General features: G+C 41.0%; 238 protein-coding genes, 1 other RNA gene and 2 pseudogenes (2 of these 241 running past the window's edge). 79 read left to right on the top strand and 162 right to left on the bottom strand.

What is annotated here, in order from left to right:
• From tkt to ACSBQP_RS03990, 3 genes are all read left to right on the top strand, one after another.
• Window positions 1–531: the 3' portion of a transketolase gene (gene tkt / locus ACSBQP_RS04000; protein ID WP_435028203.1), read on the top strand. It extends 1,473 nt beyond the left edge of the window; the window shows 531 of its 2,004 coding nt (coding positions 1,474–2,004); the start codon falls outside the window, past its left edge; its stop codon occupies window positions 529–531.
• A 198-nt stretch (window positions 532–729) separates the two neighbouring features.
• A complete protein-coding gene (gene sirA / locus ACSBQP_RS03995; RefSeq protein WP_007499339.1) occupies window positions 730–1,176 on the top strand; it encodes a sporulation inhibitor of replication protein SirA in 447 nt (148 codons plus the stop codon).
• 84 nt (window positions 1,177–1,260) lie between these two features.
• The gene (locus tag ACSBQP_RS03990; RefSeq protein WP_003212379.1) at window positions 1,261–1,479 is read left to right on the top strand and encodes a YneF family protein; all 219 of its coding nucleotides are present in this window, start codon (window positions 1,261–1,263) and stop codon (window positions 1,477–1,479) included.
• 269 nt (window positions 1,480–1,748) lie between these two features.
• Here the strand turns inward: ACSBQP_RS03990 and ACSBQP_RS03985 are convergent, their stop codons facing one another.
• Window positions 1,749–1,922, bottom strand: a complete 174-nt coding sequence (locus tag ACSBQP_RS03985) for an aspartyl-phosphate phosphatase Spo0E family protein (protein WP_369810454.1) — start codon at window positions 1,920–1,922, stop codon at window positions 1,749–1,751.
• 208 nt (window positions 1,923–2,130) lie between these two features.
• Here ACSBQP_RS03985 and ACSBQP_RS03980 point away from each other — a divergent pair, with 208 nt between their 5' ends.
• Both ACSBQP_RS03980 and ACSBQP_RS03975 read left to right on the top strand, forming a co-directional pair.
• Entirely contained in the window at window positions 2,131–2,838 is a 708-nt protein-coding gene (locus ACSBQP_RS03980) for a cytochrome c biogenesis CcdA family protein (RefSeq protein WP_008343813.1), read from the top strand.
• 94 nt (window positions 2,839–2,932) lie between these two features.
• On the top strand, window positions 2,933–3,415 hold the full coding sequence (locus ACSBQP_RS03975) for a CcdC family protein (protein WP_008357842.1): 483 nt from the start codon (window positions 2,933–2,935) through the stop codon (window positions 3,413–3,415).
• 20 nt (window positions 3,416–3,435) lie between these two features.
• On the opposite strand, the gene ACSBQP_RS03970 is transcribed toward ACSBQP_RS03975, so the two are convergent.
• The 4 genes from ACSBQP_RS03970 to sspO all read right to left on the bottom strand — a co-directional run bounded on the left by ACSBQP_RS03970 (window position 3,436) and on the right by sspO (window position 4,924).
• Window positions 3,436–3,864 (bottom strand): DUF2621 domain-containing protein, encoded by a 429-nt coding sequence (locus ACSBQP_RS03970; RefSeq protein ID WP_007499335.1) that lies wholly within the window; start codon window positions 3,862–3,864, stop codon window positions 3,436–3,438.
• Window positions 3,865–4,121: 257 nt separating this feature from the next.
• A complete protein-coding gene (locus ACSBQP_RS03965) occupies window positions 4,122–4,511 on the bottom strand; it encodes an Hsp20/alpha crystallin family protein (RefSeq protein WP_144740952.1) in 390 nt (129 codons plus the stop codon).
• A gap of 102 nt (window positions 4,512–4,613) precedes the next feature.
• Window positions 4,614–4,760, bottom strand: a complete 147-nt coding sequence (locus ACSBQP_RS03960) for a small acid-soluble spore protein P (protein WP_003211331.1) — start codon at window positions 4,758–4,760, stop codon at window positions 4,614–4,616.
• Window positions 4,761–4,777: 17 nt separating this feature from the next.
• Window positions 4,778–4,924 carry a small acid-soluble spore protein O gene (gene sspO / locus ACSBQP_RS03955; protein WP_017359581.1) on the bottom strand — a complete coding sequence of 49 codons (147 nt, stop codon included), beginning with the start codon at window positions 4,922–4,924 and terminating at the stop codon, window positions 4,778–4,780.
• Window positions 4,925–5,144: 220 nt separating this feature from the next.
• On the opposite strand from sspO, the gene acnA reads away from it, so the two are divergent.
• The 7 genes from acnA (at window position 5,145) to ACSBQP_RS03920 (ending at window position 9,937) form a co-directional block, all read left to right on the top strand.
• Entirely contained in the window at window positions 5,145–7,874 is a 2,730-nt protein-coding gene (acnA, locus tag ACSBQP_RS03950; RefSeq protein WP_435028202.1) for an aconitate hydratase AcnA, read from the top strand.
• Between the two features lie 66 nt (window positions 7,875–7,940).
• A complete protein-coding gene (locus ACSBQP_RS03945) occupies window positions 7,941–8,444 on the top strand; it encodes a TlpA family protein disulfide reductase (RefSeq protein ID WP_017359580.1) in 504 nt (167 codons plus the stop codon).
• Between the two features lie 76 nt (window positions 8,445–8,520).
• The gene (locus tag ACSBQP_RS03940; RefSeq protein ID WP_003211002.1) at window positions 8,521–8,646 is read left to right on the top strand and encodes an FbpB family small basic protein; all 126 of its coding nucleotides are present in this window, start codon (window positions 8,521–8,523) and stop codon (window positions 8,644–8,646) included.
• A 51-nt stretch (window positions 8,647–8,697) separates the two neighbouring features.
• On the top strand, window positions 8,698–8,841 hold the full coding sequence (locus ACSBQP_RS03935) for an acid-soluble spore protein N (protein ID WP_008357830.1): 144 nt from the start codon (window positions 8,698–8,700) through the stop codon (window positions 8,839–8,841).
• A 15-nt stretch (window positions 8,842–8,856) separates the two neighbouring features.
• Entirely contained in the window at window positions 8,857–9,099 is a 243-nt protein-coding gene (gene tlp, locus ACSBQP_RS03930; protein WP_017359579.1) for a small acid-soluble spore protein Tlp, read from the top strand.
• A 103-nt stretch (window positions 9,100–9,202) separates the two neighbouring features.
• Entirely contained in the window at window positions 9,203–9,625 is a 423-nt protein-coding gene (locus ACSBQP_RS03925; RefSeq protein WP_435028201.1) for an acyl-CoA thioesterase, read from the top strand.
• 3 nt (window positions 9,626–9,628) lie between these two features.
• Window positions 9,629–9,937, top strand: a complete 309-nt coding sequence (locus tag ACSBQP_RS03920) for a hypothetical protein (RefSeq protein WP_017359578.1) — start codon at window positions 9,629–9,631, stop codon at window positions 9,935–9,937.
• Window positions 9,938–9,978: 41 nt separating this feature from the next.
• On the opposite strand, the gene ACSBQP_RS03915 is transcribed toward ACSBQP_RS03920, so the two are convergent.
• Window positions 9,979–10,266, bottom strand: coding sequence for a HesB/YadR/YfhF family protein (locus ACSBQP_RS03915; RefSeq protein ID WP_435028200.1), 288 nt, complete (start codon window positions 10,264–10,266; stop codon window positions 9,979–9,981).
• A gap of 96 nt (window positions 10,267–10,362) precedes the next feature.
• Window positions 10,363–10,944 (bottom strand): glycerol-3-phosphate 1-O-acyltransferase PlsY, encoded by a 582-nt coding sequence (gene plsY, locus ACSBQP_RS03910; RefSeq protein WP_008343794.1) that lies wholly within the window; start codon window positions 10,942–10,944, stop codon window positions 10,363–10,365.
• Between the two features lie 154 nt (window positions 10,945–11,098).
• Between plsY and ACSBQP_RS03905 the strand changes: the two genes are divergently transcribed.
• From ACSBQP_RS03905 to parC, 3 genes are all read left to right on the top strand, one after another.
• Window positions 11,099–11,512, top strand: a complete 414-nt coding sequence (locus ACSBQP_RS03905) for a CoA-binding protein (protein ID WP_146270338.1) — start codon at window positions 11,099–11,101, stop codon at window positions 11,510–11,512.
• Window positions 11,513–11,921: 409 nt separating this feature from the next.
• Entirely contained in the window at window positions 11,922–13,889 is a 1,968-nt protein-coding gene (parE, locus tag ACSBQP_RS03900) for a DNA topoisomerase IV subunit B (protein WP_007499323.1), read from the top strand.
• 2 nt (window positions 13,890–13,891) lie between these two features.
• Entirely contained in the window at window positions 13,892–16,333 is a 2,442-nt protein-coding gene (gene parC / locus ACSBQP_RS03895; RefSeq protein ID WP_048002677.1) for a DNA topoisomerase IV subunit A, read from the top strand.
• Between the two features lie 53 nt (window positions 16,334–16,386).
• Here the strand turns inward: parC and ACSBQP_RS03890 are convergent, their stop codons facing one another.
• The 3 genes from ACSBQP_RS03890 to ACSBQP_RS03880 all read right to left on the bottom strand — a co-directional run bounded on the left by ACSBQP_RS03890 (window position 16,387) and on the right by ACSBQP_RS03880 (window position 18,257).
• The gene (locus tag ACSBQP_RS03890) at window positions 16,387–16,512 is read right to left on the bottom strand and encodes a hypothetical protein (protein WP_008343787.1); all 126 of its coding nucleotides are present in this window, start codon (window positions 16,510–16,512) and stop codon (window positions 16,387–16,389) included.
• 29 nt (window positions 16,513–16,541) lie between these two features.
• Window positions 16,542–16,889, bottom strand: coding sequence for a hypothetical protein (locus tag ACSBQP_RS03885; protein ID WP_008343786.1), 348 nt, complete (start codon window positions 16,887–16,889; stop codon window positions 16,542–16,544).
• A gap of 195 nt (window positions 16,890–17,084) precedes the next feature.
• Entirely contained in the window at window positions 17,085–18,257 is a 1,173-nt protein-coding gene (locus ACSBQP_RS03880; protein ID WP_035700946.1) for an MFS transporter, read from the bottom strand.
• Between the two features lie 77 nt (window positions 18,258–18,334).
• Between ACSBQP_RS03880 and ACSBQP_RS03875 the strand changes: the two genes are divergently transcribed.
• On the top strand, window positions 18,335–19,498 hold the full coding sequence (locus ACSBQP_RS03875; RefSeq protein ID WP_217815811.1) for an isocitrate/isopropylmalate dehydrogenase family protein: 1,164 nt from the start codon (window positions 18,335–18,337) through the stop codon (window positions 19,496–19,498).
• Between the two features lie 58 nt (window positions 19,499–19,556).
• Window positions 19,557–20,048, top strand: coding sequence for a sugar O-acetyltransferase (locus ACSBQP_RS03870; RefSeq protein WP_217815812.1), 492 nt, complete (start codon window positions 19,557–19,559; stop codon window positions 20,046–20,048).
• A 210-nt stretch (window positions 20,049–20,258) separates the two neighbouring features.
• Here the strand turns inward: ACSBQP_RS03870 and arsC are convergent, their stop codons facing one another.
• Genes arsC through ACSBQP_RS03855 form a run of 3 tightly spaced genes read right to left on the bottom strand, consistent with a single transcriptional unit; the run spans window position 20,259 to window position 22,351 of the window.
• Window positions 20,259–20,678, bottom strand: coding sequence for an arsenate reductase (thioredoxin) (gene arsC / locus ACSBQP_RS03865; protein ID WP_098680458.1), 420 nt, complete (start codon window positions 20,676–20,678; stop codon window positions 20,259–20,261).
• Window positions 20,679–20,692: 14 nt separating this feature from the next.
• The gene (locus tag ACSBQP_RS03860; RefSeq protein WP_411801803.1) at window positions 20,693–21,997 is read right to left on the bottom strand and encodes an arsenic transporter; all 1,305 of its coding nucleotides are present in this window, start codon (window positions 21,995–21,997) and stop codon (window positions 20,693–20,695) included.
• A 6-nt stretch (window positions 21,998–22,003) separates the two neighbouring features.
• Entirely contained in the window at window positions 22,004–22,351 is a 348-nt protein-coding gene (locus ACSBQP_RS03855; RefSeq protein ID WP_025207408.1) for an ArsR/SmtB family transcription factor, read from the bottom strand.
• Window positions 22,352–22,540: 189 nt separating this feature from the next.
• On the opposite strand from ACSBQP_RS03855, the gene ACSBQP_RS03850 reads away from it, so the two are divergent.
• A complete protein-coding gene (locus ACSBQP_RS03850; RefSeq protein ID WP_025207409.1) occupies window positions 22,541–22,741 on the top strand; it encodes a hypothetical protein in 201 nt (66 codons plus the stop codon).
• A 317-nt stretch (window positions 22,742–23,058) separates the two neighbouring features.
• Here the strand turns inward: ACSBQP_RS03850 and ACSBQP_RS03845 are convergent, their stop codons facing one another.
• From ACSBQP_RS03845 to ACSBQP_RS03830, 4 genes are all read right to left on the bottom strand, one after another.
• Window positions 23,059–23,511 (bottom strand): VOC family protein, encoded by a 453-nt coding sequence (locus ACSBQP_RS03845; protein ID WP_025207410.1) that lies wholly within the window; start codon window positions 23,509–23,511, stop codon window positions 23,059–23,061.
• Window positions 23,512–23,617: 106 nt separating this feature from the next.
• Window positions 23,618–24,331, bottom strand: coding sequence for a DsbA family oxidoreductase (locus tag ACSBQP_RS03840; protein ID WP_435028199.1), 714 nt, complete (start codon window positions 24,329–24,331; stop codon window positions 23,618–23,620).
• A 126-nt stretch (window positions 24,332–24,457) separates the two neighbouring features.
• Window positions 24,458–25,078, bottom strand: a complete 621-nt coding sequence (locus ACSBQP_RS03835) for an FMN-dependent NADH-azoreductase (RefSeq protein ID WP_254506442.1) — start codon at window positions 25,076–25,078, stop codon at window positions 24,458–24,460.
• A gap of 127 nt (window positions 25,079–25,205) precedes the next feature.
• A complete protein-coding gene (locus ACSBQP_RS03830; RefSeq protein ID WP_007499309.1) occupies window positions 25,206–25,850 on the bottom strand; it encodes an NAD(P)-dependent oxidoreductase in 645 nt (214 codons plus the stop codon).
• Window positions 25,851–26,075: 225 nt separating this feature from the next.
• Here ACSBQP_RS03830 and ACSBQP_RS03825 point away from each other — a divergent pair, with 225 nt between their 5' ends.
• A complete protein-coding gene (locus ACSBQP_RS03825) occupies window positions 26,076–26,663 on the top strand; it encodes a TetR/AcrR family transcriptional regulator (protein WP_435028198.1) in 588 nt (195 codons plus the stop codon).
• 218 nt (window positions 26,664–26,881) lie between these two features.
• On the opposite strand, the gene ACSBQP_RS03820 is transcribed toward ACSBQP_RS03825, so the two are convergent.
• Window positions 26,882–27,463 carry an NAD(P)H-dependent oxidoreductase gene (locus ACSBQP_RS03820; RefSeq protein WP_224563524.1) on the bottom strand — a complete coding sequence of 194 codons (582 nt, stop codon included), beginning with the start codon at window positions 27,461–27,463 and terminating at the stop codon, window positions 26,882–26,884.
• A 123-nt stretch (window positions 27,464–27,586) separates the two neighbouring features.
• On the opposite strand from ACSBQP_RS03820, the gene ACSBQP_RS03815 reads away from it, so the two are divergent.
• Window positions 27,587–27,931 carry a winged helix-turn-helix transcriptional regulator gene (locus tag ACSBQP_RS03815; protein ID WP_017359567.1) on the top strand — a complete coding sequence of 115 codons (345 nt, stop codon included), beginning with the start codon at window positions 27,587–27,589 and terminating at the stop codon, window positions 27,929–27,931.
• Between the two features lie 394 nt (window positions 27,932–28,325).
• Here ACSBQP_RS03815 and ACSBQP_RS03810 read toward each other — a convergent pair whose 3' ends face one another.
• From ACSBQP_RS03810 to ACSBQP_RS03790, 5 genes are all read right to left on the bottom strand, one after another.
• Window positions 28,326–29,429 carry a threonine synthase gene (locus ACSBQP_RS03810; RefSeq protein ID WP_113767119.1) on the bottom strand — a complete coding sequence of 368 codons (1,104 nt, stop codon included), beginning with the start codon at window positions 29,427–29,429 and terminating at the stop codon, window positions 28,326–28,328.
• Between the two features lie 72 nt (window positions 29,430–29,501).
• Window positions 29,502–29,876 (bottom strand): RidA family protein, encoded by a 375-nt coding sequence (locus ACSBQP_RS03805; protein WP_017367342.1) that lies wholly within the window; start codon window positions 29,874–29,876, stop codon window positions 29,502–29,504.
• Window positions 29,877–29,887: 11 nt separating this feature from the next.
• Complete coding sequence (locus ACSBQP_RS03800) at window positions 29,888–30,538, bottom strand: helix-turn-helix transcriptional regulator (RefSeq protein WP_017359563.1); 651 nt, start codon at window positions 30,536–30,538, stop codon at window positions 29,888–29,890.
• Between the two features lie 162 nt (window positions 30,539–30,700).
• On the bottom strand, window positions 30,701–31,360 hold the full coding sequence (locus ACSBQP_RS03795; RefSeq protein WP_034646467.1) for a TetR/AcrR family transcriptional regulator: 660 nt from the start codon (window positions 31,358–31,360) through the stop codon (window positions 30,701–30,703).
• Window positions 31,361–31,423: 63 nt separating this feature from the next.
• Complete coding sequence (locus tag ACSBQP_RS03790) at window positions 31,424–32,593, bottom strand: FAD-dependent oxidoreductase (protein ID WP_017367344.1); 1,170 nt, start codon at window positions 32,591–32,593, stop codon at window positions 31,424–31,426.
• A gap of 221 nt (window positions 32,594–32,814) precedes the next feature.
• Here ACSBQP_RS03790 and ACSBQP_RS03785 point away from each other — a divergent pair, with 221 nt between their 5' ends.
• The 3 genes from ACSBQP_RS03785 to ACSBQP_RS03775 all read left to right on the top strand — a co-directional run bounded on the left by ACSBQP_RS03785 (window position 32,815) and on the right by ACSBQP_RS03775 (window position 34,139).
• Complete coding sequence (locus ACSBQP_RS03785) at window positions 32,815–33,003, top strand: hypothetical protein (RefSeq protein ID WP_426961004.1); 189 nt, start codon at window positions 32,815–32,817, stop codon at window positions 33,001–33,003.
• 107 nt (window positions 33,004–33,110) lie between these two features.
• Window positions 33,111–33,278, top strand: coding sequence for a YdhR family protein (locus ACSBQP_RS03780; RefSeq protein WP_123768181.1), 168 nt, complete (start codon window positions 33,111–33,113; stop codon window positions 33,276–33,278).
• 93 nt (window positions 33,279–33,371) lie between these two features.
• On the top strand, window positions 33,372–34,139 hold the full coding sequence (locus tag ACSBQP_RS03775; RefSeq protein WP_046343665.1) for a pentapeptide repeat-containing protein: 768 nt from the start codon (window positions 33,372–33,374) through the stop codon (window positions 34,137–34,139).
• Window positions 34,140–34,182: 43 nt separating this feature from the next.
• Here ACSBQP_RS03775 and ACSBQP_RS03770 read toward each other — a convergent pair whose 3' ends face one another.
• The 6 genes from ACSBQP_RS03770 to ACSBQP_RS03745 all read right to left on the bottom strand — a co-directional run bounded on the left by ACSBQP_RS03770 (window position 34,183) and on the right by ACSBQP_RS03745 (window position 40,764).
• Entirely contained in the window at window positions 34,183–34,605 is a 423-nt protein-coding gene (locus tag ACSBQP_RS03770; protein ID WP_017367347.1) for a cytidine deaminase, read from the bottom strand.
• 225 nt (window positions 34,606–34,830) lie between these two features.
• Entirely contained in the window at window positions 34,831–35,757 is a 927-nt protein-coding gene (locus ACSBQP_RS03765) for an alpha/beta hydrolase fold domain-containing protein (RefSeq protein ID WP_079920340.1), read from the bottom strand.
• Window positions 35,758–35,782: 25 nt separating this feature from the next.
• The gene (locus ACSBQP_RS03760) at window positions 35,783–36,184 is read right to left on the bottom strand and encodes a MerR family transcriptional regulator (protein WP_017367349.1); all 402 of its coding nucleotides are present in this window, start codon (window positions 36,182–36,184) and stop codon (window positions 35,783–35,785) included.
• A 236-nt stretch (window positions 36,185–36,420) separates the two neighbouring features.
• Window positions 36,421–37,887: a glycoside hydrolase family 1 protein gene (locus ACSBQP_RS03755; protein ID WP_164072383.1), complete on the bottom strand. Its 1,467-nt coding sequence runs from the start codon at window positions 37,885–37,887 to the stop codon at window positions 36,421–36,423.
• 23 nt (window positions 37,888–37,910) lie between these two features.
• Window positions 37,911–39,803 carry a beta-glucoside-specific PTS transporter subunit IIABC gene (locus ACSBQP_RS03750; RefSeq protein WP_138825835.1) on the bottom strand — a complete coding sequence of 631 codons (1,893 nt, stop codon included), beginning with the start codon at window positions 39,801–39,803 and terminating at the stop codon, window positions 37,911–37,913.
• Between the two features lie 118 nt (window positions 39,804–39,921).
• A complete protein-coding gene (locus tag ACSBQP_RS03745) occupies window positions 39,922–40,764 on the bottom strand; it encodes a PRD domain-containing protein (RefSeq protein WP_008343748.1) in 843 nt (280 codons plus the stop codon).
• A 374-nt stretch (window positions 40,765–41,138) separates the two neighbouring features.
• Between ACSBQP_RS03745 and ACSBQP_RS03740 the strand changes: the two genes are divergently transcribed.
• Entirely contained in the window at window positions 41,139–41,447 is a 309-nt protein-coding gene (locus ACSBQP_RS03740) for a DUF4870 domain-containing protein (RefSeq protein ID WP_098680451.1), read from the top strand.
• A 54-nt stretch (window positions 41,448–41,501) separates the two neighbouring features.
• Here ACSBQP_RS03740 and ACSBQP_RS03735 read toward each other — a convergent pair whose 3' ends face one another.
• From ACSBQP_RS03735 to ACSBQP_RS03660, 16 genes are all read right to left on the bottom strand, one after another.
• The gene (locus ACSBQP_RS03735) at window positions 41,502–42,905 is read right to left on the bottom strand and encodes a sensor histidine kinase (protein ID WP_156061676.1); all 1,404 of its coding nucleotides are present in this window, start codon (window positions 42,903–42,905) and stop codon (window positions 41,502–41,504) included.
• Window positions 42,906–42,907: 2 nt separating this feature from the next.
• Window positions 42,908–43,615, bottom strand: a complete 708-nt coding sequence (locus ACSBQP_RS03730; RefSeq protein ID WP_113747415.1) for a response regulator transcription factor — start codon at window positions 43,613–43,615, stop codon at window positions 42,908–42,910.
• A 137-nt stretch (window positions 43,616–43,752) separates the two neighbouring features.
• The gene (locus tag ACSBQP_RS03725; RefSeq protein WP_080934040.1) at window positions 43,753–45,021 is read right to left on the bottom strand and encodes a glycoside hydrolase family 30 beta sandwich domain-containing protein; all 1,269 of its coding nucleotides are present in this window, start codon (window positions 45,019–45,021) and stop codon (window positions 43,753–43,755) included.
• Between the two features lie 40 nt (window positions 45,022–45,061).
• On the bottom strand, window positions 45,062–46,606 hold the full coding sequence (locus ACSBQP_RS03720) for a glycoside hydrolase family 43 protein (RefSeq protein ID WP_435028197.1): 1,545 nt from the start codon (window positions 46,604–46,606) through the stop codon (window positions 45,062–45,064).
• Between the two features lie 223 nt (window positions 46,607–46,829).
• Window positions 46,830–48,290: a CoA-acylating methylmalonate-semialdehyde dehydrogenase gene (locus ACSBQP_RS03715; RefSeq protein ID WP_017359552.1), complete on the bottom strand. Its 1,461-nt coding sequence runs from the start codon at window positions 48,288–48,290 to the stop codon at window positions 46,830–46,832.
• A 366-nt stretch (window positions 48,291–48,656) separates the two neighbouring features.
• A complete protein-coding gene (locus tag ACSBQP_RS03710; protein WP_007499268.1) occupies window positions 48,657–49,988 on the bottom strand; it encodes an alpha-glucosidase/alpha-galactosidase in 1,332 nt (443 codons plus the stop codon).
• 31 nt (window positions 49,989–50,019) lie between these two features.
• Window positions 50,020–50,850 (bottom strand): carbohydrate ABC transporter permease, encoded by an 831-nt coding sequence (locus ACSBQP_RS03705; RefSeq protein ID WP_025207431.1) that lies wholly within the window; start codon window positions 50,848–50,850, stop codon window positions 50,020–50,022.
• A complete protein-coding gene (locus ACSBQP_RS03700) occupies window positions 50,850–51,782 on the bottom strand; it encodes a carbohydrate ABC transporter permease (RefSeq protein WP_025207432.1) in 933 nt (310 codons plus the stop codon). The genes ACSBQP_RS03705 and ACSBQP_RS03700 overlap by 1 nt, the downstream gene beginning before the upstream one ends.
• Before the next feature lie 30 nt (window positions 51,783–51,812).
• Window positions 51,813–53,069 (bottom strand): ABC transporter substrate-binding protein, encoded by a 1,257-nt coding sequence (locus ACSBQP_RS03695; protein WP_025207433.1) that lies wholly within the window; start codon window positions 53,067–53,069, stop codon window positions 51,813–51,815.
• A gap of 217 nt (window positions 53,070–53,286) precedes the next feature.
• Window positions 53,287–54,327: a LacI family DNA-binding transcriptional regulator gene (locus ACSBQP_RS03690; RefSeq protein ID WP_041507192.1), complete on the bottom strand. Its 1,041-nt coding sequence runs from the start codon at window positions 54,325–54,327 to the stop codon at window positions 53,287–53,289.
• A gap of 183 nt (window positions 54,328–54,510) precedes the next feature.
• A complete protein-coding gene (gene alsE, locus ACSBQP_RS03685) occupies window positions 54,511–55,203 on the bottom strand; it encodes a D-allulose 6-phosphate 3-epimerase (protein WP_052320583.1) in 693 nt (230 codons plus the stop codon).
• A gap of 17 nt (window positions 55,204–55,220) precedes the next feature.
• The gene (locus ACSBQP_RS03680; protein WP_017359545.1) at window positions 55,221–56,483 is read right to left on the bottom strand and encodes a PTS ascorbate transporter subunit IIC; all 1,263 of its coding nucleotides are present in this window, start codon (window positions 56,481–56,483) and stop codon (window positions 55,221–55,223) included.
• A 26-nt stretch (window positions 56,484–56,509) separates the two neighbouring features.
• Window positions 56,510–56,776 carry a PTS sugar transporter subunit IIB gene (locus tag ACSBQP_RS03675; protein WP_017359544.1) on the bottom strand — a complete coding sequence of 89 codons (267 nt, stop codon included), beginning with the start codon at window positions 56,774–56,776 and terminating at the stop codon, window positions 56,510–56,512.
• Window positions 56,777–56,791: 15 nt separating this feature from the next.
• A complete protein-coding gene (locus ACSBQP_RS03670) occupies window positions 56,792–58,864 on the bottom strand; it encodes a BglG family transcription antiterminator (protein WP_268748546.1) in 2,073 nt (690 codons plus the stop codon).
• Window positions 58,865–59,151: 287 nt separating this feature from the next.
• The gene (locus ACSBQP_RS03665; protein ID WP_039963523.1) at window positions 59,152–59,592 is read right to left on the bottom strand and encodes a hypothetical protein; all 441 of its coding nucleotides are present in this window, start codon (window positions 59,590–59,592) and stop codon (window positions 59,152–59,154) included.
• Between the two features lie 200 nt (window positions 59,593–59,792).
• Entirely contained in the window at window positions 59,793–60,236 is a 444-nt protein-coding gene (locus tag ACSBQP_RS03660; RefSeq protein ID WP_046343687.1) for a GNAT family N-acetyltransferase, read from the bottom strand.
• A 108-nt stretch (window positions 60,237–60,344) separates the two neighbouring features.
• Here ACSBQP_RS03660 and ACSBQP_RS03655 point away from each other — a divergent pair, with 108 nt between their 5' ends.
• Window positions 60,345–61,721 carry a PLP-dependent aminotransferase family protein gene (locus tag ACSBQP_RS03655; protein WP_099496539.1) on the top strand — a complete coding sequence of 459 codons (1,377 nt, stop codon included), beginning with the start codon at window positions 60,345–60,347 and terminating at the stop codon, window positions 61,719–61,721.
• Window positions 61,722–61,905: 184 nt separating this feature from the next.
• On the opposite strand, the gene ACSBQP_RS03650 is transcribed toward ACSBQP_RS03655, so the two are convergent.
• The 6 genes and pseudogenes from ACSBQP_RS03650 to ACSBQP_RS03625 form a co-directional block, all read right to left on the bottom strand.
• Window positions 61,906–62,205, bottom strand: coding sequence for a contact-dependent growth inhibition system immunity protein (locus ACSBQP_RS03650; protein WP_017359539.1), 300 nt, complete (start codon window positions 62,203–62,205; stop codon window positions 61,906–61,908).
• 113 nt (window positions 62,206–62,318) lie between these two features.
• Window positions 62,319–62,774, bottom strand: a complete 456-nt coding sequence (locus ACSBQP_RS03645) for a hypothetical protein (protein ID WP_017359538.1) — start codon at window positions 62,772–62,774, stop codon at window positions 62,319–62,321.
• 15 nt (window positions 62,775–62,789) lie between these two features.
• On the bottom strand, window positions 62,790–64,388 hold the full coding sequence (locus tag ACSBQP_RS03640; protein WP_272878811.1) for a T7SS effector LXG polymorphic toxin: 1,599 nt from the start codon (window positions 64,386–64,388) through the stop codon (window positions 62,790–62,792).
• A gap of 302 nt (window positions 64,389–64,690) precedes the next feature.
• Complete coding sequence (locus tag ACSBQP_RS03635) at window positions 64,691–65,164, bottom strand: GNAT family N-acetyltransferase (RefSeq protein WP_017359536.1); 474 nt, start codon at window positions 65,162–65,164, stop codon at window positions 64,691–64,693.
• A gap of 118 nt (window positions 65,165–65,282) precedes the next feature.
• Window positions 65,283–65,423, bottom strand: a pseudogene (locus ACSBQP_RS03630) (DUF6262 family protein); the annotation flags it as partial.
• 35 nt (window positions 65,424–65,458) lie between these two features.
• Window positions 65,459–65,929 (bottom strand): MarR family winged helix-turn-helix transcriptional regulator, encoded by a 471-nt coding sequence (locus ACSBQP_RS03625; protein ID WP_144741006.1) that lies wholly within the window; start codon window positions 65,927–65,929, stop codon window positions 65,459–65,461.
• Between the two features lie 119 nt (window positions 65,930–66,048).
• On the opposite strand from ACSBQP_RS03625, the pseudogene ACSBQP_RS03620 reads away from it, so the two are divergent.
• Window positions 66,049–67,579, top strand: a pseudogene (locus ACSBQP_RS03620) (MDR family MFS transporter).
• 41 nt (window positions 67,580–67,620) lie between these two features.
• Here the strand turns inward: ACSBQP_RS03620 and ACSBQP_RS03615 are convergent.
• The 5 genes from ACSBQP_RS03615 to ACSBQP_RS03595 all read right to left on the bottom strand — a co-directional run bounded on the left by ACSBQP_RS03615 (window position 67,621) and on the right by ACSBQP_RS03595 (window position 72,216).
• Window positions 67,621–68,490 carry a class II fructose-bisphosphate aldolase gene (locus tag ACSBQP_RS03615; RefSeq protein ID WP_435028196.1) on the bottom strand — a complete coding sequence of 290 codons (870 nt, stop codon included), beginning with the start codon at window positions 68,488–68,490 and terminating at the stop codon, window positions 67,621–67,623.
• 2 nt (window positions 68,491–68,492) lie between these two features.
• Window positions 68,493–68,951, bottom strand: a complete 459-nt coding sequence (locus tag ACSBQP_RS03610) for a PTS sugar transporter subunit IIA (protein ID WP_435028195.1) — start codon at window positions 68,949–68,951, stop codon at window positions 68,493–68,495.
• Between the two features lie 15 nt (window positions 68,952–68,966).
• Window positions 68,967–70,382 carry a PTS fructose transporter subunit IIC gene (locus tag ACSBQP_RS03605; protein ID WP_035391864.1) on the bottom strand — a complete coding sequence of 472 codons (1,416 nt, stop codon included), beginning with the start codon at window positions 70,380–70,382 and terminating at the stop codon, window positions 68,967–68,969.
• A 12-nt stretch (window positions 70,383–70,394) separates the two neighbouring features.
• Window positions 70,395–71,309, bottom strand: a complete 915-nt coding sequence (gene pfkB / locus ACSBQP_RS03600) for a 1-phosphofructokinase (RefSeq protein ID WP_025207450.1) — start codon at window positions 71,307–71,309, stop codon at window positions 70,395–70,397.
• A 130-nt stretch (window positions 71,310–71,439) separates the two neighbouring features.
• A complete protein-coding gene (locus ACSBQP_RS03595) occupies window positions 71,440–72,216 on the bottom strand; it encodes a MurR/RpiR family transcriptional regulator (RefSeq protein WP_007499235.1) in 777 nt (258 codons plus the stop codon).
• A 160-nt stretch (window positions 72,217–72,376) separates the two neighbouring features.
• Between ACSBQP_RS03595 and ACSBQP_RS03590 the strand changes: the two genes are divergently transcribed.
• Window positions 72,377–73,783, top strand: coding sequence for a phospholipase D-like domain-containing protein (locus ACSBQP_RS03590; protein ID WP_025207451.1), 1,407 nt, complete (start codon window positions 72,377–72,379; stop codon window positions 73,781–73,783).
• A gap of 12 nt (window positions 73,784–73,795) precedes the next feature.
• Here the strand turns inward: ACSBQP_RS03590 and ACSBQP_RS03585 are convergent, their stop codons facing one another.
• Genes ACSBQP_RS03585 through ACSBQP_RS03575 form a run of 3 tightly spaced genes read right to left on the bottom strand, consistent with a single transcriptional unit; the run spans window position 73,796 to window position 75,428 of the window.
• Entirely contained in the window at window positions 73,796–74,281 is a 486-nt protein-coding gene (locus ACSBQP_RS03585; RefSeq protein WP_017359528.1) for a DMT family transporter, read from the bottom strand.
• A gap of 21 nt (window positions 74,282–74,302) precedes the next feature.
• Window positions 74,303–74,989 carry a Crp/Fnr family transcriptional regulator gene (locus ACSBQP_RS03580; RefSeq protein ID WP_025207452.1) on the bottom strand — a complete coding sequence of 229 codons (687 nt, stop codon included), beginning with the start codon at window positions 74,987–74,989 and terminating at the stop codon, window positions 74,303–74,305.
• Between the two features lie 13 nt (window positions 74,990–75,002).
• Window positions 75,003–75,428, bottom strand: a complete 426-nt coding sequence (locus ACSBQP_RS03575) for a DMT family transporter (protein ID WP_008343684.1) — start codon at window positions 75,426–75,428, stop codon at window positions 75,003–75,005.
• Between the two features lie 212 nt (window positions 75,429–75,640).
• Between ACSBQP_RS03575 and ACSBQP_RS03570 the strand changes: the two genes are divergently transcribed.
• From ACSBQP_RS03570 to cysI, 3 genes are all read left to right on the top strand, one after another.
• Window positions 75,641–77,068, top strand: coding sequence for an aldehyde dehydrogenase family protein (locus tag ACSBQP_RS03570; protein ID WP_025207453.1), 1,428 nt, complete (start codon window positions 75,641–75,643; stop codon window positions 77,066–77,068).
• Window positions 77,069–77,281: 213 nt separating this feature from the next.
• Window positions 77,282–79,093, top strand: coding sequence for an assimilatory sulfite reductase (NADPH) flavoprotein subunit (locus ACSBQP_RS03565; protein WP_165378889.1), 1,812 nt, complete (start codon window positions 77,282–77,284; stop codon window positions 79,091–79,093).
• A gap of 33 nt (window positions 79,094–79,126) precedes the next feature.
• Window positions 79,127–80,845, top strand: coding sequence for an assimilatory sulfite reductase (NADPH) hemoprotein subunit (gene cysI, locus ACSBQP_RS03560; RefSeq protein WP_046343702.1), 1,719 nt, complete (start codon window positions 79,127–79,129; stop codon window positions 80,843–80,845).
• Between the two features lie 27 nt (window positions 80,846–80,872).
• Here the strand turns inward: cysI and ACSBQP_RS03555 are convergent, their stop codons facing one another.
• The 10 genes from ACSBQP_RS03555 to ACSBQP_RS03510 all read right to left on the bottom strand — a co-directional run bounded on the left by ACSBQP_RS03555 (window position 80,873) and on the right by ACSBQP_RS03510 (window position 93,079).
• The gene (locus ACSBQP_RS03555; protein WP_058213697.1) at window positions 80,873–82,807 is read right to left on the bottom strand and encodes an AMP-binding protein; all 1,935 of its coding nucleotides are present in this window, start codon (window positions 82,805–82,807) and stop codon (window positions 80,873–80,875) included.
• Window positions 82,808–82,821: 14 nt separating this feature from the next.
• The gene (locus tag ACSBQP_RS03550; protein WP_435028194.1) at window positions 82,822–84,345 is read right to left on the bottom strand and encodes an acyl-CoA carboxylase subunit beta; all 1,524 of its coding nucleotides are present in this window, start codon (window positions 84,343–84,345) and stop codon (window positions 82,822–82,824) included.
• Window positions 84,346–84,363: 18 nt separating this feature from the next.
• Window positions 84,364–85,146, bottom strand: a complete 783-nt coding sequence (locus ACSBQP_RS03545) for an enoyl-CoA hydratase (RefSeq protein ID WP_065460492.1) — start codon at window positions 85,144–85,146, stop codon at window positions 84,364–84,366.
• A gap of 15 nt (window positions 85,147–85,161) precedes the next feature.
• Complete coding sequence (locus ACSBQP_RS03540) at window positions 85,162–86,067, bottom strand: hydroxymethylglutaryl-CoA lyase (protein WP_435028193.1); 906 nt, start codon at window positions 86,065–86,067, stop codon at window positions 85,162–85,164.
• A gap of 12 nt (window positions 86,068–86,079) precedes the next feature.
• On the bottom strand, window positions 86,080–86,295 hold the full coding sequence (locus tag ACSBQP_RS03535; RefSeq protein ID WP_171465460.1) for an acetyl-CoA carboxylase biotin carboxyl carrier protein subunit: 216 nt from the start codon (window positions 86,293–86,295) through the stop codon (window positions 86,080–86,082).
• Window positions 86,292–87,641, bottom strand: a complete 1,350-nt coding sequence (locus ACSBQP_RS03530) for an acetyl-CoA carboxylase biotin carboxylase subunit (RefSeq protein WP_041092797.1) — start codon at window positions 87,639–87,641, stop codon at window positions 86,292–86,294. The genes ACSBQP_RS03535 and ACSBQP_RS03530 overlap by 4 nt, the downstream gene beginning before the upstream one ends.
• A gap of 8 nt (window positions 87,642–87,649) precedes the next feature.
• The gene (locus ACSBQP_RS03525) at window positions 87,650–89,287 is read right to left on the bottom strand and encodes an AMP-binding protein (RefSeq protein ID WP_025207461.1); all 1,638 of its coding nucleotides are present in this window, start codon (window positions 89,285–89,287) and stop codon (window positions 87,650–87,652) included.
• A gap of 42 nt (window positions 89,288–89,329) precedes the next feature.
• Window positions 89,330–90,472, bottom strand: coding sequence for an acyl-CoA dehydrogenase family protein (locus ACSBQP_RS03520; protein ID WP_008346640.1), 1,143 nt, complete (start codon window positions 90,470–90,472; stop codon window positions 89,330–89,332).
• Window positions 90,473–90,631: 159 nt separating this feature from the next.
• Window positions 90,632–92,167: a glycoside hydrolase family 10 protein gene (locus ACSBQP_RS03515; RefSeq protein ID WP_171465461.1), complete on the bottom strand. Its 1,536-nt coding sequence runs from the start codon at window positions 92,165–92,167 to the stop codon at window positions 90,632–90,634.
• 24 nt (window positions 92,168–92,191) lie between these two features.
• Window positions 92,192–93,079: a tyrosine-protein phosphatase gene (locus ACSBQP_RS03510; protein ID WP_435028192.1), complete on the bottom strand. Its 888-nt coding sequence runs from the start codon at window positions 93,077–93,079 to the stop codon at window positions 92,192–92,194.
• 90 nt (window positions 93,080–93,169) lie between these two features.
• Between ACSBQP_RS03510 and ACSBQP_RS03505 the strand changes: the two genes are divergently transcribed.
• Both ACSBQP_RS03505 and ACSBQP_RS03500 read left to right on the top strand, forming a co-directional pair.
• Complete coding sequence (locus ACSBQP_RS03505) at window positions 93,170–93,922, top strand: DeoR/GlpR family DNA-binding transcription regulator (RefSeq protein WP_046527662.1); 753 nt, start codon at window positions 93,170–93,172, stop codon at window positions 93,920–93,922.
• A 121-nt stretch (window positions 93,923–94,043) separates the two neighbouring features.
• Window positions 94,044–94,433, top strand: coding sequence for a tautomerase family protein (locus ACSBQP_RS03500; RefSeq protein ID WP_017359513.1), 390 nt, complete (start codon window positions 94,044–94,046; stop codon window positions 94,431–94,433).
• 33 nt (window positions 94,434–94,466) lie between these two features.
• Here the strand turns inward: ACSBQP_RS03500 and ACSBQP_RS03495 are convergent, their stop codons facing one another.
• Entirely contained in the window at window positions 94,467–95,021 is a 555-nt protein-coding gene (locus ACSBQP_RS03495; RefSeq protein ID WP_046527663.1) for a hypothetical protein, read from the bottom strand.
• Between the two features lie 125 nt (window positions 95,022–95,146).
• Here ACSBQP_RS03495 and ACSBQP_RS03490 point away from each other — a divergent pair, with 125 nt between their 5' ends.
• From ACSBQP_RS03490 to ACSBQP_RS03465, 6 genes are all read left to right on the top strand, one after another.
• Entirely contained in the window at window positions 95,147–96,280 is a 1,134-nt protein-coding gene (locus tag ACSBQP_RS03490; RefSeq protein WP_435028191.1) for a CdaR family transcriptional regulator, read from the top strand.
• Between the two features lie 77 nt (window positions 96,281–96,357).
• Window positions 96,358–97,767 carry a glycolate oxidase subunit GlcD gene (gene glcD, locus ACSBQP_RS03485; protein ID WP_212356216.1) on the top strand — a complete coding sequence of 470 codons (1,410 nt, stop codon included), beginning with the start codon at window positions 96,358–96,360 and terminating at the stop codon, window positions 97,765–97,767.
• Entirely contained in the window at window positions 97,764–99,104 is a 1,341-nt protein-coding gene (locus tag ACSBQP_RS03480; protein WP_435028190.1) for a (Fe-S)-binding protein, read from the top strand. The genes glcD and ACSBQP_RS03480 overlap by 4 nt, the downstream gene beginning before the upstream one ends.
• A gap of 78 nt (window positions 99,105–99,182) precedes the next feature.
• Window positions 99,183–100,670: a spore germination protein gene (locus ACSBQP_RS03475; RefSeq protein ID WP_046527667.1), complete on the top strand. Its 1,488-nt coding sequence runs from the start codon at window positions 99,183–99,185 to the stop codon at window positions 100,668–100,670.
• A gap of 12 nt (window positions 100,671–100,682) precedes the next feature.
• Window positions 100,683–101,783, top strand: coding sequence for a GerAB/ArcD/ProY family transporter (locus ACSBQP_RS03470; RefSeq protein ID WP_008346621.1), 1,101 nt, complete (start codon window positions 100,683–100,685; stop codon window positions 101,781–101,783).
• Window positions 101,780–102,880, top strand: a complete 1,101-nt coding sequence (locus tag ACSBQP_RS03465; protein WP_008346619.1) for a Ger(x)C family spore germination protein — start codon at window positions 101,780–101,782, stop codon at window positions 102,878–102,880. Before ACSBQP_RS03470 ends, ACSBQP_RS03465 begins: the two co-directional genes overlap by 4 nt.
• A 43-nt stretch (window positions 102,881–102,923) precedes the next feature.
• On the opposite strand, the gene ACSBQP_RS03460 is transcribed toward ACSBQP_RS03465, so the two are convergent.
• On the bottom strand, window positions 102,924–103,154 hold the full coding sequence (locus ACSBQP_RS03460; RefSeq protein WP_017367401.1) for an excisionase family DNA-binding protein: 231 nt from the start codon (window positions 103,152–103,154) through the stop codon (window positions 102,924–102,926).
• A 155-nt stretch (window positions 103,155–103,309) separates the two neighbouring features.
• On the opposite strand from ACSBQP_RS03460, the gene ACSBQP_RS03455 reads away from it, so the two are divergent.
• From ACSBQP_RS03455 to ACSBQP_RS03445, 3 genes are read left to right on the top strand one after another with little or no spacing between them, the layout of a single operon-like run.
• On the top strand, window positions 103,310–103,729 hold the full coding sequence (locus tag ACSBQP_RS03455) for a GtrA family protein (protein WP_342462620.1): 420 nt from the start codon (window positions 103,310–103,312) through the stop codon (window positions 103,727–103,729).
• Window positions 103,730–103,733: 4 nt separating this feature from the next.
• Window positions 103,734–104,615, top strand: a complete 882-nt coding sequence (gene galU, locus ACSBQP_RS03450) for a UTP--glucose-1-phosphate uridylyltransferase GalU (protein ID WP_039167895.1) — start codon at window positions 103,734–103,736, stop codon at window positions 104,613–104,615.
• A gap of 53 nt (window positions 104,616–104,668) precedes the next feature.
• On the top strand, window positions 104,669–105,271 hold the full coding sequence (locus ACSBQP_RS03445) for a DedA family protein (protein ID WP_007499192.1): 603 nt from the start codon (window positions 104,669–104,671) through the stop codon (window positions 105,269–105,271).
• A 39-nt stretch (window positions 105,272–105,310) separates the two neighbouring features.
• Here ACSBQP_RS03445 and ACSBQP_RS03440 read toward each other — a convergent pair whose 3' ends face one another.
• Window positions 105,311–106,132 (bottom strand): uroporphyrinogen-III synthase, encoded by an 822-nt coding sequence (locus ACSBQP_RS03440; protein WP_035391809.1) that lies wholly within the window; start codon window positions 106,130–106,132, stop codon window positions 105,311–105,313.
• A gap of 148 nt (window positions 106,133–106,280) precedes the next feature.
• Between ACSBQP_RS03440 and ACSBQP_RS03435 the strand changes: the two genes are divergently transcribed.
• The gene (locus ACSBQP_RS03435; protein WP_007499188.1) at window positions 106,281–106,901 is read left to right on the top strand and encodes an acetate uptake transporter; all 621 of its coding nucleotides are present in this window, start codon (window positions 106,281–106,283) and stop codon (window positions 106,899–106,901) included.
• A gap of 38 nt (window positions 106,902–106,939) precedes the next feature.
• Here the strand turns inward: ACSBQP_RS03435 and ACSBQP_RS03430 are convergent, their stop codons facing one another.
• Window positions 106,940–107,959, bottom strand: a complete 1,020-nt coding sequence (locus ACSBQP_RS03430; protein ID WP_008346608.1) for an LLM class flavin-dependent oxidoreductase — start codon at window positions 107,957–107,959, stop codon at window positions 106,940–106,942.
• Between the two features lie 183 nt (window positions 107,960–108,142).
• Between ACSBQP_RS03430 and ACSBQP_RS03425 the strand changes: the two genes are divergently transcribed.
• On the top strand, window positions 108,143–111,616 hold the full coding sequence (locus ACSBQP_RS03425; RefSeq protein WP_435028189.1) for a BclA C-terminal domain-containing protein: 3,474 nt from the start codon (window positions 108,143–108,145) through the stop codon (window positions 111,614–111,616).
• 27 nt (window positions 111,617–111,643) lie between these two features.
• On the opposite strand, the gene ACSBQP_RS03420 is transcribed toward ACSBQP_RS03425, so the two are convergent.
• From ACSBQP_RS03420 to gltB, 7 genes are all read right to left on the bottom strand, one after another.
• Complete coding sequence (locus tag ACSBQP_RS03420) at window positions 111,644–112,204, bottom strand: CatB-related O-acetyltransferase (protein ID WP_136944875.1); 561 nt, start codon at window positions 112,202–112,204, stop codon at window positions 111,644–111,646.
• A 64-nt stretch (window positions 112,205–112,268) separates the two neighbouring features.
• Window positions 112,269–113,636 (bottom strand): MATE family efflux transporter, encoded by a 1,368-nt coding sequence (locus ACSBQP_RS03415; protein WP_035391804.1) that lies wholly within the window; start codon window positions 113,634–113,636, stop codon window positions 112,269–112,271.
• Between the two features lie 19 nt (window positions 113,637–113,655).
• A complete protein-coding gene (dacB, locus tag ACSBQP_RS03410) occupies window positions 113,656–115,140 on the bottom strand; it encodes a D-alanyl-D-alanine carboxypeptidase/D-alanyl-D-alanine endopeptidase (protein ID WP_171465469.1) in 1,485 nt (494 codons plus the stop codon).
• A 131-nt stretch (window positions 115,141–115,271) separates the two neighbouring features.
• On the bottom strand, window positions 115,272–116,252 hold the full coding sequence (locus tag ACSBQP_RS03405; protein ID WP_171465470.1) for a pectinesterase family protein: 981 nt from the start codon (window positions 116,250–116,252) through the stop codon (window positions 115,272–115,274).
• Between the two features lie 99 nt (window positions 116,253–116,351).
• The gene (locus ACSBQP_RS03400; RefSeq protein WP_008346595.1) at window positions 116,352–117,044 is read right to left on the bottom strand and encodes a DUF421 domain-containing protein; all 693 of its coding nucleotides are present in this window, start codon (window positions 117,042–117,044) and stop codon (window positions 116,352–116,354) included.
• A 223-nt stretch (window positions 117,045–117,267) separates the two neighbouring features.
• Window positions 117,268–118,752 (bottom strand): glutamate synthase small subunit, encoded by a 1,485-nt coding sequence (gltD, locus tag ACSBQP_RS03395; protein ID WP_024718332.1) that lies wholly within the window; start codon window positions 118,750–118,752, stop codon window positions 117,268–117,270.
• Between the two features lie 16 nt (window positions 118,753–118,768).
• Window positions 118,769–123,340 (bottom strand): glutamate synthase large subunit, encoded by a 4,572-nt coding sequence (gene gltB / locus ACSBQP_RS03390; RefSeq protein WP_435028188.1) that lies wholly within the window; start codon window positions 123,338–123,340, stop codon window positions 118,769–118,771.
• A gap of 153 nt (window positions 123,341–123,493) precedes the next feature.
• Here gltB and ACSBQP_RS03385 point away from each other — a divergent pair, with 153 nt between their 5' ends.
• The 3 genes from ACSBQP_RS03385 (at window position 123,494) to ACSBQP_RS03375 (ending at window position 128,050) form a co-directional block, all read left to right on the top strand.
• The gene (locus ACSBQP_RS03385; protein WP_065460521.1) at window positions 123,494–124,396 is read left to right on the top strand and encodes a LysR family transcriptional regulator; all 903 of its coding nucleotides are present in this window, start codon (window positions 123,494–123,496) and stop codon (window positions 124,394–124,396) included.
• A gap of 94 nt (window positions 124,397–124,490) precedes the next feature.
• Window positions 124,491–126,224, top strand: coding sequence for an ABC transporter ATP-binding protein (locus ACSBQP_RS03380; RefSeq protein ID WP_435028187.1), 1,734 nt, complete (start codon window positions 124,491–124,493; stop codon window positions 126,222–126,224).
• A complete protein-coding gene (locus tag ACSBQP_RS03375) occupies window positions 126,221–128,050 on the top strand; it encodes an ABC transporter ATP-binding protein (protein WP_435028186.1) in 1,830 nt (609 codons plus the stop codon). The genes ACSBQP_RS03380 and ACSBQP_RS03375 overlap by 4 nt, the downstream gene beginning before the upstream one ends.
• 59 nt (window positions 128,051–128,109) lie before the next feature.
• On the opposite strand, the gene ACSBQP_RS03370 is transcribed toward ACSBQP_RS03375, so the two are convergent.
• The gene (locus tag ACSBQP_RS03370; RefSeq protein WP_435028185.1) at window positions 128,110–128,931 is read right to left on the bottom strand and encodes a MerR family transcriptional regulator; all 822 of its coding nucleotides are present in this window, start codon (window positions 128,929–128,931) and stop codon (window positions 128,110–128,112) included.
• Between the two features lie 88 nt (window positions 128,932–129,019).
• On the opposite strand from ACSBQP_RS03370, the gene ACSBQP_RS03365 reads away from it, so the two are divergent.
• The gene (locus ACSBQP_RS03365; protein ID WP_217815848.1) at window positions 129,020–129,589 is read left to right on the top strand and encodes a GNAT family N-acetyltransferase; all 570 of its coding nucleotides are present in this window, start codon (window positions 129,020–129,022) and stop codon (window positions 129,587–129,589) included.
• Between the two features lie 199 nt (window positions 129,590–129,788).
• Here ACSBQP_RS03365 and ACSBQP_RS03360 read toward each other — a convergent pair whose 3' ends face one another.
• The 3 genes from ACSBQP_RS03360 to proC are packed head-to-tail and all read right to left on the bottom strand — an operon-like array spanning window position 129,789 to window position 133,019.
• Entirely contained in the window at window positions 129,789–131,057 is a 1,269-nt protein-coding gene (locus ACSBQP_RS03360) for a glutamate-5-semialdehyde dehydrogenase (RefSeq protein WP_025207480.1), read from the bottom strand.
• 18 nt (window positions 131,058–131,075) lie between these two features.
• Window positions 131,076–132,194 carry a glutamate 5-kinase gene (gene proB / locus ACSBQP_RS03355; RefSeq protein WP_019743320.1) on the bottom strand — a complete coding sequence of 373 codons (1,119 nt, stop codon included), beginning with the start codon at window positions 132,192–132,194 and terminating at the stop codon, window positions 131,076–131,078.
• Between the two features lie 27 nt (window positions 132,195–132,221).
• Window positions 132,222–133,019 (bottom strand): pyrroline-5-carboxylate reductase, encoded by a 798-nt coding sequence (gene proC / locus ACSBQP_RS03350; RefSeq protein WP_007500664.1) that lies wholly within the window; start codon window positions 133,017–133,019, stop codon window positions 132,222–132,224.
• A 470-nt stretch (window positions 133,020–133,489) separates the two neighbouring features.
• Here proC and ACSBQP_RS03345 point away from each other — a divergent pair, with 470 nt between their 5' ends.
• Window positions 133,490–134,686, top strand: a complete 1,197-nt coding sequence (locus ACSBQP_RS03345) for a cytochrome P450 (protein ID WP_249668850.1) — start codon at window positions 133,490–133,492, stop codon at window positions 134,684–134,686.
• Between the two features lie 118 nt (window positions 134,687–134,804).
• Window positions 134,805–136,844: a molybdopterin oxidoreductase family protein gene (locus tag ACSBQP_RS03340; protein ID WP_202734397.1), complete on the top strand. Its 2,040-nt coding sequence runs from the start codon at window positions 134,805–134,807 to the stop codon at window positions 136,842–136,844.
• A gap of 46 nt (window positions 136,845–136,890) precedes the next feature.
• Here ACSBQP_RS03340 and ACSBQP_RS03335 read toward each other — a convergent pair whose 3' ends face one another.
• The 3 genes from ACSBQP_RS03335 to xylA form a co-directional block, all read right to left on the bottom strand.
• A complete protein-coding gene (locus ACSBQP_RS03335) occupies window positions 136,891–137,577 on the bottom strand; it encodes a glycoside hydrolase family 11 protein (RefSeq protein WP_007500674.1) in 687 nt (228 codons plus the stop codon).
• Window positions 137,578–137,670: 93 nt separating this feature from the next.
• On the bottom strand, window positions 137,671–139,164 hold the full coding sequence (gene xylB, locus ACSBQP_RS03330; RefSeq protein WP_435028184.1) for a xylulokinase: 1,494 nt from the start codon (window positions 139,162–139,164) through the stop codon (window positions 137,671–137,673).
• A 33-nt stretch (window positions 139,165–139,197) separates the two neighbouring features.
• Window positions 139,198–140,535: a xylose isomerase gene (xylA, locus tag ACSBQP_RS03325; RefSeq protein ID WP_217815852.1), complete on the bottom strand. Its 1,338-nt coding sequence runs from the start codon at window positions 140,533–140,535 to the stop codon at window positions 139,198–139,200.
• A 213-nt stretch (window positions 140,536–140,748) separates the two neighbouring features.
• Here xylA and xylR point away from each other — a divergent pair, with 213 nt between their 5' ends.
• Window positions 140,749–141,909 (top strand): transcriptional repressor XylR, encoded by a 1,161-nt coding sequence (gene xylR / locus ACSBQP_RS03320; protein WP_047946553.1) that lies wholly within the window; start codon window positions 140,749–140,751, stop codon window positions 141,907–141,909.
• Between the two features lie 46 nt (window positions 141,910–141,955).
• On the opposite strand, the gene ACSBQP_RS03315 is transcribed toward xylR, so the two are convergent.
• The 3 genes from ACSBQP_RS03315 to csaA form a co-directional block, all read right to left on the bottom strand.
• Window positions 141,956–143,563, bottom strand: a complete 1,608-nt coding sequence (locus ACSBQP_RS03315) for a glycoside hydrolase family 43 protein (RefSeq protein ID WP_435028183.1) — start codon at window positions 143,561–143,563, stop codon at window positions 141,956–141,958.
• Between the two features lie 24 nt (window positions 143,564–143,587).
• Window positions 143,588–144,979, bottom strand: coding sequence for an MFS transporter (locus ACSBQP_RS03310; RefSeq protein ID WP_007500679.1), 1,392 nt, complete (start codon window positions 144,977–144,979; stop codon window positions 143,588–143,590).
• 509 nt (window positions 144,980–145,488) lie between these two features.
• Window positions 145,489–145,821 (bottom strand): chaperone CsaA, encoded by a 333-nt coding sequence (csaA, locus tag ACSBQP_RS03305; RefSeq protein WP_017367427.1) that lies wholly within the window; start codon window positions 145,819–145,821, stop codon window positions 145,489–145,491.
• 264 nt (window positions 145,822–146,085) lie between these two features.
• Here csaA and ACSBQP_RS03300 point away from each other — a divergent pair, with 264 nt between their 5' ends.
• Window positions 146,086–146,565, top strand: a complete 480-nt coding sequence (locus ACSBQP_RS03300; protein ID WP_007500681.1) for a hypothetical protein — start codon at window positions 146,086–146,088, stop codon at window positions 146,563–146,565.
• Here ACSBQP_RS03300 and ACSBQP_RS03295 read toward each other — a convergent pair.
• The 7 genes from ACSBQP_RS03295 to ACSBQP_RS03265 form a co-directional block, all read right to left on the bottom strand.
• On the bottom strand, window positions 146,562–148,187 hold the full coding sequence (locus ACSBQP_RS03295) for a YndJ family protein (protein ID WP_217815854.1): 1,626 nt from the start codon (window positions 148,185–148,187) through the stop codon (window positions 146,562–146,564). The two genes, ACSBQP_RS03300 and ACSBQP_RS03295, sit on opposite strands and share 4 nt — an antisense overlap.
• Window positions 148,180–148,785: a DUF4166 domain-containing protein gene (locus tag ACSBQP_RS03290; RefSeq protein ID WP_039963930.1), complete on the bottom strand. Its 606-nt coding sequence runs from the start codon at window positions 148,783–148,785 to the stop codon at window positions 148,180–148,182. The genes ACSBQP_RS03295 and ACSBQP_RS03290 overlap by 8 nt, the downstream gene beginning before the upstream one ends.
• Window positions 148,748–149,629, bottom strand: coding sequence for a hypothetical protein (locus ACSBQP_RS03285; RefSeq protein ID WP_007500684.1), 882 nt, complete (start codon window positions 149,627–149,629; stop codon window positions 148,748–148,750). The genes ACSBQP_RS03290 and ACSBQP_RS03285 overlap by 38 nt, the downstream gene beginning before the upstream one ends.
• 151 nt (window positions 149,630–149,780) lie before the next feature.
• Window positions 149,781–150,353, bottom strand: coding sequence for a TetR/AcrR family transcriptional regulator (locus tag ACSBQP_RS03280; protein ID WP_035391765.1), 573 nt, complete (start codon window positions 150,351–150,353; stop codon window positions 149,781–149,783).
• 3 nt (window positions 150,354–150,356) lie between these two features.
• The gene (locus ACSBQP_RS03275; protein ID WP_035391762.1) at window positions 150,357–151,076 is read right to left on the bottom strand and encodes an MBL fold metallo-hydrolase; all 720 of its coding nucleotides are present in this window, start codon (window positions 151,074–151,076) and stop codon (window positions 150,357–150,359) included.
• A 37-nt stretch (window positions 151,077–151,113) separates the two neighbouring features.
• Window positions 151,114–151,590: a GyrI-like domain-containing protein gene (locus tag ACSBQP_RS03270; protein ID WP_017359480.1), complete on the bottom strand. Its 477-nt coding sequence runs from the start codon at window positions 151,588–151,590 to the stop codon at window positions 151,114–151,116.
• Between the two features lie 54 nt (window positions 151,591–151,644).
• Complete coding sequence (locus tag ACSBQP_RS03265; protein ID WP_017359481.1) at window positions 151,645–152,568, bottom strand: helix-turn-helix transcriptional regulator; 924 nt, start codon at window positions 152,566–152,568, stop codon at window positions 151,645–151,647.
• A 118-nt stretch (window positions 152,569–152,686) separates the two neighbouring features.
• Here ACSBQP_RS03265 and ACSBQP_RS03260 point away from each other — a divergent pair, with 118 nt between their 5' ends.
• Window positions 152,687–153,211, top strand: a complete 525-nt coding sequence (locus tag ACSBQP_RS03260; protein ID WP_035391760.1) for a hypothetical protein — start codon at window positions 152,687–152,689, stop codon at window positions 153,209–153,211.
• Between the two features lie 35 nt (window positions 153,212–153,246).
• On the opposite strand, the gene czrA is transcribed toward ACSBQP_RS03260, so the two are convergent.
• Window positions 153,247–153,576, bottom strand: a complete 330-nt coding sequence (gene czrA, locus ACSBQP_RS03255; RefSeq protein ID WP_007500691.1) for a Zn(II)-responsive metalloregulatory transcriptional repressor CzrA — start codon at window positions 153,574–153,576, stop codon at window positions 153,247–153,249.
• A gap of 187 nt (window positions 153,577–153,763) precedes the next feature.
• On the opposite strand from czrA, the gene ACSBQP_RS03250 reads away from it, so the two are divergent.
• Window positions 153,764–155,089, top strand: a complete 1,326-nt coding sequence (locus tag ACSBQP_RS03250; protein WP_217815858.1) for an APC family permease — start codon at window positions 153,764–153,766, stop codon at window positions 155,087–155,089.
• A 97-nt stretch (window positions 155,090–155,186) separates the two neighbouring features.
• Complete coding sequence (locus ACSBQP_RS03245) at window positions 155,187–155,849, top strand: lysozyme family protein (protein WP_017359484.1); 663 nt, start codon at window positions 155,187–155,189, stop codon at window positions 155,847–155,849.
• Window positions 155,850–155,883: 34 nt separating this feature from the next.
• On the opposite strand, the gene prpB is transcribed toward ACSBQP_RS03245, so the two are convergent.
• From prpB to ACSBQP_RS03225, 4 genes are all read right to left on the bottom strand, one after another.
• On the bottom strand, window positions 155,884–156,801 hold the full coding sequence (gene prpB / locus ACSBQP_RS03240; protein ID WP_079919240.1) for a methylisocitrate lyase: 918 nt from the start codon (window positions 156,799–156,801) through the stop codon (window positions 155,884–155,886).
• 12 nt (window positions 156,802–156,813) lie between these two features.
• Window positions 156,814–158,250: a bifunctional 2-methylcitrate dehydratase/aconitate hydratase gene (locus ACSBQP_RS03235; RefSeq protein WP_435028182.1), complete on the bottom strand. Its 1,437-nt coding sequence runs from the start codon at window positions 158,248–158,250 to the stop codon at window positions 156,814–156,816.
• A gap of 2 nt (window positions 158,251–158,252) precedes the next feature.
• Window positions 158,253–159,395: a citrate synthase gene (gene mmgD, locus ACSBQP_RS03230; RefSeq protein ID WP_019743303.1), complete on the bottom strand. Its 1,143-nt coding sequence runs from the start codon at window positions 159,393–159,395 to the stop codon at window positions 158,253–158,255.
• Between the two features lie 167 nt (window positions 159,396–159,562).
• Window positions 159,563–160,102 carry a DUF420 domain-containing protein gene (locus tag ACSBQP_RS03225; protein WP_008346516.1) on the bottom strand — a complete coding sequence of 180 codons (540 nt, stop codon included), beginning with the start codon at window positions 160,100–160,102 and terminating at the stop codon, window positions 159,563–159,565.
• A 204-nt stretch (window positions 160,103–160,306) separates the two neighbouring features.
• Here ACSBQP_RS03225 and ACSBQP_RS03220 point away from each other — a divergent pair, with 204 nt between their 5' ends.
• Window positions 160,307–160,813 carry a GNAT family N-acetyltransferase gene (locus tag ACSBQP_RS03220; protein ID WP_008346514.1) on the top strand — a complete coding sequence of 169 codons (507 nt, stop codon included), beginning with the start codon at window positions 160,307–160,309 and terminating at the stop codon, window positions 160,811–160,813.
• Between the two features lie 152 nt (window positions 160,814–160,965).
• Here ACSBQP_RS03220 and ACSBQP_RS03215 read toward each other — a convergent pair whose 3' ends face one another.
• The 8 genes from ACSBQP_RS03215 to ACSBQP_RS03180 all read right to left on the bottom strand — a co-directional run bounded on the left by ACSBQP_RS03215 (window position 160,966) and on the right by ACSBQP_RS03180 (window position 166,685).
• Entirely contained in the window at window positions 160,966–161,757 is a 792-nt protein-coding gene (locus tag ACSBQP_RS03215; RefSeq protein WP_007500712.1) for a LysM peptidoglycan-binding and 3D domain-containing protein, read from the bottom strand.
• 256 nt (window positions 161,758–162,013) lie between these two features.
• Complete coding sequence (gene recQ, locus ACSBQP_RS03210; RefSeq protein ID WP_435028181.1) at window positions 162,014–163,795, bottom strand: DNA helicase RecQ; 1,782 nt, start codon at window positions 163,793–163,795, stop codon at window positions 162,014–162,016.
• A gap of 135 nt (window positions 163,796–163,930) precedes the next feature.
• Window positions 163,931–164,116: non-coding RNA, 6S RNA (ssrS, locus tag ACSBQP_RS03205), on the bottom strand.
• 133 nt (window positions 164,117–164,249) lie between these two features.
• Complete coding sequence (locus ACSBQP_RS03200; protein ID WP_057079424.1) at window positions 164,250–164,750, bottom strand: TraR/DksA family transcriptional regulator; 501 nt, start codon at window positions 164,748–164,750, stop codon at window positions 164,250–164,252.
• 91 nt (window positions 164,751–164,841) lie between these two features.
• Entirely contained in the window at window positions 164,842–165,489 is a 648-nt protein-coding gene (locus tag ACSBQP_RS03195; RefSeq protein WP_007500715.1) for an SDR family oxidoreductase, read from the bottom strand.
• A 177-nt stretch (window positions 165,490–165,666) separates the two neighbouring features.
• Entirely contained in the window at window positions 165,667–166,008 is a 342-nt protein-coding gene (locus ACSBQP_RS03190) for a PH domain-containing protein (RefSeq protein ID WP_008346505.1), read from the bottom strand.
• Window positions 166,009–166,285: 277 nt separating this feature from the next.
• Window positions 166,286–166,423: a YozQ family protein gene (locus ACSBQP_RS03185; protein ID WP_017359491.1), complete on the bottom strand. Its 138-nt coding sequence runs from the start codon at window positions 166,421–166,423 to the stop codon at window positions 166,286–166,288.
• 49 nt (window positions 166,424–166,472) lie between these two features.
• Window positions 166,473–166,685, bottom strand: coding sequence for a DUF6501 family protein (locus tag ACSBQP_RS03180; protein ID WP_008346502.1), 213 nt, complete (start codon window positions 166,683–166,685; stop codon window positions 166,473–166,475).
• Window positions 166,686–166,894: 209 nt separating this feature from the next.
• On the opposite strand from ACSBQP_RS03180, the gene ACSBQP_RS03175 reads away from it, so the two are divergent.
• The 4 genes from ACSBQP_RS03175 (at window position 166,895) to ACSBQP_RS03160 (ending at window position 172,276) form a co-directional block, all read left to right on the top strand.
• Window positions 166,895–168,379, top strand: coding sequence for an aldehyde dehydrogenase family protein (locus ACSBQP_RS03175; protein ID WP_017359492.1), 1,485 nt, complete (start codon window positions 166,895–166,897; stop codon window positions 168,377–168,379).
• A gap of 100 nt (window positions 168,380–168,479) precedes the next feature.
• Window positions 168,480–170,357, top strand: a complete 1,878-nt coding sequence (locus ACSBQP_RS03170) for a terpene cyclase/mutase family protein (protein WP_050827301.1) — start codon at window positions 168,480–168,482, stop codon at window positions 170,355–170,357.
• On the top strand, window positions 170,350–171,174 hold the full coding sequence (locus ACSBQP_RS03165) for a superoxide dismutase (protein ID WP_213406665.1): 825 nt from the start codon (window positions 170,350–170,352) through the stop codon (window positions 171,172–171,174). Before ACSBQP_RS03170 ends, ACSBQP_RS03165 begins: the two co-directional genes overlap by 8 nt.
• 151 nt (window positions 171,175–171,325) lie before the next feature.
• Window positions 171,326–172,276 carry a bile acid:sodium symporter family protein gene (locus ACSBQP_RS03160; protein WP_035391745.1) on the top strand — a complete coding sequence of 317 codons (951 nt, stop codon included), beginning with the start codon at window positions 171,326–171,328 and terminating at the stop codon, window positions 172,274–172,276.
• Window positions 172,277–172,307: 31 nt separating this feature from the next.
• On the opposite strand, the gene odhB is transcribed toward ACSBQP_RS03160, so the two are convergent.
• The 7 genes from odhB to cdaS form a co-directional block, all read right to left on the bottom strand.
• On the bottom strand, window positions 172,308–173,564 hold the full coding sequence (gene odhB, locus ACSBQP_RS03155; protein ID WP_007500721.1) for a 2-oxoglutarate dehydrogenase complex dihydrolipoyllysine-residue succinyltransferase: 1,257 nt from the start codon (window positions 173,562–173,564) through the stop codon (window positions 172,308–172,310).
• Between the two features lie 14 nt (window positions 173,565–173,578).
• Window positions 173,579–176,413 carry a 2-oxoglutarate dehydrogenase E1 component gene (sucA, locus tag ACSBQP_RS03150; protein WP_035391743.1) on the bottom strand — a complete coding sequence of 945 codons (2,835 nt, stop codon included), beginning with the start codon at window positions 176,411–176,413 and terminating at the stop codon, window positions 173,579–173,581.
• A gap of 224 nt (window positions 176,414–176,637) precedes the next feature.
• The gene (locus tag ACSBQP_RS03145; protein WP_017367448.1) at window positions 176,638–178,554 is read right to left on the bottom strand and encodes a vWA domain-containing protein; all 1,917 of its coding nucleotides are present in this window, start codon (window positions 178,552–178,554) and stop codon (window positions 176,638–176,640) included.
• An 11-nt stretch (window positions 178,555–178,565) separates the two neighbouring features.
• Window positions 178,566–179,444 (bottom strand): ATP-binding protein, encoded by an 879-nt coding sequence (locus tag ACSBQP_RS03140; protein ID WP_017367449.1) that lies wholly within the window; start codon window positions 179,442–179,444, stop codon window positions 178,566–178,568.
• 89 nt (window positions 179,445–179,533) lie between these two features.
• Window positions 179,534–180,112, bottom strand: coding sequence for a superoxide dismutase family protein (locus ACSBQP_RS03135; RefSeq protein ID WP_007500730.1), 579 nt, complete (start codon window positions 180,110–180,112; stop codon window positions 179,534–179,536).
• A gap of 77 nt (window positions 180,113–180,189) precedes the next feature.
• Window positions 180,190–181,521 (bottom strand): LysM peptidoglycan-binding domain-containing protein, encoded by a 1,332-nt coding sequence (locus ACSBQP_RS03130; RefSeq protein WP_025207502.1) that lies wholly within the window; start codon window positions 181,519–181,521, stop codon window positions 180,190–180,192.
• A 404-nt stretch (window positions 181,522–181,925) separates the two neighbouring features.
• A complete protein-coding gene (gene cdaS / locus ACSBQP_RS03125) occupies window positions 181,926–182,552 on the bottom strand; it encodes a sporulation-specific diadenylate cyclase CdaS (protein ID WP_007500734.1) in 627 nt (208 codons plus the stop codon).
• A gap of 81 nt (window positions 182,553–182,633) precedes the next feature.
• Here cdaS and ACSBQP_RS03120 point away from each other — a divergent pair, with 81 nt between their 5' ends.
• Both ACSBQP_RS03120 and ACSBQP_RS03115 read left to right on the top strand, forming a co-directional pair.
• Window positions 182,634–182,759 (top strand): hypothetical protein, encoded by a 126-nt coding sequence (locus ACSBQP_RS03120; RefSeq protein ID WP_003215647.1) that lies wholly within the window; start codon window positions 182,634–182,636, stop codon window positions 182,757–182,759.
• Between the two features lie 59 nt (window positions 182,760–182,818).
• Window positions 182,819–184,186, top strand: coding sequence for an MATE family efflux transporter (locus ACSBQP_RS03115; RefSeq protein ID WP_048003184.1), 1,368 nt, complete (start codon window positions 182,819–182,821; stop codon window positions 184,184–184,186).
• A 21-nt stretch (window positions 184,187–184,207) separates the two neighbouring features.
• Here ACSBQP_RS03115 and bshB2 read toward each other — a convergent pair whose 3' ends face one another.
• The 4 genes from bshB2 to rarD all read right to left on the bottom strand — a co-directional run bounded on the left by bshB2 (window position 184,208) and on the right by rarD (window position 186,509).
• Complete coding sequence (bshB2, locus tag ACSBQP_RS03110) at window positions 184,208–184,873, bottom strand: bacillithiol biosynthesis deacetylase BshB2 (RefSeq protein ID WP_007500738.1); 666 nt, start codon at window positions 184,871–184,873, stop codon at window positions 184,208–184,210.
• A 17-nt stretch (window positions 184,874–184,890) separates the two neighbouring features.
• Complete coding sequence (locus tag ACSBQP_RS03105; protein WP_024718572.1) at window positions 184,891–185,241, bottom strand: YojF family protein; 351 nt, start codon at window positions 185,239–185,241, stop codon at window positions 184,891–184,893.
• Window positions 185,238–185,519: a hypothetical protein gene (locus tag ACSBQP_RS03100; protein WP_048003185.1), complete on the bottom strand. Its 282-nt coding sequence runs from the start codon at window positions 185,517–185,519 to the stop codon at window positions 185,238–185,240. Before ACSBQP_RS03100 ends, ACSBQP_RS03105 begins: the two co-directional genes overlap by 4 nt.
• A 78-nt stretch (window positions 185,520–185,597) precedes the next feature.
• Window positions 185,598–186,509, bottom strand: coding sequence for an EamA family transporter RarD (gene rarD / locus ACSBQP_RS03095; RefSeq protein ID WP_435028180.1), 912 nt, complete (start codon window positions 186,507–186,509; stop codon window positions 185,598–185,600).
• An 86-nt stretch (window positions 186,510–186,595) separates the two neighbouring features.
• Here rarD and ACSBQP_RS03090 point away from each other — a divergent pair, with 86 nt between their 5' ends.
• Window positions 186,596–187,069 (top strand): germination protein GerT, encoded by a 474-nt coding sequence (locus ACSBQP_RS03090; protein ID WP_017359677.1) that lies wholly within the window; start codon window positions 186,596–186,598, stop codon window positions 187,067–187,069.
• Window positions 187,070–187,109: 40 nt separating this feature from the next.
• On the opposite strand, the gene ACSBQP_RS03085 is transcribed toward ACSBQP_RS03090, so the two are convergent.
• Both ACSBQP_RS03085 and ACSBQP_RS03080 read right to left on the bottom strand, forming a co-directional pair.
• Entirely contained in the window at window positions 187,110–187,328 is a 219-nt protein-coding gene (locus ACSBQP_RS03085) for a hypothetical protein (RefSeq protein ID WP_003215921.1), read from the bottom strand.
• 75 nt (window positions 187,329–187,403) lie between these two features.
• A complete protein-coding gene (locus ACSBQP_RS03080) occupies window positions 187,404–187,736 on the bottom strand; it encodes a winged helix-turn-helix transcriptional regulator (protein ID WP_017359678.1) in 333 nt (110 codons plus the stop codon).
• Between the two features lie 141 nt (window positions 187,737–187,877).
• On the opposite strand from ACSBQP_RS03080, the gene ACSBQP_RS03075 reads away from it, so the two are divergent.
• The 3 genes from ACSBQP_RS03075 to ACSBQP_RS03065 all read left to right on the top strand — a co-directional run bounded on the left by ACSBQP_RS03075 (window position 187,878) and on the right by ACSBQP_RS03065 (window position 190,429).
• The gene (locus ACSBQP_RS03075) at window positions 187,878–188,495 is read left to right on the top strand and encodes a nitroreductase family protein (protein ID WP_017359679.1); all 618 of its coding nucleotides are present in this window, start codon (window positions 187,878–187,880) and stop codon (window positions 188,493–188,495) included.
• A gap of 237 nt (window positions 188,496–188,732) precedes the next feature.
• A complete protein-coding gene (locus ACSBQP_RS03070) occupies window positions 188,733–188,951 on the top strand; it encodes a DUF3311 domain-containing protein (RefSeq protein WP_017359680.1) in 219 nt (72 codons plus the stop codon).
• Window positions 188,936–190,429, top strand: a complete 1,494-nt coding sequence (locus tag ACSBQP_RS03065; RefSeq protein ID WP_007500747.1) for a sodium:solute symporter family protein — start codon at window positions 188,936–188,938, stop codon at window positions 190,427–190,429. Before ACSBQP_RS03070 ends, ACSBQP_RS03065 begins: the two co-directional genes overlap by 16 nt.
• Before the next feature lie 40 nt (window positions 190,430–190,469).
• On the opposite strand, the gene ACSBQP_RS03060 is transcribed toward ACSBQP_RS03065, so the two are convergent.
• Window positions 190,470–191,855 (bottom strand): S41 family peptidase, encoded by a 1,386-nt coding sequence (locus ACSBQP_RS03060; protein WP_057079421.1) that lies wholly within the window; start codon window positions 191,853–191,855, stop codon window positions 190,470–190,472.
• Between the two features lie 151 nt (window positions 191,856–192,006).
• Here ACSBQP_RS03060 and ACSBQP_RS03055 point away from each other — a divergent pair, with 151 nt between their 5' ends.
• Window positions 192,007–192,705 (top strand): class I SAM-dependent methyltransferase, encoded by a 699-nt coding sequence (locus tag ACSBQP_RS03055; RefSeq protein WP_113747249.1) that lies wholly within the window; start codon window positions 192,007–192,009, stop codon window positions 192,703–192,705.
• Between the two features lie 92 nt (window positions 192,706–192,797).
• The gene (locus ACSBQP_RS03050) at window positions 192,798–193,073 is read left to right on the top strand and encodes a hypothetical protein (RefSeq protein ID WP_435028179.1); all 276 of its coding nucleotides are present in this window, start codon (window positions 192,798–192,800) and stop codon (window positions 193,071–193,073) included.
• Between the two features lie 49 nt (window positions 193,074–193,122).
• Here ACSBQP_RS03050 and ACSBQP_RS03045 read toward each other — a convergent pair whose 3' ends face one another.
• From ACSBQP_RS03045 to ACSBQP_RS03025, 5 genes are all read right to left on the bottom strand, one after another.
• Window positions 193,123–193,953 (bottom strand): M15 family metallopeptidase, encoded by an 831-nt coding sequence (locus ACSBQP_RS03045; protein WP_017367458.1) that lies wholly within the window; start codon window positions 193,951–193,953, stop codon window positions 193,123–193,125.
• Window positions 193,954–194,021: 68 nt separating this feature from the next.
• Complete coding sequence (deoD, locus tag ACSBQP_RS03040; RefSeq protein ID WP_060781124.1) at window positions 194,022–194,717, bottom strand: purine-nucleoside phosphorylase; 696 nt, start codon at window positions 194,715–194,717, stop codon at window positions 194,022–194,024.
• Between the two features lie 110 nt (window positions 194,718–194,827).
• Window positions 194,828–195,145: a YodL domain-containing protein gene (locus ACSBQP_RS03035; RefSeq protein ID WP_007500756.1), complete on the bottom strand. Its 318-nt coding sequence runs from the start codon at window positions 195,143–195,145 to the stop codon at window positions 194,828–194,830.
• A 54-nt stretch (window positions 195,146–195,199) separates the two neighbouring features.
• On the bottom strand, window positions 195,200–195,808 hold the full coding sequence (locus tag ACSBQP_RS03030) for a phosphatase PAP2 family protein (RefSeq protein WP_116307313.1): 609 nt from the start codon (window positions 195,806–195,808) through the stop codon (window positions 195,200–195,202).
• 51 nt (window positions 195,809–195,859) lie between these two features.
• Window positions 195,860–196,030, bottom strand: a complete 171-nt coding sequence (locus ACSBQP_RS03025; RefSeq protein ID WP_017359685.1) for a YozD family protein — start codon at window positions 196,028–196,030, stop codon at window positions 195,860–195,862.
• A gap of 119 nt (window positions 196,031–196,149) precedes the next feature.
• On the opposite strand from ACSBQP_RS03025, the gene ACSBQP_RS03020 reads away from it, so the two are divergent.
• Window positions 196,150–196,284 (top strand): hypothetical protein, encoded by a 135-nt coding sequence (locus ACSBQP_RS03020; protein ID WP_017359686.1) that lies wholly within the window; start codon window positions 196,150–196,152, stop codon window positions 196,282–196,284.
• Here ACSBQP_RS03020 and ACSBQP_RS03015 read toward each other — a convergent pair.
• The 7 genes from ACSBQP_RS03015 to cgeC all read right to left on the bottom strand — a co-directional run bounded on the left by ACSBQP_RS03015 (window position 196,281) and on the right by cgeC (window position 202,380).
• On the bottom strand, window positions 196,281–196,961 hold the full coding sequence (locus ACSBQP_RS03015; protein ID WP_008346441.1) for a hypothetical protein: 681 nt from the start codon (window positions 196,959–196,961) through the stop codon (window positions 196,281–196,283). The genes ACSBQP_RS03020 and ACSBQP_RS03015 overlap by 4 nt on opposite strands.
• Window positions 196,962–197,108: 147 nt before the next feature.
• The gene (locus ACSBQP_RS03010) at window positions 197,109–197,333 is read right to left on the bottom strand and encodes a YozE family protein (RefSeq protein WP_003215834.1); all 225 of its coding nucleotides are present in this window, start codon (window positions 197,331–197,333) and stop codon (window positions 197,109–197,111) included.
• 79 nt (window positions 197,334–197,412) lie between these two features.
• Window positions 197,413–197,694 carry a YokU family protein gene (locus ACSBQP_RS03005; RefSeq protein WP_025207505.1) on the bottom strand — a complete coding sequence of 94 codons (282 nt, stop codon included), beginning with the start codon at window positions 197,692–197,694 and terminating at the stop codon, window positions 197,413–197,415.
• Window positions 197,695–197,696: 2 nt separating this feature from the next.
• Window positions 197,697–199,097, bottom strand: a complete 1,401-nt coding sequence (ablA, locus tag ACSBQP_RS03000) for a lysine 2,3-aminomutase (protein WP_008346434.1) — start codon at window positions 199,095–199,097, stop codon at window positions 197,697–197,699.
• Window positions 199,098–199,213: 116 nt separating this feature from the next.
• Window positions 199,214–200,590 carry a sigma-54 interaction domain-containing protein gene (locus ACSBQP_RS02995; protein ID WP_024718563.1) on the bottom strand — a complete coding sequence of 459 codons (1,377 nt, stop codon included), beginning with the start codon at window positions 200,588–200,590 and terminating at the stop codon, window positions 199,214–199,216.
• A 155-nt stretch (window positions 200,591–200,745) separates the two neighbouring features.
• Window positions 200,746–202,041 carry a glycosyltransferase family 2 protein gene (locus ACSBQP_RS02990; protein WP_050827306.1) on the bottom strand — a complete coding sequence of 432 codons (1,296 nt, stop codon included), beginning with the start codon at window positions 202,039–202,041 and terminating at the stop codon, window positions 200,746–200,748.
• Between the two features lie 18 nt (window positions 202,042–202,059).
• On the bottom strand, window positions 202,060–202,380 hold the full coding sequence (cgeC, locus tag ACSBQP_RS02985; RefSeq protein WP_050827307.1) for a spore maturation protein CgeC: 321 nt from the start codon (window positions 202,378–202,380) through the stop codon (window positions 202,060–202,062).
• Between the two features lie 208 nt (window positions 202,381–202,588).
• Between cgeC and ACSBQP_RS02980 the strand changes: the two genes are divergently transcribed.
• Window positions 202,589–202,990: a hypothetical protein gene (locus ACSBQP_RS02980; protein ID WP_007500770.1), complete on the top strand. Its 402-nt coding sequence runs from the start codon at window positions 202,589–202,591 to the stop codon at window positions 202,988–202,990.
• Between the two features lie 183 nt (window positions 202,991–203,173).
• Window positions 203,174–203,968, top strand: a complete 795-nt coding sequence (locus ACSBQP_RS02975; RefSeq protein ID WP_255233830.1) for a CgeB family protein — start codon at window positions 203,174–203,176, stop codon at window positions 203,966–203,968.
• 28 nt (window positions 203,969–203,996) lie between these two features.
• Here the strand turns inward: ACSBQP_RS02975 and ACSBQP_RS02970 are convergent, their stop codons facing one another.
• Window positions 203,997–204,719 carry a cytidylyltransferase domain-containing protein gene (locus ACSBQP_RS02970; RefSeq protein WP_008346422.1) on the bottom strand — a complete coding sequence of 241 codons (723 nt, stop codon included), beginning with the start codon at window positions 204,717–204,719 and terminating at the stop codon, window positions 203,997–203,999.
• A gap of 265 nt (window positions 204,720–204,984) precedes the next feature.
• Between ACSBQP_RS02970 and ACSBQP_RS02965 the strand changes: the two genes are divergently transcribed.
• Window positions 204,985–206,013, top strand: a complete 1,029-nt coding sequence (locus tag ACSBQP_RS02965; protein WP_035703287.1) for an SDR family NAD(P)-dependent oxidoreductase — start codon at window positions 204,985–204,987, stop codon at window positions 206,011–206,013.
• A 52-nt stretch (window positions 206,014–206,065) separates the two neighbouring features.
• Here the strand turns inward: ACSBQP_RS02965 and msrB are convergent, their stop codons facing one another.
• The gene (gene msrB, locus ACSBQP_RS02960) at window positions 206,066–206,497 is read right to left on the bottom strand and encodes a peptide-methionine (R)-S-oxide reductase MsrB (RefSeq protein WP_007500777.1); all 432 of its coding nucleotides are present in this window, start codon (window positions 206,495–206,497) and stop codon (window positions 206,066–206,068) included.
• Complete coding sequence (gene msrA, locus ACSBQP_RS02955; RefSeq protein ID WP_035391726.1) at window positions 206,497–207,030, bottom strand: peptide-methionine (S)-S-oxide reductase MsrA; 534 nt, start codon at window positions 207,028–207,030, stop codon at window positions 206,497–206,499. The genes msrB and msrA overlap by 1 nt, the downstream gene beginning before the upstream one ends.
• Window positions 207,031–207,168: 138 nt before the next feature.
• Between msrA and ACSBQP_RS02950 the strand changes: the two genes are divergently transcribed.
• From ACSBQP_RS02950 to ACSBQP_RS02940, 3 genes are all read left to right on the top strand, one after another.
• Entirely contained in the window at window positions 207,169–207,600 is a 432-nt protein-coding gene (locus tag ACSBQP_RS02950) for a MarR family transcriptional regulator (protein WP_007500780.1), read from the top strand.
• 52 nt (window positions 207,601–207,652) lie between these two features.
• Entirely contained in the window at window positions 207,653–207,913 is a 261-nt protein-coding gene (locus ACSBQP_RS02945; RefSeq protein WP_008346413.1) for a hypothetical protein, read from the top strand.
• Between the two features lie 117 nt (window positions 207,914–208,030).
• Window positions 208,031–208,699 (top strand): DUF4397 domain-containing protein, encoded by a 669-nt coding sequence (locus ACSBQP_RS02940; RefSeq protein ID WP_024718557.1) that lies wholly within the window; start codon window positions 208,031–208,033, stop codon window positions 208,697–208,699.
• 188 nt (window positions 208,700–208,887) lie between these two features.
• Here the strand turns inward: ACSBQP_RS02940 and ypmT are convergent, their stop codons facing one another.
• The 7 genes from ypmT to ilvA all read right to left on the bottom strand — a co-directional run bounded on the left by ypmT (window position 208,888) and on the right by ilvA (window position 213,716).
• Window positions 208,888–209,085, bottom strand: coding sequence for a protein YpmT (ypmT, locus tag ACSBQP_RS02935; RefSeq protein ID WP_008346409.1), 198 nt, complete (start codon window positions 209,083–209,085; stop codon window positions 208,888–208,890).
• A 24-nt stretch (window positions 209,086–209,109) separates the two neighbouring features.
• Window positions 209,110–209,676: a YpmS family protein gene (locus ACSBQP_RS02930; protein WP_007500787.1), complete on the bottom strand. Its 567-nt coding sequence runs from the start codon at window positions 209,674–209,676 to the stop codon at window positions 209,110–209,112.
• Window positions 209,677–209,685: 9 nt separating this feature from the next.
• Window positions 209,686–210,447: an SGNH/GDSL hydrolase family protein gene (locus tag ACSBQP_RS02925; protein WP_060832403.1), complete on the bottom strand. Its 762-nt coding sequence runs from the start codon at window positions 210,445–210,447 to the stop codon at window positions 209,686–209,688.
• A gap of 69 nt (window positions 210,448–210,516) precedes the next feature.
• The gene (locus tag ACSBQP_RS02920) at window positions 210,517–211,107 is read right to left on the bottom strand and encodes a cytochrome c oxidase assembly protein (RefSeq protein ID WP_007500791.1); all 591 of its coding nucleotides are present in this window, start codon (window positions 211,105–211,107) and stop codon (window positions 210,517–210,519) included.
• Between the two features lie 22 nt (window positions 211,108–211,129).
• Window positions 211,130–211,972, bottom strand: coding sequence for a DegV family protein (locus ACSBQP_RS02915; RefSeq protein WP_135227108.1), 843 nt, complete (start codon window positions 211,970–211,972; stop codon window positions 211,130–211,132).
• A gap of 187 nt (window positions 211,973–212,159) precedes the next feature.
• The gene (locus ACSBQP_RS02910) at window positions 212,160–212,411 is read right to left on the bottom strand and encodes a YpmP family protein (RefSeq protein ID WP_008346400.1); all 252 of its coding nucleotides are present in this window, start codon (window positions 212,409–212,411) and stop codon (window positions 212,160–212,162) included.
• 36 nt (window positions 212,412–212,447) lie between these two features.
• Complete coding sequence (ilvA, locus tag ACSBQP_RS02905) at window positions 212,448–213,716, bottom strand: threonine ammonia-lyase IlvA (RefSeq protein WP_008346398.1); 1,269 nt, start codon at window positions 213,714–213,716, stop codon at window positions 212,448–212,450.
• 180 nt (window positions 213,717–213,896) lie between these two features.
• Here ilvA and ACSBQP_RS02900 point away from each other — a divergent pair, with 180 nt between their 5' ends.
• Both ACSBQP_RS02900 and trhA read left to right on the top strand, forming a co-directional pair.
• The gene (locus ACSBQP_RS02900) at window positions 213,897–214,865 is read left to right on the top strand and encodes a sigma 54-interacting transcriptional regulator (protein WP_144683868.1); all 969 of its coding nucleotides are present in this window, start codon (window positions 213,897–213,899) and stop codon (window positions 214,863–214,865) included.
• A gap of 13 nt (window positions 214,866–214,878) precedes the next feature.
• Window positions 214,879–215,514, top strand: a complete 636-nt coding sequence (trhA, locus tag ACSBQP_RS02895; RefSeq protein WP_008346394.1) for a PAQR family membrane homeostasis protein TrhA — start codon at window positions 214,879–214,881, stop codon at window positions 215,512–215,514.
• Between the two features lie 38 nt (window positions 215,515–215,552).
• Here trhA and ACSBQP_RS02890 read toward each other — a convergent pair whose 3' ends face one another.
• The 12 genes from ACSBQP_RS02890 to ACSBQP_RS02835 form a co-directional block, all read right to left on the bottom strand.
• On the bottom strand, window positions 215,553–216,176 hold the full coding sequence (locus ACSBQP_RS02890; RefSeq protein ID WP_435028178.1) for a lysophospholipid acyltransferase family protein: 624 nt from the start codon (window positions 216,174–216,176) through the stop codon (window positions 215,553–215,555).
• A 19-nt stretch (window positions 216,177–216,195) separates the two neighbouring features.
• Window positions 216,196–216,684 carry a type 3 dihydrofolate reductase gene (gene folA, locus ACSBQP_RS02885; protein WP_017359700.1) on the bottom strand — a complete coding sequence of 163 codons (489 nt, stop codon included), beginning with the start codon at window positions 216,682–216,684 and terminating at the stop codon, window positions 216,196–216,198.
• Window positions 216,681–217,475: a thymidylate synthase gene (locus tag ACSBQP_RS02880; protein ID WP_017367468.1), complete on the bottom strand. Its 795-nt coding sequence runs from the start codon at window positions 217,473–217,475 to the stop codon at window positions 216,681–216,683. Before ACSBQP_RS02880 ends, folA begins: the two co-directional genes overlap by 4 nt.
• Before the next feature lie 114 nt (window positions 217,476–217,589).
• The gene (locus ACSBQP_RS02875; protein WP_008346387.1) at window positions 217,590–218,117 is read right to left on the bottom strand and encodes a phosphatidylglycerophosphatase A family protein; all 528 of its coding nucleotides are present in this window, start codon (window positions 218,115–218,117) and stop codon (window positions 217,590–217,592) included.
• Between the two features lie 18 nt (window positions 218,118–218,135).
• Window positions 218,136–218,753 (bottom strand): YpjP family protein, encoded by a 618-nt coding sequence (locus tag ACSBQP_RS02870; protein ID WP_007500816.1) that lies wholly within the window; start codon window positions 218,751–218,753, stop codon window positions 218,136–218,138.
• Between the two features lie 266 nt (window positions 218,754–219,019).
• On the bottom strand, window positions 219,020–219,817 hold the full coding sequence (locus tag ACSBQP_RS02865; RefSeq protein ID WP_025207514.1) for a class I SAM-dependent methyltransferase: 798 nt from the start codon (window positions 219,815–219,817) through the stop codon (window positions 219,020–219,022).
• A 65-nt stretch (window positions 219,818–219,882) separates the two neighbouring features.
• Window positions 219,883–220,317, bottom strand: a complete 435-nt coding sequence (locus ACSBQP_RS02860) for a BrxA/BrxB family bacilliredoxin (protein ID WP_435028177.1) — start codon at window positions 220,315–220,317, stop codon at window positions 219,883–219,885.
• An 81-nt stretch (window positions 220,318–220,398) separates the two neighbouring features.
• Window positions 220,399–222,075 carry a dihydroxy-acid dehydratase gene (ilvD, locus tag ACSBQP_RS02855; RefSeq protein ID WP_007500822.1) on the bottom strand — a complete coding sequence of 559 codons (1,677 nt, stop codon included), beginning with the start codon at window positions 222,073–222,075 and terminating at the stop codon, window positions 220,399–220,401.
• 310 nt (window positions 222,076–222,385) lie between these two features.
• Window positions 222,386–223,525, bottom strand: a complete 1,140-nt coding sequence (locus ACSBQP_RS02850; RefSeq protein WP_025207516.1) for a conserved virulence factor C family protein — start codon at window positions 223,523–223,525, stop codon at window positions 222,386–222,388.
• A 30-nt stretch (window positions 223,526–223,555) separates the two neighbouring features.
• The gene (locus ACSBQP_RS02845) at window positions 223,556–224,179 is read right to left on the bottom strand and encodes an HD domain-containing protein (protein ID WP_113747245.1); all 624 of its coding nucleotides are present in this window, start codon (window positions 224,177–224,179) and stop codon (window positions 223,556–223,558) included.
• Between the two features lie 2 nt (window positions 224,180–224,181).
• On the bottom strand, window positions 224,182–224,664 hold the full coding sequence (locus ACSBQP_RS02840) for a glutathione peroxidase (RefSeq protein ID WP_007500827.1): 483 nt from the start codon (window positions 224,662–224,664) through the stop codon (window positions 224,182–224,184).
• A 74-nt stretch (window positions 224,665–224,738) separates the two neighbouring features.
• On the bottom strand, window positions 224,739–226,421 hold the full coding sequence (locus tag ACSBQP_RS02835) for a formate--tetrahydrofolate ligase (protein ID WP_435028176.1): 1,683 nt from the start codon (window positions 226,419–226,421) through the stop codon (window positions 224,739–224,741).
• Window positions 226,422–226,559: 138 nt separating this feature from the next.
• Between ACSBQP_RS02835 and metA the strand changes: the two genes are divergently transcribed.
• Both metA and ACSBQP_RS02825 read left to right on the top strand, forming a co-directional pair.
• Window positions 226,560–227,468 carry a homoserine O-acetyltransferase MetA gene (gene metA / locus ACSBQP_RS02830; RefSeq protein WP_008346374.1) on the top strand — a complete coding sequence of 303 codons (909 nt, stop codon included), beginning with the start codon at window positions 226,560–226,562 and terminating at the stop codon, window positions 227,466–227,468.
• A 228-nt stretch (window positions 227,469–227,696) separates the two neighbouring features.
• Complete coding sequence (locus ACSBQP_RS02825) at window positions 227,697–228,848, top strand: diglucosyl diacylglycerol synthase (RefSeq protein WP_007500831.1); 1,152 nt, start codon at window positions 227,697–227,699, stop codon at window positions 228,846–228,848.
• Window positions 228,849–228,883: 35 nt separating this feature from the next.
• Here the strand turns inward: ACSBQP_RS02825 and ACSBQP_RS02820 are convergent, their stop codons facing one another.
• Complete coding sequence (locus ACSBQP_RS02820) at window positions 228,884–229,585, bottom strand: AIM24 family protein (protein WP_007500832.1); 702 nt, start codon at window positions 229,583–229,585, stop codon at window positions 228,884–228,886.
• Window positions 229,586–229,852: 267 nt separating this feature from the next.
• Between ACSBQP_RS02820 and cspD the strand changes: the two genes are divergently transcribed.
• The gene (gene cspD / locus ACSBQP_RS02815; RefSeq protein WP_003215784.1) at window positions 229,853–230,053 is read left to right on the top strand and encodes a cold-shock protein CspD; all 201 of its coding nucleotides are present in this window, start codon (window positions 229,853–229,855) and stop codon (window positions 230,051–230,053) included.
• A gap of 51 nt (window positions 230,054–230,104) precedes the next feature.
• Here the strand turns inward: cspD and ACSBQP_RS02810 are convergent, their stop codons facing one another.
• The 3 genes from ACSBQP_RS02810 to ACSBQP_RS02800 all read right to left on the bottom strand — a co-directional run.
• The gene (locus ACSBQP_RS02810) at window positions 230,105–230,287 is read right to left on the bottom strand and encodes a hypothetical protein (RefSeq protein WP_008346368.1); all 183 of its coding nucleotides are present in this window, start codon (window positions 230,285–230,287) and stop codon (window positions 230,105–230,107) included.
• A gap of 171 nt (window positions 230,288–230,458) precedes the next feature.
• Window positions 230,459–230,641 (bottom strand): zinc-finger domain-containing protein, encoded by a 183-nt coding sequence (locus ACSBQP_RS02805; RefSeq protein WP_008346366.1) that lies wholly within the window; start codon window positions 230,639–230,641, stop codon window positions 230,459–230,461.
• 1 nt (window position 230,642) lies between these two features.
• On the bottom strand, window positions 230,643–230,686 hold the end of the coding sequence (locus tag ACSBQP_RS02800; protein ID WP_017367474.1) for a ribonuclease H family protein. It continues 628 nt past the right edge of the window; the window shows 44 of its 672 coding nt (coding positions 629–672); the start codon falls outside the window, past its right edge; it ends in the stop codon at window positions 230,643–230,645.

Genomic DNA, 230,686 nt, shown 5'->3' with positions numbered 1-230,686 from the left:
CGTCCAGCTGATGGAAATGAAACAGCTGCAGCATGGAAAATTGCTGTATCTTCAACGAATAAACCGACAGCGCTTGTTCTTACTCGTCAAAACCTTCCAACGATTGATCAAGCACCAGAGAAGGCGTATGAAGGCGTAGAAAAAGGTGGATATGTCGTCGTTGAAGCAGCTGATGCACAGCCAGAAGCTCTTCTACTTGCTTCAGGATCTGAAGTAGGTTTAGCCATTGAAGCACAAAAAGCACTTGAAAAAGAAGGCATTCGCGTTTCTGTCGTGAGCTTACCTGCATGGGATCGCTTTGATGAGCAGTCAGACGAATACAAAGAGTCCGTTCTTCCTAAAGCAGTGAGAGCACGTGTTGCAATCGAAATGGGTGCTTCACTTGGCTGGGAACGTTACACTGGCCTTGATGGCGATGTGATTGCGATTGATAAATTTGGCGCTTCTGCACCAGGCGAAACCATTATTGAAAAATACGGTTTCACTGTCAGCAACGTGGTGAGCCGCGTAAAAGCAAAGCTGAATAAATAATCAGTCTCCAAGCATCATGCTTTTTTGCAGTTGGTTTGCAGAGCTTTTCACTATGCTCTGCAAACTTTTTTCTTTTTTCTTGTTTTTTTGACAAAACTAGTTTCTTCTTGCTTCATATATAGACAATTCTTTCTTTCACATTTTTGTATAATACAAGCAATAAGCGAGATTGACGAAATGTGAAAGGAAGGGATAGACATGGAACGCCATTATTATATTTATTGGATTGAGGATGAGTTTGCTCATCATTATTTTGGTAGAGAATCTATTTTGTTTCATTTGTTTGAATCGTTACACTGGACGAACCGCAGTGATGACGAATTAGTCATGCTTGTTAAGCAAGTGGATTATGTAACGAAACGAATCCCTGCTTTTCATATGCACCAGCGTTTAATGAACAATTTAACCAACATTCACTATACACAAATAGGCTCAATATACAGTGCATCGCTGCCAGATGGAAAAGGCACAGCCGCATTCATTATAAAAGACCGTTACATTCAAATGTCTGCCACAGGCAGTTATGAGGCAGAAGCGGTGTTTTTTGAAGTACTCAGAAAAATTAGTCCTTGTTTCCTGGCTATGGACTTTGGATCAAAGAAGCACGGGTGGCTCAATCCGGTAAAAGTGAGGAATTTTGTTTAAAAAAATAAAATTGAACGTGAAATGTTGTATAATAGCCTTTTGTTTAGTACACTTTATACGAGACAACATGAAGGAGGAAGAATTATGGATTTATGGGTTGTCATCCTTGTAGGCGTTGTTGCACTGCTTGCAGGAGTTGCACTCGGATTCTTTATTGCTCGTAAGTATATGATGAGCTACTTGAAAAAGAATCCACCAATTAATGAACAAATGCTTCGAATGATGATGATGCAAATGGGCATGAAACCGTCCCAAAAGAAAATCAATCAAATGATGAAAGCCATGAACAACCAAGCGAAATAATACGTACGTTATTATGATCATAGATGGAACATGGTCCCTAAAGATTGGACAAGCGATGTCCTATCTTTATTGAAGTCACCTTCATCAGACGCATAAAACCACTGTACTTGCATGAATAAAGCAGGGAAAGTGGTTTTTATTTTGCCGTGAACCGTTCGTTAAAGACAAAACAAAAAACCCCTGTGAGCAAGAGGTTTTCGTTTCTTTTATTGTCACACATATCAACTTTTCTAAAATCGTGCGGCATTTGTTTCTATCTTGAGATATCATTAGTTGGCTGAGTTTGAGTGTAAGTGTCGTTGATATTGTAAGAGGAGATGATCTAGCTGCTGGCTATGTTCGATGGTCACTGTTGATGTCATCCCATTATGCAAGACAACTTTCATCAGCTCTTCTCTTTTTTCTTCAATTTGAGTTAATAATGATGTTTTTACCAAAGTCATGTTCCTTTCATGCAAATCTTGATAAAAAGAATCGATTCTATTATATCCATTTTAAGGTTTATTTTCAAATTTAAAGGGTTTGGTATCTTGATGTCAAATTAAATTATATAAGGTTTTAAGAGATTAGACCATCTTTATTGAGATGATGTAAAAAAAATGAAATGAATTTGTCATCTCTTATTGTATATTGTAAGAAGGGGGTGTTCTTTTGTCAGATTTGAATTACTTTTTAGCGTTTGGAGCAGGGTTTCTATCTTTTATCTCACCGTGCTGTCTGCCACTTTATCCAGCCTTTTTATCCTATATTACGGGCGTTAGTATAGATGAAGTGAAATCTGAGAAGGTGATGCTGAGAAGAAGAAGTCTTCTTCATACATTATTCTTTTTAATTGGGTTCTCTCTCATTTTTATTGCCATTGGATTTGGGACATCGTTTGTTGGGAAGTTTTTCATTGAATATCAAGACGCGATTCGTCAAATTGGTGCCATTCTCATTATTTTCTTTGGCTTTATGATTCTTGGTGTATTTCAGCCTTCTTTTTTAATGGGAGAAAAGAGGTTGCAGTTTAAAAATCGTCCAGCCGGTTTTTTTGGATCGATTCTCATCGGAATGGGTTTTGCTGCTGGTTGGACACCATGTACCGGCCCGATTTTATCAGCTGTCATCACACTTGCCAGCAACAAGCCAGAGTCCGCTGTGACCTATATGATTGCGTATGTATTAGGTTTTGCTATCCCATTTTTTGTTCTTTCCTTTTTCATCACAAAAATGGCTTGGATCAGAAAGCGTCAGCAGCTCATCATGAAAACTGGCGGGATTATTATGATCGTAGTAGGGATCTTGCTGTTCTTTGATCTTCTGACATGGATCATTATTATGTTCTCATCATTATTTGGAGGATTTACTGGTTTTTGAAATCGTTTTCTACAGTCGCGGCGAATGGTTTTTTTTCGTCAATTGGAGTATATTATACATAGGCTGACCTTAAAGAATAAAGGAATGATTTGATATGATGATCATAATTTCTTCTATAGTGGCGGTATGTATGGCGGTAGCCGTCATGTTTATTCGCATTAAATCATCTGCAAAACCTGCAACCGCGAAAAAAATTATATTACCTCCTATCTTTATGAGCACTGGAGCACTGATGTTTTTTGTGCCAATGTTTCGAGTAACTGGAGCTGAATTTTTAGAGGCGATTACTGTAGGGATGTTTTTCTCTATCTTTTTAATTAAAACATCGAAATTTGAAATTAGAGGCAATGAAATCTATTTGAAGCGTTCAAAAGCATTTGTGTTTATTCTCATTGGACTTCTTGTCCTTCGTATCGGAATGAAGACGATTTTAAGCTCTTCCATTGATTATGGTGCGCTCAGCGGGATGTTTTGGATTCTAGCCTTTGGCATGATTGTCCCTTGGCGGGTTGCGATGTATTTGTCGTTTAGAAAGCTGTCTAAACAATTAGATCCGCAGCAGGTCCAAATGAATTAAACCTCCTTTTTAAAAGGAGGTTATTTTAATAAAGATTCGTATGGGGAATGGTCGATCTTTTTTTCTTGAAGGCGCTTTAGTAGAAATTTATGATCCCGCTTCGGTGTAGCGATAATATAGCCGCGAATGATTAAGTCTAAATTAATGCTGGCCGCTTGTTCTTTTAGTGCCAGTTCGCCAATTTTACCGGCGATTTTTTCTTTGGCGACATCTCTAAACAACTCTGGAACCGGTAATACTAGCTCATTTAATAGCTGTTTGTCTTCATCGCGCCATAGGTGCAGGCTCTTTTGAATATATTCATCCTGCCAATCAAGCTCTGATTTCCCGTCTTCTTTCGGCAATCGTTTTAAAAACTTGCGAAACATAAAAAAGCCACCGATTGCTAGTAATCCAATCATCACTGTACCCCAAAATAAAATGAACCACAAAAACCAGCCGCTTAACATGTTCTCACTCCCTATATCCCTTCTCTCTATTCTATTTTACATGAAGGGAAGGTAGAAGAAAATAACAAAAATGTATGTGTTTTTTCTATAAACGCCTTTTTTGATCAAGAGGCGCCCATTTACTAGAATGACCCAAACCATTTAGTAGAAAAGGAATACATTATTGTATAGCGACTCTACTATTTGGCCATGGTGGTTCGCACAAGGTATTGACTTGAAACGAACGGAAGAGAGCCCGCCTGTATACAGGCGGGCTCTTAATGTTTGAAGTGTGGCATTTGAAAGGAAAATGCTCCGTCTTGATGATGGGCATCCTTTTTGATTTTGATTGATATGATTCTGTTTTCGTAATCTGTATCAATGTCTTTGTCATTCAAATAAAAAGGGAGCATGACACTTTTTTCAATCGGCTGTTCTCTTTCATCGATCAAATAAGCGAGGATGAGCTCACATCCGGAAAAGGTCAGTTTTAAATCAGTGATCGATAGGGTGGAGAGGTCGATCTCAATAATATAATCACGGCTTGTTTCGTAAAGATCTATTGGGAGTTGTTCGTCATACCATGCAAAAGGATCATCCATTAATACACTCAACCAATCATCTATTTCAAGAAAATCAGAGGAATTCACTTGCTTTTCATTCTCCATAAACACTCCTCCATCACATCTCATAATAAATCATATGATGAAAGCTGAAATGTGTGAAAGACCTAAAACATCCCGTTTGGTCACGGGCTTAAGAGAAAATGTTTACATATCATGATGTGAATTGTGCTTTTGTCTTGTATGGTTGCGGTTTTTCACTTTTTTACTGCCTGATAGTGGCTCAGGCTGCCCGCCTTGATGCTCTTTAGGAGAGTTTTGACGTATGTCTTTCCCAGTGTTCTTGTTCGTCATCATTTCTCACTCCTTTCTTATTGGTTTTTTTTACGCTTTTTATTGTTTTGCTTTTGTTCTTCTGTTAAAACGAGCTGATCATTTTCTATATAGCCTGCACCATTTCCTTGGCTTTTGGCTGCGTTCATGCCGTCAATGACATGATTTGCTTTTCTTTTTGTCATGTTCTATCACCTCAGCATTAGTATGAACCCGTGCTGCTCAGTTTATGAGGAGTAATCATTTCCTTGTGATAAGCTAAACTTATTGAATTTAATAAAAGCATTGTTATTTACTTATGTATGAATTTGTTTTAAGATGAAATTGTGAGAAAATTGTGGTGAAATACGACGATTTTTCTGAGAATTGAAATTGATCTTGATCATCAAAAGGGGGATTTTGGACATGTCGAAACAGCAGCAAGTCGCTAAACAAGACGCTTTTCAATCTAGAAAAACGTTTTCGACAAATGGGAAAACGTATCACTATTATTCGTTAGAAGCACTCGAGAAACAAGGAATCGGAAATGTTTCTAAATTGCCTTATTCCATTAAGGTACTGTTAGAATCAGTGCTTCGCCAAGTAGACGGTAGAGTGATCAAGAAGGAACACGTTGAGAACTTGGCAAAATGGGGAACTGCCGAGGTAAAAGAAATTGATGTTCCATTTAAACCTTCTCGTGTTATTTTACAAGACTTCACGGGTGTGCCAGCTGTCGTTGACCTTGCTTCTTTAAGAAAAGCAATGGCAGATGTGGGCGGAGACCCAGATAAAATCAACCCTGAAATTCCAGTTGACTTGGTCATTGACCACTCTGTACAAGTCGATAAAGCTGGAACTGAAGATGCATTAAACATTAACATGGATTTAGAATTCGAACGTAACGCAGAGCGTTATAACTTCCTTAGCTGGGCAAAGAAAGCGTTTAACAATTATCAAGCTGTTCCGCCTGCAACAGGGATCGTTCACCAAGTGAACTTAGAGTATCTTGCAAGTGTTGTTCATGCAATCGAAGAAGATGGCGAGATCATCACTTACCCAGATACATTAGTTGGTACTGACTCACATACAACAATGATTAACGGTATCGGTGTACTCGGATGGGGCGTTGGCGGTATCGAAGCAGAAGCTGGTATGCTCGGTCAGCCTTCATACTTCCCAGTACCAGAAGTTATTGGTGCTAAATTAGTTGGAGAGCTTCCAAACGGAACAACTGCAACTGACCTTGCATTAAAAGTGACACAAGTTCTTCGTGAAAAAGGCGTAGTGAACAAGTTCGTCGAGTTCTTCGGACCTGGTGTTGCACAATTGCCGTTAGCAGATCGTGCAACAATTGCGAACATGGCGCCAGAATACGGTGCAACTTGCGGATTCTTCCCAGTAGATGAAGAAGCGCTAGCTTACCTTCGCCTTACTGGACGTGATGAAGAGCAAATTAATATCGTTGAAGAATATTCTCGCGCAAATGGCTTATTCTATACGCCGGATGCAGAAGAGCCAATTTTTACAGATGTTGTGGAAATTGATCTTTCTCAAATTGAATCAAACTTATCTGGTCCAAAACGTCCACAAGATTTGATTCCACTTTCTCAAATGAAAGAGACGTTCCATAAACACATCGAAAGCCCAGCTGGTAACCAAGGGTTTGGCTTAGATAAATCAGAGCTTGATAAACAAATCGAATTTGATCTTTCAAACGGTGAAAAAGCTGTGATGAAGACAGGTGCGATTGCGATTGCGGCGATTACGAGCTGTACGAATACATCGAACCCATACGTCTTAATCGGAGCAGGTCTTGTTGCGAAAAAAGCCAGTGAGCTCGGTATGAAGGTGCCAAATTACGTGAAAACGTCACTAGCACCGGGTTCTAAAGTTGTAACAGGGTACCTCGTGAATTCGGGACTTCTTCCATATTTAAGAGACCTCGGATTTAACATCGTTGGGTATGGCTGTACAACATGTATCGGAAACTCAGGACCGCTGGAAAAAGAAATTGAAGATGCTGTCTCTGAAAATGATCTGCTGATCACTTCTGTTTTATCAGGTAACCGTAACTTCGAAGGTCGTATCCACCCGCTTGTAAAAGGAAACTACCTTGCATCTCCACCATTAGTTGTGGCTTATGCACTTGCTGGTACGGTGAATATTGATTTAACAAAAGATCCGATCGGTGTCGATAAAAATGGAGAGAACGTTTATTTCAATGACATTTGGCCATCAATGGATGAAATCAACAGCGTCGTGAAAAGCACTGTCACACCTGAGCTATTCCGTTCAGAGTATGAAACTGTTTTTGACAACAATGACCGCTGGAATGAAATTAAAACAACGGATGATGCATTGTATAAATGGGATGAAAATTCCACATACATTGATAACCCGCCATTTTTTGAAAACTTATCAGTTGAACCTGGTAAAGTTGAACCACTTAAAGGATTGCGCGTAGTGGCGAAGTTCGGTGACTCTGTCACAACAGACCATATTTCTCCTGCTGGAGCAATTGGTAAAGACACGCCTGCAGGTAAATACTTGCAAGAAAGAGGCGTTTCGCCAAGAGACTTTAACTCATATGGATCACGTCGTGGTAACCACCATGTAATGATGAGAGGTACTTTTGCAAACATCCGCATTAAGAACCAAATCGCACCAGGAACAGAAGGCGGGTATACAACGTACTGGCCAACTGGTGAAGTGACATCCATTTATGATGCATGCATGCGTTATAAAGAAGATGGAACTGGTCTTGCGATCTTAGCAGGCAAAGACTACGGAATGGGTTCTTCACGTGACTGGGCTGCAAAAGGAACAAATCTTCTTGGAATTAAATTCGTTCTTGCGGAAAGCTTTGAGCGTATCCACAGAAGTAACCTTGTCTTCATGGGCGTACTTCCTTTACAGTTTAAAGACGGTGAAAGTGCAGAAACTTATGGACTAACAGGAACAGAAACATTCGAAGTAGATGTTGATGAAACAGTTCGTCCGCGTGATCTTGTCACTGTAAAAGCAATTGATACAGATGGCAACGAGAAAACATTTGAAGTAATTGTTCGCTTTGACAGTGAAGTCGAAATTGACTACTACCGTCATGGTGGTATCCTTCAAATGGTACTGCGTGAGAAATTGGCAAGCAACTAATAAAGCAAAGAAGAGAAGGCGATTAGACAGCTTTCTCTTCTTTTTTAACATAGTGGAGGATCAATCATGTGGAAAAAAGGAATGGCAAGCGCTGTTTTACTTGTGTTGATTGGTTTACTTGCATGGAATGTATTCGGACCAAAAGAACCCGCCATCGGTCTTGAAACAGGGGACAAAGCCCCTAATTTTGAGCTCAAAACCCTTGATGGCAAAACGGCATCTTTATCTGATTATCGAGGGAAAAAAGTACTTCTCAATTTTTGGGCGACATGGTGTAAGCCTTGCCGAACAGAAATGCCAGATCTAGATGCAATTAGAAGTGAAAATGACCAAGTTGAGGTACTAGCGGTGAATTTGACGAACACTGAAAAGAGTGTGGATCACGTCGCATCTTTTATTGATGAACTTAAGGTCAGTTTTCCTGTTTTATTAGATCAAAAAGGTATTCAAGCGAGATATCAGGTACTTTCATATCCGACGACATACATACTAGATGAAAAAGGGCGTATCCTGTCTGTAAAGCATCAAATGCTCACAAAAAAAGAAATTGAAAAAGAGCTGGATCTATAATGATTCAGCTCTTTTTTGCTTATTTTCTAAATGTTTTGGCGAAAATGGTATGAACAGAGTGGAGGTGGTGATAGAAATGAGACGAAGAAAGCGCCGTACTTTTGAAGAACTTGTGCTTGAAAATAAAAAAGAATTATTAAGCAATGAGGAATTTTTAAACCAGCTTGAAGAAAAGTTGGAAGAGCGATTTAGACAGAAATAAGTTATGATTTGACCTTTTTCGTTCATCCTAAAGAAGAGGGAGGGATGAATGATGGGTAGAGAGCATGATAAACAAGCGCAGTTTACACCAGACCATTTAGGGACAAAACCTGTAGCATACAAACGAAATAAAGGCAAAAAGATGCATAATAAATCGAATGAACAGCCTGATGTGATACAGACGAAGGGCGAATAATAGGAGGGAAGCATGATGAATGACAAGTCATATCAATCCAATCCAGATGATCGTTCTGATAATGTTGAGAAGCTGCAGGATATGATCGAAAACACACTTGAAAATATTGATGAATCTGAAGCAGCAATGGGTCTTTCAACAGAGGAAGAAAAGCAGATGATCAAGCAAAAAAATGAAAACCGTAGAACAAGTATTGACGCAATGCGTTCTGAAATAAAGGACGAGGAAGCAGCAAGAAAGAGCGGTTACACTGAATAAACCAGGGATTCCTGGTTTATTTTATTGCCTCTTTTTAGAAGAACCAATTGGAATGTGGTAAAATGTCAGAGACGTTAGGTTTTGATAGGAGAGCGATGAAAACGTGTATGTATCTAAAAAAGAAATAGAAGTCCGTTATGCAGAAACAGATCAAATGGGCATTGTGTATCATGCCAACTATTTAATTTGGATGGAAGTCGGCAGAACAGCGTTAATTAAAGAATTAGGCTTTTCCTATGCCCAGTTAGAGGCAGACGGTGTCCTTGCACCTGTTGTCGATCTTCAGGTTCAATATAAGAAACCACTACTGTACGGTGAAACGGCTAGAGTTCACACATGGATAGAAGAATATAACGGCGTGAAAACAGTGTATGGCTATGAAATACAAAAACCTGATGGACAAACGGCTATTACAGGGACCACCTCACATATTTGTGTGGACAAAGAAACCTTTAGACCGATTCAATTTAGAAAAGCTTTCCCTGCATGGCACAGCGTTTACGAACAGTCCAAGAAGCAGGTTTGATTCATGGCATTTGGAATTAAAAGAAAGGATCTACATGCTTGGAAATCAGCTGTTCGGGAAGGGAATGTGGCCTTTTTGACACACTATTGGCTTGATGACCGTTTTCCGCATGCGAATACTGTCACAAAGGCAGCCTGTCAGGATATGGAGCAATTAATCGCTTGGGGACAAAAGCATGGATTAAAGAAAGAATGGATCCATGTTCGCGAAGGTTTTCCTCATTTTGATCTCATTGGTGATTCGCAAAAACGGATTTTGCAAAAAGAGCGGTCATTAGGAAACATTCAGGAGTATGGACTTTATATTGAGTGATAAACAAAAAAGATACCCGAGGGATGAGGTATCTTTTTTGTTTATTCATAATGAAATTCTGGTTCTTTCACGGACTCGTTATAATCAATATGCAGATCATGGTTGTCAAAATACCAAATATCACTTTCTTCCACAAAGAAAGTAATGCCTTCTACTTCAGCGGTTGCGCCGGCATTTTGAAGTTCATCTTTTGCGACGCCGAGAGAAAAGCCTTTTTGTACATTACTGCACCCGCCATATCTGACAAAAAAGCGAACATGATCACCTTTTTCTAAATCCAGTTCATTCTTGTACCAATTGAGTGCATCATCTTTTATCGTTAATTTCAATGTGATCGCCCCTTTTTGAAGTCATGCTGTTTTTAAATGCAGGATGCAAAAACAGCTTTTCTTTACTTTTACCACATATTTAAATTGATGAAACGGCTAAAGCCATTTGATTTTCGGTTCAGTTTTGTTGAGAATTCGTTTGAGGTTGGCGATGTGTCTGAAGATCACAAAGCCAGCAAGAACAGCAACAACAATAATTAAAAATAGATCTTGGGTGAATATGCTGTAAATGAATGTGTAGATCCCAGTCAGCATAGATGATAATGAAACATATTTACTAATGTATAAAAATAAGAAAAAAGCAGCGATCATCGTGATAAATAAGAACGGGGCATAAAATAACAGCACGCCGCCTGATGTAGCGACCGCTTTTCCCCCTTTAAATTTTGCAAAGACAGGAAAGCTGTGACCGATAACAGCAGCCACTCCTGCTAATAAGGGATGAATGTCCAGTTGCATGAAAAACGGTAAAGCCGAAGCAAGAGTCCCCTTTAAAATATCAGCAGTGATAACGATGGACCCTGCTTTAACACCTAGTGTACGGAATGCATTCGTCGCACCTAGGTTCCCGCTGCCATGTTCACGGATATCGATTCCCTTTGCAGCTTTCCCGACAATGAGACCTGATGGAATACTGCCGAGAAGATAAGCCAAAATAAACATCAAAGCAATTAACATCTGCATAACTCCTTTATATTCTCCCTCTTGTCTTACATTTTAACATGATCTTATGAAAAACATGGCGATCTTTTTTTGAAAAAAACGATGGCCGATGAATTCAGCTTTGTTTTTAACAAGAAATTCGCTAAAATAGAAGAAAAGGAGTGTCTGGATGAATCATCCTTCAAAACAAGAAATTGGGCGTATATTAAAAAGCAGTAAGCGAATTGCAGTTGTAGGTTTGTCAGATCAGCCGCACCGAACGTCTTATATGGTTTCAAAAGCCATGCAAGATGCCGGTTATGACATCATTCCTGTCAATCCAACGATTGATGAAGCACTTGGGGTAAAAGCGGTCGCCTCTTTAAAAGACATAGATGGGCCTGTTGATATCGTCAATGTCTTTAGACGTTCAGAGTTTTTGCCTGAGGTGGCGAAAGAATTTCTTGAAATAGACGCACCTGTTTTTTGGGCGCAGCAAGGCGTACATCATGAAGAGGCGAAAAGGCTGATTGAGGAAAATGGCAAGGTCGCCATCATGGATTTATGTATCAAAGTGGCTCATGCGATGACAAAAACTCATTAAATCGTCAAAAATCCTTGGTTTTTCAAGGATTTTTGCTTTTTTGTTGCAGAAATATATTTGCGATTCTAGAAGAAAGCGATAAAATAAGGCGACAGGGGCATATCGGTGACCTTGCATATCGAGAAAAAGAGCGATAAGATAAATATAGAACATTTGTTCTGTTTTGCTAAAACCATCATATGATTGCATTTGGCTTATGAAACAGTCTTGTTTATAATGGACTTCTAGTTCTGATTGCAGAATGTTTCTCATAACCGTGCAAAAGAGCATGTATCGCTGAATCACACATGCATGGTGATGATGCAGCTTATTAAAGTGGACAGTAATGAGCAGCATGATCATCATTAAAATCTAGAGAGATCATTGATGATTAGCCGGTTATGTTTGTTAGTGAAAGGGGATTAAGCATTTGGTTAAAAAGCAGCAAGTAGATTATAACGATGATTCTATTCAGGTGCTAGAGGGGCTTGAAGCGGTCCGTAAACGTCCAGGGATGTATATTGGATCGACGGATTCCCGCGGTCTTCATCACCTTGTCTATGAGATTGTAGACAACTCTGTCGATGAAGTGCTCGCTGGCCATGGAGATCATATCATTGTCAAAATACATAAAGATAACAGCATTTCCGTCCAAGATAAAGGGCGCGGAATGCCTACTGGTATGCATAAGCTTGGAAAACCGACACCAGAGATCATTTTAACTGTCCTGCACGCAGGCGGAAAATTTGGTCAAGGCGGTTATAAAACAAGTGGTGGACTTCACGGGGTTGGGGCGTCCGTTGTGAACGCACTTTCAGAGTGGCTCACCGTGACGATAGAACGCGATGGATTTATTTATCACCAGCGCTTTGAACATGGCGGAAAGCCAGTCACATCACTTGAAAAAATCGGGAAAACGAAAAAGACCGGTACACTGATTCATTTTAAGCCAGATCCAACGATGTTCAGTGTCACCACCTATAATTTTGATACATTATCAGAGCGTTTAAGAGAATCAGCCTTTTTATTAAAAGGGCTAAAAATAGAGCTGATTGATGAGCGCCATGATGTGCAGGAAACCTTTTATTATGAGACAGGTATTGAAGCGTTCGTTGCTTATTTAAACGAGGAAAAGGATGTACTTAGTGAAGTCGTTTCGTTTGAAGGCGAACATCAGTCCATTGAAGTCGATTTTGCCTTTCAATTTAACGACGGCTATTCAGAAAATATTCTGTCGTTCGTCAATAACGTAAGAACCAAAGATGGCGGTACGCATGAGTCTGGTGCAAAAACGGCCATGACGAGAGCCTTTAATGAATATGCACGCAAAGTGACCCTTTTAAAAGAAAAAGATAAAAATTTAGAAGGTACGGATATTCGTGAAGGCCTGTCAGCTGTTATTTCTGTCAGAATTCCTGAAGAACTTCTTCAATTTGAAGGACAAACAAAAGGAAAGCTTGGAACGAGTGAGGCTAGGTCTGCTGTAGACGCTGTGATCTCTGAAAAATTGGCTTATTTCCTTGAAGAAAACCGCGAAACGGCAACACTGCTTGTGAAAAAAGCGATTAAAGCGCAGCAGGCAAGAGAAGCGGCTAGAAAAGCAAGAGAAGAAGCAAGGAGCGGCAAGAAACGAAAAAAATCTGAAGCAACACTCAGCGGAAAATTAACACCTGCTCAATCTAGAAACCCGGCAAGAAACGAACTGTATCTAGTAGAGGGCGACTCAGCGGGTGGATCAGCCAAGCAAGGACGTGATCGAAAATTCCAAGCGGTGCTGCCGCTTCGAGGGAAGGTCATTAATACAGAGAAAGCAAAGCTTGCGGATATTTTCAAAAACGAAGAAATCAATACCATTATCCATGCCATTGGCGGCGGGGTTGGTGTCGATTTTAATGTAGAAGACATCAATTATGATAAAATTGTCATTATGACAGATGCTGATACAGATGGCGCACATATTCAGGTTCTATTGCTGACATTCTTCTACCGCTATATGAAGCCGCTGATTGAGCATGGCAAAGTATTCATTGCCCTTCCGCCTTTATATAAAGTTAGCAAAGGCTCAGGGAAGAAAGAAGTCATTGAATATGCTTGGTCTGATGAAGAAATGGATGACGTACTAAAGAAAGTTGGAAAAGGATATACGATTCAGCGCTATAAAGGTTTAGGTGAAATGAATGCCGACCAGCTATGGGAAACGACAATGAATCCAGAGTCGAGAACGCTTGTCAGGGTGAAGATCGATGATGCTGCACGGGTGGAACGCCGCGTCACGACACTGATGGGTGACAAAGTAGAACCACGCCGTAAATGGATTGAAAAGAATGTCGCCTTTGGACTTGATGAGGAAAGCAACATTCTTGAAAATGAAAACTTGTCGCTAGCTGAGGAGGTTTAAACATGGCACAACAAGAACGATTTCATGATTTACCGTTAGAAGAAGTGATTGGGGACCGTTTTGGTCGCTATAGTAAATATATTATCCAAGATCGTGCACTTCCAGATGCACGTGATGGATTAAAGCCTGTACAACGAAGAATTTTATATGCGATGTATGCAGAAGGAAATACACAAGATAAAAACTTCCGTAAAGCTGCCAAAACAGTCGGTAACGTCATTGGTAACTATCATCCGCATGGTGATTCATCTGTTTATGAAGCAATGGTGAGAATGAGCCAGGATTGGAAAGTGCGAAACGTGCTAATTGAGATGCATGGAAATAACGGGAGTATCGACGGAGATCCTCCTGCTGCCATGCGTTATACGGAAGCAAGGCTTTCTGCAATTGCATCAGAGCTTTTAAAAGACCTCGACAAGGAGACGGTCGAATTTGTCGCGAACTTTGATGATACAAGCAAAGAGCCTGTTGTCTTACCAGCGATGTTTCCCAACCTTCTTGTGAACGGGTCAACAGGGATTTCAGCCGGTTATGCGACTGATATTCCGCCGCACCACCTAGGAGAAGTGATTGATGGCGTGATTAAGCGAATTGAACAGCCGCATTGTACGGTTGAAGATTTAATGACAGTCATCAAAGGGCCAGATTTCCCAACAGGCGGGATCATTCAAGGTGTGGATGGTATTAAGAAGGCATATGAAACAGGAAAAGGAAAGATTATGATTCGCGGAAAAGCGGAGATTGAAACCATCCGCGGTGGACGCCAGCAAATCGTGATCACAGAAATTCCTTATGAAGTGAATAAGGCCAATCTTGTCAAAAAGATGGACGAGTTCCGCATTGAAAGAAAAGTAGAAGGAATTTCAGAAGTTCGGGATGAGACGGATCGTACCGGCCTTCGGATTGTTGTAGAGCTGAAAAAAGAAGCGGATGCGAATGGTGTCTTGAATTTCTTATATAAAAATTCTGATCTGCAAATCCCATATAACTTTAATATGGTCGCGATACATAACAGAAGACCGACTTTAATGACGCTTACAACTGTACTAGACGCTTACATTGCTCATCAAAAAGAAGTGGTGACGAACCGCTCAGCATACGAGCTTCGAAAAGCAAAAGAACGTCATCATATTGTAGATGGATTAATTAAAGCTCTTTCCATTTTAGATGAAGTCATTGCGACGATTCGTTCGTCTAATGATAAGCGTGATGCGAAAAACAATTTGATGGAGAAATATGATTTTACAGAAGCTCAATCAGAAGCGATTGTTTCTCTCCAGTTATATCGTTTAACAAATACAGATATCACTCAACTAAGAGACGAAGCAAGAGAGCTTGACGTGCGAATTGCAGAGCTGGAAGACATTTTAGCGAATGAGAAGAAGCTGTTTAAAGTCATTACGAACAACTTGAAGAAGTTGAAAAAGACGTATGCTGATGAAAGACGATCTGTCATTGAGGAAAAAATTGAAGAAATTAAGATTAACCTTGAAGTGATGATCGCATCAGAGGACGTGTACGTCACAGTCACAAAAGATGGATACATCAAACGGACAAGCCAGCGTTCCTATGCTGCATCAAACGGTAAGGACTTCGGTATGAAGGATACAGACCGACTGATTCATCAATTTGAAATGAATACAACAGATGTTCTTCTGCTCTTTACGAATAAAGGGAGCTACATTTACTGTCCAGTTCATCAGTTGCCAGATATACGCTGGAAAGACATGGGGCAGCATATTACGAATATTATTTCGATTGATCGGGATGAATCCATTCAAAAAGCGATCCCAATTAAAGAATTCGATGAATCATCGTATCTCTTGTTCTTTACAAAAGGCGGTATGGTGAAGAAAACAGAGCTTCTCCAATATAAAGCGCAGCGCTATTCAAAACCGCTTGTCGCCTTGAATTTAAAAGGTGATGATGAACTTGTAGATGTTCATGTTACAACAGGTCAGCAAGAATTGTTTATTGCAACGAAAAATGGCTATGGATTATGGTTTGATGAAGAAGAAGTGAGTGTGGTCGGTCCGAGAGCGGCTGGTGTGAAAGGCATCAATTTGAAGGACGGAGACGAGGTGGTCTCTGGACAAATCATTGATCCGAATAACAATGTGCTTGTTCTCACGACACAAAGAGGTGCTGTGAAGCGGATGAACCTCTCTGAATTTGATAAGACATCAAGAGCAAAACGTGGAGTGATCATGCTAAGAGAATTAAAGAAAAACCCTCACAGAATTGTTGCTGTGATTGCTGCTTCACTGCACGATACACTTGAGATTGATACGGAAAAGGGTGCCACGATCCCGCTCGATATTTCCACACTAAGGGCAAATGATCGTTATAGCAATGGATCGTTTATTTTAGATGAGGAAGAGCAGGGAGAAGTAACTCAAGTTCTTTTATCACCTGCTGCATCTGACCAAGATGACAATAAATAAGCAAAACGAAAACCCCCTGCGTAAGGCAGGGGGTTTTTTATGATGAGGTCAATTTAACTCTCGTGATTGCCAAACATGCTTGTGATGGCATGCACTACTTCAATTCCTTGGTAAACGAAAAGAGAAAGTGAAGTGACAGAGAACAGACCTAGAATGAATACTCTTAAGAAAAATAACATCGTGTAAAACCTCCCAATTTTTGTTTGATTTAAATGGTTGGGTTAACACGAGCTACTCGGAAATTCGAAGACTGGTAGAACACTGCAAGTAAATGCTTCTTTTTCCGGTCAAATCGATCAGTATAAGTGATGCGTGCAAATCCAGCTGCCATACTGCCAATGACTAGCAGTGCTGTAAATGCCGCAAATACTGCGTTCACATGTTTTTGTTTCTTTTCATCGCCTGCTGTCTGAACGATTTTCATTTCATGTGATTCTTGATCAGCAACCACCTTTGCATGATGGTATACCTGAACGGAATGAGGCATTGAGAACAAATGAAAACTTGCAAGTGCTATGAATAAGACTGCTAATTTTAACAGCATATTTTTTTTCATTTTTCTCACCCCTTCCTGTTTATTTTCATGATCTTACCACGTTTTCAGTTATTTGAAAAGTCTTATTTTTTTACTTTCCCTCTTTAAAAAAGCGCTAAACATCAAGACATCTATAGGACTGTTTCACTTCATGAAAGGTTTCAATTTTATTTATTAAATTTAAAAAAAGTACCGAGATCAAAGATCTGGCACTTGTCAAAAAGAATGTATTGATGTCGGTTTTGCAACAGCTTTTGTAAAGATTCCTGCAATACAAATGGCAAACAGAACAAAAATAAACGCATGAAGCAGACCGACTTGATTGGCGAGCAGTCCTAAAACAGGGGGCCCTGATAGAGAGGCTGTATACCCAGATAAAGTGACGATACTGACACGTTTGACAGCATAGCGGCTATCATCACCAGCTGCTGAAATGGTCAGCGGGAAGCCTAAGGACGCGCCAAGTCCCCATAAAAAGATAGATATCATACACACGACGAGTGAAATCTTTAAAATCACCAAGAATAGTCCGGCGGCAGCAGATAAGATCGCGACTCTTAGCAACAGCACCCTGCCAAAGCGATCAATGAAACGTCCGCTCAGTAATCTGCCACTAATCATCCCGCACAAAAATAATGCATAGATGACCGTACTCATTGAATGAGAAACCTGATAGCCATCAACCATTGCTAGTGGAATCCAATCATTTGCAGAACCTTCTACAAATGCGAGACATAAGGCAATCATCGCTAATGAGATCGTCCGTTTGTTCAGCCATGATGTTTGAGAAGCCTCAACTGATTCTGTCTGCGTCTCATCCGAATCTTTTCCTGTCCCGTGCGGAATAAACCGTGTACAAATCAGGATGCTGAGAAAGAAAAGGAGTGCAATGGTGAGAAGGTGAATGAGGACAGACACACCTAAATAAATAAAGAGTATTCCGGCACCTGCACCAATTAACGTTCCAATACTGAAAGAAGCATGCAAAATCGGCAGGATCGTTCTCTTGATCTGATACTCAATCTCCGTTCCTTCTAAGTTCATGGCTACATTGCACATGCCTGAGCCTGAACCAAAAAGAAAAAGACCAGCAGTGACAATCAGCGTAGAAGAGAGGGCGGCGCCGATTGCAAGGGTTGAGAATCCAATAAACATCAAAAAAGCGCTGACCACAATCGCCACTCGGCCGCCTTTTTTGCGAACGAATACATTGGAAAGAATCAGCCCGACAATGGAACCTACAGATAGGCCGAGTAAAATGAGTCCCATTGTGCCTGTATCTGCTTGCAACAAATCTCTCACTTCTGGTGTTCTTGAAAACCAAGTGGAGATGGAGATCCCAGACATCGTAAAAATAACAATGATCGCTTTATACCACTTTAATTTCATCTAATCCCTCATATCTATGTAGTCATACAGAACAAATCTACTCGATTATAAATGAGACTTCCTGATTCGTAAATAACATGAGGGAGGATCATCATGAAGAAAATATTCCAACGTCATCATTCTTTGATAGAATAAAGACAAAAGGGGCGATACATATGTCATATCGAATAGGTGTTTTAAAGGGAGACGGGATTGGACCGGAAATTGTTGATTCTAGTATGCGTATTTTAAAGACAGCGCTGTCACAGTTCAATGAACCATTTGTGGAATTTGTAGAGTGTCCTATCGGTGCTGAAGCCATTCATTCTCATCAAGATCCAGTGCCAGCTTCTACGATAGCCGCCTTGAAAAAATGCCATGGCTGGATATTAGGACCTCATGATTCAGCTTCATATCCTGATCAATTGAAAGAAAGAAGAAATCCAAGTGGAGAACTCCGTCATACATTTGATTTATTTGCAAATATTCGTCCATCGCAATCGCTGCCAGGTGTGAAAAGCGTTGCCAGTGGCGTCGACCTTGTCATTTTTCGAGAAAATACAGAAGGCTTTTATCCAGACCGGAATATGTATCAGGGGACAGGAGAGTGGATGATTACACCAGATGTCGCCATATCTACAGGTGTGTTTACAAAAAAAGCAATTACCCGTATTGCCCACGCGGCCTTTCAACGTGCAGTGGAGAGGAGGGGGAAAGTCACCATTGTTCATAAAGCGAACGTGATCAAATTAGGATCTGGCTTGTTTTTACGAACATGTCAAGAGGTAGCGAAAGCATATCCACAAGTGGAGGTTGAGGATATTCATATTGATGCGATGGCTGCTCATTTAGTGAGACGTGCAGGTGATTTTGATGTGATTGTGACAGAAAATATGTTTGGCGACATATTATCTGATCTTGCAGGGGAACTAGTCGGCAGTTTAGGAATGGCACCCTCATTAAATTGTAACGAAAATCAAGCGATGGCACAGGCGGCACATGGATCAGCACCGGATATTGCTGGTCAAAATATCGCCAATCCAATGGGCATGATTCTTTCTACAGTGATGCTTTGTAACTGGCTACATGTGAAATATCAAGATGAAAGATTAAAACAGACAGCTAGTCTGATCGAACATACTCTTGATGAGACCTTAAAAAAGAACTTGAAAACGAAGGATTTAGGAGGAAATGAGACGACGACACAATTCACCGAGGCATTCATTCAAACGATGAATGAATTTTCAATAAAAGGGAGATGAACATGAAAACAGAAAAAGAAAAGATGATCAATATTATCACCCAAATGACCACACATTGATGAAAGATCGAGCAAAAGCGCGACAATTGACATTTGCCTATCAGCAAACAAATGAGCCATCACAGAGAAAGGCCATTTTAAAGGAGCTTTTAGGCGCTTGCGGAGAAGATGTGGTGTTTGAAGGCAGAATACAATGTGATTATGGATACAATATCGAGGTTGGTGAGCATTTTTTTGCAAATTTTGATGCTGTGTTATTAGATGTTTGCAAGATTACAATTGGAGATCATTGTTTGTTAGGTCCGAATGTACATATATACACAGCTGGACATCCGTTAAATCCAGAAGAACGTCAAACAGGTATTGAATTCGGCAAACCAGTCACAATTGGACATCATGTATGGATTGGCGGCGGTGCCATTATCAATCCAGGTGTGACAATCGGAGATCATGCTGTCATTGCATCAGGAGCCGTTGTGACAAAAGATGTTCCGGCAAATGTGATTGTTGGCGGGAATCCTGCAAAAATCTTAAAACATTTAGAGGAATGAAAATCTGACGAATCAACCGTTGGATTTTCATTTTTTGTTTTATCTCAATAAGATAAGTATACTTAATAATGAGACAAAGAAAATTCAATTGTTGATTAACTTCCTAGAATATATATTATGTAAACTAGATATTAATTAATGCAAAAAGAGAATCTTTGACTTGATCCTCTTTATTATTAGATTTTATATTCAATCGACTCAAACGCAGCACTACTTTCCAGTCTCAGCAAACTGTTTCAATCGATCTCCAATTTCATCTCTTACCCTTTGGAAAAATGACCACTTCTCTTCTTCTGTTCCTTCTGCTTTTGCTGGATCATCAAAGCCCCAATGGACACGCTCGACATGAGGAGGAGTCATCGGGCATTTATCAGCTGCGTCCCCGCATAGTGTTACGACTAAGTCAGCGTGATGCAATATTTTCGGATCAATCAGGTCAGACGTTTGATGAGAAATATCAATCGCTATTTCTTTCATTGCTTTTACAGCATTCGGATTTAATCCATGAGCTTCAATACCAGCGCTATAGACCTTCCACTCATCTCCAAGATATTTTTTAGCCCAACCTTCAGCCATTTGACTGCGGCAAGAATTACCGGTACATAAAAAGTATATTGTTTTCTTTGACATGTTGATCGTCTCCTTTAATGTATAATCATTAGCCAGAAATACAATGCTAAAAGTGTGATGAATAGTGTTGGTACAGTTAAAATGACCCCTATTTTGAAATATGTCCCCCAGGAAATCTTCACACCTTTTTGAGAAAGGACGTGGAGCCATAGTAGTGTTGCTAAGGAGCCAATGGGCGTAATTTTCGGTCCTAAATCAGAACCAATGACATTTGCGTATATTAACGCTTCTCTCATCATTCCTTGTGTATCGGTGCCGGAAATGGCTAATGCATCGATCATGACCGTCGGCATATTATTCATGACAGATGAAAGAATCGCTGCGATAAATCCCATACCAAGAGTCCCTGCCAATAAACCTTGATCTGCTACAGCTTGAATCACGCTTGAAAGAGCATCAGTAAGCCCTGCATTTCGCATGCCATAGACAACAACGTACATACCTATGGAAAAGAAAACGATCGCCCAGGGAGCTTCTTTTAGAACGCTTTTTGTTTGAACAGCAGGGCTTTTTTGTGCAATGACCAAGAATAAAATGGCAATCACTCCAGCTATGACCGATACAGGTATAGATAAAAATTCGCTTGCAAAATAACCAATCAACAAAAAAGCTAATATATACCAAGATAATCTAAACATCTTTGGATCTTTTATTGCTTCCCTAGGTTGCTTTAACTCAGTCATATCATAGCGTTTTGGTATACTCTTTCTAAAGAAAAGGTACAGCACAGTGATACTCGCTAGCAATGAAAAAAGGTTTGGAACAACCATTCTGGATGCATATTCAATAAACGTAATGTTGAAATAGTCGGCTGTTACAATGTTCACCAAATTACTTACGACAAGTGGAAGCGATGTTGTATCTGCAATAAACCCACTTGCGATAATAAAAGGGAATACTATTTTTTCATTGAAGTGTAATGCTCTGACCATGGCTAAAACAATGGGTGTCAAAATAAGTGCTGCACCATCGTTTGCAAATAAAGCAGCGACGATTGCCCCAAGGATGGTCACATACACAAACATACGTAGCCCACTGCCTTTTGCAGCCTTTGCCATATGCAATGCTGCCCATTCAAAAAAGCCGATTCGATCAAGGATGAGTGAAATGACGATAATGGCGACAAAAGCTAAAGTCGCATTCCAAACAATGCCTGTCACGGTGATCACATCGTTTACATTCACAACACCTACGATTAATGCTAAAATAGCTCCTCCACAAGCGGACCACCCTATGGATAAATTTTTTGGCTGCCAAATAACCAGTACCAAAGTGAACAAAAATATGATTAATGATAAAACGGCAAAACTCAAACCCATCCCTCCTTACGAACAAGAAATGTTTGTTGCTTTATGTTGTATACTTTTTAAAAGGTCATCTTCTTTATCAATTTGATTTAAGATGATCCGAATCGTCTCAAATTCTGGAGACAGTGTATTGATTGAATAATAACGCCACTGCCCTTTTCTGTTCTCATGAACAAATCCAGCTTTTTTTAATTTTCGTAGATGCTGACTAATCGCTGGTTGACTCATTTCGAACATATCTACCAGTTCACAAACACAATATTCTTTCTCCAAAAACAATTTCATCATGATCAGTCTTGTTTGATCACTGAGTGTTTTTAAACAATTCGACATATGTGTCACACCAATTGAAACATCTGTAGTCACAATGATTCCCCCTCTTTTCAACTCCTTCAATAGTATATAACTGAAAACTTATATAATCAATTGATTATATGAATTCAAACAAAAATTGATTCGTGTGAAAATGATTGATTTAAATACCGACTTCTCTTCTTCAAATGAAACCACATAGTTATTTAAATAGCCCAGTTCTCTATATTGGCAAAAAAGGTGTTGATAAAAACAAAAGACAGAGGTCTTGTGCCTTTTATCATTCGAGTGAAATTAAATAATCAAGAAGAAAAAACTTACGAGGCAAAGACGGTTATACATGCCACTGGTACGTGGAAAAACCCTAACCCAATAAATGCTGAAGGGATTATGACAGAAAATGAAAAAAGAGTTGCTAATCGAATGGCATTCCTGATATTTTAAATCGCGATCTGACTCGGTATCAGAATTGCATTGGGTAGCATTGGGCATTCTGCTGTTAACACTTTGCTAGAGCTGCCAAAACTAAAAGAGACATCAAAAAGCACAGAAATGATATGGATTTTAAGAAAGCAGGATATTAGTGAGGTATTAAGAGGAGAAAACAATGATCAATTGCCTGCAAGAGGTCAATTAGATGGAAAGGACCCTTCTTGGTGTCCTATGATCAGAAGGTGAAAGAGGGTCCACAAATTAAGATACAGTTATTGTTTCAACTAATTAAAGGACCCTTGTTCTTGTCTTGGTACAAATTAGATAGGTCATAAAGGTTTTTGGGGTAATTCCATTATTTGAATCTCCATCCCCCATGAAGTTGTGATATAGAAAAATCCAAGAGAGCTCAGCTCTCTGACTTTAACATCAGACTGTTCTGCAAAATATTTTAAAGCCTCTTCTATATCGGTAACTGTAATAGCTAGATGGGCTACACCGATATCACTGGGTTTTAGGTGAACATTCTGTTGATCTGGCGTCGACCATTGAACCAGTTCGATCTTTCTACCGCCATATTGCAAAAATGCCGCCCCTTCTACAACTGAATGTTCGTGAACCCCAAAGTACCTTTTTAAACTATCGTCCTCAAACTGCATCCGTTTTGGCCGGAACAAGACTTCAAAACCCAAAATATGAGTGAAGAATTCAACTGCTACTTCGATATCGGGTACTACAAATCCTGAATGCTCGATTGTACCTTGAAAAATTGTATTTTTCATATCGCTAAACCCCTTTGATTTTTGGAAGTAAATGTTTCATTATAAAGTGGTATTTAAAGTAGCTATATCAATCTTTTGTGATTTCTATATCTTTTTTGAATATCCATTAAAATTTACATGTTCCATCTGAACAATATTCATCGAGCGACGACTCTAATTTATGCTCTTCAACCTTACGATTCCCGTACTCTTCTTTCCATACCTGTTGTAATGTTTCTAAAAACACTTCGCTAGGTTGTGCTCCTGAGATGACATACTTATCATTCACAACGTAAAAGGGCACGCCCTGAATCCCAATTTTAGATCCCTCGGCTCTATCAGCTGCGATATTCTCGCTATATTGATCATTTGATAAAACATCCAAAGCTTCGTTGCCATCAAGACCTATTTCACTTGTAAGTTGAGCAAGTGTTGCGTGATCACCGATATCTAGTGAATCTGTGAAATGAGCTTTCAAAATACGTTCCATAAACTCCCGAATCTTCCCTTTCTCTTTTGCATAATAAGAAAGACGAAGTGCATCATATGAATTCGTAGGAATCATTGTATCAAATTGATAATCTAACCCAACCTCTTTTGCTTTCTGTTTCAATTGATTGTTCAGTACTTTTGCTTTTTCATTTGGGACACCATGCTTAGAGGATAATACTTGATGGATATCCATTCCTGTATTTTTTTTCGTATATGGATCTAATTGAAAATGTCGAAATAAGACTTCGACCTCTTCTTTATGTTCAAACTGTTCTAACCCTATTTCAAATTGACGTTTGCCAATATAACAAAACGGGCAAACAAAATCAGACCAAATTTCTACTTTCATCCTATGTTCCCCCTTTATGATTTTAATGAATGTATTTTGTCTATTCTTCTTTATTACGCTTTTGAACGTGCGAGGTGGGATGATGTTAATTAAAATCTTTTTAACTAATCCCACCAATGCTCTTTTTTAAAACGTTCGTGCTACCGTTTTTGCTTTTTCAATTGTTGAAGTAACAATTTCTTCTTCTTTAGTTGGATCATAGTCAATACCTTCAACAAAAATCGTTGGTTCCACTTCAATTCCAACAAACTTCAGCGCACCTCTTACGTAAGAATCGGAATGCTCCATTCCAATTGCCTGTGAATAAAATCCTCCCATACCATGAATATGGATTGCTTTTTTCCCTTTCATCAATCCTTCTGGACCTTCTGATGTATATTTAAACGTTTTTCCAGCACTCATGATTGTATCAAAATAGGCTTTTAATAAAGGTTGGATTCCTAAATTCCACATTGAAGACTGAATGATGTATTTATCTGCTTCCATAAATTGCTTTGTGAATGCATTCACTGCTTCTATTTTTTGTGCTTCAACATCTGTTAGCACTTCCCCACTTCTTAACTTCTTTTGTCCAGTTAAAAAATCAGCATCGATTAATGGCACATTTGCATAATAGACATCTACTTCTATTATTTCATCCGCTGGGTTTACTTCCTTATATTCAGTGATAAATGCTCTAGCAACTTGCGTACTTCTTGATTGTTCCTCACTTTGAGGTGTTCCTTTAACAAATAATACTTTTGACATGATCATTTCCCCTTTATGATTTTGATTTTGAATACTTATAAAAAGAATGCACACGCAATATTTTGGTATGACCCTAAATGATTCCTATAATTTCTGCTGAATCAACAACCTCATACAAAAAGCTGATTTAATGATTATAGACAATGGGCATTTTTCCGATTAATTGGTGTTGCCTAGCAGCGTCATACATGAGTTTAGCGACATTTTCCCTAGATACGGACATTTTAGCTGGCTGATCGCCGAATGAATAACCGTAAGATTGCCCGTTGTATTTGATATTAGGATTAATGATTCGAACGACTGTCCAATCCAGGTTCGATTCTTTAATCAGTTCTCCTATCTTCTTCATTTCGGCATAACCATTTGGCATGAGAAGTTTAGGCAATATTCTTGGCAATATCGTCGATAAGCTTTTCTTATCGTCTTCAGATTGCAAGGCTGGCGTCGCGAGTGTAATCAACCTTTTTTTGGTGAACTTCTTCATCGCTTTGACAATTCGGTTATGTCCGTCGGCGATCGGTGTACCTTTTTGTTTTCGAGACAAATCAATGCCGGGACCTAAGGTGCTTATCACGACATCAGCTTCTGAAACTGCCGTTTCAATAGCTGAAGTGTTCGTTAGTTCACCCGTTACAATGCGTAAATTCGAATGCTTTTGCTTGATTTTCTCAGGGTTTCTAACATATACCGTAACGATATCTCCGTTTTCTAATGCAAACTGTGTTAAAAGTTGACCGATTGCACCAGTTGCCCCAAAAATAGTGATATTCATGGTCGTCTATCTCCTTTTGTTATTCAGAATGATCACAATGATTTCCTTGATCAAAAATCTTTCGTAATAACATGTGTTATTTAAGCAACGCGCGTTGTATAATTGATGATAAGATGAAAAAGAATAATAAACAATAACCAAAATAGCCAATATGTAGTTTACGCAACACTTCTAATGTATTGTCGTTTTTAGACAAGATGATGAACCCTAAAAGGAGAAGAAAAAATGATTATGCCAAAAAAAGATCCGAGAATACTTCGTACAAGACAATTGATTGTAGACTCTTTTCTTTCGTTAGCTAGTGAAAAAGATTTCAACCATATAACGGTACGTGATATCACAGAAAAGGCTACTATTAACCGGGCTACATTTTATGCGCACTTTGACGATAAATTTGATTTGTTACATTCTACAATCACCAATACATTTACAGACAAATTGAAAAAAAGAATCAATGATCACGATGCATTCAATGAAAAAGTCATTGCAAATATTTTTCTAGCCATGTGTGATCACCAGAAAGAGATAAGCGACCTATGTCCCAAAGGTTATCATTCTTTAGGAACTATTATCGAAAGTAAAATTAAAGAGGAGTTACAGAAACTAATAGCTGATCTTATGCTAAAAGGAACTAAAAACATCATCGAATTCGAGGATAAACAAATGGTAACAACCCTATCTACTATGCTAAGTTGGGGGATATACGGAGCTGCATACACATGGAATAAGGATGGAAGACTTATTTCATCAGAAGAGCTAGTGACTAAGACCCTGCCTATCTTTAAAAATGGCATGAGTCAGTATTATCTTTAATGAAAATGATGTTAACAATCTGCTTGAGCCGGCAGTGCTATAAAAAATATTAAAAAAACACAGAAATGGTATGGGTTTAAATAATGGGGTATTTGGAGGAGATCAAGAGGTCAATTAGGCAGGCTCGATTTGTTGTTGCTTAAATGACAAAACTTCTACGACCTTCTCAATAAATTAAATCGGTCGTAGAAGATGGCCCTTATTTGTTGTACTGTAAATCAAATATTCTGGGATATTTCTTTTAAGAATTGCTTTCTCTTTTCATCTGTTGTTAAATTCACTCTAGAAAAATGAATCCATTTCGTGGATTCATTTTTCAATCCCAAATCTGCTAGCGTTCTGTTAATAAAAACGCTTTGAATGGCATTTCCAGCTTCAGATTCTATATACTTTTTATCTGTAGTTGATGTTGAGATCACGGTTGTTTTTTTTATATTTGTTAATAAACCTTTTAAAGTACCAGTATTTTGATCTTCAATGAATGCGAAACCGCTTAACATCACTTTATCAATAAATCCTTTTAAAATAGCAGGTAGATCCCACCACCAGACTGGGAATATAAATACCAATTCTGTTGACTGTTTTAATTTTTCTTGATAATCCTTCACTAATAGATAAGGCGTTTCTCCTTTATGAAAATGCTTTAATTCTTCAGCTGTAAAAACAGGATTAAATCCATCTTTATATAAATCGATCACTTGAAACGGTTCTCTCTTTGTTTCTAATTTTTCTGTTATGGAAGTCAAAATGGCATGATTATAACTTCCATCCCAAGGATGTGCATAGACAATCGTTTTCATTATTCAATCACCCTTTTTCTGAGTTTTGTATCATTTTTTGATGTACATTCATTTTATTATGTGCTATAACATACTACAAGTACGGTAATCAAAGTGCGATACTAATCCAAAGGAGAGTATAAAATGAATGAGGAGTCCTTCCAGACGAAAGCTGAGCTAAAAGATACTGGTTTTGGGTATACTTTGTCATTAATTGGTGGGAAATATAAAATGCCAGTTCTGTATGCTTTATATTCAAACGATGGTCCTGTCCGCTATAATCAGCTGAAACGTAAGCTCGGAACGATTTCTTTTAAAACATTAACCAATACACTAAAAGAGCTTGAAGCGGATCACTTAATTCATCGTAAAGAATATCCCCAAGTGCCTCCAAAAGTAGAATATAGTTTATCTGAAAAGGGTTTATCACTGATGCCTGTATTAGATGAGATATGCTATTGGGGAGAGGAACAAATGAAAAATAATTAGGTAGAGTGGAAAGAAAGCTACTACAGTTTAAACATGCTTTCTAAAGTAGCTTTCTTCTCATCTTATATCAATCCGATTGGCTCATTTTGTTGATGCGCTAACTCCATTTCTTCTGCCAGATAGAGAGCGTTCTTCTTATCTATATCATATCAGGCCAATTGTGGATCAGTTGACGTAATCTAACTGCAACAGTCTTACAAACATCTGGCATTAAGTAACTATCAGAATCCGAAAGATTCAGCAAAGGAATGATGTCATCTGTATAGTTCTCAAATGGTATGTCCCCGCCAAAACCCTCCATATCATCTAAATTCATTTCGCAAATATTACTCCTGATTGAACCTATAATAGGACAACGAGGCACGCAACGCTCTATTCTACCAGAGTCCTAAGGTTATTTTGATTTAATCCCTGCACCACAAAGAGGAATGATAATGGTTTCTTCTGATTCCTTTTGATATTTCATGTAGCCAGCAAAATTGATGGCAGATGTCACTTCGACATAAAATCCTTTCTCACTTAGTTTAGAGCGTGCATGTAGAATTTCTTCTTCTTCAATATCAATAAACGTACCATTCGTCTTGTATACAGCTTCTAAAATTTGTTTAGAACGCGCCGGGGCAGCAATAGCGATCCCTTCTGCTACAGTCCCTTTATTTGTCACAGGCGTTGCTGATTCCTCCGCATGTTGAAAAGCTTTCACAAGTGGTGCGCAGTTCTTTGCTTGTACGGCAATAATTTTCGGTATTTTATGAATGAGACCATTTTCGAATAACTCTCTAAAGCCATAATACGCACCGAGCAGCAGAGTGCCGTTTCCAACCGGAATAATTAAAGCATCCGGTGCTCCTTTTAGTTGCTCATAGATTTCATAGGCGTATGTTTTTGTACCTTCGAAAAAATAAGGGTTATAGACATGGCTTGCATAAAAAACGTTTTCTTCGTCTACTGCCTTTTGGGCCGCAGCTGCAATGTCCTCTCGTGTACCATGAATTTCTTTAATCGTTGCTCCGTGGGCTTTTATTTGAGCGACTTTTTTAGGTGATGTTTGATCACTTAGATAGATGTCACAGGCAATACCACAACGCGCCGCATACGCAGCAATTGCCGTTCCTGCATTACCGCTGCTATCAGCAATGACTTTTGTTACCCCTAATTCCTTAGCTTTTGTCATTAACACAGCTGCTCCACGGTCTTTAAACGATAGTGTCGGCATCATATAATCAACTTTTACATATGTGTTTGGCTCATTAGGATCTAGAACGATTAAAGGAGATTGGCCCTCGCCCATTGTCACAGTTTCCCACGTCTTAGAACCTTTTGGAAATGGCATGGTTTCAACATAACGCCATAATGAATTTGGATAGTGATCCCAAGCTGTGACGTCTATTTTCGGGGTATCTTTCACTAGATTGAATACTCCACCACAATCACATTTCCATAGAGTTGGTGTCATCTCATATTTTTCTCCGCAATGGTTACAAATTAATTGATTCATTCTTCATCTGCCCCTTTGAATATTTTTTTATACAAAATATAATTTTTTATATAGGGTGGTCAAAAAAATATTCTAAATATATGCAATGGCATCCATTTCAATTTTGAAACCAAAATGTAATTCATTCGTTGGTACAATCGTACGAGCTGGTTTATGTTCACCGAAAAATTCGGTATAAACCGCATCTACTTTGTCCCATAATTCAATATCTGAAATGTATAATGTCATGCGCAAAATCTTTTCTTTTTGACTTCCAGCAGCCTCTACAATCATCTCTACATTCTTAAGCGCTTGTAATGTCTCTTTTTCAATGGGGCCGAACTCTTTTTCTGTCGTTTCAGGATTGATGGCAAATTGTCCCGACACATAGACCGTGTTTTGATGAATGGTTGCGAAGGCATAGTGTCCGTTTGATTTTAGATTTCCTACCTCGAGTATGCTTTCCATTTTGACACTCCTTACCTCGATTTATTTTTGATTTCATCCAAATAGCTATAGACGGTTACTTTGGAAATGCCTAACATAGATGCGACCTTCTCAACAGATCCTTTCATTAAAAAAATGCCCTTTTCATCCATAAATTTGATTAGTTCAATTTTTTCATGGCGTTTCATGACTGGATGAACACTGTTTTGAATGATTTGTTGAATCAATTGATCGACGATTTCTTCCACATTTTCAAGATCATCATTTGATGTTGTTTCTTTCTCTTGAGCTTCCACTTGTGTAGAAAGAAATGTGTCCATAAATTGCTGCATTTGATTCAGTGCTTCAACATCAAAATTGATACAGAAAGCTCCGATCACTTTTTGCTTTGAATCACGTATTAATGAAGTCGAAGAACGAATCGTACGCTTATCTTCTGTTACAAATGTATAACCAGCCAGATAATCTTCTTTAAAATCTTCTGATTGTAATACAGTCTTGACTAGATGATCAAATGATTGGCCGATTTCTCTTCCTGTCACATGGTTATTTACTGTAAACATGACAGATGCTTGAGGATTCGTTAAATCATGAATCACCACTTCACAATTTGGTCCAAACATTTTTGCAGTAGATTTTGCTAAAGGAATATAACTCTCTAATAACTTTTTAATATGTTCCATGCCTAAGCACCTCATTTTTTTATTCCACTAGATTATATAATTTTTTATATATAAAAACAATATATAGATTTATTTATATATTGTAATGCTCACAAGATCACAAATATGAAAATCACCATATAAAAAAAGCAGCCATTGACTGCTTTTTGCTTGTGCTCCTTTCTAATTGTCTTCCTGCTGGATGCCATACAAAATGACGTCAATTCCCCATCGGAACCGTTCCATTGATACGGTATCACCTGCAAACATTTCTTCTTTTACATGATGAATGAAAGGAAACTGCGTTTTGTCTGCTTGAAGAAATGCTTTTTTTGTGTCTGAAATCTGTGAAGAGCCTTGTTTCTTCCAAGAGACCTTTTCGTATGCTACAGAAGATACGTATAACAGCAATAGGTCTACTCCCCATGCTGCGGATGTAGATTTGATCCCGCCTTCATGCAATGCAGCGAGAAGATGTTCGGTCAACTGAATAAAGTTCGTTCCTTGTGGAATGGTGGAAAGAGAAATTTCAGCGAGACCAGGTTTTTCGAATAGCAGGAGGAAATAAGTATGCAATAGGTCGAATAACTGTTCTTTCCATGTGCTATCCTTTGAATCTGGATAGACCATTTGTCCGAGACCATAATCCAATACGTAAGCACTGAGTTCTTGAACATTGTTCACGTAGACATACAAGGATGCAGGTCCCGTATCGAGTGCTTTAGCCACCTTACGCATACTCATGCCCTCTATCCCATGCTCCTTAAGAAGCTCATAGGCCGTTTTCACAATAAGCTCACGGCTTAAGGGTTCTTTAGCCGGCCGAGACCGGCGACTGATCATACGACGATTTGAATTGTTCATACTCTCTTTATAACATGTCAAAGTAAAATAGTAAATTGAGCATCAATCATCATCCTTTTGAAAAGAATTCATCATATCTGCAAGCTTGACCGCAGCGTCTTTTGAAAAACACAGTTTTAAACTATTCTCCGATTCATTAGCTTTTTTCGATGAATATTCGTACATCATGTCTTCGTATTCTTCAATCGCCTTTTCAAAATGATGAGGATGCCGGACAATAGCAAGTGCTAGCTCCCTTGCATCAAACATCGCCATGTTCACACCCTCGCCTGCGAATGGCGACATGACGTGAGCTGCATCACCGATAAGCGTTACTCCTTTATGACGATTCCATTTGAAACCGACAGGAAGCGTATAAATCCGTCTTGGAATGATGGTATCTTCTGCATAACGAATATAATTTTTCAGCTGATCATCCCAATCACTAAATAACGCTAATAATTGTTCTTTTGCTTCTTTCACTTGATGAAACGGTATACCACAAGTCTCGATCCAGTTGCGTTCTACCATAAGGCTTGCATACACTTTGATTCGGCCATCTCCGTTTAACTGCCCAATCAGTCCTTTGTGGTCTGCCAAAGCAAACATCTTACCTCGTTTATTAAATTCAGCTAAATCAGGGTGGTTCTCCTCTACGCTTAAGACATTCAGTTCTAGCATCGTGAGCCCAGAGTATTCAATCTCAATATCTGTTAACAGAGGACGCACACGAGAAAAAGCACCATCAGCCCCAATCAAAAGGTCAACTGTTTCGACAACTCCGTTTTCAAAATGAAGCTCTGTCATACCACTTTCTAATGAAACGCATCTTTCTAGTTTATACCCATATTTGATGGTTTCAGCATCAATTTGTTTTAACAGTAGTTCACATAACACACCACGATCAATTTCCGGGCGAGTACCTGTTTGATCTGATTCCGTTTCTTCATCTAAATAAATTCTTCCTGATTTATCAAGTAATCGGAAATCTTCCCCTTCATAGCGGGCGTTCTTTTGAAATTTCTCATAAACTCCTGCTTCTTTTAAGGCATTTTGACCTGTTTCTTCGTGAATATCCAGTGAGCCGCCTCGTTCAAGGCTCTTGTCATGCATCTCTCGTTCATAAATGGTTGTTTGTATACCGTAATTTTGCAAAATTAAGGCAAGTGTTAGTCCCCCAGGTCCTCCTCCGATGATAGCGATTTGCTTTTGATTCTTAGATAATGACGTCATCTTCTGCATCTCCTCATCCCTTTGTGGAAATCGTTTTAAATTCCATTTCATTTATATTATAACGAACATCGTTCGTAAAGAACAGTGTTCGTTAAAATGTTTGTTTTACGATTGTGTTTTAATGATAAGAAACCAATCGCCCGCCATCATATGATACACTCCATCTAGGAAGGTTTTAAAAGGTTTACATTGTTCTCACTCTAAGTGTAAGAGGTGTTTCTATGAATAAATTATTGGCTATGTTGATATTAGGATTAGGCTTTAGTGGTGCCGCACTTATTCTTTCTATCCCTTTGTTATTCAAAGTCAAACCAGAGCAAACTGAGCTGGTGTTTGCTGCTGGATCAGCGGGCGCTTTCGCAATATTCGCTGTCTCATGCCTAGTTCTTCGAAAACGATTCAATCGCTAAAAAACCTAAACAACATCCACCATTATAACAATGGAGATGTGTTTAGGTTTTTGTGATTTACCTTAGTGTTCAGTCAAAGAATGTATACAAGCTGACCCTGATAGGGAATCTACTTATTCAAAACAAAAGAAACTGCTGAAACATATCACGATATGCACGCTAAACGAATCACTAGCTTTGGCATAATAGACATCAATGCGAAAATCTTTGATATGAATTCTGACCTTCCTCATATCACAAAAGGTCCATTAAACGCATATCGTTTTGTGATATAATCTTGAGTCAAAGACAAGCGCTAAGAGAAAATGAACTGGCTGAATGGACATCATGACTGTGAAAAATTCTGAAGAAATGATAGGGTGATAGCGATGAGAAGACTTGAGTCTGGTATATCAGTAGACAACGAAGCATTTTCTGATGTGACCAGGTATGAAAACGAAACAATCAGCAGAACGACAATCATCAACTCAAATGTTCGTTCTCCTATTTTTTGGAGCTGTCACTTGGATCATCTTGTATTTGATACGTGTGATCTGACGAATGCGAGATTTTTTGCCGGTAGTACGATTGATCATTGTACTTTTAGTCATTCAGACTTGCGCTCTGTGGGCATTGGCAAAAACGAAGCTGTCTTCACCAATTGCGAATTTTCTTCCTGCGATATGAGGGGAATGACATTGGAGAATGCTACGTTTATCGATTGTACTTTCTCTAATTGTAGATTCAATGACCGTGTTTTACAGGCAGCGAACATCGTCAATTGTACCTTTGCTGGTAAGCTAATAGATATAACGTTTGAGGGAAATGGCAAACAAAAGCTGATCGCCAATTTTGAAAACTGCACCCTTGATGGTGTTCGTTTTTTAGGCTGTGACCTAGCGGTATGTATTCCGCCAGCATCCAAAAACCATTTATATGTTGAACATGTATCTGCACGTGTGAAAAAGGCCTTAGAGAAGATAGATGATGATCCTACTCTGTCTGATCATGATCGGAAAATACTAGTGCGGAGTCTGCGGAAGCTTGAACAAATGGAACAGTATATTTTTAACACGAAATATATGGAGAACATACATGGGGCCGCTTTTGTTGAACGCTTTTTCAGTCATCTTGGATGTAGCAAGGATCACATGTAACGTTTGCTACATCCCTTTTCCTACTTTATCTTTATGTCGTACATCAGCTTCTAGTATATTTGAGCGGAATGAGTTCTTCGATTTTCACCTTGACCAGCTCCCCATCCATATCAAGGATGACAAAACACGTTGGTCCAAAGTCTGAAATGAGCTCTCGGCAGATGCCACAAGGGCTGACTACCCTAATTCTTCTATCTTTTTCATCTGAATAAGGGTGTCTCACTGCAACGATTGTATCAAAATCTTTGTATCCATTCGATAAAGCGCTGCCAATCGCAATGGCTTCTGCACAAACAGTTACCCGTCCGATATAGGCTTCTATATGGACAGCTGATATGATTTCTCCTGTTTTCATCCGGATAGCTGCTCCTACATGATGCTTGTCATCTTCATAAAGACTGATTATCTTCTTTTTTGCTTCGTCTATTAATTCGATATCTTCTTGTGATAGATCAAACGTTTTCATCGCGTTTCCCCTTTCGCCTCACTGCTCGTATGTATTATAACAAACATGAGGTGATGAACTGAACTTCACTCTCCTTTACTAACCAGCCAAAAGACCGTTTAATCTGTAGTGAATTGCCATTTTGAATGTATTTCATATTCAATTGAAAAAGGCTGCTTTCAAGTAAGCAACCTTTTCCCTTATTTACATCAGAACATTTACCCTTTCTAGGTGTGAACTGAATCCCTATCGATTGATCACTTGAATGATTTTCTTCAGAGCATCTGCCGCTTCTGGAATTGGCATGACAACAAACACATGCAGCATTTCAGGATAAACAAAGGTTTTGATGTCCATTCCTTGTGCTGTTAATTTTTCATCAAGCTTGATGGCATCTGGATATAACATATCATGTGTTCCGATAAAATGAGTGATCTTCGCTAGTCCTTTGAAGTCGCCGTATATGGGACTGATCAATGGATCTGTGAGACTTTGATCAGCTGCCCACAATTTAGTGATGACTTCCATTCCTTCATGACCTAGAATCGGGTCCTTTTTTGCATATTCAAAAATGAGAGGGTTGCTCATACTCATATCAACACACGCAGATAGTAACACGATATCCTTTGGCTGCGGCAGATCTTCCTTCTTTAAAAGGTGCGCAAGACCAAGTGAGATGTTTCCGCCAGCTGAATCTCCCATGATCGTCAATTGATTGGCACTTCCGGCAGTTTTCAGAAGGTCTTTATATAGGTTAAGCATTTTCGGATACGTATCCTGGTTGCTATAATGAGGTACTTTTGGGTAAATAGGAGCGACTACTTTCGCACCTAGTGATTGCGCCATTTTATCCATGAACCACCAATGGACATTCAAAGGCTGATTTGTCCACGCGCCACCATGTAGATAGAGAATGACTTTTTGATTTTGTGATGCTTGTTCATTCAATGTGAAAACTTGCATGCCTTCGAAAGTCTGCTCTTGTACCTCACTGATTAAATTCACATCATCACCAATGGCATAAGGCTGCGTATTTTCAATTCCTTTTTGCTCGAGGAATTTTTTTGTCTGTTCGATACTAGAAAAACTCTCTTTATTACTTTGCGAAGCGAATAATGTTTCAAATTGAATACTTTCTTTAGAACGTTCACCATGATACATTTCTACGCTCATTTTTTCTCTCCTTCACTCAATAGGTTTATTGATCATCCTGCTTCGGAACACGAAATGATTCCAGGTAGACTTGTACTTTTTTCTCAGGGGTTTTTAATAAGTTAGATAAAAGGTCTTGAATGAGACGAAGGCTTTTAATTTTCTTTTCAATTTCTTCATGTTTAAGATGGACAATTTGTCTTAGGGTATCAAGGTCTATGTCTTGACTTAGCATGTCCATAATTTCAGCTATTTCCTTTAATGAATAACCGAGCGTTTTCGCATCTTTGATCAATTGAATTTTCACAACATAGTCGTCTGTATAGAATCTGTAACCGTTTGAACGTCGTCTTGGAGCAGGTAATATGTTGTGCTCTTCATAGTAACGAATTGCGGCAGGACTTACTCCTGTTTTTTTGGCAAGTTCTCCTCTAGTCATCAACTCCATCGTTACTCCTTTTTTATTATTTTGTTTTACTATATGTACATTATAAAGGTTGAACTATACTTCAAGGTCAAGGTGAAACATTTTTCGGCCAACTTTTGTTATCAAATGATTGTAGCAAAGAGATCTCTAGTGCTTGCTATGACATAATTGAGGTTACTTTTTGGGTAAACAAAAAAACACCATCGCACCCGGCCAAATAAGGCGGATGCAATGGTGTCATCATCATTCCATCTGGATTATGATAAATCTTCCCCATTTGTTTCAATCACTTTTTTGTACCAGTAGAAGGAATCTTTTTTGTAACGATTTAATGTCCCATTCCCTCTGTCGTCTTGATCTACATAGATCAAACCATAGCGTTTACTCATTTGAGATGTTCCGCAGCTAATTAAGTCAATACAACCCCATGGTGTATACCCCATTAAGTCGACACCTTCTTTGACTGCTTCTTTCATCTGTTCAATATGTTGTTTTAAATAATCAATTCGATAATCGTCGTGAATTTCTCTGTCTGGTGTCAATGTATCTCTTGCGCCAAGTCCGTTTTCACAAACAAATAAAGGTTTTTGGTATCTGTCATACAGTTTAATTAATGAAATGCGCAGCCCCATTGGATCAATTGGCCAATCCCATTGTGATAACTCCAAATGCTCATTTTTAATTGGACTATCAAATGTACCCGCTAGCTCTGCTGCATCTTCTCGCGCTTCTGCTACGTGGGACATATAGTAGCTGATCGCCACAAAATCAACGATGCCCTCTTTCAAAATTTGCTCATCCTGCTCTTCGATATCAAGTTTGATGTCGTTGTCAGCAAAATATTTCACCATGTATGTTGGATATTCACCTCTAGCTTGAACATCCGGATAGAACATATTCAATTGGTTTGATTTTACCGCTTGCAGCTGGTCCTCTGGTTTCGTTGTTTTTGCATAGGCTTCAATTTGGTTAATCATACAGCCAATTTGTGCATGTGGAATGATTTCTTTTGCAGCCTTCACTGTGAGAGCGCTGGCGATAAATTGGTGATGTGATGCTTGATACGCAGCCTGTAATTTATGGTCTACTAGGTCCTCTAAAATTCCAGCACCGGTGTAAAGGCTATTGAGGTTCATATTCATTTCATTGAATGTAATCCAATACTTCACTTTATTTTTATATCTTTCTAAAATGGCGCGGGCATATTTTTCAAACAACGGGACAAGCTCTCTACTCATCCAGCCATTATATTTCTCTGTTAAAGTAATCGGCATTTCATAGTGAGACATCGTGACTAGCGGTTCAATTCCATATTTCGCACACTCATCAAATACGTTATCGTAAAAAGCCAATCCTTCTTCGTTCGGCTTGTCTTCTAAACCAGTTGGAAAGATTCTTGCCCATGAAATAGACAAGCGAAACACTTTAAAGCCCATCTCTGCAAATAGTGCAATATCCTCTTCATATCGATGGTAAAAATCGATTCCGCGTCTTTTCGGGAAATCAAATTCATCGGGTTGTTCCTTGTATCTTGTTAATTCAGCTGAACTCACATCGAAAGTAAAGTTGTTCACTTTTCCTTTTTCATAAGGATCTTTATATGCAGCAAAGTCTGACGTCGACAGGCCCTTGCCACCTTCTAAGTATGCGCCTTCTATTTGATTGGCAGCAGTTGCGCCACCCCATAAAAAATCATCTGAAAATCCTTTTTTTACATTCTTCATTTCAATCATCCCTTCTCTTTATATTAGTGAATAAGCATTAAGAGCTTATTTTGACCTGCGGTGACATGAGCGTCACCTGTATGAATCACATCAAGGTATTGCGTTGAATTTGTGACGATAATAGGTGTCACTACATCTAAATGGTTTGATTGAATGCCTTCTATATCAAACGATAATAAATGATCCCCCGTCTTCATCTCATCGCCCTCTTTTACCAGTACATCAAAGAATTGGCCATTTAGGCTGACGGTATCAATCCCCACGTGGATCAATAATTCAATCCCATCATCTGAAACGAGTCCGATGGCATGTTTAGTAGGTGTAACAGTCACTACTTTTCCTGAGAACGGTGCTTGTACCACCCCCTTATCAGGCAAAATTGCGACTCCCTTCCCCATCATTTCACTTGAGAACACGGAATCATTCACTTCAGATAAAGGAATGACCTTTCCACTCATAGGTGCTTGAACTTCATAAGGACTTGTTTGCTTAGACATTTGTTGATTCTCTGTACTCTCAGTGTGATTTCGCTTTTCTGCTGCTTGCTCGTTAGCGGCCGTGACAGACTCCTGAAATCCAAGGAGAATGGTGATGAGAAGTGACACGATGAAGCTAAGGGCGATTCCAATCAGAGCCAGCTGAAAATTATTTGTCCCTTTCATAATGTAAGTTGGCAGTGAAGTAATGCCTGGGATCGAAAAGGCTGTCGTTTTAACTGAAAATAAACCGTAAAAACATCCACCGACTGCGCCGCCAATTAATGAAGCATAAAAAGGTTTTTTTAGTCTAAGTGTGACTCCATAAATGGCTGGTTCTGTGATCCCGAAGAAACTAGGAAGCAATGTTGAAAGCGCCAAAGACCTTGTTTCTACCCGCTTGGTGCGGATGATGACACCTAACACAGCGCCTGCTTGTGCCATATTCGCAATGAAATTCATCGGAAGCAGCATGATATCGTAACCCACTTTTTCAAAGCTGGCTAACGTGCTTGGGAAGAATGCGTAATGCATTCCAGTTAACACAATGAGTGGCATAAGGCCTCCCATTAATAAACCGGCAATCGGACCAGCGAAATTGAACAAAGAAGTGAAAAAGATTTCTAAATATTGCCCAGAAACGTTCCCAATAGGAGCGATAAAAGCCAGTGTAAGAGGAGCCGTGATCATCAGGCTCAGTACCGGTGTAAATACGATACTTAAGGATTTTGGGATCGCTTTTGTTATCCACTTATCGACAAAACTTAGTAATAGCACACCTAAAATAATTGGTAATACAGAAGATGTGTAATTATTTAGTGGAATACTTAACCCTAAAAAACTTAACGGGTCTGCTCCTTTTGCTGCACCTTCGATCATCGTTGGATAAAGTAAAATCCCTGCTAATGCGAGTGCGAGAGATTCTCGCGTTTTAAATTTCTTCGCTGCCGAATAAGCAATGAGGAAAGGTAAAAAGTAAAAGACAGCATTTGAAAAAATTTGAAGTACTTGATAGGTAGAGCTTGTCTCCGTCAGCCAGCCTAAGCTAACGAACAGTGCCATGATCCCTTTGATCAATCCACTACCAACAATCGCTGGCAAAATAGGTGTGAAAATCCCGCTGATCACATCGAATACGACTTCAATTGGGTTCATCTTTGACGTGTTTTTAACAGGAGCAGAATCATTGCTACTATGACCGGCCAGATGATCGATTTCCTCATAAACCTCTGCTACCTTTGCTCCAATAATGACTTGGAACTGTCCACTTTGGAATTGAGCACCTAAAACACCATCTAATGTTTTCAGCTCATCTACTTTTACCTGACTTTCATCGTTGAGATTAAATCTTAGCCGTGTGATACAATGCCAACTTTGAGATATATTTTCGGTTCCACCGATTAATTTCACAATTTTTCCAGCCAATTCTTTGTTTTCCATGCTTTCACCCCTTCATTTTCACAAAAAAAACCTAAACAAAATCCACCATAGAAAAGATCATTCTTTCTCATGGAGATTTGTTTAGGTTAATGCTTTTTCATAACACGCCTAAAAGAAATCATTTATTTTTTTGGTGTTCCTTTGTGATTCTCTCAATATGGATGACTAAAAAAACAAGTTCGTCTTCTGTCACATTCCAATTGAATTCTCGTTTTAACATTTCTTTGATGATCAATCCGCAGGCATAACTCTTCATATAACGATCCTGTATTAATTCTTTTAACGAGTCATCCATCTGCTGCGGTGGTTGGTTGGTTTCCTGCCTGACAATAAAATATCTCAAGTGGGTAATAAACCTCGAATAATTAATGGATGATTTATCCAATATCATCTCGAAAATATTTTGAATGATTTTGACGATTTCTTTCGTCAGGTGAGTCATCTTAATGGTGTCTCCCATAGACTGACCATCTATTTGAGCGTTTACAAAATGCAGGGCAATGAGTGAAGCTTCAGTATCTTCAAAAGAAATGCCCATCATCTTTTGAATAATTGTCAGTGCTTTTTTCCCGACTTGATATTCTTGAAAATAGAGATGTGGAATTTCCCACACAATGGGGTTTTCATACGCCATTTTTTCTTCGTGCCTTTGAATAGCGAAGGTGAGATGATCGGATAGCGAAAAGAGCGCGCTGGAACCTAACTTCTTATTCAACATCTCTTCGCCTACGCGAATGATTTTTTCAGTTAATAAAAGGATATCAGTTGGGATAGCGGCAAGTTGAGATTCTAATGGAGACGTCTGATCAGAATAAAATGTCTTACTGACAGCGCTCTCATCAAGTGTATCACCTTTCTTCTTTTTAAAACCTATTCCTGTTCCAAACACAACGACTTCATTTTGAGCCTCTGTTAGAGCTAATACGATATTATTATTTAAAACTTTAACGACGGTGAACATCCTCATCCCACCTTACCTAAAATGCTAAAAAAAGCATAAAAAAACACCAAAATCTCAGCAAACAACGTACAAATGTACAATCTGTTTACCTGACTTGGTGGTGCCTGATCATATCAGTAACACTCCTGCATCGGTTACGACTTTATTTTAAATAGAGGAATGACCAAAGTCAACTATTTTTTTCTGAAAAAATAGATTGAAATACCCAGAATCATTTTATCTTTCCTTGTCTTTTTAAAGTTTAACATATTTAAGGTTGCTGTAAGGTTCGGATTAATACAAGTTAAGGTTGAGGTTGTACAATGGGTTTGTAAGGAATTGAGGGATGAGTCAAATGGTCCCCTCTTCTAAATCAATCATAGAGGTGAAAAGCTTTGAGAGAAAATAAAATTTTGTCTTCATTATGTTACTTCAGTATCTTTTTTGCACCGTTTCTATTTCCGATTATCGTTTATTTCTTAGGAAAAGACGAAGTGAAATACCATGCGAAAAAATCACTATGGACACATATTATTCCTTATTTGATTTTCGGTCTTGGTATTGCCGGTTCAGGTATACTTGGCATGAACGATATCAGTCATGCTGGTCCGTTCTTAATTGCAACGTATGCTGTGACATTCCTTGTGGCGATCTACTTCTTCATTTGGAACATTGTGAAAGGCATAAAAGTGTTTTCAGAATAAGAGTTAGAAAAAACGGTTCTGTGATTGAGCAGAACCGTTTTTTTGTATGTCCGTTTAAGCGGGTAATTGGATATCAATCGTTGTTCCTTCTCCTATCATACTTTGTATTGTAATATCTCCCCCGTGTTTTTGGATGATATCTTTTGCAATCGCCATTCCAAGGCCTGAGCCTGCATGTGTCCCTCCAGTATTCGTCCCTCTATAGTAGCGGTCAAACACTTTTTCTAGCTCTGCCTCTTCAATTCCTTTGCCGTTGTCTTGAATGGTGATGTGGGTATGTTCTTTTTGTTCAAGCTGTACAATGATTTTCACATCAGCATCATTGTGAACAAGGGCATTTAAAATGAGATTGGTGACCGCTCTTCGTATGAGGATCGTATCAATATTTAGCATAAGCTTGTCTACATTCGTTTGCAGCTCAATGGTCTGATCTGCATATCTCGAATCGTTGAGGATATCAATTAACGTTTCACGCAGCAATGGCACAATGTTCACCAGTTCTTTATGCAACATCACGTCGTTATTTTTCAGCCTTGTTGTTAAATTGAGATCCTCCATCACATCTTTGATGTACAATGATTTATTCTCTATGATGCTGGCATAATGTCTAATGTCTTGATTTGAAAGAGGATAATTTGGATCTTTTATGATTTCTGCATAGCCTTGAATAGAGGATAATGGTGTTTTAATATCATGAGAAATATGACTGATCCACTCTTCTCGCATTTGCTCTAATTTGTCTTTTTCTTTTTGGCTTGAAGCGAGCTGCTCTGATAAGTGATTGACATTATAGAACACATCTTTATATATCCCCTTCGTTGGCAGCTTCGTCGTATAATCTCCGTTTGCGAGCCTCTGGATGCCATAAATGGCACGGCCGAGCGGTTTGATGAGTTGCCGGCTGAATAAGTATCCAATGAATAAGGCAATGATGGCATCAATCGATAATAAAATCATCGTCCCGATATTGAATTGCGATATTAATTCTTTCGTATCAAAAGAAAATAAATATTTTCCGATGGAAGGGTCCTTAAATCCGATGAAGTAGCTGTATTCCTTACCCTTTCCATTTTTCCCTCCAGCATAGATCGTCGACATCAATTGCTTATCTTTATATTTATGTAAGTTTACAATTTCTATAGGTGTGTATTTGCTCTTTAAGCCTTTAGGTGCTAGTGCATGATAGACGTCTTGTCCATTTTCGTCTAATATTTGAATCCACGCATTTTGTTGTTTTAAAGCTTGCTGTCCTTCTTTACTCACAGTGATATCTTGATCAGACAAGGTGATGTATTGTTCAAATGTTCTTGTAAAGGTTTCCGGCGTATTTTCTTCGTTTTGCTGACTGCTTGCTTGTAGTACAAGCCATATCATGAATCCAAATAAGTTAATAAAGACCGTGATAATGGTCACGATAATGACAGAGACCATGTATCTGCCTGTTAATCGCCATTTCATCTTTACGCATCCTTTACAACAAATTTATAGCCAAGCCCTTTGACCGTCACGAGAAATTCTGGTGTAGATGGGGAATTTTCTATTTTTTCCCGAAGTCTTCGTATATGAACCATTACCGTATTATCAGAACCGAAGAAATCCTCTCCCCAAACCGTTTGATAAAGCGTTTCTTTACTGATCACGCGATTCGGATGCTGCAAGAAATAAGTCATTAACATAAGTTCTTTCGGAGTGAGCTCAATCGCCGCTCCGTTTTTCGTCAGTTCGGCTTGCTGCTCGTTTAACTCAAATGGGCCTTTTTTGATCACGGGCTCCGCTTGAGAAGGCTGTACGTATGATGACCGTCTTAGCTGGGCTTTTACCCGGTAGGCGACTTCTTTTGGACTGAACGGTTTTGTAATGTAATCATCGCCGCCAATGGCAAGTCCTACAATTTTGTCTGATTCCTCTCCTTTTGCTGATAAAAAGATAATCGGAACATGCGAGACATCTCTGATTTGTTTGCAAATATCGTAGCCTTCTCCGTCTGGCAGCATAATATCCAGTATGACGAGATCGGGTTGTTCTTGATGAAATAGCGAGAGCCCATCACGGGCAGTTGAAGCTGTTAACACCTGATCAATGCCTTCTCTTGTTAATACGGTATCGATTAATTCCAATATTTCTTTTTCGTCATCTATAATTAATACTTTGCTTTGAACCTTTGGCATGATAATCACTCTCCTGAAGTCATTGTTATTATTATACCCAAAGTGTTGACGTCGTGAAAAATCAACTTTCTATTTACACAGAAAAAAGCCAATTTTCTTTTTGAATGAGAAAATTGGCTTTTCGTGTTTCTCTATCTCTAGCGTTTGACCACAAATGTTGTCACACTTTGAGCCGGAAGATGAGCCCAAAATTGATTGCCCGAAATCGTGATATCTGTACCAGGCTGAAGGTTGCTGCTGCCGCTCGTCACCCATCTAGACGCCTGAGAAACAGAGCCATTTTGCACGACGAAGTGTTGATTGACCCCTGCATTGTTTTTATTAATCGCCACAATGACGACCTGATTGTTTCCTTTATAGGCTGAGACGAAAACATTCGATTCAGGGCTTTTCGTTGCATCAATTCTGACGTACCCTGGACGCACAAATTTGGAGAAATGCGCCATGTTGTATCCACGTTTGCTAATCATTCCATCTTCCTTCATAGGACCGTATGATCTCCTAATGTACCACCACACATACGCCTGAAAGTCCCCTTCCACCATTGAATGGTGAATATGCTCTGATACCCCTAATGCCTCAGGCCAGCGGTCCGCTGAATTGTTATCACTATTCGGGTAGTAGACCTCTGTCATCCATAGCTCTTTTCCCCCTCCTTTTTGTTTGAAAAGAGGATACGGAAGCTGACTGATTTGGGTCCCGTATAGATGAGCGCCGAGAATGTCCATATTTCTAAGCGCCTGCGGATCGTTTAAGATAGGATCTGAGATATTCTTAAGGTATTGAAAGGATTCTGGTGCAATCACACGTGCATTAATGGAGCCGGCATTTTCTCTCATGAAACGCAGGATTTCCTGAGGCGTCCACCATGTCCATTCGTGTGCATAATCGGGCTCGTTTTGAACAGAAATCGCATAAAGATTGACTCCGTTGTTCTTCATGTAAGTGACAAAATCATTCAGATGCTGAGCATATGCTGCGTATTGATTGTATTTAAGCCGCTTGGCAGGTGATCCATTCCGGTTAAATGTTTCAACCATACTGCTTGGAGGATTCCAAGGGGAAGCGATGACTAAAGCGCCATGCTCGATCGCTCGTTTGGCCGTCGCGACTTCTCTGCTCCAATTGTTTCTGTTTTCGTCTACATATATTCTAAGAATGGAAAACCCTAACTGATTTTGTCCATTGCCAAAGGCGGTTTCCCTTTGTGGCGCTGTCAAATCACCAATCCAAGCTGGGTGGTTCATTCCGCCAAAACCACGAATCACTTGTCTTTCTGCGTTGAGGTTAATGTTTGCGTCACTGGCTGCTGATACCTCAGCTGCTCCGGGTCCAATGAACATGACAGACAGCATGGTGAAACACACCAATAAAGCAAGCATTGGTTTTTTTATACATGACATCACATACTCCACTCCTCTATCAACCTTTTGGCAACTTTATTCGTTACCTTTGAGTAAACTGCCAAGAATCAAATTGGAATAGATTTCCCCCGCCTGTTCCAGTAAAGACAAAAAATACGTTGTGCACACCGGATGCGCCGTTAATCGCTGTTTCTATTTCCCGCCAGTTTTGTGTTCCACCGGTGGAAGGGACATTCAGTGTACCGACCAGTCTGCCGTTTGCGCCGCCAAGGCGTACTTCTATTTTCCCGCCTACTGTCGATGCGACATTGGCTTTAAATGTTCTAGCGCCATTTGAACCAAAGTCTACATTCCCTAAAGCCACCCAATCGCCATTTTGAATATTGGTGACATGCTGGTTATTCACTGGTCCTCCTGGTGCTGACGAGGCTTCTGTCAAAATGCGTCCATTCCAAGCGAATGTTTCAGCTTCAACACGTTGATATGGATTCAGATTAGATAGCTGTTTCACCCCTTCATAATTGGCTGCTACTTCTCGAAGGGAGCCATCTGCATTATGCACAAGCTTGTTAATATGTGGAGAGCGATAGCCTTTGCCACTTCCGTATAAGGCAGAGCTAACGGTTTGCGTATGATACACCACATACCACTCATTTTTAAAATTGAACACCGCATGATGGTTGTTACCGCCGCCACCAAAAAAAGCACCCGGATTTTTCAGAAAGTGTCCTTTATACGTGAAGGGTCCCATCGGACTTGAGCTCGTCATATAGCCGATTTCACCAGGTGGTTTATCGGCAGGATGTGAGCCGCCAAAATTGATGCAATAGGAATAGTAATAGGTTCCGTTATACTTATGCATCCCTGAGTCTTCAAACATAAAAGGAGCATCAATGGTGGATGCGCTACTGGCCACACTTGTCATATCAGCACCTAGCTTCAGGACTCTTGCTGTTTTAGGATTTGCCCATTGTCCCTGCGTTGGATTGGAACCGCCTGGAACACCTCCGCCGGCATATAGATAACCAGTACCGTCATCATCTACAAATACGGCCGGATCAAAAAGCCATACAACTCCGGACATGCCAGGTGTACTTGGCGTAACGAGTGGTTTCCCAATCGGATCAGTCCATGGGCCGATCGGGCTGTCTGCTGTAAGGACTCCAATCCCTCCGCCGCTGTTAGCGAAATAAAGGAAAAATTTATCCTTTCCGTTGACCTTCTTTACCGCTGCTGATGGGGCCCATGATGCGCCTGCCCATTTGGCAATGCCTCTGCCGCCATTTGCCCCATTTGCCCCCGCTACTGGAATCGCTCCGTGATCGGTCCAGTTGACCATATCCGCCGAAGAGATGACGAATACTCTATTCAGATTTGCAAATGAATTGTCCTTAATCGTTCCGTTGCTTTGATATTCATAGTCATCACTCGACATATAAAGGTACACTCTTCCGTTATAGGTAAGCGCAAACGGGTCTGCTCCTAAGTGATGATCAATGAGCGGGTTTGCATTTCCTACTTGCTTGGCAATAGGAGTGCTTGCCGCATTCGCTTCATATACCGGCAAACAACTCAGTACCAAAGTGAAAATCAATAAACAAACGCTGCACTTCATCCTCGTCCTCATCGTGTCATTTCCTCCTGTTTTCATCTTCCTGATATTGGGGTTTAGGCCCAATTTCAAATTATGTTGATGTTTCGTGATGAAGAATGAATACAAAGAATGATTTCTCCCTGTGAAACCCTGTAAAGAGTGCGATGAAAACCCTTACTTTTTAACTAGAAGACAACAAAAAAATGCAGTCTCCATTTTGGAGCTGCATTCTTTCTCAATGTTCAATAAATGTACGCTACATATACCGAGCGGTCACCATTTTCTTTCTCGTGTAAAACTCTACTCCGTCTGTTCCATTGGCGTGCAAGTCTCCGTAGAAGGAATCTTTCCAGCCGGAAAATGGGAAGAAAGCCATTGGAGCAGGAACACCAATGTTAATGCCTAACATGCCGGCTTCGATGTTTTCACGAAATTCTCTTATGCTTGAAGCGCTGTCTGTGTATAGGCAGGCACCGTTTGCGAATTTTGATTGATTGGACAGGTCGATTGCTTCTGCGAGTGATGAGACACGGACAATGGATAAGACTGGGGCAAAAATCTCGTCCTGCCAGATTTTCATTTGATTTGTGACATGATCAAAGATCGTTGGTCCGACAAAATACCCTTCTCCATTTGTTTCGTTATCTTGTCTGCCATCACGAATCAGGCTTGCGCCTTCTTCAATTCCTGATTGGATATATTGAAGAGTTCGTTCTTTATGCTCCTTCCGAATGACTGGTCCGAGAAAGACATCTTTATTTATTCCGTTTCCGATGACAAGCTGGTTGGATTCATCGACCAATTGTTGAATCAAGTCGTCTGCCACGTCTTCTTCCACTGCGACAACGGCTGCTGCCATGCAGCGTTCACCTGCTGATCCAAAAGCAGCGCCAATGATTTGTTTTGTGGCTGATTCTAAATCAGCATCTTTCAAGACGATAGAGTGATTTTTTGCACCGGCAAGTGCTTGTACACGTTTACCATGTGATGTCCCTTTTTTATAGACGTATTCTGCGACTGGCTGAGAGCCGACAAACGAAATGGCTTTTACCTTTTCATGTTCAAGTAGACCGTTTACTACATCGTGAGCGCCGTTGACAATGTTGAGCACACCTTTTGGAAGTCCTGCTTCTTCAAATAGTTCTGCTAACCGTGCAGCAAGGATTGGCGTCCGTTCTGAAGGTTTTAAAACAAATGTATTTCCGCAAGCGATGGCAAGCGGGAACATCCAGCATGGGACCATCATCGGAAAGTTAAACGGAGTAATGCCGCCGATGACGCCAATTGGGTAGCGGTACATGCCAGACTCTAGACCAGTCGCAATATCAGGTAGTTGTTTCCCCATCATTAAGGTTGGTGCACCAGCGGCAAATTCCACACATTCAATTCCTCGTTGCACCTCTCCTTTTGCTTCTGTTACACTTTTTCCGTTTTCCAGCGTGACGAGTTCAGCTAACTCATCCCATTTCTCTACGAGTAACTGTTGGTATTTAAATAAAATACGTGCGCGCCGGGGAACAGCTGTTTTAGACCAAGTGGTGAACGCTTCTTGTGCTGCCTGGACTGCATGTTCTACATCCGTTTTTGTAGAAAGCGGTACTTCTGCGATGACTTCGCCAGTAGCTGGATTATAAACAGCTTCCGTTTGGTTCGTTTCGGCGTCCACCCATTGTCCATCAATATAATTTTTCAACGTTTGTACATCTGTTTTGGTCATGTTCCCTCTCTCCTCTTTGTTTGGATTGTGATGCAATCGTGTGTTGATTTATCGTCATTGTCTCATCTAAGGGGTCTTCATCTGTATACACTCTTTGTCAAATGAAACCACAGTTTTGCTTTACGTTCTGATAATACATGTGAAGTCTATACCTTCTAGCTCTTTTGGTTCCGAAGATCTGTCCCCCCTTTTAGGTCGTTTTGTCTGTGTGTCATGATCATGTTAATCAATTGATGATATATTTTTGGTTAACTGTTGGTTAACTTTAAAAAATCATAATATTAAAAACGCTTCCAGTCAATGATCAGTTTGTTGATCTAAAAAAACCTGATGCCAGGTGCATCAGGTTAAGACTGTTTATGTTAGTTATTTAGAAGAAATTGCGTATTGACTTGGCTCTGTATAAGCCGGGAGCATCTCCCCGTGTGCTTCAATTAATTCATTACATAGTTTGATGGTGTCATCAATTGATAATTCAGCACTTGTATGCGGGTCTAATAATGCCGCTTGGTAAATGTGTTCTTTTTTGCCGCTGATTGCAGCTTCAATCGTCATGAGCTGTGAGCTGATATTGGTCCGGTTGAGTCCAGCCAATTGTTCAGGTATCTCTCCGATATAACATGGCATGATACCGCTCCGGTCTGCAACACATGGCACTTCCACACAGGCTTTTTCAGGAAGGTTGTGAATGAGTCCTCCTGTGTTCAGTACATTTCCACCAAATTTAAAGGGAACGTTCGTTTCAATCGCTTCAATGATACGTGAACCATATTCTTTAGAGCGCGTATGCGTGATTTGTGTGTTTCCCACAAGGTCATGTTTCATCGTATTCCAATTGTTGATTTGTTCCTCGCAGCGTCTTGGGTATTCATCGAGCGGAATGTTAAACTGTCCAATCAGTTCTGGATAACGAGATTTGATAAAATACGGATGATATTCTGCATTGTGCTCTGAGGATTCGGTGACATAGTAGCCGAATTTATCCATTAGTTCAAAACGAACCATATCTGGATGCCGTGTTTTTTGTTTTTCTTTTGCTCTTGCTTTGATTTCTGGATACAAGTCTTGACCGTCCCGTTTCACTTCTAACAACCATGCCATGTGGTTAATGCCGGCAATTTTTTCTTCAATGCCTTCATGGTCCATTTCAAGTGATTGAAATAAATCTTTCGTACACACCTGTACGCTATGGCAAAGACCAACCGTTTGAACCCGAGTATAACGCAGCATAGCGCCAGTCAGTGTGGCCATTGGATTCGTGTAATTTAATAATAAGGCGTGTGGACATACCTCTTCCATATCCTTTGCGAAGTCCAGCATCACGGGAATGGTTCGAAGTGAACGGAAAATGCCGCCGATGCCAACCGTATCTGCAATCGTTTGTCTTAATCCATATTTTTTTGGAATCTCAAAATCAATAACAGTGCTTGGCTGATAGCCTCCCACCTGGATGGCATTGATGACATATTTCGCATTCTTTAAGGCTTCTTTCCGGTTGTGATACGACTGAATGGTCACATGTGCACCGTAGTTCTCTTTTAAGTGACGCAGCATCGTTTCTGATTCTTTCAGCCGGTTGTGGTCGATATCATATAACGCAAATTCAAAGCCGGCAAGTGCGGGAACGAACAGACAATCTCCTAATATATTTTTAGCAAACACGGTACTTCCTGCACCGATAAATGTAATTTTAGACATAGACGACACTCCTTTTTACATCAAGGTTGGATTACCCTTTAACAGAGCCTTGAGACAGCCCTGCGATAAAGTATTTTTGCAAAAGTAAAAACATCGTGACCATTGGCAGCATCGCAATAAGAGCAGCGGCGCCAACGAGCTGGAGCTGGTGTTGATTTTGACCAAAGAAATTGGATAAGGCGACTGTAAGTGTATGCATCTCTTTATCTTGCAAGAAGAAGATGGCAAATTGATAGTCGTTCCAAATATACACACAGGCAATGATTAAAACAGAAGCGGTAATCGGCTTCAGCAGCGGAAAAACGACGGTGAAAAAGACTCTGAGTGTTCCCGCGCCATCAATACGAGCGGCTTCTTCAAGCTCCTTTGGTATCGTCGACCGGATAAAACCGGCATATAGAAAAATCGTCAGTGGCAAAAAAGCAGCAACATTGTTTAAAATAGCGATTTGATAAGTATTCATCATGCCAATTTGTACAACCATTTTGTATAAAGGGACAAGGGCTGTGAGCGGCGGTATGACCATAATGGCAATGAATAAGAGATACACCGCTTGATTCAGCTTTGTTCCTCTTCTTGCGAGTGGATAGGCGGCAAGTGATCCAAAGATGATGAGTAGGGCAGCCGAGCTGAACGTAATGATCACTGTATTCAAAAAGGACTGGCCAAGCTGAGCATCTGTCCATGCCATCAGAAAGTTTTCAAAATGAAGCGTTGATGGGAACAACCATTTTGAGCTAAAATCTCCTATCCCCTTTAGAGAGGTCGTGACTAAAATATAAAATGGAATCAGGTGAAGCAATGTAATCGAAAGGGCGAGTAAGGAGTACCATCTTTTCTTTCGTTTATAGGCGTTATCCATCACACCTCGGTCTCCTTTCGTTTGAAATAAATGAGCGCTGCGACACTTACGACAAGGATGATGACAGCCATGAAGACACCTTGCGTCGCTGCATAGCCTGCATCCTGCCGTTTGAAATACAAATCGTACATAAAAGTCGACATCGATTGCGAGGAATCTCCGGGTCCTCCGCCAGTGAGCGCGACAATGACATCAAATAATTTAAGTCCACCGATCACATTGAGCACAACATTGATGGTGATAGATGGCATTAAAAGCGGTAATGTGATGCGCCAAAATTGCTGAAGACCTGAAGCTCCGTCGAGTTGTGCTGCTTCATAATAATCTTTAGGTATGCTTTGGAGTCCTGCTAAATAAATGATCATGGCAATCCCGACGAATTGATACGTATTCACAAACACAATGATCCAAGTGTTTAGCTGCGGATTACCAAGTGCGTTCATTGGATCAAATCCAAAAAAGGTAACAACGTCGTTTAAAGCACCACCTTGGTACGCAAAGACAAAATACCAAATATAGCCCATAGCAATCGGGCTGATCATGACGGGTAGATAGATCACGGTTCTTGTGATGGCTCTCATTTTTAAACTTTGATTTAATAAGAGTGCATATCCAAGACCAATCATATTTTGTAAGATGGTGCTCCCGATGCCGTAAAGAAGGGTATTTTTCACAACAAGCCATGTAGTTGGATCTTGCAGCAATCGTTTGTATTGATCCAGTCCGATCCACTCATACTGTTGTGAGAAACCGTTCCAATTTGTAAAAGAGAGCTGAATCCCGTTAAAAAAGGGATAAATGATAAAAGCACTGACAACGAGAACAGCAGGCAGATACATCCACCAAAGTGAAGAATTTTGGCTATTTTTCATCTTCTGTTTTGGAAAAGAGGTAAATGTCGCCGCCTGTTTTTCTTTTGTGATGTCACTCATTCGCTTCACTCCTGTTTCAGCATGAGCCTGCTATTGTTTTTTCAGACGCTTATATTCCTCTTCCATTTTCTTCGATAGTTGTTCTGGTGTGATGGAGCCTGCTAATAATTCTTGACCGGTCGTTGCCATGACAGCCCACATGCCGCTCGGTAAGTATTTTCGATCAAAATAGGGTTCAATCTTAATATCTTCATATTGCTCGTAAAATGTAGAGTAATAGTTTTTGGCTTTGACTTCTTTTAAAGCCGTTTCAGAGGAAGTGCCCTCTGCGATTTTCTTTGCGTTTTCAGGCTTTGCTAAAAAGTCAATGAATTGTTTTGCTTCTTTTAGATGCTTTGAGTCTTTCCATGCCGCGACAGTAAAGCGTTCCCCGCCAATCCAGCTTTGCTCATCTCCTTCATGAATAGCTGGTACGGGCATGGTGCCTACTTTGATCGATTGATTGAGTTCAGTCGCCTCAGGTCCTAAAGATCCTCCCACAAAGGTGAAAGCGATTTTGTTTTGTGCCATCAGCTCAGGTGCTTGGGATAGTTTCGCAGTGAGTACATCTTTGTTTAAAAGGTCTTGATCTTTCAGCTCCTTCATAAACTGTGCAAGCGGTGTATAGTGAGACCAATCAAATGATCCATTTTCAAGGTCTTTTCCGTATTGATGTTTTTGATCGGTAATGAGTAAAGGCGTTGCCAGCTCATCAAAGACTTGGGCAATATTTGAATTATCGCCTCCTGGGATCCAGAGCGGCACAACGTCTCCTTTACTTTTTTCTTTGACAGTTTGTAAAGCACTTTTCAGTTCATTCAGTGTTTTAGGAACTTTTATGCCATATTCTTTTAGTAGATTGGCATTAAAACTAAGTCCGTCTTTTGCTTGATTCAGCGGATAAGCATAGACTTTGCCATCTTTGTCTTTTAAAATTTGATCGAGTGAAGGATCGAGTTGTTTTACCCAGTCCATCTCCTTTAGATCAGCCACGTATTCGCTATATCGCAGCTTGGCCCAGCCGTGTGTATCAAATAGGTCTGGCATATCGTTTGCCCCCATTTTGACGCGTATCATATCTTCATAGCTGTTGCCAGGGAAGTTGGCATCAATTCGGATGTTTTGATGTTCTTTTTCAAAATCACGGATCACTTCTTCAAATGCCTTTCTCTCCCCGCTGTTACTCATTGTGGAGAATAGAGTCAAGGTCACTTTCCCGTTTGCTTCAGACGCACCGTTATTGCCGCAAGCAGACAAGATCATCGACAAAACTAGAGCTACACACAGCATCAGAATTTTTTTACTCATCGTTTCCTCCTTTTGATTACTGAAAATTCAGACGATTATTGGTAGAATTCATGCAGTTGCGGAAACAAAAGAAGTCCATTATACTGGAATTCTATTCTTTTCAAAGAGATAAGAGAGCAATTGGGTGAACTGCGTTGTTTTCAGCATGATCTGGCCATCATGCTCAGCAGCTCCCTTCCTGCTTTTTTGTCTCTTTTTTGTTTGCTGAAATGCTCGTTCACCCCCTTTCATGAATTGGGCATGTGCTGCCTCTTTGCATGAGCTTTGTTGGCACGACGACTTTTAGGGGAAGCTTTCTTCCCTCTATCCGCTCAAGCAAAAGCTTTAGACCTACTTCCCCCATTTGTTCTGTATATACTTTAACCGTTGTGAGCGGCGGGCTTGAAAAGGAAGCGGCTTCGATATCATTAAACCCCACGATTGAGACATCTTGAGGTACACGAAGACCGGCTTCATGTAGCGCACGCATAGCGCCTATTGCCATAGAATCACTTCCGATAAAAAAGGCTTCTGGAAGATTTCCTTTCTGAATGGCTTTTTGCATAAGTGAGTAGCCTTCTTGCATCGAATATTCGCCTATGTGGATGTCATTCATATGAAGAGTTCCCGCTTCTTGCATTCTTTTGATAAACGTTGTTTGTCTTTCATCCTCAATCACAGCATTTCCTTCAAAATAATGCTCCCTCTCTTTCCCGCCAATATATCCTAGATGTGTATAGCCGAGAGATTGCAGATGACGAATGGCACGATCTGCCGCTCTGACAAAATCCACATGTACACAATCATACAAATCTTCATCCGCATAATGATTGATGAAAACGATATGTTCCATTCGGTTTGTCATCTTTTCAACCGTATCAGGGCTGATTCGTCCAATGACGATCAAACCGTCAATATCCTTTAGTATCGCCCCTTTATCCATGTTTCTTAGGCGAAAGGTATGGAGAGTGGACAGACCTTGTTTGGCATATTCTTTTTCAATTCCTTTTCGAATCGATGAAAAAAAAGGATCATTTAATTCTTCGTCAATGGATTGGGCGACAACGACACCGATGACTGGGGATGCGGGTGGGCTTTTTACTTCTGCTTGATCGGCTTTTCTTGCTCTGACTGGGGTATAGTTTAATTTCTTGGCTATGTCGAGGATGTTTTGTCTTGTTGCGTGTGAAACGGCAAGCGTTTGGTCGCCATTTAACACACGGGATACAGTAGAGACGGATACTTTTGCATCATGAGCAATATCTTTGAGTGTAGTCATAGGCAAACTCCTCATCATTTTTGACTAAATGTTTACTAAAGATATTTGAAGAATAACACATAAATAAAGCGCTTTCAATTATAAATTTGTGCTTTTTTGAAGTTTTTGAGTATGTTTTGATAAGGGGATAGCTCATTTAGTAAAATTGCGTAAAAAAGAGGATGGGTTTCATCCTCTTTTTTACTAAAGTGATTTCATTGTGGCTGTTTCTTTTGCGAACAATTGCTTCATTATTTCCCATGCTTTATCTAATTCTTCGTGAAGTCCAAATAAACCTGAGGTGCCGATGATGTAAATTTCATTTCCTGCCTCAGCAAGCAACCGGAACGTGCTTTCATTACAAGAGCCGTCTACCTCAATTGAAAATGAGTATCCCCGCTTCTCTTTGATTTCTTTCACCTCTTTCATTTTCGGAAGCATTTCTTTGATAAAAGGCTGACCCGCAAACCCTGGGTCAATTGTCATGATCGTCACCCGGTCTATTAAATGAATAAAAGCATCTAATGCTGCAACTGGTGTGGCGGGATTGAGAACAAAGCCGACCTCACACTTTCTTTCTTGGATATGCCGAATGATTCGAAAAACGTCTTTTTGCACCACTTCTGGATGTAAACAAATCATCGTTGCGCCTGCATCAATACATGCATCAATTAAAAATTCCTGAGGCTGTTCGGCCATTAGATGAACATCAATCGGAACGTCTGTCAGTTTCCGAAGTTGTTCAATGAAAAAGGGTGATAAGGTCATATTTTTTACATAATGACCATCCATGACGTCGACATGATAACGGTCTGCCCTTGTGTTCAGAAGCTGAATTTGTTCACGGAAGTGTGTTAAATCCATGCACATCAATGAAGGTGAGAAAATAGCTGTCATCCTGAAATGCCTCCTTTTTAAAGATGAAATAAAAATTTGATCAATCCAATCAAGATTCCGATGATACCGAAGTCTGTATCTCCAAATGTTGTCCCTTCAAAGCCAAGAGTGCCTAACACAGGAAGTAAACAAGCTGGCAAAAATGAAAGGAGTATTCCATTCACAAAGGAACCGGCGACTGCACCTCTCACTCCCCCCGTTGCATTGCCATATACGCCCGCTGTCGCACCGCAGAAAAAGTGCGGCACAAGTCCAGGAACAATGACAGTTAAACCAAACAAAGGAAGAAGGAAAATAGACACGATGCCTCCTGCAAAACTGCATAAAAAACCGATGATCACTGCATTTGGAGCAAATGGGAAAACAGTTGGCGCATCAAGTGCCGGCTTTGCCCCTTTAACGAAACGATCGGCAATCCCTTTGAAAGCAGGCACAATTTCCCCGATGGCCATCCGTACACCTGCTAAAATAATGTACACCCCAGCAGCAAAGGTAATGGCCTGAATGAGAATGAAGACAGCAAAGTTCGTACCACCACTAATGTTTTCTATGAATGAAATTCCCGCAAACGGTGCAATCGCAAAGAAAAGCAAAGCCATCGTAATGGAGATGGCCACCGATGTATCTCTTAGAAAACCGAGTGATTTAGGCACTTGAATGGTTTCCGTTGATTTCTCTGGGCGCCCGACCCATTTGCCGATCATTCCCGCTGTAAAATAGCCGAACGTACTGAAATGACCGAGCGCCAGATCATCACTTCCAGTGACTTTCCTTGTAAACGGCTGAAGGATTGCGGGAGCAATGACCATCGCTGCACCTAATACGATTGAACCAATGGTGATCAGCAGCGTTCCCTGCATGCCGGCTGTTGACAGAACGACTGCAAGCATAGCCGCCATATATAGCGTATGATGACCAGTTAAAAAGACGTATTTAAAGGGTGTGAATTTTGCCAAAAGCAAATTAACCACCATACCAAAAATCATAATGAGCGCTGTCTGTGTACCGAATTCCTTTTGGGCAATGGCCGCCATGGCATCTGTATTTGGGACAACCCCTTGAATGTGAAAGGCTGCTTCAAACATCTTCCTGAAAACCCCAAGTGAATCAGATACGACTGTGGCGCCCGCTCCTAATATTAAAAAACCCATTGTTGTCTTTAAGGTGCCTGATACAGTATCGGCAGCTGACTTTTTCTGCAAAAGTAAACCAGCCAGTGCAAACAAACCGATGAGAATTGCGGGTGTGCCCAATATATCGTTCATGATCAGTTCTATCATGATGTGAATCCCCCTTTTTCTGTCGATTATATGTGTTTACGAAGGACGTCTTTAATGGCTTCCTGGTCTAACAAGTTATTTAATCCAGCGACCTTTCTTGTGCCGTCATCCAGCTGATCGATAATGTCTGTTGCGCCGATATAGAGGTCTGCTTGTTCATTTTTGCTTGTACTGAGATCGGTGTGATCCACTTCCGCTAAAAGTCCTAATTCTTCTAATGCTTTTTTGACATTCATTTCAACAATAAAGCTGCTTCCTAAACCGTTTCCGCATACAACTAGAATTTTTTTCATTCTCTTTTTCCTCCTTTATACTTGTGAAAATCGATTGATTAATTGTTGAATGGCTGCTAATTCCTCTGCTTCAATCAATTGTCTCACCCGTTTTTCTTCACTTAACAGCATCGTCAGCTGTTTGAGTGCTTTCAGGTGGGTCATACTGTCAATGGCAGCTAATACAATGATGAGCCGAACTTGCTTTTTTCCATCCTTTGAAAAGGAAACGGGCTGATGACATGACATAAGTGACATGCTTAATTTGTTCACGCCATCTTCTGGTCTGGCATGCGGAATCGCCACTTGTGGCGCAATCACAATATAAGGGCCATTTTGATGAACAGACTGGATCATCGCTTTCACATAACTTTCCTGAATCGCTTGTTGATCAAGCAAAGGCTGCGCTGCTTTTGTAATGGCCTCCTGCCATGTGTCTGCTGTTTGCTGGAGCTGAATGGTTTCTTCTGTTAATAAATCGTTTAACACTGGTTTCCACCCTTTCTGGTGTGATACATATGTCGGATGAAGCAGCTCCTTCAGGTCATGAAGCAATGCTTTTTCATTTTGAACGATGGTATGCTGCTGAATGATATTGAATAAAGCATTCACATGGTGCTCATCAAGCTTAGGTTCTGAGCCTTCTCCATATTGAAGCAATGTTTTTTTCTCATAGGCAGTGAGAATCGGGTGAACGAGATGAACAGGTTTTCCTTTAAACGAAATAGGTGTCGTTGACACAACAAAGTCGGCATCAATGGATGTTAATTCTTCATATGAACGTTTTGATAACAGTCCGCGTATGTCGATGTAGCCGATTAATTCAAGAAGCTGCGTTTTCAGCATGTGACTGGTGCCAATTCCTTCTCCGCAGACAATGTAAACAGAACGTTTCGCAATCGACGAAATCCCTTCTCTTCTCATCCAGCCGCCAAAATGCATCGCCACATAGGCAATTTCATGATCGCTCATCTTTGAACAGGCCGCCTTCTCTAAATGGCAAGCAACCTTTTGCGTGATGTCAAACACCTCTGGCTGTGCATGTTTCATGGAATCTGTTAATTCATTGATGATCTCAATGTGATAGATGAGCCTATAATAGGCCGGAATTAAATGCATGGTTAAGTTTTGTTCCAAGACTTCTACTTCCTGGAAGGAAATACACGCATAACGCTGAAAGTCAATGATCATTTGTCTCGCAATGGTTCGTATGAGATGTTCTTCTGGTTTTTGACTTGTTGGAAGTTTTTGTTTTTTGGCACTGAGCCATAGCGTACTAAGAAAATAGATTTCCTCATCATGAACCAAAAGACTGGTTTCTTTTTGAATTTGCACCATGAAACGAATAGCAGCCAAGCATTCATCTGTTTTCTGCAATGTCCGTTTTTCTTCTGTTGAAATGTGTACAGCACGTCCTAGCTTCATCCGTTTAAAGTAGAAAAAGAGATCCATAGACAGCTGATCCAGCATGTCATCTGCAAACTCAAGCTTCAGATCTTGTTCGGATTGTTGAAGGAGATCATGTATTCTCTTATATGAGATAGGACCCTTTAACCAAACCGATGGAAACGTTTTTTCATTTTTTATCATGTTGCGAATGAAATGAATATAAGGTTTCAGCGCCAACCGAATTATTCTTTCTTCTCCTGAAATTAAATAGCCACTGGCCGCCTGATAATGAAGTGTAAGTTGCTGTTTTGAAAGTGCTTCTTTTAGTTGTTTCATATCTTCAAGCAGTGTATTGCGGCTTACCTTCGTCATCTCTATAAAATCATCAATTTTTAGATGCTTCTCACTGCATGCAATGGATAGGAGCAAGATGGCACGTCTTTCTTTTACACATGGTTCATAGTCATGACCGACAAGAACAGTGTCAGCTTTTTCGATAATGACTTCTCTCTCGTGTGGATGTAAATAGTAGCCTCGTTGATCTTTTCGCTGGACGCCACTAAGCTGATGGGTTTCCAGCCAGCTATTCATTCGTTTGATTTCAGCGTAGACCGTTCGAGTAGAGACATTCAGTCGATTCTGTAAATCTTCAATTGATAAATAAGTGGTCGTGTGAAGCAGCATCGATAATAAAGTCGTGCCCCTTTTGGTTAAGTGCAGTTGGAATCCCTCCCCTCTTCCCTTTGGTTATAAGTCTAATCAACTCGCATGCGTCAAAGAAGTCCAAATGTTTTCAGTAAATGTTGTGCAGGTTTTTGGGTGTTCTTTGTTATAAGAAAAAGCACACTCGTTTGAGTGTGCTTTGAGACTTGTATACAAAGAGCTCTTTGTCTTCTTTTACGTGTTTGAGGACGAATAAACGCAAAAAACCTAGAATGGTATAAAGCCAGTAAAGGTTTTTTCACTTCTTATTCATTTTTTATTTTTCCTATATGTGACGCTTAAACTTATTTTTTGTTTAAACTAAATCCGAAATCCAAATCGTTTTCAAATGAAATACAAATACTCCAATCACCTTCTAATGATATAAAGTAGTGGTGCTGTGGGATATCTAAAAAATAGACTAGTAACTCTTCTAGATGTTTTAATTCAAACTGGTACCCAAACTCTGTAAGGTTATCCCCTATGTAAATTACTTGTAAGTTATTATCTAAATATTTTTCTTTTAATTCAGTTATAAAGAGAAGAGCATCAGAAAGTAACGATTCATGATTTGAGCTCTTACTATAATGTTTATTGGTTTGTAACCAATCTATTTTTGAACCAGCAAAATCAAATTCTTGTTCTATTAAATCTAAATAAATTTTTGGTTTTTTATGTACTTTGACATATTTAAGAAGGTCTTTTAATTCCAAATCCTTTATTAGATCTTCATCATAAGAATTCAATAAAATTACCCCCCCTTTGTGTTTTTTTAAGTCTTTCTTGTCAAAATCCATAGGAATCGCTGTTTTGTCATTTTGTTGCAATCAATTCAGTGTACAATGCCATTGTAGCTTGCTGATCCGTCTCTGACAAAGCATCTTCATCTTTTTTTGACCGAGTTATATTAAATTTTCTGCCATACCAAAAATTCATTCTTCTGTGTTCAATCCCAATAATAAATATAGTGCTGAGTTGAAGAATCGCTTGTCATCCCCATTTTTTCATACAATTGTTGTGCTTTTATATTAGAAGTCGCTGTTTCTAAACAGATAAATCGGGCTCCTTTATCGTTTGCAAATGAAAATGCTTTTTTCATCAATTGCTTACCTACCCCCTTTTGACGAAAATCGTTTATAACAAACAAATCATTTAAAATGAACGCATCTTTCATCGCAACAGATGAAAATGTGGGATACAGTTGTACAAATCCTACATATTGTTCACCTTGCTTTGCAACAAACAAAATAGACTCTTGTTTACGGTATCGTTCCACTAGAAAATGATAAGCACCTTCTATATTAGAAGTCTGTTTATAAAATTGGCGATATTGATCAAATAGAACCGAAACTTGTTTTAAATCATTTTCATTAGCTCTTACTATATCCACTCTTCTATCCCCTTTTCATATCAATTAGTAGTATAATAATTGATATTCTGACATGTAAAAATGTACAGATTTATACTTTATTAAATGTCAGAAGGGAGGAATGAAGAAATGAAACATTATATTTTCCCTTTCAGTGCCAATCAACCAAAATATAAACAAATTTATGAGCAATTTAAAAAATTAATCGAGGAGGGAAAGTTAAAAACAGGAGAAAATCTTCCTTCCATTCGTTCACTAGCCAATGACCTAGGTGTTAGTCGCCACACTACACTACAAGCATATGATCAATTATTAGCTGAAGGATATATTCAAGCCAATGAGCGTAAAAGCTATAGTGTCAATGAATTTGAACCGATATTTCTTCAAACCTCTATTCCAGAAGTACCTAGAAATGAACCAATACAATTGATCGATTTCATTGATTTCAAAGCAAGTACTGTTGATGAGGAACAATTCCCTTTAAAAGTTTGGCGGCAAATCTCCAACAAAGTGCTGCAGCAATCCATTAGCTTTCAATACGGAGATCCTTTTGGAGAACCGGGGTTTAAACAAGAACTGGCTGATTATTTATTTCAAGCCAGAGGTATGATCATTAACCTCAAAAATATTATCGTTGGAAGTAATACACAGCAACTACTGTTGTATTTGGGATTTCTATTAAAAGAACGTTTTTCTAGTATGATTGTTGAAAACCCTGGTTATAGCGGTGTACGTGAGGTCTGTCATTTACATGGATTTGAGATTGAAAGTATTCCTGCATCAAAACAAGGTGTATTATTGGACTCACTCGTAAATAAAAGCGGGAAATTATTGTACATAACACCTTCACATCAATATCCTACTGGTACTGCACTATCGATTCAACAGAGAATTGAATTGATTCAATGGGTACGATCAAATAACGGTTTCTTATTAGAGGACGATTACGATGGAGAATTTCGATATGGACAAAAACCATTTCCTGCTTTAGCCTCTTTAGATGCTGCACATGTCATTTATTTTGGTACGTTTTCAAAAGCATTTCTACCAGCTATACGATTAGCATATATGGTGTTACCTGATTCATTAATCAATATCTATATGAGCAAATTTGAACATTTCGAACATAATGCTTCGTTATTGCACCAACTGACCATGACTGAATTTATGAAAAGTGGTGAATGGACAAAACATATTAAGCGTATGCGCAATACTTATAAAAGGAAAATGAATTTATTGGTACAACAAGTTCAACATTTATTTGGAAAACAAATTGAGATCATTGGTGACAATGCAGGGTTATATATCATGTTACGTATACACACTCCCTATTCCGAAAAAGAATTAATTGAAAAAGCTCTTCAACAGCATGTTAAAGTTTATCCAACAAGTCATTTATTTATCGAAAATCCACCTGTACAACCGCACATACTGCTCGGTTTCGCAAACCTTTCTCTTGAACAAATCGAAAGAGGTATTTGTTTATTAAAAGAAGCATGGGAATAAGATTGGTGGTTCATGAACGATTTTGTTTGAAACTTAGAGCGTGAATTTCATAATTGAATGTTGTGAATCGACTCTTTATCAAAATACCACTTCAACTTTCTATTTTTATCTCCACTTTTTTCGGTATGAAGTTCAATCAACACAAAAAACCTTGAAAGGTATTAGCCAATCAAGGTTCATTTTGTTACTGCATTTTCACTGCTTTTTTCATTTCCTCTATTATTTGATTAAACCACTGTATAGGGTTTAATGAGATCGCCGGAAAGTATATTTCTGCATTATTTTCAATAAAGCTTTCTTTTTTTTGTATTGTTAGAGTACTATTCAAAAAACCCTGACAATCCTTTATAGTAGACAGCAGACATTCTTTGCTAGCTTCATGGATAAACTCATCTAACGCTTCCTCTGGTGAATCAATATCCTGATGAAATGTCCCACCTAAAAAATCTTCTAACTTCTTTAAATAACTAGAGCTCTCATTCATTGAATCACCTATTATCATTAAAATTATCAGTTTAAATAGTCGAGTTTAAAAACCTTCATCTCATAGAAAACAGGTTGTGGTTCTGCTCTTTGATCAATTAATCTTGCTTACAATTAAATTGCGCAGTTTCCAATATGAAGTTCAAAGTGTTTTTCTTCTGAAAATATTTGAGCAATTTTACCTGTTATTTTATCTGCTACAATGATGCTATGATTCTCTGAAAATAGCCAAATTTCTTCAATTGCCTTATCGAAATCTAAAGCTTTTACATTTGCCCAAACAGGAAAAGGGTCATTTTCAATTAAAATAAACCATTCTTTTTTCTCTTTGAGAAAATCTAATGAATTTTTTAACCAAGTCATAATCGAGTCTTTGTCTGTATTTGTTAATATTTCGGAAGGTGTTGAATCTATTTGACGAAATTGTTTTAATACTGTTTCACATAATTTTAGCCATTGAGAAGTATCATCTTCAAAATCAATTACCTCAATATATGCTAAATGTTGTATTTTCTTTTTAGCATTCATCAAAGCAATTTTTTTCTGTATTTTTTCATTTTTATATGCCATATTTTTCATACCTCGTTATTCATTGTAATAGATATGGTGATCACCATTTGGTCCATATATATTTGAATATCTTTCTTTTTTAAAATCATAATTAAATGGATCTGCACCCTCTTTTGGTTTCCCTGCGTGAGTGTGTAATTTTCCATCATTAGTATGTTGCACTATAACTCTTTTTCCTTTTGGGGTATCAAATTCATAGTACCGGCCATGGTGAGTATGGTTAGAACTGTACTCATAATTACGATATTCTTGCCCTTTCTTAAAAACATTATCTCCTACTTGCCATTGACGAGTAGGCTGTTGAGACCTAGGTATCCCCCCTAAATCCTTAGCGTGTCGCAAAGCCCTTTTTCGATTAAATCCTTCTGGACTTTGAGAACTTAAACCTATCTTCCCATGAAACCCTTTTGCCCCAAACGGCAAAAGCATCCCCAGCGCCGCATTCATACTCGCTTCCTGTTGTTCTTTCGAGATCTTATTTCCAAACATATCTCGACCCGTAATCGCTTCGCTGAAGCCGTTTGTTGCGGTGAGGCCATATAAGCCTTTTTGAGACGTTTTCAGGGCGTCAAAAGACTTCTGTGATGTCTTGTAAATGTCGACCGCTCTGACTGCGGCGGACGTGGCTTGAGTCGTTTTATAAACGGCTTTACCGCCTTTGAAAATACGTCCTGCCCATCCGACGATCGGGATGTAGCCTGCTGCTGCCATGCCGCCTGCGGCGACTCGCTGTCCTGCGGTGAGTTCTTCACCTGTGATCGGATCGACACCTGTTGCGGCACGTTTTGCATCGTTCACGCCTGTCAGCTCATTAACGATATTCCCACCGTAATCAAGGGCTTTTTCATACCACGGACGGTTGGCGAGCGCTTCCTGTTCCTTTGCGATCTCGCGAGCTTCTTCTTGATCTTTTTTGATTTTTAGATATTCAGAAGTTTGCTTCTCAATATCGCTTTTTGCCTTGTAGATTTCGCTCTTTTGATACGCTTTCTTGTCAAAATTCATAGGCGAAATGGATTTTCCGTCATTTGTGGCATTGATCATTTCTGCGTACAATGCCATTGTAGCTTGCTGCTCCGTCTCTGACAAAGCATATTCATCTTTTAAATTTTGATCAAGCTCTCTTAGTTCTTTGACCGTCTTTTTTCGTTCATCTTCCGCATCTTCTATTTTTTCATCAAAGGTTTGGCTATCAAATACCTCTAGGGAAATGAGGTCATCAATATCTTGAAAAATCGTTTTGAGTGCCTGTTTTTGATCTTTCACAATGCTTTTTGCATTCTTGATGCCCATATGTACTGCATTGTCTAAAAAGTGTTCCTCTATAAAGGTATCGCCGCCAAAGCTCGTATCATCCAGTGTCCCAGAAACACCTTCATGAAAGGCTTTTTGCTTATCAATAAAGCTAATAAACATGTCTACATTTCCAGCGAGTTCTTTATAGAAGCTTTTAATGTTATCGGCACCTTTTCCAGTGAAATCATCACCGAGGTTGGCAACACCTTGTAATGCCTTTTTTAAATCTACCATTTGTTCGCGGAGTTCCTGATAGTGTTTTGACCTTGTATCCATGGCACTGGTTAGTGCTTTTGCATCAAGTATCTTCCCCAGCAGAATTCACTCCTTCCTATTCATTGACAAGGTCAATTTTACCAACACAAGGAATGTCATGAAATAGGAATAAAGATACAAAAACAGCTTCTATTTAATCAGAGAAAGGTGCGTTTCTTCAAAAAACGGACACCAATCAAGGCATTTTAAGTGCTCAATGATCAGCGTCCGCAGGTTCTTCTTTCTGGACAACATATTCGGTTCATTTTTCTTGTCTATTAAAGGGTATAACATATTTTATATAACGAATATGTTATACCCTTTCTTCTTAAACTAACGCACCTGTTAGCATAACAAAAAAATGATTATTTTATTTTTTTTAGCATTTTAAAATTAGCCAACTTAACCCCCTTTTTTTCCACAGTTTGTGAACAAACAATTTTGTAACCTAGATGTTCAAAAAATGGCTTAGCTGTGATACTTGCTTCGGTATCAATTTCTAAAAGCTTTAGTTTCTTTGCCTCAGATTCGAGCATATCAACTAAAGCTGTGGCTATACCTTGTCCTTGATAATCTTTATGAACGAATAGTCTATCTAAGTACCCGGTATGCGTTAAATCGCTAAAACCAACAACTTTACCATTCACTTTAGCAACAAATGTTATATTTTGACTCAATGATTCCTTCCAAGAATTCATTTTAGATTCTTTTTCATCTCTTGGTGCCCAAGCATCCAATTGTACTTGGGAATAATCTTTTGAATTTACGGAATGAACTGTTTCATAAAACAATGAAATAATCTCTTTTGTATCAGTTTCCTTAAACTTTATAATCTCCACTTTCTGTTATACCTCCCCTTTTTAGGATAAGCATCCTAATATACTTATCATTATTTCATCAACTTCTTCTTGCGCTATACTGCTCCGTTAGTTGAAGGAGGGTGAACGTTGTTCTCTCTTATAAATTTTTATAGACATCTGCATATGCTACTTTCAGTTGCTCTCTTAATTGCCTATTTTCCTCTTCCAACTTTTTGTTTTTTCTTTTTAGAGATGCAATGAGAGCATCTTTGTTGTTTTCGTTCATTTCTCGCTTTACTTATTTCGGTATAGTTAACGCATCAGTGTGCTTTCTTACGATTTAGACTTAAGCAATTGCAGCTCTTGATCCATTATTTCAGCTGCTTCTGAAATGAATTGAATGATTAAATCCAATTCTTCTGGCTTGTATTCATTTGTGAGTTTTTTGGTGGATGCCGATAAAGATAGAAAGAGTTGTTTCACCTGTGATTTCCCAGCCGTTAATGGAACAATGATGACTCTTCGCTTGTCTTTTGGGTCCTTCTCCCTTTTGACGTAGCCTGCTTTTTCTAACCGGTCAATGAGAGCGGTGACCGCACCTGAGCTAAGACCGGTTTTTTCACTTAATTCACCTGCTGTGAGTGGTCCAAGTTCGTTTAACAAATCTGCTGATTTGAGATCTGTTGGGAAAAGGCCGAGCGATTGAGCGGCTGCTTGGTGAAATAGGACTGTTCGTGTAGCAAGGCGTCTCATCGTATGAATGATCTGGTCCGCTCGATCTTCTGCCTCGTTCTTTGTTGACAACTTGTTCTCCTCCCTTTAAAATCAATTTATCTTGATCATCAAGATAAATGTTCTCTTACTTTATAATTAACTTGATCATAGCAAAAAAGTGAAGAGAACGTAAGCAGGAGGTAAATGAAATGAATAACGTGGATCATAAAGGCAAGGCATCCACTCGCTTTGTTGTCATCGGTTTGCTGTTAGGGATTTTTATGGCAGCGATGGACAACACCATTGTCGCAACAGCAATGGGAAGCATCGTCGCCGATTTGGGCAGTTTTGATAAATTTGCTTGGGTGACTGCTTCTTACATGGTGGCAGTGATGGCCGGTATGCCGATTTATGGAAAGCTTTCAGATATGTATGGTCGAAAGCGTTTTTTTCTGTTTGGACTTATTTTCTTTTTAATTGGATCTGCGCTGTGTGGCATCGCACAAACAATGGATCAGCTCATTATTTACCGTGCGATTCAAGGACTTGGAGGCGGTGCTCTTCTTCCGATCGCTTTCACGATTATCTTTGATATCTTCCCGCCAGAAAAGCGCGGGAAAATGTCCGGTATGTTTGGTGCAGTTTTTGGTCTATCCAGTGTATTAGGACCGCTGTTAGGAGCAATTATTACGGATTCGATCGGCTGGCATTGGGTGTTTTATATTAACGTACCAATTGGTATTGTCAGTGTGTTCTTGATCGCCAAATTTTATCAAGAATCGCTCGAGCATCGCAAGCAGAAAATTGACTGGTCAGGTGCCATTACACTTGTTGTTGCGGTTGTCAGTTTAATGTTCGCCCTTGAGCTTGGCGGCAAATCGTATGCATGGGATTCTGTTCAAATCTTGACACTATTTTCTGTGTTTGTAGTCTTCGGCACCATCTTCTTCATTGTTGAACGAAAGGCAGAAGAACCGATTATTTCATTTTGGATGTTTAAAAATCGTTTGTTTGCGACATCTCAAATTTTGGCGTTTTTATATGGCGGGACGTTTATTATTCTAGCTGTCTTTATTCCTATCTTCGTCCAGGCGGTGTACGGTGAATCTGCAACAAGTGCCGGGTTCATTTTAACACCGATGATGATTGGGTCTGTGATTGGCAGTATGATTGGTGGAACGATGCAGACGAAAGTACCTTTTAGACGATTAATGACCATCTCTGTGATTTCATTTTTTGCTGGGATGCTGCTGCTTGCCAATATGTCGCCTGATACAGCAAGATTGTGGCTTACGCTCTTTATGATGATTTCAGGTTTTGGCGTTGGATTTAGCTTCTCCCTTCTACCATCTGCTTCAATGAATGATCTCTCTCCGCGCTACCGCGGCAGTGCTAATTCTACCAATTCATTCATGAGATCACTTGGGATGACTTTAGGCGTGACGATTTTTGGAACGATTCAAACCAATGTCCTGACAAATCGTTTAGCAGATGCTTTTAGCGGAATGAAAGGAGCTTCTTCTCAAGTTGGTGACCCACAAGCCATTTTCCAAGAGGGGGCACGCTCACAAATTCCGCCTGATATTTTAAATAAAGTGATTGATGCGATGTCACAAAGTATTACGTATGTATTTATGATTGCTTTATTCCCGATTGCACTTGCGGCGATTACGGTCGTATTTATGGGAAATGCACGAGTACGTACATCAAATGAAATGAAAGAAAGCGAATAGCGAATAATGTAAAAAAAGCAGAGCGATGCGGCTCTGCTTTTTTTCATCTTATTGATATAAAAGTTGGGCTTTTCCTTCACTGCCAACGATCTTTATTTTAGATGTGACCATGTCTTTGGCTGCTTGTTTTGCTTTTTGTAAATACATACGCGGATCTAAGCTTTCAGGTTCGTTTGAGAAATGATCACGAATCGCTTCAGAGTATGCATTTTTCAGTTCAGTGGACACATTGACCTTTGCCATACCGAGTGCGACACATCTTTTGACATCCTCATCTGGTACAGCTGAACCACCATGAAGGACAAGTGGCACTTCGACAAGCGCTGCAATTTGTTCAATGCGGTCAAAGTCGATATCCGGCACCCCTTTATAGATGCCGTGGGCCGTGCCGATCGCAGGTGCTAAAGTAGGTACACCAGTTTCTTCTACAAATTGACGGCATTCTGATGGAATGGCTTTTTCAGCATCTTTTTCATCCACGACAATATCATCTTCTACCCCGCCTACCTTGCCTAACTCGGCTTCTACATTCACACCTACTTTTAAGGCAAGGTCCACCACTTCTTTTGTGCGGCGTACATTTTCTTCATATGAATGCATGGAAGCATCGATCATCACGGATGTATATCCTACTCGTATACAAGTAAGAATCACATCAAAATCAGTGCAATGATCGAGATGAAGGCCGATTGGGATTTGGTATTGATCAGCTGCCGCCTTTACTGTATCTGCAATGGCTTTTGCGCCAAGCGATTGGACCGTGCCAACCGTTGTTTGCAAAATGACAGGTGATTTTAATTCAGCTGCCGTTTCAAGTACCCAGTAAATACTATCAAAGGAATGTACATTGAATGCGACAATTCCGTATTTTTCTTTTTTTGCTGCTTCAAGCATAGGTGTTGTGGAAAGTAAAGGCATGGTCAAACATCCTCTCTTGTCAAAATCTCTGTTTTTAATAAAGTGAGCATTTCTTCATTTGTTCTTGTTTCGAGCAGTTTTTGCCGTTTCGTTTCATCCATTAATCCGCGTGAAAGAGCAGAAAGTGCTTGTAAATGAGTGGTTCCTGCTTCACTTTTTGGGATGAGTAAGGATAAGAAGAAAAAGCAAGGCTTCCCATCAAAAGCGTCCCATTCGATTCCGGTTTCTGTACGGACGATGACGAGTGCCGGTTTTGTGATGGCGTCTGACTGTGTATGCGGAATGGCAAATCCATCTTGAAAGCCGGTTGTACTCAGAGCTTCTCTTTCAGCTAGTCCTTTTTTGACTGCCTCAGGAGATGTAGAAATCCCTGCTTCAGAGGCAATGTCAGCTATGGCTGCGAAAACGCCAGCCTGTGAAGAAGCTGTTTCATGTAGATTCATATAAATATGTTCCATCATTTCTCTTCCTCCCTATTAAACTGCGGGTTTGTCTATTTTCTTGCGGTAAAGTCCGTATAGAATCGCACCTACAAGTGAGCCGATGAGTATGGAAAGCACCCACTGAAATGCGCCTGTGACGACTGGAAGGACAAGGAATCCACCATGCGGAGCAGGAACCTGTACGCCAAAGAGATACGTCAATATAGCAGAGATGGCGGAACCAAACATGATAATTGGCAGGACAACGACTGGGTTTTTGGCCGCAAATGGAATGGCTCCTTCGGTAATATGAGTCGCTCCGAGAATATAGTTGATCATCCCAGCATTTCGTTCTTGTGGTGTAAAATGTTTTCGGAAAATCGTTGTGGCAATCGCAATGATAAGCGGTGGTGTGATACATGCTGCTGACACCCCTGCCATGAAGTAAAGGTTACCTTCTGCGAGTAAAGCCGTTCCTGTGACATAGGCTGCTTTGTTAAAAGGTCCTCCCATATCAAATCCACACATGGCTCCAACAATTAAACCTAAAAGCAATGGATTTGTGGATTGAACTGATGAGAGAAAATCCATTAATGAATGATTTAGCCCTGTGATTGGAACTAATAGCGGGGTCATGACAGCCCCAATTAAGAAAATACCGATAACAGGATAGAGGAAAATTGATTTTAATCCGTCAAGTGATGCTGGTAATTTTTGAAGCAGGAATTGAAGAAGTACGATGATATACCCTGCTGCAAAACCTGCGATAATACCACCTAAGAATCCAGCGCCTCCATCGTTTGCAAGCAAGCCACCGATAAATCCGACAACCATCCCTGGGCGTTTGGCGATTGAATCAGCGATAAATGCTGCTAAAATAGGCACCATTAAGCTAAAGCCGAGTCCGCCAATGTTTTTCAAGTAGGCAGCGAACGGATGATACGTTTCATGCTGAGGGTCAGCTGAGTAAATACCGAATAGAAAAGATAAAGCGATTAAGACACCGCCCCCAACAACAAATGGAAGCATGTGTGATACACCGTTCATTAAATGTTTGTAGATGGTGTGTATCCACTTATTCGCTGACTTTTGTTGAGCTGATGAAGGCGCAGATGGTTTTTCTGTTCCAGAAGCTCTTCCTTTCACTTGATGAACGGGAGCTTCTCCATTGATAATGCCTTGAATCAGTTCGTTTGGTGTGCGAATACCCTTTGCTACAGGTACTTCAATGAGTGGTTTGCCGTGAAAACGATCTGTATTCACATCTTTGTCAGCAGCGACAATGACACCATCGGCCTCCAAAATGTCTTGATCCGTTAAAGCGTTTTCAATTCCTACTTGACCATGCGTTTCAACTTTGATGTCGACCCCTAATTGCTCAGCTGCGATTTTTAATGCCTCAGCTGCCATAAATGTGTGCGCAATGCCTGTTGGACAGCCAGTGGCAGCGACAATTTTCTTGCGGCTCATGTGAACTCCCCCTTATATGTTCTGAATGTGTATTTGCTCAATTAATGAATCAATGTCATGTAAATCACTTAACCCTTTTGAAAAGGCGGTAGATGCCCCTGTTGCAATGCCGTAGCGTAAGCATTCTTCATGTGGTTGTCCTTCCAGCTGTTTACTTAGGAATGCAGCGAGCATGGCATCACCAGAACAAGCCGTGTTTACGACCGTTCCTATTGGTGCATTTCCTTTTAATACGGCTTCGTTTGTAAGGAATAGTGCACCTTCTCCTCCTCGGGAAATGAGTACTTGCTCTGCACCCATCTCGATCAGCTTTCGTCCTGATTCAACGAGTTCTGTTTCTGATAAACGGTGGGTTTTTCCAAAAAATGCGGCAATCTCTTCTTCATTTGGTTTTAGTAAATATGGTTTGTACTGAAGAGTCTCTAAAACCGCTTTAGAGCTTGTGTCTAAAATAAATTTCACGTTGTTTTGATGACAAATAGCGGCTATCTCTGAGAAAATGCTAGCAGGAACGCCTTTAGGCAGACTGCCTGACATAATGAAGATGCTGCCTTTTGGAATGGTCGAGATTTTTTCGCGAAAGGCATCAAGCGCTTTTGCCTCAATAGCAGGTCCTTGATTCACAAGCTTGTATTCTTCCGTTGTGTTAATAAATACATTAATGCGTGTAATCCCATCCACTGGGATAAAATCGGTTTGAATGGAAAGATCTTTTAACGATTGTTCAATATATGAACCTGAAAACCCAGCAATAAATCCTAATGCAGTGCTGGTGAAGCCATATTTCTTTAGCATAATGGAGACATTAACACCTTTTCCATTCGGCTGATAATCTTCATCTTCCGTACGGTTGACTGTATCTGCCCGCATTTCTTTTAATGCAATATATAGGTCAATAGCAGGATTTAAGGTGCAGGTATAAATCAATTGGTTTCACCTTCTTTCTTTTCTCTAAAGAAAGTATCTCATACGATTCAGTGAAAATGTTTTCAGATTGTGTAAAGGTTTTCACGGTAAAAAGCCTCCCATCATAAAGTGTGGAAGGCTTTTTGAGTGTTTATTTCATCCGAATCACATAGGCGTCTAGTAAAATGCGGGCAATGACATGAAGCGACAGGCGGGACCTGACTTCATAATCTGGGAAGAATGATTGTTCCCCTTTATATCCGACGAGTGTCATATCTGATATTTTACTTAATGTAGAATCAATTCTCGTTGTGACCGTAATGGTCGTGACCTGCTTCATACTGAGGTTTTGGCAGGCTTCTACTAGTTCAGACGTTTCTCCATTTAATGAAACAAAGATGGCAAGTTCGTTTTTATCAATGTCACGCGATTTGAGCCGAATGATATTCGGGTCGTCATGAACTTCACATGTTTTCCCGATGAGCTGCAATTTGATGGTCATCTCTTTGGCGATCATCTCTGAAAAGCCTCTGCCAAAAATATAAATTTTGTCCGCATCGTGGATTTTTTGAACTGCATCCTCAATTTGCCCAATACTTTGCAGTTGAATCGTCTTTAAGACCTCTTCTTCATTTTTTCGAATGGCTAGTTTGATGTCTTCGTCAATATTTTTTAGTTGATCACTATCATCTGTCATTTTCTTTTCTTGTTTCAATCGATATTTAAAGGATGTATAGCCGTTGTATCCGATTTTCTTCATCAGTCTGACAATGGTCGCCGTCGACACGTTGGCTCTTTCACTTAATGTGACGATGGATAAGGTGGAGATATCCTCTAAATGCTGGTGAATATAATGCAGTAAATAACGTTCTGTTTCACTTAACGTTTGATACACATCACTTGGTATATTAAATAATGGTTCATTCAATGCGATTCCCCCTTACTCATTTCATACTATAATTAAATGCCCTATGAAAACAAGATGATTCTTTTATCCTGTATTTTTTATTAGAAAGCTGGATGAGTGAAATTTTGTTTTTAACATAAGCTAAGAAAAAGAACGGTTTGTGTGAAAGGAGTTGATCACTGTGCTTCAATTCTTGTTTTTTCTGATCTTTTTATATGTGGTGTATGTATTTTTGACCGCATTTGTCTTGTTTTATTTACCGTTTCAAAAAACATGTAAAGAACATTGCATCTATAAAGCTTCTTCCATCTCAGGAGACGACCAAGGCATAAATCAAGTCATGCTGCTTGATGACGGGTTTGAATCAGGTCAAGTGAGAGTTCAAATGATTCGAGAGGCTAAAAAGAACATTCGTTTGAGTTATTATTCCATTCAAAAAGGAAAAACCGCCGAATGGGTGCTTGGTGCTTTAATTGAAGCGGCTGATCGAGGAGTAAAAGTTCAGCTGTTGTTAGATGGCATTTGCCATAGCCTGCGTGGACCGCTGAAGCATTTGCGTTATGCTGTGGCGAATCACCCGAATATGGCCATTCGTTTTTATGAGCCTTTTCGTTTGTTCAAGCCATGGACGTGGCATAACCGCCTTCACGATAAGCTTCTTTTGGCAGATGGCAGGGTCGCTGTCATGGGCGGCAGAAATATTGGTGATAAATACTTTGCAGATCAGCCGCCGAAAGACTTTGCGTATGACCGAGATGTGCTGCTGTACAACGCCAAAAAAGGAAAAGTATTAGATGAAATGGAGCAGTATTTCGTTTATTTGTGGAATCATGATTTTACGAAAAGAACAAAAGATGTATTTTCCAAGGCAAAAGCGAAAAAAGGAAAAAAGCTAAGAAAACAGCTACTTCGATCTTATCAGGAAGCCATTCGTACAAAAGAACCCTTTGTCACGTCCACATATGATTGGGCAAAAGACGCCATTCGTGCAAAGCAGATTGCATTTTTCACAAATCCAGTGGAACGCTTAAATAAACGTCCGCTCGTCTTGAAAAAGTTAAACGATCTCGCACAGCGGTCAAAGCGTTCGGTTCTGATCCAGACGCCTTATGTCATACCGACACGGCCAATGAAAGACGGACTCACGCCATTACCAAGTGATATTCAAACGACGGTCGTGACAAATTCTCTTACAGCGACACCAAACCCTTTAGCATTTGCAGGATATTTAAGCACGAAAAAGGAACTCATGAAAACGGGTGTTCATTTGTATGAATATCAAGGGCCGTATTCAATTCACGCGAAATCAATGGTCATTGATGATAACTTAAGTATTATTGGAACATATAATCTAGATGCAAGATCCAGCTTTTTAAATACTGAATCGATTTTGGTGATTGATAGTGCACCATTTGCGTTATCTCTTACGGAAGCAATCGAACGAAAAATCGCTTATAGTGTTCTCGTAGCGAAAGATCGAACAGAATATAAAGCAAGCGACTATGGACAGAAAAAAAAGCCTTTCATGAAAAGGCTCCTTTTAACTGGTTTATCTACCATAACGGTTTTATGGCGGCGGTTGATTTAAATAAAAGGGCAGCTACTTTTGTGGCAGCCCTTTTTCTTTTGACTGCTCCTCTTCTACTGGTTCAAACTTGGTTAACTTAAATACGAGGATTCCTGCCACAATGACAAGTACACCTAATAATTTTGTAAAAGAAAATGTTACTTTTTCTAACCCAAGCCAGCCAAGCGAATCAAATAGAAGCGCACAACCTAGCTGGGAGGTGAGAACAATCGAGATTCCATAAGTGGGACCGAGACGTTTGATGCTCTGAACAAGACAGATGACAACGCCTACCCCGATGGCTCCGCTTATCCAGTACCAGGCTTCCATATGCCTTAATTGAAACATGCCGGTTCCTTCTAACAAAAGACCCATCAAAAGTGAAGCGATAAAGCCCATTCCTAGAACTAGCGTCGTTGTTGACCAAGAGCCTGTATGCTCATTGACTTTACTATTAAAAATGGTTTGTAAGCTGACAAGTGCCCCAGCAGTGACAGCTAATATTATTCCTATGATCATATATAAGTCCCTTCGTTTCTTCTATTCATAAATGTTGTGTTCTGCTATTTCTAAAAGCCCTTTTTGATCACAAATCGTAATCTTTCCTCTTCGCCTTTCAATCAGCCCTTTTTCTTGGAACTGCTGAATGACCCGATTAATATGGCGGTAGCTTGTTCCAATTAAGCTCGCTGCATCCGTGAGGCGAAGCGTGCGTGCGTGCGCGTCATCATCACCTGTTAAAACAGACAATAAATAGCTTGCAAGCCTGACCTCTACAGGGTATAAAAGGTGGAAGCTTAAATCATTTGATTTTGTATAAAATTTGTTTGTGATGCCCTTGAGCAAAAAGGCTAAAACTCGTGGATCGTCCTTTGCATGCCGCATGAGGGCTTGATGAGAAATCCTGAGCATATGTACTTCTGTAACGGCTTCAACTGTATTGACCATATCTGTCTGCTGAACGTATTCAATATCTCCAATCGCTTCAAGAGGGTTTTTAAAGCAAAGAATAAACGTTTTTCCTTCCTTTGTGGTGGTGAAAATCTTTAATTTTCCTTTCACCAGCAAGTACATATACTCCCTTTTATCCCCTTTTGAACAAATCAGCTCACCTTGCTGATAACGCCACAAGCTCACATGTGAGATGAGTTTTTGATGAAAGACATTCTGTAACTGATGCATCTTCATATAAGAGGAAAAAAGAGATTCATCATGCAGCTCCTCCATCTGATGCCCTCCTTTATAGTTTTAAGATGATGACGCCTGCAATCATTAAAAAGATGCCTGCATAATGGGGCCATTTCATTTTTTTCTTCTGAACACCAAACCATCCTTTTGCATCGATGGCAAAGGTAAACGCAAGCTGTGCGATAAGTAAAGCAGCGATGGTGAGTGTCACCCCAATGATTTGAATGGCAGTGACCTCATTAAAGATAATAATGGCTGCAAATGCACCTCCAATTAAATAAAGAGGCTGCACTTTTTTGTATTCCTTAAAGTGGCCATCCCGTACGATGAGTAAAATGACGAGAGAGATGATAAACCCTGTCAGCTGCGTGATCGTTGCTGCCTGCCACGTCCCGATATCTTGACTAATTCTGGCGTTGGCTACGCCTTGCAGTGTAATACAAGCGCCTCCTAATAATGCGAAAATAACACCTTTCATTCGTTCAAAAGCTCCTTCTTTTTTCAGTCTAGTTCCATTAAATGATAGATGCCCTCATGTTGAAAAGGACATATGTCCCACTTTGCGTATTATATCAGAAACTTTCCCTTTTACAGTTTCTCCGTTTTAGATTTTTCACAGTGGGTACAGTTTTATATCAGCTGAAAACAGAATATTGGATTGCATCACATATAAAAAGGAGACATGTCAGAATGAGAAATCAAGAGAAACACTTTATTAATGGAGAATGGGTCGCATCAACAGGAAACGAAACGACGGAGGTCATTAACCCTGCGACAGAGGAAGTCATTGGCACCATTAGTTTAGGAACGAAAGAAGATTTAGATCAAGCTGTCAAAGCAGCTCGAGCTGCCTTCCCTTCTTTCTCAAAAACATCTCGAAATGAACGAGTAGAAATGCTGGAAAACATTGTGCGCGGGTACGAAAAACGTAAGGATGAGCTTGTAGAAGTGATGACACAAGAACTTGGTGCACCATTGAAAGTGTCCGAAGAAGTTCATTACAAAATGGGTTATGAACATTTTTCTAAAGCAGCAGAAGCACTGAAATCTTATACATTTACCGAAGACCGCGGTGGACATACGATTATAAAAGAGGCGATTGGTGTCAGCGGATTGATTACACCGTGGAACTTCCCGACGAATCAGACATCTCTTAAAATTGCGGGTGCCATTGCGGCAGGTTCACCAGTTGTCTTAAAGCCAGCGGAAATTACCCCTTTTGCTGCGATGATTCTTGCAGAAATTATTGATGAAGCAGGTGTACCGAAAGGAGTCTTCAACTTAGTAAACGGAACGGGTGACGTGATTGGTGACGGCATTAGCTCACATCCTGATATTGACTTCGTTTCATTTACAGGATCAGGTGCCGTCGGCTCTAAAATTATGGAAAATGCAGCGGACAATGTGAAGAAAGTAGCACTTGAGCTTGGCGGAAAATCCCCTCTTATCGTCTTAGACGATGCAGATGTGGACGAAGCAGCAGAAACAGCCATTCATCATATTGCGATGAATACAGGTCAAGTGTGTTCTGCAGCTACACGTGTGCTGATTCCAGAATCAATGAAAGACAAGTTTGAAAAAGCGCTGCTGAACGCCCTGCCGAAGTTTACAGTTGGTGATCCGAGAGAAGATCACGCTACTGGCCCGCTTGTTTCTAAAAAGCAGTGGGATACGGTGCAATCTTATATTGAAAAAGGAATCGAAGAAGGTGCTACCCTTCTTGCTGGGGGAACTGGAAAGCCAGACGGAATCGATAAAGGATATTTCGCCAAGCATACCATTTTCACCAATGTGAAAAATGATATGACCATTGCGCAAGAAGAAATCTTTGGGCCAGTCATGAGTGTGATCACGTACCAAGACCTCGATCATGCCCTTGAGATCGCCAACGATACAGTGTATGGTCTTGCCGGGTATGTTGTTGGTCAAGATGAAAAAACATTAAAATTTGTCGCTGAACATATTCGTGCCGGTCAAATCACCATTAACAATGCTGAAACAGATTACTTTGCCCCATTTGGCGGTTTTAAGCAGTCTGGTATCGGAAGAGAATGGGGAGACTTCGGTATCGAAGAATATTTAGAAGTGAAAGCTGTGATGGGACTTCCAACGGCGTAAGGCAGGCGAAAAAGAGGAAAACGGTGATCCGTTTTCCTTTTTTTGTGCCCTCTCCCCTATTCATCCGTGTTTTGTCATTAGAAATCTTAATCATGACAATCAATATTATATATTTTACTTAATGGCAAACTTTCGGTAAAGTTCAAATTGAACCTATATATATAATTCCTATCGAATTAATCTATGTTTATATTCCTTGTGAGGTGGATATTGTTGCAACTTCATGTATTGAACAGTCCGTTTAGTCAGGAGCAGGCAGAGTTACTCAATCAGCTGCTTCCGACTTTAACAGAACAGCAAAAAATTTGGCTTACTGGTTATTTATCAGCACAGGCAACCCTTGCCGGCTCAGAAGTTGTCGCTCCGGCGCCTTCTGCCGCAGCAGCTGTACAGCCTGTGAGCAAAGATGTGACCGTGCTTTATGGGTCGCAAACAGGCAATTCCGAAGGGTTAGCAAAAAAGACAGCCCAGCATCTTGAAGAGAAAGGCTTTCAAGTGACGCTCTCTTCTATGTCCGATTTTAAACCGAATAATCTGAAAAAAATAAACAATTTACTAGTCATTGTCAGCACACATGGCGAAGGAGATCCGCCGGATAATGCCCTTTCGTTCCATGAATATGTTCACGGCAGACGTGCGCCACAGCTTGATCACTTAAGCTTTTCTGTTCTTTCATTAGGTGACAGCTCGTACGAATTCTTCTGTCAGACAGGAAAAGAATTTGACGAACGCTTCAAAGAGCTTGGCGGCACACGTCTTTTTGACCGAGTGGACTGCGACCTTGATTATGATGAGCCGTTTTCAGAATGGCTACAAGGTGTTGCCTCCTCTTTGAGTGAAGGTGAAGCTGTATCAATTCCGCAAGAATCAGCGGGAGTCAACAATCAAGCCGTTTCTGAATATTCAAGAACGAATCCTTTTTATGCTGAAGTTCTTGAAAATATCAACCTAAATGGGCGTGGATCTAATAAAGAAACACGTCACTTAGAGCTTTCTCTTGAAGGATCAGGCCTCGTGTATGAGCCAGGTGACAGCCTTGGCATTTACCCGACAAATGATCCTGCGCTTGTCGATGAACTGATTCAAACATGCGGATGGAATGCAGAAGAAGCCGTCACCGTTCATAAAAACGGAGACACTCTCCCTTTAAAAGAAGCACTCACCTCGCATTTTGAGATTACGGTTTTAACAAAACCACTTCTTCAAAAGATCGCTGCACTGACAAAAAGCGAATCCTTGCATGCCCTTTTAGAAGAAGGAAACGAAGAAAAACTGAAAGAATATATCGCAGGCCGGGACTTAGTAGATGCGGCTCGTGATTTCGGTCCTTTTGATGGAACCGCCGCAGATTTCACGTCCATTTTAAGAAAAATCCCTGCACGCCTTTATTCCATTGCAAGCAGTCTCAAAGCAAATGACGAAGAGGTTCATTTGACGATAGGGGCTGTCAGATATGATGCGCATGGCAGAGAACGCCAAGGTGTCTGCTCGATTCTATGTGCAGAGCGCGTGCAGCCAGGTGATACGTTACCTGTTTATATTCAGCACAACCAAAACTTTAAGCTTCCTCAAGATCCAGATGCACCGATCATTATGGTAGGACCAGGCACAGGCATCGCCCCTTTCCGTTCATTTATGCAGGAACGTGAGGAACTGGGTGCAAACGGAAAGTCATGGTTATTCTTCGGTGATCAGCATTTTGTGACGGATTTCTTATACCAAACGGAATGGCAAAAGTGGTTAAAGGACGGCGTCTTAACGAAAATGGACGTGGCTTTTTCAAGAGATACTGAGGAAAAAGTGTATGTCCAGCACCAAATGAAGAAACAAAGCAAAGAATTATTTGAATGGCTTGAGCAAGGTGCTTACGTGTATATTTGCGGAGATGAAAAGCATATGGCGCATGATGTTCACAATACCCTTCTATCCATTATTCAAGAAGAAGGTGCGATGAGCAAAGAAAAAGCAGAAAGCTATCTTGCCAACTTACAGCAGCAAAAACGCTATCAGCGTGACGTTTATTGATTTGATGCTTGAAAGAAAGGAGCTTTTACTTACATGGTGAAGACAGCATTAACAGCGCCGGATGGACCTCCGAGCGACGTAGAGGAAATCAAAGAAAAAAGTGATTATTTACGGGGTACGTTAAAAGAAGTGATGCTTGATCCGATTTCAGCGGGAATTCCGGATGATGACAACCGTCTGATGAAGCATCACGGCAGCTACTTACAAGATGATCGTGATCTGAGAAATGAACGACAAAAACAAAAGCTTGAACCTGCCTATCAATTTATGCTGCGTGTCCGTCTGCCTGGCGGAATCGCCACATCTAAGCAGTGGCTTGTGATGGATGAGCTTGCTCATCAATATGGCAACGGTACTTTAAAGCTGACAACTCGTGAAACCTTCCAGCTTCACGGTATTTTAAAATGGAATATGAAAAAGACCATTCAAGACATTCATTCTACAATGCTTGATACGATCGCAGCTTGCGGCGACGTGAACCGGAATGTCATGTGTACTTCAAACCCCTATCAATCAGAAGTGCACCATGATGTATACGAGCTGGCGAAAAAATTAAGTGATGACCTGCTCCCGCAAACAAGAGCTTATCACGAAATTTGGCTTGATGAGGAAAAGGTTGCGGCAACGCCAGATAAGGAAGTTGAACCGATGTATGGTCCGCTTTATTTGCCAAGGAAATTCAAAATTGGTGTGGCGGTCCCTCCTGCTAATGACATTGATGTATTTTCGCAGGATCTAGGCTTTATAGCCATTATAGAAAACGATCAACTGGTCGGCTTTAATGTCGCAATTGGCGGCGGAATGGGTATGACGCATGGTGATACAGCGACTTATCCGCAGCTTGCAAAGGTCATCGGCTTTTGTACACCTGAACAAGTCGTAGAAATTGCCAAACAAGTCATCACCATTCAACGTGACTACGGAAACCGTTCCGTGCGAAAAAATGCCCGCTTTAAATATACGGTGGACCGCCTTGGTCTTGAGAATGTAAAAGAAGAACTTGAGCGCCGTCTTGGGTTTACTCTTTTAGAGGCAAAGGACTATCATTTTGATCATAACGGTGACCGTTATGGCTGGGTAAAAGGCATTAATGGCAGATGGCATTATACGATGTTTGTAGAAGGCGGACGCATCACAGACTATAATGATTATCCACTGATGACAGGCATCCGCGAAATCGCCAAAGTTCATACAGGTGACTTCCGTCTAACCGCCAATCAGAATTTAATCATTGGGAATGTGACAACTCATAAAAAGAAACAAATCGAACAGCTCATTCAGAAGTTTGGTTTATCAGACGGCCAGCAGCATTCCGCCCTGCGCCGCAGCTCAATGGCATGTGTATCTTTGCCAACTTGCGGTTTAGCGATGGCTGAAGCAGAGCGCTACCTTCCACGATTGATTGATAAAATCGAAGACATCGTTGAAGAAAACGGATTAAGTGATAAAGAAATCACCATTCGAATGACTGGTTGTCCAAATGGTTGTGCTCGTCATGCTCTTGGAGAAATTGGATTTATCGGAAAATCACCTGGTAAGTATAATATGTATCTTGGTGCCGCATTTGATGGCAGCAGATTAAGTAAATTATACCGTGAAAATGTGGGTGAGGAAGACATTCTAAAAGAACTTGGCTCTATTCTCCCCCGCTACGCAAAAGAACGAGAAGAAAATGAACATTTCGGCGATTATGTCATTCGGGCAGGGATTGTGAAAGAGACAACAGATGGAACGAATTTTCATGTGCAATAAAAAGAGACAGGAATCATCCTGTCTTTTTTATTTTTTCTGTTTCTTATTCAAGTATTCGGTCAGACTCTTATATACATCTGGATTGTCTAATGAAGATAGATCGGGTGAAGGCTGCTCTTCATACGCCCCTTTAAGTAAACGTCGTACAATTTTTCCATTCCTTGTTTTCGGCAAAGCTGAAATGAGATGAACTTCTTTTGGTGTGAGCGCTTTACCAGCATGTGAACCAACATGGGCTGAAAGCTCTTGGATAAGGGCTGCTTCTTCAAAAGCATGCGGACTGGTCACGATGAAACAGACGAGCGCCTCCCCTTTCACCTCATCCTTTACCCCAATCACAGCGGCTTCATGCACGGCAGGATGCCATGTAAGGATGGATTCAATTTCAGCTGGCCCGATACGTTTCCCTGCTGTATTAATGACATCATCCGATCTGCCGGTGATGTGGAATTCTCCGTCCTCTGTTTGCATGACCCAATCTCCATGTGTCCATACACCATCAAATCGTTTGAAATACGTATCTTCATAACGCTCCGGTTCGTTCCAAAAACCACATGTCATGCCGACCCATGGCTTTTTCACCACAAGCTCCCCTACCTCATTCATCACGCTTTGCCCAGCTTCATTGTATACATCTGCCGCCATTCCTAAGATCGCCGCATTAAAGAGAATCGGTTTGATGGGTCGAAGCAGCGTACTGCCTACAATGCCACCAGAAACCTCGGTTCCTCCTGAATAATTTAAGATGGGAATGTTCTTTTGACCAATGGTGTGAAATAACCATTGCCACGGAGCTTCATTCCACGGCTCCCCAGTAGAAATAATGGCTTTGACATGCGGTAACTCGACCCCATCAATCGATTGCTGCATCGCAGAACGAACAAATGTAGGGGAAAGTCCAAAATGAGTGACTTTCTTCTCGTGGATGAATGACCAGAGCTGCTGCTCATCTGGATAATCGGGAGCGCCGTCATATAAAACGATGGCAGCGCCATTGATCAAGCCGCCAAAGACGAGGAATGGCCCCATCATCCAGCCCATATCAGTCAGCCAAAACAACCGGTCTCCTTTTGCCACATCCATACATAGCCCGGCATCAAAAGCTGCCTTTATCGGAAAGCCTGCGTGTGTATGAACGGCTCCCTTTGGTGTGCCGGTTGTGCCTGACGTATACAAGATCATCAGCGGGTCTTCATTTGTGACATAGGTCGCGCCGGTGATCGGCTGTTCTTTTAACAAATCATTCAGCAGGACATCGCCCTGATATCCGGTATGAGAGGAAGTGTGCACAATCACTTTTTGCACAGTTGTGGTTTTGTTGATGGCATCAGCCACACATTCCCGCATGTTGATCGTTTTCCCTCGCCGCATCATTTTATTCGCTGTGACGACTATGGATGCGCCTGACGCACGTATGCGTACAGTGAGTGGCTCGCTTCCATAGCCTGAGAAGACTGGGCTGAAAATCACACCAATCTTTGCAAAGGCAAGCATGACGGCGACCGTTTCTGGAAGCATTGGCATATAGATGATGGCTACATCCCCTTTTTGAAGTCCTTCTTTCAAAAAGCCAGCTGCAAGACGGCTCACTTTCTCTTGAAGTTCGAGAAATGACCATTTCTTTTCTTCACCGGCTTCATTGCTCCAAATGATGGCGGGCTGATGCTTCGTCTCTTCTTTTTCTGCCCATTTGTCCACAGCCGTTTCGGTGATGTTTAGTGTGCCGCCCTGATACCATTTCGGCCACATCAATGAGTGGTGACCTAATGCCGCTTCATATGGTTTTTTCCACTGAATGCCGACCGCCTTCTCCGCTTCTCTCCAAAACCAGTCTGTGCGATCAATACTGGCTTGATAGAATGAGTCATACGTAGAAAAACCAAGAGATTTCATCCACTGATGCAAACGTGTTTTTTGGCTCTGCTTTTCTTCTGGTATCCATTCTGGTTTCAGGTTGATCATGAGATCTGCCCCCTTTAGACCGGATAGACCGGATGTTTTCGTTTCGTAAATGTCATGTCTTTCGATGAATAGGCTACTAATCTATGACAAAGTTCCGTTCTTAGACGGTCAAATGGGATGACGCCATCGACAATCATTTCAGAGGCAAGCTCATAGATATTCATATCTTCCTGGTATTCCTTCCGTTTCTCTTGTATAAATGAAGCCCTCTCTTCGGGCGGGAGTTCTGCAATTTTATTTGCATAGACGGCATTTACAGCGGCTTCTGGACCCATCACAGCGATTTGCGCCGATGGAAGAGCGAGACAGCAGTCTGGCTCAAAAGCAGGGCCTGCCATTGCATATAATCCTGCTCCGTATGCTTTACGGACGATGACGGATATTTTCGGAACGGTCGCCTCTGACATAGCGGAGATCATTTTTGCCCCATGACGAATAATGCCGGCTTGTTCCACTTTTGTTCCAATCATAAATCCTGGTATGTCCGCGAGAAAGAGCAGCGGGATATGAAAGGCATCACAGAGCTGAATAAACTTGGCGGCTTTATCAGCTGAGTCGTGGAATAATACGCCGCCTTTGACCCTTGGCTGATTGGCAATGAGACCGACAGGCTGACCGTTCATTCTGCCAAAGCCGGTGATTAACTCTGCGGCAAACAGTTTTTTGATTTCAAAAAATGACCCTTCATCAATCAGTAAATCGATGAGTTGATACATATCAAATGGGGTATTCTGGCCTTTAGGAATTAAGTCTTGGATGGTGATGTTAGATGGTTTAGGTGCTTTTGCTGCTGTCATTTTTGGTTTTTCCATATAGTTGGCAGGCATATAGGTTAAATAATCACGTGCAATTTGAATGGCCTCTTCCTCTGTTTCGGCTAATATATCTCCGCATCCAGAAATGCTACAATGCATTTTCGCACCGCCCATTTCCTCAAGTGATACTTTTTCACCGATCACCATTTCAGCCATTCGCGGCGACCCTAAATACATGGATGCATTTCCTTCGACCATGACGACAATGTCACAAAAAGCAGGGATATACGCACCACCGGCAGCAGAAGGACCGAATAGTAAACAAATTTGAGGAATGCGTCCAGACAGCTTGACTTGGTTATAAAAAATGCGCCCTGCTCCTCTTCTGCCTGGAAACATGGCGATTTGATCGGTGATTCTTGCACCCGCAGAATCGACTAAATACAGCATTGGACAATTGAGCTTCTCGGCCGTTTCTTGAATTCGAATGATTTTTTCTACTGTTTTGACGCCCCACGATCCTGCTTTAACCGTAGAGTCGTTTGCCATGACACAAACAGTCTGCCCATTCATACGCCCGGTTCCTGTGACGACACCATCTGCTGGTAAATGTTCATCTTTGCACTCTGCAAACATGGCATCTTCAATGAAAGAATCCTCATCTAATAACAAATGAAGCCGATCACGGACAAATAATTTTCCTTTTTCTTTGTTTTTTTGATGGTAGCGTTCTGCCCCGCCCTTTTCAATTCGTTGTTTATTTAATTCATATTCTTCGATCATAAACATTCCCCTTTCTTACTATTTGCCAATGTAATGAGGCGTTCGTTTTTCTTGAAAAGCCTTGAGACCTTCTAGTCGATCTTCTGTATGAATTAGCCGCAGATAAGCTTCGTATTCTTTCGTCAGCCCTGTTTGCAAATCGTGATCAAGGCTGGATTGAATGGCTTGTTTTGCTTCTTTTAAAGCAATCGGTCCATTCTTGGTGATTTGTTTTGCGAATGTGATAGCATCATTCATCAGTGAATCGACTGTAGAGATACGTTCAATCAGTCCGATTTTAACGGCTTCTTCTGCTCGTAAAGAAGTGCCTGTGAAGATCATTTCTTTCGCTTTCCCGGGTCCGATCAGGCGCGGAAGTCTTTGTGTGCCCCCTGCTCCCGGCAGGATAGCTAGTCCTGTTTCCGGCAGGCCGAGCGCTGCACCCGCTTTTGCGATGCGGAGATCACAGGCGAGCGCGAGCTCAAGACCTCCGCCAAGTGCGTGTCCGTTTATCACGGCAATGACAGGAACAGGCAAAGATTCAATGTCTGTAAAGGTTTGCTGAATGGTCAGAACAGCTTCTTTGGCTTCTTGTTCTGTCATCAATCGCCGTTCTTTTAAGTCTGCTCCTGCGCAAAAAACTTTAGCGCCAGCTCCTGTCATGAGCAAACAGCGGATGTTTTCATCATGTTTGATTTCTTGAATCGTTTGGTTGATTTCCTCTAGCATAGCAGCGGAGAGAGCATTGGCTTGCGCTGGTCTATTTAATGTCATGATGCCAATGTAATCATCTTGTATTGAAAAATTGATCAATGAAGTCATGTGATTCACCCTTTATCAAGTAGTGTGAGACTGAAAAGCGCGTAAACAGTGACTTGGCAGGGTTCGATCCACTTTTGCTTCAATCCATTCAGCCGCTTTAATCAAGCAAGGGAGGTCGACATTTGTTTCGATCCCGAGTTTGTGAAGCATGTGTACCACGTCTTCTGTCGCCACGTTTCCGCTGGAGCCAGGTGCATAAGGACAGCCGCCAAGCCCCCCGCTAGAGGCATCAAACATGGTGATGCCGGCTTTTAATGCTGTATAAATATTGGCAAGCCCCATTCCTTTCGTATCATGAAAATGAAGCGCGATTTTATCAGCAGGAAAGCGTTCAAGTAAAAGGTCTAACCGTCTTTCTACTTGCAGCGGATGGGCTTCCCCAATGGTATCCCCAAGTGATATTTCATCAATGCCGAAGGACAGCAACTGTTCCGTTAATCGCAGCACTTGGTCCATCGGTACTTGTCTTTCATAAGGACATCCAAACACGGTTGAAATATAGGCCCGCGTTTGCCGTCCTTCTGCTTTTAAATCGGCTGTCATTTGTTTGATCACAGGCAATGTTTCCTGTATAGATCGATTCATATTCTTTTTGTTATGTGTCTCACTCGCTGAGATAAACATAGCCCCTACCTCAAGGTTTGCTTCAAAAAAATGAGCTAACCCCTTTTCATTTGGGATGAGTGCGGCATAGGTGATATCCTCTTTTTTGTTGAATGATTGGACTAATTCTTTGGCGTCTTTTAAGGCTGGAACCCATTTCGGATGAACAAATGAGGTGACTTCAATATAAGGAAGATGGGCTTCTTCGAGTAAATGGATCCATGTTCGCTTCTCCATTGTGTCCAGCCAAACGGATTCATTTTGCAGGCCATCGCGCGGGCCGACCTCTCTAATGAGCACGTTTTTTGGTAATGCCATGCGGCTTTCCCCCTATTCTGTCAGCTCTAAAAGTACCTCTCCCTCGTCAACAAAGTCCCCCTCCGCCTTATACACTTTACTGATCACACCTGCTTCTTCTGCAACAATGGGAATCTCCATTTTCATCGATTCTAAGATGGCGACTTCCTGTCCTTTTTGCACATCATCACCCTGTTTCACAAGAAGCTTCCATAAGTTTCCGGCCATTTGTATCGTGATAGTTTTCATGAACGGTTTTCCTCCCTTTTTTTCATCAGATAATCGGTTGTGATGCTGCCATGTAAAAAGGCAGTTGATTCGGCCATTTCCTTTAAAAGCGGTACATTGGTTTTGATCCCTTCTATTTCATATGCTTGTAATGCTGCTTTTAATCGTTCTATGGCGAGTTTTCGAGTATCACCGTACACAATCATTTTCGCAATCATTGGATCGTAAAATGGGGTAATGACACTTCCGCTCGTGACGCTTGACTCATGACGGATATATGGGGCATCAGGTGTAGAAAGCCGAGTGATCGTGCCTGGCGAAGGGTAAAATGTCACAGGGTCTTCAGCGTATATTCTAACTTCAATCGCGTGCCCAATTTGATGAATATCCTCTTGGCTGAAGGACAGGGGCTCTAATGCGGCAATTTTTAGCTGCTCCTCGACAAGGTCAATCCCGGTAATTTCTTCTGTGACAGGGTGTTCTACTTGCAATCTCGTATTCATTTCTAAGAAATAAAATTGCTGGTTTTGATCGACTAAACATTCAATTGTGCCCGCATTTTCATACCCAATTGCTTTGGCAGCTTTGACGGCCATCTGTCCCATTTGCTGTCTCACCGTTTCTTCAAGACAGACGGCTGGTGCCTCTTCAACAATTTTCTGATGTCTTCTTTGGAGTGAACAATCTCTTTCAAATAAGTGAACGCCGTGACCGAACGAATCAAAAAGAACTTGAATTTCGATGTGCCGTGCGTGTTCAATCACCTTTTCCATGTATAAAGTACCGTCTTGAAAGAAACTTTGTGCTCTTTTTTGATTTCCTTCAAACGCTCGATGCAGCTCTTCATCGTTGCGGACGAGCTGCATACCAATCCCGCCGCCACCACTCGATGCTTTTAGCATAATGGGATAGCCGAGTGTCTGTGCTTTATGAACCCCTTCGTCTGCATCATGGAGCGGGGCTGAAACACCAGGAACGATTGGGATGCCCGCTTGTTCCATCGTTTTTCTCGCTTCAATTTTATTTCCCATCTGCTGAATGACTTGTGCAGATGGTCCAATAAAGGTAATGCCCTCGCTCCGGCAGCGCTCAGCAAATGCCGCATTTTCTGATAAAAGACCATACCCTGGGTGGATAGCATCAGCATTTGTTTGTTTGGCAACCTTAATGATCGCTTCCATGTTTAAATAGCTTTCAGAAACTTTAGCGCCGCCGATATAATAGGCGCTGTCTGCTTCTTTCACATGAAGTGCATGCTGATCAGCCTCTGAATAAACGGCAACGGTTTTGATTCCGAGCCGTTTACATGTCCGAATCACTCTACGGGCAATTTCGCCTCGATTGGCGATCAATACTTGTTCAAACATCGCTGCCTTCACTCCTTTATTAGATCAAGCGCCTGCTTTTTCAAGCGGAATTTCTGAATTTTGCCTGAGGCGGTCATTGGGTACTCATCTGTAATGAAAAAGTATTTCGGGATTTTGTAGCGTGCCATTTGTGACTGACAATAGCTCGTTAATGTCTCAATTGAGACCGACTTCCCTTGTTTCAGCCGAATGAATGCGGCTGCTTCCTCGCCGTATGTCTCGTCAGGAATACCAACGACCTGTGCGTCAAGAATGGCAGGGTGAGTGTATAGGACATCCTCAATCTCTTTTGGGTACACATTCTCTCCGCCTCTGATGATCATATCTTTGAGCCGGCCTGTGATTTTCACATAACCGTCATGATCCATCTCAGCTAAATCCCCTGTATGAAGCCATCCGTCCTCATCAATGACTTCATTTGTTGCTTCTTCGTTTTTATAATAGCCCTTCATGACATGGTAACCTCTTGTACAAAGCTCTCCTTGCTGTCCTCTTGGCACTTCTTCTGATGTCCCTGGTAAAGCAATTTTGACTTCAATTTGAGGAAGCGCACGTCCGACCGTTTGAACACGTCTTTCAAACGAATCATCGGTTCTTGTTTGGGTAATGACGGGTGAACTTTCGGTTTGACCATAGGCAATCGTGAGCTCTCTTAATCCCATTTTTTCAATGACTGCTTTCATGACGTGGGATGGGCAGAGTGAACCGGCCATAATCCCCGTTCGTAATGTGGACAGGTCATAAGAGTGGAAATTTGGATGATCGAGCTCTGCGATGAACATGGTTGGTACACCGTGAAGAACCGTGCATTTTTCTTTTTCTACTGTTTGAAGGACTCGTTCTGGATGGAATGATTCAAGTGGAATGATCGTTCCCCCTTTTGTGAGACAAGCAAGTACACCAAGAACAGAGCCGAAGCAATGAAAAAACGGTACTGGGATACACATACGGTCCTGCTCTGTTAATTTCATACAATCTGCGATCTGACTCGCATTACAGACGATGTTTGTGTGGCTGAGCATGACGCCTTTTGGATAGCCGGTTGTGCCTGAAGTGTACTGCATATTAATAACGTCATCAGGCGTGAGCTCATTCATTCGCTTCTCCCATTCATGATCTTCGGTTCTTTTGGCTGCCACTTGAAGACGATCCCAGCTGAGCATGCCGTTTGGTACATGCTGACCGATATAGATACATCTTTTTAAATAAGGAAATTGTGTGGAAGTGATTTCCTCTTGATGAGCGGTTTGAAGTTCTGGAATCAGCTCTTCAAGCATGTTGACATAGGACGTTTCTTTAAAGCCGTCTACAATAAACAACATTTTGCTGTCAGAATGCTTGAGTAAATAGGCGAGTTCCTGTGATTGAAAATTGGTATTCACAGTGACAAGAACAGCACCAATGGAGGCGCAGGCAAATTGAAGAATGAGCCATTCAGGTATATTTGGTGCCATAATGGCGATGTGATCTCCCTTTTGAACGCCTAATGCCATGAGACCTTTACCTGTTGCCTTGACCTCTTGATAAAACGCTTCGTACGAATAACGTAAAGAACGTTCTGGGTAAACAATGGCTTCATGTGCTGGATGCTGTTCTTTTTTTTCTCTTAATAGGGAGCCAATCGTTTGCGGGTGAATCGACATCATTGCTTTCCTCCCTCATGTTTAGTAAGCGTTTTCATTAAGGTATTACGCTAACAGCTGTCTTGCGATCACGAGCCGCTGAATTTCAGAGGTTCCTTCTCCAATTTCCATCAGCTTGGCATCTCTCACAAGCCGTTCAACACCGCATTCTTTCATATAGCCTGTTCCGCCATGAATTTGGACCGCATCAAGACTTGCTTTTGTGGCCATTTCTGAAGCAAACAGTTTGGCATAGGCCGCTTCTTTTGTAAATGGTTTGCCTTGATCTTTCAGCCAAGCGGCTTTCCAGACCATTTGTCTTGCAAGCTCTATTTGCATCGCCATATCCGCCAGCTTAAACTGAATGGCCTGGAAGGATGAGAGCGTCTTTCCAAATTGCTTTCTTTCTTTTGCATAGGAAAGTGAAGCATCAAGTGCCGCTTGCGCAATTCCGACAGATAAGGCTGCAATGGAAATTCGTCCGCCGTCTAATGTATATAAAAATTGCTTGAATCCTTTCGATTTGTCTCCTAATATATGATGCGCTGGTACACGCACTTCGTCTAAAATGATTTCAGCCGTATCTGAACCACGAACCCCCATTTTGTCATATGGGTTTGTAATCGACAGTCCCTTTTGTCCTTTCTCCACAATAAAGGCGGAGATGATTGGACGTCCGTTTTCATCATGATCTGTTACAGCGGTGACAATAATCGTTCTGGCATAATTGGCATTTGTGATCCAGCACTTTTCCCCACTGATGACATATTCTTGTCCGTCTTGAATGGCTTTTGTTTTTGTTCCTTTTGCATCTGATCCAGCGTTTGGTTCTGTTAATCCGAAGGAGCCAAGCGCTGTTCCAGAGGCTAATGGAACAAGATGGTCCATCTTTTGCTCCTCCGTCCCGAAGTAATAAAGTGGACTTGCGCCTAAGGAAACCGCTGCGGCATAACTTAAACCTGTACTCGCACACTGTTTTCCAATTTCCTCGACTGCCAGTGCATACGAGATCGTATCTCCTCCAGATCCTCCATATTTCTCTGGAAAGGGTATACCCATAAAACCGAGCTCCCCCATTTTTTGAAATGTTTTTACGGGAAATGCTGCCTGTTCATCAACAGTTTGAGCGTGCGGTGCAATTTCTGTTTTTGCAAATTCTTTGACCATCTGACGGATCATTTGCTGCTCTTTCGTTAATTCAAAATCCATTGTGCTTCCCCCTTTGGCGCTTTTCTATCATATTTATTATTGAAATAGCTGCTTCATGCCAAGCTTGATTGAATTCAGAAAATTAAAATAAAAATAGTAGAAAAATAGAGAAAGCAAAAAAGCATAAATGGAGGAAAACCCTCATTTATGCTGTCTTTGTTATTTTACTGTTTTTGTAGAAGGTTTGCTTTCATGATGAAGGCGATTGAGTGCCGTCACTTTATAGGTATAGCTCTTCTTTTGATTGGCTAAAATGTCTTTCGTTTGTGTGAAGGAACCTGTTTCTTTTCTGACCGTTTGCACAAATTCGTATGTCCCTTTATTCGACAATCGATAGACTGCATAATAGGATGCACTAGAGCGCGGATCATTTTGTATCTGTAAAACTGCGCCATACTCTGTCTTTTTCACAGATTGGATGATTGGTTTTTTTGGCGCTTTTTGATGAAGCCATGGCATCTCTGGTATGAGAGCTGGTTTGCTATAGGTTTCTTCTATTAATCGTTTCTTTACATTCAAGGGATTCCGATTGATATCTTTCAGACTAAAATGCATGCTTCCTTGTACGAGCTGTGACTGCCTGTTCAGGTCGATCTGGCGAAAATACTCCTCTGGATCAGACCAAGCAGGATCACTGTTTTGATTGATTTTATACGTCGCTTGACCAATGTACAAATGAACAGGCTGCCCCTTCACTTCATTTGACCACCATTTCGTCAGCACATCATAGGCAGCGGGCTGAAAGCCGATACTCCAATAAATTTGCGGGGTGATATAATCAATATGGTGCTGCTGTATCCATTCTCTTGTATCAGCATACAAATCATCATAATTGGTCATCCCTGCTGTTGTGTTTGAACCGGTTGGGTCATCTTTTATGTTGCGCCATACACCAAATGGGCTAATGCCGAATTTCACATACGGCTTTTCTTTCTTAATGGTGTTATTGATTTGCTTCACTAGCTCGTTCACATTATCTCTTCGCCAATCTTCTATATGTGTGAATTTCTGCCCGTAAGTTTCATACGTTTCTTGATCTGGAAATGGAACACCAGCGATTTTATTCGGGTAAAAATAATCATCCATATGCACCGCATCAATATCGTAGTTTTTCACTACTTCCTCTATCCCGTCAACAATGAAGTCCTGAGCATCAGGAATGCCTGGATTAAAGTACAGCTGATTTCCGTAGGCGATGGTCCACTCAGGGTGTGCTCTTGCAGGATGATCGGCTGATAACCGGTTGAGATCGGTATGATTCATGGTGATTCGATAAGGGTTAAACCAAGCATGAAATTCAAGGCCGCGTTTATGTGCTTCTTCTATCATAAATTCAAGCGGGTCATATCCAGGGTCTTTCCCTTGTGTACCAGTCAAATATTCAGACCATGGCCCGAATTTCGACGGATAAAAGGCATCTGCTGTTGGTTTAATTTGCATGATGACGGCGTTCATATTCATCGCTTTGATGTCGTCTAACAGTTGAATGAACTCTTGTTTCTGCTCATCTGCGGGCAGTCCTTTCTTTGAAGGCCAATCTAAGTTATAAACTGATGCGACCCACACTGCACGCATCTCTCTTGTGCTCTCAAGCTTCCCTTTTGGCATCGAACGAGCTAGACTGCTAGACGGAATCAATAAGAAGACACCCATGAAAACTAGTGTCAGAACCGTCATACTGATCTTTTTCAGCATGGTTTGCATCACCTCATATTAAGTTTATTCTGCGTTTTGTGATGGAATGCCAGCAGATGGTGTAAGCAAGATGTTTTTCATTTTAAGCAGCTGAGCTTGCGGGACGTCGCAGGCTTCTAGTAAATACCGCTCTGCACTTCCGTATGTATCCATCATCTCATTCAGTACATCTTCAAGATAATCTTGCTGCACACCAAGCAGGGGCTGAATTTGTTCTTTTGACACCCGATATAAACTCATCATGCGAACAAATCGTTCTTGTCTTTTCACTAGCATTTTCACGCCTTCATTGGAACGCATGTATTCACTTAAAACGGTATGCACCGGCACACCCGTTGCTAATTGAATAAGAGAATATAAAAAGCCTGTACGGTCCTTTCCGCTTGTACAGTGAAGCATAAGCGGATAATTTTTTTCATCTGACAGTAATGTAAACAATTGCTGAATCTCTTTTTTTCGCTCATAGAGCATGCTTTGATATACATCTTTCATGATCGGTGTAAAGGATAGAGATTTTCCTTCTGCTATCAGCATACGAAACATGGTCCATTTGCTAGGCATCATGCTGTCAGGCTGCATAGGGATATGAACAATTTTGTCATGTTCCATGATCTTTGGCGGGTGTGATTTTCGTTCTGAGCTTGTACGCAGGTCACAAATCGTTTGAATTCCAAGTGTTGAGAACGTCAATATGTCTTGCTTCGTGAGACGTGATAAATCGGCAGATCGATAAATCATTCCTTGTTTGATGACCATCTGATCCGTTGTTTGAAGTCCCCCTACCTCTCTAAAATTTGCAAGCTTTGAAAATTGTATGTTGTGTTCATTCATAGAAGTGAATATCCTTTCTATCCTCTTTTCTCTATCATACGCTTTTATGAAAAATGAGAAAAGATAAGAGAAAAAGATCATTCGATTCTCCCATGTTGATCAGTGACATCTTTTACGTGGAATTATTGTTATAATAGAATCAGCATATTCGTATTGATTGGAGATTGTAGCATGATAAAAACAAAACGTATTCAGCAAATAAAAGAGTATGTATTTGACCGGGAATCTGCCTCTCTTGATGAGCTTGTGACGCATTTTGGCGTCTCAAAAAACACCATACGCCGAGATGTACAAGCATTGGTAGAATCCGGCGTGCTAAAGAAAGTGTACGGCGGCGTCGCTGTGAATCACTCAACATTGGTGGTGTATCAGGAGCGAAAGACTCGTCAGCTGAGTAAAAAACAATTGATCGGACAGGCTGCCGCCGCTTTTGTTGAACATGGTGATATGATTTTTGTTGATTCTGGTACAACGACACTGGAGATGCTTCCCTATTTGAAGGAGAAACAGATTACCATTGTGACAAATAACGTGGATTTCATTACACAGGCTATGCCTTATGAACACCTCACCATCTTTTCAACCGGCGGTATGCTAGAGCGAAAAACAAATTCTTTCGTTGGTTATCAAAGTGTTGAGCGTCTCAAAGCATACAATGTCAATAAAGCATTTATTGCATCAACTGGTTTATCCATTGATCATGGCGTCACGAATTCCTCCCCGCTTGAGACAGATATTAAAAAAACGCTCGTTGAAAAAAACGCCAAAACCTTTTTATTAGTCGATGATAGTAAGTTTGACCATTATGCCTTAACCACGTTTTGTGACTTAAAAGACATAGACATCGTCGTGACGAATGAACAACCAAATGAAGATTACCTTCAATATGGAAAAGAGCATGATGTGAAGTTTGTCACGCCTTAGTCCAGAGCGAAAAAGCCAAGCGCCAATGTTTTGGCTTTTTTCTTATGCGCAAAAGAGTGAAACGGCGAAGTGTTGGTTACATTATGATTGTACATTTAACACATATTTGGAGGTTGACCTGATGCCGTTGTTACGATTTGACGTGATAGAAGGCCGTTCAAAAGAGGAATTAAAAAAACTGCTGGACACTTGCCATGAAGCAATGGTTGATGCCTTTGGGGTACCTGAACGAGATCGCTATCAAATTGTTCATCAGCACCGCCCTGAAGAGATGATGATTGAAGACACTGGGCTTGGTTATCCGAGAACAAAAGATCTTGTTGTCATTAGTGTTGTCAGTAAACAGCGGACGAAAGAGCAAAAGGAACAGCTTTATGCACAAATCGCAGAACGTGTAGAAAAAGAATGCGGGGTTGCCAAGACGGATGTGATGATCTCCATCGTGGAAAATGGAGACGCCGATTGGAGCTTCGGGATGGGTGAGGCTCAATTCATAAGAGGATTGCTCTAAAAAACGGCTCAGGAATGTGAGCCGTTTTTTGATTCATTCATTTTCAAGCTGCATGAGCAAGTTGAATAAATAGCGGTACACTGCTGAGATCACACCAATCAAAGGTGTATCTTCTTTGATGTCCTCTAGTTCAAGAAGCGGAATGTTGACATCAAATAACCCGTCTTGCCCATTAAATTGAAGCTGAGCACCATTTAATGTTGAGAGCATCTCTTTTAGTAATCCAGTATCTTTTTTAGGACGCTTCAATCCGAATAACACGGTATACGTCTGAAATACTTCATCCCATTCTATGGCAAGTCCGTCGGCTCTCACCACATCAAACCACTTCGACTCGATATAAATGAATTCTTTTTGTTGTTTTTTTACGTATGTAAGAGGTGTATTTAAAAAGGAAGCATTTTCTGTTTGAATCATTTCCTCCGATTCCTTGTCTACACGTTCTATATAAACATCAGCAAAGCGTGCTTCTTCTGTCATTTTTGCCCCTTCTAGCGGCCAATTTTGACTTGCGGCTTTGTTATATTCAAAGTCGGTGAGCGCCTGCCCTTCTTTCAATAAATCTTGTAAGCGATTTTGCAGTGACATGACTGTATCTCCTTTCATCTACTTCATATGCGTTTTTTATTTTAGCATAACACATGAAAAGAAAGATATGCCTGAGCATATGATGGTATGATAGTGGAAAAAGAAACATCTCGGAGGGGACCGTTTTGCTCACAATGACACTGGCAGAAAAAATCGTAGATGAGGTCAAAAAGGTACTGACGGAAGAAATCATCATCACACAAACAAACGGAACCATTATTGCTGCAACAGATCCAGCACGAATTGGTCAATTTCATGAAGGTGCATATGTCACATCCTTAGAAGGGCAGAAACGAATTCTCACAAAGGATGATGTGCTGCAGATGAAAGGCGTCAAAGCCGGTATCAATCTGCCTATTTATTTTAAACAAGAAGTCATTGGGGTCATTGGAATGACAGGTGATCCTAGGCATGTCTCCCCTTTTGGCGACATTTTACGTAAAATGACGGAGCTGCTCATTCAAGAACATGAATTTTTTCAAGAAACGGAAACAGATGAACGGCAGCTTGAAGCCTTTGTGTTCGACTGGCTTCATCTGCCAGAGACAGCGGTTGATATGACCGAGAAAGCGCAGCGGCTTGGCCTTGATGTCAACAAGCAGCGTGTCGCTATTCTCATTGATTGTCAAGACGAATCGTTTATGAAGCAGGATCAATACAAACTGATGAAGGACAAACTGCAACTCACCAATCAGGAGATCATTGTGCGCTGGGGGCATGCACGTTTTTTGCTCATGCTACAAGCCACACCAGATGGTCGTGATACATGGCACAAGCGCTTGTTCCATATTCATGCTGCGCTCACAGCGCTGTCACCATCGAGGATTTTAATGGGGGCAGGAAAACCAGCAGCTTCTCATGTCATGAAGCAGTCCTTTCATCAAGCGTTTCGCGCTTTAAAATTGGCGCATGCTGAAACACCCATTGTGTTTGCTGAAGATTTGACGCTTGAACTTTTTATGGAGGAAATCAGTCAGGAAACAAAAGATGCGTTTCTTGATCGAACGATTGCGTCCCTTTTCCCCTATCCAGAACTAGTGAAAACATTGCGGGTACTCATCGCTTCGGATTACTCATTGAAACATACAGCAGAAGCTATGCATGTCCATATTAATACACTTCATTACAGACTAAAACGGATTCAGGATTTAACGACACTTGATCCAAAGCGTATGCAAGATGCGATGCTTTTTTATTTGGCCTTGCTGCTTTTAGATCATGATACAAAAAATACGATAAAACAGCCTGATATTTTGTAGAATCGTCTATAGTCATGTGACGGTTCTTTTTTTATACTGGTAGAAACGAGACGTTAAATGAGCGGGAGTGATTGTATATGCTAGATTCAGAATTTTCAAATCAATTAAAAGATATTGTCGGTGCGCCTAATGTCCAAGACAGCAAGGCGGATCGTCTTGCCTACTCTTATGATGCGACACCAAATTTTCAACAGATGCCAGATGCGATCGTGCGGCCTCACACGGCTGAAGAAGTGCAGCAAATTGTGAAACTGTGCGCCTCTTACAAAGTGCCGATCGTCCCAAGAGGCTCAGGGACGAATCTGTGCGCAGGAACATGCCCTACTCAGGGCGGATTGGTGATTCTCTTTACTAGAATGAATCAATTATTAGAAATAGACGAAGAAAATTTAACCGCAACGGTGCAGCCTGGCTTAATTACGCAGGAATTGATTCATCAAGTAGAGGAAAAAGGTCTCTTCTACCCGCCAGACCCAAGCTCTATGAAAATTTCCACATTAGGCGGCAATATTAACGAAAATTCAGGGGGGCTGCGGGGGTTAAAGTATGGAGTGACAAGGGATTATGTCCTTGGGCTTGAAGTGGTTTTGCCAAATGGTGACATCATCAAAACAGGCGGAAAGCTTGCAAAAGATGTCGCTGGATATGATATGACTCGATTGTTCGTTGGTTCAGAAGGAACACTCGGGATTGTCACAGAAGCGGTGCTAAAGCTCCTGCCGCTTCCAGAAACGAAACAAACAATGCTTTGTTTATACGAAAGCCTTGAAGAAGCTGCGACTTCTGTATCGGCCATCATTGCTGAGCGTATCATTCCTGCTACATTAGAATTTATGGATCAGCCGACCCTTGAAGTCGTTGAAGATTTTGCAAACATCGGCCTGCCTACTGACGTTCAAGCTGTGTTATTAATTGAACAGGACGGCAACCCTGAAGCTGTTTCTCGTGATATCCAAAAAATCGCAGAAGTCTGTGAGCAACACGGGGCTACAAGCGTCAAGATTGCACATTCAGAAGAAGAGGCAAGTGCTCTCTTAACAGCGAGACGCTCTGCTTTATCTGCCCTCGCTCGATTAAGTCCTACAACGATTTTAGAAGATGCTACCGTTCCCCGGTCTGAAATTGCCAATATGGTTCGTGCAATTGAAGACATTGCACGAAAGTACGAGGTGAACATTTGTACGTTTGGTCATGCCGGTGATGGCAACTTACACCCCACTTGTGCGACAGATGCAAGAAATGAAGAAGAAATGAAACGGGTAGAAGCTGCTTTTCAGGCCATTTTTGAAAAAGCCGTTGCCCTTGGCGGCACGATTACAGGCGAACATGGCGTGGGTCTTATGAAAGCGCCCTATTTGGAGCTGAAGGTCAAAAAAGAAGGAATCGCTGCAATGAAGGCGATTAAACAGGCACTTGACCCTGCACATATCATGAACCCAGATAAAGTGTTTGGAAAAGCCTCAAGAAAGCGAGTGGTGGTCTCATGAGTTCTTCTTCTAAGCAAAAAGAGATCCAGCAGCAGTTTCAGGAGCAAATGGATGAAAAGGAGCTGCTTAATTGCATGCGCTGCGGATTCTGCCTCCCTTCCTGCCCTACCTATATTGAATCTGGACAAAAAGAAACGCACTCCCCTCGGGGCCGAATTGCGTTAATGAAAGCTGTAAGAGATGGCGTCATTGAGCCAGATGAAGATGTTGAACATTCCCTTAATCTTTGTCTCGGCTGCCGTGCATGTGAACCAGTCTGCCCTTCTGGCGTCAAGTATGGACAGCTGCTAGAAGATGCAAGAGACATTATTCAACAACATAAAAAACAATCGTTTCCCGTCAAATTGATGAGACGTGTTGTGTTTAAAGGTCTCTTTCCGTCACAACGTCGTATGCGACAAGCTGCTAGTTTTCTTCGATTTTATCAAACATCTGGTCTGCAAACAGCCGCCAGGAAGACTCGCATACTGAAGGTGCTTCCCTCCCATTTACAGTTGATGGAACAGGCACTTCCAAAGGTGCCGCCTCAAAAGAAAAAACGTTTGAATGAATATAAAGCCATTGGTCAGGCAAAAAAACGGGTGGCGTTTTTTACTGGCTGTTTAATGGATACAGTTTTCTCAAACACAAACAAAGCGACCATTCATCTCTTGCAGCTGGCAGGCTGCGATGTGATCGTTCCTCCTATACAAACGTGCTGCGGCGCGCTACATGGTCATAGCGGAGAAAAAGACCAAGCAAAACAGTTAGCCAAGCGGAATATTGAAGCATTCGAGGAAACAGATGCCGATGCGATTGTCATGAACGCGGGCGGCTGCGGCGCCTTTTTAAGTGATTACAGTCATTTGCTTCAGGATGACCCAGATTTCCAAAAACGAAGTAAAGCCTTCTCACAGAAAATAACCGATATATCAAGCATCCTTGTGGAGCTGGAGTTTCACCGCCGCGTGCCACTGGCTTTGCCAGCGCAAGTAATCACCTATCAAGACTCCTGTCATTTACGAAATGGGATGAATGTACAACAGGCGCCGAGGGTGCTCATGAAAGCCATTCAAGGGGTAACGTTTAAAGAAATGAAAGATGCCGGCCGCTGCTGCGGATCTGCAGGAATCTACAATATCTTGCAGCCAGACATGTCGATGCAAATTTTAGATCATAAAATGACGGAAGCGAGCAACACAGCTGCAGCTGCCATTGTGACGTCGAATCCAGGTTGTCAATTACAAATGGCAGCTGGCGTCAAAAAGGCAGGACATATGCCTAGCATGAGAGCGATTCATCTGGCTGACTTTTTATTAGAAGCCGTTCAATATGGAAAAAAAGCGTCCAGTTCATGAAGCTGAACGCTTTTTTTATGCATATCTTCAGATGATCGGTTGGATAATAGATGCAAATCACGGAAGGAGATGGTTCAAGTGCTGAAGAAAAACAAATCTCATCAAAAGGACCCGAATTCAGTATTTGAAGCATTATCGCGCTCTTCTGATTTTATCAATGAATTATCAAGTTCCGGAGGTTTTCTTTACAGAATTTCTTTTTTTCGATCTTTAATTAATGGCAATCTCCTTCATGAACAAATCTTGCCTTTTATTCAGCAATTGCATCTAACCCCCACCCTTGAAGAGCTGAAAGAACACATCCCAATTGAACAAGCTGTGATTACGAGGGACCTTCAAAAAGTGGAAGAAGCTCTTCATCGAGGCAGTATTGCTGTTCGAATTGAGACAGACTGGGGCAAAGCGCTCCTTTTGCCGATTGAAGAAAAGAAAGGCAGACAAGTGAGCCAACCTGAGATTGAATTCGGGATTATCAGTGCGCAGGAAGCCTTTGTGGAAGGGCTGGACACAAACTTAAACTTGCTCAGACGCAGGCTGCCCACTCCTGACCTTAAAGTAGTTGAACACACAGTCGGTACCCTTTCTCTAACGAAAGTAGCCGTTGTATACATAGAGGATATCGCCAACCCGCAAAACATTGAAACCGTTCTTCAGCGGATTCAAGATGTTGACTATGACCAAATTCTAGATTCTAATTATCTTGCGCAAATGCTTTATGATGTGTCCAATACAATCTTTCCATTGTTTTTAAATACAGAACGACCAGACAGGGTTTCCTCAGGTTTAACGGAAGGAAAAATAGCCATTATGGTTGACGGTTCGCCTCATACCCTGCTTGCACCTACAATTTTACTCGAGTATTTTTCAACAATGGAAGACTATAACATGTCTTGGATCGCAGCATCCTCCTTTCGGCTGTTACGCATTTTTGCTGTGATATTTTCTATTTTTGCAACCCCTTTGTATGTAGCTGTTTTAACGTTTCACTATGAACTGATTCCTAAGGACTTATTAGAAACGATCGTAGCATCACGCTATCTCGTGCCCTTTCCGCCTATTATTGAAGCATTATTTTTAGAGATATCGATTGAGCTACTTAGAGAAGCCGGATCTCGCCTTCCTGCAAAAGTCGGACAGACGCTCGGGATTGTTGGAGGTATTGTGATCGGACAGGCTGCGGTTGCAGCGGGATTAACAAGTAATATCCTGCTCATTATTGTCGCATTATCAGCTCTTGCCTCTTTTGTCACCCCTATATATAAAATGGGGACGACCATTCGTCTCTTACGTTTCCCATTTCTTTTTGCTGCACAAGTGTGGGGAGCGCTAGGGATTTCGCTAATGGGGGCTTTTCTTCTTACACATTTAATGAAATTAACGTCTATAGGACAACCTTACTTAGAGCCAATCTTTCCACTTCGATTGGCCGATTTAAAGGGTAGTTTGATTCGTCCCCAGCTCCGCTTTTTGAAAAAACGTCCAGAAAATTTACGGCCGCAAAATGAAACGATACACCGCCAAAAGCCAAAGCAAGGCCGTAAGGGGAAAAATGATTTTTATGAATAAGGAAGTGAAGGCATGAGCTCTTCTTCTGTGAAAGAAAAATTTCAAGTATCCCCTTTTTTTGTGTTTTTTCTGATCAATGCCAATCAAGTAGGTGTTGGTATTTTAAATTTCCAGACGAATCTTGTCCGGACGATTAATAATGATGGGTGGATCGCCATTTTCATTGCTGGTGCAAGCGTCAATTTGATGATCTTCCTCATTTACTTTTTGTTTAAAAAAGCACCTACTGACGAATTTAGTGACATTACGCAATCTGTGTTTGGTAAATGGCTTGGACAATTCATCAACATTCTCTACATTTTGTATTTTTCTTCATTGTCTTTGATTGTGCTTGTTCATTATATGGATGTAATCCATGTTTGGCTGTTTAAAGAAATTCCCGGTCTTCTATTTGCATCAGTGCTGCTCATCCTCGTCTATTATATTCACACAGGCGGATTTAGAACAATCGCTGGCTGGGCATTCTTTAGCATTGTCCTAACGTACTGGATGACCTTTATCTGTTTTTATGTCATGAAATATAGTCACATCCGCTTTATGTTCCCCATGTTTGATCATTCATTTTCACAACTCATGATGGGGGTCAAAGATGCCTCTTTATCCATGTTTGGTTTTGGAACATTGCTTGTCTATTATCCCTTTATTAAAAAAGCACAAACGTCGCAAAAATTTGCACATATGGGAGTGTTGCTGACTACATGCCTGAATTTGCTTGTATTTCTCGTCTCTATAGCGTACTACTCAAGTGCTCAGCTTGAACTAACGAAATGGCCAACATTGACATTAACCAGCATTGTCAAACTTCCGTTTATCCAGCGCTTTGAATTTATTGAAGTGTCCCTATGGCTTTTGCTTATCGTTCCAAATATCGCCATTCCATTATGGGCAGCCAGCAGAATGGCAAAACAAGTGTTTCACACGAGCCAACGCATGACGTTAATTGTTCTCAGCCTTCTCATTCTCGTCATGTTTTCATTTTTGATCGAGGCCACCTCTTTTGAGACGTTTAATAAATGGGTGGAATATAGCGGATATATCCTCATATATGGATTGACTGGATGTATGATCATTGGGCTGCTGCTGAAAAAAAGGTGGGTGAAAAAACGCGCATGAAACATTATATTCTCGTGTGTATCATGTTATTGAGCCTTTTCTTAACGAGCTGTGCACAGCCTCGTCTCTTAGATGAATTAAGTATCTCGCAGGCAGCGGGATTTGACTTATTGGATGATGGAGAAATGAAGGGCTTCTTTGTTTTCCCTGTTTTTAAAAGCGAAGAACAAGGAAGCTATCAAATTGTAAGTGCTAAGTCAAATACCATTAGTAATATTCAGTTTCTTGTGTCGGAAAAATCGCCTTTCCCCGTTGTCATGGGACAAGTACTCGTGATTTTAATAAGTGAAAAGCTGGCGAAAGAAGTGGGTATGATTGATTTGATGAATTACATCTATCGTGATCCGATCATTGGGTCCCGTCAAGTATTTGCCATAGTAGGCGGAGAAGTTGAAGATTTGTTGTATACAAAGATGAATCAAACCAACTTAAATATCGGTGTATATCTTTCAGATTTGCTGGCCCAAAACATGCGAAATGGCAATCAACCTGTGACCAATCAGCATATTTTTATGAATCAGATGATGGCAAAAGGCGTGGATGCCTACCTCCCTTACATTAAAAATACAAGCAACTCTATTAAAGTGTCAGGTGTCGCTCTTTTTGATCAAGAAAAAATGGTTGGGCATATTCCAGGGGAAGATACGTTTACGTTTAAAGCGATGATTGAAAATCATAAAAATGGGATTTATGAGTTTCGATTTAATGACACAAAGAAAACCCATGTTGTCATTGAAAATATCAAATCACATGTGTCTTATCACATTAAACCAACTGAAAACCTTTCAAAAAAGCCTCATATCACCATTGATATCAAGCTGAAAGGTGAGTTAAAAGAATTTATGAAATCAAAAAAAATCGATACGCCTTCTATCTTGCAGCATGTTGAAAAAGAAGTAGAGAAGCGTGTGGCCCAGCAAGGAAAAGACCTTGTTCAATCCTTTAAAAAGCAAAAAATTGATCCACTTGGACTTGGTTTGAGGTATCGCTCTAAAGATAAAGCCATGACACCGGAGAAATGGCAAAAACTCTACCCTGATGCAGATGTCCAAGTGAATTGTCATATGAACATTGTCCAAACGGGTGTCAGCCAATAAAAAAGACTGTATGAAAAGGTTCTCCCTTCTCGTACAGTCTTTTTTAATCTTCATCTTTTACGTCCGGGTCCTCAGGGATCGGTTCATTTAAGATGTCTTGAATGAGCTCTTTATATTGTTCTAGCTGTTTCATATGGGTTTGAAACTGCCCTTGATAAATGAGATACGATTTCCCGTCAAATACGTAACGAATCTTTTTTTGCTGGATTAATTTTTCAACATATGCTTCAGATACTTCTAAGTATTCAGCTGTTTCTCCAATTGTTAAATACATGCATGTGCACCACCGTTCGTTTCATCTTACAAATTATATCACGAGCTGTTGAAAAAACAGATATCGCTTGTTCATGTTTTTTTCATCTTTTCTTCATTGATTCGTCAACTCGCTTTTGTACAGTATTCATACACCCACTCAAACACTAGGAGGTGATGATCCTTCGCATGACAAAGAAAAATATTCGGACCTATGCCACATTTTTAACTATAGGCGCAAGCAATACGATGATTGACTTTCTGTTCTTCTTTTTTTTCACTGCTTGCTTTGTTCCCTCTTTTCTTGCACAGTGCCTGTCCTATACAGCAGGAATGCTAAACAGTTATGTTTGGAATCGAAAATGGACGTTCCAAGTAAAAAAGAAAGCGGACAGGTGGGAATGGATCAAGTGGGCCACAGTCAACGGCGTCGCGTGTCTCCTCACCTATGTTGTCTTATATGTCATGCAGCAAGCAGGCTTCTCATTGTTCATTAGTAAAACGATTGGTACCCTTCTTGGCATGATGATCACTTTTACTGGAAGCCGCCTATGGGTGTTTCCATCAGAAAACAAACGATCAGAAATGGAGCGATGATTCAATGAACATTAAAAAAGCCGTTATACCAGCAGCCGGATTAGGCACACGTTTTTTACCCGCAACGAAAGCACAGCCAAAGGAAATGCTGCCGATTATCGACAAACCCGCCATTCAATACATAGTTGAGGAGGCTGTTCAATCAGGCATTGAAGATATACTGATTATCACAGGAAGAAATAAAAAATCGATTGAAGATCACTTTGACCGTTCGATTGAGCTAGAACACACGTTGCTTGAAAAAGGAAAAAAAGAACAGCTGGCTGAAATCAAACATATTGCGGATATGGCCAATATTCATTATATTCGTCAAAAGGAGCCCTTAGGTCTTGGACATGCGGTATTATGTGCACGTCATTTTACTGGCAATGATCCTTTTGCGGTCCTTTTAGGTGATGATGTCATGGTGTCAGAAAGACCTGCACTCTCTCAGCTCATGGAAGTCTTTGAAGACAAACAAAGAGAGGTCATTGGCGTCCAGCAAGTGGATCGTCTAGATGTCAGTAAGTATGGTATGATAAGACCAGCTAGAGTAGACGGTCAAGTGTTTGAAGTCACAGACTTAGTGGAAAAGCCAGCTATTCATGAAGCTCCTTCCGATTTAGCCGTGATGGGCAGGTATCTGTTAACACCATCGATTTTTCCTATTCTACAAGGAATCGAGAGAGGTGCTGGGAACGAAATCCAGCTGACAGATGCCCTGAAAATCATTGCACATGAATCACCCATTTATGCAAAACAATTAGATGGGATGAGATTTGACGTTGGTGATAAGCTGGGCTCATTTAAGGCAGCGGCTGAAATTGGATTGATGCGTCATGATATGCGGCCAGCCATGCTAGCATATATGCAAAGCATACTCATGAGAGAAGCAAAACAAGCATAGGCTCTTATAAGGATGCTTGAAGAAAATTCGTATTTAAAGGCAGAGTGAAATGAATGGGAACCTTGTTTAATGAAATTTTAACCTGGCTGACAAGCCTTGGTTACGCAGGTGTTGCACTTGGACTGATGATTGAAATTATTCCGAGTGAAATTGTACTTGCCTACGGCGGATATATGGTGTCAACAGGAAGCATTGGATTTGTTGGAGCCGTCATCGCTGGGGTTATTGGAGGAACACTTGCCCAGTGCTTTATTTACTGGATCGGCCTTTACGGCGGAAGACCTTTTTTAACAAAGTATGGGAAGTATTTATTCATCCATGAGCATCATATTGCCACGGCAGAACGCTGGTTTGACCGATATGGAACTGGTGTCGTATTTACAGCTCGTTTTATCCCAGTCGTGCGCCACGCGATCTCGATTCCAGCTGGTATTGCAAAGATGCCATTTCTCAAATTTGTTCTTTTGACCGGATTAGCCGCCATCCCTTGGTCCATCCTATTTATTTATCTTGGAATGCAGCTTGGGACAAAATGGGACCACATTCAAAGTGTCGCTCACACGTATACAACACCAATTATGGTCATTGCCATCGTTCTCATCGTACTGTATTTCGTTTTGAAAAAAATTCGCACAAATCGAAAACGGACAATCTAACGAAAACGCCTTTCACTCGTCATGTGAAAGGCGTTTTTTCTATGCGTGCGTCGATTGTTTTTTCATATATTGAGATAATTCCATAATCATTGCACCCATTCTTTCAAGTGAAGGGGCTAGAATGCGGCTTATCCCCTCTTCTTTTAAAGCTTCAGCTGTGACTTTTCCAACAGCTACAGCTAATACATTCTGCTCGAATAGATGTTGCAGTTCTTCTTTTTTGTCCCATTCTTCTGCTAGTTTGAAAAAGGCATGAACCTGAACAGCGGTTGTAAAACAAACGGCATGGACCTTCCCTTCTTTCATTTCTTGAAGCAAAGTGTCCGCCGCCTCTGGTTCAGGGGGCGTGTGCTGATATGGCATGAGCTGCAAAACGTCTGCTCCCTTGTGATGTAAAAAATCAATGAGAGCTGGTGCATTTTCGCCGTGAAGCTGCACCATGACCCGTTTACCTTGAAGTTCTTTGTCTTCTAACTTTGAAATGAGGTCACGAACGGTTCCATCTTCATCAGAAACATCTGGCTGAATGCCGTGTTTTTTTAGAGCCGCAAACGTTTTGTATCCTCTTGAAGCGATATGGGCACTTGATAAAATGTTCATAAAAGCTTCTCCAAGCTGCAGCTCTTCTGCACTTTCAATTAATGTGTCTGTGCCGATACCCGTTGTTAAAATGACCCAGTCAGCTCCCTTCTTTACAAAGGTTTCTATGCCTGGCTTCAATTCCTCTTTGGCTAAAAATACAGTGCCCTGAAGAGAACGAATAACAGCTTGTCCTCCTTGCTTTTCAACAAGTGTACGCATTTCTTCTGTTTTTCTTGTTCCGCATATGGCAATGGTCTTTCCAGCTAAGCCTTTACTCATTCTCATCCCTCTTTTTCTATCACATGTATGATGTATTGTATTAAATATAGATTTATTTGGAAGACGTTGCAAGTGTCTACTAAAAAAGAGCTTGACGTTTCTATCGAATTCGAGTATCTTTTGTAAGTGCAAATTGTAGGAGGTCATTATGGAAAAACAGAATGTTCAAGCAATTCGATTATCAATCGCAGACCCAACACCACTTGGTTTGTTTGGTTTAGCAATGGTGACGCTTGTTGCGTCTTCACAAAAACTAGGAATCACAGATGGCACATCCCTTATTTTACCTTGGGCTATCTTCCTTGGAGGAATCGCGCAGCTGATTGCGTCCATACAAGATTCAAAGCATCATAATATTTTTGGAGCCACTGCCTTCGGCGCATTCGGTCTTTTTTGGATGGGCGTTGGAACCACTTGGCTCATTCAAGCGGGCGTTTTTGGGAAAACGCTTGCGGGAGCTGCGGACCCAAAACAACTAGGTTTTGCTTTTATTGGTTATTTGATTTTCAGCTTATTTATGACGATCGGTGCAATGGAAACACATAAAGTATTGTTTTTGATTTTCGTCTTTATTGATTTCTTATTCATTGGCCTGTCCCTAAGCTCGTTTGGTGTGATGTACGATGTGACTCATACGATGGCTGGTATTGCAGAATTGATTATTTCTCTTCTTTCATTTTATGGTTCTGCAGCTGTTGTGCTGAATACACATTTTGGTCGTACAGTACTGCCAGTTGGACAACCATTTCGCGTGTTTACTAAAGCATAAATAAAAAAGAACTGCTCTTGGCAGTTCTTTTTTTATTCTTATTTTTCTTGTTCCTCCTGAAATATCTCTGCAATGATTTCATAAGAACGCATTCTTTCTTGATGGTCAAACATATCAGAATTAATCATGACTTCATCTGCTTGAGTCGCCTCAATAAAGGCTTCTAACTCTTTTTTCACCTTTTGTTTATCCCCGATCATCGTCGAACTTAATTGTTCGTCCACCATCGCCTTCTCATATGGACTCCATAGCCCATCCATACTTTCAACAGGGGCTTTGAGTTTTCCTGGTGTATTGCGAATGAGGCTCAAGAAGCGCTGATAATGAGACGTCGCCAAATATTCAGCCCGCTCTGTTTGATCAGCAGCAAAAACCGTCACACCAACCATCGCATAAGGTTCTTTTAACACATCTGAAGGTTGAAATGACTGTCTGTATAATTCTAAAGCAGGAATGGTATTTTTAGGGGAGAAATGTGCCGCAAAGGCAAATGGCAGTCCCAGTTCTCCTGCAAGCCTTGCACTAAAACCACTTGAACCAAGAAGCCAAATTGGTATATCCAATCCTTCTCCCGGAACGGCTCTTACATGTTTTTTGACCTGACCAGTCGGTTTGAAATATTGCCGAAGTTCTTCAAGCTGCTCAGGGAAATCCTCCCCATTATGAAGATTACGTCTAAGTGCCCTTGCCGTTAACTGATCTGTTCCTGGTGCCCTGCCAAGACCTAAATCAATTCTCCCTGGATACAAAGTCTCCAGTGTTCCAAATTGTTCTGCAATAACGAGTGAAGAATGGTTTGGAAGCATAATCCCCCCAGAACCAACCCGGATCTTTTCAGTCCCTCCGGCAATATATCCAATTAAGACGGATGTTGCTGAACTCGCAACCCCTTCCATATTATGATGCTCCGCAAGCCAATATCGATGGTAGCCCCACTTCTCAGCTTTTTTTGCTAAATCCATACTATGTTCAAATGACTCTTTGATTGTGCCACCTTCTGTTACAGAGGATAAATTTAACACGGAATATGCTGCACGTTGTAAAACTGATTGACTCATACATGATGCCCCATTTCTTTCAAAAATCATACTAGTTTCATTCTTTCAACACCATAACATAAAACGATTTAACTTTTAAATGATTTGATTCGATGATTTTCGAAATGATGAATTTTCTAGGTTTTACTTCCGATTTAAAAATTCGTACATAGAATGAAATATCAATTTTAGGAGATGGGCAATTTGTACAATCAATTCGATCACAAATGTCCCTTTTGCGGTAGATATCATGAGCAGCCTCATTACAAAAGATCACGTCATGATCGTCCTCAAAGAAGAGACTGTCCTTTTATTAAACAAGAACATTCAAAACAAAACAGACCTCAAGGGGATCCGTCTTGTGCAAAAGGAGAAAAACAATCAAAAATAATTCAAAGGGTTGGACGAAGAGGCCCAGCAGGTCCGGTTGGGCCTACCGGACCAACCGGACCTGCTGGCGGATTAACCGGTGTCCTCCCTTTTAACCCCTCACAATCACAAGATTACGAGGCTGGTCAAGTTGTCACGTATAATGGCAGTACTTATATTGCTAAGGTAGATGCTCCCTCAGGAATACCTGGACTTTCCCCCGACTATACCCTTTTGGCGGCTTCTGGGAAAACTGGCCCAACTGGCCCTACAGGGGTAGGATTAAGTGGTATTGAAACATATGATCCAGAAAGAGCATCAATGTATTCAGTCGGTCAAGTGGTCACTTATGAAGGTGGTACGTATATTGTGAACTCTGCTCCACCTTTAGGTACGCCAGATACGTCCCCGGATTATACGCTTTTGGCAGCATCTGGTGCTCCAGGTTCTACTGGAGTAACGGGCAGCACTGGAGCTACAGGAATTACTGGTTCAACCGGACCTACTGGGGCAACGGGAATCACAGGTGCAACTGGATCTACTGGTGCTACAGGTATCACAGGTTCAACCGGACCTACTGGCGCCACGGGTATCACAGGTTCAACCGGTCCGACTGGGGTCACTGGTAGCACAGGTTCAACTGGAGCTACTGGGGCCACGGGTATCACAGGTTCAACCGGAGCTACTGGTGCCACTGGAATCACGGGTGCAACTGGAGCTACTGGGGCCACGGGTATCACAGGTTCAACCGGTCCGACTGGTGCTACAGGAATTACAGGTTCAACTGGAGCTACTGGGGCCACAGGTATCACGGGTGCTACCGGCCCGACTGGGGCCACGGGTATCACAGGTGCAACCGGTCCGACTGGTGCTACTGGTATCACAGGTTCAACCGGACCTACTGGTGCTACAGGTATCACAGGTGCTACCGGAGCTACTGGTGCTACAGGTATCACGGGTGCTACCGGAGCTACTGGTGCTACAGGTATCACGGGTGCTACCGGTCCGACTGGGGCCACGGGTATCACAGGTGCAACCGGTCCGACTGGTGCTACAGGTATCACAGGTGCTACCGGACCTACTGGTGCTACAGGTATCACAGGTGCTACCGGAGCTACTGGTGCTACAGGTATCACAGGTGCAACCGGTCCGACTGGGGTCACTGGTAGCACAGGTTCAACTGGAGCTACTGGGGCCACGGGTATCACAGGTGCAACCGGTCCGACTGGTGCTACTGGTATCACAGGTTCAACCGGATCTACTGGTGCCACGGGTATCACAGGTTCAACCGGTCCGACTGGTGCTACTGGTATCACAGGTGCAACCGGACCTACTGGGGCCACTGGTGTGACGGGCAGCACTGGACCAACTGGTCCGACTGGAGCTACGGGAATCACAGGTTCAACCGGTCCGACTGGTGCTACTGGTATCACGGGTGCAACTGGAGCTACTGGTGCTACAGGAATTACAGGTTCAACTGGAGCTACTGGGGCCACAGGTATCACGGGTGCTACCGGTCCGACTGGGGTCACTGGTAGCACAGGTTCAACTGGAGCTACTGGGGCCACGGGTATCACAGGTTCAACCGGACCTACTGGTGCTACAGGTATCACAGGTTCAACCGGACCTACTGGTGCTACAGGTATCACAGGTTCAACCGGACCTACTGGGGCCACGGGTATCACAGGTTCAACCGGAGCTACTGGTGCCACTGGAATCACGGGTGCAACTGGAGCTACTGGGGCCACGGGTATCACAGGTTCAACCGGACCTACTGGGGCAACGGGCAGCACTGGACCAACTGGTCCGACTGGAGCTACAGGAATTACAGGTTCAACCGGACCTACTGGTGCTACAGGTATCACAGGTGCAACCGGTCCGACTGGGGTCACTGGTAGCACAGGTTCAACTGGAGCTACTGGGGCCACGGGTATCACAGGTTCAACCGGTCCGACTGGGGCCACGGGTATCACAGGTTCAACCGGTCCGACTGGGGCAACTGGTGCTACAGGAATTACAGGTTCAACCGGATCTACTGGGGCCACTGGAATCACGGGTGCAACTGGAGCTACTGGGGCCACGGGTATCACAGGTTCAACCGGACCTACTGGTGCTACAGGTATCACAGGTTCAACCGGAGCTACTGGTGCCACGGGTATCACAGGTTCAACCGGTCCGACTGGTGCTACTGGTATCACAGGTGCTACCGGACCTACTGGGGCCACTGGTGTGACGGGCAGCACTGGACCAACTGGTCCGACTGGAGCTACGGGAATCACAGGTGCAACCGGTCCGACTGGTGCTACAGGTATCACAGGTTCAACCGGTCCGACTGGTGCTACTGGTATCACGGGTGCAACTGGAGCTACTGGTGCTACTGGTATCACAGGTTCAACCGGAGCTACTGGGGCCACAGGTATCACGGGTGCTACCGGTCCGACTGGTGCCACGGGTATCACAGGTGCAACCGGTCCGACTGGTGCTACTGGTATCACAGGTTCAACCGGACCTACTGGGGCAACGGGTATCACGGGTGCTACTGGATCTACTGGTGCCACGGGAATCACAGGTTCAACCGGACCTACTGGGGCAACGGGCAGCACTGGACCAACTGGTCCGACTGGCGCTACGGGAATCACAGGTTCAACTGGAGAAACTGGTGCCACGGGTATCACAGGTTCAACTGGAGCTACTGGTGCTACAGGAATTACAGGTTCAACCGGACCTACTGGGACCACTGGCATCACGGGTGCTACTGGAGCTACTGGGGCCACGGGAATCACAGGTTCAACCGGACCTACTGGGGCCACTGGTGTGACGGGCAGCACTGGACCAACTGGTCCGACTGGCGCTACAGGTATCACGGGTGCTACCGGACCTACTGGAACAGGTGGTTTTACGGATACAGCACTATATGCTGCTAATAGTTCTGGTCCTACCATTGTTACTGTAGCCTCGGGAACGAATATTCCATTGCCGAACTTTCAAAACATTACCGGTTTTACAGCAAACGGCACAAGTACGGTTTTTACCGTTCTGCAAACAGGTAAATATTATATTACGTATCAAGTCAACACCACTACAGCACTTTTGATTAATACGCGTTTACTGTTAAATGGAACAAATACTATTTCTGGTTCTGTTCAATCACCTACTATCTCTACTTCATTTATTAACAATACTGTCATTGTTAATTTAACAGCTGGTAATACTATTTCACTGCAGTTTTTTGGAGTGGTTGTCACAGCTATATTAGTTGGCGGTGGTGGTGCGGCCGGAGCAACCTTGACCATCATACGGCTCAGTTAAGCAAAAAAAGAAAAAAGAAAGGCTTTTTCAGCCTTTCTTTTTTATGTCTTCTATGACTTTTATACAATGTTCGATATCATTAGATTGTAAGAGGTGAAAAATAGATTGGATGACGGTAAACTCTAAATTCCACCATTCTAACAACTGAAGTTTTTCAATTGTTTTAGATGAAAATCGGTATTTCATGAGCTGCTGCGGATTTCCTGCGGCGATTGCATATGGCGGTACATCTTTTGTGATCACACTATTTGCTCCAATTACTGCTCCGTTCCCTATACATACTCCTGACATAATCGTCGCTCCATTTCCAATCCATACGTCGTGCCCTATGTGCACATCTCCTTTGGATTTGGGATGTCCCTTGATATGGGCAGCTTCTTTGAAAATTTGATTAAATGGATACGTTGTGACCCAATCTGTTCGGTGTTCACCACCAAGAAAAACTTTTACTTCGTTTGCGATGGAACAAAACTTTCCTACATTCAGCGTTGTTCCTTCTCCCCACGTCAAGACTTGAAAATCTGGTCCAGCATAAGTGAAGTCACCGATATCATACGAACTGAGCTCACTTCTTTGGTTTAAAAACATAGAAGATCAGACCCCCTACAAAGTAATCGATCTTCGTATATATATGCCAGATGATAGGCTCACATTATGATTGGACAAGTGCAACGATCTGCTTTTTCTTCCATACCAGTCGATAATAGCCGTATTGGAGCAATAAGTTTACAAAAAAGGCTGCAGGATATCCTATCCAGATTCCTTTGATCCCAAGCGATGTATGGTGTGATAGCACATAAGCCACTGGTACTTCAACAAGCCAAATGGAACAAATACTAAAGATGGTCGGCCATAGAACTGTTCCACTTGCTCTCATCGTGGCAGCAACGATTTGTGCTGTTCCGAAAATGAGATAGCTCCATAGTGTAATCACGACCAAACTATATGCAATATCAATCGTTGCAGGATCTGTTAAAAAGATAGATAAAATTTGTGGTGCGAAAATATAGACGAAAATAATAATCAATCCGCCTAACGCAAAGTTTAGCCCCAGCCCAATTTTAATGACATCTTTCAAACGATTCATGTTTCCTGCGCCAATGAACTGTGCGGCGAAGATAGAAACCGCAATACCAAGGCTCACTGCGGGCATCTGTACATAACTTACGACTTGATTGACAACGCCATAAGCTGCGGTCGCCTGTGATCCATAATCGTTGACAAAAGAAATGACAGCAATTTCTGATAAAGAAATGAGAATCATATTAATACTAGAAGGGATACTTAACTTTAATAGCGTTTTTAATAAATCCCCTTTCATCAATAAATGCTTTCTAACCGACGCATCAATGCGCAGCGGGTGCTTTGTTTTATAAAGATAGATATGAAGAATGATAAACGTAACGATTGTAGAAATCACAGAAGAATACGCAGCACCATATAAACCAAATGCCGGTAAACCAAGCCAGCCGAATAATAAAATTGGCAGCAATAAAATATTGGTTCCTGTACTAATCATTAAGAAATAAAATGGTGTTTTTGAATCTCCTGTTCCTCGTAAAAAAGTTGTATAGACAAAATAAAGAAATAAGATGGGCATGGAGATGAATAGGATTCTGGCATATGCCGCACTTTCCTCCACAATATTTGCAGGTGTCCCCATCAGATGTAAAATATCTGTGGCAAAAAAACCTCCAATGACAGCTAAAGAAAGTCCGATTAAAAAGGTGAACGAAAGCGTTGTACCGATAATTTCCTTTAACCTCTGCTCATTTTTTGCTCCGTATGCTTGTCCAATAAGGATCGAGCTCCCTGATCCAATCCCAATGGAAAAAGAAACAAGTAAAAAGAAAAGTGGAAAGAATGCAGAAATCGCAGCTACTGCATCCTCTCCAATCCATCTACCGACAAGCACAATGGAAACAAGCTGTCCAATTGATTGCAAAATATTGCTTAATAAAAGTGGAATTAGAAAGATCGACATGGTTTTTACTAAAGATTGATTATTATCTAACGTCATGATGGTTCTCCTTCTCTGTCTAAAGATCCTCAGCTAACATGCTGACAATGCGGTCTTCTATCTCTTTTCCTTTTTCGTCATCAACGAGATGATTCAATAAGATGGAAAAAGCAAGCGTTTTTCCACTCTGCGTTTCAATATATCCAGATAGTGTGCTGACCGTTGATAGCGTACCTGTTTTTGCACGCACTTTTTCTAGTGTAGCTGGTTCTTTCAATCTGTTTCTTAATGTACCTCCCACCATACGCTCACTTGCCCCAGCTAACGGAAGTGCATGGACATAGGTGTTAAACCATTTTTCCTTTTGAATGTTTGTCAAAAATAAAGTGAATTGGTTTGCAGAAACAAGGTTAATGGGTGATATGCCTGATCCGTCTCTCAACACAGTCATAGATGCATCGATGCCATAGGCAGGAAGACGTTCATTCAGCACGTCAAGCCCTTTGTCAAAACTCCCTTTGTTCTTTACCCGCTTCCCAAGTTCTTTTAACAGAATTTCTGCATGTGTATTGTTGCTTAATTTCATCATCGGAACAAGAAGATCGGATAAAGGCATTGATGAATGGGAAGCGATTTTTTTCGCTTTTTTAGGAACTTGTTTTGTTTTGAGTGACCCTTTCAGCTCAATCCCCTCAGCCTTTAATGCTCGTTTCATTAAGTCTAAAGCATACGTTGTCGGTTCCCATAATGCGACCCATTGTTTAGACGATGATGCTTTTAGCGGAATCGTCCCAGTCAGTGTAATTTTGTTTGTACCGTGAGAGCGTTTAAAAGATATTTTCTTCTTTCCGCCTTCTGGCACAGTTTTCACTTGATTGATAACTTGAGCGACGTCAGTCTTCGGGATCATCTCATAGCTGGCCTTCTGCCCTGCTTTCTTTCCCGGCTTAACTTCGAGAATGATCGTTCCTGCATCATAATCCTCATTCGGTGAAGCAGTAAGAGCAGATATTTGAGCGCCGTAATATTGATCTTCATCACTCCACGGCAGATCGATGGAATACCTTGTGTCATCAAACCAAGTATCATCAGCCGCAAGCTGTCCACGAATCGTATGTATTCCGGCCTTTTTGACTTGTTTGGCTAATGCGGCAAAATCGCTTTCTAACAATGTCGGGTCTCCAGTGCCTCGGAGATAAAGATTGCCGTGCAATGTTTTCTTTTGGATTGAACCATCCATCCAAACGTCTGTTGGAAAAGTGTGTGTTTCACCCAGTAGATCGAGTGCGATAGCAGATGTGAGTAGTTTCATATTAGAAGCAGGAGTCAGACGGATGTCCGCTTGATGTTCATAAAGAAGGGAAGTGTCAGAAGTATCGCGTACGCTGATGCCAGCAATCGCGCCCTCTAGATCAGGTGCTGTTCGAATGAATTCGTCTAAGGAAGTGATCCATTTTGATTGATCATCATGAGCTGTTAGTTGTTCATCTTTCACTGAAAAAGGGAGAAATAACATCGACAAAATACATAGTTGTAAAAACATGACCTGTGAGAAACGTTTCACGCAATCCCTCCTTTTTAGAAAAGCAGCCAAATTTAGCAGATTATGTTCATTATACACAAAAGAACGTTTGTTCTCAAAGGTTTTTTAAACAGAAAAGTCAGCTTTCTTTGACGAAAACTGACAAGCCTCTTTTACCTATTTTCAGGATTCCAGCCATCGCTTCCGCTAAGCACGGATTGAACGGTGATTTGACTTGCTTCGTTTTTTGTTAATATCGTTGACCACTTCACCCGGTTTGCCAAATGACTCCCTGCGCCTGTTGATCCATATTCTTGATATCTAGCCGTTCTTTCATTGTCTTTGTTATCCCAGTTATGCCATCCCTCAGCTTTAATATGTTCATCCATTTTTGTTTGGAGGAACGTGACAGCCGAATGAGGTCTCCACGGACGGCCTAAGTACACAGATTGAGACGCAGCCGTTCCTTTATTTAACGTGGAATCAATAAAAACGTAGCCATACTTTTGCGCTTCTGTTGTGGATGCCGCTGTAATATACCCATTTCCAAGACTTTTTATTTCAGCTCTTTTAAATACAGCCGTTGCTGAACCAAAGATGAAGTCAACCGTGCCCTCGATATAGCAATCTTCATAATATTGTCTCCCTGTGCCTGTGGCATAAAGTGTATCTTGATAACCGAGAACACGTACGTGTTTAAACACAGCCCGGTCCCCGGACACATAAAGGGCAACCGCCTGCCCTGCGTTTCGGCCAGCTGTATTTTGAAACGTGATATTTTCTGCGTAAAAATGATTTGCCCGAATCATTGTACTAGAGCTATTGGTTGTGCTCCCGCTGCTTGCATTTGTATCATCATACGTCAGAATCGTCTGATACTGATTTTCTCCAATAAAGGACACATACGGCTTATTTTGCGGAAGGAGAATCTTTTCTTTATACACACCATTTTTAATATATATCGTCGTTTGCTGTTGATTGTTCACTGGTATCGCATCAATGGCAGATTGAACCGTTCGAAATGTCCCATTTCCTTTTTGATCGACAATAAGCACGCGGTTTGTTTGATGGTTGTGTCCAGCTGCTTGCGCATAAGCTGAGTCAAAAAGCAGTAAGGCCAATACCATCATCAGCAGTCGTTTTCCATACTTCATCACACATCTCCCCCTTATATTGTGAACGTTTTCATTGACGTATTCTTTTTGATCCTATTCAGTGATAAAACAAAAAAACACAAAAAAACATCCACTGTGTTAGGTTGTGGATGTTTTTTCATATTTCATCGCATAAATTCCTTCATTTTCAATCCATTCACAAAATAGGACGTCTTTATAGGAGGATATGTGCTGTTTTTTCAATTGCTCTCTCAGCCACGCTTCATCAAATCCAGCTTCCTTTAAATCTTTTTTTAAAATCTCTCCGTCGATAATAAACGTTCTAGGCAATGTGACTTCTTTTCCTTTCACGTTCACATCTTCGGCTGTAGCTGGTGCATATTTCATTTTCGGAAGCACACTCACAGACCCATCCGTTTCCAAAATGGCAAATTCAATTTCATTAAGAGCAAAATGCCCTTTCGCTCGAATCAGCGTCTGCAGCTGATTTAAATCAAGCATATTTTTCTTTAATCGATTGTAGTGAATCTTTCCTTTATCAATCACAAGAGTCGGTCTTCCCTCTAAAAAAGCGCGAATGGATTTGAATTTTTGTGAAAGCCATTCAACTGTGTAGATTAAAACGCCCCAGACTGCAACTGCAAAAAGGATATGTAGCACGCTGACTTCTGGATCAAAAATGGCGTTACCAACCATCTCCCCTAAAATCAGTGCAGAAATAAAATCAAACGGCGTGATTTGTGCAAATTGTGTTTTCCCTAATAGCTTTGTAATGGAAAATAAAGCGAAAAATCCGATAAAGAGTTCAATCAAAATATTAAAAAATGGCACACATATACCTTCCTTTCTCACTGCATGTACTTACAGCATGTACAGGAAAGGAAGGTTCTAAACCATTTATGAAGGCAGTAAAATAAAGACGTCGTCTCCCTCAAGCGTTTTGTTAGATCCATTATCTAGAATTTCAAATCCCATCATGTCTGAATCATAAAAAGCCATGACCACTCTTTGGTCATGGCTTTTCTCTATATATGGTAAACACCCTTTGTTTGACCTATTTTGGCAGAACCGAACTCCCCATTAAATAACGGTCTACCTCATGCGCCACTTGTCTGCCTTCGTTAATTGCCCAGACAATCAAGCTTTGACCGCGTCTTGCATCTCCCGCTGCAAATACGCCTTCTACATTCGTTGTATATTCCCCATATTTTGCGTCAATCCGATTGTTTTTGCTGTCCACGCCAAAGTGTTTCACTAGCGGCTGTTCAGTTCCCTCAAAACCAATCGCAATAAAGACTAGCTGAGCTGGCCATACCTTCTCTGTTCCTGGAATTTCATGAAATTCAAACTTCCCTTGTTCGTTTTTCACCTTTTCCATTTGAATGGTATGAAGCTCTTTTAACTTCCCATTTTTATCAGCCACAATCTTTGTGGTTTGAATCGAATATTGGCGCGGGTCTTCTCCAAATTTTGCTTGTGCTTCTTCGTAAGCATAATCTAGAGAGAAGACATAAGGCTGTTCTGGCCACATGTTATCCCCTACACGTGTATCTGGAAGCTTTGGATGCTTTCCGAATTGAACAACACTTTTTGCTTTTTGGCGAAGTGCAGTTGCGACGCAGTCAGCGCCTGTATCTCCTCCGCCAATCACAATGACGTCTTTCCCTTTTGCGTCAATAAAGTTTTTATCTTTGAATCCTGAATCAAGCATGCTTTTTGTTGCGAGTGTTAAATAATCCATTGCCAGGTGAATCCCTTTTGCTTCCCTACCTTCAATTAACAGGTCACGCTGCTTTTGTGCACCTGTACAAAGGATGACCGCATCAAACTGTTCTTTTAGTTCATCAGCCGTGATATCCACACCAATTTCTGTATTGGTCACAAAGTCAATGCCTTCTTGTCTTAAAAGTTTGACTCTGCGCTCAACGACTTCTTTGTCGAGCTTCATATTCGGAATACCATAAGTGAGCAGTCCGCCTAGACGATCAGATCGTTCAAACACGGTTACAGCATGTCCTGCTTGGTTTAGTTGGTCTGCACTTGCCAGTCCTGCTGGTCCTGATCCGACAATGGCGATCTTTTTCCCTGTACGACTTGAAGGAATTCTTGGTGTAATCCAGCCATTTTCAAAACCTTTATCAATGATCGTCCGTTCGATATTTTTAATCGATACTGCTGGATCATTGATCGCGACGGTACATGAGCCTTCACAAGGTGCTGGACATACTCTCCCAGTAAATTCAGGGAAATTGTTCGTTTTTTGTAGTCTTTCAAGCGCTTCTTTCCATCTGCCCCGGTAGACAAGGTCATTCCATTCTGGAATTAAATTGTAGATCGGGCAGCCAGAAACGCCGCCCCTGATCTCCATCCCAATTTGACAAAACGGTGTTCCGCAATCCATACATCTAGCACCCTGCTGTTTCAATACCTCATCTGTATAAGGAGCTGAATATTCTTTCCAGTCATTTTGACGAGTGAGAGGGTCACGTTCATTTGGCTTTTCTCTTTTATAATCCATAAAACCTGTTGCTTTGCCCATTGTCCTCTCCCCTTTCTTAATGAGCGAGGGCTGCTTTTTGCCCGTTTGCCGTTTCTTTATTTTTCGGTTTTGTGTTTGCTTCAAATGCGAACATAACAGCTTCCTCGTGGCTGAGGCCTGCTTGTTTTTGTTCCTCAATGCTTTGAAGCATCATTTTGTAATTTCTCGGAATGATCTTAATGAATTGATTCTTTTCTTGTGCCCAGTTCTCTAGAAGCGCTGCTGCTTTTGAGCTGTTTGTATAATCAAGATGTTCCTGAATCATTTGCTTCACTTCTTGTTCTTCTTCGTGATCTGTGAGTTTTTCAAACATGATCATTTCCATGTTGCACATTCTTTTGAACTGTTTTGCATCAGATGTATGCACGTAAGCGATACCGCCAGACATCCCTGCGCCAAAGTTTTTCCCGACGTCACCTAAAATGACAACACGTCCGCCAGTCATGTATTCACAGCCGTGATCACCGATTCCTTCAACGACCACATTGACACCTGAATTACGAACGGCAAATCGTTCACCTGCACGGCCGTTAATATACGCTTTTCCGCTTGTTGCGCCGTAAAATGCAACGTTACCGACAATCACGTTCTCATGTCCATTTTGTACAAAGTGATCAGATGTTTTGACAGCAATTTTGCCTCCAGAGAGTCCTTTGCCGATATAGTCATTTGAGTCACCTGTTAAATATAAGGACATCCCCTTTGGAACAAATGCGCCGAAGCTTTGTCCAGCTGAACCAGTGAACCGAAGTGTGATCGTATCCTCTGGCAAACCTTCTTCTCCGTAGCGCTTAGACACTTCACTGCCCGTAATCGTTCCAGCTACACGGTGAATGTTGCGAATGTTTAGTGACAGATCAACCGGTGTTTGATGATCGAGCGCTTCCTGTACATAAGGGAGAATCTCATTCATATCCAGTGATTCATCAATTTTATGATTTTGTGGCGTTCTGAATGTGCGTGCTCCCTCTGGCTGATAAAGCAGGATTTCAAGGTTCAGCTGTCCTGCTTTCCAGTGTGCTTTTGCTCTTTCACTTACTGATAAGACATCCGTACGCCCAATCAATTCATCCATTGATGTAAAGCCAAGTTCAGCTAAAATTTCTCTTACTTCCTCTGCAATAAACATCATGAAGTTGACAATGTGATCAGGGTCACCCATGAATTTTTTGCGAAGTTCCGGGTTTTGCGTAGCGACACCGACTGGGCAAGTATCTAAATGACATGCTCTCATCATGACGCATCCTAATACGACAAGTGGAGCTGTCGCAAAGCCGTATTCTTCTGCTCCTAAAATCGCAGCCATGACAACGTCGCGTCCTGTCATTAATTTGCCATCCGTCTCAAGAACGACTCGCTCTCGAAGACCGTTTAAGACAAGGGTTTGATGCGCTTCTGCCAATCCAAGCTCCCAAGGAAGTCCTGTATGTTTAATACTTGTTTTCGGAGAAGCTCCAGTACCGCCATCATATCCACTAATTACGATGACATCCGCTGTCCCTTTTGCGACACCTGCTGCAATCGTACCAACGCCAGCTTTAGAAACTAGCTTGACGCTGATGCGTGCGTCACGGTTTGCGTTTTTCAAATCATGGATCAATTGAGCCAAATCCTCGATTGAATAAATATCATGGTGAGGCGGTGGTGAGATTAGGCCAACACCTGGCGTAGAACCACGTACGTCTGCGACCCAAGGATACACTTTATTTCCTGGCAGCTGTCCGCCTTCTCCCGGCTTTGCACCTTGCGCCATTTTAATTTGCAGTTCATCTGCATTGACTAAATAATGACTTTTCACGCCAAAGCGGCCAGAAGCAATCTGTTTAATTGCACTTCTGCGATCATCTCCGTGCTCATCTACTGTAAAGCGAGCAGGATCTTCCCCGCCTTCTCCGCTGTTGCTTTTGCCGCCAATTCGGTTCATCGCAATCGCTAGTGCTTCATGCGCTTCTTTACTTAATGAACCAAATGACATCGCACCTGTCTTAAAGCGGCGTACAATGGATTCAGCAGATTCAACTTCTTCCAGACGAACTGGCTTTTGTTTTGAATGAAAAGCAAATAGATTTCTAAGGAAACCAATTCGTTCTTCATCCGCTGCCTTCGTATATTGCTTAAATAAATCATAATCCTCGTTGCGGCATGCCCACTGAAGGGTATGAATGGTTTTTGGGTTAAAGGCATGATGCTCTCCATTTTTTCTCCACTGGAACTCACTGCCTGATTCTAGCGTTTGATCAGTTGATGCCTGATACCCAGCCTCATGACGAAGCTTTGCTTCACTTGCAATGGTGTCAAGATCAATTCCGCCTAGCTGCGAAGCTGTTCCTGTGAAATATGCCTGGATGACTTCTTCACTAATGCCGACTGCTTCAAAAATTTGTGCGCCTCGATAGCTTTGGACAGTGGAAATTCCCACTTTAGACATTACTTTAACGACGCCCTCAGTCACACTTTTGCCAAACTTTGTGACAGCCTCATCAAAGCTAATCGCAATCGCTTCTTCAGCAATAAGCTGTTTGTATGTTTCGTAAACGAGGTACGGATGGATCGCATCTGCACCGTAGCCAATCAGTGCGGCAAAATGATGAACCTCTCTTACTTCTCCAGATTCGACGATTAAGCTCACCTTTGTTCGTAAGCCTTGACGCACAAGATGCTGATGAAGTGCACTTAATGCAAGAAGTGGTGGAATCGGCACTTTTTCTTCCGTCATGTCACGATCGGAAAGAATTAGTAAAGATACCCCTTCACGAATGGCTTTTTCTGCCTCTTCAAACATCGCATCAAGGCCACGTTTTAGGTCATCAGTGAAAAGTGTATGAATCGTTTTGCTTTTAAAGGCGTTATGAACAATCGTTTTCAAGCCGTTGAACTGCCCGCTTGTTAAAACGGGTGTATAAAGTTTAATTCTTCGGCATGAATATTCATTTGGATGTAAAATATCTCCCTCAGCACCTAACCAAGTCATGGTCGATGTGACAAGCTGCTCACGAATGGCATCAATTGGCGGGTTCGTTACTTGAGCAAACAGCTGTTTGAAATAAGAAAACAGCGACTGCGCACGATCTGATAACACAGCAAGCGGTGTATCACTTCCCATTGAGCCGATTGGGTCCTTGCCTTCTTCTAGTAAAGGAATTAAATACTTTTGAATGTCTTCGTACGTATAATGGAAGGCACGCTGACGTGTTAACAAATCACTCATTATACTAGAATTTTCTGAATTTTCTTCAGAGCGATTGACGTGAACCATTTCTTCATCGAGCCATTTTTGATAAGGAAGTTCATTCGCAATCGAAGATTTCACTTCTTCATCCGAAATAATGCGTCCTTCTTCTAAATCGATTAACAGCATTTTACCTGGTTCAAGACGGTCTTTATACTTCACATCTTCTTCATTTGTGTCGATGACGCCGACCTCAGATGAGAAAATGATGTGATCGTCATTTGTCACGTAGTATCTCGCAGGTCTTAATCCGTTCCGATCTAAGATGGCGCCGATTTGTTTACCATCCGTAAACGAAATCGCTGTCGGGCCATCCCACGGCTCCATTAACGAACTATGATATTCATAAAATGCCCGTTTCTCTTTAGACATGTGCGTATTCTCCGTCCAAGGCTCAGGAATCAGCATCATCGCTGTATGAGCAGGAGTACGCCCTGCAAGCACGAAAAATTCAAAGGCATTGTCTAAAATGGATGAATCACTTCCGTCTGCATTCAGCACTGGCAAAATCTTGTCTAGATCTTCTCCGAAGGCTTCAGACACGAATTGTTGTTCTCTTGCTCTCATCCAATTGATGTTTCCTCTTAATGTGTTGATTTCTCCGTTATGAATTAAGTAACGGTTTGGATGCGCTCGTTCCCATGTCGGGAATGTATTTGTACTAAATCTTGAATGAACGAGTGAAAATGCAGAAACAAATGTTTCATCCTGTAGATCAAGATAAAAAGCATCGACTTGATCTGAAGTTAAAAGCCCCTTATATACGATGGTTTGACTCGACAGGCTGACAAAGTAAAATTGTTTTTCCTCTGCTGTTCCCCAGTTTTCAGCCTGCTTACGGATGACATATAGTTTTCGTTCAAATGACAAACGGTCTGTAATGTTGTCGTTTGCTCCGATAAAGACCTGTCTCACAACCGGACAGCTCTTCGCTGCAACCGTTCCAATTTTCCCAGCATCAACAGGGACCGTTCTCCAGCCAATTAATGTTTGCCCTTCTTGTTTAATGAAGCCGTTGATCTTTTGTTCGATCGCTTGACGCGTTTTGGCATCATCATCTTTTGAAAAGAACACCATTCCTACCCCGTAACGGCCCTTTTCTGGAAGTGCAAAGTCTTGGCAGTTCTTTCTAAAAAAAGCGTCTGGCAGTTGTACCATTAAACCGGCACCATCACCTGTATACGGATCACTGCCTTGCCCGCCGCGGTGATCAAGCTGGCACAGCATTTGCAATCCCTTTTTGACGATGCTATGTGTCGCCTTCCCTTTTAAATGGGCGTACAGTCCGATTCCACATGCATCATGTTCAAATTCAGGACGGTAGAGACCTTGTGGTTGTGGTAGTTGATTATAAGTCATCGTTTCTCTCCCCCGTTTAAAAGATCCGTTTTTTCACAGTAATAAAATCTCACAAACTCTGTAACTTATTTTAAGTTTTCAAATTAATATAAACAATATATAATTTAGATCAAAACAATCTCTTTTTGAGATAGATGGGTGTGAAGTGCAAAAATGGAGCTTCGTCAATTACGTTATTTTGTAGAAGTTGCTGACCGTGAACACGTGTCAGAAGCGGCTGAAAACTTACACGTTGCCCAATCTGCCATCAGCCGGCAGATTGCCAATTTAGAAGAAGAACTTGGAGTGGCTTTATTCGAACGAGAAGGACGAAATATCAAATTAACGAAAATCGGCAGACAATTTTTGGACCATGTCAGAACCGCCCTAAAAGCGATAGATTACGCCAAAGAACAAATTGATGAATACTTAGATCCCCACAAAGGGACAGTGAACATTGGATTTCCTACAAGTCTAGCAAGCCAAGTGCTCCCTTCTGTCATTTCCGCATTTAAGCTGGAATATCCAGAAGTCGATTTTTTACTTCGTCAAGGTTCTTATAAGTTTCTCATTGAAGCCGTTAAAAATCGTGATATCGATCTTGCCTTTTTAGGACCTGTACCGACAAACGATTCTCAAATAGAAGGAAATATTTTGTTTTCTGAAAGCATTTATGCCCTTTTACCGGTTAGCCACCCCTTTAGCGGACAAAGGAGCATTCATTTAAGTGATTTAAGAAAGGATCATTTCGTGTTATTTCCTGAAGGGTATGTGCTGAGACAAATTGCGGTTGATGCCTGTAAGCAGGCTGGCTATGAGCCTACCATTTCATCTGAAGGAGAAGATTTGGATGCCATAAAAGGTCTCGTATCGGCAGGAATGGGTGTTACCTTATTACCCGAAAGTGCCTTTTATGAAACAACACCGCGATTTACAGTGAAAATTCCGATCGATTTTCCTCAAGTGAGAAGAACGGTTGGCATTATTGCATCTAAAACGCGAGAAATGTCTCCTTCTGCCCATGATTTTTATGTGTTTGTGAAGGATTTCTTTTCTAAAATTGAACAATATAAATAATTCACTAAAACAAGACATTTCATTTGTAGAAATAATCCCTCTTTGTATATGATGAGTTACAGAACAACAGACTATATGGAAGAAAGGTAATCGTATGAAATCAATTTTATCGTTTTTAAAGCCCTATCGGCTATCCGTTGTGTTCATTGTGATTCTCACCTTTTTGAGCAGTATGCTCCAGCTGTATTTACCGACGCTTACAGCAGATATCGTTGATGTCGGGATCGTCCAAGGAGATGTCGCTTATATATGGAAGGTTGGGGGCTGGATGGTGGCTTGTTCTTTACTTGCCATCTTGCTCACGATTTGGAAGTCCTACTTGTCATCTAAGACAGCTCTAGGCTTCGGGCGTGATATGAGAAGACAGCTGTTTGTGCATGTCGAACAATTCTCATTAGAAGAATTTCAAAAAATCGGGACATCTTCCTTTATTACAAGATCCACAAATGATGTGAAACAAGTTCAAGATGTCACGATCATGATCTTACAAATGATGACACGGGCGCCTCTTATGCTCGTTGGTGGAATTATTTTGGCTGTATCTAGAGATGCTGTGTTATCTCTCATCTTTTTAGCAGCTCTCCCCCTTCTTGGCGGGTTCATTTATTTGGTGTCAAGAAAAGCGATCCCCCTCTTTGGCCAGCTTCAGAAAAAAACGGACCGGCTGAACTTGATTATGAGAGAGTCGCTTTCAGGCATTCGGGTCATTCGTGCGTTTAACCGAGTAGATGACGAAAAGGAACGTTTTCAAGAAGCCAATACATCGTATAAGGATACTGGCCTTAAGGTCAATCGATTAATGGCGTACTTGTTCCCTTTTATGCTCATTATCATGAACTTCACGAATATCGGCATTGTCTGGATTGGCGCTAATCGGATTGATGCCGGACAGATGGAAGTCGGGAATCTGATCGCCTTCATTCAATATGCGATGATGATTTTAATGGCACTCATTATGCTGTCTATGAGTTTTATTATGGTGCCTAGAGCTCAGGCATCAGCTAAACGGATGAATGAAGTGTTAAATCTAGAACCAAAAATTAAAGACAAAAAAGAGACTGTCACTAAATTTGATCAGCCAGCCCAGTCCATTCGCTTTGAGAATGTGTCATTTTATTATTCAAATGCTGAAAAACCAGCCGTTCAAGACATGACGTTTGAAGCCAAAAAGGGTGAAACGACGGCGATCATTGGCAGTACAGGTTCCGGGAAAACGACCCTTCTTCAGCTGATGACACGTTTTTATGAAGCAACAGAAGGAAAAATTACATTAGATGGTGTCGATATTAGAGAATTGCCTCAAGAGAAACTGAGAAGTCAGATGGGTTATGTTTCTCAAAAAGCCATTTTATTTAGCGGAACCATTGCTGATAATGTGCGCTTTGGCAAACGAGATGCTACAGATGACGAGATTTGGCAGGCACTGCGGACAGCACAGGCCGAAGAATTTGTTTTGCAAAAAGATGGCGGAATTCACGCAGAGATAGACCAAGGGGGTTCGAATCTCTCTGGCGGTCAAAAACAACGTCTTTCGATCGCAAGAGCACTCGTAAGAAAACCTGCATTCTACCTGTTTGACGATAGCTTCTCTGCCCTTGATTACAAAACGGATGCAAAACTTCGGTCAGCGCTAGAAGCTGAAAAAGAGCATGCTGCTTTGATTATTGTGGCTCAAAGAATCAGCACAGTGAAGCATAGCGATAAAATCATTGTGTTAGATGATGGAAAAATAGCAGGTATCGGTACACATGAACAGTTACTGAAAGATAACCTTGTCTATCAAGAGATCGTCGCATCACAGGAAGGTCAGGAGGTGGAGCAAGGATGAGTAAAAAAATGTCTTCTGGAATGGGACATAAAGGCGGTCACCCAAGGGGTCCAGTACAAAAACCGAAGGAATTTAAAAAAACACTTCTTCGTTTAACGGGCTATTTAAAACCGAGGAAATTTCAGCTGATCATTGTCCTGATTGCAGCGATCGGTTCAACCGTTTTTAATGTTGTCAGTCCAAAATTACTTGGGGATGCCACCTCTTCCCTATTTGAAAGTTTTACACAAGGAACTGGTGTTCAATTTGATGTCATTTCACGCATTTTATTGTTGCTTGTTCTATTATATGTCGTGGCATCTCTCTTCTCATTCGTGCAGCAATATGTAATGGCGGGTGTCTCGCAGCAGACCATTGCTGAACTAAGACAAGAAGCGAGTGACAAACTTACACGTCTCCCCCTTCGTTATTTTGATAAAACAACACACGGAGACACGCTGAGCCGGGTGATGAACGACATTGATAATATTAATACTTCTTTACAGCAGGCACTCACGCAAGTGATTACATCTGTTATTACAGTCATTGGAATTGTCGTCATGATGCTTTTCATCAGTCCGCTACTGACGCTGCTTGTTTGTTTGACGCTGCCTCTTAGTTTGTTTGCGATTCGAGGCATTACATCATTTTCGCAAAAGCATTTTAAAGCACAGCAAAAAGAACTAGGGATGATCAATGGACATATTAATGAAATGTTCACAGGACATCAGACGGTTCGTGCGTATGGCTATGAAAAGAAAGCCATTGATACATTTGATCAATTAAACGAACAACTATATGAATCTTCAAGAAAAGCACAATTTATCTCCGGCTTAATGATGCCAATGATGACCTTTATTGGGAATCTTGGCTATGTGGCGGTAAGTGTTGCTGGCGGAATTCTTGTCATTAACGGGAATATTCGTGTCGGGGATGTGCAAGCATTTATCCAATACACACAGCAAATGTCGCAGCCGCTTGTGCAAGCATCCAGTGTTGCAAACTTAGTTCAATCTGCTATCGCTTCTGCTGAACGGGTGTTTGAAATTCTGGATGAGGAAGAAGAACATGCGGAAGAAGATGCAGCGATTGATCTTAAATCCCTTTCCGGAGATGTGGCCTTTGAGCACGTTCACTTCGGTTATGAGAAAGATCAACCCATTATTAAAGATTTGAATTTACATGTCCGAGAAGGACAAACGGTTGCCATTGTTGGGCCAACAGGCGCTGGAAAAACAACGATTATTAATCTGTTAATGCGCTTTTACGAGCTAGATCAAGGCTCCATTCGCATTGGCGGCGTAAAAACAACCGACCTCAGCCGAGAGCAAGTGCGTGACTTATTTGCGATGGTTCTTCAGGATACATGGCTCTTTGAAGGTACAATTTATGACAACATCGCATATGGCAGACCGAATGTTTCAAAAGAGGATGTGTTGAAAGCCGCTAAACATGCCTATGCAGATGATTTCATCCGCACCCTTCCAGATGGATATGACACACTCTTAACAGAAGATGCCGGCAACCTCTCGCAAGGTCAGCGTCAACTGTTAACCATCGCCCGTGCCATCTTATCTGATCCGAAGATATTAATCTTAGATGAAGCAACAAGCAGTGTCGATACACGGACAGAGATGCATATTCAAAAAGCGATGAATGAATTAATGAACGGCAGAACAAGCTTCGTCATTGCACATCGACTTTCAACGATTAAAGATGCCGATCTCATTTTAGTCATGAACGATGGCACGATTATTGAAAAAGGAACTCATCGTGAGCTTTTGAAAGAAAAAGGTTTTTATGCAGACCTCTATATGAGTCAATTTGCCGAGAACCAAGTCGGTTAAACAGCATCAAAAAGGATAGACAGCATGTAAAAATGCCTGTCTATCCTTTTTGTGATGCCTTAAGCTTCCCGTTTTCTGACTTTCACACTAAGTTTCGTCATGTAATCCGCTTCATTTTTAGACATCAGAGAATGAAGTAAATACTCCTCAAAGACATCCCCATCCAGTATCATATCCTCTGCTTCGATGTGATCTAATAAACGTGAATAGGCAGTCTCCATCTCTTCATATGTTCCTTGTTGATACATGACTGCATATAGACCCGCTGGCTTTTTGACTGCATCCGGCCCTTCCATTCGGCAAAACAGCCTATCAGACTGATGATAATGACGCTGCAAAAACTGCTCCTTGTTTAAAACAGAACCATTTGCCGCAGCACCTTTAATCCCAATTCCTTTCAGAAATTCTCCTACAATTCGAGAAATTTCTTCTACAGGTGTGTTTGAATCAATTGGGTTTGATGTACTGAGGACGATCGGTTCCTCTGGCAGTTCTTGAAACAAGACCTCCCCTGTTTTCACTGATGATAATTCATTCGTTGTCTCGATCACACGAAAAAGAAAAGATTGAATATCCTGTAGTTTTTGGATCTCCTCCCCGACCTTTTCTGCTTGCTCAACCGCAAGGCTTTGCAATTTCTCCTGAGAAGGCTCAGTAAAGTATTGTTTTAATTGTTTGATCGGAAATTGAACAGCACGAAGGGATTGAATGGCCATGAAATGATCAAACTGTTCAAATGTATAATAACGGTACCCATTTTCCTGAACACCTGCCGGCTTAAACAAATCGATTTTATCATAATAGAGCAGTGTATCTTTTTTCACTTCAAATAATGACGCAAATTCTCCAGTTAAAAATGTTTTTTGACCATCGCTCATCATTTTTAGGGCTCCTTTCTTGACTATGGAGTTACTCCATCCTTTATGATAACATGCATAAACACCACGTATGTGGAGAAAGGATTTACACATGAACAAAATCGCACAAGATCAAGTCACATTATCACTTGCAAATCAAGAAGACTTCCCTTTGATGAAAAAGGAACTGCAAGATGCTTTCACAGCTGGCATCATTGATGCATTTGGCGATGCAGAAGGTGGACCAATTCCTCCTGATGAGTCGATTGATGAATCTTTTTATTCGACAGAGAACCTTGTCTATCATATTTTACTAAATGGTCAAAAGGCAGGAGGGGTTGTCTTAAAAATCAACCCGCATACACACCGCAATTCGGTGGACCTATTATATATCTCTTCATCATCTCATAGCCGCGGCATTGGTCAGGCAGCATGGAAAGCCATTGAGGCGCAATATCCAGAAACGAAGGTGTGGGAAGTTGTCACTCCTTATTTTGAAAAGCGCAACATTCATTTTTATGTGAACAAATGCGGGTTTCAGATTGTTGAGTTTTATCACTTACACCATCCAGATCCGAGCTTCCCTCATGAGAAGAATCAAGAAAATGACCCTTTAGCACCTGAGACATTTGAATTTTTCAAATTTGAGAAAGTCATGAAAAAAGATTGTTCAAGTTCATAAAAAAACTCCCTCTTATGGGGAATTTCAGATTGTTGACAAAGGGCTAAAATGGACTTCATTTTAGCCCTTTGTCTTCTTTTTCAAGAGTTGTCAGTGCTTCAGCATCGTTTCCATGTCGTTCCCCCTTTTTCTCTCTTCTTTTCTCATACACTAAAAAAACACTACCCCAAGAAGAAAGGTAGTGTTCGTTACATTCATTCTAGCTTCTAATCTGACCATCACCAGATAGAAGCAGCTTTGTTGTTGTCAGTGCAGGAAGTCCCATTGGCCCTCTTGCGTGCAGTTTTTGAGTAGAAATGCCAATTTCAGCGCCATATCCTAGTGCACCGCCATCTGTAAAACGTGTAGATGCGTTATGATAAACAGCGGCCGCATCGACTTCGTTTAGAAAGATTTGTGCGTTTTTTTCATCCTCTGTTACGATGGCTTCTGAATGTTTCGTTCCGTACTGATCAATGTGGTGAATGGCGTCCTCAATTGAGTCAACGACTTTCACCGCAAGATCAAGACTTAAATACTCATCTGTCCAATCCACTTCCTCCGCAGGAACCGCTTCGGAAAAGAAAGATTGAGCGTCTTGATCTCCATGCACAGTGACATGATGCTGAAGCAATGCTTCATTCAATGCTGCACCATTTTCTTTCAGCCAATCGCGATGAACGATCAGAGTCTCAAGCGCATTACAAACGGCCGGACGATTTGTTTTCGCATTGATGACAATCTGAATGGCTTTTTCTACATTCGCTGTTTGATCAATAAAGATATGGCAGTTCCCTGTCCCTGTTTCAAGAACTGGAATGGTCGATTCTTCTACAACGGTTTTGATTAAAGAAGCCCCGCCTCTCGGAATTAAAACATCAATCCACTCTTTTAGATGAAACATCGCTTGAACCGATGAACGGTCTGTTTGTTCAATAAACTGTACCGCATCACGAGGGATCTTTGTTTGATCCAATGCCTCATGAATGACGCGGACGATGGCTTTGTTGGAAGAAATAGCGGAGGAACCGCCTTTTAAAATCACTGAGTTGCCTGCCTTGAGGGCAAGCCCTGCTGCATCGACAGTGACATTCGGTCTCGCTTCATAGATCATCCCGATCACGCCGAGCGGTACTCTTCGGCTTTTCACATGTAAGCCGTTCTCAAGAGTCCATTCATCCAATATTTCTCCAACAGGATCTGTTAATCTCGTCACAAGCCGCAAACTTTCTGCAAACTCATGAATTCTCTCTTCATTTAACATTAATCGATCCATTAATGCTTCAGAGAAGCCCTTTTCTTTTCCTGCCTCTAAATCCTTTTGATTTTCCTGTAAAATAAAATCACTTTGCTGTTCAAGTGTTTCTGCTATTTTCAGCAGCGCCTCATTTTTTTCCTCTGTTTGAAGTAAGCCTAGTTTTTTTGATACGTGCTTTGCTTTTTTCGCTTTTTCTTTGACCGATGTGACAACTTCAGCTGTCAGTGTCATGAAATTCCTCCCTTATGATTAGCAAACTGGTATTGATAAATCTAAATGACAAACAAACGCTTCAAGATCTACGACATGCACCACTTCATCCTGTAGCAAGTCACCGTTCAGTGCGAGTTCGTCGGACGCATAATTGACAATGCCAAGCCCTATTTCTCTTTCATCTTGATCTAAAATACGGACAACATCGCCTTTTTTAAACGAACCCTTTACATCGACTATGCCGTCAGAATCCAGACTTTTCTCACGATGCATGAGAAGCTCCTGTGTTTTCTCTTGAACAACGATTTCGCCTTTTGGGCCAGAATGAAAAGCAATCCACTGTTTTTTATAATTCAGCGGCGCTAAATTTTCGTCAGCTGTAAAATAAGTGCCGTCCTCTGTCCCATTAATGGCTTTGTCTAAAATGTGAGGCGTATCGGCTTTTCCCAAAAAGCCATTGATGCCTGCGGCCATTGAAATTTTAAAAGCATCGAGTTTTGATTTCATTCCGCCTGTGCCAACGCTGCTTCCCGCATCTCCAGCGGCTGCTTCGATGTCTTCTGTAATTTCTGTGACTTCTAGAATTCTCTTCGCATTCGGGTTTGTATGAGGGTTATCTTCATACAAGCCGTCAATATCAGATAAAATAGCGAGGAAATCCGCATCAATCAGTCCAGCTACTTTTGCAGACAATGTATCATTATCTCCAAACTTCAACCGATTGATCGTCACTGTATCATTTTCATTAATAATCGGGATGATCCCTCGATCTAATAACACATTCATTGTATTTCGCACATTTTGATAGCGCGTTTCATCTGAAAAATCGCTTCTTGTAATTAATAGCTGTGAAGCAATATAACCGTGCGATAAAAATAAAGTAGAATATGACTCCATTAAAAGCCCTTGCCCTATTGAGGCAGACGCCTGTTTTTCTGGCAGTGTTTTCGGTCTATCAATAAATCCTAATTTTCGGTAACCAGCTGCAACCGCACCAGATGAGACCAAAATGACTTCGTGTCCTTCATCTTTGAGTTTTACAATTTGATTGACGAGGTTTTCTAGTTTTTTTAAACTAATCTCACCTTGAAAGCTAGTAAGAGAGCTGCTTCCGATTTTCACAACAATTCGTTTTCTCTCTTTATCTGCGTACACCTTATCACTCCTGTATTGAGGCTCTATTTATATCGTTACTTTTTGTTTTTGCTGTTCACTTATTTCTTTTGATCGATTGGCGGCATGTTTGACGGCCTGCTTGATGGCTTCTCCTCCGCCAAAATCATCTAATGCATCTAGTCCTGCAGCCGTTGTTCCATTAGGTGACGTAATTTTTTCTCTGAGGACAGAAGGGTTTTCAGCTGTTTCTTGCAGCATCTTCGCTGCACCGAGAAGTGTCTGTGTACCGATTTGACGGGACATTTCTTTTGATAAGCCAGCTTCTTCTCCAGCCTCTTCGATTCTTTCCATTAAGAAATAAAAATAAGCTGGACCGCTTCCGGCAATTCCTGTGAAAATATCCATTTGCTCTTCCTGAATGGTATACACTTCTCCCATTTCAGATAAAAGAGCCCGACTCATGCTTACATGTTCATTTTTCACATCACGTCCAGCAGATAAAGCGGTCGCCGATGCCCCAATCGTACTTGACGTATTTGGCATTACTCGCATAACAGGCTGCCCTTCATGCAGCATGTCTTCAATATACGATGATTTCACACCTGCAAGCACAGACAGGATGAGCTGATCTTTCTGAATATGAGGTTTTAATGATTCAAGTGCTGTTTCAGCATCCTTTGGCTTCATTGCCAGGATCAACATATCCATCTCTTCAAAAGGAAATGAATCCATTGTGGCTGTTTGGATTCCGTACCGTTTCGTTAGTTCGTTTAATCGCTGCTTATTTTGCTTGTTTGTTGCGTAAATGTGGCTGAGCGGCATCTGACCTGATCGCACAATACCTGCAATCATTCCTTCCGCCATAGAACCTGCTCCAATGAAAGCAACTTTCTTTTGATCAATGATATTGATCCTCTCCCTTGTTCGCTTTTTGTTCGTGTTTTTCGCACGTTAGTTATCGTAACATGATGAGAAATCGTGTCAAGAAAGAGCCAGCACTTTTCAAAAGTCCCGAATGCACGCTGAACAGCTTGCGGTATGTATGTTAGCCGTGTTTTTTCAAATCATCAATTTAGATCAAAAGAACTATACAGATTTGAATCATAGTACCCTTTCGTTCGACTGAATTCACCATTTTATTTTTGGTTTCGGTGACTTCAATTCTAGTTTTTAGAAAGCGCTATCATTTTTGATGACTTTCTATTTTCCTATAGGATGAATGTGTTTGAATCTTTCGATTAGACTATTGACATATTTTAGAAAACATGTCCGTTGAAATGCGTTTTTAGTGGTGATACCGTGAAAGGGAATCAAGAGAAAAAGGAGCGTTCATAATGAAAGTAAAAGAAAATTACGTCAATGTCATCCCAATGAAAGAAATCCGATCTATAGATGACCTTCTTTTCCCATTCCCTATCTACAATGAATTACGATCGCAGGGTGATATTCGATACGATGAAACGAGAAAGTGCTGGGATCTCTTTCGATATGCTGATATTCAGTCCGTTCTGAAGCAGCCAAAAGTGTTTTCATCACAGCGAGGAAGAAGTACATCTAAAACGAGTATTTTAACAATGGACCCTCCAAAACATACCAAAATGAGAGCACTCGTCAATAAAGCCTTCACGCCAAAAGCGATCAAACAAATAGAAGAAAAGATCAAAGACTTGACCCATGATCTATTACATCAAGTAAAGGATCAACGGACCTTCGATATTGTCCAAGATCTTGCCGCTCCCCTACCTGTCATGATCATCGCCGAGCTTCTCGGGGCAGAAGTGAAAGACAGAGAGCTGATCAAAAAACATTCAGATGCTCTAGTTGCAGGAGCCAAAGATGATTCAAAAGAAGCTGTTCAAGCCGTTGTCGACATGCAAAAACAAGCAGAAAAAGAGCTGTCAGCGTACTTTGCTCATTTGATCCAAAAACGAAAAGAAACGCCAGCCGATGATTTAATCTCCCTTCTCATCCAAGCGGAAATTGACGGTGAGCGTTTATCAGAAAATGAACTGCTTGGCTTTTGTATACTCTTACTCGTTGCTGGTAATGAAACAACGACGAATTTAATTACAAATGCCGTACGACTTTTAACAGAGCAGCCGCATATCGCCGAATCAGTGCGGCAAGACCTGTCTCTCATTCCTCAATTGACGGAGGAAACGCTGCGCTATTATCCGCCTGTTCAAGCGATTGGGCGAGTTGCAGCAGAGGATGTTCAGATTGCCGGTTCTCACATTGAAAAAGGAGACTATCTCATCAGCTGGGTGGCATCTGCGAATCGTGATGAACGGAAGTTTGACGATCCAGATACGTTTCGTCTTGACAGAAAATCAAATCCGCATTTGAGCTTTGGCTTCGGCATCCATTTTTGTCTTGGTGCTCCTCTCGCCCGGCTTGAGGCTCATCTAGCACTTGAGATTTTACTCCGTACGTTTCGAGAAATCACCTGTGCGGCAGATCAGCTGAAACCGATTCAAAGCACGTTTGTGTTTGGGGTCAAAGAATTCCCTGTGCAGGTCACCCGTTTTTAAAAGTCCCTTTCATTAGGGGCTTTTTTTCATATGCTTATCCTTACCTTCCTCGTCTGAACATGCTAAAATAAAATCCATATGTACAGTGATCACGGAATTCGGAAAGGAAGCTAAACGTATGACCGATTACACAGCAATGAAAGACGGAATATTCAAATCAGTTTGTTCGTTAGATTGCCCTGATCAGTGCGGTCTTTTAATACATAAAGAGAACGGAAAGATCGTTAAAGTTCAAGGAGATCCAGATCATCCAGTCACTCAAGGAAACATTTGCAATAAAGTGCGGAATGTCACAGCTCGTTTATATGATGAAAAACGTCTGACAACACCATTAAAACGTGTAGGTCAAAAAGGTGACCGGCAGTTTGCACCAATTACGTGGGAAGAAGCGATTGAAACCATTCGTCAAAAATGGACAAAGCTGATCGAAGAAAAAGGACCAGAAAGCATTTTGCCTTACAGCTTCTATGGGAATATGGGGAATCTTAATGCAGAAGGAATGGACCGCCGCTTTTTCTATCGACTTGGCTCAAGTCAGCTAGACCGAACCATTTGTCAGTCAGCCGGAACAACAGGCTATAAATATACAATGGGCGCAAGCATCGGGACAGACCCAGAAGAAACCATTCATACGAAACTATTTATCTTTTGGGGCATCAATGCGGTTTCAACCAATATGCATCAAATCACGTTGGCACAAAAAGCTCGAAAGCAAGGGGCTAAAATTGTCGTCATTGATGTACACAAAAACCAAACGGGCCGGATGGCAGATTGGTTCATTCCGCTTCGCCCTGGCACTGACAGTGCGCTAGCTCTTGGGATCATGCATGTCCTTTTTAAAGAAGACCGCACAGATGCGTCATTTTTAGAGACTTACACGGTCGGTCACAATGAACTTCGCGAGCATGTGAAGCAGTACGATCCAGAAACAGTCGAACAGATCACGGGTGTCCCAAAAGAAGACATCATCACACTTGCGAGAATGTACGCAGAGACATCGCCATCTCTCATTCGTATTGGCAATGGGCTACAGCATCACGATAATGGCGGCATGAGTATTCGAACCATCTCCTGTCTCCCTGCCCTCACCGGTCAATGGCTGCACAAAGGCGGCGGTGCGATGAAATCGAACTCTTCTTTTCTTAGTTATAATGAAACCGCTCTTCAGCGACCGGAATTATTAAAGGAACGCGAACCTAGAACATTTAATATGAATCAGCTGGGCAGCGTGCTAACGAACGCAGAACCTTCTATTGATTCTCTTTTTGTCTACTCTTGCAACCCGGCTGTTGTGACACCTGAAGCAAATAAAGTAAGAGACGGTTTAATGCGGGAAGACTTATTTACGGTTGTCCATGACTTGTTCATGACAGAGACAGCCACTTATGCGGATATTGTTCTGCCAGCTACATCTGCCTTTGAAAACGAGGATTTTTATACTTCTTACTGGCATCATTACATTCAAATTCAAGAACCTGTTATAGAACGTTATGGAGAAAGCAAATCAAACACAGAAGTGTTTCGTCTTTTGGCTCATGCGATGGGCTTTGAAGATGAAGCCTTTAAAGACACAGATGCGGAACTAATGGAACAAGCTCTTCATCATCCTGAAAATCCGCATTATGAAAACATTTCATATCAAGCGTTAAAAGAGAAAAAGTGGATCAAAGCAAAACGAGGGCCTTTCGAAGATTTAAAGCTCCCTACCCCAAGCGGGAAAATTGAGCTTTACTCTGAACAAATGAAAAAAGATGGATATCCAGCCCTTCCAACCTATGTACCTTTATTCAAGGAAAGTGATTATCCACTAACGTTTATACCGGGACCAAACCATAATTTTCTTAATTCCACCTTCTCTCTTCATGAGAAGCATCAAAAGCTAGAGAAATTTCCGAAGCTTCATATGAATGAACAAGATGCAAAAGAAAGACAGATTGAAGATGGGGACATGGTTCGTGTGCTGAATGATCGAGGAGAATGCGAGCTGATCGTGTCAGTCGGACAAAATGTGTTATCTGGTGTTGTTGTCAGCCAGGGATTATGGGCAGACCAAAAAGGCAAAAAACATTTGGTGAATGGCCTCACACCTGATCGTTTGGCAGATATGGGCGGTGGTGCGACGTTCTTTTCCGGCAGAGTCGAAGTTGAAAAATTATGATAGAAAGAGCCAGGAGTTTTGCTCCCGGCTCTTTTCTTTGACTTTTTTAGTTGCCAATAAACAGCTGATTGGTCATCACATTTGCACTTCCGCTGCTTTGGTAGCCTTCTACAGTAAATGCCGTTTCATACATTTTACCCATTGGCATCCCTAAACTTTCCCATTTTCTAAAATGCGCACTGACGGAGACCGTTCCGCTTGTACGTTTCGTTTGACGTACACTCCAATATTGCTTGAAGGTTGCGATCCCGATAATGGAAGGCTGATTGACACGGGTTGTTTCATAAATGTCATATGTGCCTCCATCAGCATAAAATGATCCTTTATACGCTCCTGTTGGACGATATGTGCCCCATGAATCAACAATGTAGTATTCTGCTAATGGAGATTGTGTCCAGCCATAGACACATAGATAGGAATTCCCGCCTGGGTTAAAACTTGCGTTGTAATTGATGGAGATGTTGCCAAGTTGATGGTGAGTTCTAGTGGAATCAAACTTTTTCCCTTTTCTAAATAAAGCATTTCCGATATTGTTCCAGCCTGCACTAAATGCCCCGCCGTTATTGAGTGTCATCGAGGTGTTTCCATAATCCTTCCATAATTCATAATCGTACCCGCTATGGTTACCCATTTCATTATTCGTAATGGTTCTCGCATGGGCTGGTACAGCCGTCAGAATAAGCGTCAGTCCAATACACATCACAAACAACAGTCTTAATTTTCTCAAATTCATCTTCCATTCCTCTCCTTTTTCATCCTTTTGATTCTGTCATCTCTAAGATGAAACGAATTCATCACCTCCTTTCATGCCCCACTTACTATTAGATTATCGATACTGTGCTAGCCCCGCATGAATGTCTCTTGTGTGTGTATAAATGCTTTGATACAAACGAAAGAGATGATCATATACATCGACATGCTGTTGATTTGGTGTAAATACGGCTGCTTGATGGATAAACTGATCCGCGCACGCCTCAAGTGACTCGTACCAGCCGCATCCAACTGCTGCAAGCATCGCTGCACCTAACGCGGGCCCTTGCTCATTTTCAAGCTGTATCACCTCAGCTTGAAAAATGTCTGCCTGCATTTGAAGCCATGTATGACTTCTCGCACCTCCACCAATAGACACGATGGAATCAATGCTTTTTCCCGCGTGGCTGAATAAAGCGATCGATTCATTTAATGAAAAAGTGATTCCTTCAAGCACAGCTCTAACCATATGCGCTTTTTCATGCCGGCTGTCTAATCCAATGAAGCTTCCACGAATGACTGAATCTGCATGAGGCGTTCTTTCCCCAACTAAATATGGCGTAAATAGCAATCCATTTGCGCCAGGCGCTATATCCTTTGCTCCGGCTAAAAGGTCTTTAAACGAATCATTTGGAGCAAGTAAAGATTTAATCCAATCGAGGCTATAACCTGCTGATAAAGTGACTCCCATTGTATAAAAAGCATCTTTTTTTGCATGATGGAATAAATGCAAGTTTCCATTCAGCTCTCTGTTATGATTTTCTTCATAGGAAAGAATGACACCTGATGTGCCAATGCTGCATAATGTGTGACCTGATGATAAAATGCCGGCACCAATGGCACCGCAAGCATTATCCGCTCCACCTGCAAAAACCTTCGCCTCTTCTGTCATCCCGGTTTCCTTTGCGATCTGCGGCAAAATTGTTCCAACCTTCTCCTCCGATGAAACGAGCGGCGGGCAAATACAAATCGGAATATCAAAGGTTTGACAAATCTCCTCACTCCATGTTTGTTCTCCCATATCCAACAGTAACGTACCAGCCGCATCAGAATAGTCCATATGAATAGCGCCGGTTAATCGATATCTGACATAATCTTTTGGAAGTAAAAACAAATGGATTCGTTGATCAATTTCTGGTTCATGTTCCTTTACCCATAACAACTTTGGCAGTGTAAACCCTTCTAACGCCTGATTTTTTGTGATCGCTTGCAGCCTGCCTCCTAGCTTTTCTGTCATGAGCACGCATTGCGGTGTTGTTCTTGTGTCATTCCACAAGATGGCAGGCCTGAGCACCTGAAGGGATTCATCCAATAAAACAAGTCCGTGCATTTGTCCAGAAAAACTGATGCCTTCTACTTGCCTTGACTGAACAGGCTTTCTCTCCATAAGTTCTGTCATTGCGGCCATCGTCTGCTCTACCCAGTCTTCAGGATTTTGCTCACAATAACCTGGTTTGCTTTGAATGAGGCGGTAAGATTTAGTCGTCTCGCAGCATACCTTCCCGCTCTCATCTACTAATATCGCTTTGACTCCGCTCGTTCCAAGATCAATTCCCATCACATACTTCATGTGTTCACTCCTTCAAAACATCCGCCCGCTCCATTAATCTTCTAACAAATATTGATTTAATCTGGCTTTCAGCTGTTCCTCTCTACCAGATTCGTTTCTGATGAGCGGATGTTTCAGTGCATATTCTTCTAATGTATGAAAGTTTGCCTTTCCTTCTGAAATCTCCAGTCCAATTCCTTCAGAAAAACTGCGGTACCTGTGCTTGATCACATCTTCAAACACACGGTCTTCTATGAGTCTATGAGCCACCCGCAGCCCTTTTGCGAATGCATCCATCCCCGCAATATGGGCATACAGAAGATCTTCCAGTTCAAAGGAGGCTCTTCTGACTTTTGCATCAAAATTGAGACCGCCTGTTCCAAGTCCGCCATTTTGCAAAATTTCATACATGGCGAGTGTTGTGGCATATAAATCCGTTGGGAATTCATCGGTGTCCCATCCTAGAAGGGAGTTTCCTTGGTTGGCATCAACGGAACCGAGCAGTCCATGAATTCTTGCTACACGCAGCTCATGCTCAAACGTATGACCCGCTAATGTCGCATGATTGGCCTCGATATTTAATTTAAAGTGTGTATCCAATCCATATTGTTTTAAAAAGGCGATCGATGTCGCTGCATCCGTATCATATTGATGAGTAGTCGGTTCCTTCGGCTTTGGCTCAATTAAAAATTGACCTGTAAATCCAATTTCTTTTGCATAATCGACCGCCATATGCAAAAAGGTCGCCAAATGGTCAAGCTCTCTTTTCATATCTGTATTCAGCAGTGTGTCGTAACCTTCTCGTCCTCCCCAGAAAACATAATTTTCTGCGCCGAGTTCCTTTGCTGTTTCGATGCCCTTTTTCACTTGTGCAGCTGCATAGGCAAATACATCTGCATGACAGGATGTCGCTGCACCGTGAACAAATCTTGGATGCTTAAACATATTAGCCGTGTTCCATAGAAGCCGAACCCCGCTTTGCTGCATGTAATCTTTCATTCTTTCTATGATGATGTCTAACTGCTGATTGGTCTCTTGAAGCGTGTCGCCCTCTGGTGCAATATCACGGTCATGGAATGAAAAATACGGAACATCCAATAGATCAAAGAGCTGAAAAGCCACTTCCAATCTAGCTTTCGCCAAATCCATTCCGCTATAAGAATCCCAGGCCCTTTTCATCGTGCCAGTTCCAAACATGTCTGTTCCATCAGCAGTCAATGTATGCCAATAAGCGACGGAAAATCGCAGGTGGTCTTTCATTGTCTTTCCGCCAATCTTTTCGCTCGGATTATAGTATTTAAATGCGAATGGGTTCTTTGAATGTTTTCCTTCATATTGAATGTTGCCAATCCCCTGTAAACGACTTAACGAAGTCATATTTGATTTGACCATAAGTGATTCCCCCTATATATTCACTTAGTAAGTTGAGTCAACAAACAAATGAACGAGTTGACCAACTAATCTCTTTGAATTTTCCATATTTTTTAGTTTTTTAGAAATATTTTCGTTATAATAAAGTGAAAAGCATGTTTTATAGAGAATGAACACGACAAAAAACGGCTTTTCTTCACTTAATCTAAAGACGAAACAAATGGAGTGGATACAATGGATATTGCGGATCAGAACTTTGTGAAAAAAATAAATCAAAAGCTATTGCTAAACGAAATTCTGCACCATGCACCAATTTCCAGAGCAAAATTATCTGAACGCACTGGGTTAAATAAATCGACCGTTTCTTCTCAAGTGAGTACATTAATGAAAGAACATCTTGTTTATGAAATCGGTCAAGGCGAATCTAGCGGCGGAAGAAGACCCGTGCTTCTCATGTTTAATAAACGTGCAGGTTACTCTATCGGCATTGATGTCGGTGTTGATTATGTCAACGGCATTTTAACAGACCTTGAAGGGTCGATTATTCATAATGAGCAGCTCAAGCTCCCATCCAGCACACCTGATGTGACCGTCCGTATTTTAATTGAATTGATTCAGCAGTTACGTTCACACATTCCTTCTTCTCCATACGGGCTGATTGGTATAGGGATTTGTATACCTGGTCTGGTCGATGCAGATGAACAAATTGTGTTTACGCCTCATTCAAAATGGAAAAATGTCGATCTAAAAACAAGTCTCCAAGACACATTCCAAGTACCGGTTTTTATCGAGAATGAAGCAAATGCCGGTGCGTACGGTGAAAAAATCTTCGGTGCTGCTAAACATTATGACCATCTGATCTATGCAAGTATCGGCACTGGTATTGGAATAGGCATCATTATCAATCATCATTTATATAGAGGTACAAACGGTTTTTCTGGTGAAATGGGACATATGACGATCGACTTTAATGGACCGACATGTAGCTGCGGAAATCGTGGTTGCTGGGAACTGTATGCATCTGAGAAAGCACTGTTCCAATCGCTCCAAACAGATGGTCAGCCATTCACCTATCAAGATATTGAGCGGCTGGCGAAGTTAAATGATATGAAGACACTCAATGCCTTGCGTAACTTTGGCTTTTACATTGGGGTAGGTCTCACAAACGTTTTGCATACCTTCAACCCACAAGCCGTTATTTTACGAAACAAAGTCATTGAATCTGAGCAGGCCGTTCTAAGTGTCATTCAAGATGAAGTATCCTCTAGAATGGATGCACAATTCAGCTCACGGGTGGAGCTACTCCCTTCGTCATTAGGACAAAACGCACCAGCCTTAGGGATGACATCTCTTGTCACTGAAGCTTTTTTGCGAGATGTCACGCCTTCACCATAATGGAATACATGTTAAAGAGAGACAGCCTTTAGAGTGTTGTCTTTTTTTATTCAGTTGTTTCTTCGTATCGAAAATACTTAAAATCGGCAGGCAGATGTTCGCCGCTTGTGTCTTGGCACTGCATTCCGACAAAAGCCCCTGTAAAGAACCCCCCTCCTCGAATAAAATCATCTGATAAATGAGTCGATTCAAGCGGTACATCTATTTTTTCCCACTCTTGTTGATCAAAAGAATAAGAATACGTGTATGTCTCTCTCTGAACGGTCACTTTTAAATACACATACGGAATCTCGTCTGGGATGATGATTTTTTTAATTAGCGGCTGAGAAAAGGCCAGATTTTCACACACAGATAATTCAAGGATACGGCCAAGCGCCTCGTCATAAGTCACCTGAAGTGCAGTCCAATTTTCCGTATTATAATAATTCACAAGACCTGCCGCTTGCTGAAAGTTTTTCGGAAAGAAGGAAACCGCTGTCTCTGCTTCAAAATAAAAGCTTTGCCAGCGCCTCGCAACAAATGCTTGGGTAAATTTAGACGTTAAAGATTCCTGCCCATACAGCCTTAAATGATGTGGGTTTTCTGTCACTGAACCAATCTGATCCGTAAATGGGATTCTTAAAGTTTGGAAATGTCTATTTAACGATGAATCTTTAAATTCATCGACTATGTGATAGGTTGGAGAAAACTCTTTTACGCTCATAGCAGGCGCTTCAACCTCTAGCATCCCTTCTTTTCCGCCTACCACATACGGCCAGCCATCTTTCCATTCAAGCTTTTGTATGGCCGTCTCTCTTCCTAAAGGGCACCAGCCTCTTTGCTGAAAAATGGATTCCTTACTTGAATGAATTGGGCGGCCAGTCAGATGAGCCAAATACCATTCATTTGTATGCGTTTGTACAATGGAAGCATGCCCGCATTTTTGTAGTGGATGGCTAGGCGTGTGAAAAGCCGTTAAAATTGGGTTGTCAGGATGAACCTCGTACGGCCCATCAATACGCGAGGAACGCGCGATTGTGGCTGCATGTTCGTAACGTGTTCCCCCTTCAGCTGTTAATAAATAATAGACATCATTGATGTAATAAAGATGCGGGGCTTCTGTCAGTTTGATTGGCGTGCCTTTAAAAATGACCTTCCGCTCACCGACCAGTTTTTTTTCAGATACACTATATTCCTGTAAGGCTATACCTGCAAAAGAATGATGTTTTTCTCGATGGTCCCACAGCATATTCAACACGTATTTCTTTCCGCTTGGATCATGGAACAAGGAAGGATCAAACCCAGAACTATTGAGTCGAACCGGATCGCTCCACTCGCCATCTACTGCATCAGCTGTGACCAAATAATTATGACCATCCTTAAACGGACCATCTACTACTTTAATATCTGAATAGATGAGCCAAAACTGACCATTCGCATAACTTAAACACGGCGCCCATACCCCGCCGGAATCAGGATTTCCTTTCATATCGAGTTGAGAAGTTTTTTGCAAGGGACGCGCGGCGAGCCGCCAGTGGACGAGATCCTTCGAGTGATAAATTTGCACCCCCGGGAACCATTCAAATGTAGAAACCGCCATGTAATAGTCCTCTCCCGCACGGCAAATACTTGGGTCAGGGTTAAACCCTTTGAGCACTGGATTGGTAATGTTCATTGAATTTCCTCCTCTTTCAGAGAGCTACATTTTAAAGTCGTCCATATGATCGATATACACCTTATCTCTATTCTCAAGCTCTCGTATGACTTTTTTATGTTTTTCTTCATCTAGGTTATAAAAATTAATATCAACCATCGCTAAAATGAGTAAACATACAGGAATCACCGTTGTCGTGATTAAAATGCCCAGTAAAGCTTCTGGTGTTTGCACTTGATTTGCAATATAACCAAATCGGTCAAGGACAAGCCCTGGAACGATGCCGCCTAAGGCCATCCCAAATTTAAAGAAGAAGCCAATCACTGCGTAAATCAGTCCACCCATTCTTTTCCCTGTTTTATATTCGCCATATTCAACGGTTTCAGGAATGAGTGCCCACATGTAAGCACCTGCTGTAATACTCCCTGCAGCCGCAACGAGCCTGAAAATAAGTATTAAAGTGATTTGACTCGGCGGGATCACAAGTAAGGCAAGAAGGCCTACAATATTCAGCAATAATGAATAATTCAGCAGCTTTTTCTTTCCTAACAACTTGTGTAGCTTAGGAATAAACGGCAACACCATTAAAGCTGGCAGACTGCCAATCAGGCCGTACCACTTCACTAAATCTTCTCTGCCGAGGTTATACGTCACATAATAGATCCCGACTGAGTTGCTGATCGAGTTCACACCAAAGATAATGATAAAAAATATGCTTAACACAACAAGCGGACGATTCACTCGTAACTGGACAAAGAGATCACTGAACTTGATCTTTTCCTCTGGCTTTTGAAGCGTGACGCGCTCATTCGTACTTTTAAAACAGAAAATCAGTAATCCGCCCCCAAGTACGCCGAGAAATGCCATCGTGATCTGCCAGCCAAGTGCTGTATTTCCTGTTGTATCACTCAAAAACGTCGCAAGAAACGGAACAAAAAAAGCAACCACTAAACCACCGAGATTTGCAAAAAGCATACGAACAGACGTAATACTGACGACCTCTTGGTTATTTCTTGTCATTGCGGAAGTTAAAGCACCATAAGGAACATTGATGAACGTGTATGTAAGCGATAAACCAACATACGTGATGTACGCATAAATGAGTTTTCCCATTTCGGAAAAATCCGGTGTCGTAAAACAAAGAATGGCAAGAACGGCAAAAGGTAACGCACCAAATAACAAATAAGGTCTAAACCGGCCAAAACGGCTGTTCGTTCGGTCAACCATCGCCCCAATAAACGGATCTGCAAGCGCATCGATGGCCCGAACCACCAAAAACATCGTCCCTGCTGCTGCTGCTGATAATCCATACACATCCGTATAAAAAAATAATAGATACGTAGAGACAGTTGCATAAATTAAATTACATGCGAAATCTCCTGAAGCATACCCCACTTTTTCAGACATACGAATCTTCTTTAAATTCTCACTCACCATGAGTTTTCTCCCTTCTTCACTTAGCCTCTTCTAACGGACAGATGGTGCAGGGCAGCAGCAATCAATAGGTCGAAAATAAAGCGCTTTCAATTCGTTGTAAAAATGAAGCTGAACAGCTCTTTCTTTCAGCTTAGCCCACATAGCAGCAAATCATGTGCTTTAAACAATAGATGATCGCCATCTTAGTTTATCGATTAAACAAACTAAGATGAATTCATTTTATAAAATATGATCTGACTTTTCAATATTTTTTGAAAAAATAATCCAAATAATTGATTTCTTGTCATTTTTTCTATGATATGAGGAGATGAACCTTCTTTTTTTCTTCCAAAAACAAAGAGAACTCAAATAATGGTTGCATTCATACCAATCCCATGCTATATTAATCAAGCGATGAGCTGAATTGTGTAAGTCGGGTAACATGTCTCTTTGAGACACACACGAATGTGGCGTGTGGTTATTCCGCCTCAATACGCAAAAGACATCTTCTGATGAAGATGTCTTTTTTCTTACCCTATTTTGGTGCCATTTTCAACCGGCTCATCTGTGGCAAGCAGGACAACGTCTTCTTTTGACGGCATGCCTCCTAAGACAAGCACCTCTGATTTAAACCCGGCAATTCTTCTTGGCGGGAAATTGACCACTGCAATAATTTGTTTCCCAGTGAGATTCTCAGCCTGATATCGTTTTGTCAGCTGTGCACTAGATTGTTTTATGCCAATCTCATCCCCAAAGTCAATCTTCAGCTTGAAAGCAGGCACTCTCGCTTCTGCAAAGAACTCTGCTTCTACTATCGTCCCAACACGAATGTCTAATGCTAAAAACTGTTCAATATCTGCCATTAGAATCTCTCTCCCTTTCAATCTTTCATAAAAAAGGTCACATTTTTCTTCTGCTAGATGACCACTTGTCTTCCACTAATTTCTTAATTGTAGCACACCCTACTCTTCTAAAAGAAAGGGTTAAAAAGACTATTGATTGAAATTTTTTAGTTTACATAATCATTTTATAGTAGTCTATTAAATGTTTGCATCATGAAAATGAATTCGGTAAAATGGCAAATAATCCTACTGCTTCCTCTCGAATATTTCAGGGAGGGTTAACACTTGTTTACATTATCAGATATGTGGACGTTTTGCTGGTCGTTTTTCGTCATTCTTCCTATCGTTGCCATCTTGCATCAGCTGGGCCATATTGTAGTCGCCTGGCTGTTTGGAGCAAAGGTTTCGTTTGCACTTGGCAGAGGCAAAAAAGTATTGAAAATAGGCGTCGTTGAAATTAGAAGAATCTATTTTCTAGATGCATTTTGCCACTATGAAGAAATGAGGAGAAATAACCGTTTCTCACACATTCTTGTCTACTTAGGCGGATCATTATGCAACCTGCTCAGTGTTCTCATATTGAACACAATGATCGCCAACGATTTCCTGCCAGAACATCAATTTTTCTATCAATTTGCTTACTTCTCAGTCTACTATGTATTTTTTGCTTTACTGCCAGTACAGTATGCAGATCATCATCCGAGTGATGGGCAAGCGATTGTGAACATCATTCGTCACGGTGAACCATGCGACATCATTGATTAAGATGAGTGGCTTTCACTGTCGATTTGATACTGAATCGTTAAAAAAGGAATACCGAATAGCTTCATTTGATGAATTGCTGTGAGACTTTTTTCCGTCTCCGGTTTCATATGAAAGCTTTCTTCCATTGGCAGTTTCATGGTGATGAAAGACGTATGCAAATACAATCCTTCATCACCCGTACTGCCTTTTGGACTTTTACTTTTTAATAGAAAATCTTCCTTTTCATTCAAAGGTTTTAAAATAGCCGTAAGCTGTGAAAAAGGAAGCGGCAAAGCAATATTCATATAGACTGTCTCTTCATCATGGTGCTGAGCATAGAGCGCATAAAAGACTTGCTCGCCTTTCTCATTGCGCCTGATCCACACACGTACATTCTTCCTTTCTTCAAGAGGATGTTGAAATCTTGAAAGACTCCCCGGCATTTCATATGGCATTCGTGATGACCCTAAATAGAGCTGTCCTATTTGTCTAAAAACAGGTTGAAGCAAAAAGACAAACGGCCTTACCCACCAATGAAAACAGACGGCTGCTTTTAACGTAAAGGACATCGGGTCTTCATAAAATCTGCGAATAACAGGTGACACACTCTCTGCTGAAAATGCCTTTCCATTTAATTGGTCAAGAGAATCGACTAAACCAATCTTCTCATCATGCTGCAAGTGGTCATGTTGAAAAGACATGATCTGAAAACGACCGTGAACTCTCGATACCGGAAAATCCTTCTGTTTCAATCGATCAGCTGGTCTTTCAATCAACCATCCAATGAGGCCTGGTAAAATAACCAAACTTGCATTGATACTGCCATGAAACCAAATCATTTGATCCATGCTGATGTAGGTAACATGTAAAAGCATTCCGGCAGAATAAAGGAATGATAGGACGATGGTTCCCATTAACATGATGCTAGAAAACACAACGAACCCTTTTGCGACAGTTGAACGAAAAGAAGTTGTCATACATAAAATTCCATACAAATAAAGTGCGATCACATAAAGAACGACGCTGAACGTATCAAACAGGCGAGAATAGCTGATTCCCACAGCAATCATCACTGGCGACAGTAAAATAACCCAGCCACCCACTTTGTATAGCGTCGTCTCTTTTTTCCGCTGCCTCCCCAATAATCCATAAAAGATAGGGATAAAAAAAGCCGAATAATGAAAATGAATAGCGGTCAAAAGTACAATCATCGGTGAAAATGTCATCACTTGTATATCTGCTATGTACAGCCAGAACCAAAGTCCACCTAGAGCGATATACATACATGCTCCATCGATCATCAGCTCATGAAGCGGATGGGCCTCTCTTTTCAGCAAACGGGTGAAACCAAATAAAGCCAGAATCATTGTAAAGAAAAGCCATCCCAATGCAAGCCAAAGAGAGTGAAAGATGAATGCGCCTGTTGCACATAGAGCTGCTACTGGAAAGGCTTTCATTATGAAGCCGATCAGCCCCTTCTGCTGCCGTTTCTTCTCTTCCTGATAAAAAAAGTGTAAGAAAGCGGGAAGAAAAAATAAAATCGCAATCAAAACAAAAAATTCTGGTATGGGAGCTGTCGTCAAACGTGTAACGAGAAAGCAGGACAGCAACATGATGCTACACATCAAATGCCATTTATTCATGAGGTGACACCCTTTCCGTAAACCGGCCCTTATACGTAAAAAGAGTGCCAAAAAGGCGATTTTTCACTTGAACATCAATCGTATACTCACCTGCATGCTCATCGTAACCTTCCGTTACATCAGATTCACCATAAAGCCAAGAAGGCAGTGGCCATTCCCGCCCAAACAGCAAAAACTTTTGCTTACCTGATTGAATGTGCAAGAATCCTTTTTCCGTGACTGTAAAATGAAGCTCTGACACAAGAAGCCTAGGTTTTCCAAAGTAGTCTAGTACTTGATGGCTCTTCTGATCAATGATCATATCTGCATCAAAATGTCTTTCCTTGTCAGGAAAATAGAACGTTCGAAACCAGTGCATCCCTTCTTCTCCCTTACTTGTCGTAAAAGGCTTGTTCACAATTTGGAAGGGAATATTTCGCCCTCTTTCAGGAAAAAAACAGCGAAACAATGGACCGATTTTGAATAACAATCGGATGAGCTTTGTCCCGCCTCCTATTTCCTCCATGATGCCTTCGGCCGTAAACGCGCGGTTATAACGTTCTTTTAATGTTGGATGCAGCTTATCGTAGTCCTTTACTTGATGATGATGAACGACCATGTCTACCTCCCCTTTTTCGTTTGATCGAAAACACATCTACACAATCTTTTAAATTGATCATTCCTGCAACGGATAAAATGAAAAATGCACTCAGCACCAGCGGCTCGTGCAGAGTCGTTTCTGGCGATAAAATCCCTATACCAAGCATCAGTAGCAGAAAGATGCTTTGAAGGATGAATATATATTTTTTTGGCAGTTTAGGCATGAGCCATGATACACCTAATAGCGCATAAAACAATCGAAATCCGGTGCTATGATCAAAAGCAGAAGGTGAAAAAGGAATGATCGCTTGACATAACCAGACGATGGCAAACAACAAACAAATGCCATAATGGGCAAGTGTTCTTTCAAGAAGCAAACGGGGATGCGTTCCCTTTTCAAGCCACGTCTTTAATGCGCCAAAGCTAAAGGCAGTCATAAACCCCATCATTGGCCGAAAAAAGAACCGGTCTGCCCATTTCCACCCTTTTCCTTCCTTTGTTTCATAATCAAATTGCGTTTGAAACACAATGTGATCATTCGTTTTCATGTATTTCCAATACCCTCCGCCTTCTTTGATGAAAGACAAAGGGTGTGATGATTTAAATTGAAGTGAGGATGCTCTTTCATGACGCTCATCCTTCACGCTCGTTCGATACGCTCCTGTCCCAGTTACACTAATGCCAAATCCAAGGTGTTTCTCATACAAAAAGGATTGGGGCTGTTCATCACTAGGTCCATTTAATGAAATGGTCGAAAATCGCAAATCCCATTGTTCATGAAGCTTTGGATTTTGCGTATACTCCCATACTTTTTCAATAGGTGCTTGAATGGTTGTTTCCACATAAACAGGCTTTCTTTTCATCTGCCTCTACTCCTCTATGTGAATTATTTCACATAATAAGCATACCATGTTTCACAAAACTGTCAAATCTTTATTGGTTTTTTGCCCAAAAAATGTTTTGATTTGTTTACATCTCCTTCATCAAATCGGTTCGATACATAAAAAAGACCTGTCAATGAGACAGATCTTCTTGCTCTTTGATGCCTGCAATATAAAGACGGACCGCATAGCTCACACTATCTTCAAGCTGTTCTTTCCGTTGAAATCCTTTTTTGTTTGAAATATCTCCAAAGCCGTGCAGTAAGCTTCTAAGCCCTCTGACGACATGCGTCATGTCCTCTTCTTTTACACCAAAACGAGACATGATGGATTGGACAAGATCAGCAAGATTCTCTGCAGCCACACTGACTTCTCTTTCATTCATATGTGAAAAAGCAGCCTCATAAAGGCCGGGATGCTGACGAACAAATTGAACATATTGTCTTGCAAATGCTAAAACAGCGTCTTCTTTTTCCAGCCCCGCTGTTACTTGTTTGCCGGCCTCACAAAGCATTGTCAGCCCCTTGACAGCAAGAGCTGCCTGTATTTCATGAAGACCGGATATATGGTTGTAAAGAGATGGTGGTCTGATGTTAAGCCGTTTGGACAATGTAGCAATGGTCAAAGCGGAAAAGCCCTCCTCATCGACAAATTCGATGGCAGATTCAACAATTTTTTCTTGTGTGATACCCATTCTTGGAGACATGGCTTACTGTCCTCCCTTTTGTAGCTGATGCTTCCTTTTTTCGATAGCGGCTTTGAGCTTTGCCTCAGGCTCTATGATGAGATCACCATGTCCTGCTGCGAGACAAGACAAGCGAAGTGCCAGTAATTTTTCAGCGCTTTTTAGTGCTGTTTCTGCATCCCAAGTGGCAAAAGCCGGGAATGGGAAGGTGAAGCGAAACTCACCCGTTACAAATAAACCGCCTTTTGTCACAACTGCATCACCCGCAATGACAACCCCTGACTTTTCATCGTATAAAGAGATGCTTCCTGGTGTATGTCCTGGTGTGGCAATGACTTTAAGTGACCCAATCTCGTCCCCTTCTTCAACAAGCACGTCTGGTTTTGTGAGAATGTCTTTTGAAAAACTGCCTTTGACTTTTTTCTCTGGTTCACCAGGAAGTAAAGAGAAATCGCCAGCAAACAGGCGAGCATCTCGTTTCGATAAATAAACAACTGCCTCTGGAAAAGCCTTTTTCACTTCATCTAGTGCGCCAATATGATCCATATGACTATGAGTCAGAATAATTTTGTTAATGGGTTTGTTTAATTGATGTGCAAATTCAATGATCGAGCTTGCTGCCATTTTCAAAGCTGCATCAATTAAGATGAGTTCATTCTCTTCCTCAAATACATAACAATTTACCGGAAAAATACGTGGCATGAGTGTAAGCTGGTGCAAACGGTCAAATGTTGTCAATCTCATCTTGTTTCCCCCTAAAACTAATGTCGTTAGTTTTATATTAACTAATAGTATTAGTTTTAGCAACTATTTTTTCATCGACTGCAATATAAATATCAACTTGCGCTTCTTTTGGATCAATCGATCGTTCGTCGTACCATTCAAAATCGCCAGTATATGTTCGCAAGTAACGCTGATCCCAGCTCCAAATCTGCTGCCATGTTTCAAACACAACCTCTTCAATCGGGCCCTTTCTCGTTTGAAATCTTGCGTAGGTGGAGCCTGGAATCTCTTTTGCATCTTGTGCTAGCTGCTGGTCAACCAATTGCCCCGCTGTGAACAAATAAGCGCCATTTTCATCCTTTTCATAATCTGAATACAGCCCTATGACTGGCGCATGTCCTCCGCGAAGCTGCTGCGTGAAAAATTGCTGCCAAAGCGGAGCAATCTTCCGCTCGTTTGTTTGCTCCATTTCATTTGTTGTTCGAACAGATAATCCCTTGATCCATTGTTTCTGTAAAATCACGATATCGTACATACATTCTCATCTCCTTTTTTTCCATCATATAAAAAGAAACCTGACAACGTTGTGTCAAGTTCCTTTTGGTTTTTGAAATTGTTTCAACTTGAGATCAAATGCTTCCCGAACGGATAGCGGAGAGACAATGTCGACATCTGGCCCTAAATAAAAAAGAAAGCTATATAACCAATCATCCTGAGGCAACGTGATTGTGGCAAGATACGTACCATCTGCACATACGGTGAATTCATTTTCATCTATCCATTCCTTCACTTTACCAACAGAATCTTCAGTCAACCTGAGCGTTAGTGTACTGACGGAAGGTTCTTCGTGCCAAGAATCATTCCAAGGCTTGTCTTCATTTTTTATTCGTTTAGGAAGAAAAGATACTGAATGCGTGATAAGGTCTGACATTCTTTTGAGTTTAAACAGACGAAACGCTTTTTTCACGCAGCAATACGCATACAAATACCAGTGTCTTCCTTTTAAGACAAGTGTATAAGGCTCTACTTTTCTAGGAAGTGTTTCGCCTTTTGCATTGCGATAGGTGAACTGGATATATTGATGCGCTGAGGCAGCGGTATGAATGAGCTGGAGCTTCTTTTCTAAATAGCTGTCTTTCCCCCAAGAGCTTAAATCAATAAAGACATGTTGCTGTTTCTCATTTTGAGGCGGGATCAGGGATTTCATTTTCTTTAGTACATGTTCACTTTCTTTAAAGGTGTATGCACTCGTAATGCTTTCAAGAGCTGTTAAAATCAGTTCAATATCATCATCGGTGAATAATTTTTTCTCTAGACGATAGTCGTCAACGAGTGAAATTCCACCCCCTGCGCCTTGTTTTGTGACGACTGGAATCCCCGCTTGATTAATCGTATCAATGTCACGGTATATGGTTCTTACGCTCACTTCATGTAGTTCAGCGAGGTCTTTCGCCTGTACTTGCCGTTTGCTAATCAGTATCATCACAATGGACAAAATGCGATCGATTTTCATGACTTTTCCTCTTTTTCATAAATATAGGTTTTGATTTGATAAAAAAAGAAAGAATGGTAATGATAAGTAACAGCCAGCATTCGTTTACATCCCTGCCTGTGCAGGAGGAGGTTGCATCATGACACATCACGTATGGCAGTTGTTCATGATCGGGATCGTCATGCTCGTCTGGATCATCATTCGAATGAATCGAATGAGACGCTATCAGCTTGTGCGCCCGGTAAATCTTTTCATGAGAATGTATGTATTTAGTCTCACTGCCCTTATTCTCTTATCAGAAGGATGGCAAAATCACAGTATTTTTATCTATGCCGTCATTGGCATGATCTTCGGGAGCAGTCTCGCCGTTCACGCCTATCAGACGATTCAGATGAAATTAGAAAATGGCCGGCTGTATATGAAAACAAGTAAATGGATTGAAAGCTTTATTTTATGTTTGTTTTTATCTAGGCTTGCATTTAAATCGGTCAATCTGACAACACATGCGATCACCAAAATGGATATCGTTGAATTGTATCAGCATATTGTCAGCGATGATGCGCTGACAATACTCAGCTTTTTCCTTCTAGCGGCTTACTATATTGTGTTTTCTTATCAAATGATGAAAGCAAATAAACGATCAACCCAAGTACATCATGCATAAAAAACCTTCCTATATAAAAGTAGGAAGGTTTTTTCTCAATCATGCTGTGCATGGTGTATCATTTGTTCAAGCACTTCCATCACATGCTGATCTTCAGGACTGTAAAAAATCGAGGTCCCTGCTCGTCTAGATTTCACGAGACGAAGATTTTTTAAAAAGCGCAGCTGATGAGATACGGTTGATTGCATAAGGTTTAGTGTTTCTGCTATATCATTTACTGAATGTTCACCTTGAGACAGCAAATGCAGAATACGAATACGCGTCGGATCAGATAAGGCTTTAAATGTTTGGGAGACAAGAAATAGACTTTCTTCGTCCAGCTCCATCCGTTCCTGTTCTTGATTTGTATTCAGTTCTTCCTTCATTTCGCTTCACCTTTCTTGTCAGTCAACTCACGACTTATTCTATGTATCATCATATACCAAAACGTGTAGCATGCAAAGCTTCCACACCTTTTGAAAAAAGATTTATTCAAATAGCATTGACACGTGGTAGCATTCTTTTTAAAATGAGCATTATTTATTCATTTTTTTAGAGGAGCTGATAGGCAAATTGACTGAAGAGCCAAGACTAAAACGCAGCCTGACTGTTTTTCCGCTTGTTGTGATCGGGCTTGCTTATATGGACCCACTTGTCGTATTTGATTCATACGGCATTGTTGCTCAGCTGACGAAAGGACACGTTGCTGCAGCTTATATCTTTACTTTACTGGCATTACTATTGACAGCGCTTAGCTATGGGAATATGGTGAAGGCTTTTCCAAAAGCAGGATCTGCATATACATACGCGCAAAAAAGTATTCATCCTCACGTCGGCTTCCTTGTAGGCTGGACACTATTGCTGGACTATTTATTTTTGCCTATGGTGAATTTTGCAATCGGAAGTGCATATTTAACCGCAGCCTTTCCTGATGTACCTCATTACATTTGGATCATCATACTTGCTATCGCCATAACGACTGTCAATGTAATCGGTATACGTCTTACAGCCAACATTACAGCGCTATTTGTGACCTTTCAGGTGATTGTCGCTGTGACATTTGTTGGGTTTATTATTTATGGGCTCACGCAGCATGCAGGCACGGGAGAGTTACTGTCAACCCGTCCGTTTTATTCAGCAAGCTTAGATCCCGCCCTTATTTTTTCCGGCGCGACGATTTTATGTTTTTCTTTTCTAGGATTTGATGCGATTTCGACTATGTCTGAGGAAACAATTAAGCCAAAAAGAACGATTCCTCTCGCCATATTTTTAACGGTCGCCATTGGAGGTGTGCTGTTTACCCTCACCTCTTATTTTTTACAGCAGGTGTTTCCAAATTTTCAACAGTTCAAGCATCCAGATGCGGCATCACTTGAAATTGCGAAATTTGTGGGCGGCGCGTTTCTCCACTCATTCTTTTTAGCCGGCACCATGGTCGCTGTCATCTCTTCCTCCCTATCATCACATGCGAGTGCCGCAAGACTCTTGTATGCGATGGGAAGAGATCAATCATTACCAAAGCGTTTCTTCGGTTATATTCACCCAACATTGAAAACGCCTGTATTTAATATTTTATTAATTGGTGTTTTTTCGTTAACCGCAGTTGTTGGTGAGCTTGAGGTCATTTACTCGTTTATCAGCTTCGGGGCATTAATTGGATTTACGTTTGTTAACTTGTCTGTTTTCGCTTACTATTTCATCAAACAAAAACAAAGAGGTGTATTAAACACACTGAGGTATGCCATCATCCCTCTTTGCGGAACGGCTTTTTGTATTTGGCTCTTAACAAGCATCAGTACAAATGCATTAATCATTGGCATGGTGTGGCTCATGATCGGTTTTGTTTATTTCTGCTATAGACTGAAAACAAGAACAGAATTTACGTTTGGCTATGATTGAATATAAGGTTTTCACTTGGTATCCTGTGCAGGATATGGCATAATATAAAGGCTGTACTTCCCTTTTAAAAGCGGGGCAAAACAGGGGTGAACTGACCTTGAAAAAGAAAAAAACAGGATGTTTTGCCATTTCAGGCTGTTTCACGATTTTTCTGTTTGTTTGCGTATTAGCGGCCATTGTCATTTCCTTTAATCAAAAGGAGTTAAAAAAGCTGCCGATTGATACGGAATCAATTGTTTTGTCGAGATTGGATGATTACAAACCGCTTGTAGAAACAGAGTTAAGAGATCAAGATTTAGATCAATATACCGCGTTAATTCTCGGTATGATGTATCAAGAATCAAAAGGCAGAGGCGGAGATCCAATGCAGTCCTCTGAATCTCTTGGTTTGAAACGAAATGAAATCAATGACCCTCAGAAAAGCATTAAACAAGGAGTCCATCATTTTTCGACCATGTACAAGCATGGGAAGAAAAAAGGCGTTGATTTGGAAACCATTATTCAAAGCTATAACATGGGAATCGGCTATATTGATTTTGTTGCAAAAAACGGGGGAAAACATTCCGAAAAATTGGCAAAGCAATACTCCAAAAAGCAAGTGAAGCGAAACCCTGAAGTCTATACATGCGGGGGCGACAAAGATAACTTCCGCTATCCGTATTGCTACGGTGATTTCACTTATGCTGAAAAAGTAAAAGAAAAAACGAAAACAGTTGAAGAAAAGATGAAATTGGCTTCATCATCCACACCATCATCGTAAAAAAAGCACTTCCATGAAGGAAGTGCTTTTGATTTTATGAATGCTCTTTCCCGATTTCCGGCAGGATCGTCTTGGCTAAATGCTGATCCATTTCTTCATATTCATCATAATGAATCGTTTCATATAGCTCTTTTCTCGTTTGCATGTCCTCCAGCATTCCCTGTTGCGTCCCCTTTTCTTTAATCTCTGTAAATAAACGCTCATACGCTTTTGCAGCAACTCTCAGGGATGACACTGGATAAATCACCATTTGAAAGCCAAACATAGAAAATTCGTCTGCATGATAATAAGGTGTTTTTCCAAACTCCGTCATGTTTGCAAGAAGCGGCCCTTTTATATTATTTGAAGCATACGTGAAATCTTCTGCTGTGATCAGCGCCTCAGGAAAAATGGCATCTGCTCCTGCTTTTAGATAGAGATTAGCCCGGTGAATGACATCCTCCATCCCGTTTACTGACTTCGCATCTGTTCTTGCGATGACGAGAAGTGTAGGTGCCGCTTGTTTGATCGCTTTGATTTTCGCCATCATGTCTTCTACAGAAACGAGTGATTTTCCGTTTAAATGTCCGCATTTCTTCGGCATTTGCTGATCTTCAATTTGAACAGCCGCTACCTTGCTCTCCACCATTTCTTTTGCTGCCCTGGCTGCATTTAATACACCGCCATAGCCAGTATCCATATCTACTAAAAGAGGCAGCTGAGAAGCTCGAATGATTTCCTTTGCCTTTTCCGCCATTTCAGTGGAATGAATCATACCGAGGTCAGGAAGCCCTTTGCTTGCGCAAAAAGCAGCACCCGATAAATAAAGCCCTTTAAATCCCATTTTCCTCGCATAGAGCGCAGACATTCCATCGTGAACGCCTGGAATTTGAAATAAAGCGGATTTGTGCATTTGCTCTTTAAAAGCTGCGGCTAAGTCAGCTTGATTTACTTCATCATTCACGATCCACACACTAGCTCCCCCTTATATGACAAATAAGTCCATAAATGCTGGTACTGTCGTTGTTTTTAATTGATTTGGATTTTGACAAAGTGAAACAATTTGATCGACTTGTTTTTGTGGAAATCTCGTTTTCAAATGATACACCCATTTCTTTTCAAGCAGCGGGATCCCTTCCTGCCTTCTTCTGCGATGACCAAGCGGATATTCAATTTCAATTCGATCTGTCATCGTTCCGTCTTTAAAGAAGATTTGAACACAGTTTGCAATTGATCTCTTTTTCGGATCTAAATAGTCTTCTGTATACCGTTTATCTTCTTTGACGATCATTTGATCACGCAAACGGTCAATGAGCGGATTCTGCGCCGTCTCTTCTTCATAATGATCAGCAGTCAGCTCACCATAGATTAACCCAATGGCCGTAATATACTGCAAGCAATGGTCACGGTCTGCCGGGTTGTAAAGCGGTCCTTTTTTATCAATAATTCGAATGGCTGATTCATGTGTCGTAATCTCAATCCTGTCAATCTCATCTAAACGGTCTTTTACCGCATCATGTAGAATGACAGCGGCCTCAGCGGCAGTTTGCGCATGAAATTCTGCTGGATAGGCAATTTTAAAGAGTACATTCTCAATCACATATGACCCGAGCGGCTGGGCAAGTGTGAGTGGTTTTCCTTTCATTAACACATCTTCAAATCCCCACTTTTCTACACTGAGGGGCGTCTGATAGCCCATTTCTCCTTTCAATGTCATCATCGCTAGTCTCACCGCACGGCTTGTGGCATCCCCTGCTGCCCACGATTTCCTTGATCCTGTGTTCGGGGCATGCCGGTACGTTCTAAGCGGTGAATTATCCACAAATGCTTGTGATAACACATGCTGCACATCTTCTTTCGTTCCGCCAAGCATTGCACAAACGACTGCACTTGATGCCACCTTGACAAAAAGAACATGATCCAAGCCATTTCGATTCAAACAATTTTCTAAAGCAAGCACACCTTGTATTTCATGTGCCTTTACAATCGCATGCAGTACGTCATTCATCGAAAGCGGTTCTTCTCCGTTTGCAAGCCTCGTTCTGCTGATATAATCGCTTACAGCCAATATCCCGCCCAGGTTATCTGAGGGATGTCCCCACTCCTGTGCAAGCCACGTGTCATTATAATCTAACCAGCGGATCATACATCCTATATTAAAAGCCGCTTGAACAGGATCTAACACAAATGAAGTGCCGGGCACTCTTGCTCCGTTAGGGACAACAGTTCCAGGTACGATGGGTCCAAGATGCTTCGTGCATTCTGGAAAGTTGAGCGCCAGCATACCGCAGCCGAGTGTATCCATGAGTACATACCGAGCTGTTTCAATGGCCTCTTTGCTCGTAATTTCTCCATCCACGGCATAGGCTGCGATATCTTCTAATAGTTGATCTGTTTGATTGGCTACTGCTGTTTTATTCATATTCATTCCCCCGTTTTTCCATCATCATTTGAGACTTTTAATCCTCTTGGTCCTAAATATCTTACTCTCGGTCTAAAAATCCGATTGTGTGAATGCTGCTCGATGACATGCGCTGCTAATCCGCTTGCTCTCGCAGCAAAGAAAATCGGTGTATAAAGTGAAATAGGAATGCCGAGCACGTAATAAATAGGTGCTGCGTAATAATCAAGGTTTGGATAGAGGTTTTTCTTTTCTTTCATGTATGCCTCGCCTGCGACGCACATGTCATAAAGCGTCGTATCTCCTTTTGATTCGGTAAGCGTTTTCAATGATCGTTTTAAAAGAGCCGCTCTTGGGTCCATTTTTCTCATATATACCCGGTGTCCAAAGCCCATCATTTTTTCTTTTGCGGCTAATTTACGTTCGATGAGCGCAAGGAAACCTTCTGTTGTTTTGCCTTCGAGCAGCATGTGCATCACTGCTTCGTTTGCGCCTCCGTGTAAGTCACCTTTTAATGAAGAAATCGCTCCAGTAAAAGCACCATACATGTCAGAATGAGTAGATGCAATGACTCTTGCTGCAAATGTTGAATTCGGCAGCTCGTGCTCACTATAAAGCGTGAGTGTTTGGTCAAATGCTTTGATTTCGTCTTGTGCCGGAGTGCGGCCTGTTAACATCGCTAGAAAGTTTTCAGTGTAGGATTTGGTCTGGTCTGGAGTAGGTGTGGTGTCTTGTGTGAGAATATGATAGCTTCCCGCAACAATCGCTGGCAGCTGGCCAAGTAATCGAACGGCACGCGCTTGTTGGCATGCTTCTGATCGATCATTCAGTTGTTCATCGTACCCTGCAAGAGCTGATAAACACGTTCTCATGGCATCCATTGGGTGAGTGGTTTTTGGCAGTTTTGTCAAAATGGTTTGAATGGTTGGATGTAAGCTTGTTTGTGAGGAAATATCTTGCTGAAATTGGTGATATTCCATTGCATCTGGTAATCTTCCATAAATGAGCAGATAGGCTGTTTCTAAGTACGTCTTGCTTTGTGCCAGCTCGATGAGGTCATAACCGCGAATCACAATTTCTTCTTGCTGGACATCTAGGAACGAAATTGACGTTTCACTTGCCACAATGTCTTCAAGCCCCGGTTTGTACTGCAATTGTTCAGTCATCATATAACCCCCGTTTCGTTCAATTGTGTTCTCCAAACGAGCAAACGGCCAGACATGATGTGATTCTATAGGTGGGAAGATACCGTGCAAGTCGGATACCCAATTCCCATTTTATCCAAAGCACTTCATCTTGTAAATAAAAGAACGTATGTCCAGATGGACATACGTTAGCTGTAATATGGAGAAATCATAATATATACGATGACACCTGTTAGACTGACATAGAGCCAAAGAGGCATGGTCCATCTGGCAATTTTACGATGACGTTCGACTTGCATTTGTGCGCCTCTAAAGAGAGTGATCAGTGCAAGCGGTACAATGACGGCAGATAAGACGATATGTGTGATGAGAATAAAGAAGTAAATCGGACGAATGATTCCTTCTCCCCCAAAGTGTGTATCAGCTGCCATTGAATGATACGTCACATACGAAATTAAAAAGACAAGTGTGGTTGAAAAAGCCGCAAAGATAAATCGTCTATGGGCTTTAATGTTCTTTTGTTTAATCATAATGAGCGCTGAAAGTAAAAAGATAAACGTAAAACTGTTCATCACGGCATTCAGTAACGGCAGAAATGTAATATCCAGATGACTAAATTTATCTGTTTTTGGCATGAAAAATAATAAAGCAATTAAGCCGTTTATGGCAATTGTTAAAAAGACAACAATGCCGGTGAAATTTTTCGGTTTTTGATTCTGTTCGTTCATGTTTGAAAACCTCTCTTTATTAGTTCCGACTAAGAGTATGTTATTTAACTTTCTCTCTAAAGTCAATGAATTCGCTGTCTTCGTCGAATTTTAGACAAACTTGCCGATTGCCTGCCTTCTAGCGGCTTGAAAGATCCACTCACTTCCTTTAGAATGGGAATTTGTGTGGTTTTTATCAACTCTTTTATGAAAGGAGCAATAGACTTGTCAATCTTACAGGAAACAACAAAAGATGTGAAGACATTAGAGCAAGAATTACAGCAGTTGCAGTTCCAAATGTATCGAATGCAAGAAAATATAAAAGATATTTCAAAAAAAGCAAAGATTATTGGCATTGATCAAGCGAAGGAAGATGAATGGATGATCGTCTCTGCAATTGAGAATGCAGATACGTGCAAAATCATGTTAAGCGATTGTGAAAAAGCTTTTCGCGGACAATCTGATTTTTCCTTGATTGCGGAATATCCTGAAGAAGGAAAGATTCACATTGCCGATATTAAAGGCCCGCCTGATAATGGCTATGGATCCATCTGTATGAAGCATTTAAAAGAAATCGCAAGAGAGCAAAACATTCCAGTCATTACTGGGGATCTCGTCAAAAGAGATTGGAACCATGTGGACCGCCTGATTCATTTTTATGAAAAACACCATTTTGATGTCCAAATTAATTGGAAAGAGCAAAGCGGAGAAATTTATTGGGTGGACAGCTAACGACACAAAAACCAGCGTTGAGATGGGCTTATACGCTGGTTTTTGTCGAAAATGCGAATTTTTCAGAAAAATATGTGTATTTTTGCCCAAAAAAAGGTATAATAAAAGCATCAGGCCGCCACCTGATGCTTTCTTCCAAAAACAATAGACTACTAGTTAAGTACTTTCACTTTGACTGATTTTACGCCCCAATTTTTAGCTTGGGATTTGCTTGGTACGTGTACATCAATTTTGTTACCTTTAATTGCGCCGCCAGTATCTGCTGCGATGGCTTCACCGTAGCCTTCAACATAAACCTTACTTCCTAATGGAATGACATTAGGATCTACTGCGATTACTTTTGCATTTGGGTTTTTGTTTAAGTTTACCCCTGTTGCAGTGATACCTGAGATGCCACCATCATTTGCTGTATAAGCCGTAGCCGTTACAGTCATTTCTTTTTGAACACTTTGACTAGCAGAAGATGATTCTGCTTTAGCTGTTTCCTTTTTAGGAGCAGCTTTTTTCGTTGTTTGCTCTTTTTGGACAGGTGCCTGTTTTTGAACAGGTTCTGAGCTTACCGGAGCTGAGCTTTGACCAGCAACACTTAGTGTTGAACCAATCATAATTATATCTGAGTTTAAGTTATTCCAAGACTTAATATCGCTAATTGACACATTGAATTTTTGAGCGATTTTCCAGAGGCTGTCCCCCTTCTGGACTTTGTACTGCTCCTGAGTTTTCTCTTTTGAAGAGATTGTCAATTTATCTCCTACATAGATCATGTCTGTAGATAAATTGTTCCAACCCTTTAGGTCCTTTAGAGACACATCATTTTTTTGAGAGATTCCCCAAAGTGTATCACCTTTCTGTACAGTGATTTCCTTTGCAGAAGCTTGCTGTGCTCCTAATGCTGTTGTTGAGATTGCTGCAACAGCAACCAAGGACATAATAGTCTTCTTCATAAAGTAAATCCTCCCTTGTTAGCTTTTTATGGCGGCTAACGAGTGCTATCGTAACATATGTAAATGTCATTTCAATAACAAAACGATATGTTTTAGATTACAGTTCCTTTACATGAAACATCTCTCTCCATTGGTAAATCAGCCCACTAAATGGCTCAATTCCGCATCATATCAAGGTTTTGAAGGGATGGAAATCATCATGATGAAAACGCGTCCAAGTGAAACGAAAAAAATTTATTTTCCTTCTTCAAACTCTTTATTTTTTCTCTTTTTCTATAAATAAACGAATTTCTTCTAAAAAAACATCTCCATATTTCTCTCTTTTTTGTGCGCCGACACCTTTAATATTTAAAAGTTCTTCTTCTGTTTTAGGCTCTACTGCTGACATTTCCTTCAATGTTTGATCAGAAAAGACAACAAATGGCGGAACGCCCTGTTCTCTTGCCAACTTCATTCTGACCATTCTTAACTGCTCAAATAATGCATCATTTTCTTGAATAGCTTCTGCCTTTATCGCCTGCTTTTTATAGACGGTCTCCTGCCCCACTAACACTTTCTTTCCTTTTTGTGTCACTTTTAGTGTTGGAAAAGCTCCTTCAGACATGTGTAAATACTCTTCCGTAATTAAAAATTCAATGAAATCACTGATATGTTGGGCTGAATGCTGTTTCATTAAAGCATAAGTAGGAAGCCGGTCGAAACCAAAATCAAGCACTTTTTTATTTTTAGAGCCGGCTAATACTTGAGCTATCATCATTTTTCCGAATCGTTCGTTCATTCTAACGGTACACGACAAAACCATTTGTGCTTCTCTCGTGACGTCTTCACGCTCTCTCTCGTCTAGACAGTTGCTGCATTTTTGACAAGGGGCACTTGATGATTGGTCAAAGTAATCCATCACAAATTGCTGAAGGCACTGTTCCGTATGACAGTAGTCTACCATTTGTCTCAGCTTGAGCAATTCATGCTGATACCGTACTTCATCTTCTGTTGATTGTTCAATGAGAAAGCGCTGCACGCGTACGCCTTGCGGTGAAAACAGCAAAATGCATTCACTTTCAAGCCCGTCTCTCCCGGCACGTCCTGCTTCTTGGTAGTAACTTTCAATATCTCTTGGAATTTGATGATGAATGACAAAACGTACATTAGACTTATTAATCCCCATACCAAATGCAGATGTAGCTACCATTACTTGAATATCATCATTTAAAAAAAGATTTTGCTGTTCTTCTCTCACTTCATCATCTAATCCTCCGTGATAAACGCCCGCTTTGATCTTTTGCTTTTTTAGACGATGATAAATTTGATCTGCTTCTTTTCGTGTGGCTGTATAAATAATGCCTGACTCAAGACTGTTTTTCTTCATATATTGTGTGATGAATTGGTCGCTGTTTTGCCCTTTCACCACTTGAAAAGACAAATTTTCTCTAGCAAAACCAGTAAAGATTGTTTCTTCTTCGTCCATGCCAAGCTGCTCACATATATCCTGTTGGACCTTCTTTGTAGCAGTGGCTGTTAATGCTACAATAACAGGTCTATTTGAAAGCTTGTTTACACATTCTTGTATAAAGCGATAGCTCGGTCTAAAATCATGTCCCCACTCAGATATACAGTGCGCTTCATCAATAGCCATTAAAGGAATCGTCAATCGATCAAGCAGCTGAAAAAAACGTTCATTTTGTAAGCGTTCAGGGGTGATATAAAGCAAATCATACTCCCCCTGTTCACATTTTTTCAGCCTTGTATTCATTTCACCTGCTGAAAGTGTACTATTTAAAAAGGACGATCGTATTCCCATCTCATTTAACGCATCAACCTGATCTTTCATTAAAGAAATAAGCGGAGATACAACGATTGTCGTTCCTTCCATCATAAGGGCAGGAATCTGGTAGCAAACCGATTTCCCTCCACCTGTCGGCATAATGCAGACCGTATCCTTCCGTTTATTCACAATCGATTCAATGGCTTGTTTTTGTCCTTGTCTAAAAGCATCAAAGCCATAATATTGTTTAAGAAGTGCTTCAGCTTGTTGTAACATCCAATTCCCTCTCCGTCGTTTGTTTTGTCTATTTTAACATACATTTGTCCATCCACATTCGGTCTGTTCAAAATCGTATTTTGGACAAAATAAAAAGCCATTTTCCAAAAATGGAAAATGGCTTGAATCATCCTAGGAAAAGCTGCGGATGCCGTAATCTAAGTAAGAAAGTTTTAAACCACCACTCCTCAAAGTGGGTGTTTGCAGAAACGTTCCTGTCTTCCTCTCGAAGGAGGCGTGACATTCCGGATTCAATATAAAACTCCCTATTACAGCTTAAAGGTTAAAACTTAATTAACATTACGCGCATCGCAGCCTTTAAACTATACTACACGAAAGTTTATTAAATTTCAAGATATGTTTTTTCTAAAAAAATACTCATGTATACAAGATTTTTGTCCATGTAGACGGGGGAAAACATTATGTTGAGAAAACATAAATTCCTCTCATCATGTTATTTTTCCTCATCTACATCAACATCTTGCTCTTCTTCTAGCCTTTCATACGTATCTGAATGCATTTGATCCATTGTTTCTCTATTTGTTAAATCACGCATTTGCTCAGAGAACGAACGGTCAAATTCATTTGGATCTTGATTGGTTTCTTCATTTTTCTTTGCATCAATTGAATAACGAGTATAGGGTACTGCTTTCAAACGTTCATATGGAATGTCTTTTCCTGTTTTTTCACAAATTCCATATGTTCCGTCTTCCATCCGCTTAAGCGCTGCATCAATTTCACCTTCGAGCTGATCATCGACTTGATCCAGCGTCTGTTCGGTCATGCGGTCTAAATAGATGCTTCCGTGATCTGCGATATGATTTCCAACACCATTTGAAATCTCATTCGATTCGGCCAGCATGGATTCTTCTTTCTTTTTTGATCCTTTCACATCTTCTTTTAATTGAATAAGTCTTTCATATAAATCAGCTTTTTGCTCTTTCGTTAAGCTCACGGTCAATCACTCCTTTCTTTTTACCTTCCCGCTCCATGCGAAATGAAAACATCAAAAAAGCCGCCGCCTCTTTGGCAGCAGCTTTCTTCATTTAAAGATTGCGAAGTGCTTCTTCTACTGGTGTATCACCTTTGATTAAGTCAAAGGCTTTATTTTTCACATTGGATTCCGTTAAGCTTTCCACTAAAACAGTGGCTACATCTTCTCTGGAAATCTCAATGTCACGATCGTCTGGAATATGAGCCGCCGCTTCTATTTTCCCTGTCTTCTCCTCATGCAGCAGTGCTCCTGGCCGCACAATGGTGTAAGAAAGACCAGACTGTTTTAAATGTTCATCGGCTTTTCTTTTCGCTTCATAATAAATCTCCATACTGCCTTGTCCTTTTCCTTGATGAGGATCGTCGGCATTATAAGAACTCAGCATCACAAAATGCTGAATATTTTCTTTTTTGGCTGTATCAACGAGGCGTTTTGCCCCCTCTTGATCAACAGCGATGGTTTTATCTGCACCTGTTTTTGAGCCTGAACCAGCTGCAAAGATGACAGCTTCTGCTTGCTTCACAGCATCTGTCACATCCTCTTCAAGATCACCGATGACAGGCGCTGCACCAAGTTCTTTTAGCGCATCTGCTTGTTTTTCATCTCGAATGAGAGCAAGCGGCTCATGTCCTTTTTCTTTTAAATATCGAATGACAAGTCTCCCTGTATGTCCGTTTGCTCCAGCAACCAATACTTTCATTGTTCATTCTCCTTTCTGTATCTGTTTCATCTTTATCCTTTTTTGATGTGATTCAAACACACGAATAGAAAAAAGCCTTTCCCACTGTAATGGGAAAAGCTTAAGGGATATGCGATAGATAAAAATAAGAACAAAGAATGAGAAAAGTGCATGTGATCTATGTAATCGCATCGTTGATCAGCAAAGATGTTTTGTTAAAATGGCCTGCACGTCACTCAAATCTGTATCTTTAGAAAAATCGAGTTCAAATACTTTTGAGCTTGTAACAAGCAGCATACCAGTGTCCTGATCAAACACGCCAGCTTCTTGAATGGCAAAACTTTCTATTGATCGATACGGCAAGGAGACCCTGACTTTCTTTTTAGAAAATACGCGGTTATCGCCAAAGATCAGTCGTTTATTAGTGAAACAAATTTGGTCGTGACGCAGTCTGTAAACAGCCTCAATTCTTTCTCCTTCAATTAATAAGGATTCGAATTTTTTATGATCATTTTGTTTACTGACAGAAAAAATACCCACGTAAACCCCCTCTTCCTGCATCAAATTCCTTTATGACAAAACGGCCACACGGCTCTGTGGGTACGTTTTATTCTCACTTATAGAATACGCTATAAATCGTCGTTATTCCATTACGAATAGATTAAATTTCATTTAACTTTTTCTTTTTGATCCGATGCTCTTTCCTCTACTTATTTAGACTGTTAAAGCAGGAAAAAAGTTTCATTTTTTTTCAAGAAATCATTCGTTATGAGACCATAAAAAAACAGTGATGATGTAAAATCACTGTTTTAAATGACTATTCATCTTTCGGGGTATCAATCGTTCCTTCGGCATACACATCAGAAATCTGCTCAAGCGTAATCGCCATATCAGCATCTTCATTGTCATGCCAAGCATTTTGATGTTTCTGCTCTTCTTGCTGCTGCTTTTTCATCATCATCACCCTTTACTGTTTTTCTTAGTATGAGTGATGACCATCAAAATCATTCAGCAGAATTGTCTTCGAAATACTCTTTGTAGTACCCGCCTACTTTACCCGTATTATCAACGACAAAGAGAAATTCCTCAGTTTCATTTTTCACATCATATGTGTGCCCAACCGTTAATGCCCGGTCAACCATATATTTTTTCGCATTTGTATGTACACATTTTACTTGTTTTATCGTTTCAGCCGTTTGCCAGTTTTGATGGATCATGATTTAAAAACTCCTTTTTTCATCTATACATTTATTGTAGCCAATTTTTCGTGAAATGCAATGAGTGTTATCGATTGCTTTCAAAGATGTCGTGTAATATGATAAATGTATACGTTTACATATGTGTGCGTATACAAAATGCTTCATGTCCACTTTTTCCACCTAGAACTCGCAGAACAACCCATATCTTTAAGGAGGTTTGTTTATTTATGAGCTCTACAACACTTCAAATCAGTTCAAAACTCGAATCTTTTCTCCAAGGGACGAAAAAACTCTACATTAACGGTCAGTTTGTCACAAGTCATGATAACAAAACATTCTCTACACCTAACCCTGCCACAGGAGAAACCCTTATTGATGTATATGAAGCAGGTGCAGCCGACATTGATGAGGCAGTAAAAGCTGCTAAAAAGGCGTTCCATGGACCTTGGCGTTCTATGTCTGCAGCCGAACGTGCCCGCTTGATGTTTAAGCTGGCAGATTTAATGGAAGAACACCAAGAAGAACTGGCCCAGCTGGAAACACTTGACAATGGAAAACCAATTAATGAAACAACCAATGCGGATATCCCTCTTGCCATTGAGCACATGCGCTATTATGCAGGGTGGACCACGAAAATGACTGGACAAACCCTTCCTGTCAGCCAGGGATATTTTAATTATACTCGCCATGAGCCTGTTGGCGTTGTGGGACAAATCATTCCTTGGAACTTCCCGCTCCTCATGGCCATGTGGAAAATGGGTGCTGCACTGGCAACAGGCTGCACCATCGTTTTAAAGCCAGCTGAACAAACACCGCTATCTGCTTTATATTTAGCTGAATTAGTGGATAAAGCCGGATTCCCAGAAGGCGTGATTAACATCGTTCCTGGATTTGGTGAAACAGCCGGTGAAGCATTAACCGATCACCCTGATGTCAATAAGCTGGCTTTCACTGGATCAACAAGTGTTGGGAAATTGATCATGGAGAAAGCAGCCAAATCCATCAAGCGTGTTACTTTAGAGCTTGGCGGAAAATCGCCGAATATTATTTTACCAGATGCCGATTTAAAGAAAGCCATTCCAGGTGCATTAAACGGCGTGATGTTTAACCAAGGTCAAGTGTGCTGTGCAGGATCAAGGGTCTTTGTGCACCGGAGCCAATATGATGAAGTCGTCGATCAAATGGCTAAATATGCGACATCATTAAAACAAGGAGCTGGTCTTCATCATGATACCCAGATTGGGCCTCTAGTGAGTAAAGAGCAGCATGAACGTGTGTTAGGTTATATCGAAAAAGGGAAGTCAGAAGGTGCAACAGCCGTAGTCGGTGGTGACTGCCCTTATGAAGCAGGCTATTTCGTCTCCCCTACTGTCTTTAGAGATGTAGAAGATGAAATGACAATCGCAAAAGAAGAGATCTTCGGTCCAGTTCTATCTGCAATTCCTTACGATTCCATTGATGAAGTGGTCGAACGGGCCAATCAATCTGACTATGGGTTAGCGGCAGGACTTTGGACAGAAAACTTAAAGCATGCTCACGATATCGCTGCACGCCTAGAAGCAGGGACCATTTGGGTCAACTGCTATAATGTCTTTGATGCCGCCTCCCCGTTTGGCGGATATAAACAGTCAGGCCTTGGCAGAGAAATGGGATCATATGCCCTAAACAACTATACAGAAGTCAAAAGCGTGTGGATTAATCTGCAAGATTAATCATTTAAGAAAGCCGGTGACGATGTCATCGGCTTTTTTTGAGCTGTCATGTGACAGGCCGACTCCTGAATATAGTGATAAAGGAAAGGAGCATGGCCGAATGCAAGATTTTAAAACGAGAGTCAACGAATATATCGATGAACTGCACATGCAGGTAGAACGCAGACAAAGAGAAGATGGCGCATTTATTTTCTGCTTTGAAGGACCTATGATGACAAATGCTTTTTTCATTATGCTGTTAAAAGCCGTTGGTGACCCCGATCAGCAATTGATCCATCAATTGGCCGAAGCAATACATGCCAAACAAAATGAAGATGGTTCCTTTTCTTTGTATCATGACCAGTCAGGACATCTCACAGCTACAGTACAAGGTTATTGCGGAATGCTCGCATCTGGCAGATTTCAAAAAGACGAGCCCCATATGGAAAAAGCAGCACAATATATTCGCTCAAAAGGTGGCCTAAAGAACGTTCATTTTATGACAAAGTGGATGCTTGCCGTAAATGGCATGCACCCTTGGCCCTACTTCTATGCACCTCTTTCCTTTTTACTCATCCCTACGTCTTTTCCGCTACACTTCTACCACCTTAGTGCCTATGCAAGGATTCATTTTGTACCCATGATGATCGCACTGAACAAACGGTATACCTCTCATGCTGCGTTTCCATCATTAGCCCATCTTGATGAAAACATGTCTAAAAATCCATTTGACTGGTTTATGGCAAGAGAAGAACGTTCGACTGATGACTTCCTCATGTATATGCGGTCATATACAGCCCTCGACAGCCGGCTCGACTTTTTCGGATATGAAGCGGCAAAGCGATACATGTTTGACCGTCTTGAAAAAGATGGGACGCTGTACAGTTACTTAAGTGCAACCATCTTTATGGTCTATGCCCTCATGAGCCTTGGGTACTCCCCTGGACATCATCTCATCCAAAAAGCAGTCAGGGGTATGAAAAAGCTCGTCACCTCCTGTCAAGGCAAGATATATGCTGAGAATTCCACCTCGACTGTGTGGGATACAGCGCTTGTCAGTTACGCTTCTCAAAGAGCAGGAAGAAAACGAGAAGATCCCATGATCATGAATTCCTTCACCTATTTGCTGGACCGCCAGCAAATGAAGAAAGCGGATTGGGCAGTTCATAACCGTCTTGCTACTCCCGGGGGCTTTGGTTTCTCACATATCAATACGAATAATCCTGATTGTGATGACACGCAAATTGTGTTAAAAGCGATCCCAAAAGAATACGCTCCACTTCAGTGGAAACGAGGATATGACTGGCTTCTCTCCATGCAAAACCGTGATGGCGGCTTTTCTGCTTTTGAAAAAAATCAAGATCACTTTCTACTTCGTCACCTTCCGCTTGAATCTGCGGAGGATGCGGCGATTGATCCGTCAACTCCTGATATTACTGGTCGTGTGCTCCATTTGATTGGTTTAGAAGAAAAAGAGACTGCTTCACCCACGATTCTCAGGCAAAAAGATCGATGTGTAAAATGGCTCATTGACCACCAGGAGAAAAACGGATCATGGTTTGGCAGATGGGGTGTTTGTTATATTTATGGAACTTGGGCAGCGTTAACAGGACTGAAAGCGGCCGGCATTCCCTCCTCACACCCTGCTGTGCAAAAAGCGTGCCGTTTCCTAAAGCAGATTCAGCTTGAAGATGGCAGTTTCGGAGAATCGTGTAAAAGTGCAGAACTGAAAACCTATGTCCCGCTTTCCTTTGGCACAGTGGTTCAAACCGCATGGGCGACAGAGGCGCTCCTCCAATATGAGAAAGCAAATAACGCAGCCATTTTGAAAGCTGTCTACTTTTTAGTGAACCATCACCATACTGAAGAAGCCATGTACTATCCGGTCGGCATTGGACTGCCAAAACAATTTTACATCACCTATCATAGCTACCCATTTGTGTTTCCGATGATGGCTTGTTCTACATTTTTAGAGGAAATGAGGCGTATACATGAATAAAGAAGAATATCGCTCACAGCTCAAAGAGTGGCTTAGCACGATTCAACATGTGTGGCAAGATGATAATATCCATCGAAAAGTGGAACATTTACGACTCAAAATGGAGGATGATGATTCCAGTGAACAAGAATGGTACGAACTAGCCGAAAGGATTGCAGAAGACATGCAGCATCCACACGAAGAAGTGCGCGATGTAGCAGCTGGAAATCATCAGTTACCACCACTGCCTTATCGGTATGACACACTCGAACCTTATATTTCAAAAGAAATTATGTACTTGCACCATCAAAAGCATCATCAAACTTATGTTGATGGTCTAAATCAAGCTGAACTTGCGCTAAAAAAAGCAAGAAGAACCAACGACTTTACGATGATCAAGCATTGGGAACGTGAGCTTGCCTTTCATGGGGCAGGACATTATTTACATTGTATCTTTTGGTTTTCCATGAGTCCTTCAGGGAAAAGAAAACCTACTGGTCAAATGCTTCGTCTCATTGATCAATCATTTGGCAGCTATGAGGCGTTCAAGTCACATTTTTCAGCTGCTGCCAAACAAGTAGAAGGTGTCGGATGGGCGATTCTTGTATGGTCCCCTCGATCTCAGCGTTTAGACATTTTACAAGCAGAACGCCATCAGTTCCTCTCACAATGGGACGTCATCCCCCTTCTTGCTCTTGATGTGTGGGAGCATGCCTATTACCTCCAATATCGAAATGAAAAGGCGCAATATGTAGACCGGTGGTGGAATGTCGTTGACTGGCGTGAGCCAGAAGCAAGACTAAAACAGGCTCAACAAGTAAAATGGACACCTTTTTGATCGCATACTCCACATAGTTCATTTACTATGTGGGTTTTTATTAGTTTACATAATAATATTATGAACACCCCTTGCAAAATCATAGGTTGTTTTTTCAGAAAATTCATTTAAAATAGAAAAGATATGAAAAGAAAGAGAGTTGAACGATAGTATGAACACCCTTTTACACATTAGTCACTTTGCAGGAAGAACATTCGCTATATGGGTCATTGTCTTTGCTTGTCTAGGTTTTACTTTTCCTGCGGCATTTTCTTTGATTGGACCTTATATCCCTTTTTTACTTGGCATTATTATGTTTGGCATGGGGCTGACGCTGTCTTCTGAAGATTTTAAAGAGCTTTTTAGAAAGCCTCTTTATGTATTGATCGGGGTTTTAGCGCAGTATACACTGATGCCACTCATAGCATTTTTATTGGCCTATGGGTTACATTTGCCTTCTGAAATCGCTGTTGGTGTCATTCTCGTCGGCTGCTGTCCAGGCGGGACTGCATCCAATGTAATGACCTTTTTGGCGAAAGGAAATACGGCCTTATCCCTTGCCGTGACAACGATCTCGACACTACTTGCTCCCATTTTGACCCCTGTTTTTATTTATATTTTTGCAAAATCTTGGTTATCTGTATCACCGGGTGCTTTGTTTTTGTCGATTGTCCAAGTTGTCTTAATTCCGATTATTTTAGGTGTCATCGTCAAATTGTTTTTTAAAAAACAAGTGACGTATGCTGTACAAGCACTTCCACTTGTATCTGTTACTGGCATTGTCGCCATCATTGCAGCTGTTGTCAGCGCAAATAAAGAACAGATTCTGCAATCTGGACTGCTTATTTTTGCCGTTGTTGTTTTACATAATGCTCTTGGTCTATTATTGGGTTACCTCATTGCAAAATGGTGTAAAATGGACATTCCTTCTCAACGAGCAATTTCAATAGAAGTAGGGATGCAAAATTCTGGACTTGGCGCAGCCCTTGCAACCGCACATTTTTCTCCACTTGCCGCCGTTCCCAGTGCCATTTTTAGCGTATGGCATAATTTATCTGGCTCTTGGCTGGCAACATTTTGGTCAAAAAGAGGCTACTCAGAAAATAAAGACCAAAAAAGCTAGTACCCTCATCGGTACTAGCTTTTTCTTTCGATTATCCTTCAAGCAATAGCTGTTCAGGATCTTCAAGTAGATTTTTAATCGTGACAAGGAACCCAACAGCTTCTTTACCATCGACAATACGGTGGTCGTATGAAAGAGCTAAATACATCATTGGACGGTTTTCAAAGCGTTCTTCATCAATTGCAACAGGACGAAGCTGAATTTTATGCATACCTAAAATTCCAACTTGAGGACTGTTTAAAATTGGTGTTGAAAGCAGAGAACCAAATGTTCCTCCGTTTGTGATCGTGAATGATCCACCTTGTAATTCATTGAGCGATAATTTGTTATCTCTTGCTTTTTTCGCAAGATGACCGATTTCTTTTTCAATTCCTGCAAATGATAGTCTATCTGCATCACGGACAACTGGTACCACAAGCCCTTCATTGGCGGCTACAGCAATACCGATGTCATAGAATTTTTTAATGACAAGCTCATCACCTTGAATTTCTGCGTTGAGAAGTGGATATTTTTTAAGTGCTGCTACCACTGCTTTTGTGAAGAAGGACATGAAGCCCAGTTTCACATCGTTTTGTTCAAGGAAGGCATCTTTGCGACGCTTTCTTAGATCCATGACAGCTGTCATATCGACTTCATTAAATGTTGTCAGCATCGCTGCCGTTTGTTGAACTTCAACTAAACGTTTTGCAATGGTTTGTCTGCGGCGTGACATTTTTTCACGCTCAACTGGTTTCCCTGCTTGATCATTTTGCACCGCAGCATTTGCTTTTGGCGCGGCTTTCGGTGCACTTGCAGGAGCTTCATTCTTTTGGTAAGAAGCTACATCCTGCTTTCGTACCCTGCCCAGCGGATCTGCGGTTGGAATCTCAGATAAGTCTAACCCCTTCTCTCTTGCTAGTTTTCTAGCTGCTGGAGAAGCGATCGTTCTGCCATTACCAGATTTCGGCTCTTCTTTTGCTGCCTCTTCTTTTTGTTCAGCTGCTGGTTCTTCTTTCGAAGCTGGTGCAGAATCTTGCTCAGGTGCTGGAGCTGCGGACTCGCTTCCGCCAGCTTCACCTGCTGCAATCGTTCCGATGACTTCTCCAACTTGGACAGTGTCACCAGAATCTTTCAGTACTTCTTTTAGAACACCAGATTCTTCAGCTGTCAATTCGACATTGACTTTATCTGTTTCAAGTTCTAACAGGTATTCCCCCTGCTCAACATAATCGCCCGGCTGTTTTAGCCACTGAGCAATTGTTCCTTCCGAGATTGATTCCGCTAGTTCAGGTACTTTAATTTCCGCCATTTTTCATTTCCCCCTTAGTTTTTGCGAGTCAAGCTATCAGATACAATTCGTTCTTGTTCTTTTTTATGAACAGTTGGATCACCCTCAGCCGTACTTGAACGTCTTCTGCGGCCGATGTAACGTACTTTTACTTTTTCAGATGCAATTTCACGTAAATATGGCTCAATATATCCCCAAGCGCCCATATTTTGCGGTTCTTCTTGCACCCATACGATTTCTTCTAAGTTCGTCAGTTTTGATAAAATGGCTTTAATATCTTTGGCTGGGAATGGATATAATTGTTCCACTCTCGCAATATGAAGCCAATCTTTTGAGTCTTCCATTTGAGTAAAACGATCACTAATATCGATCGATACCTTCCCGCTCGATAGCACAAGGCGTGTTACTTTTTCATGATCATGCACAAGGCCCGGCTGTTCAAGAACTGGACGGAACTGTCCATCTGTTAGTTCTTGGACTTCGGATAATGTGTTCGGGTTTCGAAGCAGACTCTTCGGTGTCATGATGACAAGAGGACGAATCTCTTCACGAAGCAGCATTTTCGCCTGTCTTCTAAGAATATGGAAGTATTGAGCTGCACTTGTCAGGTTCGCAACTGTCCAGTTATTCTCAGCAGCTGATTGCAAGAAGCGTTCTGTTCTTCCACTAGAATGTTCTGGACCTTGTCCTTCATATCCATGTGGCAAGAGCATCACAAGCCCTGACTTTTGTCCCCACTTGGCGCGGCCTGCTGAAATAAATTGATCAAAATACACTTGAGCCGCATTTGCGAAGTCTCCAAATTGAGCTTCCCAAATCACTAATGTTTCAGGAGAATAGACATTATAACCATATTCAAACCCGATGACAGAGCCTTCTGACAGTGGACTATTATGGACTGTAAATGATGCATTTGCATCACTCAGTTCATGAAGAGCAATGAATTCATCACCCGTTTGACTGTCGTGAAGAACAAGGTTTCTTTGAGCAAATGTGCCTCGCTCAGAATCCTGTCCGGTCATTCGAATCGGCGTACCGTCTTTTAATATAGATGCAAATGCCAGTGCTTCACCAAGTGACCATTCCACTTTGCGATCATCTGTAAACACTTTTGCACGTTTTTCAAGGATCCGCTTTAGCTTACCGAATACTTGGAAGTCTTTCGGCCAGCTAATTAATTCTTCATTCAGCTTTCTTAATACATCAAACTCTACAGATGTATCAACTGCAGGGAAGCCGTTAGATACAGGCTCTGGCAGTTCGATTTCTTGAATCGTATGTTCTTTCTTTGAAGGTACTTTTTTATAAGCTTCTTCAATTTTTGCCGTGACAGCCTGCTCAATTTCTTCTCTTTGTTCTTTTGACAGAAGGCCCTCAGTGACAAGCTTATCTGCGAAGATATTCTTGACCGTTTTGTGCTTTCTGACCGCATCGTACAGCATTGGCTGAGTAGTAGAAGGCTCATCCATTTCGTTATGGCCATATCTGCGGTAGCCAATCAAGTCAATTAAGAAATCCTTTTTAAACCGTTTACGGTATTCTACCGCCAGCTGAACAGCTGCTAAACAAGCTTCTGGATCGTCTGCATTGACGTGAACAATTGGAATCTCGAAACCTTTTGCAAGGTCACTAGCGTATTTCGTTGAACGAGATTCATTGCTTTCTGTGGTAAATCCAATCATATTGTTGGCAATGATATGGATCGTTCCCCCCACTTGATAGCCGACTAATTGACTTAAATTTAATGTTTCTGCGACAATTCCCTCTCCAGGAAATGCAGCATCCCCATGAATTAAGATGGCTAACGCTTTTTCAACGTCTTGAACTGGATAGCCTTTTTGAGTACGCGATTCTTGAGCAGCACGAGTGCTTCCTTCAATAATCGGATCAATAAATTCCAAGTGACTTGGGTTATTGGCAAGTGTGACTCTTGCACTCTTTGTATCTTCATCTTTGATTTGGCGGTCAGCACCGAGATGATATTTTACATCCCCTGTCCATCCGTAGCTGATGCCGATAGAGCCTTCTGATGGTACAAGCTCTTTATTAGGCGCATGCTGGAATTCTGAGAAAATGATCTCATATGGCTTTCCTAACACATGTGCTAATACATTTAAACGGCCTCTATGTGCCATTCCAATGTTAATATTTGAAGTCCCTTGTGTAACAGACTCGGATATAATTTCATCAAGTACTGGAACAAGTGCGTCTAATCCTTCTATAGAAAAACGCTTTTGTCCAACAAATGTTTTATGAAGGAACTGCTCAAATTGCTCGACTTCTGTTAATCTTTTGAGTACAGAAACTAGTTTATCTGCTGGTTTTTTCTTAAATAATTCACCAGACTCAATAGATTTAGAGAGCCAGTTGCGCTCTTCGAAGTCATGTACATGATCAAACTCAAATGAAATGGTACGCTTATACGTATTTCTCAAATGGTTAATGGCTTCTATGCCGTTTGAAATGTGTTTAGGTGCATCTGGACTAATAATTGATATTGGAATATTCTTAACGTCTTCTTCAGTTAAACCGTATTCCTTTAATGGAAACAGCTCTTGTAATTCCTTTTCTTTGCGAAGAGGATTGACGGAAGCATTTAAATGGCCATACGTTCTGATGTCTTCTGCCAGTTTAACGACTGATGCTATCTTTTGGATTTGTTCAGAAGTAACTACGCTATTTTCTTTTTTCCCAATTTCCTCCTTCATTTCACTCGGTGGTGCACCAAGTTCATCAAATATGCCTCTTATGTCTTCATCAACACTAGTAGGATCCTGGACATATTGATCGTAGAGCTCGAGCACGTAGCCGAGGTTCGGACCATGAAATTCTTCCCAACTCAACGGTTGTTTCACATCATTTTGAAACATTTTGAACACTACCCCCAACTTTGATCATCAAGTGATTGAACACTATCTCGATATAACTTCCAGAACACAATGACCAAATTTATGTAATAAAACGCTTCCAATCATATTCTACCACTGTTTCGGATTACTTTCTACATTCTTTGTTCAATTAAAGATAAAAAATTCAAAGAAAAACAAAAAATTTAAATCATTCCGAAAAATATTTTAAAGAAAGGGGCAAAACCTTATGCCCCAATGCTTTTATGCAGCAATTTCTTGAGTAATGGATATAGCACATCTGGCAATGTATCGACATCCGGTACAAAAATGCTGAACTTGCCATACATATCTTGGATCGTTTTCATCTGCGCCTCTTCAATCGGAGAATTGGATAAAAACACATTGATGACTTCAATTCCCTTTTTTCTCGCTTCGAGAACCGCTTCATGTGTATCCACGATCCCATTTTGTTCGTAGCTGAATGCAGCCGGCTCTCCGTCTGAGAAAACAATGAGGAACTTTTGCTCTTCTCTTCGTTTTAAAATCATTTTTGTCATTTGGCGAATCGCATAGCCGTCCCGGTTATCCTCTTCTGGCTCAAGTGACATGATGGATGGTCCTGCGTCAAATAAGGAATCTTTGAACGATACGACGGTGTTAAAGTAGTTCGGCTGACTTGTTTCAGTTGCGTCATTTGTATCTTCCCAGAACCCTACAATTTGATGAGGTACCTGCACTGATTTTAAAGCTTCATGAAACAGAACAATCCCTTTTTTTGTCTCATCCATTTTGTCAAACATACTCGCAGAACAGTCAACTAATAAAGTGAACACAGCATCAATTTGAGAAGATGGCGCTTGTTTTTTATAAAATAGTCGAGGGTTGGACTCTGTAAAATAACGAATGAGCTTTTTACTGAGACGTCCTGCATGAAGATCTGTTTTTGGCCATGATTTTTTATGCTCAAGTGTTTTTTGAATCATTTGTTTTAAGCGTTTCTGATAAGGCTCGATTGCCTTTGCGTGCTGCCTGTACACATCTACTTGCTCTGGTGAAGGAGATTCTGGTGAAATCATGACTGGAAATGCATATTTGTTTTCTTTTCCATTCTCATGCGAATCTGCCCCGCTTTCTTCTCCTTCTGCCTCTTCTAGTGCTTCAAGCTTTGAATAGTCTTTTCGATGGGTTTGTTTGGCTGAACCTTGAACCGTTCCAAGCGCCTGATCTCCATCGTCACCTTCTCTTGCCGCATCTTTACCGAGATCGCTTTTACCACCGTGTTCTAAATCAAATTGAAGGAAACTTTTAGATGGTGCTTCCGTTTCTCTATGCCATACTTCCATATATTCATTATGGATGTCTTCATCCCCCTCTTTTTCCCGATCGACTTTTATATCCTCACTTAATTTTGGCTTTCTTTTGAGGTCATGGAAAAGCGGTTCTTTTGCCGCTTTTTCATAGTCCAATTCTGGGAAGAAAAAGTATGTGTTCAGCATATCCTTTTCAAGGAGCTCATCGAAGCCTTCTGTCAATTCCTTCACAATGATGGCGATATCAGATGTCGAGCGTGCGTCATATACACGTTCAAGACTTGACTCAATAAACGGAATCATTGGATCTATCCGCTCATGAAGGGGTGGAATTTCTTCAAGCGGAGATTCGGCTGTCAGCTTCACGTATATCGCACAAAAGAGTGCATCTGTTAAAATACTGCGCTCTTGGTTAATCGTTAATTGTGTTTTAAAGTGACGTCTGTAAAGCTCTCTTCTCCGTTTAAATACCTTTTTTGTTCCTGGGCGGTCACGTTTAATCCGCTCTTCAATGCGGATATCTTCAAACAGCATAAACAATTGTTTGCACACATCAGGAATGGATAATGTGTGGGCATAGGAAATGATGTCTTCAAACACTGTAAGATCGCTATACACTGTCCCTACTGCTCGCAGAAACACATCACTTTTTAGGCCTGCCATCATATCCTCTTGATGACGATCATCCCAAAAATGGCTGATGAAAATTTTCTTTTCAAACGGTTCATAGTACGATTGAACACCGTATTCAAGCTCCACATCATCACTTTTGGCAAGTGTTTTGGCTAAATCCGTTAATTCCATAAATAGAAATGAATCGATTCTGCTGTCATTAAATTTGATGAATTTCAAAAGTCAGAACCTCACTCGAATAATGTTTGAGCGATATTTCTTACCGCTGCTTTTTCCCGGTCATCTTCTAGCTTCTCTACAATTCCTCGTTCAATTGCACGAAGCGGCGGAATATATTGCGCAAGATCACATGTATCTAACAGTGCGCGAATGGATGCGGCTTCTTCACTGACCTGTCCATTGTGTGCTTGGACGATGAGATCTGATGAGAGCTGTACGAATTGATCGATTAACCGCTCATCCTTTAATACGGACTGAGTGTGCAGTACTTCTTTTAAAATGCCACCGCCAATGTAAGGAACTTCAATGACGACAAAACGGTTTTTCAGCGCTTCATTGAGCGGCACTGTCCCCACATATCCCTCATTGATTGCTGCAATCACGCCAAAACCTTCTTCTGCTCTAACGACTTCACCTGTAAATGGGTTTGTCATCATTTTTCTGTAATCAAGCACACCGTTTAAAATAGGCAGTGTTTCTGGTTTTGCCATGTTGATTTCATCAATATATAAAAGGTGTCCTTTTTTCATTGCTTTTGTAACGGGTCCTTCAATGAATTCTATAGAAGCAACTTGTCCATCATTATGGATGGTTTTATAGCCAATAAGACTTTCTGCATCAAGGTCAACTGAGCAGTTTACACTGTGCATCGGCTGTTGAAAGAAAGCGGATAAAGTTTCTGCTAGTTTGGTTTTACCTGAGCCCGTCGGTCCTTTTAACAGAACATTTTTTCCTAGGGCAAGTGCAATCATGGCATCTTGAATAATAGACGTATCTTGTGATTCATAGCCGCCTGTTCCGATAAGCGGACGAAATTCTTCTTCGAGAACTTTTCCTTTTGCTTCGATCATTGCTTGAATTTCTTCTGGGAGTGATGGTTGGTTAAACATATATGATTAATTCCTCTCTTCGATCATTTTCCTCACCAAGTATACTAAAAAAACCTTTATGCACTCAATACATAAAGGTTCGTCTTCTGTTATTTTACCATTTCTTTTGTGATGGCTCCGCAAGCAATGCGTTTCCCTGAGTTGCCAGAAGGGTTGCTTAAGTAATCATCTGCTTCTGCATGGATGATGAAACTTCGCCCGTTTTGATCGATTAATTGATTTGGGCCTCCCTTTAACGTCACATCTGGTACATTCACGACAACATCAATTTGTCCATCTGCCCCTACCTCTAAATTAGGCATATCTCCAGCATGATGCCCTTTTGGGTTGTCGAAGCCATGCTCTCTATGGGTCGGATTAAAATGTGCACCTGCTGTTTCAAAATCTGGCGTTTCACATATTCCTGTTTCATGAATATGAAAGCCGTGAGGACCTGGTGGCAGTCCTTTCGCTTTCACATGCAGATCCAGCCCATTTTCTGAGGACTCTCTTATTTCAATGCTCCCTATTTTTTGCCCGCTTTCGTTTATGAGTGACGTTGTGACTGGTGCTTGTTTAGGTGCGGCAACTTCTCTTGTTTCTTCTGTCGTTTCTTTTTTCGGCGGTGCATGACATGCTGATGCGGTAAAGATCAAACATATCATGATCATCCACACTGACTTTTTCATTTATGACTGCCCCCTTTTGATATCAGTATGGACAATCACAGCAACGGGCAAACAAAAAAAGCCGAAAATCGGCTTTTTTAGAAGAAACGTTTTGCGCCTAGGTAGGCTTTTTTCCAATAAGGATTGCTTAAGTTTGAAATTCCTACTCCGCTGTCACTTGCATGAAGGAAATCTCCTCCACCTAGGTATAGTCCCATATGAGAAGGACCTGCTTTGTACGTTGTGAAATAAACAAAATCTCCAACTTGTGGTGTGCTGACAGGCGTCATCATATTCCAGTATCCTGCTGTACTCAATCTAGATACTGATGAAACCTTATTAATGAGATAGTAAACAAAGCCGCTACAATCAAATCCAGCTGGTGTATTGCCACCCCATCTGTAAGGAATGCCTGTGAGTTTTTTACCTTCTTGAATCATTGTCGTGATTTTTGCATTCATTGGAACGTCAGTTTTATTATTGTTGACCGGTGTTGTTGAACCGTTTGACGTAGAACCATTAGATCCAGTTGAACCGGAAGCTGTTCCGTTGATTTTTAATACTTGTCCAATTCTCAGCACATCACTTTTCAAGCTGTTTGCTGTGCGGATTGATTGAACCTGCACCTTAAACTGATTCGCAATTTTCCATAATGAATCACCTGATTTAACCGTATAAGATGTTGTTTTACTACTTGAAGACTGATTGCTGTTTGAAGGCGTGCTAGGTTGAGCAGGTGCTTTCGGCTGACTTGGTTTTGACGTCACCGTTCCTTTTACCTTCAATACTTGATTTGGATAAATCATATCAGATTTTAGCGAGTTCAATGTTTTAATTTCACCAATCGACATGTTTAACGAATTGGCAATTTTCCATAGTGAATCGCCTAATTTTACTTTATATGTACTAGATGCTGATGATGAACTATTAGAATTCGTTGATTTGTTACTTGAGCTGGAATTAGATGTTGAGTTTGAATTTGAGGACTGGCTGCCGCTCGTTTTCGTCGTTCCAGACACTTTCAGCTTTTGTCCAGGACGAATAAGGTCACTGTTTAAGCTGTTCAAACTTTTCAAACTTGCAACTGACATTTTGTGATTCTTCGCAATCAGCCATAATGAATCCCCAAGCTTGACTGTATAGCTAGATGTTGTTGAAGCACTTGATTTCGTTGCTTTTGAACTTGTTGATGAGCTGGATTTTGAACTTTTTGCACCAGGAATCTTTAAGCTTTGTCCTGCAAAAATCATCGTCGTTTTTAATTGATTAAGAGATTGAAGTTCCGAAATACTTGTGTTGTACTGTTCGGCAATCTTCCAAAGTGAGTCACCGCTTTTCACCTTGATCGTCTGTGCTTCTGCCGGTGCAGCAATAACAGCTGAGCCCGCGATCGCTGAAACTGTGAGGCCGGTTACTACTTTTTTCTTCATAGATAAATCTCCGCCTTTCATGATTTCGTCCCATAAGACTTATGTACTAGTTTTGAGTTTAGCATTTAATGGTTCTGCTTCTCTTGCACTATTTTATCTTTATTTCTATAATATTACTCGACATGAAGACGTTGGGCAATACTAAATAGGTTTTAGAGCAGCAAACTCAAAATGCTAAAACAAAGCCATATCGTTTCTATCGGCTGTTTGCTGTATTTATAAACAATTTTTAAGGAATTTTTAAGTTGACGTTTAGAAATTTGTCAAAACAAGCACGTTGCTAGTTTCATAGTTCTATTCTACATGACAAATTTTTCTGTATCAAATGACTTTTTACTTAATTGCCTGTTTTTTCTCCTCAATAAAAAAAGCACCCTTCCCAAAGAAGAATGCTGTGTTCATGTTTACTTTCTGATTTCTTGGTCTTTTACAGTTAACGGATAGAGGACGCCTTCTTTCGCAAACGACATTTTCCCTGTTTCTTCTGATACCACAAGAACAAGGGCATCAGTCATGCCAGAAAGTCCAATGGCTGCCCGGTGTCTTGTGCCTAGAGAAGGGCTGACTTTTTTTGAGGTGAGCGGTAGGACATTTGCAGCGGAAACAAGCGTGTTTTCTTTTACTAAAAGGGCGCCATCATGAAGTGGGTTTCCAGGATAGAAAATGCTTTCTATTAATGATGCGCTAATTTTCGCATGGAGGTTTGTCCCTTTTTGTATATAATCCTCCACCTCATCTCTCCTTTGAATCACAATCAGTGCGCCATGCTTTTGTTTTGATAAGTTCTCAATGGCTAAAGAAAATTGAGCAAAACCTGGTGTGAATTCTTCCATATATGCTTGTAAATAAAACGAGGAAGCCTCTGCATGCATTTCATTAAACTGATCATGCAATGATTCGAGTTCACAAAGAAGGCATTGTTCCGTCTGGTCAAGCGATTCGACGATTTTCCTTGCATCCATCATAATTTGCGTTAAATGAGATTTCATTTCTAACTTAAACATCGCTTCTTCATTTGTGCGATTGATCATCTCACCATGTCCCTCCTTCTTTCGCTTGTGTCATAAAATAACAAATTGTGCACATTCTATTTGCATGGAGGTGAATTCAATATGACCATTCAAAAAGTGATTCAATATGCTTGCAGCATTTTAGGTGTTGTCAGTCTTTCTTTTATTTATGCCCAAATGTTCAAAAAAACGAAGCCCTCAAAGAAAAATAATCCGACGGAGAATTGATTTTTTTACATAGCGTGATATAATTCCTCTCGTTATTTCTGTTCAGAGAGGAACTTATGATGAGAGAAACGAATAGTATTCGAGCAAAGTTGGCACAATTTTTAACCATATTGATTCCGATTTTAATTACACAGGCAGGTCTTTCGCTCATCACATTTTTAGACACGGTGATGTCTGGAAAAGTGAGTGCAGAAGACCTAGCAGGTGTAGCGATCGGTTCGAGCATTTGGACACCTGTTTATACTGGTCTCGCTGGCATTTTAATGGCTGTTACCCCTATTGTGGCTCAGCTGATGGGCGGCGGCCGCAGGGAAGATGTTCCTCGTGCGGTCTTCCAGGCCATTTATTTATCTTTTCTTTTAAGTATCGTGGTGATTGTCATTGGATCGATGTGTGTTCCTTTTATTTTAGGGCGACTTGGGCTTGAACCATCCGTAGAAACCATTGCCCGTCATTTTCTCAGCTTCCTTGCTATTGGAATCATCCCGCTTTTTGGTTATTCAGTCATGAGATCGTTCATTGATGCATTAGGAAAAACACGTGTAACGATGTTCATTACGTTAACCGCACTTCCTATTAATTTTGTTTTAAATTATCTCTTTATTTTTGGAAACTTTGGGTTTCCAAAGCTTGGCGGTGCAGGGGCAGGTCTTGCATCTGCGCTGACGTATTGGGCGATTTTCATCATGAGTATTTGTATTGTCATCAAAGCCGAACCGTTTGCATCCTTTCGGTTGTTTCAGACATTACCTCGCTTCAACGTCGCACGAATGGGTCAAATACTGAAAATCGGTATCCCTATTGGGTTTGCGATCTTTTTTGAAACAAGTATTTTTGCAGCTGTCACGCTCTTAATGGGTCACTTTGATACCGTGACAATCGCCAGTCACCAAGCAGCAATGAACTTTGCTTCTATTTTATATATCCTGCCGCTTAGTATCTCAATGGCTTTAACGATTGTTGTAGGTTTTGAAGCCGGTGCCATGCGGTATAAAGACGCAAAAAGCTACAGCTATATTGGCATTGCAACAGCTGTTTTGTTCTCATTATGTACCGCAGCACTCATCTTGTTATTTAGACCTGAGATCGCTGGTTTATATACAACTGAATCAGCTGTTTTACAAATGACACAGCACTTTTTGATGTATGCGATCTTTTTCCAGCTGTCAGATGCGATCGCTGCACCCATTCAGGGGGCTCTGCGCGGCTATAAAGATGTGAATTACACACTGATTGCTGCGTTTGTCTCTTACTGGGTCATCGGCCTTCCAGCTGGCTACTTGATTGGCACGTATACCTCATTTGGAGCGTTTGGTTATTGGGTTGGGCTGATTACTGGGCTTGCCGCAGGTGCCATCGTCCTATTTGTTCGTCTTAGGTTGATTGAAAGACGTATGCATTCTCATACAACAGGAAAAGGCAGCTGACTGAAGTCAGCTGCCTTTCATTTAGTCATTCCATTGATACGTCCAGAAAATTTCTTCATCAAACCATTTTTGAACGACTGGTTCTTTGTTTTTCAGCTTTTGTTCAAGCTCTCTTAGCATGCCTTCTGTTTGTGTTCTATGCGCTCTTAGTGCATTTAATTTGATATCGGCTACATCCGTAATATCAATCACAATATCGGCATTTCCTAGCACTTCTTCTCGATTTTTCGTAATGGCCATGCAGTATGTGACGGGACGGTCTTCTTTTTTCTTGCGGTATAGAGCACGAATGACCGCTTCACCTGTCGCATCATGATCAGGGTGTACGCCATGACCTGGATAAAACGTGACAATAAGAGTTGGTTTCACTTCATCAATTATGCGTTCCATCACATCCGCTAAATACTCATCATCTTCAAATTCCAACGTTTTATCCCGAAGACCAAGCATTCGCAAGTCTGTGACATCCATTTCTTTACATGCATTGATTAATTCCTGTTTTCTTAATTCAGGAAGTGTCTCACGGTTAGCATAAGTTGGACTTCCCATATTTCTTCCCATTTCTCCAAGTGTCCCGCATGCATACGTCACTGGAATTCCACGTTTTCTGCTTTGCGCGATGAGCCCTGCGACCCCGAAGGATTCATCGTCGGGGTGAGGCAGCATCACAAGTACATGTTCGTTCATCACTGTTCCCCTCTCTCCTACACCTGAAATGGTGTTTCACTAATTTGTAATGAGATCGCTAGTTTTCCGTCTGGCAGGTGTCCTGCTAACAGCAGGCGGCCTTTTTCATCAAACACGTAATCGGTTAAACCTTCTGCGTAAATCCAGCCATCTTCTGTTTTCATTCCGACACGGTATGGACCTTGTCCTTTTATTTTTGCCTGTGAATAGACAACTTTTGCGTTGCGGATATACGCCACGACCGTCATATTTTGCTCATTCACATGAGCTGAATAAGAACCAGTTGTCGTTTCAAGATGAACGAAGACTGGCCGATTTAAAAACGATTCAAGATGTGCTGTGACATCTTCCGTTTGAATTGGTTTCATGAGTGGTTCCTTCCTTCATTTTGAATTAGTTCTCGCAGCTTTTTCGTATGTAAGCTGATCAGCTGTAGTTGATGACCCTGCTCAATAGCACTTTCTAAAATTCTTTCCACAGCGAGTACATACTTTTGATGTAATGACTTTCTTGCGCGAGGATGGGTGCGTACATCAAGCAAATCATCTCGTATCGCCTCGTGTAATGAAGTCATATCCACTACATCAAGCTGCCGATTTTTCCATAAAGATTGATAAGCGTGTCCAAGCTCATCGGCTGATGACATGTGATCACCTCTACAGTTTTGGTAACAACTTATTATGACATGATCCGCCTGCAAAAAAAAGCAAACTGCTTCGTCTCTTTAATGAGAATTCGCTGTTTTTTTCATTCGCAGTTGAGAGGTTGTAAATAGTAAAATCGCCACCCAAATACAGAGGAATGTCACGATTTTTGCTGCAGATAAGTGTTCGTGATACACAAACAGCCCCAAAAAGAGTGTAATGGTCGGTGCAATATACTGCAAAATACCAACTTGGTATAAAGGAATTCTTTTGGCCCCTTCAGAAAATAAAAGAAGCGGTACAGCTGTAAAGACACCTGCAAAAAATAATAGCTCAAGAGAGCCGAAGCTGCTCGGATTCATCGTGACAACAGGTTCTTTTAAGAAGAAGAATAAGTAAACAAGCGCAGCTGGTGCAAGAAGCAGTGTTTCAATGGTTAATCCAATGGCACTCGTAAAACTCATTCTTTTTTTAATCAGTCCATAAAACCCAAAACTAAAAGCCAATACGAAAGCCACGACAGGAAATGAGCCGTACTGAACAGTTGAGATGATGACACCAGCTGCAGCAATGAGAATGGCGGTGGTTTGCATTTTATTCAGTCGTTCTTTTAAGAAAATGATGCCTAGTAAAACTGATACAAGCGGATTAATATAATACCCTAAACTCGCTTCCAGCATCAGATCGTGATTTACAGCCCAAATGTATACATACCAGTTGACCGAAATTAAAATAGCCGATAAAAGTAATGAAAAAAGTGCTTTTCCATCTATCATCAGACCTTTCACAGTCTGCATCGCTGGACGGACTTGCTTTAAATATAAAAGAATACCGCACATAAAAATAAAGGACCATACGATTCTGTGCGCTAAAATTTCGCCTGACGAAATATGCTCCATCAGTTTCCAATATAATGGGAACAACCCCCATAATGTAAAAGATGCAGCCGTATATAAGACACCTTTTGATTGTTGTTCGTTCAATCTAACCATTCCTTTCTAAACCTATCGTATATTATAGCACGCACATCACATTATGGGCATATACTAATTCAGGGCATTTAGAAAGGATGATTTGCATGTTTGACTGGAACCGATTATTCCCTTTTCAAAAGCAATTTTCAAAAGAAGCGTTAAAAAATTCAGACCCTAAAGACGTTGAGCAATATGTCAATCAAGTCATGGAAAGTGTTTTCGGCTCCAATTATTCTGCTCAATTCCCCTTTCAGGATCCGCTGTCTCAGAAGCAGAAAGAAAGAGAGCCAGACGATAAAAAAAAGAAAGAGCCGAATGTTGAAGTATTTGAGACGACAGATCACGTGTTTGTCAAAATAGAGCTCGATCGTCCGAACACGGAAAAAGTAAAAATCAAACATACAGCCAATCTGCTGTTTATTGATCATTTTCCTGAAGAGAATAAACAAAAGAAGGTTGTCCTGCCTGCTGCTGTGAAAAGAAAAGGAACGAAGGCTTCGTATCAAGATGGTATTTTAGAAATTATGTTTTTAAAGCATGATGATCCAGGCATTTCTGAAATTGATATTCCATTATAAAAAGCCTGCTTTGAAATGGAAGCAGGCTTACTCTTTTTTCTTAATAATATGGTGGATATCCGCCGCCATAAGGTGGTGGAACAGGCGGTGGTGGAGGCGGGTAATATGGACGAGGATAATTAAAAATCGCACTTCCTAGAAATCCGCCAAGCAGTCCGCCGACTAAAGGAGCGCCAAAACCAAAAAACAAAGGGACTCTAGATTCATATGGCGGAATGCCAGGGGCACCGCCTCGAAAATACGGAGTATGAGGGTACATGCTTTTCTCCTCCTTTGTCATGTGCCTAACATCAGCATATTCATTAGAAGACAAAACGTTTGGGCAAACCTAAAACTAAGCTTGCTCCTTTTTTTCATGAGATCCAGCATACTCCCCTGCCCAGCGCGATACTTCTCCGAACACACCATGTAATGCACTCCCTTTTTCGGTTAGACAATAGATGACTTTGACTGGCGTTTCAGGAAGTACAGTGCGCTTTATGATTCCTTCTTGCTCAAGCTCTTTTAAGCGTTCTGCGAGCATTTTTTGACTGATGGATGGAATAATGTCCGTCAGGTCTTTAAACCGCTTCGGACCATCAAGCAATACATGAATGATGAGACCATTCCACCTTTTGCCAAGAAGCAAAAAAGCTTGCTGAATGTTTGGACATAATTGAAATTCCATATATTTCAGCCTTTCTTTTCATAATCGTTTGACAAACTAACGGTGTACAATTTAAAATATATCTCTAGTTACAATAAGTAAGTTTCTCACTTTTTTATTTATTGTACCATACTATTTGCAAAAACGGGAGGAAATATCCATATGGCGAGCGATCAAAAAACGATTGACATTTTAAAAGAAAGAGCTTCAGTAAAAGAGTATGATACAACTCATGAAATGACAAAAGAAGAGTTAACAGAGCTTCTTGATATCACAACAAAAGCACCATCTGCTTGGAACCTTCAGCATTGGCATTTCACTGTTTTCCATAGTGCTGAATCAAAAGCAAAACTTCTTCCAATAGCTTACAACCAAAAACAAGTCTCTCAAGCATCAGCTGTGATTGCTGTGCTAGGTGACCTTGAAGCCAATCTAAAGGGTGAAAAAATCTACAGTGAGCTAGCAGAACAAGGCTTCATCACAGAAGATATTAAAGAAACACTGATGACACAAATCAATGGTGCTTACCAAAGCGAGCAATATGCACGTGAAGCTGCGTATTCAAACGCTTCGTTAGCTGCTATGCAATTAATGATTGCGGCGAAAGCAATGGGATATGATACATGCGCAATGGGCGGTTTCAGCAAAGAAGCGTACGTGAAAGAATTCAATGTGAGCGGTCGATACGAACCAGTGATGTTGATTTCTGTCGGGAAAGCAGCAAAAGAAGCTCACAAAAGCAATCGTTTTGACATCGAAGAAGTATCTGATTTCCTATAAAAAACGGCACAGTCTCAGCGTCATGCTGGGGCTTTTTTATTTGCTCTAAATATTATTTTTCCATACTTATTTTCAAGTCTTCCTTTCTCATTCTTCAGTATTTAACTCTTTTTAAAAATGAAAGCGTTATATTAGTATGATATTCATAAAAATGATTGTTTTTTCTGAAAATGGTCTTGTGATCTAATCTGACAACTGCTATTATTATGAAATTACAAAATATTAGAGGAGGAAAACATGAACAAAAAACTGATACTGGCGCTACTCATCGCGATTCCATTCATTGGACAGCTTGCACTGCTCCCCTTTGTGAATCGTATTCATCCATTTGTCATCGGGCTGCCTTTTTTCCACTTCTGGCTCTTACTATGGATTGTACTCACACCCGTTTGCACATTTATCATTTACAGGATGCAACATTCAAATGGAGGAACTGACGAATGCAAGGAAACTTAACAGCTTTATTGATTACTGCAAGTATCATTTTCATCGTCGTGGTCATCGGTTTTGCCGCTGGTCGTGATAAATCATCAAGACAATCAGTCGAAGAATGGTCTGTTGGCGGGAGAAAATTTGGCGGGCTTCTCGTCTGGTTCCTTGTTGGCGCAGACTTATATACTGCTTATACCTTTTTAGGGCTCACAAGTACAGCTTATACAGCGGGAAGTGTTGCTTTTTTCGCTATCCCCTATTCAGTTCTTGCTTATTTTATTGCGTATTTCTTCTTACCAAAACTTTGGACGGTTGCAAAAAATCACAAGCTGACAACACTTGCTGATTATGCACGTGAGCGATTTGACAGTAAACTGTTATCCAGCTTGATTGCCATTGTTGGTGTACTCATGCTCATTCCATACATTTGTCTTCAGTTAAGCGGGATTCAAGATACGTTAACTGTCGCTGGAACGAGTTATATTAATGTGAATGCAGTTGTTATAATTTCATTTATTTTAGTTGCACTTTATACATTTTTCAGTGGTATTAAAGGTCCTACATATACAGCCATTATTAAAGATATTCTTGTTTGGGTGATCATGCTCTTTATGGTCGTTTCCCTCCCGATTATTCATTTTAACGGCTGGACCCCAATGATGAATACGTTAGCTAAGGAAGCCCCACAGCTTCTGACGATTCCTGAAGGCGGGCCTAAAGGCATTTTGTGGTTTATTACCGCATCAGGTGTTTCTGCACTCGCATTATTTATGTGGGCACATGCAGCAACTGGCGTTTTCACAGCCAAAAGCGCAGATGCCATCCGTAAAAACAGTATGTTTTTACCTCTTTACAACATTGTATTGATTTTGGTCATCTTCCTTGGCTTCATTGCCTTTTTAGTCTTACCGGAAGATACAAATCCAAGATTTGCTCTTCTTCATTTAATTCAGACGTCATATGGCGGCGTGATGCAGGGGCTTGCGTATTCAACGATTGCACTTGCTTCTCTCATTCCATGTTCGATCATGGCCATTGGGGCGTCGAATTTATTTGCCAATAATTTGTACCGTGATTTAATCCATCCAACTGTGTCACCTAAACGGTTAACGATCATTACACGTTCGATGGTATTTATCGTGATCGGGCTTGCTCTTTTATTCGGTATGCTGTTCCCGACTGCGCTTGTCACGCTTCAGCTGATCGGTGTTTCAGGAATGGTTCAAATCTTCCCTGCCATTGCGATCAGCTTGTTCTGGAAAAAACAATCAAGAGAAGCAACGATTGCGGGTTTAGTTGTTGGCATCATCGTCACCTTTACAGCCAATATCTCACAAGTCACGTTTGGTCTTTATGAAGGATTTCTTGGTTTACTAGCAAACGTTGTGGTCATCCTGATTTTGAATCCATTCTTCCAAAAGAATGTCACATCTAATGCTGTGACAAGTGATTTGTTTGAAAAGAATGGGAAAACAACGGAACCTGTGGCTAACAAAGCGTAATACAAGAAAAAAAGCAGTCCCCTGATGAGGACTGCTTTTTCTATTTCATTTCTTTTTTCAACACTTCAATGGCTTTTTTCATTTGCGTGTCATTTTTCTTGAGCTTATCTTGGATGTTTGTCATCAGTACCGTCGTTGTGTCCCCTGTCAGAATACCATCAGCCTTTAGATCGTGATCTGATTGGAACCTTTTCACGATCGACTGGAATGCTTGATCATATTCTCCATTGGCTTTTGCTTTGTAGCCAAGCGCTTGGAACATTTTTTGAGCCGCTTTGACTTCATCTCCATCATCATTCAGTTGATACGTCTTTTTCGGACTTAAGTATGGCAGCTTCGCATAACTCGGCAGAGATGCTTTCACCTGTGGCTCAATTCCTTTTTTGTGAATCCAAGACCCGTCTGGTGTCAGCCACTTGGCAATGGTTAATTTCACACTAGAACCATCATTGTAGCTTTGCGCATTCTGAACAGTCCCTTTACCAAATGTCTTTTCTCCAACCAGTTGAATGCTAGAGGATTGGTGCAGAGCTGCCGCCATGATTTCAGCAGCACTCGCTGAACCGCCGTTTACAAGAACAACTGTCGGCTGATGAACTTTGCGTTCTTTTTCCGCTTTGTACACTTGTTTCTTTCCTTTTTCCTCAACCTGCATAATGACTTTTCCTTTATCGATAAAGTCATTGCTCATTTCAATTGCTTCTGTCATAATGCCGCCTGGATTATCTCTCAGATCAATGACAAAACCTTTTGCCCCTTTTTTCTCGAGGTCATCAATCGCTTTATCTAACTCTTTAGACGTCGTTTCAGCAAAAGACGTGATTTGGATTTCGCCTATTTTATCTTTTGTTAGTTTTGCATACACCGTTTCAAGTGGAATCGTATCTCTTGTGATCGTGACATCCACATTTCCAACACCTTGTCGGTTCAAATGCAGTTTGACATCCGTTCCTTTTTTCCCTCTGATAAGAGAAACGGCTTTATTCACTGACATACCTTTTGTACTTTTACTATCCACTTTTAAAATACGATCATGAGGTTTCAAACCAGCTTTTTCAGCAGGAGAGCCTTTAATCGGTGCGACAATTAAAATTTGTCCATCCTTCTCTTCTACTTGTGCACCAATTCCTTCAAATGAAGATGAAATGGTGTTGTTAAACCCTTCGGCTTCCTCCTGATCCATATATGTAGAGTATGGATCATCAAGTGATGCAATCATTCCTTGAATCGCACCGTCTACTAGTTTTTGATCATCCGTTTTTTCGTAATACTCGTTTTTTACCTTCGTATATGCAGCCATGAGTTTACTAAACTTCTCATCTCCTGAAACGCTGACAGCACCTTGTTTTGTGATCACAAATGTAATCGCTGAGGAAAGCGCTGCTGTTACCAGAATGGCTATCACGAACTTGAATTGTTTTTTCAAAAAAACACCACCTTTATCTCCTTTCATTATTATCAAGGACGATTCTTCATCCGTCAACCAAAGGATCAAACTTCTATTTGAAAAGATAAGCCATTTCGCCCTGCAATGCATAATCTTTAGAGAGAAACATGATAAAGAAAGAAGGGATCCCATGAGTGACTATGTAGAAATGCTTGCCTATTTTGGTGTATCAGGTGCCCATCCTGGCGGAATTGAGCTAACAAAAACGATGATTGAGCATCTTCACTTGGCGTCTGACGATCGTATACTGGATGTTGGATGCGGCACAGGACAAACAGCCGCCTATCTAGGACATTTAGGTTATGAAGTAGAGGCGATTGATACACACCCTTTGATGATTGAAAAAGCCAATCTGCGATTCGAGCGGGAACAACTACCTTTCCGTGCACAGCAAGCATCGATCGAACACCTGCCATTTGCGGATGACTCGTTCTCTCTACTGATCAGTGAATCTGTTTTAAGCTTTACCCATTTACCTGCTGCGCTTGCTGAGATCAAACGGGTGCTTGCTCCTGGAAAACAATTGATCGCAAATGAGGCTGTGTTAAAAGTGCCGCTCCCCTCAAAAGAACAGGCAACCATTCGGGAGTTTTATGGGTTTCACTCCCTCTTTTCATTTCCTGAATGGAAAAAACAGTTAGCGTCCGCAGGATTCCGTGACATTCAGATTCTCTCATTTGATGAGCACATGGTGCAGGAAGAGCCGACCGAAATGGAATTATCAGATCAAATACCACCTTCTCTTTATGATACATTACAGACACACTATGACCTGATTCAAACACACCGAGAACATCTGAGTCACCTTGTATTTGAATGTACAGTATAAAATGAGCGAATCTCCTATATGTTTTGTCCAAACTCTATGAAGTCTTTCGCATAGGATAAGAGTGAAAAGAGTTTGTCATAAGGAGGAAAAACATGGAGCGCTACTATAAACTTTGTCAGCAGCATATGGGGAAAGTAGCTAGAATTACTGATCGAAATGGCAGAGTACATGTTGGACGTATTGAGCGGGTGTCAAACCGCAAAGTTTATATCCGTCCAGTCGGCGGGTCCCGCAGGGGCTTAGGCTTTGGCTATTACGGAGGTTATTACGGAGGCTATTACGGAGGCTATTATGGCTGGGGTCCAGCTTATGGCATCGGTCTCGGTTTTATTACCGGCTTCGCATTAGCAGGTTTGCTCTTTTTTTAAAACGGCGTATAAAAGAAGGCCTCCCAGCTTCGGGAGGCCTTTTATTTGTTTATATTTTCTTCACTTTGTTCATATACTCTTCGAATGTTAAATCATGATCGTGCATCGCTTTTGCAGCTTCTTTCCCTACATAGCGCAAGTGCCACGGCTCATATTCATATTTCGTGATGTCTTCTTTCCCTTTTGGATAACGGATGATAAAGCCATATTTATAAGCGTTTTTGGCTACCCATTTACCATCAGGTGTTTCACCAAATTTTTCAGAGATTTCAAAGCCGGCACTTTTTGAGGAAATATCCATAGCTAAACCTGTTTGATGTTCACTTTCGCCTGGTAAGGCTACGGCTTCTTGGGCTTTTTCTTTCCCTTTTAGTTTCACTTCACTATCAAAAATGACCTTTTGACGATCATAGGAACGATAGCCCGATACTGCAGCAAGCTCAAAGTTTTCCTTTTTAGCACCTTTGAATAACTTCGCAAGTGCCTCCGCTGCTTCTTTTCGAATATATCGTTTTTCAATATCCTCTGAAAAAGAGAATTCCACTTTTGGTACAACGAGATCAGAAGGTTTATAGGTTCCTGGCAGTGCATATTCTTTGTTCACTAAAGCAAGCACATTTTCAGGGTTTTGAATGGTCTTCAGTCCGCTCACTACCTTGATGTCATTGAAATATTCACTCTTTAACGTCAGCTCTTGATTAGATGAATCTGCCGTATCGTTTGAGTTTTGCTGGGGTGATGAACTTGCTGCGTTCTTTTGTTCGTTTGTTTTGTTAGATTCAGTGGTACCGCTTTTCTGATCCAGCAACTGGCAGCCTGATAATGCGGCCGTCAAACCAAGAATCGATGCGATTGAGAGTATTTTATAGCTTTTCTTCATGACATACCTTCCTTTTGCTCTACTAAAAAAATAAAGATGCGCTACATCGTAGCACACCCTTTATACTATTATAAAACAGAATCTAGTGCAATTAAGATCATTTCGTCAAATGTCGTTTGACGCTCTTCAGCAGTTGTTTCTTCTCCTGTTAGCACATGATCGCTCACTGTCAGAATCGACAACGCTTTTCTGCCAAATTTTGCAGCAAGCGTATAAAGAGCCGTTGTCTCCATTTCGATCGCTAGAATTCCATATTGATCCATCAGCTCAAGTGGTTTTTCATTATAAAACTGGTCTGCTGTAAATACATTCCCAACACGCACAGCTACATTTTTCACTTCTGCTGTGTCGTAGGCTTTTTTCAGTAAACCAAAATCAGCACATGGTGCGTAATCAATCGGTCCAAATGCCACACGGTTCATTTGAGAATCTGTTGATGATGTTTGAGCTAAGATGACGTCACGTACATTGACATCTTTTTTGATCGCTCCGCAAGAACCAACACGGATTAAGTTTTGAACATCATAGCTTTGGATCAGCTCATTCACATAGATCGAAATAGACGGTACGCCCATTCCAGTACCTTGTACAGAAATGCGTTTTCCTTTATATGTTCCAGTATAACCATACATGCCGCGCACTTCGTTATAGCACACAACATCTTCTAAATATGTATCTGCAATATATTTCGCACGAAGCGGATCGCCCGGAAGCAATACCGTTTCTGCAATTTGTCCTTTTTCTGCTCCAATATGTACACTCATTTTTTAGCCTCCACTTACGTTTAACATGTGTTTAGTCCCATTTATTATAAACGATTGAGATCAAAAAAGAAAATACCAGCTGAAAGTAAAGCTGGCATCGTCGTTTATATTTAACTCATCGTCATTAGGCGTTCACTGCGTTTCCATCCTGCCGGAAAGAGCTGGTAGTAGCACTTCCCTTTTTTCTGGTCATCAATCACAACGATATCCCCTGTTGTGATAAACCGTGCATTGTAATCATTAGGGACTGTATCTTGTACATTAAATGTCGAGAATGCTTTTTCCAGTACATCAAGGTGTGTCCTGCCGCCAATCTTTGTCCGGTACACAGGCTGATGTCCGCTTTCTGCACCATATTCAGGTGTTTGATAAATGGTTAAGTGATAAGCTGAAGGTTTCTTTTGAAAAAATCTCAACGTCAATTGCATTCAAATCCCTCCCCTTTTATATAAAATTGGCTGGGATCTATGAATTTCCTTCTTCTATTTTTGTCGAATGACGGACAATTTTTCGTCAATCTTTTTACATATGAGAAATAAAGCTAGTCCTATCGCAAAGCCCCCTGCTACATCAGTGACATAATGCACACCGATATACATCCTGCTGATGCCGATCATCAGCACATAGCACCCTGTCACCATGTAGACTGCTTTTTGTCTCTTTTTCAGCCACGGAACCATTTCAATGAATAGATAGGCGATAAATGGATAGATCGTTGCTGCATTCATAGAATGTCCGCTCGGAAAGCTGTAATAGGTCTCATTCACTAGATGATCAAAGCCTGGACGCTCTCTAGCAAACAGTCCTTTCAGTTCATGATTGACCGTTTTTTCTGCTATATATAGTAGAAAAAGCAGCATAATAGAGTGGTAGCGTTTATACATAAACAGCACCACGCTAAAGATGAGCATGATTGGGACAAGCAGCGCACTGATACCAAAGTCAGTCAAAGTCAGCATGACATCATTTAAAAAAGGAAGTCTGATGTTTTCAAACGATAAGATGATCTGGTTGTCCAACTCCTGGAACATGCCAGACACCATAAGCGCTGCGATGGCGCCAAACAAAAGGAAAAAAATGATGACATACACGCGAAACAATTCCCCTCCCTTTCTACTCAGAATCTCTTCAAAGTATAGTGCCTACCACGCCTCTTCTTCAACTATCATTGCTTTCCTCAGCATATATTCAAATGTAATATCGGCAAGCTCAAACGTTTCCAGCTCAGATGGTATGTACCCTCTTTTGACCAGCTCCGTGTAGAAGAATTCTGCAATTTCCTCTGTATCAATCACCAAATCTGCTTCTTTCATTGCTTTCCGCCTCCTTTTTTATGATGTATGAACGCTGCCTTATTTTTATTACAGTTTGTCATAATGGCTCATTCCATACATATAAATGCAGTAAACGAAAAGAAAAGGGGCATGAGGCAATGAAATGGTTAAGCATTTTAGATGGACATACTTTTGATCAGGTGATGGGCCGTATCTTGAGGGGATGGTTTTATGTGATTGCTTTTTTCTGTGTTCCTTACTTTTTATTCGTGTTAGGACAAGTCTTCTTTTAACCAAAATGCTCGTTTAAACTTTCCAAAATAAAGTCCATCATATCCTTATATTCTGGGTCTTTGAAAAATTCATAGAGAATTTTATAATCATTGTAAATATCAAGAAGCTCATCCACTATAGATACAGCGAGAAATTCTAGTGATGCTTCGCTTTCTTGTTTCTCTTCTAACTGTAATAGAGCGGTTTGCACCATATCTTCCTCTATTTCTTTTGAGGTTTCTCCAACGTAATGCACAAAAAGAAGCTGATGAACAAACTGATCCATCTCATATTTTCTTAGGACAAGCGTCAAGTCTTCTTCTTCTGTTTCCAGCCATTCTCCGTCTTTTAACCTTGTCAGTTCATAAATGACATCTTCCCAGCCATCTTCAAGGTAGCGCCATATCTCAGTCCGATGGCCAATGATTTTAAATAGCTCTTTCCCGTAATCCTTTACATATACAACATCGCCAATGAGGAACTCATATTCAATGTCCAGCTTTTCTGTATCTACAATCACCCCGTCGTACTCATCGTAAAGCTGGAGTGATGTTTCAAAATAAAGCACCTCATTATGATTGACCTCATATAGATAATGTTGGTCAATTTGATGGACTTTTGTTATCGTTCCAACTGTGCCGTACATGACAACGACGACAATATCCCCTACTTTATATTTTGGTGCTTTCGCCTTCATTCTGTCTCCCCCTTGCCCGACTTTTGGTCTTAACGTATCGTATGCCGGCGCAAGGAATTCTGCATGGGCAACCACACCATGCAAAACGCCATTTTATTTCTTCATGAAAAAACCGCTTCTTCCATACGGAACAAGCGGTTGTGTGTGTTATTTTTTTTTGACTTCTACTTCGTATTGCTCAAAAGCCTCATCAAATGTCGTCATGGAGCTTAAATAGTCCCCATTTAACTCTAAATAGGCACATAGCTCATGATAATCAGTGGATGCTTTAGGAAAGCTGTGATCTTCATAAGCAGCATTTGCAAAATGACTGATTTCATCCTTCGGTTTTGGATGTCTGTACTTCATTAAATAATGGTAAAACGACTTCACCTGTTTTTCCCTCCGCGACACTCTATTTTGTTGTTATATTATACAGGAATTTGATGACTTGTATAGGCGGAGGTACAACTTATGAAGAAAAATCAAAGTAATTACGCTTTAATAACCGCTCCATGCTCATTAATTCTGCATATGAGATTTTTTCTGGAAGTTTTGTTTGATCGACTAAAATTAATTGATCTTCTATCTCTTTTACTGTCTCATCCTTCTGATACGTCATCCCGCAATGCGTGCAAGAAATCGAAGGCGTTTCCAAAATCTCAATCGATTGTGTGCCCGTGATGAGTTCCCAATAGACTGTGGTCTGTCCTGCGTTCGCTTTCTTCTCCTCACACCAATCACATGTCAGCAACTTTATTTCTCCTCCTTTACGGTTTGTTCTTTTTTGAGCTGGGCTTGATATTTCTTCTCTTTTAATTCATCTCGTTTTTCACGTTTGTTTTTGAGCGTATCATGTTCAGGATTCGTTTCATAAGACTCTCTTCGTTTCATTCGGCTTAAATTTTCAGGCGTAAAGGATCTTGCTTCATCCTCAAATAGAGCAGTTATGCCAATGGCGGGTTCTTTCTTTTCTTCATAGATTTCATTAAAATACGCATCTGCTTGGCCTGCGACGTAATGTTCTGGCTCCGGATAAGAGGTGATCACACCTTCAAAGTTACGCAGGACCACTTTCTCTGGGCTTTGAGATAATAAATAATTTGGCTGTAAGGTGATCTTACCTCCTCCGCCTGGTGCATCTACAACAAAGCTTGGCACGGCATAACCACTCGTATGTCCTCTTAAGCCTTCAATGATTTCAAGGCCTTTTGAAACCGGTGTTCTAAAGTGGCCGATCCCCTCAGATAAATCACATTGATAAATATAATAAGGTCTGACGCGAATCATGACGAGATCATGCATCAGCTTCTTCATAATTGGAACACTGTCGTTAATTCCTGCTAGGATCACCGCCTGATTACCAACAGGGACGCCAGCATTGACAAGGCGCTCACACGCTTCTTTCGCTTCTTTTGTGATTTCAATGCTTGTATTAAAGTGAGTGTTCAGCCAAACAGGATGATATTTTTTTAAAATCTCACACAATTCATCTGTAATTCGCTGCGGAAACACGACCGGTGCACGTGTTCCAATTCGAATGATTTCAACGTGAGGAATGTCTCGTAAGTTTTTCAAAATGTATTCAAGCACTTGATCATTAATTAACAGCCCGTCACCGCCTGAAATTAACACATCCCGCACTTCAGGGGTTTCTCTAATATATCCAATGGCGGCATCTAATTGCTTTTTCGGCACACCCATCCCGATCTGACCAGAAAAACGCCTTCTCGTACAATAGCGGCAGTACATGGAGCACTGATTTGTGACAAGAAACAGCACACGATCTGGGTAGCGGTGCGTTAAACCTGGAACAGGTGAATCCTCATCTTCATGGAGCGGATCTTCGAGGTCATATTTTGTTTTATGAAGCTCTTCTGCAATCGGTACAGACTGCATACGAATTGGACATCTTGGATCGTCTGGATTCATCAGTGAGGCATAGTAGGGTGTTATGTTGAGTGGAATGGTTTTCGTGGAAATCTTCACCCCTTCTTTTTCCTCTTCTGTTAAGTTCACGACTTTTTCTAAATCTTCTAGCGTTTTGACCGTATGCGTCAGCTGCCAAATCCAGTCGTTCCACTTTTCCTCGGGTACGTCCTTCCAAAGTTCGATGTCCTTCCAATGTCGCGCAGGTTGATACAGTTTTTGATTCATATCCATTCCCCCTATCAGCATTCACTTTATACTATGCAAGTTATGTGCCAACATGGGAAAATGCCCCTATTCTTTACAAAAGGAGCTTTTCCGTCACATTCACATGTTTGAAGTGCCTACTTTTCGGCATCTGTATATTTTTTTAGTTTATACTGCAATGTTTGTCGAGGAATTTTTAAAGCGGCTGCCGTTTGCTTAATATTCCCTGCGTGCTGTCTTAAAGCTTCTTGAATCAGCGTTTGTTCAAATGACGTCACTTGACTTTTTAATGAGGACTCTGGCGGATGACTTTCTATCTGATGCGTCCGCAAATGGGCAGGGAGATATGCTGGGGTGATTTCTTCTGCTTCCTTTGGCATCATCAAGACGGCATGCTCGATCGTATGTTTTAATTCTCTGACATTCCCTGGCCACTGATGGGCCATAAATACTTGGACGGTTTCTTCAGAAAGGCGGTTGACGTTTTTAGAAAATTGCTGATGATACGTTTGAATAAAGTGGCGGGATAACAGCTGGATATCATGCTTCCTTGTGCGAAGCGGCGGGATATGAAATGATGACACATGCAGTCTATAAAATAAGTCTTCTCTTAACATTTGTTTTTTAACGGCTTCAAATGGGTCGATATTGAGGGCAGTAATCACTCTGACATTTACTTGAACCGCCTTTGCATCACCTATCCGGCGGACAACACCATCCTCTAACACACGCAGTAATTTTGTTTGAAGCGTAAGCGGCATCGCTTGCAGCTCATCAAGAAAAAGCGTACCGCCATCTGCTAACTCAAACAGCCCCTTGCGATCTATTGCGCCCGTATAACTTCCTTTGACAGACCCGAATAAAAGACTTTCAAGCAGCGATTCTGGAAGAGCAGCGCAGTTTTGCGGGATAAAGACTTGATCTTTCCGATCAGATGCATGAACAATCGCTTGTACGAGTACCTCTTTTCCTGTCCCAGTTTCCCCGAAGACCATAACCGATGAAGGATATGCAGCAGCTTTTTTCGCTTTCTCCAGCATCTCTTTTAAGTGTGGATCATTTGTTAAAAATGAAGAAAAATCGAGCATTTGAGTGGTCTCTGCGGCACCATCCGTTCGTTTTTTTTGATCTAAACGATTCGAAAGCGCCGACAGCTTCGACACATCCTTCGCTACTTCTACCGCCCCAATTAACTTGCTGCCTTCCATAATGGGCAGTGTGGTGTTGACGGTCTCAATTTTTTCTCCATTTTTATTCAAATAGGTTTGCAACGAATGATAAATGGGTTTTCCTGTTCTAAGTACATGCATGAGTGTACTTGTCTTTTCAGTTAATGAAGGATACACATCCAGTATGTACTTGCCAATCACCTCTTCTTTCGCTAAACAGTCGAACTTCGCTGCATTATGATTATAAAAGATGGTGACCCCTTGATCGTCTACAACGTGAATCGCTTCATCGATGGCTTCTAAAATTAATTCAAACCAATCCGCTCTTTCGACAACCTTCCCCACTATTTCCCCCTCACTTTCTATGCCGAAAATCCGGCACTGTATTGCCCAATTTTCAGCGGCTTGATGATGTTCAACGTGTTCCCCTATCCTTTTCACGTTTCGCTTTTTCCTGTCGATCTCCTGCTTTTTTCGTCAATTCTAAAAAAGCACCCCTCTTAGGAGGAGTGCTTTCGCCCTGACGTTTGATAAAGAGACAAGTCAAATTCCTGAAGTGACTCCATATACAGCGGCACAATTGGCTTTCCTTCTTGAAAAAATGTAAACTGAGAAGGTTGTAGTTTGATTGGCTGATGGTAAAACGCAAATATTTTCACTACCTCAGGGACAATTCGGCAAAAGGTATCATGCACAAATAAATAGACATCTTGTTTCCATTTAAACAGCCGTCTATTTGGCGGGCTGAATATAGGAGATACTTGAATGATCTTGCCATCCTTAAACGTCTCCAGCTGCTGTTTTGTGACCGTGTATATCTCCTTTTGATGAAACTGAAAATATTGCACATCACGTCTTGAAGCAAACCGTCTTTTTGTCTGATGTTCAATATAATAAAATGTTCTGCCGTTATCTGCGGTGACGACTGTATAATTCGGGACTGTCAGCGGCTCGTTCATTTCATATTTCATCGTACATAAGGAAGGAACACGAATTGCACGCCTGTTCTTTTCATTCACCCAACGCTTGTCAATGCGATGAAGATATCCGTGAGCGATTTGATAATAATCGCCTTCTCTTTCAATCACAGCTCCGTCAATTAAATCGTAGGGCATACTCGCAAACATATGATGGAATGATTGTGGCGTTTTATATGTGGTATCTAGTACTTCTTGTAATGGAAAGAACGCAGCAAAATGATTCAGTCTCATCCAAAACACAGAGTCAGCATGATGCCAATGTTTTGGTTCGTCGGCCCAGTATTGTCCGTATTTTTCATGAATAAGCGAAAGCAGCCGGCTTCTATGCATAACAGAGCAATGGTCGACTTGAAAGGATGCATGCTCCAACACTTGATCTGCTTCTCGAACGAAGCTCGCCGTTTCCACCAAATGCTGATTCACATGCACGACACGCTGCGAGGAATAGACGATATCTATGTGAGGCTTCGATTGAAAAACCTCGACCATTTTCTCTAAACGATCTTTTCTGTAGACTGTATCATCAGTTACATAACAAACCAGCTCACCTGTTATACGTGTTAATGCTTCATTAATTAGCGTTGCATAACGTACAGTCTTCAGCCGGTTTGCAGGATGAATTTGATGAGAATACAATTGAATGCGCTTATCCACTAAATAAGGCTGCATCTTTTGGATCGTTTCTTGTTCAGAGCCATCATCCATGATCAAAAGCTCCCAATGCTGATACGTTTGTTCTACCACACTCTTTAGCACACGTTCAATGAAATCAGGTTTGTTGTAGCTTGTTAATATCACTGATACTTTCATGACCATTATCCTTTTTTAAATAGATTAAAAAGCCCCCCAGCTGACAATGTTCACATAAGGAACACTTACTCTTAGCTGATTTGTCGCATTTTTAAAGACTGCTACTGAGTCAAACAATTGTACGACAACCACGTTTTGCAGCACATCTCCATTGACTAAATGAACACGCGGCAGCGGAATGCCGAGCTCAAGCCACGGGCGCAGCAATTCTTTAATCTCTGACGCATTCCCTTCCTCACTTTCCTCTAAAAGATGAAGAAGAAGTATTATCAACACAACTTCAAGTATTCCTTCTGTTTCTAGTAATTCTTCGTTCCAGCCATTTAATAGTTGTTCAAATTCCATTCAGATTCCCTCTTTCTTCTCGTTTGATCTTTACTAGAGTATGAGGATCACTTCATTTAGCATCAGCATTTGAAAACATTTTTCAAAAATGTGTGAAGTCATTAAATGAAAAAAAGAACAAGGAATGAGCATTCTGCTTATACCAAAAAAAGAGAACGGCATATACATAGTGGTGTGTTTGAATGGATGAAGAAAGGATGGGGAAAACATGAGCGAAAAGCGTGCCGAATTAAAAAAAGAGCTATTAAAGCTGTTTTTCAAACCGCTTAGTCATGCGTTAACAGTTAATCTCGAAGAAGGAGGAGTTCAAGTGGAAGAAAAATTGAACGATTTATTTAGTGAGGTAGCTGCTGAAGCATCACCTTCAGATTCTGCTACAACACTCGACGTATCTCAACCAGCAAGATGGATTTTCGCAAGACTTGCACCTGGAACAGTCATTAGCATTGTCATGGACTCAGGTGACTTAATCGGACCCGTTCAATTCGTATCATTCGATGCTTCAACAGGTGTTGTTTTCGTCACACAAGAAAGCTCTGTGACACCTACAGGCTCTGCAACGACTCTATTAGATGTAGATAAAGTAGAAAGTGTTACGTTCACATCTTAATGTGAGAGGGCCATCATGAAGCTTCTTTATATCAGCTCTGGCTACGGTGGAATCTATCGGATGTTCGATCAATGGATAGAAGATAGCTTCATTGATTCCCCCTTTTCATGCATCAAGGTGGAAAGGGAAACTCTACCCGCTCATATGCACAAAATCCGGACATTTTCTCCGGATTTTGTTTTCATGATGATCGGTGACCATATTCCAACAGAACTGCTTCATCAATTCAAACAAGAAAAGATCCCCGTTGTACTGTGGATGACAGAAGACCCTTTTTATATAGATGTGTCAGCTGCATGCGTAAGTGATGCACAGCTGATCTTAACGATTGACGAAGGTGCTTTGTCATTTTACAAACAAATGGGCGCTGATCACGCGCACTACTTTCCCATTCCAACCAATACACACGTATTTCAGAAAAAAGAATCACCACATGAATCGTGCATTTATGACATTGCACTCATTGGCTACCCTTATCCAAACCGTATCAAAGCCATCAATACACTCTTACATCAAAACAAATGGCGCATTCTCGTAGCAGGAAAAGAGTGGCATCGCGTGTTGAATAAATCACGCAAACGATATCGTGATCTCTCACTGATGACCCACTGGCTGAGTCCCGAGCAGATGGCAGACATCTATCAAACATCAGCCATTGTTCTGAATCCGCACAGGCCCGCGCAATTTGCCTATAATCAAAACAAAGCCAATGTTCAAAATATGAGTCTCAACAACAGAGCATTTGATATCGCTTCAAGCGGAGGCTTTCAGTTGACAGATCTACAACCGTCACAGGCATTTTCAAGCTTCGCTTTTTACACACATGAAAACGATTTGATTAAACAGGTCGAGCACTATGTAAAAAACCCTCAACAAAGACAATCGGTTGCAGAGAACAATTACGAGCAAGTCGTTCGCTGGAACACATTTGATACGCTGCCTTACAGACTTTATGAAATAGTCAAAAGCGCCCTATGACCGGGCGCTTTTTCTAATTGCCATCATCTTATGCCGTTCCTTCTGCATCTTGTCGAGCCAATAAAATCTTCTCTGCCTTTTTCCGATCTTCCTCACTTTTCACAACAAGCGATTGCGCATGATCCATCATATATGCACCAACAGATCCTTCTAAAAAGGAATGAATGCATTCTTTTGCATATGGAACATGAAACGCATAGACAGCTCCATTTAAACGCCCATACGTATAAGGGTGCTCCTGAGTTGGTACAAAAAAATAATGATTGTCCTTATACAGGCTGGCTTCATTGGTGTCATGAAGTGTCCAAGTTTCATTTGGATTTTCTAACGCCTCTGTAAAAGAAGCAGCACAATCATATCCTCCCTCTACTAGAAGCTGTAAGCAGTTCTCAATATCTGCCGTCTGCCTTAGTGGTGATGCTGGATGCAAATACAAAACAATATCAAACGTTTTTCCCTCTCGTTCTAAATAAGCAAGTGCGTGCTTCACAGCTACTAAAGAAGGTGTTTGTTCCGTCACATGTGTGCTTGGCAGTTCAATCACATTTGCTCCATAGTGGGCCGAAATGATTTGAGTATTCACATCCTCTGAAGATACGATGACTTCATCTAATTCAATCATTTGTAATAATGGCTGAATGGTCCAATAGATTAGCGGCCGCTCCGCCAATACGCGAATGTGTTCAGCATGATGCCCCTGCTTGCTGCTAAAAGCTGGTATCATGGCTAAAATACGATTTCCCCTATACATGTATGATCTTCTCCCCTCGCGCAGCTCAGTATCAGTGAATACATTCTGAGAGCTGAACTGATCGCCGTACTGATCGCCGTACTGAAGTCTTCAGGTGCCTCGCTATTCTACTTAATCTTCTATCTCTACATATTCTATTAAGTCGTCAAGCAGATGGTTATAATTGGTTCACCTAATTTATGCATGAAGTGGTTCTTTTCCTCAAACGTCTTCCACTCTTTCACATATGATGCAAAGTAGAGAATTGAGAGTTGGGGGATTAGATATGTCCAAACAAATAGAAACGAGTTTGAAGACCTTTTTTCGTGACAAAATCATCTTGGTCACAGGCGGTACGGGTTCGATCGGCCGGCAGATTGTGAAAAAATTAACAGCCTGCTCTCCTAAAAAGGTCATTGTCTTTAGTAAAGATGACAGTAAACAATACATGATGAAAAATGAATATGCGGCAAATCCAGAGGTTGTATTTGCACTTGGAGATGTGAGGGATGCAAGCCGCGTCAGGCAGCTTGTCAAAGGAGTAGATATCATCTTCCATGCAGCTGCACTCAAACAAGTACCCACCTGCGAAGATAATCCGTTTGAAGCTGTCCAAACCAACATCATCGGCGGACAGCATGTCATCGAAGCAGCACTTGAACATGAAGTCAGTCATGTTGTGAACATTTCAACCGACAAAGCGGTTTCTCCGACAAATGCCATGGGAGCTACAAAATTAATTTCAGAAAAATTGTTTTTTCAAGCGAATGAAAGTATTTCAAATCAGAAAACGAGGTTTTGCTCTGTCCGGTTTGGCAATGTGCTTGGATCAAGGGGTTCCGTCATCCCCATCATGCTTCAACAGTTGTTAAATGAACAACCTCTAACTGTAACTGATCCTAAGATGACACGCTTTTTTATGTCTATCGAAGAAGCTGTATCCCTCACACTTGAAGCAGCTATTATGATGAAAGGCGGCGAAACATTCATTCTCAAGATGGAGTCATTACAGCTGGCTGATCTATTGAAAGCATTTCATGAATATGCCGGTCAGATCAACGTTCCTTCTCCTGATATTCTCGTTGTCGGAAAAAGACCTGGAGAAAAACTTCACGAGGAACTCACATTCCCTCACGAGGCAGATGCACTATTTGAACATGAACAATTTTATGCCATTTTACCAAGACCACATCTTCACCCTCATTTTCAAAAAGTCCATTTGACCCATTACACATCAAACGAAGCACCGCTCATTACAAAAGAGAAGCTGTTTCACATCATTGAACAATTACATCATACACACCATAAAAAATAAAAAAATCGTCACACGGAAGCAGCTGACTTCCATGTGACGATTTTTAAATCAATTATTGAAAGATGTGTTTCAAATGACCATAGCCTTCTTTTTCAAGATCATCCTTCGGGATAAACTTTAAAGCGGCAGAATTAATACAATACCGAAGACCGTTTGGCCCTGGGCCGTCAGGGAATACATGACCAAGGTGAGAGTCGGCCGTCTTGCTGCGAACTTCTGTCCGTACCATGCCATGGCTCGTATCTACTTTCTCTTCTACCTCTTGATCTTCAATCGGTTTTGTAAAACTTGGCCAGCCGCAATGGGCATCAAATTTATCTAAAGAAGAAAACAATGGTTTGCCTGAAATGATATCTACATAAATGCCCTCTTCCTTATGATCCCAAAATTCATTTTGAAATGGCGGCTCAGTGCCATTATTTTGTGTCACTTCATACTGCATTCGGTTTAATTCTTTGATGCGCTGCTCTTTTTCGTTAGCCATTATTTATCACTCCAATGAGATTGAATAAAACCTGCTCTGCCCGAACCGACATGGTATCGTTCGTAGTGCATTTTGTTCTTTTTATAATAATGCTGATGATATTCCTCAGCAGGATAAAAAGGACTAGCCTCTAAAATTTCTGTCACGATTGGCTTTTGGAAAATTCCACTTTGGCTCAGCTGCTCTTTTGATGTTTCTGCAAGTTGCCTTTGTTTTTCATTGTGGACATAAATCCCTGTACGGTAGGACTCTCCTCTATCACCAAATTGTCCTCCATCATCTGTTGGGTCTATTTGCTGCCAATATAGTTCTAATAGCTTCTCATACGGAAAAACGTCTGGATCAAAGGTAATTTGAACGGCTTCTCTATGTCCTGTCGTATTTGTACATACTTCCTCATAGGTTGGATTCACTGTATGTCCGCCAGTATACCCTGATTCAACTTTGATAATGCCTGGCTGTTCATCAAAAGGTTTAACCATACACCAGAAACAGCCTCCAGCAAATGTGGCTAATTCTTGTTTTTCAGACATATTAGTGCCCCCTTCATTTAAAAAATGGTATCATCATATTATAACATGATAAAAAATAATGAAAATGATACGACTTGTATACCTAAAAACAAAAGAAAGCATTCTGTCGTATCTTAAAATATAATGGGGGTTTAATGATTGGAACAAAGAAAACAAATGATGTATGAAATGGATACTTTACTGAGAACCGTATTTAAGCAAATACGTTATGAAATTAACAGCCTGCTTGAAAACGAATTATCTCGGAATGAATTTCTCATTTTAAATCTGCTGCGTGAACAAGGCGCAAAAAAAGTAACGGAATTCGCTTCAATTCTCGGTGTATCAGCAAGCCATATTACAGCTGTAACCGACACACTTGTAGAAAAAGGCTGGATCACTCGTATCCGTTCAAAAGAGGATCGACGCATCATCAAAATCCACTTAACCGATAAGGGTAAGGAAATTACTGAGCATTTTGAGAAAAAGAAAACAGAATACTTCATGGAACGATTTGAATCATTTGATGATGAAGAACTGAAAACGATGATCAAATTATTTAAAAAGCTGGATAAAAGTCAAAAGGATTAAGCATAGATTTTAGCGTGGAGGACATGCTACGGATAAAAAGGTGGAATGAACCATGACAAGTCCATATCTTTGTCCGAACTGCAAAACCAACAGAACGCGTTTTAATCTCATCGAGCAGCATTCAGAACCTGTGAAACTTGATCCAGCAACTGGAGCGATTGTCGAAACATATGAAGGAGATCAGCTTTCTCCTTTTCACATGAACTATCAAGGACCGAAAATCAAAGTCCAGTGCGGCGTTTGCGGATTAATTGAGGATGAAAAAACGTTCATTAAGTTGGCTGAATATCATCAATATTCATCTCCTTCTTAATACGAGAGCCTGACAAAAAGTGTCAGGCTTTTTTCTATGTTTCTTTTGCCTATACAGATCGTCCCTTTCTTGCATACGCTACAAAAAACACATTGCAGAGAAAGAAGGGATAAAGACGTGCAGCAGCTCTACGAGATGAATCAATTTCTATATCGTCCATTAGCTACCTTTCCCCCATACCATCCGAGAAACACCATTTCCAAAGCTGTTATTCGATTATTTCACGCTGCACCGGATTTAAGTGAGCTTGCTGTATTTGTAAATCAGCAGCCAATCCAAAAAAAGCTACCATACGGTCAGCTGTCTGCTTATATGGAATGGGATGAGGGTGTTTATGAGATAGAAGTATTCAAGCTGGCTACAAAAGAAAGAATTCTTTCTTCTCGTATGATGATTAATGGAAACGAGACTTACACGCTATGTATCACAGGAGCTCGTACCGGCTTTGCGCTGCTCACAGAAAAGCAAGACTCGCTGATTAAGCAAGAAGAGCTATCAGCACTCACGTTTATCCAGCTGTCACCAGACCTCCCTTTCATTGATATATATGAACGAGATCAAGGCATGTTATCAAAGGAACTCGGATATGTGAACGGCACCCAAACCCACCACTTCTCTCCGAATAAGTATCACTTTGAATTAAAAGCTGCCGGTACTCAAAGTGTACTGCTAGATATTCCGAAAGTTCACCTGCAAACAAAGCGGGCCTATCTTATTTTACTTCATGGATTTGCAAACGGAGAGCCAGAGCTAATGGCAAAAGTCGTCTTGTCTCACCAAATGTAAAAAGAGCCTTTCCAAATGGAAAAGGCTCTCAGCGTGTAGACAAAGCCTCGCATTCGGTGTCAGTCCTGCGTGCCGGTGCTCACGAATGTCACATTCACTCTGCGCCAGTACTCGTCCTTCCTAGAATACAAAGGTTTTCTATTCCGCTGAAAAGAAGACAAACAGCCTTTCCAAATGGAAAAGGCTATTTACGAGACATCTTCAGCTTTTTCTTGTTTTTGAAAATCAAAAGCAAGAATCATGGTACCTAAAAATAATGCACAATAGGCGATATTTAAGTAAAACTGGTCGATATTTTCTGCTTTTAAATGAGAGGCAGCTGTCATGCCAAAGTATGCAGCAAATAAGAGCGACAGTAAACTAAAATATTGATAGACTCGCTTCATCGTTTCACTCCTGACTTACACGTTCTATTGCTTTGGGTGATAATATGAGAATTCAATTTCATCATTCTCAAGATCAATTTTGTTCGCTTTGACATACATATCATTCGTCAGCGGCATTTCTGAAAGGCGCACTTCCACCGTTTTTTGGTCTGGTTTCACATGAACGAAATCAGGCAGTTCATAGAATTGACCCATGTAGCTTAAAACAAAACTGATTGGGATGCTTAATTGTCCAATTGAAAAGTCATCTACTTTCAGCAGAACATCCCCGTTATCTTCAACAGTTGGTGTAAATGATACATTTGCATTAATCGTTGAAGAAAAAGCTTTGATTGCACCTGTTACTTTCACATCTTGGTCAATCGCAACATGAAAGTCGGGCATATCGCTTGATCCTTGGTTTTTCAAATAATCATTGACAAAGCTGGTGAGCGACTCTTTTGAACTAGAAATGTTAAAAGCATACTCGCTGTTCACTTCTTTTTTCGAAGCGGATTGATCGCTCGGCAGCAGCATAAAAATACCGCATACAAGAACAATTAATAGATTAATTGACAGTAAAATAAAAAATAAACTCTTCCATTTTTTCATCTTTTCACCCTATTCCTTCGGCAGTCCTTCTTTTTTCACTTCTGAGAATAAACGATTTGCCATAAGAGAGTACCCCTTTTGGTTTGGGTGGAAATCATCATCTGCCAGTAATTTTTCATCTTGATCATCTTCAAATAAATCTGCTACATCGATCATATCAGCATTGCCGTCTTTTTTTAGTTCTTTTTCGGCAGCAGCATTCCAGTCTTTGACGACCTCATCAATATCTCTCAGCTCAGACAAGCTGAACTTAAAAGGATTGTACATACTGACATACATGATCTTTGCATGGTCATTATGCTCTCTTAATTGAGCAAGAATGGCCTTAAAACGCTCTTCAAAAGGACCTTGCTCTTTTTGAAAAGGAGCAAATGTCAAGTTGAGCACATTTTGTCGGACGACATGCATTAAGTCATTTCCGCCGATCGTAAAGAAAATATAATCAGCGTCTTTCAGTCCATCCTGCACTTTTTTTTCTTTTAATCTTTTTAATAAATCTACCGTTCTACTGCCTTTAATGGCATAGTTTTTTAATGTAACAGACTGTACACCGTCCTCCGCTTCTATCTTGTCACGGGTGATGCCGGCATACCCTTTTTTATTTTGATCTCCGATTCCTTCTGTTAAGGAATCTCCAACCGCTGCGATCGTAATATGTTCTTTTACGTTTTGTGTGTCTTCTAGTTTATCCTTTATGCCAGCCTCTTGTGCGGAACATGCAGAAAGAACAAAAGCTAGAGACATCACAATCAAAATCAAACGAGCCTTCAAACGATGATGTCCCTCCTTTTTCTGATTAAAAAAGTGTATCATGTTTTCGCTCATTTGAACATCCTTATGCTAGCTTCGATTCAGTGTTTTGATGTCCTTGATGATTTCATCATATGGCGTATTTTGAACACCATCATAGTTTTTCATCACTTTTCCTTCTTGATCAACGAGAAAAAACAGAGATTGGTGTATCACTTGGTCTTCGTCTTCAGGTTTTTTCACAATCGTCTTAAAACTTTTCATTGCAAATTTTTCAATCGCTGACTGCGAGTAACCAGTGAGAAAATCCCAATTTTTAAAGGATAATGGATATGCTTTTGCAAATTCCTTTAGCTTTTTCGGTGAATCCACCTCTGGATCGACGCTAAATGAAATAATGTGCGCATCCAATTTTTCTTCTTTTAACCGTTTTTGTAGCTCTGTCATATGTGCGGTCATCGGCGGGCAAATCGTTTCACAGCTTGTGAAAATAAAATCTGCCACCCAGACTTTCCCCTTTAAATCGTCGAGAGACACCTTTTGACCATCCTGGTTTTGATACTCAAACGGCTGGATTTGATAATTTAATGCATCCTTGATTTGTCCATTTGAACATGAGACTAAAAGAAGCACGCTTATAATCGTAAGCGCACCAAATAAGGCTCCCCTTTTTGTATACATGACCATTACATCCCCTTTTCAATCAATCGGTATAAAAAGTAAAGCCTATAGCGCCCTTACCAGTATGACAGGAAATAATCGGTGTTGTATAAGCGATGTCAACTAGTGCATCAGGTGTGTGATCAAGCAGTGCTGCTTTAAGCTTTTCTGCAAGTTCTAATGCGTCTGCATGTGCAATCCCAATGGCCTGAACGGTTTTCCCTTTCACCGCCTGTACATACTGTTTTGTCAAATAGCGGACAAGAGCGGAGTAACTTCTCACATTCGCTTCTGGTGTGTATATGCCGTCTGTTAAGCTGGCAATTGGTTTAATATGAAGAAGTGAACCGATCAGCGCCTTTCCTCTTCCAATTCGTCCACCTTTCACGAGATTTTCTAATGTATCGATTGTGACAAATAGCTTTGTTTTAAGACGAATTTTGTCCATTTCTTTGAGGATGTCATCACGGCTTGCCCCTTTGTTTGCAAGCTCTGCTGCTTTGGTGACTTGAAACCCTAAACCATAGGAAATAAAATTCGAATCAATGACAGTGATATTCCCGTCTACCATTTTAGAAGCGCTTTCAGCAGTTTGAACCGTACCACTCATCCCACCAGTTAAATGGATACTAATGACTTCGCTTCCATCTGCCGTCAGTTTTTCATATAATTCGACGAATTGACCGATCGCAGGTTGAGACGTTTTCGGCAGTTCCTCAGCGGCCTCCATTTTTTCAATAAATTCATCTGGCTGTATGTTCACTCGGTCAATATAATCAACCCCAGAAATGGAGATATTGAGCGGAATGACATGAATGGAAAGATCATTGATTTTTTCTTGCGGAAGGTCCACAGTTGAATCTGTTACAATTTTAATTTGTTTCACTATCGTCTCATCCTTGCTGTCTTAGTCTTTACATATGATATTACCTTATTTCGTGCATACTTGAAAACAACTGTCAGAACGTTTTTGAAATTGTCACATTTTCTTCTTTTCATGTAAAAAATCCTTGCCAAGATGAGTAGCCCCCATTTGAAAATGGCCGCTCACTCTCTTTGGCAAAGATTCCAATTTACGCATTGTGTTTCAATGTAGGCTCTTGATAGATCTGTTCATATGTGCTCCACTTGACGTTACGTTTCACATCCTCCCTGAAAGAGTACACATGCCTCTTTCCCTTAGATACATAGACTTTTTTCAAGAAAGCTTCAAGTCTAAAGGTGAGCATGAAACCATAGGATTCATCTCCCTTTAAAACAGGGACTTCTGTTACCTTGATCTGAGCTCCATCCATCCGTCTAAAACATATTGTTTTGAGCAGCACAAACGATCAATCCTCTTTTCCAATTATCTGTTAAGCCTAAATAAATAGGTGGAATAAATCTTGATCTTTATTCACTTCAACATAGTGAAAGCCTTTTTTATTCATTCGGTCAATCAGCGCTGCATAGTCATCTCTTTCTTTCAATTCGATACCAACAAGCGCAGGTCCTTTGCTTCGGTTATTCTTTTTCGTATATTCAAAGCGTGAGATATCATCATTTGGCCCTAACACTTCATCTAAAAATTCCCTGAGAGCACCTGCTCTTTGCGGAAAATTAACGATGAAATAATGCTGGAGACCTTCATAAATCATGGAGCGTTCCTTGATTTCTTGCATTCGGCCAATGTCATTATTGCCTCCACTGACAATACAAACGACATTTTTCCCTTTAATCTCCTCACGATGTGCATCTAAAGCTGCGATCGGTAAAGCACCCGCTGGCTCAGCTACAATGGCACATTGATTATACAGCTCTAAAATGGTTGTACATACTTTTCCTTCTGGTACAAGACTAATCTTATCGACAACAGACTGAAGCGATGTAAACGTCTTTTCGCCAATCCGCTGAACCGCTGCTCCATCTACAAACTTATCTATTGAATCAAGTGTGACAACCTCCCCTTTCTCATGGGAAGCATGAAGTGAGGCGGCACCAAGCGGCTCGACTGCAATTATTTCTGTTTCTGGTGCGATATTTTTCATATATGTTCCAACGCCAGATAACAAACCTCCGCCCCCAACACTTGCAAATAAAAAGTGAGGCTCCACTTCGATATCATTTAATATTTCTACAGCAGTTGTTCCTTGTCCTGCCATGACATCTAAATCATCAAATGGATGGATAAATTCCCGCTTTTCCTTATCTCCGCATTTGACTGCTTCATGATACGAATCATCAAAGGTATCTCCGGTTAAGATAATGTCAACATATTCTTTTCCGAAAAGCTCCACTTGAGATACTTTTTGCCTTGGCGTGGTAGCAGGCATAAAAATTTTCCCGTGGATACCTAAATATTTGCAAGAATAGGCAACGCCTTGTGCGTGATTTCCTGCACTGGCACAGACAATGCCGTTTTCTAGTTTTTCTTTTGGCAACTGGCTCATTTTATTAAAAGCGCCTCTTAATTTAAAAGAACGAACAACTTGCAGGTCCTCTCTTTTTAAGTAGACATTACATTCATATCGTTCAGAAAGTCGCTCATTTTTTTGAAGTGGTGTATGAATCACTACATCCTTCAAATTTTGATGGGCTTTTAAGATGTCTTTCACTTGAATTAGCGTGTTTTCTTTGAGCAACGGTTTCATGTACAAGATCCTTTCTCTTTAACCTTATTTAATTTGTCATTATAACATGAATATTCAAAAAATAAACCAATAGATCATGGATCGGAGATAAATTTCATGAACTTTTTCGTTTTTCTATACATTTGTTCTAATTGGGTGTTATAATAAAACCAATTAGAACCAAAAGAAAGGAATCGCTCGATGACCACACATCCGTTTGCTTCTATATATGGAGAACACCAAGATATAAAACACGCCATTCATTTGGCTAAACAATTCACGAAAAACGATCAGCCTGTGTTGATCACAGGTGAAATTGGAACAGGCAAATCACGCTTTGCAAAAGAAATGACCAATACATTTGCTACGCAGGCTTCGATGAAACATATCTACTGCCCCATTGTAGATGAAGTGACTTTGCAGGAAGCATTTACTCATGCGGCAAATCATGTGCTTTATTTAGACGAAATCAGCGCATTCAGTATTCCTATGCAGCATCAGGTCATTCGTTTTCTCGAAGTTTCTCCTGCAACAAAAATCATTGCTTCTTCGTCTTTATCATTAGAGGCGATGAGCGTTTCGTCCAATTTTTTACCTGAGCTGTTTTATCGGCTCAATGTGCTTCACATCCCTCTCCCGCCTTTAGAAGATCGAAAAACAGATATTCCTATTTTAACCGCTGCTTTCTTTCAAGAACTGAACATGACGCCTGACATCGACTCAAGTGTGTGGGAAGTCTTACAGCAATATTCGTTTGAAGGGAATGTCCAAGAGCTCAAAAATATCGTTCATTATGCAGCCGCGATCCTCGAAGGGCAAACAGTTTTCTTGCATCACTTGCCACCTTTTGTATTATTACCTCAACAAACAGCTGGTAAAGGAAAAAAAGAAGAACACCAGCTCACGCTTATGGAGAAACAAGAATTTGTTTTCTTACTCGAAGCCATTAAGTCTCTAAATGAAAAAGGAGAAGCAGCCAGCAGACGTATCTTGTCTGAGTTAAGCAAACAAGGCGACATCCCGCTGACCCCTCAACAAGTAAGGAGTCGATTAGATGATCTTGAGAAAAAAGCCTATGTGACAAAAGGGAAAGGCAGAGCTGGAACGAAGATTACACTTGAAGGTCTCTCATTTCTGAAGTCGCTTGATGGTTATATACCGGTTCAATAAAGGAGGACATCCATTGTTTACTGTAAAAGAAGAAATTGCCAACGCGATTACACATGGCATTGGCGTCATTTTATCCATTCCCGCCATTGTTTTTCTCGTTTTATTCGCTGTTCAATACGGCACTGTCACTGACATTATTAGCTTTTCGATATTTGGCGCGTCGATGCTGCTGCTTTATTTAAGCTCTACTTTGCTTCATAGCATTCGGCACAAAAAAACAAAAGATGTATTTGAAATCCTTGACCACTCTGCGATTTATGTATTGATTGCTGGTACATATACGCCATTTTTGCTTGGCCCATTAAAAGGCGCACTTGGCTATACTCTTCTTGCAATCGTATGGGCGCTCGCTGCAGGCGGTATCGTCTTTAAGATCTTTTTCGTCAAACGGTTTATCATTGTATCCACCCTTGTTTATTTATTAATGGGCTGGATGATTATCATCGCAATTAAACCTCTGTACATTCAATTAACAGGAGCTGGATTCAGCCTCTTACTATTAGGCGGTATTTTGTATTCAGTCGGAACGATCTTTTATATTTGGCGGAAAATTCCCTATCATCATGCGATTTGGCACAGCTTTGTTCTCGGTGGAAGTGCATCCATGTTCTTCTGCATTCTATTTTATTGCGTCAACATCCCAGCATGATTAAAAAACCAGCATCCGAATGTGGATGCTGGTTTTTTCTATGCGCGCTTTTGTGCGTAATCACTCATCTTGACCGGTGCTTTTATATGGATATCGACATTAACTGGACGAAGTCTTTTGACGATCTTCCCTGTTAAAAGACGGTCTGTACCGCTTGTTTCAACCGGAACAAGTGAGCAGTTACATTCTTCAGCAAGCGTTTCTGCCATGACACGATACTGTTCAGAAAGCAACAGACTCTGGCCAGATAGAACTCTTTCTCTTGCTTCTTCTATTAACGCCTCATCAGATTGATTCTGCTTGATCACCGCCATCTTCTTCAACCATTGTTTTAAGATGGGATAGCGAAACAGATGCGGTTTTGCCATAAAAGCAAATGGCTTCTCTAAGTGACCAATCAGCAATGTCGTCGTCACTGGATGATGTGCTTCTGTGACATAAATAACAGGGCCATCTGGCAGCTTTTTTTGCTGATGAATGGTCATGACCGATCCTGATTGATCAATACACCCTCTGGCAAACCTTTTTGCATGCTCATGGATGAGATGCATTCGTTTCGTATAGGAAATGCGTGGATCCGTTATTTCATGATCATACAAATGCCTTATACTTTTAAAAAAGGATACAACAACATAAATCGTTAAAAACCAATAACGAAACAACCGTACTCCTCCTACTCACTTATCCTTCTTTTCTGTCATAGACGACAAATTCATAATTGTAGGGGTTCTTTTCGTCACGATGGCCTTTTTCACGTGATACAACCGTCCAATGATCTTCATCGTAATAAGGGAAGAAACGGTCGCCTTCAAATGAATGATGAATGTGCGTGATATATAGACGATCTGCGTATGGCATCATTTCCTCATACAGCTTAGACCCGCCAATGATCAATAATTCTTCCTCGGTCTTCGCAATGGTTAAAATATCATCGATTGAATGGACTACCTCGCATCCTTCAGCTTGAAAAGAAGAACTTGTGGTCAACACGATATTCCGGCGGTTAGGCAGTGCTCGTCCAATTGATTCAAACGTTTTTCTGCCCATGACAATGGTATGGCCACTTGTGACTTTTTTAAAATACGCTAAATCAGCGGGTAAATGCCAAGGCATTTGATTATCTTTGCCAATGACTCTGTCTTTTCCTGTCGCCACTATCATGGAAATCATACACTGACTTCTCCTTTAATATGCGGATGTGGATCATAGTTCTCAAGCACAAAATCATCAAACGTAAAATCAAAAATACTTTTGACATCTCTAGTGATGCGAAGCTGCGGAAGTGTGCGCTCCTCACGCTCTAACTGCATTTTGACCTGCGGAAGATGATTTTGATAAATATGAGCATCTCCTAGCGTATGAATAAACTCTCCTGGCTCAAGGTTTGTCACTTTGGCAATCATCATCGTTAGTAGTGCATACGAAGCAATATTAAAAGGCACACCTAAAAAGATATCTGCCGAACGTTGATAGAGCTGGCACGATAATTTACCGTTTGATACATAAAATTGAAACAAGCAATGACAAGGAGGCAGCGCCATCTGATCAATTTCTCCTGGATTCCACGCACTGACAATCAATCTTCTCGAATTAGGATGATTCTCAATATCATGGATCAGCTTGCTGATCTGATCTACTGTCTCTCCGTCTCCACTCGCCCATGATCTCCACTGCGCACCATACACACGCCCTAGCTCTCCATTTTCATCTGCCCATTCATTCCAAATACGGACACCATTTTCTTGAAGATATTTGACATTTGTATCACCTTTTAAAAACCACAGTAACTCATGAATGATTGATTTCAGGTGTAATTTCTTTGTTGTTAATAAAGGAAACCCTTCCTGTAAATCAAATCTCATTTGGTAACCGAACGTGCTGATAGTGCCTGTTCCTGTTCTGTCACCTTTTTCATCCCCGTGCTGTAATACATGACGGCATAACTCTTTGTATTGTTTCATTTTTTTCATCCTTTATTTATGTTCTTGTTGTAGTTTACCTTATTTCTGCTTTTGTTGAAACCAATTGAAACCAAAAAAACATGTCTGCAAGATGAGCAGACATGTTTTTCTTTTTTATGCTTGATTCACTCGATCCTGCTCTTCGTCCTTAATATCTTGGTGAGAGTGAGCTATGCGACTTGCGGCGGCGGCGGCAAGCGCAGCGACAAGGTCATCAAGGAAGGTGTGTACTTCACCAGGACGACCTTCATCTAATTCTCTAATAATACCAAATTTCTCTTTGTCTAGATAACCGAAGTTGGTCAAACCGATTGATCCATATACATTGACAATGGAAAGCGGAATAATCTCATCAATTCCATATAGCGGTTCATCTGTTTCAACTAAATGCTGCAAAGGTTCTGGCAAAAGCTTTTTTTCTGCCAGCTGATCAAGCGCAAGTCCTGTCAAAACTGCGTGGACAATTTCCCTTTTATTCAGCACTTTTTCAACATTTTCAATGCAGACACTAAGTGGAAGATTTGGGTTGTATTTCTCTTGGAGTTTCAGCACAATGTGTGCAATATCTTCTATTTTCACTCCACGCTCGTTTAACATCTGTTTTGTAATGCGAACCATTTCGTTCATTGTATACTTTTTCAATTGGCATGACATCTCCTTCTAGTGGCTCATCCAGCTCGGCGGGGTGTTTTTATCCCAGTAAATATTACCGAGTTCATGATGCGTCTGGAATCCATCTTCTGCTGTATGGTAGTGAAAATTAAACCAATATCCGCTGTGAGGCGGCTGATCTCTCCTGACATGAAAACGAAGCAAATCTTCTCCAGTCTTTCTATTATAAATGTGGAAGATTTTTTCCCCATTTCCGCTTGAAGGTTGATCAGTTAAAACAACATCTTGAAATTTTTCGTCATCTTTGAAATTTGTTAAAAAGTCGGTTAACACTTGTTCAATTTTTGGTTGAATCTCTTCTCTATACTCGTCCTCAATGACAGGTGTGATTTTACGACCAAATTTGAGAAAGGATTGGTTTTCTGCACTTGATAGAACCTCTTGCTTATATTGCTCAAAGGGGTCTACCCGCTCTTTGTTGTCTTCTTGCGATAATTCCCAGCTGCGCGTATCATCTGATGTATCATAAACTGCTGTATAAGGTGCTTTATCAGATGAAGAAAGTTCAGATGGCTTGTCTGTCATCAAAGCCGATGGAGGAGAGATTAAACCAAAAGTCGCAATCGTAAAGAGTGCAACAAGCGTTTTTCTCATCCACATTTTCATGATATCTAATTCCTTCCATAAGTTATCATACTGCTATTCTAGCATATAATGAATTTTCAGTCATTCAATTTGGTCATTGAGTTGAGACTTTCTTTTTCATGATAAAACGTTTACAATGACAGTAACGACGACTAAAATTTGGGAGGAATGGATATGCTTGAAGGGTTTTTCATCACAGCTTCCTTGCTGACGTTATTTTATTTTGTCTATATGGAGATCACCGATTAAAAGCCCTGAAATAGGGCTTTTTTAATTGTTAAGAGTGATTAAAGTTTTGTTGATTTGTCTTCTTCTATTGAGATATATCCGTAATGGAATTGGGCGGTTTTACGTTTCATCACCTGAAATTGATAGGAATCAGTGGTAAATCGTGTGCTTTTCCAATGATCTTTTAAAACCACTCTTTTTCTAGCCACTCTCATTGCTTCTTTCACAGCGGTTTCATGGTCAAAATGATGCTCAGCTGCATGACGAAGCGGCATCATACTAGCAGACTCTTGTATGGTTTCTTCGAACATTGGGTCAAAATAGACGATATCATAGGATCGATCAGGGAGCTTCTTTAACTGCTCAATACTATCCCCGCTGATAACAGATATCCGTTTCATCGCTTCGTCTGCCTCTCTCACACCCGTTTCCCATGTGATGAGTCCTTCTCGAACAAGCAATGCCGTCATCGGATTTTTTTCAATACCGGCCACTTTTCCATTGGTTCCTGTAGTGCAGCTTGCGGTAATCGCATCAGATCCTAAGCCAAGCGTACAATCTAAAAAGGAATCGCCCGGCTTTAATTGTGCTGCTTCTATTAATGGATCTTTTTCCCCTCGCAGAACCCGCTTCACCCTAAACATCGCTGAGCTTGGATGGAAAAAGAACTTTTCACCATTTGGCTGATACCATTCAAATCGTTCTTTCCCAACAACGAGTACATCCCCCCGCTTGATCGCAAGCTGTTTGACAGATTGTTTGCGCCGCTCGATATACTCACCATGCAAGTCCTTTGCGAGGGCCTTTGCCGTTTCAATTGTTTGTTCATTTGCTCTAAAGCTTGTTGTAATGAGCATGACGTTCCTCCATCATAATCAAGAAAAAATGCCCTGATGGATCACAGGACATTTCAACATTTGTATTAGCAATGTTTTTCAAATGCAGATAAGACGTTCTTCATAATATCTTCCATTTCATGACCTTCAATTTCGTCACGCGGGATAAAGTGAACAAGTTCATTTCCTTTTAAAAGTGCCATAGATGGAGAAGATGGCTCCTCACCTGTGAAGTATTCTCTCATTTTAGCCGTAGCTTCCCGGTCCTGACCAGCAAAGACCGTCACAATTCGATCTGGTGCTTTTTCTGCTTTCATGACAGCTTGAGTAGCAGCAGGGCGTGCTAAACCAGCAGCACATCCGCATACGGAATTGACGACAACAAATGTTGTTCCTTCTGCTTTCTGCATCGTTTTTTCTACTTCTTCTTCAGTCGTCAACTCTTGAAACCCTGCACTTGTTAGTTCTTGGCGCATTGGTACGACGAGCTGACGCATATATTCTTCATATGCCATTGACATAAAAAAGCCCCCTCTATAATCCTTATGTTGTGAATAAAGGATACTATAGAGAGAGCCAATTTTCAAATGATCAATTTCACATTAAATTTTCATGATTCCGCCTGTATTGGCTGATGTCACAAGTTTTGAGTATCTGGCAAGGTAACCTGTTTTTACTTTTGGCTCAAAGCCTTTCCAGTTTGCTTTTCTTTTTTCCCATTCTTCTTCCGGGACATCTACACTTAAAATGCGTTTTTCGATATCAACAACGACATGATCACCATTTTCAACAAAGGCAAGCGGGCCGCCTTCTGCTGCCTCTGGAGAAACGTGTCCAATAGACAATCCGCGAGAAGCACCGGAGAATCGTCCGTCTGTAATTAAAGCAACCTTTGGACCAAGTCCCATTCCAACAATTTGTGAAGTTGGTGCAAGCATTTCAGGCATACCTGGACCGCCTTTAGGTCCTTCATAACGAATAATGACAACATGTCCTGCTTCTACTTTTCGATTAATGATTCCTTCAAGTGCTTCTTCTTGGGATTCAAATACGATCGCAGGTCCTTCATGACGTGTGATGCCGTCTTGTACACCGCCTGTTTTAATGATTGCTCCATCTGGCGCAAGGTTTCCAAATAAAACGGCTAAGCCGCCCTTTTCAGTAAATGGCTTGTCAATTGGATAAATGACGTTATAATCTTTTACCTCATGACCTGCAATGTTCTCGCCTAACGTTTTCGCTGTGACGGTCATGGTATCTAAATGAAGAGCCCCCTCTTTTTTGGACAATTCATTTAGTGCAGCAGTCACTCCGCCAGCTTCATGTAAATCTTCAATATATACATCTGAAGCTGGAGCAAGTTTCGATAAATGCGGCACTCGTTCTGCGACTTCATTGATACGCTCAAGTGAGTATTCAACGCCTGCTTCATTTGCAATCGCCAATGTATGAAGAACTGTATTGGTTGAACCACCAAGTGCCATATCTAAAGCAAATGCGTTATCAATCGCTTTTTCCGTGACAATATCACGTGGTTTAATGTCTTTTTTGATTAGCTCCATCAATTGTTTTGCTGACTTCTTCGCAAATTCTCTTCGTTCTGGTGAAGTCGCCAGAATGGTTCCATTTCCAGGAAGAGCAATCCCAAGCGCCTCTGCTAGACAGTTCATTGAGTTGGCTGTAAACATACCAGAGCAAGATCCGCATGTTGGACAGCCAAATTGCTCTAATTCATTTAATTCCTCTTCATTAATTTTCCCTGATTGGTATGCGCCTACGCCTTCAAAGACAGAAGAAAGAGAAATTTTTCTGCCATCACTTGTTCTCCCAGCTTCCATCGGTCCACCACTGACAAATACAGTTGGGATATTCACACGCATGGCAGCCATCATCATACCTGGCGTGATTTTATCACAGTTAGGAATACAAACCATGCCATCAAACCAGTGTGCAGACACCACGGTCTCTACTGAATCAGCAATGATTTCACGGCTTGGCAATGAATATCTCATCCCAATATGCCCCATCGCAATACCATCATCTACCCCGATTGTATTGAATTCAAATGGAACACCGCCAGCTTCACGAATGGCTTCTTTCACAATTTTTCCGAATTCCTGAAGATGGACATGCCCTGGGACAATATCAATATAGGAATTACATACGGCAATAAACGGCTTGCCAAAATCCTCATCTTTTACCCCAGCTGCTCTTAGTAAGCTTCGGTGAGGTGCTCTGTCAATTCCTTGTTTAATCATATTACTGCGAAGTTCTGCCATCTGTTTAAAAAGCCTCCTATACTACTAGTCTTGTTGACTGTATGATTTTGAGTTCATTTTATTTTACAAATTTTCTGTTTATTTAGCCACCTATAATAGATAGTGACTGATTTCTCTGCTGAAGCAAGTGCTCAGCAAGGATTGTGTCATAAAATCTGACCTCCAATATTCTATATTGGTACTACTATATAGAGTTTTTTCTCATATTTCAACAATATTCAAAATAATTTTTCTAAAAAAATTTTTCTGCCAATAAAAAAGCCATTTTCAGAAAACAAGCTGCCTTTTATTGGCAGCCTGCTCGTCTTTCTTATGATTCTGATGCATTTTTTCTACTTTCTGTCATTTGCTTCCACACAGAGCCTTTTGCTTCTTCTCCGTGCTCAATTCGTTCGATGGCCATTTTCACTTGAAGACTGACTTCAAATTCAGGGTCCTGCTCCGCTTCTTTTAAAGCTTCTAGTGCTGTTTCGTCACCTTCTTCATAAAGGAACATGGCCGCACGCCAGCGGACAAGCTTACTTGGGTCCTTTAAGGCTTGGATCATCGCTTCAATCGCACTAGGATCACCAAGATCTGAAATACAATCTCCAGCAGTTCTTCTAACCGTCACTGTTTTATCTTCAAGCCCTTTATACAAAATAGGCAAAATGTCTGGATCTTCAATCATGCCAGCATTCACAACAGCTTGTCTGCGAATCGATGTTTTTGGGTCCTCCATCGCTTTCATTAAAACAGGTATATCTTTTTTCTCTGGCTGCATTTGCTCTAAATGAGCAAAACGTTTCTTCCAATCTTCATCACGCAGCATCTCTTCTGTCACATCATATGCTTTTCGGTTCACTTGTTTATCTACAGCCTCTTGACCTTCCTTCACTGCCTCTGTTAAACGGGATAAACGCTCGTCGTCATATGCAGCTTGCAGCTCTTCTGTGACTTCTTGACCGATATCAGCAAATTCTCCAAAACGTACGCCATGTTCTTTCCACACACGTTCAAATACAACATTATCTGAACTGCTTCTTAGCTTTAAAATCGCTGCCTGGAAACGTTCAGGCATTCCAAATCGTTCTTCTCTTTCACCGTCTGTCAGCTTCACCTGCATCGGAATCCCATTAAACATTTGAACAAACACTTTGACTTCTCCAAATGTGTCATCACCTGACTGCGATTCTCCCTGAAGACCTTCTGTTTCTTGTCCAAAGGCTTCTCTGACTTGCTGTAAAATACCTTGCCAGTCAAATTTCGCATTGCGCTCAACCGCTAAGAAATCGGCTACATGGTAAACACCTTTTACACCTTCAATGGTTAAAATGCGCTTGATCATCTCTGGCGCTTCGTCTTTTTGATCTTTTTTGTAGTTATTGCTTTTACCGCCTGCAAGCGCTTCTGTCAAAATGACTTTCATTGTATTCGGGCTTGGCGTTGGTTCTATGGCAGTTATTTTCATCTATACATCCTCCTTACACACATAAAGACCCTACTCATCTGTAAGGCCGCATTCTTCTTTCCATGTCTTAATAAATAGACACATAAACTCATGCCGCTCATGAGCCAGCTGCTTTCCAGCACGTGTGTTCATCAAGTTTTTTAATTGAAGCAGCTTTTCTTGCATATGCAAAAGTACTGTGCCTTGGTGAGCACCCTCTGTATAGTGAGGCTCCCCTTTTGCACCTGCATATGTAAACACCCTTGCAATCCCAGTTGCACCTATCGCATCTAGCCGATCTGCATCTTGAACAATGGCCCCTTCTAATGTCACTGGCTGATGCTGCATATGCCGGTGACGAAAAGACATCGTTGTAATAATATCCATGATATAGCGAATATCTTGCGTGTCCACTTCCCACAAAAGGAGCTGCTGCTTGAGATCATGCGGTGAAAGCTTCCATTCACTAGACAGCTTGTCATCAATGACATCATGGATAATCGCTGCCATTTCAATGACAAAAAGCGACCCGCCCTCCTGTTGTGCAATATGGACGGCAAGCTGGCGCACACGATTGATATGAGCTTCATCGTGTCCAGTCGGTTCATTCTTTAGCTGTTTTGAAACAAAGGAGGCAGCTGCCTCCAATTGTTCTTGCTGCTTACTCAAATTCATGCTTATTTCTCCAAAAGAGCGATAATGGAGCTTTCTAATTCTTTCGGTGGTGTTTTAGGAGAAAATCGTTCAGTCACTTCTCCGTTTTGGTCAACGATAAATTTTGTAAAATTCCATTTCACCGTTTTTGTACCAAGCACACCTTTCGCATGACTCGTTAAGTATTTGAAAAGCGGATGCGCATTGTCACCATTGACATCTACTTTTGCAAACATCGGGAAGGTCACACCATAGTTTAACGAACAGAATTCTTGAATTGCTTCTTCCCCTTCTGGCTCTTGATTCATAAATTGATTGCACGGAAATCCTAAAATTTCAAGGCCCTTTTCATGATATTGATCGTATAACTCTTGTAATTGTTTAAATTGAGGGGTCAGTCCACATTTGCTCGCTGTGTTCACGATGATCAGTACTTTCCCTTTGTAATCTGCCATTGATTTTTCCTGACCGTTAATGGTCTTGACCTGAATATCATAAATTGACATCTCATAGCCTCCTAGGATTCACTTTTTCCTATCGTAACATGCTTCTTTTAGAAAATCGCTTTTTATGCTTTCTGCTAAAAGAGTCCAGTCACACTGCCGTCTTCTAATAAATCCATCTCAAGTGCCGCAGGTTTTTTAGGGAGACCTGGCATGGTCAGAATGCTTCCTGTTAGTGCAACGATAAAACCTGCTCCTACAGATGGTTTTAACTCTCGAATCGTAACGGTGAAGCCTTTTGGTCTGCCGATTAAAGCCGGATCATCCGATAGTGAATATTGCGTTTTTGCCATACAAACCGGCAAATGGGCCCAGCCATTTTTCTCAATTGCAGCTAGCTGCTTTCTTGCTTTTGATGTAAGGTTGACGCCGTCTGCACCATAAACCACTTTGGCGACTTTTGACAACTTTTCTTCAATGGAATCTTGCTCCTCATATAAATAAGAAAAGCTGTTTTCATTCTTTTCAATGAGTGTCGTGAGCTCTTCGGCAAGTGCTACGCCGCCAGCTCCCCCTTCTTCCCATACATTGACCGCTTTGACTGGATGTCCATTCGTTTCGCACCAGTTTTCTATTGCTTGAATTTCTTCTTTTGTATCGGTAATAAAACGGTTCACTGCAACGATATATGGTAGACCGAAGGCTTGCACTGTTTCAATATGCTTATCTAAATTATGTATACCTTCTAATACAGCCTGTGCATTTGCTTCCTTGAGCTCTGTTTTCTGCATTCCGCCATGCATTTTTAGCGCCCTGACAGTTGCTACAATGACAACAGCGCCTGGTTTAAAATCACCGGCTCTTGTTTTGATGTGAAGAAATTTTTCCGCTCCGAGGTCTGCACCAAATCCCGCTTCTGTTACGACGTAATCTGCTAGTTTTGCCGCCATTTTTGTGGCAATTAAACTATTGCATCCATGTGCAATATTGGCAAAAGGACCACCATGAACAAGGGCTGGAGTTCCTTCAATCGTTTGAACAAGGTTTGGTTTCAGCGCATCTTTTAATAGCAAGGTTAATACGCCTTCATATCCTAGATTTCCAACTGTGACCGGTTCACCTTCTTGATTGTAGGCAACAACAATAGAAGAAAGACGTTTTTTTAGATCGTTTAAGTCGTCTGCTAAACAGAGGATGGCCATCATTTCGGATGCAACCGTAATATCAAATCCATCTTCTCTAGGGTACCCATTTAATTGACCGCCAAGTCCTACGACCACTTGTCTTAGAGCACGATCGTTTAAATCTAACACTCGTTTCCATACAATTCGGCGTGCGTCGATCCCAAGCTCATTTCCGTGATGGATATGATTATCAATAAAAGCAGATAAAGCGTTATGTGCAGATGTAATCGCATGAAAATCCCCTGTGAAATGAAGATTGATTTCTTCCATAGGTAACACCTGTGAATATCCGCCGCCAGCTGCACCGCCTTTAATACCCATTGTGGGACCTAGTGAAGGTTCACGCATGGCAATAATCGCTTTTTTCCCAATTTTCTCGAAGGCTTGACCGAGGCCAACTGTTACGGTGGACTTCCCCTCACCTGCTGGCGTTGGGTTGATCGAAGTCACAAGAATCACATTTCCTTCTTTTTGTTCCTTTAAACGGTCAAAAATAGTCAAAGATATTTTCGCTTTTGTGAAACCATAGCATTCTAATTCTTCGTCATGTATGTGTAATTTTGCTGCGATGTCTTGAATCGGTCTCAGCTTTGCCTTTTGGGCAATGTCAATATCTGATAAATGCTTTGTGATCATGATTAATGGCCTCCTTTTTTGACAGAAACAGCTTTCTTTTTTGCTCTATTTTTCATTGTAACATAATTGAAACATTGAAATATCGCCAGAAAGTTCCTATAATGAAGTGAAATTAGCTTTGGTTCAGGGGGTGGCGAGTTGCCTATTAACATACCAGTTCATCTGCCGGCAAAACAAATACTAGAGAGCGAAAATATTTTCGTCATGGATGAGACAAGGGCATTCAAACAAGATATCCGTCCTTTGAATATCGTGATCTTAAATTTAATGCCAAAAAAAATACAAACTGAAACGCAGCTGCTGAGAATGCTCGGAAATTCTCCTTTGCAAGTGTATTTTACATTTTTGATTCCAAGTACACATACACCGAAGAATACATCGAGAGAGCATCTAGATGAATTTTATACGACCTTTGACTCGATTCGCCATAAAAAATTTGATGGCATGATCATTACAGGTGCACCAATTGAGCATTTAGCTTTCGAAGAAGTTTCCTATTGGAAAGAACTGCAGGACATTTTGGACTGGAGTAAAACGAATGTGACGTCTACTCTCCATATATGCTGGGGGGCACAGGCTGGTCTTTATCATCATTATGGCATTGAAAAAATCAAGCTTCCAGAGAAAAAATTCGGTGTTTTTGAGCATCTTGTCAAAGAGAAAAAAGAAAGATTAGTAAGAGGTTTCGATGAAGTATACTATGTCCCACATTCTAGGCATACAGATATTAATACAGAACAATTAAAAAACACGCCGAATCTAAAAGTATTGAGCACGTCTGAGGAAGCTGGTGTTTGTTTAATTGTTTCAGATGATGATAAACAAGTATTTTTAACTGGACATCCTGAATACGATACAGATACATTGAAGCAGGAATATGAAAGAGATTTGTTGAAACATGATACAGTCAAAAAACCCGTCCACTATTTCATAGAAGATGGAGACACATTAGTTCCAGTGAACCGCTGGAAAGCCCATGCTACTTTGCTGTTTATGAATTGGCTTAATTACTATGTTTATCAAGAAACACCATATGTGTGGGAATAAAATAGACTGTAGTCTGATGATAAATGCTTAAAATGTGTTAAAATACAAATGGCTCTGTCTTCCATTATCAATTTAGTCTGTTTGTTTTTTAAAATTAGTTTAATTCTTTCGTAACGAATGATATGCTCTCGCTGTTTATATGTTATCTTTATGTATATGTAGACCTATGAGATTTATAGTTTTCGTACGAAGTTTTGTTGTTGTTGATTACATTTGAGGTGAATATTCTTGAATACCAATAAAAAAATATTAATCTTGACCGCAAATTATGGAAATGGACATATGCAGGTTGCAAAAACACTGTATGATGAATGCAAATCCCAAGGGTTTGAACATGTGATAGTTTCTAATTTGTATCAAGAATCAAATCCCATTGTGTCTGAAGTGACTCAATATTTATATTTAAAGAGCTTCTCCATTGGGAAACAATTTTATCGCTTGTTTTATTACGGTGTAGATAAAATTTACAATAAACGCAAATTTAACATTTATTTAAAGATGGGAAATAAGCGTCTTGATGAATTAATTCAATTACACAATCCGGATATCATCATCATTACATTCCCGATGATTGTTGTACCTGAATACCGAAACAAAACAGGTAAAGTCATTCCAACATTTAATGTGATGACAGACTTTTGTCTTCATAAAATTTGGGTACATGAAAACATTGACCGATACTATGTTGCAACCGATTATGTGAAACAAAAGCTAGTAGAAATCGGCACACATCCAAGCGATGTCAAGGTAACAGGCATTCCGATTAGACCACAATTTGAAGTAGACGTGCCTAAATCGATCATCTATAAAAAATATGGATTATCATCAGACAAAAAAGTCCTTCTCATTATGGCGGGTGCCCATGGTGTACTAAAAAATGTGAAGGAACTGTGTGAAGCACTACTTCTTGACAGTGAAGTACAAATTGTTGTTGTGTGCGGTAAGAATGCAGCGCTGAAGCAATCGCTTAGCGAACTTGAACAAGCACACCCAAATCAATTGAAGGCGCTTGGATATGTGGAACAAATTGATGAATTGTTCAGAGTAACGGACTGTATGATTACAAAACCGGGCGGGATTACATTAACAGAAGCAACAGCAATTGGTGTCCCAGTTATTCTTTACAAACCTGTTCCAGGACAAGAAAAAGAAAATGCTCTTTTCTTTGAAGATTACGGCGCTGCCATTGTCATCAACAGACACGAAGACATTTTAGAATCTGTCACTAACTTGCTGCAAGACGAAGAAAAATTAGAATCCATGAAACAAAACATCAAAAAATTACACTTAAAACAATCTTCTCAAACCATTTTAGAAGATATCGTCGAACAATCAGATCTGATCATGAGCAACAAATCGTATGCTCAAGCATTATCATAAAAAGGTGTCCGTCAATGACGGACACCCTTCTTCTTTTAACCTTGATTCCCATTCGTTGTATACACTTCTTCAAACGGCTGCACGACAACAAAGCCACTTCCGCTAAACTTCATTTGAATGGACTCTCCGCTTCCCCTGCCAATAAACGTTTTGAACGATACATCTGTCACAAATTCAGTCTGCAAATCTCCTGACCATGCGACCGTCGCATTCGGATCTGTATAAACAGAATCACCTGGCTGAACAATCAGCGTCAGCGGTTCGTAATGACTTGTGATTGCCACAAGACCTGGTCCTTCAAGTTTGACATTAAATAATCCGCCTGCAAGCATGCCAGACACCTTTTTCATTAATTTAATATCCCACCGAACAGACGGTTCAAATGCGAGCAAGTCGTTTCCATTAACGAAAATAGACTCCCCTTGAGCCAATCGAAGAATCGAAATTTTTTTCCCTTGGTCTGCTACATATAATTTCCCATCACCTGTGGCCTTCATCAAAGAAGTTCCTTCTCCTGATAACATTTTTTTGAACATCTTTGACACACCGTGTTCAAACACACCTTCACGTTCAAACTTTATTTTCCCGCGATATGAAACCATGGAGCCTGTTTTTGCCCAAATGGTATCCGTTAAATTAATTTCTAACAATCTTGGTGTTTCAAGTTCAAAGACCCCTTCCCCTTTGTCTTCTTGCTGCGTATTCTGAACAAACTCCTCAATTGTGTAACGATTCATGACGCACCTCTTTCTGTATTTTTACTATATACGGACAAGTTATACGTTAGGTTTCATGAGATTAGGACGTTTTATAGATAAATGTCGTTCACTAAAAAAACAAAAAAATCAAACATTCTGCTCAAAATTTGGCTTGCCTGCTTGACGCTTTACTTTTGATGGTGTATAGTGGAACCATCATTTAACAACTTCTTAAGTCGTTAGGTGATGAAAAATTTTTTTTAGTATGCCAAAAGGTGTGCTACAGTACTAGGAGGAAAAAGCAATATGCAAAACGGTAAAGTAAAATGGTTCAATAATGAAAAAGGTTTCGGCTTCATTGAAGTTGAAGGCGGAGACGATGTATTCGTTCACTTCACAGCTATCGAAGGTGACGGTTACAAATCTCTAGAAGAAGGACAAGAAGTTTCTTTTGAAATCGTTGAAGGTAATCGTGGACCTCAAGCTGCAAACGTAACAAAAATCTAATCAACTCAATCAATGATGAAACGACAAAATAAAGAGAGGCGTATGCCTCTCTTATTTGATTTTCAGCTGAATTTCAATCGCTAAAATATTTTGCTTTAATCTTTGTTCAATTTCAGAGATATCTTTTTCGAGAAAAGGTCTTCCCTTCTTTGCTACATCTACCAGTTGCTCTAGATCACTGTACACCTCTTGAAATGTCCGATGTAATACCGTTTCAAAATCCTTATTATCCATGCCGGCCTTCCCCTTTTCCTCTATTATCCGTCACTTAGTCAAAAAGTAACTCAACCAAAACTTTCTATAGTTATATCGGCTCATTTTTCAGAATATGTTCTTTTTTTACACATTCTATTCGTTTTTTTTCGTGAGCGTATGATACATCTAGGGGAAAACCGGAGTGTATGCTTATTTTTTGAGTAATTCATTCCCGTATTGTTTGATCTTCTCTCCTACCGTGCATTGCTGTATACAAAAGGAGTGCGCATATTTTTTGCCAAATTCTTTACGAAAGTGCTTCTTAATCAAACAATCTGAACAATACGTGTCTTGAAGATCTGTTAATTCTTTTACTGCTGTTTTTTTATCCACTTTATTCAGCTCCGTCTGCTTCTAATTTCAACTTACTTTCGATGG

Origin of the sequence: Bacillus sp. G402, assembly GCF_051172515.1 — a bacterium.
GTDB lineage: Bacteria > Bacillota > Bacilli > Bacillales > Bacillaceae > Bacillus > Bacillus altitudinis.
The sequence above is the reverse complement of the archived record's forward strand: the minus strand, read 5'-3'. Positions and strand labels throughout refer to the sequence as shown.

Bases quoted from the DNA above. Each gene is read 5' to 3' on its own strand.
- ACSBQP_RS03655 (WP_099496539.1), top strand. From the start codon at position 60,345: ATGAAACATTATATTTTCCCTTTCAGTGCCAATCAACCAAAATATAAA.
- ACSBQP_RS02970 (WP_008346422.1), bottom strand. From the start codon at position 204,719: ATGTATAGGGGAAATCGTATTTTAGCCATGATACCAGCTTTTAGCAGC.
- ACSBQP_RS03135 (WP_007500730.1), bottom strand. From the start codon at position 180,112: ATGAAAAAGTCAGTGTGGATGATCATGATATGTTTGATCTTTACCGCA.
- ACSBQP_RS03460 (WP_017367401.1), bottom strand. From the start codon at position 103,154: ATGTATTTAACAATTGGAGAAACAGCTGAATACTTAGAAGTATCTGAA.
- ACSBQP_RS03180 (WP_008346502.1), bottom strand. From the start codon at position 166,685: ATGATCCATCAAAACTGGCAAACGGCTGAAACGATAAAACAAGTAAAA.
- ACSBQP_RS03405 (WP_171465470.1), bottom strand. From the start codon at position 116,252: ATGAAGTATGGAAAACGACTGCTGATGATGGTATTGGCCTTACTGCTT.
- sucA (WP_035391743.1), bottom strand. From the start codon at position 176,413: ATGTTTCAAAATGATGTGAAACAACCGTTGAGTTGGGAAGAATTTCAT.
- ACSBQP_RS03140 (WP_017367449.1), bottom strand. From the start codon at position 179,444: ATGTTTAACCAACCATCACTCCCAGAAGAAATTCAAGCAATGATCGAA.
- xylB (WP_435028184.1), bottom strand. From the start codon at position 139,164: ATGAAGTATGTGATGGGAATTGATCTTGGAACGAGCGGAGTCAAAGCG.
- ACSBQP_RS03920 (WP_017359578.1), top strand. From the start codon at position 9,629: ATGGCATTTGGAATTAAAAGAAAGGATCTACATGCTTGGAAATCAGCT.
- ilvA (WP_008346398.1), bottom strand. From the start codon at position 213,716: ATGAAACCGTTGCTCAAAGAAAACACGCTAATTCAAGTGAAAGACATC.
- ACSBQP_RS03605 (WP_035391864.1), bottom strand. From the start codon at position 70,382: ATGAGCCGCAAGAAAATTGTCGCTGCCACTGGCTGTCCAACAGGCATT.
- ACSBQP_RS03025 (WP_017359685.1), bottom strand. From the start codon at position 196,030: ATGAAAGAAGCAGATTTGGTGATTGATACAGAGGAAATTGCAGAATTC.
- ACSBQP_RS03615 (WP_435028196.1), bottom strand. From the start codon at position 68,490: ATGCCTTTACTTTCCACAACACCTATGCTTGAAGCAGCAAAAAAAGAA.
- ACSBQP_RS03160 (WP_035391745.1), top strand. From the start codon at position 171,326: ATGAACACCCTTTTACACATTAGTCACTTTGCAGGAAGAACATTCGCT.
- ACSBQP_RS03090 (WP_017359677.1), top strand. From the start codon at position 186,596: ATGTTTGACTGGAACCGATTATTCCCTTTTCAAAAGCAATTTTCAAAA.
- ACSBQP_RS03375 (WP_435028186.1), top strand. From the start codon at position 126,221: ATGAGTAAAAAAATGTCTTCTGGAATGGGACATAAAGGCGGTCACCCA.
- ACSBQP_RS03370 (WP_435028185.1), bottom strand. From the start codon at position 128,931: ATGATGAGCGATGGTCAAAAAACATTTTTAACTGGAGAATTTGCGTCA.
- ACSBQP_RS02990 (WP_050827306.1), bottom strand. From the start codon at position 202,041: ATGGTCATGAAAGTATCAGTGATATTAACAAGCTACAACAAACCTGAT.
- ACSBQP_RS03550 (WP_435028194.1), bottom strand. From the start codon at position 84,345: ATGATCGAAGAATATGAATTAAATAAACAACGAATTGAAAAGGGCGGG.
- ACSBQP_RS03945 (WP_017359580.1), top strand. From the start codon at position 7,941: ATGTGGAAAAAAGGAATGGCAAGCGCTGTTTTACTTGTGTTGATTGGT.
- ACSBQP_RS03465 (WP_008346619.1), top strand. From the start codon at position 101,780: ATGAAACATTATATTCTCGTGTGTATCATGTTATTGAGCCTTTTCTTA.
- ACSBQP_RS02880 (WP_017367468.1), bottom strand. From the start codon at position 217,475: ATGAAACAATACAAAGAGTTATGCCGTCATGTATTACAGCACGGGGAT.
- ACSBQP_RS03520 (WP_008346640.1), bottom strand. From the start codon at position 90,472: ATGGATTTTGAATTAACGAAAGAGCAGCAAATGATCCGTCAGATGGTC.
- cdaS (WP_007500734.1), bottom strand. From the start codon at position 182,552: ATGATCAATCGCACAAATGAAGAAGCGATGTTTAAGTTAGAAATGAAA.
- ACSBQP_RS03885 (WP_008343786.1), bottom strand. From the start codon at position 16,889: ATGAAAAAAAATATGCTGTTAAAATTAGCAGTCTTATTCATAGCACTT.
- ACSBQP_RS03645 (WP_017359538.1), bottom strand. From the start codon at position 62,774: ATGGCATATAAAAATGAAAAAATACAGAAAAAAATTGCTTTGATGAAT.
- odhB (WP_007500721.1), bottom strand. From the start codon at position 173,564: ATGGCGGAAATTAAAGTACCTGAACTAGCGGAATCAATCTCGGAAGGA.
- ACSBQP_RS03825 (WP_435028198.1), top strand. From the start codon at position 26,076: ATGATTATGCCAAAAAAAGATCCGAGAATACTTCGTACAAGACAATTG.
- ACSBQP_RS03415 (WP_035391804.1), bottom strand. From the start codon at position 113,636: ATGACGTTAGATAATAATCAATCTTTAGTAAAAACCATGTCGATCTTT.
- recQ (WP_435028181.1), bottom strand. From the start codon at position 163,795: ATGTTACAACAAGCTGAAGCACTTCTTAAACAATATTATGGCTTTGAT.
- ACSBQP_RS03070 (WP_017359680.1), top strand. From the start codon at position 188,733: ATGAACAAAAAACTGATACTGGCGCTACTCATCGCGATTCCATTCATT.
- ACSBQP_RS03065 (WP_007500747.1), top strand. From the start codon at position 188,936: ATGCAAGGAAACTTAACAGCTTTATTGATTACTGCAAGTATCATTTTC.
- ACSBQP_RS03175 (WP_017359492.1), top strand. From the start codon at position 166,895: ATGAGCTCTACAACACTTCAAATCAGTTCAAAACTCGAATCTTTTCTC.
- gltB (WP_435028188.1), bottom strand. From the start codon at position 123,340: ATGACTTATAATCAACTACCACAACCACAAGGTCTCTACCGTCCTGAA.
- ACSBQP_RS03700 (WP_025207432.1), bottom strand. From the start codon at position 51,782: ATGAGTGACATCACAAAAGAAAAACAGGCGGCGACATTTACCTCTTTT.
- ACSBQP_RS03680 (WP_017359545.1), bottom strand. From the start codon at position 56,483: ATGATAGAACTGATCATGAACGATATATTGGGCACACCCGCAATTCTC.
- ACSBQP_RS03875 (WP_217815811.1), top strand. From the start codon at position 18,335: ATGAGGGAGGATCATCATGAAGAAAATATTCCAACGTCATCATTCTTT.
- ACSBQP_RS03055 (WP_113747249.1), top strand. From the start codon at position 192,007: ATGAGTGACTATGTAGAAATGCTTGCCTATTTTGGTGTATCAGGTGCC.
- ACSBQP_RS03455 (WP_342462620.1), top strand. From the start codon at position 103,310: ATGATCCTTCGCATGACAAAGAAAAATATTCGGACCTATGCCACATTT.
- ACSBQP_RS02810 (WP_008346368.1), bottom strand. From the start codon at position 230,287: ATGGATAATAAGGATTTTGAAACGGTATTACATCGGACATTTCAAGAG.
- czrA (WP_007500691.1), bottom strand. From the start codon at position 153,576: ATGAAGGAAGAACTGAATACAAATCAAGAACAGGAACGGATGGAGCTG.
- ACSBQP_RS03505 (WP_046527662.1), top strand. From the start codon at position 93,170: ATGATAAAAACAAAACGTATTCAGCAAATAAAAGAGTATGTATTTGAC.
- ACSBQP_RS02865 (WP_025207514.1), bottom strand. From the start codon at position 219,817: ATGCTCATTACAACAAGCTTTAGAGCAAATGAACAAACAATTGAAACG.
- ACSBQP_RS03430 (WP_008346608.1), bottom strand. From the start codon at position 107,959: ATGAGTCAATCAGTTTTACAACGTGCAGCATATTCCGTGTTAAATTTA.
- ACSBQP_RS03225 (WP_008346516.1), bottom strand. From the start codon at position 160,102: ATGAACGAACAGAATCAAAAACCGAAAAATTTCACCGGCATTGTTGTC.
- ACSBQP_RS02945 (WP_008346413.1), top strand. From the start codon at position 207,653: ATGACAAGTCCATATCTTTGTCCGAACTGCAAAACCAACAGAACGCGT.
- ACSBQP_RS03695 (WP_025207433.1), bottom strand. From the start codon at position 53,069: ATGAGTAAAAAAATTCTGATGCTGTGTGTAGCTCTAGTTTTGTCGATG.
- ACSBQP_RS03720 (WP_435028197.1), bottom strand. From the start codon at position 46,606: ATGAGGACGAGGATGAAGTGCAGCGTTTGTTTATTGATTTTCACTTTG.
- ACSBQP_RS03750 (WP_138825835.1), bottom strand. From the start codon at position 39,803: ATGGAAAACAAAGAATTGGCTGGAAAAATTGTGAAATTAATCGGTGGA.
- glcD (WP_212356216.1), top strand. From the start codon at position 96,358: ATGCTAGATTCAGAATTTTCAAATCAATTAAAAGATATTGTCGGTGCG.
- ACSBQP_RS03990 (WP_003212379.1), top strand. From the start codon at position 1,261: ATGGATTTATGGGTTGTCATCCTTGTAGGCGTTGTTGCACTGCTTGCA.
- ACSBQP_RS02840 (WP_007500827.1), bottom strand. From the start codon at position 224,664: ATGTCAATTTATGATATTCAGGTCAAGACCATTAACGGTCAGGAAAAA.
- ACSBQP_RS03820 (WP_224563524.1), bottom strand. From the start codon at position 27,463: ATGAAAACGATTGTCTATGCACATCCTTGGGATGGAAGTTATAATCAT.
- ACSBQP_RS03675 (WP_017359544.1), bottom strand. From the start codon at position 56,776: ATGAAAAAAATTCTAGTTGTATGCGGAAACGGTTTAGGAAGCAGCTTT.
- folA (WP_017359700.1), bottom strand. From the start codon at position 216,684: ATGATTTCCATGATAGTGGCGACAGGAAAAGACAGAGTCATTGGCAAA.
- ACSBQP_RS03345 (WP_249668850.1), top strand. From the start codon at position 133,490: ATGAAAGTAAAAGAAAATTACGTCAATGTCATCCCAATGAAAGAAATC.
- ACSBQP_RS03880 (WP_035700946.1), bottom strand. From the start codon at position 18,257: ATGAAATTAAAGTGGTATAAAGCGATCATTGTTATTTTTACGATGTCT.
- ACSBQP_RS03715 (WP_017359552.1), bottom strand. From the start codon at position 48,290: ATGACCAAAACAGATGTACAAACGTTGAAAAATTATATTGATGGACAA.
- ACSBQP_RS03170 (WP_050827301.1), top strand. From the start codon at position 168,480: ATGCAAGATTTTAAAACGAGAGTCAACGAATATATCGATGAACTGCAC.
- ACSBQP_RS03130 (WP_025207502.1), bottom strand. From the start codon at position 181,521: ATGAAGAAAAAAGTAGTAACCGGCCTCACAGTTTCAGCGATCGCGGGC.
- tlp (WP_017359579.1), top strand. From the start codon at position 8,857: ATGAATGACAAGTCATATCAATCCAATCCAGATGATCGTTCTGATAAT.
- ACSBQP_RS03270 (WP_017359480.1), bottom strand. From the start codon at position 151,590: ATGTACGATATCGTGATTTTACAGAAACAATGGATCAAGGGATTATCT.
- ACSBQP_RS03515 (WP_171465461.1), bottom strand. From the start codon at position 92,167: ATGCTGAAAAAGATCAGTATGACGGTTCTGACACTAGTTTTCATGGGT.
- ACSBQP_RS03315 (WP_435028183.1), bottom strand. From the start codon at position 143,563: ATGAACATTACCAATCCAGTGCTCAAAGGGTTTAACCCTGACCCAAGT.
- ACSBQP_RS03965 (WP_144740952.1), bottom strand. From the start codon at position 4,511: ATGGAGAATGAAAAGCAAGTGAATTCCTCTGATTTTCTTGAAATAGAT.
- rarD (WP_435028180.1), bottom strand. From the start codon at position 186,509: ATGGTTAGATTGAACGAACAACAATCAAAAGGTGTCTTATATACGGCT.
- ACSBQP_RS03295 (WP_217815854.1), bottom strand. From the start codon at position 148,187: ATGAATAAATGGCATTTGATGTGTAGCATCATGTTGCTGTCCTGCTTT.
- plsY (WP_008343794.1), bottom strand. From the start codon at position 10,944: ATGTTAATTGCTTTGATGTTTATTTTGGCTTATCTTCTCGGCAGTATT.
- ACSBQP_RS02980 (WP_007500770.1), top strand. From the start codon at position 202,589: ATGAGCGAAAAGCGTGCCGAATTAAAAAAAGAGCTATTAAAGCTGTTT.
- ACSBQP_RS03235 (WP_435028182.1), bottom strand. From the start codon at position 158,250: ATGAATAAAACAGCAGTAGCCAATCAAACAGATCAACTATTAGAAGAT.
- csaA (WP_017367427.1), bottom strand. From the start codon at position 145,821: ATGGCAGATATTGAACAGTTTTTAGCATTAGACATTCGTGTTGGGACG.
- ACSBQP_RS03080 (WP_017359678.1), bottom strand. From the start codon at position 187,736: ATGGAATTTCAATTATGTCCAAACATTCAGCAAGCTTTTTTGCTTCTT.
- ACSBQP_RS02965 (WP_035703287.1), top strand. From the start codon at position 204,985: ATGTCCAAACAAATAGAAACGAGTTTGAAGACCTTTTTTCGTGACAAA.
- ACSBQP_RS03775 (WP_046343665.1), top strand. From the start codon at position 33,372: ATGAGAAGACTTGAGTCTGGTATATCAGTAGACAACGAAGCATTTTCT.
- ACSBQP_RS03860 (WP_411801803.1), bottom strand. From the start codon at position 21,997: ATGGGTTTGAGTTTTGCCGTTTTATCATTAATCATATTTTTGTTCACT.
- ACSBQP_RS03050 (WP_435028179.1), top strand. From the start codon at position 192,798: ATGGAGCGCTACTATAAACTTTGTCAGCAGCATATGGGGAAAGTAGCT.
- ACSBQP_RS03535 (WP_171465460.1), bottom strand. From the start codon at position 86,295: ATGAAAACTATCACGATACAAATGGCCGGAAACTTATGGAAGCTTCTT.
- ACSBQP_RS03800 (WP_017359563.1), bottom strand. From the start codon at position 30,538: ATGGAACATATTAAAAAGTTATTAGAGAGTTATATTCCTTTAGCAAAA.
- gltD (WP_024718332.1), bottom strand. From the start codon at position 118,752: ATGGGCAAAGCAACAGGTTTTATGGATTATAAAAGAGAAAAGCCAAAT.
- ACSBQP_RS03365 (WP_217815848.1), top strand. From the start codon at position 129,020: ATGAACAAAATCGCACAAGATCAAGTCACATTATCACTTGCAAATCAA.
- ACSBQP_RS03100 (WP_048003185.1), bottom strand. From the start codon at position 185,519: ATGTCATCAGCCGATGAGCTTGGACACGCTTATCAATCTTTATGGAAA.
- ACSBQP_RS02850 (WP_025207516.1), bottom strand. From the start codon at position 223,525: ATGAAAATAACTGCCATAGAACCAACGCCAAGCCCGAATACAATGAAA.
- ACSBQP_RS03745 (WP_008343748.1), bottom strand. From the start codon at position 40,764: ATGTTCACCGTCGTTAAAGTTTTAAATAATAATATCGTATTAGCTCTA.
- msrA (WP_035391726.1), bottom strand. From the start codon at position 207,030: ATGTCTGAAAAACAAGAATTAGCCACATTTGCTGGAGGCTGTTTCTGG.
- ACSBQP_RS03470 (WP_008346621.1), top strand. From the start codon at position 100,683: ATGAGCTCTTCTTCTGTGAAAGAAAAATTTCAAGTATCCCCTTTTTTT.
- ACSBQP_RS03380 (WP_435028187.1), top strand. From the start codon at position 124,491: ATGAAATCAATTTTATCGTTTTTAAAGCCCTATCGGCTATCCGTTGTG.
- ACSBQP_RS03960 (WP_003211331.1), bottom strand. From the start codon at position 4,760: ATGACGAACAAGAACACTGGGAAAGACATACGTCAAAACTCTCCTAAA.
- ACSBQP_RS03585 (WP_017359528.1), bottom strand. From the start codon at position 74,281: ATGATCATAGGAATAATATTAGCTGTCACTGCTGGGGCACTTGTCAGC.
- proC (WP_007500664.1), bottom strand. From the start codon at position 133,019: ATGGCGGAAGGAATGATTGCAGGTATTGTGCGATCAGGTCAGATGCCG.
- arsC (WP_098680458.1), bottom strand. From the start codon at position 20,678: ATGTCAAAGAAAACAATATACTTTTTATGTACCGGTAATTCTTGCCGC.
- ACSBQP_RS03120 (WP_003215647.1), top strand. From the start codon at position 182,634: ATGACCATTCAAAAAGTGATTCAATATGCTTGCAGCATTTTAGGTGTT.
- ACSBQP_RS03420 (WP_136944875.1), bottom strand. From the start codon at position 112,204: ATGTTTTTAAACCAAAGAAGTGAGCTCAGTTCGTATGATATCGGTGAC.
- ACSBQP_RS03760 (WP_017367349.1), bottom strand. From the start codon at position 36,184: ATGGAGTTGATGACTAGAGGAGAACTTGCCAAAAAAACAGGAGTAAGT.
- ACSBQP_RS03385 (WP_065460521.1), top strand. From the start codon at position 123,494: ATGGAGCTTCGTCAATTACGTTATTTTGTAGAAGTTGCTGACCGTGAA.
- ACSBQP_RS03840 (WP_435028199.1), bottom strand. From the start codon at position 24,331: ATGAAAGTAGAAATTTGGTCTGATTTTGTTTGCCCGTTTTGTTATATT.
- ACSBQP_RS02900 (WP_144683868.1), top strand. From the start codon at position 213,897: ATGACCACACATCCGTTTGCTTCTATATATGGAGAACACCAAGATATA.
- ACSBQP_RS03705 (WP_025207431.1), bottom strand. From the start codon at position 50,850: ATGGATAACGCCTATAAACGAAAGAAAAGATGGTACTCCTTACTCGCC.
- ACSBQP_RS03765 (WP_079920340.1), bottom strand. From the start codon at position 35,757: ATGAGCGTAGAAATGTATCATGGTGAACGTTCTAAAGAAAGTATTCAA.
- ACSBQP_RS03710 (WP_007499268.1), bottom strand. From the start codon at position 49,988: ATGTCTAAAATTACATTTATCGGTGCAGGAAGTACCGTGTTTGCTAAA.
- galU (WP_039167895.1), top strand. From the start codon at position 103,734: ATGAACATTAAAAAAGCCGTTATACCAGCAGCCGGATTAGGCACACGT.
- ACSBQP_RS03445 (WP_007499192.1), top strand. From the start codon at position 104,669: ATGGGAACCTTGTTTAATGAAATTTTAACCTGGCTGACAAGCCTTGGT.
- ACSBQP_RS02835 (WP_435028176.1), bottom strand. From the start codon at position 226,421: ATGATCACAAAGCATTTATCAGATATTGACATTGCCCAAAAGGCAAAG.
- ACSBQP_RS02820 (WP_007500832.1), bottom strand. From the start codon at position 229,585: ATGAATCGTTACACAATTGAGGAGTTTGTTCAGAATACGCAGCAAGAA.
- ACSBQP_RS03970 (WP_007499335.1), bottom strand. From the start codon at position 3,864: ATGTTAAGCGGCTGGTTTTTGTGGTTCATTTTATTTTGGGGTACAGTG.
- ACSBQP_RS03015 (WP_008346441.1), bottom strand. From the start codon at position 196,961: ATGAAGGCGAAAGCACCAAAATATAAAGTAGGGGATATTGTCGTCGTT.
- alsE (WP_052320583.1), bottom strand. From the start codon at position 55,203: ATGACAGCTATTTTCTCACCTTCATTGATGTGCATGGATTTAACACAC.
- ACSBQP_RS03290 (WP_039963930.1), bottom strand. From the start codon at position 148,785: ATGGTCGTTCATCATCATCAAGTAAAGGACTACGATAAGCTGCATCCA.
- msrB (WP_007500777.1), bottom strand. From the start codon at position 206,497: ATGGCTAACGAAAAAGAGCAGCGCATCAAAGAATTAAACCGAATGCAG.
- ACSBQP_RS02975 (WP_255233830.1), top strand. From the start codon at position 203,174: ATGATGATCGGTGACCATATTCCAACAGAACTGCTTCATCAATTCAAA.
- ACSBQP_RS03545 (WP_065460492.1), bottom strand. From the start codon at position 85,146: ATGACTTCATTGATCAATTTTTCAATACAAGATGATTACATTGGCATC.
- ACSBQP_RS03525 (WP_025207461.1), bottom strand. From the start codon at position 89,287: ATGATGTCGATTCACCCGCAAACGATTGGCTCCCTATTAAGAGAAAAA.
- ACSBQP_RS03480 (WP_435028190.1), top strand. From the start codon at position 97,764: ATGAGTTCTTCTTCTAAGCAAAAAGAGATCCAGCAGCAGTTTCAGGAG.
- ACSBQP_RS03650 (WP_017359539.1), bottom strand. From the start codon at position 62,205: ATGAATGAGAGCTCTAGTTATTTAAAGAAGTTAGAAGATTTTTTAGGT.
- ACSBQP_RS03035 (WP_007500756.1), bottom strand. From the start codon at position 195,145: ATGCAATTGACGTTGAGATTTTTTCAAAAGAAACCTTCAGCTTATCAC.
- ACSBQP_RS02870 (WP_007500816.1), bottom strand. From the start codon at position 218,753: ATGAAAATGTGGATGAGAAAAACGCTTGTTGCACTCTTTACGATTGCG.
- ACSBQP_RS03735 (WP_156061676.1), bottom strand. From the start codon at position 42,905: ATGAAATGGCGATTAACAGGCAGATACATGGTCTCTGTCATTATCGTG.
- ACSBQP_RS03935 (WP_008357830.1), top strand. From the start codon at position 8,698: ATGGGTAGAGAGCATGATAAACAAGCGCAGTTTACACCAGACCATTTA.
- ACSBQP_RS03280 (WP_035391765.1), bottom strand. From the start codon at position 150,353: ATGTCTCCAAGAATGGGTATCACACAAGAAAAAATTGTTGAATCTGCC.
- ACSBQP_RS03975 (WP_008357842.1), top strand. From the start codon at position 2,933: ATGATGATCATAATTTCTTCTATAGTGGCGGTATGTATGGCGGTAGCC.
- ACSBQP_RS03500 (WP_017359513.1), top strand. From the start codon at position 94,044: ATGCCGTTGTTACGATTTGACGTGATAGAAGGCCGTTCAAAAGAGGAA.
- ACSBQP_RS03805 (WP_017367342.1), bottom strand. From the start codon at position 29,876: ATGGAAAGCATACTCGAGGTAGGAAATCTAAAATCAAACGGACACTAT.
- ACSBQP_RS03075 (WP_017359679.1), top strand. From the start codon at position 187,878: ATGGCGAGCGATCAAAAAACGATTGACATTTTAAAAGAAAGAGCTTCA.
- deoD (WP_060781124.1), bottom strand. From the start codon at position 194,717: ATGAGTGTACATATTGGAGCAGAAAAAGGACAAATTGCAGAAACGGTA.
- ACSBQP_RS03570 (WP_025207453.1), top strand. From the start codon at position 75,641: ATGAGAAATCAAGAGAAACACTTTATTAATGGAGAATGGGTCGCATCA.
- ACSBQP_RS03340 (WP_202734397.1), top strand. From the start codon at position 134,805: ATGACCGATTACACAGCAATGAAAGACGGAATATTCAAATCAGTTTGT.
- ACSBQP_RS03540 (WP_435028193.1), bottom strand. From the start codon at position 86,067: ATGGCATTACCAAAAAACGTGCTCATTAGAGAGGTCGGCCCGCGCGAT.
- ACSBQP_RS03835 (WP_254506442.1), bottom strand. From the start codon at position 25,078: ATGTCAAAAGTATTATTTGTTAAAGGAACACCTCAAAGTGAGGAACAA.
- ACSBQP_RS03905 (WP_146270338.1), top strand. From the start codon at position 11,099: ATGAATCATCCTTCAAAACAAGAAATTGGGCGTATATTAAAAAGCAGT.
- ACSBQP_RS03020 (WP_017359686.1), top strand. From the start codon at position 196,150: ATGAAATGGTTAAGCATTTTAGATGGACATACTTTTGATCAGGTGATG.
- ACSBQP_RS03310 (WP_007500679.1), bottom strand. From the start codon at position 144,979: ATGGTGAGTGAGAATTTAAAGAAGATTCGTATGTCTGAAAAAGTGGGG.
- ACSBQP_RS03770 (WP_017367347.1), bottom strand. From the start codon at position 34,605: ATGAAAACGTTTGATCTATCACAAGAAGATATCGAATTAATAGACGAA.
- ablA (WP_008346434.1), bottom strand. From the start codon at position 199,097: ATGAATCAAAAACTGTATCAACCTGCGCGACATTGGAAGGACATCGAA.
- ACSBQP_RS03510 (WP_435028192.1), bottom strand. From the start codon at position 93,079: ATGATCTTTTTCTCTTATCTTTTCTCATTTTTCATAAAAGCGTATGAT.
- cysI (WP_046343702.1), top strand. From the start codon at position 79,127: ATGGTGAAGACAGCATTAACAGCGCCGGATGGACCTCCGAGCGACGTA.
- ACSBQP_RS02860 (WP_435028177.1), bottom strand. From the start codon at position 220,317: ATGTCAATGGCATATGAAGAATATATGCGTCAGCTCGTCGTACCAATG.
- sirA (WP_007499339.1), top strand. From the start codon at position 730: ATGGAACGCCATTATTATATTTATTGGATTGAGGATGAGTTTGCTCAT.
- ACSBQP_RS03195 (WP_007500715.1), bottom strand. From the start codon at position 165,489: ATGAAAGTATTGGTTGCTGGAGCAAACGGACATACAGGGAGACTTGTC.
- ACSBQP_RS03045 (WP_017367458.1), bottom strand. From the start codon at position 193,953: ATGAAGAAAAGCTATAAAATACTCTCAATCGCATCGATTCTTGGTTTG.
- ACSBQP_RS03985 (WP_369810454.1), bottom strand. From the start codon at position 1,922: ATGACTTTGGTAAAAACATCATTATTAACTCAAATTGAAGAAAAAAGA.
- ACSBQP_RS03275 (WP_035391762.1), bottom strand. From the start codon at position 151,076: ATGAGATTGACAACATTTGACCGTTTGCACCAGCTTACACTCATGCCA.
- cgeC (WP_050827307.1), bottom strand. From the start codon at position 202,380: ATGGAATTTGAACAACTATTAAATGGCTGGAACGAAGAATTACTAGAA.
- ACSBQP_RS03790 (WP_017367344.1), bottom strand. From the start codon at position 32,593: ATGACGTCATTATCTAAGAATCAAAAGCAAATCGCTATCATCGGAGGA.
- ypmT (WP_008346409.1), bottom strand. From the start codon at position 209,085: ATGAAGCGAGTCTATCAATATTTTAGTTTACTGTCGCTCTTATTTGCT.
- ilvD (WP_007500822.1), bottom strand. From the start codon at position 222,075: ATGGCAGAACTTCGCAGTAATATGATTAAACAAGGAATTGACAGAGCA.
- bshB2 (WP_007500738.1), bottom strand. From the start codon at position 184,873: ATGAACGAACATGTACTTGTGATGCTGCCTCACCCCGACGATGAATCC.
- ACSBQP_RS03185 (WP_017359491.1), bottom strand. From the start codon at position 166,423: ATGAAAAAGCAGCAGCAAGAAGAGCAGAAACATCAAAATGCTTGGCAT.
- ACSBQP_RS03105 (WP_024718572.1), bottom strand. From the start codon at position 185,241: ATGAAACCAATTCAAACGGAAGATGTCACAGCACATCTTGAATCGTTT.
- ACSBQP_RS03845 (WP_025207410.1), bottom strand. From the start codon at position 23,511: ATGAAAAATACAATTTTTCAAGGTACAATCGAGCATTCAGGATTTGTA.
- ACSBQP_RS03690 (WP_041507192.1), bottom strand. From the start codon at position 54,327: ATGACTACACTCAAAGATATTGCTCATGATGCAAAAGTATCCGTCTCT.
- ACSBQP_RS03335 (WP_007500674.1), bottom strand. From the start codon at position 137,577: ATGAATTTGAGAAAATTAAGACTGTTGTTTGTGATGTGTATTGGACTG.
- ACSBQP_RS02845 (WP_113747245.1), bottom strand. From the start codon at position 224,179: ATGAATTTGAGTAAGCAGCAAGAACAATTGGAGGCAGCTGCCTCCTTT.
- parC (WP_048002677.1), top strand. From the start codon at position 13,892: ATGGCACAACAAGAACGATTTCATGATTTACCGTTAGAAGAAGTGATT.
- ACSBQP_RS03215 (WP_007500712.1), bottom strand. From the start codon at position 161,757: ATGAAGAAGACTATTATGTCCTTGGTTGCTGTTGCAGCAATCTCAACA.
- ACSBQP_RS03610 (WP_435028195.1), bottom strand. From the start codon at position 68,951: ATGATGGAACATATTTATATGAATCTACATGAAACAGCTTCTTCACAG.
- ACSBQP_RS03785 (WP_426961004.1), top strand. From the start codon at position 32,815: ATGAATAAATTATTGGCTATGTTGATATTAGGATTAGGCTTTAGTGGT.
- xylA (WP_217815852.1), bottom strand. From the start codon at position 140,535: ATGGTCAAATCAAATATGACTTCGTTAAGTCGTTTACAGGGGATTGGC.
- ACSBQP_RS03165 (WP_213406665.1), top strand. From the start codon at position 170,350: ATGAATAAAGAAGAATATCGCTCACAGCTCAAAGAGTGGCTTAGCACG.
- ACSBQP_RS03265 (WP_017359481.1), bottom strand. From the start codon at position 152,568: ATGAAAATCGATCGCATTTTGTCCATTGTGATGATACTGATTAGCAAA.
- ACSBQP_RS03830 (WP_007499309.1), bottom strand. From the start codon at position 25,850: ATGAATATCACTATTTTTGGGGCAACTGGTGCAATCGGTCAACTTTTA.
- ACSBQP_RS03260 (WP_035391760.1), top strand. From the start codon at position 152,687: ATGACACATCACGTATGGCAGTTGTTCATGATCGGGATCGTCATGCTC.
- ACSBQP_RS03285 (WP_007500684.1), bottom strand. From the start codon at position 149,629: ATGAAAAGAAAGCCTGTTTATGTGGAAACAACCATTCAAGCACCTATT.
- ACSBQP_RS03890 (WP_008343787.1), bottom strand. From the start codon at position 16,512: ATGTTATTTTTCTTAAGAGTATTCATTCTAGGTCTGTTCTCTGTCACT.
- ACSBQP_RS03085 (WP_003215921.1), bottom strand. From the start codon at position 187,328: ATGTACCCTCATACTCCGTATTTTCGAGGCGGTGCCCCTGGCATTCCG.
- cspD (WP_003215784.1), top strand. From the start codon at position 229,853: ATGCAAAACGGTAAAGTAAAATGGTTCAATAATGAAAAAGGTTTCGGC.
- sspO (WP_017359581.1), bottom strand. From the start codon at position 4,924: ATGACAAAAAGAAAAGCAAATCATGTCATTGACGGCATGAACGCAGCC.
- ACSBQP_RS03530 (WP_041092797.1), bottom strand. From the start codon at position 87,641: ATGTTTGAACAAGTATTGATCGCCAATCGAGGCGAAATTGCCCGTAGA.
- ACSBQP_RS03795 (WP_034646467.1), bottom strand. From the start codon at position 31,360: ATGATCAGTCGCCGGTCTCGGCCGGCTAAAGAACCCTTAAGCCGTGAG.
- ACSBQP_RS02920 (WP_007500791.1), bottom strand. From the start codon at position 211,107: ATGTATACAAAAAGGGGAGCCTTATTTGGTGCGCTTACGATTATAAGC.
- ACSBQP_RS03575 (WP_008343684.1), bottom strand. From the start codon at position 75,428: ATGAAAGGTGTTATTTTCGCATTATTAGGAGGCGCTTGTATTACACTG.
- ACSBQP_RS03580 (WP_025207452.1), bottom strand. From the start codon at position 74,989: ATGGAGGAGCTGCATGATGAATCTCTTTTTTCCTCTTATATGAAGATG.
- ACSBQP_RS03495 (WP_046527663.1), bottom strand. From the start codon at position 95,021: ATGTCACTGCAAAATCGCTTACAAGATTTATTGAAAGAAGGGCAGGCG.
- ACSBQP_RS03755 (WP_164072383.1), bottom strand. From the start codon at position 37,887: ATGAAGAATGTAAAAAAAGGATTTTCAGATGATTTTTTATGGGGTGGC.
- ACSBQP_RS03115 (WP_048003184.1), top strand. From the start codon at position 182,819: ATGAGAGAAACGAATAGTATTCGAGCAAAGTTGGCACAATTTTTAACC.
- ACSBQP_RS03810 (WP_113767119.1), bottom strand. From the start codon at position 29,429: ATGAATCAATTAATTTGTAACCATTGCGGAGAAAAATATGAGATGACA.
- ACSBQP_RS03435 (WP_007499188.1), top strand. From the start codon at position 106,281: ATGGAAAAACAGAATGTTCAAGCAATTCGATTATCAATCGCAGACCCA.
- ACSBQP_RS03815 (WP_017359567.1), top strand. From the start codon at position 27,587: ATGAATGAGGAGTCCTTCCAGACGAAAGCTGAGCTAAAAGATACTGGT.
- ACSBQP_RS03940 (WP_003211002.1), top strand. From the start codon at position 8,521: ATGAGACGAAGAAAGCGCCGTACTTTTGAAGAACTTGTGCTTGAAAAT.
- ACSBQP_RS02930 (WP_007500787.1), bottom strand. From the start codon at position 209,676: ATGAAAAAATGGAAGAGTTTATTTTTTATTTTACTGTCAATTAATCTA.
- ACSBQP_RS03730 (WP_113747415.1), bottom strand. From the start codon at position 43,615: ATGCCAAAGGTTCAAAGCAAAGTATTAATTATAGATGACGAAAAAGAA.
- ACSBQP_RS03555 (WP_058213697.1), bottom strand. From the start codon at position 82,807: ATGATCAACCTGAAACCAGAATGGATACCAGAAGAAAAGCAGAGCCAA.
- mmgD (WP_019743303.1), bottom strand. From the start codon at position 159,395: ATGACTGAACAATTGCAGTACAAACCGGGGCTTGAAGACATTGTGGCA.
- ACSBQP_RS03870 (WP_217815812.1), top strand. From the start codon at position 19,557: ATGAAAGATCGAGCAAAAGCGCGACAATTGACATTTGCCTATCAGCAA.
- ACSBQP_RS03360 (WP_025207480.1), bottom strand. From the start codon at position 131,057: ATGACACTGACAGCTGAAGTTGTCACATCGGTCAAAGAAAAAGCGAAA.
- xylR (WP_047946553.1), top strand. From the start codon at position 140,749: ATGGATATTGCGGATCAGAACTTTGTGAAAAAAATAAATCAAAAGCTA.
- acnA (WP_435028202.1), top strand. From the start codon at position 5,145: ATGTCGAAACAGCAGCAAGTCGCTAAACAAGACGCTTTTCAATCTAGA.
- ACSBQP_RS03440 (WP_035391809.1), bottom strand. From the start codon at position 106,132: ATGAGTAAAGGCTTAGCTGGAAAGACCATTGCCATATGCGGAACAAGA.